210 protein-coding genes and 2 pseudogenes (1 of these 212 cut by a window edge) are annotated in these 229,390 nt (G+C 73.8%); 130 read left to right on the top strand and 82 right to left on the bottom strand.

What is annotated here, in order from left to right:
• The 8 genes from ACIQCH_RS03065 to ACIQCH_RS03030 all read right to left on the bottom strand — a co-directional run.
• Positions 1-226, bottom strand: partial view of a hypothetical protein gene (locus ACIQCH_RS03065; protein ID WP_402577300.1) — the 5' end (the start) only. 233 nt of this gene lie to the left of the window's left edge; 226 of the gene's 459 nt are visible here — the first part of the coding sequence; it begins with the start codon at positions 224-226; its stop codon lies off the left edge, out of view.
• Between the two features lie 146 nt (positions 227-372).
• A complete protein-coding gene (locus tag ACIQCH_RS03060) occupies positions 373-1,026 on the bottom strand; it encodes a hypothetical protein (protein WP_402577298.1) in 654 nt (217 codons plus the stop codon).
• Between the two features lie 170 nt (positions 1,027-1,196).
• Positions 1,197-1,898, bottom strand: a complete 702-nt coding sequence (locus ACIQCH_RS03055; RefSeq protein WP_402577296.1) for a hypothetical protein — start codon at positions 1,896-1,898, stop codon at positions 1,197-1,199.
• A gap of 49 nt (positions 1,899-1,947) precedes the next feature.
• Positions 1,948-2,379, bottom strand: coding sequence for a GNAT family N-acetyltransferase (locus tag ACIQCH_RS03050; protein ID WP_402577656.1), 432 nt, complete (start codon positions 2,377-2,379; stop codon positions 1,948-1,950).
• Positions 2,380-2,468: 89 nt separating this feature from the next.
• On the bottom strand, positions 2,469-3,098 hold the full coding sequence (locus tag ACIQCH_RS03045; RefSeq protein WP_402577294.1) for a DUF3631 domain-containing protein: 630 nt from the start codon (positions 3,096-3,098) through the stop codon (positions 2,469-2,471).
• The gene (locus ACIQCH_RS03040) at positions 3,095-3,580 is read right to left on the bottom strand and encodes a type II toxin-antitoxin system RelE/ParE family toxin (protein WP_402577292.1); all 486 of its coding nucleotides are present in this window, start codon (positions 3,578-3,580) and stop codon (positions 3,095-3,097) included. The genes ACIQCH_RS03045 and ACIQCH_RS03040 overlap by 4 nt, the downstream gene beginning before the upstream one ends.
• Positions 3,577-4,182 (bottom strand): DUF4913 domain-containing protein, encoded by a 606-nt coding sequence (locus ACIQCH_RS03035; RefSeq protein ID WP_402577654.1) that lies wholly within the window; start codon positions 4,180-4,182, stop codon positions 3,577-3,579. The genes ACIQCH_RS03040 and ACIQCH_RS03035 overlap by 4 nt, the downstream gene beginning before the upstream one ends.
• Positions 4,183-4,396: 214 nt before the next feature.
• On the bottom strand, positions 4,397-5,152 hold the full coding sequence (locus tag ACIQCH_RS03030; protein WP_402577290.1) for a DNA-methyltransferase: 756 nt from the start codon (positions 5,150-5,152) through the stop codon (positions 4,397-4,399).
• A 530-nt stretch (positions 5,153-5,682) separates the two neighbouring features.
• Here ACIQCH_RS03030 and ACIQCH_RS03025 point away from each other — a divergent pair.
• The 13 genes from ACIQCH_RS03025 (at position 5,683) to ACIQCH_RS02965 (ending at position 17,032) form a co-directional block, all read left to right on the top strand.
• Positions 5,683-6,819 carry a C40 family peptidase gene (locus ACIQCH_RS03025; protein WP_402577288.1) on the top strand — a complete coding sequence of 379 codons (1,137 nt, stop codon included), beginning with the start codon at positions 5,683-5,685 and terminating at the stop codon, positions 6,817-6,819.
• Between the two features lie 118 nt (positions 6,820-6,937).
• Entirely contained in the window at positions 6,938-7,252 is a 315-nt protein-coding gene (locus tag ACIQCH_RS03020) for a DUF6112 family protein (protein ID WP_402577652.1), read from the top strand.
• Positions 7,252-7,935: a hypothetical protein gene (locus tag ACIQCH_RS03015; protein ID WP_402577286.1), complete on the top strand. Its 684-nt coding sequence runs from the start codon at positions 7,252-7,254 to the stop codon at positions 7,933-7,935. The genes ACIQCH_RS03020 and ACIQCH_RS03015 overlap by 1 nt, the downstream gene beginning before the upstream one ends.
• A gap of 32 nt (positions 7,936-7,967) precedes the next feature.
• Entirely contained in the window at positions 7,968-9,326 is a 1,359-nt protein-coding gene (locus ACIQCH_RS03010) for an ATP-binding protein (RefSeq protein WP_402577284.1), read from the top strand.
• A 91-nt stretch (positions 9,327-9,417) separates the two neighbouring features.
• Positions 9,418-10,881, top strand: coding sequence for an SCO6880 family protein (locus ACIQCH_RS03005; RefSeq protein WP_402577282.1), 1,464 nt, complete (start codon positions 9,418-9,420; stop codon positions 10,879-10,881).
• Between the two features lie 40 nt (positions 10,882-10,921).
• A complete protein-coding gene (locus ACIQCH_RS03000; protein ID WP_402577280.1) occupies positions 10,922-11,368 on the top strand; it encodes a DUF6238 family protein in 447 nt (148 codons plus the stop codon).
• A gap of 30 nt (positions 11,369-11,398) precedes the next feature.
• A complete protein-coding gene (locus tag ACIQCH_RS02995; RefSeq protein ID WP_402577278.1) occupies positions 11,399-12,916 on the top strand; it encodes a VirB4 family type IV secretion system protein in 1,518 nt (505 codons plus the stop codon).
• Positions 12,917-13,062: 146 nt separating this feature from the next.
• Positions 13,063-13,497: a hypothetical protein gene (locus tag ACIQCH_RS02990; protein ID WP_402577276.1), complete on the top strand. Its 435-nt coding sequence runs from the start codon at positions 13,063-13,065 to the stop codon at positions 13,495-13,497.
• A 116-nt stretch (positions 13,498-13,613) separates the two neighbouring features.
• Positions 13,614-13,970 carry a hypothetical protein gene (locus ACIQCH_RS02985; protein ID WP_402577274.1) on the top strand — a complete coding sequence of 119 codons (357 nt, stop codon included), beginning with the start codon at positions 13,614-13,616 and terminating at the stop codon, positions 13,968-13,970.
• A 37-nt stretch (positions 13,971-14,007) separates the two neighbouring features.
• Positions 14,008-14,256: a hypothetical protein gene (locus ACIQCH_RS02980; protein ID WP_402577272.1), complete on the top strand. Its 249-nt coding sequence runs from the start codon at positions 14,008-14,010 to the stop codon at positions 14,254-14,256.
• A gap of 15 nt (positions 14,257-14,271) precedes the next feature.
• A complete protein-coding gene (locus tag ACIQCH_RS02975) occupies positions 14,272-15,075 on the top strand; it encodes a hypothetical protein (RefSeq protein ID WP_402577270.1) in 804 nt (267 codons plus the stop codon).
• Positions 15,076-15,548: 473 nt separating this feature from the next.
• Positions 15,549-15,983, top strand: coding sequence for a hypothetical protein (locus ACIQCH_RS02970; RefSeq protein WP_402577268.1), 435 nt, complete (start codon positions 15,549-15,551; stop codon positions 15,981-15,983).
• A 287-nt stretch (positions 15,984-16,270) separates the two neighbouring features.
• A complete protein-coding gene (locus ACIQCH_RS02965; protein WP_402577266.1) occupies positions 16,271-17,032 on the top strand; it encodes a hypothetical protein in 762 nt (253 codons plus the stop codon).
• Positions 17,033-17,068: 36 nt separating this feature from the next.
• Here the strand turns inward: ACIQCH_RS02965 and ACIQCH_RS02960 are convergent, their stop codons facing one another.
• Entirely contained in the window at positions 17,069-17,284 is a 216-nt protein-coding gene (locus ACIQCH_RS02960) for a hypothetical protein (protein WP_402577264.1), read from the bottom strand.
• Positions 17,285-17,305: 21 nt separating this feature from the next.
• On the opposite strand from ACIQCH_RS02960, the gene ACIQCH_RS02955 reads away from it, so the two are divergent.
• From ACIQCH_RS02955 to ACIQCH_RS02840, 24 genes and pseudogenes are all read left to right on the top strand, one after another.
• Positions 17,306-18,235 carry a hypothetical protein gene (locus tag ACIQCH_RS02955; RefSeq protein ID WP_402577262.1) on the top strand — a complete coding sequence of 310 codons (930 nt, stop codon included), beginning with the start codon at positions 17,306-17,308 and terminating at the stop codon, positions 18,233-18,235.
• 51 nt (positions 18,236-18,286) lie between these two features.
• A pseudogene (locus tag ACIQCH_RS02950) lies at positions 18,287-19,183 on the top strand (MFS transporter); the annotation flags it as partial.
• A 390-nt stretch (positions 19,184-19,573) separates the two neighbouring features.
• On the top strand, positions 19,574-20,071 hold the full coding sequence (locus ACIQCH_RS02945) for a hypothetical protein (protein ID WP_402577650.1): 498 nt from the start codon (positions 19,574-19,576) through the stop codon (positions 20,069-20,071).
• Between the two features lie 119 nt (positions 20,072-20,190).
• On the top strand, positions 20,191-20,607 hold the full coding sequence (locus tag ACIQCH_RS02940; protein ID WP_402577260.1) for a hypothetical protein: 417 nt from the start codon (positions 20,191-20,193) through the stop codon (positions 20,605-20,607).
• Positions 20,604-21,506, top strand: a complete 903-nt coding sequence (locus ACIQCH_RS02935) for a relaxase/mobilization nuclease (protein ID WP_402577258.1) — start codon at positions 20,604-20,606, stop codon at positions 21,504-21,506. Before ACIQCH_RS02940 ends, ACIQCH_RS02935 begins: the two co-directional genes overlap by 4 nt.
• A gap of 24 nt (positions 21,507-21,530) precedes the next feature.
• Positions 21,531-22,238, top strand: a complete 708-nt coding sequence (locus tag ACIQCH_RS02930; RefSeq protein ID WP_402577256.1) for a hypothetical protein — start codon at positions 21,531-21,533, stop codon at positions 22,236-22,238.
• A 27-nt stretch (positions 22,239-22,265) separates the two neighbouring features.
• Positions 22,266-23,024 (top strand): hypothetical protein, encoded by a 759-nt coding sequence (locus ACIQCH_RS02925; protein WP_402577254.1) that lies wholly within the window; start codon positions 22,266-22,268, stop codon positions 23,022-23,024.
• A gap of 52 nt (positions 23,025-23,076) precedes the next feature.
• Positions 23,077-23,835 (top strand): hypothetical protein, encoded by a 759-nt coding sequence (locus ACIQCH_RS02920; RefSeq protein WP_402577252.1) that lies wholly within the window; start codon positions 23,077-23,079, stop codon positions 23,833-23,835.
• A gap of 27 nt (positions 23,836-23,862) precedes the next feature.
• Entirely contained in the window at positions 23,863-24,273 is a 411-nt protein-coding gene (locus ACIQCH_RS02915) for a hypothetical protein (protein WP_402577250.1), read from the top strand.
• Positions 24,274-24,531: 258 nt separating this feature from the next.
• Entirely contained in the window at positions 24,532-24,906 is a 375-nt protein-coding gene (locus ACIQCH_RS02910; protein ID WP_402577248.1) for a hypothetical protein, read from the top strand.
• Positions 24,903-25,697 (top strand): DUF317 domain-containing protein, encoded by a 795-nt coding sequence (locus ACIQCH_RS02905; RefSeq protein WP_402577246.1) that lies wholly within the window; start codon positions 24,903-24,905, stop codon positions 25,695-25,697. The genes ACIQCH_RS02910 and ACIQCH_RS02905 overlap by 4 nt, the downstream gene beginning before the upstream one ends.
• A 35-nt stretch (positions 25,698-25,732) precedes the next feature.
• Positions 25,733-26,080 carry a hypothetical protein gene (locus ACIQCH_RS02900; protein ID WP_402577244.1) on the top strand — a complete coding sequence of 116 codons (348 nt, stop codon included), beginning with the start codon at positions 25,733-25,735 and terminating at the stop codon, positions 26,078-26,080.
• A gap of 110 nt (positions 26,081-26,190) precedes the next feature.
• Positions 26,191-26,904: a DUF317 domain-containing protein gene (locus tag ACIQCH_RS02895; RefSeq protein WP_402577242.1), complete on the top strand. Its 714-nt coding sequence runs from the start codon at positions 26,191-26,193 to the stop codon at positions 26,902-26,904.
• A 155-nt stretch (positions 26,905-27,059) separates the two neighbouring features.
• Complete coding sequence (locus tag ACIQCH_RS02890; protein WP_402577240.1) at positions 27,060-27,752, top strand: DUF317 domain-containing protein; 693 nt, start codon at positions 27,060-27,062, stop codon at positions 27,750-27,752.
• Between the two features lie 146 nt (positions 27,753-27,898).
• Complete coding sequence (locus tag ACIQCH_RS02885) at positions 27,899-29,692, top strand: type IV secretory system conjugative DNA transfer family protein (protein ID WP_402577238.1); 1,794 nt, start codon at positions 27,899-27,901, stop codon at positions 29,690-29,692.
• Entirely contained in the window at positions 29,689-30,045 is a 357-nt protein-coding gene (locus ACIQCH_RS02880; protein ID WP_402577236.1) for an XF1762 family protein, read from the top strand. Before ACIQCH_RS02885 ends, ACIQCH_RS02880 begins: the two co-directional genes overlap by 4 nt.
• A 288-nt stretch (positions 30,046-30,333) precedes the next feature.
• Positions 30,334-31,110 carry an alpha/beta fold hydrolase gene (locus ACIQCH_RS02875; protein ID WP_402577234.1) on the top strand — a complete coding sequence of 259 codons (777 nt, stop codon included), beginning with the start codon at positions 30,334-30,336 and terminating at the stop codon, positions 31,108-31,110.
• Between the two features lie 235 nt (positions 31,111-31,345).
• Positions 31,346-31,675, top strand: a complete 330-nt coding sequence (locus tag ACIQCH_RS02870; protein WP_402577232.1) for a hypothetical protein — start codon at positions 31,346-31,348, stop codon at positions 31,673-31,675.
• A 144-nt stretch (positions 31,676-31,819) separates the two neighbouring features.
• Positions 31,820-32,275: a hypothetical protein gene (locus ACIQCH_RS02865; protein ID WP_402577230.1), complete on the top strand. Its 456-nt coding sequence runs from the start codon at positions 31,820-31,822 to the stop codon at positions 32,273-32,275.
• Between the two features lie 81 nt (positions 32,276-32,356).
• Positions 32,357-33,232: a hypothetical protein gene (locus ACIQCH_RS02860; protein WP_402577648.1), complete on the top strand. Its 876-nt coding sequence runs from the start codon at positions 32,357-32,359 to the stop codon at positions 33,230-33,232.
• Positions 33,229-34,425, top strand: coding sequence for a DNA cytosine methyltransferase (locus tag ACIQCH_RS02855; protein ID WP_402577228.1), 1,197 nt, complete (start codon positions 33,229-33,231; stop codon positions 34,423-34,425). Before ACIQCH_RS02860 ends, ACIQCH_RS02855 begins: the two co-directional genes overlap by 4 nt.
• Positions 34,425-35,537: a DnaB-like helicase N-terminal domain-containing protein gene (locus ACIQCH_RS02850; RefSeq protein WP_402577226.1), complete on the top strand. Its 1,113-nt coding sequence runs from the start codon at positions 34,425-34,427 to the stop codon at positions 35,535-35,537. The genes ACIQCH_RS02855 and ACIQCH_RS02850 overlap by 1 nt, the downstream gene beginning before the upstream one ends.
• A gap of 66 nt (positions 35,538-35,603) precedes the next feature.
• A complete protein-coding gene (locus tag ACIQCH_RS02845; RefSeq protein ID WP_402577224.1) occupies positions 35,604-36,998 on the top strand; it encodes a DUF317 domain-containing protein in 1,395 nt (464 codons plus the stop codon).
• 271 nt (positions 36,999-37,269) lie between these two features.
• Positions 37,270-38,091 (top strand): class I SAM-dependent methyltransferase, encoded by an 822-nt coding sequence (locus ACIQCH_RS02840; protein WP_402577222.1) that lies wholly within the window; start codon positions 37,270-37,272, stop codon positions 38,089-38,091.
• Positions 38,092-38,205: 114 nt separating this feature from the next.
• On the opposite strand, the gene ACIQCH_RS02835 is transcribed toward ACIQCH_RS02840, so the two are convergent.
• The gene (locus tag ACIQCH_RS02835; RefSeq protein WP_402577220.1) at positions 38,206-38,868 is read right to left on the bottom strand and encodes an HAD-IA family hydrolase; all 663 of its coding nucleotides are present in this window, start codon (positions 38,866-38,868) and stop codon (positions 38,206-38,208) included.
• A 361-nt stretch (positions 38,869-39,229) separates the two neighbouring features.
• On the opposite strand from ACIQCH_RS02835, the gene ACIQCH_RS02830 reads away from it, so the two are divergent.
• Positions 39,230-40,168: a phosphotransferase family protein gene (locus ACIQCH_RS02830; RefSeq protein WP_402577218.1), complete on the top strand. Its 939-nt coding sequence runs from the start codon at positions 39,230-39,232 to the stop codon at positions 40,166-40,168.
• A 5-nt stretch (positions 40,169-40,173) separates the two neighbouring features.
• Here the strand turns inward: ACIQCH_RS02830 and ACIQCH_RS02825 are convergent, their stop codons facing one another.
• The 11 genes from ACIQCH_RS02825 to ACIQCH_RS02775 form a co-directional block, all read right to left on the bottom strand.
• Positions 40,174-40,959 (bottom strand): phytanoyl-CoA dioxygenase family protein, encoded by a 786-nt coding sequence (locus tag ACIQCH_RS02825; protein ID WP_402577216.1) that lies wholly within the window; start codon positions 40,957-40,959, stop codon positions 40,174-40,176.
• A gap of 2 nt (positions 40,960-40,961) precedes the next feature.
• Entirely contained in the window at positions 40,962-41,543 is a 582-nt protein-coding gene (locus tag ACIQCH_RS02820) for a hypothetical protein (protein ID WP_402577214.1), read from the bottom strand.
• Positions 41,544-41,619: 76 nt separating this feature from the next.
• Positions 41,620-41,799 carry a hypothetical protein gene (locus tag ACIQCH_RS02815; RefSeq protein WP_402577212.1) on the bottom strand — a complete coding sequence of 60 codons (180 nt, stop codon included), beginning with the start codon at positions 41,797-41,799 and terminating at the stop codon, positions 41,620-41,622.
• A 205-nt stretch (positions 41,800-42,004) separates the two neighbouring features.
• Complete coding sequence (locus ACIQCH_RS02810) at positions 42,005-42,505, bottom strand: GNAT family N-acetyltransferase (protein WP_402577210.1); 501 nt, start codon at positions 42,503-42,505, stop codon at positions 42,005-42,007.
• A complete protein-coding gene (locus ACIQCH_RS02805) occupies positions 42,493-43,368 on the bottom strand; it encodes a protein kinase (RefSeq protein WP_402577208.1) in 876 nt (291 codons plus the stop codon). Before ACIQCH_RS02805 ends, ACIQCH_RS02810 begins: the two co-directional genes overlap by 13 nt.
• Positions 43,338-43,505, bottom strand: a complete 168-nt coding sequence (locus ACIQCH_RS02800) for a hypothetical protein (RefSeq protein ID WP_402577206.1) — start codon at positions 43,503-43,505, stop codon at positions 43,338-43,340. The genes ACIQCH_RS02805 and ACIQCH_RS02800 overlap by 31 nt, the downstream gene beginning before the upstream one ends.
• Positions 43,506-43,555: 50 nt before the next feature.
• Positions 43,556-44,212, bottom strand: a complete 657-nt coding sequence (locus ACIQCH_RS02795; protein WP_402577204.1) for an AAA family ATPase — start codon at positions 44,210-44,212, stop codon at positions 43,556-43,558.
• Positions 44,209-45,036, bottom strand: coding sequence for a hypothetical protein (locus ACIQCH_RS02790; RefSeq protein ID WP_402577202.1), 828 nt, complete (start codon positions 45,034-45,036; stop codon positions 44,209-44,211). Before ACIQCH_RS02790 ends, ACIQCH_RS02795 begins: the two co-directional genes overlap by 4 nt.
• Complete coding sequence (locus ACIQCH_RS02785) at positions 45,033-45,803, bottom strand: GDSL-type esterase/lipase family protein (RefSeq protein ID WP_402577200.1); 771 nt, start codon at positions 45,801-45,803, stop codon at positions 45,033-45,035. Before ACIQCH_RS02785 ends, ACIQCH_RS02790 begins: the two co-directional genes overlap by 4 nt.
• A complete protein-coding gene (locus ACIQCH_RS02780; RefSeq protein WP_402577199.1) occupies positions 45,796-46,317 on the bottom strand; it encodes an NUDIX domain-containing protein in 522 nt (173 codons plus the stop codon). Before ACIQCH_RS02780 ends, ACIQCH_RS02785 begins: the two co-directional genes overlap by 8 nt.
• 96 nt (positions 46,318-46,413) lie before the next feature.
• On the bottom strand, positions 46,414-46,833 hold the full coding sequence (locus ACIQCH_RS02775; protein ID WP_402577197.1) for a GNAT family N-acetyltransferase: 420 nt from the start codon (positions 46,831-46,833) through the stop codon (positions 46,414-46,416).
• Between the two features lie 33 nt (positions 46,834-46,866).
• Here ACIQCH_RS02775 and ACIQCH_RS02770 point away from each other — a divergent pair, with 33 nt between their 5' ends.
• Genes ACIQCH_RS02770 through ACIQCH_RS02760 form a run of 3 tightly spaced genes read left to right on the top strand, consistent with a single transcriptional unit; the run spans position 46,867 to position 54,211 of the window.
• The gene (locus ACIQCH_RS02770) at positions 46,867-48,087 is read left to right on the top strand and encodes a hypothetical protein (RefSeq protein ID WP_402577646.1); all 1,221 of its coding nucleotides are present in this window, start codon (positions 46,867-46,869) and stop codon (positions 48,085-48,087) included.
• Positions 48,084-51,440 carry a hypothetical protein gene (locus ACIQCH_RS02765; RefSeq protein WP_402577195.1) on the top strand — a complete coding sequence of 1,119 codons (3,357 nt, stop codon included), beginning with the start codon at positions 48,084-48,086 and terminating at the stop codon, positions 51,438-51,440. The genes ACIQCH_RS02770 and ACIQCH_RS02765 overlap by 4 nt, the downstream gene beginning before the upstream one ends.
• Before the next feature lie 5 nt (positions 51,441-51,445).
• A complete protein-coding gene (locus tag ACIQCH_RS02760) occupies positions 51,446-54,211 on the top strand; it encodes an RNaseH domain-containing protein (RefSeq protein WP_402577193.1) in 2,766 nt (921 codons plus the stop codon).
• A gap of 410 nt (positions 54,212-54,621) precedes the next feature.
• Here the strand turns inward: ACIQCH_RS02760 and ACIQCH_RS02755 are convergent, their stop codons facing one another.
• From ACIQCH_RS02755 to ACIQCH_RS02745, 3 genes are all read right to left on the bottom strand, one after another.
• A complete protein-coding gene (locus ACIQCH_RS02755) occupies positions 54,622-55,512 on the bottom strand; it encodes a DUF5655 domain-containing protein (protein WP_402577191.1) in 891 nt (296 codons plus the stop codon).
• Positions 55,513-55,851: 339 nt separating this feature from the next.
• Positions 55,852-56,697 (bottom strand): hypothetical protein, encoded by an 846-nt coding sequence (locus ACIQCH_RS02750; RefSeq protein WP_402577189.1) that lies wholly within the window; start codon positions 56,695-56,697, stop codon positions 55,852-55,854.
• Between the two features lie 559 nt (positions 56,698-57,256).
• Positions 57,257-58,222, bottom strand: a complete 966-nt coding sequence (locus tag ACIQCH_RS02745) for a pirin family protein (protein ID WP_402577187.1) — start codon at positions 58,220-58,222, stop codon at positions 57,257-57,259.
• 143 nt (positions 58,223-58,365) lie between these two features.
• On the opposite strand from ACIQCH_RS02745, the gene ACIQCH_RS02740 reads away from it, so the two are divergent.
• From ACIQCH_RS02740 to ACIQCH_RS02730, 3 genes are all read left to right on the top strand, one after another.
• The gene (locus ACIQCH_RS02740) at positions 58,366-58,719 is read left to right on the top strand and encodes a tetratricopeptide repeat protein (protein ID WP_402577185.1); all 354 of its coding nucleotides are present in this window, start codon (positions 58,366-58,368) and stop codon (positions 58,717-58,719) included.
• A gap of 64 nt (positions 58,720-58,783) precedes the next feature.
• Positions 58,784-59,956, top strand: a complete 1,173-nt coding sequence (locus ACIQCH_RS02735) for a methyltransferase (protein WP_402577644.1) — start codon at positions 58,784-58,786, stop codon at positions 59,954-59,956.
• Positions 59,957-60,215: 259 nt separating this feature from the next.
• Complete coding sequence (locus tag ACIQCH_RS02730; RefSeq protein WP_402577183.1) at positions 60,216-62,075, top strand: beta-galactosidase family protein; 1,860 nt, start codon at positions 60,216-60,218, stop codon at positions 62,073-62,075.
• A gap of 42 nt (positions 62,076-62,117) precedes the next feature.
• On the opposite strand, the gene ACIQCH_RS02725 is transcribed toward ACIQCH_RS02730, so the two are convergent.
• Positions 62,118-63,035: an NADP-dependent oxidoreductase gene (locus tag ACIQCH_RS02725; protein ID WP_402577642.1), complete on the bottom strand. Its 918-nt coding sequence runs from the start codon at positions 63,033-63,035 to the stop codon at positions 62,118-62,120.
• Between the two features lie 214 nt (positions 63,036-63,249).
• Here ACIQCH_RS02725 and ACIQCH_RS02720 point away from each other — a divergent pair, with 214 nt between their 5' ends.
• A complete protein-coding gene (locus ACIQCH_RS02720; RefSeq protein WP_402577181.1) occupies positions 63,250-64,110 on the top strand; it encodes a chitosanase in 861 nt (286 codons plus the stop codon).
• A 74-nt stretch (positions 64,111-64,184) separates the two neighbouring features.
• On the opposite strand, the gene ACIQCH_RS02715 is transcribed toward ACIQCH_RS02720, so the two are convergent.
• The 4 genes from ACIQCH_RS02715 to ACIQCH_RS02700 all read right to left on the bottom strand — a co-directional run bounded on the left by ACIQCH_RS02715 (position 64,185) and on the right by ACIQCH_RS02700 (position 69,144).
• Positions 64,185-65,615 (bottom strand): dihydrolipoyl dehydrogenase family protein, encoded by a 1,431-nt coding sequence (locus ACIQCH_RS02715; protein ID WP_402577179.1) that lies wholly within the window; start codon positions 65,613-65,615, stop codon positions 64,185-64,187.
• 121 nt (positions 65,616-65,736) lie between these two features.
• On the bottom strand, positions 65,737-66,123 hold the full coding sequence (gene trxA / locus ACIQCH_RS02710; RefSeq protein WP_402577177.1) for a thioredoxin: 387 nt from the start codon (positions 66,121-66,123) through the stop codon (positions 65,737-65,739).
• A gap of 97 nt (positions 66,124-66,220) precedes the next feature.
• On the bottom strand, positions 66,221-67,660 hold the full coding sequence (locus ACIQCH_RS02705; RefSeq protein ID WP_402577175.1) for an aldehyde dehydrogenase family protein: 1,440 nt from the start codon (positions 67,658-67,660) through the stop codon (positions 66,221-66,223).
• A gap of 299 nt (positions 67,661-67,959) precedes the next feature.
• Positions 67,960-69,144 (bottom strand): thiolase family protein, encoded by a 1,185-nt coding sequence (locus ACIQCH_RS02700; protein ID WP_402577173.1) that lies wholly within the window; start codon positions 69,142-69,144, stop codon positions 67,960-67,962.
• Between the two features lie 642 nt (positions 69,145-69,786).
• Here ACIQCH_RS02700 and ACIQCH_RS02695 point away from each other — a divergent pair.
• The 4 genes from ACIQCH_RS02695 (at position 69,787) to ACIQCH_RS02680 (ending at position 72,824) form a co-directional block, all read left to right on the top strand.
• A complete protein-coding gene (locus ACIQCH_RS02695; RefSeq protein WP_402577171.1) occupies positions 69,787-70,302 on the top strand; it encodes a CAP domain-containing protein in 516 nt (171 codons plus the stop codon).
• A 281-nt stretch (positions 70,303-70,583) separates the two neighbouring features.
• Entirely contained in the window at positions 70,584-70,853 is a 270-nt protein-coding gene (locus ACIQCH_RS02690; protein WP_402577169.1) for a hypothetical protein, read from the top strand.
• Positions 70,854-70,888: 35 nt separating this feature from the next.
• On the top strand, positions 70,889-71,164 hold the full coding sequence (locus ACIQCH_RS02685; RefSeq protein ID WP_402577168.1) for a hypothetical protein: 276 nt from the start codon (positions 70,889-70,891) through the stop codon (positions 71,162-71,164).
• Positions 71,165-71,219: 55 nt separating this feature from the next.
• Positions 71,220-72,824 carry an MBL fold metallo-hydrolase gene (locus tag ACIQCH_RS02680; RefSeq protein WP_402577166.1) on the top strand — a complete coding sequence of 535 codons (1,605 nt, stop codon included), beginning with the start codon at positions 71,220-71,222 and terminating at the stop codon, positions 72,822-72,824.
• Positions 72,825-72,840: 16 nt separating this feature from the next.
• Here the strand turns inward: ACIQCH_RS02680 and ACIQCH_RS02675 are convergent, their stop codons facing one another.
• The 3 genes from ACIQCH_RS02675 to ACIQCH_RS02665 form a co-directional block, all read right to left on the bottom strand.
• Positions 72,841-73,338 carry a hypothetical protein gene (locus ACIQCH_RS02675; protein ID WP_402577164.1) on the bottom strand — a complete coding sequence of 166 codons (498 nt, stop codon included), beginning with the start codon at positions 73,336-73,338 and terminating at the stop codon, positions 72,841-72,843.
• Positions 73,339-73,405: 67 nt separating this feature from the next.
• On the bottom strand, positions 73,406-74,872 hold the full coding sequence (locus ACIQCH_RS02670; RefSeq protein ID WP_402577162.1) for a sensor histidine kinase: 1,467 nt from the start codon (positions 74,870-74,872) through the stop codon (positions 73,406-73,408).
• Positions 74,869-75,561, bottom strand: coding sequence for a response regulator transcription factor (locus ACIQCH_RS02665; RefSeq protein WP_402577160.1), 693 nt, complete (start codon positions 75,559-75,561; stop codon positions 74,869-74,871). The genes ACIQCH_RS02670 and ACIQCH_RS02665 overlap by 4 nt, the downstream gene beginning before the upstream one ends.
• Positions 75,562-75,792: 231 nt before the next feature.
• Between ACIQCH_RS02665 and ACIQCH_RS02660 the strand changes: the two genes are divergently transcribed.
• Complete coding sequence (locus ACIQCH_RS02660) at positions 75,793-78,168, top strand: MMPL family transporter (RefSeq protein WP_402577158.1); 2,376 nt, start codon at positions 75,793-75,795, stop codon at positions 78,166-78,168.
• Entirely contained in the window at positions 78,165-78,974 is an 810-nt protein-coding gene (locus ACIQCH_RS02655; RefSeq protein ID WP_402577156.1) for an LmeA family phospholipid-binding protein, read from the top strand. The genes ACIQCH_RS02660 and ACIQCH_RS02655 overlap by 4 nt, the downstream gene beginning before the upstream one ends.
• A gap of 357 nt (positions 78,975-79,331) precedes the next feature.
• Here the strand turns inward: ACIQCH_RS02655 and ACIQCH_RS02650 are convergent, their stop codons facing one another.
• From ACIQCH_RS02650 to ACIQCH_RS02630, 5 genes are all read right to left on the bottom strand, one after another.
• Positions 79,332-80,474 (bottom strand): substrate-binding domain-containing protein, encoded by a 1,143-nt coding sequence (locus ACIQCH_RS02650; protein WP_402577154.1) that lies wholly within the window; start codon positions 80,472-80,474, stop codon positions 79,332-79,334.
• A 107-nt stretch (positions 80,475-80,581) separates the two neighbouring features.
• A complete protein-coding gene (locus ACIQCH_RS02645; RefSeq protein ID WP_402577152.1) occupies positions 80,582-81,631 on the bottom strand; it encodes an ABC transporter permease in 1,050 nt (349 codons plus the stop codon).
• On the bottom strand, positions 81,628-83,190 hold the full coding sequence (locus ACIQCH_RS02640) for a sugar ABC transporter ATP-binding protein (RefSeq protein ID WP_402577150.1): 1,563 nt from the start codon (positions 83,188-83,190) through the stop codon (positions 81,628-81,630). The genes ACIQCH_RS02645 and ACIQCH_RS02640 overlap by 4 nt, the downstream gene beginning before the upstream one ends.
• A 135-nt stretch (positions 83,191-83,325) precedes the next feature.
• Positions 83,326-86,139, bottom strand: coding sequence for a SpoIIE family protein phosphatase (locus tag ACIQCH_RS02635; protein ID WP_402577148.1), 2,814 nt, complete (start codon positions 86,137-86,139; stop codon positions 83,326-83,328).
• Between the two features lie 103 nt (positions 86,140-86,242).
• Positions 86,243-87,184, bottom strand: a complete 942-nt coding sequence (locus ACIQCH_RS02630; RefSeq protein ID WP_402577146.1) for a cyclase family protein — start codon at positions 87,182-87,184, stop codon at positions 86,243-86,245.
• 200 nt (positions 87,185-87,384) lie between these two features.
• On the opposite strand from ACIQCH_RS02630, the gene ACIQCH_RS02625 reads away from it, so the two are divergent.
• Positions 87,385-88,590 (top strand): PP2C family protein-serine/threonine phosphatase, encoded by a 1,206-nt coding sequence (locus ACIQCH_RS02625; RefSeq protein WP_402577144.1) that lies wholly within the window; start codon positions 87,385-87,387, stop codon positions 88,588-88,590.
• Between the two features lie 17 nt (positions 88,591-88,607).
• Here the strand turns inward: ACIQCH_RS02625 and ACIQCH_RS02620 are convergent, their stop codons facing one another.
• Entirely contained in the window at positions 88,608-90,122 is a 1,515-nt protein-coding gene (locus tag ACIQCH_RS02620; RefSeq protein ID WP_402577142.1) for an MFS transporter, read from the bottom strand.
• Positions 90,123-90,480: 358 nt separating this feature from the next.
• The gene (locus tag ACIQCH_RS02615) at positions 90,481-91,275 is read right to left on the bottom strand and encodes an SDR family NAD(P)-dependent oxidoreductase (RefSeq protein WP_402577140.1); all 795 of its coding nucleotides are present in this window, start codon (positions 91,273-91,275) and stop codon (positions 90,481-90,483) included.
• 122 nt (positions 91,276-91,397) lie between these two features.
• Here ACIQCH_RS02615 and ACIQCH_RS02610 point away from each other — a divergent pair, with 122 nt between their 5' ends.
• The 3 genes from ACIQCH_RS02610 to ACIQCH_RS02600 all read left to right on the top strand — a co-directional run bounded on the left by ACIQCH_RS02610 (position 91,398) and on the right by ACIQCH_RS02600 (position 93,023).
• Entirely contained in the window at positions 91,398-92,006 is a 609-nt protein-coding gene (locus tag ACIQCH_RS02610) for a TetR/AcrR family transcriptional regulator (protein ID WP_402577138.1), read from the top strand.
• Positions 92,007-92,097: 91 nt separating this feature from the next.
• Positions 92,098-92,832: a DJ-1/PfpI family protein gene (locus ACIQCH_RS02605; RefSeq protein ID WP_402577136.1), complete on the top strand. Its 735-nt coding sequence runs from the start codon at positions 92,098-92,100 to the stop codon at positions 92,830-92,832.
• Positions 92,829-93,023: a helix-turn-helix domain-containing protein gene (locus ACIQCH_RS02600; RefSeq protein ID WP_402577134.1), complete on the top strand. Its 195-nt coding sequence runs from the start codon at positions 92,829-92,831 to the stop codon at positions 93,021-93,023. Before ACIQCH_RS02605 ends, ACIQCH_RS02600 begins: the two co-directional genes overlap by 4 nt.
• 27 nt (positions 93,024-93,050) lie before the next feature.
• Here the strand turns inward: ACIQCH_RS02600 and ACIQCH_RS02595 are convergent, their stop codons facing one another.
• Complete coding sequence (locus ACIQCH_RS02595) at positions 93,051-93,515, bottom strand: VOC family protein (RefSeq protein WP_402577132.1); 465 nt, start codon at positions 93,513-93,515, stop codon at positions 93,051-93,053.
• Positions 93,516-93,654: 139 nt separating this feature from the next.
• The gene (locus ACIQCH_RS02590; protein WP_402577130.1) at positions 93,655-94,917 is read right to left on the bottom strand and encodes an NAD(P)/FAD-dependent oxidoreductase; all 1,263 of its coding nucleotides are present in this window, start codon (positions 94,915-94,917) and stop codon (positions 93,655-93,657) included.
• Between the two features lie 289 nt (positions 94,918-95,206).
• On the opposite strand from ACIQCH_RS02590, the gene ACIQCH_RS02585 reads away from it, so the two are divergent.
• Positions 95,207-96,478, top strand: coding sequence for a cytochrome P450 (locus tag ACIQCH_RS02585; protein ID WP_402577128.1), 1,272 nt, complete (start codon positions 95,207-95,209; stop codon positions 96,476-96,478).
• A gap of 271 nt (positions 96,479-96,749) precedes the next feature.
• A complete protein-coding gene (locus ACIQCH_RS02580) occupies positions 96,750-98,477 on the top strand; it encodes a cytochrome b N-terminal domain-containing protein (protein ID WP_402577126.1) in 1,728 nt (575 codons plus the stop codon).
• On the opposite strand, the gene ACIQCH_RS02575 is transcribed toward ACIQCH_RS02580, so the two are convergent.
• Positions 98,459-98,854 carry a cytochrome c oxidase subunit 4 gene (locus ACIQCH_RS02575; RefSeq protein ID WP_402577124.1) on the bottom strand — a complete coding sequence of 132 codons (396 nt, stop codon included), beginning with the start codon at positions 98,852-98,854 and terminating at the stop codon, positions 98,459-98,461. The two genes, ACIQCH_RS02580 and ACIQCH_RS02575, sit on opposite strands and share 19 nt — an antisense overlap.
• A complete protein-coding gene (ctaD, locus tag ACIQCH_RS02570) occupies positions 98,851-100,533 on the bottom strand; it encodes a cytochrome c oxidase subunit I (RefSeq protein ID WP_402577122.1) in 1,683 nt (560 codons plus the stop codon). Before ctaD ends, ACIQCH_RS02575 begins: the two co-directional genes overlap by 4 nt.
• A 351-nt stretch (positions 100,534-100,884) precedes the next feature.
• On the opposite strand from ctaD, the gene ACIQCH_RS02565 reads away from it, so the two are divergent.
• From ACIQCH_RS02565 to ACIQCH_RS02555, 3 genes are all read left to right on the top strand, one after another.
• Positions 100,885-101,109, top strand: a complete 225-nt coding sequence (locus ACIQCH_RS02565; protein WP_402577120.1) for a hypothetical protein — start codon at positions 100,885-100,887, stop codon at positions 101,107-101,109.
• A 7-nt stretch (positions 101,110-101,116) separates the two neighbouring features.
• Positions 101,117-101,464: a hypothetical protein gene (locus ACIQCH_RS02560; protein WP_402577118.1), complete on the top strand. Its 348-nt coding sequence runs from the start codon at positions 101,117-101,119 to the stop codon at positions 101,462-101,464.
• Between the two features lie 123 nt (positions 101,465-101,587).
• A complete protein-coding gene (locus ACIQCH_RS02555) occupies positions 101,588-104,029 on the top strand; it encodes a SpoIIE family protein phosphatase (protein WP_402577116.1) in 2,442 nt (813 codons plus the stop codon).
• Between the two features lie 140 nt (positions 104,030-104,169).
• On the opposite strand, the gene ACIQCH_RS02550 is transcribed toward ACIQCH_RS02555, so the two are convergent.
• The 4 genes from ACIQCH_RS02550 to ACIQCH_RS02535 form a co-directional block, all read right to left on the bottom strand.
• A complete protein-coding gene (locus ACIQCH_RS02550; protein ID WP_402577114.1) occupies positions 104,170-105,585 on the bottom strand; it encodes an extracellular solute-binding protein in 1,416 nt (471 codons plus the stop codon).
• Complete coding sequence (locus ACIQCH_RS02545) at positions 105,582-108,473, bottom strand: caspase family protein (RefSeq protein ID WP_402577112.1); 2,892 nt, start codon at positions 108,471-108,473, stop codon at positions 105,582-105,584. Before ACIQCH_RS02545 ends, ACIQCH_RS02550 begins: the two co-directional genes overlap by 4 nt.
• A 4-nt stretch (positions 108,474-108,477) precedes the next feature.
• Complete coding sequence (locus tag ACIQCH_RS02540; protein ID WP_402577110.1) at positions 108,478-108,828, bottom strand: hypothetical protein; 351 nt, start codon at positions 108,826-108,828, stop codon at positions 108,478-108,480.
• Between the two features lie 146 nt (positions 108,829-108,974).
• A complete protein-coding gene (locus ACIQCH_RS02535) occupies positions 108,975-109,970 on the bottom strand; it encodes a translation initiation factor 2 (protein ID WP_402577108.1) in 996 nt (331 codons plus the stop codon).
• Positions 109,971-110,051: 81 nt separating this feature from the next.
• Here ACIQCH_RS02535 and ACIQCH_RS02530 point away from each other — a divergent pair, with 81 nt between their 5' ends.
• A complete protein-coding gene (locus tag ACIQCH_RS02530) occupies positions 110,052-114,974 on the top strand; it encodes a peptidase C14 caspase catalytic subunit p20 (RefSeq protein ID WP_402577106.1) in 4,923 nt (1,640 codons plus the stop codon).
• An 81-nt stretch (positions 114,975-115,055) separates the two neighbouring features.
• Positions 115,056-116,483: a lipase family alpha/beta hydrolase gene (locus tag ACIQCH_RS02525; RefSeq protein WP_402577104.1), complete on the top strand. Its 1,428-nt coding sequence runs from the start codon at positions 115,056-115,058 to the stop codon at positions 116,481-116,483.
• 75 nt (positions 116,484-116,558) lie between these two features.
• On the opposite strand, the gene ACIQCH_RS02520 is transcribed toward ACIQCH_RS02525, so the two are convergent.
• Together ACIQCH_RS02520 and ACIQCH_RS02515 are read right to left on the bottom strand one after the other, a co-directional pair.
• Positions 116,559-116,990 carry a hypothetical protein gene (locus ACIQCH_RS02520; protein ID WP_402577102.1) on the bottom strand — a complete coding sequence of 144 codons (432 nt, stop codon included), beginning with the start codon at positions 116,988-116,990 and terminating at the stop codon, positions 116,559-116,561.
• Between the two features lie 79 nt (positions 116,991-117,069).
• The gene (locus ACIQCH_RS02515) at positions 117,070-117,807 is read right to left on the bottom strand and encodes a flavodoxin family protein (protein ID WP_402577100.1); all 738 of its coding nucleotides are present in this window, start codon (positions 117,805-117,807) and stop codon (positions 117,070-117,072) included.
• Positions 117,808-117,931: 124 nt separating this feature from the next.
• Between ACIQCH_RS02515 and ACIQCH_RS02510 the strand changes: the two genes are divergently transcribed.
• Positions 117,932-118,597, top strand: a complete 666-nt coding sequence (locus tag ACIQCH_RS02510; protein ID WP_402577098.1) for an MSMEG_1061 family FMN-dependent PPOX-type flavoprotein — start codon at positions 117,932-117,934, stop codon at positions 118,595-118,597.
• Positions 118,598-118,610: 13 nt separating this feature from the next.
• Here ACIQCH_RS02510 and ACIQCH_RS02505 read toward each other — a convergent pair whose 3' ends face one another.
• Positions 118,611-120,554, bottom strand: a complete 1,944-nt coding sequence (locus ACIQCH_RS02505) for a hypothetical protein (protein WP_402577096.1) — start codon at positions 120,552-120,554, stop codon at positions 118,611-118,613.
• Between the two features lie 313 nt (positions 120,555-120,867).
• Between ACIQCH_RS02505 and ACIQCH_RS02500 the strand changes: the two genes are divergently transcribed.
• From ACIQCH_RS02500 to ACIQCH_RS02475, 6 genes are read left to right on the top strand one after another with little or no spacing between them, the layout of a single operon-like run.
• The gene (locus ACIQCH_RS02500; protein ID WP_402577094.1) at positions 120,868-122,223 is read left to right on the top strand and encodes an ABC transporter substrate-binding protein; all 1,356 of its coding nucleotides are present in this window, start codon (positions 120,868-120,870) and stop codon (positions 122,221-122,223) included.
• Positions 122,220-123,284, top strand: a complete 1,065-nt coding sequence (locus ACIQCH_RS02495) for a carbohydrate ABC transporter permease (RefSeq protein WP_402577092.1) — start codon at positions 122,220-122,222, stop codon at positions 123,282-123,284. Before ACIQCH_RS02500 ends, ACIQCH_RS02495 begins: the two co-directional genes overlap by 4 nt.
• Positions 123,281-124,120 (top strand): carbohydrate ABC transporter permease, encoded by an 840-nt coding sequence (locus tag ACIQCH_RS02490; RefSeq protein ID WP_402577090.1) that lies wholly within the window; start codon positions 123,281-123,283, stop codon positions 124,118-124,120. The genes ACIQCH_RS02495 and ACIQCH_RS02490 overlap by 4 nt, the downstream gene beginning before the upstream one ends.
• A gap of 11 nt (positions 124,121-124,131) precedes the next feature.
• Positions 124,132-126,042 carry a glycoside hydrolase family 36 protein gene (locus ACIQCH_RS02485; protein WP_402577088.1) on the top strand — a complete coding sequence of 637 codons (1,911 nt, stop codon included), beginning with the start codon at positions 124,132-124,134 and terminating at the stop codon, positions 126,040-126,042.
• The gene (locus ACIQCH_RS02480) at positions 126,039-127,046 is read left to right on the top strand and encodes a LacI family DNA-binding transcriptional regulator (protein ID WP_402577086.1); all 1,008 of its coding nucleotides are present in this window, start codon (positions 126,039-126,041) and stop codon (positions 127,044-127,046) included. Before ACIQCH_RS02485 ends, ACIQCH_RS02480 begins: the two co-directional genes overlap by 4 nt.
• Entirely contained in the window at positions 127,043-127,600 is a 558-nt protein-coding gene (locus ACIQCH_RS02475; protein WP_402577084.1) for a GNAT family N-acetyltransferase, read from the top strand. The genes ACIQCH_RS02480 and ACIQCH_RS02475 overlap by 4 nt, the downstream gene beginning before the upstream one ends.
• Positions 127,601-127,781: 181 nt before the next feature.
• On the opposite strand, the gene ACIQCH_RS02470 is transcribed toward ACIQCH_RS02475, so the two are convergent.
• The gene (locus tag ACIQCH_RS02470; protein WP_402577082.1) at positions 127,782-128,570 is read right to left on the bottom strand and encodes a DeoR/GlpR family DNA-binding transcription regulator; all 789 of its coding nucleotides are present in this window, start codon (positions 128,568-128,570) and stop codon (positions 127,782-127,784) included.
• 87 nt (positions 128,571-128,657) lie between these two features.
• On the opposite strand from ACIQCH_RS02470, the gene galT reads away from it, so the two are divergent.
• The 4 genes from galT to lysA all read left to right on the top strand — a co-directional run bounded on the left by galT (position 128,658) and on the right by lysA (position 133,437).
• Entirely contained in the window at positions 128,658-129,689 is a 1,032-nt protein-coding gene (galT, locus tag ACIQCH_RS02465; protein WP_402577080.1) for a galactose-1-phosphate uridylyltransferase, read from the top strand.
• Positions 129,686-130,909: a galactokinase gene (gene galK / locus ACIQCH_RS02460; protein WP_402577078.1), complete on the top strand. Its 1,224-nt coding sequence runs from the start codon at positions 129,686-129,688 to the stop codon at positions 130,907-130,909. The genes galT and galK overlap by 4 nt, the downstream gene beginning before the upstream one ends.
• 792 nt (positions 130,910-131,701) lie before the next feature.
• Positions 131,702-132,076, top strand: a complete 375-nt coding sequence (locus ACIQCH_RS02455; protein WP_402577076.1) for an SAV_915 family protein — start codon at positions 131,702-131,704, stop codon at positions 132,074-132,076.
• An 11-nt stretch (positions 132,077-132,087) separates the two neighbouring features.
• Positions 132,088-133,437: a diaminopimelate decarboxylase gene (gene lysA, locus ACIQCH_RS02450; protein ID WP_402577074.1), complete on the top strand. Its 1,350-nt coding sequence runs from the start codon at positions 132,088-132,090 to the stop codon at positions 133,435-133,437.
• A gap of 50 nt (positions 133,438-133,487) precedes the next feature.
• On the opposite strand, the gene ACIQCH_RS02445 is transcribed toward lysA, so the two are convergent.
• From ACIQCH_RS02445 to ACIQCH_RS02435, 3 genes are all read right to left on the bottom strand, one after another.
• Positions 133,488-134,027 carry an NUDIX domain-containing protein gene (locus ACIQCH_RS02445; protein WP_402577072.1) on the bottom strand — a complete coding sequence of 180 codons (540 nt, stop codon included), beginning with the start codon at positions 134,025-134,027 and terminating at the stop codon, positions 133,488-133,490.
• Positions 134,028-134,106: 79 nt separating this feature from the next.
• Positions 134,107-135,270 (bottom strand): calcium-binding protein, encoded by a 1,164-nt coding sequence (locus ACIQCH_RS02440; protein WP_402577070.1) that lies wholly within the window; start codon positions 135,268-135,270, stop codon positions 134,107-134,109.
• A 211-nt stretch (positions 135,271-135,481) separates the two neighbouring features.
• Positions 135,482-136,873, bottom strand: a complete 1,392-nt coding sequence (locus tag ACIQCH_RS02435) for an NADP-dependent succinic semialdehyde dehydrogenase (protein WP_402577068.1) — start codon at positions 136,871-136,873, stop codon at positions 135,482-135,484.
• Between the two features lie 292 nt (positions 136,874-137,165).
• Here ACIQCH_RS02435 and ACIQCH_RS02430 point away from each other — a divergent pair, with 292 nt between their 5' ends.
• The 7 genes from ACIQCH_RS02430 to ACIQCH_RS02400 all read left to right on the top strand — a co-directional run bounded on the left by ACIQCH_RS02430 (position 137,166) and on the right by ACIQCH_RS02400 (position 145,986).
• Entirely contained in the window at positions 137,166-138,644 is a 1,479-nt protein-coding gene (locus ACIQCH_RS02430; RefSeq protein ID WP_402577066.1) for an SH3 domain-containing protein, read from the top strand.
• 297 nt (positions 138,645-138,941) lie between these two features.
• Positions 138,942-141,758 (top strand): alpha/beta hydrolase family protein, encoded by a 2,817-nt coding sequence (locus tag ACIQCH_RS02425; protein WP_402577064.1) that lies wholly within the window; start codon positions 138,942-138,944, stop codon positions 141,756-141,758.
• Positions 141,759-141,916: 158 nt separating this feature from the next.
• Complete coding sequence (locus ACIQCH_RS02420) at positions 141,917-142,255, top strand: NTP pyrophosphohydrolase (protein WP_402577062.1); 339 nt, start codon at positions 141,917-141,919, stop codon at positions 142,253-142,255.
• A 165-nt stretch (positions 142,256-142,420) separates the two neighbouring features.
• Positions 142,421-143,398, top strand: a complete 978-nt coding sequence (locus tag ACIQCH_RS02415; protein WP_402577060.1) for an ATP-binding cassette domain-containing protein — start codon at positions 142,421-142,423, stop codon at positions 143,396-143,398.
• On the top strand, positions 143,395-144,126 hold the full coding sequence (locus tag ACIQCH_RS02410; protein WP_402577059.1) for an ABC transporter permease: 732 nt from the start codon (positions 143,395-143,397) through the stop codon (positions 144,124-144,126). The genes ACIQCH_RS02415 and ACIQCH_RS02410 overlap by 4 nt, the downstream gene beginning before the upstream one ends.
• A gap of 4 nt (positions 144,127-144,130) precedes the next feature.
• Positions 144,131-145,369, top strand: coding sequence for a sensor histidine kinase (locus tag ACIQCH_RS02405; RefSeq protein WP_402577058.1), 1,239 nt, complete (start codon positions 144,131-144,133; stop codon positions 145,367-145,369).
• 11 nt (positions 145,370-145,380) lie between these two features.
• Positions 145,381-145,986, top strand: coding sequence for a response regulator (locus tag ACIQCH_RS02400; protein WP_402577057.1), 606 nt, complete (start codon positions 145,381-145,383; stop codon positions 145,984-145,986).
• Positions 145,987-146,067: 81 nt separating this feature from the next.
• On the opposite strand, the gene ACIQCH_RS02395 is transcribed toward ACIQCH_RS02400, so the two are convergent.
• Entirely contained in the window at positions 146,068-147,783 is a 1,716-nt protein-coding gene (locus ACIQCH_RS02395; protein ID WP_402577640.1) for a N,N-dimethylformamidase beta subunit family domain-containing protein, read from the bottom strand.
• Between the two features lie 343 nt (positions 147,784-148,126).
• On the opposite strand from ACIQCH_RS02395, the gene ACIQCH_RS02390 reads away from it, so the two are divergent.
• From ACIQCH_RS02390 to ACIQCH_RS02355, 8 genes are all read left to right on the top strand, one after another.
• A complete protein-coding gene (locus ACIQCH_RS02390) occupies positions 148,127-148,531 on the top strand; it encodes a hypothetical protein (protein ID WP_402577055.1) in 405 nt (134 codons plus the stop codon).
• Positions 148,532-148,676: 145 nt separating this feature from the next.
• Positions 148,677-149,663, top strand: coding sequence for a phosphate ABC transporter permease subunit PstC (gene pstC, locus ACIQCH_RS02385; protein ID WP_402577053.1), 987 nt, complete (start codon positions 148,677-148,679; stop codon positions 149,661-149,663).
• Positions 149,653-151,026: a phosphate ABC transporter permease PstA gene (pstA, locus tag ACIQCH_RS02380; RefSeq protein WP_402577051.1), complete on the top strand. Its 1,374-nt coding sequence runs from the start codon at positions 149,653-149,655 to the stop codon at positions 151,024-151,026. Before pstC ends, pstA begins: the two co-directional genes overlap by 11 nt.
• Positions 151,023-152,723, top strand: coding sequence for a phosphate ABC transporter substrate-binding protein PstS (gene pstS / locus ACIQCH_RS02375; protein WP_402577049.1), 1,701 nt, complete (start codon positions 151,023-151,025; stop codon positions 152,721-152,723). Before pstA ends, pstS begins: the two co-directional genes overlap by 4 nt.
• Positions 152,716-155,346, top strand: coding sequence for a hypothetical protein (locus ACIQCH_RS02370; RefSeq protein ID WP_402577047.1), 2,631 nt, complete (start codon positions 152,716-152,718; stop codon positions 155,344-155,346). Before pstS ends, ACIQCH_RS02370 begins: the two co-directional genes overlap by 8 nt.
• A 173-nt stretch (positions 155,347-155,519) precedes the next feature.
• Complete coding sequence (locus ACIQCH_RS02365) at positions 155,520-156,524, top strand: substrate-binding domain-containing protein (RefSeq protein WP_402577045.1); 1,005 nt, start codon at positions 155,520-155,522, stop codon at positions 156,522-156,524.
• A gap of 111 nt (positions 156,525-156,635) precedes the next feature.
• Complete coding sequence (locus tag ACIQCH_RS02360) at positions 156,636-157,679, top strand: sortase (protein WP_402577043.1); 1,044 nt, start codon at positions 156,636-156,638, stop codon at positions 157,677-157,679.
• Positions 157,680-157,746: 67 nt separating this feature from the next.
• A complete protein-coding gene (locus ACIQCH_RS02355) occupies positions 157,747-158,664 on the top strand; it encodes a phosphate ABC transporter ATP-binding protein (protein WP_402577041.1) in 918 nt (305 codons plus the stop codon).
• A gap of 63 nt (positions 158,665-158,727) precedes the next feature.
• Here ACIQCH_RS02355 and ACIQCH_RS02350 read toward each other — a convergent pair whose 3' ends face one another.
• Positions 158,728-159,717 carry a BadF/BadG/BcrA/BcrD ATPase family protein gene (locus ACIQCH_RS02350; protein ID WP_402577039.1) on the bottom strand — a complete coding sequence of 330 codons (990 nt, stop codon included), beginning with the start codon at positions 159,715-159,717 and terminating at the stop codon, positions 158,728-158,730.
• Positions 159,718-160,052: 335 nt separating this feature from the next.
• On the opposite strand from ACIQCH_RS02350, the gene ACIQCH_RS02345 reads away from it, so the two are divergent.
• From ACIQCH_RS02345 to ACIQCH_RS02325, 5 genes are all read left to right on the top strand, one after another.
• Positions 160,053-160,466, top strand: coding sequence for a tyrosinase cofactor (locus ACIQCH_RS02345; RefSeq protein ID WP_402577037.1), 414 nt, complete (start codon positions 160,053-160,055; stop codon positions 160,464-160,466).
• Between the two features lie 151 nt (positions 160,467-160,617).
• Positions 160,618-161,442 (top strand): tyrosinase family protein, encoded by an 825-nt coding sequence (locus ACIQCH_RS02340; RefSeq protein WP_402577034.1) that lies wholly within the window; start codon positions 160,618-160,620, stop codon positions 161,440-161,442.
• A gap of 292 nt (positions 161,443-161,734) precedes the next feature.
• Positions 161,735-163,360, top strand: a complete 1,626-nt coding sequence (locus ACIQCH_RS02335) for a peptide-N4-asparagine amidase (protein ID WP_402577032.1) — start codon at positions 161,735-161,737, stop codon at positions 163,358-163,360.
• Between the two features lie 87 nt (positions 163,361-163,447).
• Positions 163,448-164,470, top strand: a complete 1,023-nt coding sequence (locus ACIQCH_RS02330) for a helix-turn-helix domain-containing protein (protein WP_402577030.1) — start codon at positions 163,448-163,450, stop codon at positions 164,468-164,470.
• Between the two features lie 140 nt (positions 164,471-164,610).
• Positions 164,611-165,726, top strand: coding sequence for an epoxide hydrolase family protein (locus tag ACIQCH_RS02325; RefSeq protein ID WP_402577638.1), 1,116 nt, complete (start codon positions 164,611-164,613; stop codon positions 165,724-165,726).
• A gap of 155 nt (positions 165,727-165,881) precedes the next feature.
• On the opposite strand, the gene ACIQCH_RS02320 is transcribed toward ACIQCH_RS02325, so the two are convergent.
• The 3 genes from ACIQCH_RS02320 to ACIQCH_RS02310 all read right to left on the bottom strand — a co-directional run bounded on the left by ACIQCH_RS02320 (position 165,882) and on the right by ACIQCH_RS02310 (position 170,472).
• Entirely contained in the window at positions 165,882-167,762 is a 1,881-nt protein-coding gene (locus ACIQCH_RS02320; RefSeq protein WP_402577028.1) for an ABC transporter ATP-binding protein, read from the bottom strand.
• Positions 167,763-167,953: 191 nt separating this feature from the next.
• Complete coding sequence (locus ACIQCH_RS02315; protein ID WP_402577026.1) at positions 167,954-169,201, bottom strand: helix-turn-helix domain-containing protein; 1,248 nt, start codon at positions 169,199-169,201, stop codon at positions 167,954-167,956.
• A 122-nt stretch (positions 169,202-169,323) separates the two neighbouring features.
• On the bottom strand, positions 169,324-170,472 hold the full coding sequence (locus tag ACIQCH_RS02310; RefSeq protein ID WP_402577024.1) for an N-acetylmuramoyl-L-alanine amidase: 1,149 nt from the start codon (positions 170,470-170,472) through the stop codon (positions 169,324-169,326).
• A 560-nt stretch (positions 170,473-171,032) separates the two neighbouring features.
• Here ACIQCH_RS02310 and ACIQCH_RS02305 point away from each other — a divergent pair.
• The 3 genes from ACIQCH_RS02305 (at position 171,033) to ACIQCH_RS02295 (ending at position 175,133) form a co-directional block, all read left to right on the top strand.
• Positions 171,033-172,385, top strand: a complete 1,353-nt coding sequence (locus ACIQCH_RS02305) for a hypothetical protein (protein WP_402577022.1) — start codon at positions 171,033-171,035, stop codon at positions 172,383-172,385.
• Between the two features lie 90 nt (positions 172,386-172,475).
• A complete protein-coding gene (locus tag ACIQCH_RS02300; protein ID WP_402577020.1) occupies positions 172,476-173,561 on the top strand; it encodes an S-(hydroxymethyl)mycothiol dehydrogenase in 1,086 nt (361 codons plus the stop codon).
• 267 nt (positions 173,562-173,828) lie between these two features.
• The gene (locus ACIQCH_RS02295; RefSeq protein ID WP_402577018.1) at positions 173,829-175,133 is read left to right on the top strand and encodes an alpha/beta fold hydrolase; all 1,305 of its coding nucleotides are present in this window, start codon (positions 173,829-173,831) and stop codon (positions 175,131-175,133) included.
• Positions 175,134-175,464: 331 nt separating this feature from the next.
• Here ACIQCH_RS02295 and ACIQCH_RS02290 read toward each other — a convergent pair whose 3' ends face one another.
• Positions 175,465-175,938 (bottom strand): RICIN domain-containing protein, encoded by a 474-nt coding sequence (locus ACIQCH_RS02290; protein WP_402577016.1) that lies wholly within the window; start codon positions 175,936-175,938, stop codon positions 175,465-175,467.
• A gap of 309 nt (positions 175,939-176,247) precedes the next feature.
• Complete coding sequence (locus ACIQCH_RS02285) at positions 176,248-177,066, bottom strand: MBL fold metallo-hydrolase (protein WP_402577014.1); 819 nt, start codon at positions 177,064-177,066, stop codon at positions 176,248-176,250.
• Between the two features lie 119 nt (positions 177,067-177,185).
• Between ACIQCH_RS02285 and ACIQCH_RS02280 the strand changes: the two genes are divergently transcribed.
• Both ACIQCH_RS02280 and ACIQCH_RS02275 read left to right on the top strand, forming a co-directional pair.
• Positions 177,186-177,926: a PIG-L deacetylase family protein gene (locus ACIQCH_RS02280; protein WP_402577012.1), complete on the top strand. Its 741-nt coding sequence runs from the start codon at positions 177,186-177,188 to the stop codon at positions 177,924-177,926.
• A gap of 73 nt (positions 177,927-177,999) precedes the next feature.
• Positions 178,000-178,833 carry an enoyl-CoA hydratase/isomerase family protein gene (locus ACIQCH_RS02275; protein WP_402577010.1) on the top strand — a complete coding sequence of 278 codons (834 nt, stop codon included), beginning with the start codon at positions 178,000-178,002 and terminating at the stop codon, positions 178,831-178,833.
• Between the two features lie 27 nt (positions 178,834-178,860).
• On the opposite strand, the gene ACIQCH_RS02270 is transcribed toward ACIQCH_RS02275, so the two are convergent.
• The 3 genes from ACIQCH_RS02270 to ACIQCH_RS02260 all read right to left on the bottom strand — a co-directional run bounded on the left by ACIQCH_RS02270 (position 178,861) and on the right by ACIQCH_RS02260 (position 181,977).
• The gene (locus ACIQCH_RS02270; protein ID WP_402577008.1) at positions 178,861-179,598 is read right to left on the bottom strand and encodes a VOC family protein; all 738 of its coding nucleotides are present in this window, start codon (positions 179,596-179,598) and stop codon (positions 178,861-178,863) included.
• Positions 179,599-179,698: 100 nt separating this feature from the next.
• Positions 179,699-180,796 carry an SDR family oxidoreductase gene (locus ACIQCH_RS02265; RefSeq protein WP_402577006.1) on the bottom strand — a complete coding sequence of 366 codons (1,098 nt, stop codon included), beginning with the start codon at positions 180,794-180,796 and terminating at the stop codon, positions 179,699-179,701.
• 59 nt (positions 180,797-180,855) lie between these two features.
• The gene (locus tag ACIQCH_RS02260; protein ID WP_402577004.1) at positions 180,856-181,977 is read right to left on the bottom strand and encodes a hypothetical protein; all 1,122 of its coding nucleotides are present in this window, start codon (positions 181,975-181,977) and stop codon (positions 180,856-180,858) included.
• Between the two features lie 195 nt (positions 181,978-182,172).
• Here ACIQCH_RS02260 and ACIQCH_RS02255 point away from each other — a divergent pair, with 195 nt between their 5' ends.
• The 5 genes from ACIQCH_RS02255 to ACIQCH_RS02235 all read left to right on the top strand — a co-directional run bounded on the left by ACIQCH_RS02255 (position 182,173) and on the right by ACIQCH_RS02235 (position 186,960).
• Positions 182,173-183,141, top strand: coding sequence for an NADPH:quinone oxidoreductase family protein (locus tag ACIQCH_RS02255; RefSeq protein WP_402577002.1), 969 nt, complete (start codon positions 182,173-182,175; stop codon positions 183,139-183,141).
• On the top strand, positions 183,138-184,319 hold the full coding sequence (locus ACIQCH_RS02250) for an acyl-CoA dehydrogenase family protein (protein ID WP_402577000.1): 1,182 nt from the start codon (positions 183,138-183,140) through the stop codon (positions 184,317-184,319). The genes ACIQCH_RS02255 and ACIQCH_RS02250 overlap by 4 nt, the downstream gene beginning before the upstream one ends.
• A complete protein-coding gene (locus tag ACIQCH_RS02245; RefSeq protein WP_402576998.1) occupies positions 184,316-185,449 on the top strand; it encodes an acyl-CoA dehydrogenase family protein in 1,134 nt (377 codons plus the stop codon). The genes ACIQCH_RS02250 and ACIQCH_RS02245 overlap by 4 nt, the downstream gene beginning before the upstream one ends.
• Before the next feature lie 151 nt (positions 185,450-185,600).
• Positions 185,601-186,062 (top strand): tyrosinase family oxidase copper chaperone, encoded by a 462-nt coding sequence (locus ACIQCH_RS02240; protein ID WP_402576996.1) that lies wholly within the window; start codon positions 185,601-185,603, stop codon positions 186,060-186,062.
• A gap of 34 nt (positions 186,063-186,096) precedes the next feature.
• Entirely contained in the window at positions 186,097-186,960 is an 864-nt protein-coding gene (locus ACIQCH_RS02235; RefSeq protein ID WP_402576994.1) for a tyrosinase family protein, read from the top strand.
• Positions 186,961-187,056: 96 nt separating this feature from the next.
• Here ACIQCH_RS02235 and ACIQCH_RS02230 read toward each other — a convergent pair whose 3' ends face one another.
• Both ACIQCH_RS02230 and ACIQCH_RS02225 read right to left on the bottom strand, forming a co-directional pair.
• Positions 187,057-187,332 (bottom strand): chaplin, encoded by a 276-nt coding sequence (locus tag ACIQCH_RS02230; protein WP_402576992.1) that lies wholly within the window; start codon positions 187,330-187,332, stop codon positions 187,057-187,059.
• A gap of 94 nt (positions 187,333-187,426) precedes the next feature.
• On the bottom strand, positions 187,427-187,756 hold the full coding sequence (locus ACIQCH_RS02225; RefSeq protein WP_402576990.1) for a hypothetical protein: 330 nt from the start codon (positions 187,754-187,756) through the stop codon (positions 187,427-187,429).
• Positions 187,757-187,927: 171 nt separating this feature from the next.
• Between ACIQCH_RS02225 and ACIQCH_RS02220 the strand changes: the two genes are divergently transcribed.
• Complete coding sequence (locus tag ACIQCH_RS02220) at positions 187,928-189,064, top strand: alpha/beta hydrolase (RefSeq protein ID WP_402576988.1); 1,137 nt, start codon at positions 187,928-187,930, stop codon at positions 189,062-189,064.
• A gap of 103 nt (positions 189,065-189,167) precedes the next feature.
• Positions 189,168-190,595 carry a carboxylesterase/lipase family protein gene (locus ACIQCH_RS02215; protein WP_402576986.1) on the top strand — a complete coding sequence of 476 codons (1,428 nt, stop codon included), beginning with the start codon at positions 189,168-189,170 and terminating at the stop codon, positions 190,593-190,595.
• A 32-nt stretch (positions 190,596-190,627) separates the two neighbouring features.
• Here ACIQCH_RS02215 and ACIQCH_RS02210 read toward each other — a convergent pair whose 3' ends face one another.
• The 4 genes from ACIQCH_RS02210 to ACIQCH_RS02195 all read right to left on the bottom strand — a co-directional run bounded on the left by ACIQCH_RS02210 (position 190,628) and on the right by ACIQCH_RS02195 (position 194,764).
• The gene (locus ACIQCH_RS02210) at positions 190,628-191,428 is read right to left on the bottom strand and encodes an alpha/beta fold hydrolase (protein ID WP_402576984.1); all 801 of its coding nucleotides are present in this window, start codon (positions 191,426-191,428) and stop codon (positions 190,628-190,630) included.
• Positions 191,429-191,499: 71 nt separating this feature from the next.
• Positions 191,500-192,525: a TolB family protein gene (locus tag ACIQCH_RS02205; RefSeq protein WP_402576983.1), complete on the bottom strand. Its 1,026-nt coding sequence runs from the start codon at positions 192,523-192,525 to the stop codon at positions 191,500-191,502.
• Positions 192,522-193,868, bottom strand: a complete 1,347-nt coding sequence (locus tag ACIQCH_RS02200; RefSeq protein WP_402576981.1) for an MFS transporter — start codon at positions 193,866-193,868, stop codon at positions 192,522-192,524. Before ACIQCH_RS02200 ends, ACIQCH_RS02205 begins: the two co-directional genes overlap by 4 nt.
• Positions 193,869-193,870: 2 nt before the next feature.
• A complete protein-coding gene (locus ACIQCH_RS02195) occupies positions 193,871-194,764 on the bottom strand; it encodes an alkaline phosphatase family protein (protein WP_402576979.1) in 894 nt (297 codons plus the stop codon).
• A 559-nt stretch (positions 194,765-195,323) separates the two neighbouring features.
• Here ACIQCH_RS02195 and ACIQCH_RS02190 point away from each other — a divergent pair.
• The 3 genes from ACIQCH_RS02190 (at position 195,324) to ACIQCH_RS02180 (ending at position 200,293) form a co-directional block, all read left to right on the top strand.
• Entirely contained in the window at positions 195,324-197,162 is a 1,839-nt protein-coding gene (locus ACIQCH_RS02190) for an alpha/beta hydrolase-fold protein (protein WP_402576977.1), read from the top strand.
• Between the two features lie 156 nt (positions 197,163-197,318).
• Positions 197,319-198,728, top strand: coding sequence for a PLP-dependent aminotransferase family protein (locus tag ACIQCH_RS02185; RefSeq protein ID WP_402576975.1), 1,410 nt, complete (start codon positions 197,319-197,321; stop codon positions 198,726-198,728).
• Positions 198,729-198,931: 203 nt separating this feature from the next.
• Positions 198,932-200,293: an MFS transporter gene (locus ACIQCH_RS02180; protein WP_402576973.1), complete on the top strand. Its 1,362-nt coding sequence runs from the start codon at positions 198,932-198,934 to the stop codon at positions 200,291-200,293.
• A gap of 36 nt (positions 200,294-200,329) precedes the next feature.
• Here ACIQCH_RS02180 and ACIQCH_RS02175 read toward each other — a convergent pair whose 3' ends face one another.
• Positions 200,330-201,010, bottom strand: coding sequence for a TetR/AcrR family transcriptional regulator (locus ACIQCH_RS02175; protein WP_402576971.1), 681 nt, complete (start codon positions 201,008-201,010; stop codon positions 200,330-200,332).
• 91 nt (positions 201,011-201,101) lie between these two features.
• Between ACIQCH_RS02175 and ACIQCH_RS02170 the strand changes: the two genes are divergently transcribed.
• Together ACIQCH_RS02170 and ACIQCH_RS02165 are read left to right on the top strand one after the other, a co-directional pair.
• Positions 201,102-202,766, top strand: a complete 1,665-nt coding sequence (locus tag ACIQCH_RS02170) for an ABC-F family ATP-binding cassette domain-containing protein (RefSeq protein WP_402577636.1) — start codon at positions 201,102-201,104, stop codon at positions 202,764-202,766.
• Complete coding sequence (locus tag ACIQCH_RS02165; RefSeq protein WP_402576969.1) at positions 202,763-203,695, top strand: virginiamycin B lyase; 933 nt, start codon at positions 202,763-202,765, stop codon at positions 203,693-203,695. Before ACIQCH_RS02170 ends, ACIQCH_RS02165 begins: the two co-directional genes overlap by 4 nt.
• Before the next feature lie 84 nt (positions 203,696-203,779).
• Here the strand turns inward: ACIQCH_RS02165 and ACIQCH_RS02160 are convergent, their stop codons facing one another.
• Positions 203,780-204,679, bottom strand: coding sequence for an SDR family NAD(P)-dependent oxidoreductase (locus ACIQCH_RS02160; RefSeq protein WP_402576967.1), 900 nt, complete (start codon positions 204,677-204,679; stop codon positions 203,780-203,782).
• Positions 204,680-204,807: 128 nt separating this feature from the next.
• On the opposite strand from ACIQCH_RS02160, the gene ACIQCH_RS02155 reads away from it, so the two are divergent.
• Complete coding sequence (locus tag ACIQCH_RS02155; RefSeq protein ID WP_402576965.1) at positions 204,808-205,422, top strand: TetR/AcrR family transcriptional regulator; 615 nt, start codon at positions 204,808-204,810, stop codon at positions 205,420-205,422.
• Between the two features lie 89 nt (positions 205,423-205,511).
• Positions 205,512-206,534 (top strand): iron-containing redox enzyme family protein, encoded by a 1,023-nt coding sequence (locus ACIQCH_RS02150; protein ID WP_402576963.1) that lies wholly within the window; start codon positions 205,512-205,514, stop codon positions 206,532-206,534.
• Between the two features lie 158 nt (positions 206,535-206,692).
• Here the strand turns inward: ACIQCH_RS02150 and ACIQCH_RS02145 are convergent, their stop codons facing one another.
• Positions 206,693-207,049: a CDGSH iron-sulfur domain-containing protein gene (locus ACIQCH_RS02145; RefSeq protein ID WP_402576961.1), complete on the bottom strand. Its 357-nt coding sequence runs from the start codon at positions 207,047-207,049 to the stop codon at positions 206,693-206,695.
• A 123-nt stretch (positions 207,050-207,172) separates the two neighbouring features.
• Here ACIQCH_RS02145 and ACIQCH_RS02140 point away from each other — a divergent pair, with 123 nt between their 5' ends.
• Positions 207,173-208,303 carry a glutamate--cysteine ligase gene (locus ACIQCH_RS02140; protein ID WP_402576959.1) on the top strand — a complete coding sequence of 377 codons (1,131 nt, stop codon included), beginning with the start codon at positions 207,173-207,175 and terminating at the stop codon, positions 208,301-208,303.
• Between the two features lie 67 nt (positions 208,304-208,370).
• Positions 208,371-208,694, top strand: a complete 324-nt coding sequence (locus ACIQCH_RS02135) for a plasmid stabilization protein (protein WP_402576957.1) — start codon at positions 208,371-208,373, stop codon at positions 208,692-208,694.
• Positions 208,695-208,758: 64 nt separating this feature from the next.
• Here the strand turns inward: ACIQCH_RS02135 and ACIQCH_RS02130 are convergent, their stop codons facing one another.
• The 3 genes and pseudogenes from ACIQCH_RS02130 to ACIQCH_RS02120 all read right to left on the bottom strand — a co-directional run.
• Positions 208,759-209,490, bottom strand: coding sequence for a metallophosphoesterase (locus ACIQCH_RS02130; RefSeq protein WP_402577634.1), 732 nt, complete (start codon positions 209,488-209,490; stop codon positions 208,759-208,761).
• Positions 209,487-209,723 (bottom strand): hypothetical protein, encoded by a 237-nt coding sequence (locus tag ACIQCH_RS02125; RefSeq protein WP_402577671.1) that lies wholly within the window; start codon positions 209,721-209,723, stop codon positions 209,487-209,489. Before ACIQCH_RS02125 ends, ACIQCH_RS02130 begins: the two co-directional genes overlap by 4 nt.
• Before the next feature lie 181 nt (positions 209,724-209,904).
• Positions 209,905-210,288: pseudogene (locus ACIQCH_RS02120) on the bottom strand (hypothetical protein); the annotation flags it as partial.
• 239 nt (positions 210,289-210,527) lie between these two features.
• Here ACIQCH_RS02120 and ACIQCH_RS02115 point away from each other — a divergent pair.
• Positions 210,528-210,896: a hypothetical protein gene (locus ACIQCH_RS02115; RefSeq protein ID WP_402576955.1), complete on the top strand. Its 369-nt coding sequence runs from the start codon at positions 210,528-210,530 to the stop codon at positions 210,894-210,896.
• Between the two features lie 182 nt (positions 210,897-211,078).
• Here ACIQCH_RS02115 and ACIQCH_RS02110 read toward each other — a convergent pair whose 3' ends face one another.
• On the bottom strand, positions 211,079-211,684 hold the full coding sequence (locus tag ACIQCH_RS02110; RefSeq protein ID WP_402576953.1) for a TetR/AcrR family transcriptional regulator: 606 nt from the start codon (positions 211,682-211,684) through the stop codon (positions 211,079-211,081).
• A complete protein-coding gene (locus ACIQCH_RS02105) occupies positions 211,681-212,043 on the bottom strand; it encodes a DUF1304 domain-containing protein (protein ID WP_402576951.1) in 363 nt (120 codons plus the stop codon). Before ACIQCH_RS02105 ends, ACIQCH_RS02110 begins: the two co-directional genes overlap by 4 nt.
• A 120-nt stretch (positions 212,044-212,163) precedes the next feature.
• On the opposite strand from ACIQCH_RS02105, the gene ACIQCH_RS02100 reads away from it, so the two are divergent.
• Positions 212,164-212,652, top strand: a complete 489-nt coding sequence (locus ACIQCH_RS02100; protein WP_402576949.1) for a VOC family protein — start codon at positions 212,164-212,166, stop codon at positions 212,650-212,652.
• Between the two features lie 38 nt (positions 212,653-212,690).
• Here ACIQCH_RS02100 and ACIQCH_RS02095 read toward each other — a convergent pair whose 3' ends face one another.
• Positions 212,691-212,933 (bottom strand): DUF6158 family protein, encoded by a 243-nt coding sequence (locus tag ACIQCH_RS02095; protein WP_402576947.1) that lies wholly within the window; start codon positions 212,931-212,933, stop codon positions 212,691-212,693.
• A 96-nt stretch (positions 212,934-213,029) separates the two neighbouring features.
• Here ACIQCH_RS02095 and ACIQCH_RS02090 point away from each other — a divergent pair, with 96 nt between their 5' ends.
• Entirely contained in the window at positions 213,030-214,208 is a 1,179-nt protein-coding gene (locus ACIQCH_RS02090) for a low temperature requirement protein A (protein ID WP_402576945.1), read from the top strand.
• Between the two features lie 51 nt (positions 214,209-214,259).
• On the opposite strand, the gene ACIQCH_RS02085 is transcribed toward ACIQCH_RS02090, so the two are convergent.
• Positions 214,260-215,480, bottom strand: a complete 1,221-nt coding sequence (locus ACIQCH_RS02085) for a saccharopine dehydrogenase family protein (protein WP_402576943.1) — start codon at positions 215,478-215,480, stop codon at positions 214,260-214,262.
• 125 nt (positions 215,481-215,605) lie between these two features.
• Between ACIQCH_RS02085 and ACIQCH_RS02080 the strand changes: the two genes are divergently transcribed.
• The 10 genes from ACIQCH_RS02080 (at position 215,606) to ACIQCH_RS02035 (ending at position 222,295) form a co-directional block, all read left to right on the top strand.
• Positions 215,606-216,331 (top strand): TetR/AcrR family transcriptional regulator, encoded by a 726-nt coding sequence (locus ACIQCH_RS02080; protein ID WP_402576941.1) that lies wholly within the window; start codon positions 215,606-215,608, stop codon positions 216,329-216,331.
• Between the two features lie 18 nt (positions 216,332-216,349).
• Positions 216,350-217,111 (top strand): MerR family transcriptional regulator, encoded by a 762-nt coding sequence (locus ACIQCH_RS02075; RefSeq protein ID WP_402576939.1) that lies wholly within the window; start codon positions 216,350-216,352, stop codon positions 217,109-217,111.
• 125 nt (positions 217,112-217,236) lie between these two features.
• Positions 217,237-217,905, top strand: coding sequence for a DUF6230 family protein (locus tag ACIQCH_RS02070; protein WP_234331908.1), 669 nt, complete (start codon positions 217,237-217,239; stop codon positions 217,903-217,905).
• A complete protein-coding gene (locus ACIQCH_RS02065) occupies positions 217,896-218,345 on the top strand; it encodes a DUF6114 domain-containing protein (RefSeq protein WP_402576937.1) in 450 nt (149 codons plus the stop codon). Before ACIQCH_RS02070 ends, ACIQCH_RS02065 begins: the two co-directional genes overlap by 10 nt.
• Positions 218,342-219,013 carry a hypothetical protein gene (locus ACIQCH_RS02060; protein ID WP_402576935.1) on the top strand — a complete coding sequence of 224 codons (672 nt, stop codon included), beginning with the start codon at positions 218,342-218,344 and terminating at the stop codon, positions 219,011-219,013. The genes ACIQCH_RS02065 and ACIQCH_RS02060 overlap by 4 nt, the downstream gene beginning before the upstream one ends.
• A 67-nt stretch (positions 219,014-219,080) precedes the next feature.
• Positions 219,081-219,785, top strand: a complete 705-nt coding sequence (locus tag ACIQCH_RS02055; RefSeq protein WP_402576933.1) for a (2Fe-2S)-binding protein — start codon at positions 219,081-219,083, stop codon at positions 219,783-219,785.
• Between the two features lie 206 nt (positions 219,786-219,991).
• Positions 219,992-220,567: a hypothetical protein gene (locus ACIQCH_RS02050; RefSeq protein WP_402576931.1), complete on the top strand. Its 576-nt coding sequence runs from the start codon at positions 219,992-219,994 to the stop codon at positions 220,565-220,567.
• The gene (locus ACIQCH_RS02045; RefSeq protein WP_402576929.1) at positions 220,564-221,340 is read left to right on the top strand and encodes a transcriptional regulator; all 777 of its coding nucleotides are present in this window, start codon (positions 220,564-220,566) and stop codon (positions 221,338-221,340) included. The genes ACIQCH_RS02050 and ACIQCH_RS02045 overlap by 4 nt, the downstream gene beginning before the upstream one ends.
• A 46-nt stretch (positions 221,341-221,386) precedes the next feature.
• Positions 221,387-221,833, top strand: a complete 447-nt coding sequence (locus tag ACIQCH_RS02040) for a roadblock/LC7 domain-containing protein (protein WP_402576927.1) — start codon at positions 221,387-221,389, stop codon at positions 221,831-221,833.
• An 87-nt stretch (positions 221,834-221,920) separates the two neighbouring features.
• The gene (locus ACIQCH_RS02035; RefSeq protein ID WP_402576925.1) at positions 221,921-222,295 is read left to right on the top strand and encodes a hypothetical protein; all 375 of its coding nucleotides are present in this window, start codon (positions 221,921-221,923) and stop codon (positions 222,293-222,295) included.
• Between the two features lie 93 nt (positions 222,296-222,388).
• On the opposite strand, the gene ACIQCH_RS02030 is transcribed toward ACIQCH_RS02035, so the two are convergent.
• Positions 222,389-224,200 (bottom strand): sigma-70 family RNA polymerase sigma factor, encoded by a 1,812-nt coding sequence (locus ACIQCH_RS02030; RefSeq protein WP_402576923.1) that lies wholly within the window; start codon positions 224,198-224,200, stop codon positions 222,389-222,391.
• A gap of 200 nt (positions 224,201-224,400) precedes the next feature.
• Positions 224,401-225,849, bottom strand: a complete 1,449-nt coding sequence (locus tag ACIQCH_RS02025) for a cation:dicarboxylate symporter family transporter (protein WP_402576921.1) — start codon at positions 225,847-225,849, stop codon at positions 224,401-224,403.
• Between the two features lie 235 nt (positions 225,850-226,084).
• Between ACIQCH_RS02025 and ACIQCH_RS02020 the strand changes: the two genes are divergently transcribed.
• From ACIQCH_RS02020 to ACIQCH_RS02010, 3 genes are all read left to right on the top strand, one after another.
• The gene (locus ACIQCH_RS02020; protein ID WP_402577632.1) at positions 226,085-227,632 is read left to right on the top strand and encodes an ATP-binding protein; all 1,548 of its coding nucleotides are present in this window, start codon (positions 226,085-226,087) and stop codon (positions 227,630-227,632) included.
• Positions 227,629-228,315 (top strand): response regulator, encoded by a 687-nt coding sequence (locus ACIQCH_RS02015; RefSeq protein WP_402576919.1) that lies wholly within the window; start codon positions 227,629-227,631, stop codon positions 228,313-228,315. Before ACIQCH_RS02020 ends, ACIQCH_RS02015 begins: the two co-directional genes overlap by 4 nt.
• An 85-nt stretch (positions 228,316-228,400) precedes the next feature.
• Entirely contained in the window at positions 228,401-229,237 is an 837-nt protein-coding gene (locus ACIQCH_RS02010; RefSeq protein ID WP_402576917.1) for a VOC family protein, read from the top strand.
• Positions 229,238-229,390 lie beyond the last annotated feature (153 nt).

Here is a 229,390-nt window from a genome sequence, read left to right as displayed (position 1 = left end):
CGCCGACGGGTGCGCGGCCGAGGGCTTCGACGAGATCGTCCTCGGCTTGGTCCAGTACTCCTTGGGCGTCTTCGAGAAGTCCGTACCAGCGGGCCACCATCGTCGCGTCGGCATTGGCCTCCGGGGACACCTTCACCGCTTCGAGCAGCTGGTGAAGGGGGATGTGGAAGCGGGCTTCGATCTGCTGGGCGAAGGCACCCAGCACGTCGTCGAGTTCTTCGGGCAAGGCGAACTCCTCTCCATGAGGGCATGGGGCGACATGGGTCTGAACGGGAATGGGGCCCGGCGAACGGAGCGGGCGGGCAACTCCAATGGTCTGGAGAATCCCCGGTTTGGCTGACCGGGGATCATCGGGTATGCACGGGCCGGGGGTCAGCGGGTTCGGTCACGAGGCTGGGGCAGCGGCATCTGCCGAGCGACTGGCATCGCGGGCCGGACGGGCAGTGGGGCCGGCGGCGGCAGCGGGGTGGAGCGGTCCTCGAGCCAGTCGGTGGCGGCGTGGAGCGTCACGAACGCGCCTTCACGCAGGGTGTGGGTGAAGGATTCGAGGTCTGCCTGCTCCAACAGGACGCGGAAGGGCTTCACCACCCGCTCGTCGAGGGCCCGCAGCAGTACCACGGTCTCCGCCTTGTCGGAGGAGCTGTCGTCCGTGTAGCTGTAGAGCATGGCGAAGTGGTCGCCGTCGCCCATGACGCGCTGCTGCAGGGCGATCGTGGCCTGGTCCGCGGGCTTCGTGCCGACGCCGGGCCCAAGCGCGATGTCCTCCGGTGGGCAGCCCCGCTTGATGAGCCAGGACTGGACCATTGCGGGAATCGGTAGCTCGACGTGGCTGAAGTCGAAAGTCGCCTCGTCGAGGTTCCGGACGATGTGGAGCCCGACGAGCTGGGGCTCTCCCGGAACTCCCCAGGTGACCCCCTCGTCGAAGAGCACGTAGTAGCTGTGGCGGCCATCAGGGGTGTGGTGCTCCGCCATCCGGTACTGCGAATGCAGGTGGGACAGGACGGTCTGGTCGAAGTCGCGTTCCACCGAGGTGTCGGTGGGCGTGAAGTCGTCGAGGCGGAGCTGGGGCTGGTTTTCAGGCTTCGGGATGTCTGGACCTCATCGGGGGTGGCGGATCGGCCCCGGCCCGTGGAGGAGGGGCGACTGAGGCGAGGGCGGCCGGACGGGCACCGGCCGCCCCCGGCTCAGCTGGGGGCCTATCGGTGCGAGCGTGCAGGTGTCGGCCAGGAGCCCACGGAGGGGGCGGCCACGGCCGTCGGCACGGGATCGCGGCGGGCGCCGCCCGTAACCGTCGTACGCCCCTCTTCGGAGAGCGAGATGGGCTGGCCGGCGTGGATCGGACGGGAGGTGTCCCGCGTAACGAGCCCTGCTGCTTCCAGCCGTTGGAAGACGGTGTGGGGCAGGCGGGTTGTGGATGCCGTGATCACGGAGAGGCGCCCAGTCTGAAGGTGCTGATGAAGGTTGGCACCCTGGCTGATGGCGAGGAGTGCGGCGAACTCCGGGGCGGTCAGCTCCGGCCCCTCCAACGCGGTAGGTGCTGGGGCGGCGGCTTCGACAGGTTCCAGCGCGGCGACCGCCTGGGCCTGTCGGGCGTCCCGCGTCTCGGTGGTGGCCTTGAGCTGGCCGACGACCCGTTCGATACGGGTGATCAGGCGCTGGTCCATCGGTATCTCGCCGGAGGCAAGACGGTGCAGGAGGACGCGGTGGAAGGTGACCCCCCGTTCCGCGTCGGAGAGGCCGCGGTGGGCTTCGGCGAGCCGACTGAGCGGCTCGTCGAGCAGGCCTCGGTCGTGGTGCTTCCAGAGATGGTCGATGTTGTAGCCGACGGCCGCCTCGATGCGGTGATCGAGGTCCGTCAGGGACTTGGCAGGAGGGGTGGCGGAGGGCAGTACGGTCATCTCCTCGGCGGGTATTCGTGGTCAGGGAACAGGCCGGCTCCCGCTTCGGCTAGACGGGAGGGGGAGCGGTCGGTGCGAGGGGATCCGGCAGGGTGCGCGGTCGTCCGGCTGGTGTTGCCAGAGGAATACGGACGTCAAGGTGTGTTCCCGCTGGCCGTTCGGTGGAGGGGCCCAGCCGCCGGAGCAGTCGACGCATTGGGTGGTTCGAGGCTTCGGTGTAGACGGACAGGGTGTGTGCCCCGTGGCGCTGGGCGTGGGCTCCTGCGTGCCGGGCGAGGGCCGTGCCGATGCCCTGGCGCTGGTGGGCATCGGCTACCTGTAGGCCGAGGTCGACAACGCCCGGCTCGCTGCTCACCGGACCCACCGAGGCCAGTGCGATGGCGGCACCTGCTCGGTCGAGAGCGATCCAGCAGGTGGAGTGGCGAAGCAGACGTCCGAAGTGACGGACGCTGACCTGTGTACGTCCCCAGCGGCGGTGCATTGCCAGCGGTGAGCAGTGACGGTGGAAGGCGTCGATGAGCTGCCAGTCGGCGAGGTCCACGGCACGGATGCTGCCGGGGAGGTCGTAGTTCAGCAGTGGCTGATGCCGCCCTGCGCGGCGAGAAGATCCGAACGGCGGTATGCCCTCAGACGCCGGCCGTCGGGCAGGTCAGTGTAGTGAGTTCGGATGCCGTACGGGGTCAGGAGCCTGGCAAGACGCATCTGGGTGAGGTCGGCGTACGGGCAGCGGTTCTCCGCGATGCCGGGCAGGCGACGGAGGACGTCCACCATGTCCGCGGAGGCCACGGCGTTCGGGTCTCCGAGTTCGGCGAAGACATTGAGGCAGGCATCCACCAGGCCCAGCGGCTCTTCGGCCGCCTTCTGGCAGCATTCGTCCATCGGCTGTTCCGCCCCGCACGGTCCGGATTCCTTGTCTGTGGGTGCGCTGGCCTCGCAGCAGCAGCCTGCGGACAGGAGTACGGACAGCTCGTACCCGGCGGCGAGCCGCTCAAGGAGCAGGTCGGAACACGCGTCCAGTTGGCCGGCGGGTTCGGCCCCCATGGTGGACGGGTTGGTCAGAGCGCGAAGTAGCTGCTGTTCCAGGTCCTGCACCTCGACGAAGACGTCCAGGAGGGCACGGTGGTGGGGGTTTTCCTCCAGGGGCAGGGTCTGGAGGCGGGAGAGGGTGAAGGCGTCGAGGAAGTTGGGGAAGGTTGTCAACGGGTGGGGCCTTTCGGGGTGGGCGGAAGTGCAGGTTGGGGAAGTCCGGGGACGGCGTAGGGCGGCGGTCCGGGCTTGGGGATGGTGCGGGTGGTGTCGAGCTGGGGGGACCGGGCCCGTGCGGCGTGGGTGAGGGCGTCGACCGGGCGGCGCTTGATGCCCAGGCGGGCGGCTGCCGTGTTGTAGACGTCGTGCCGGTCCCGGGGGCGGATCGCGACGACGTGGATCTCGATGCGGTAGGCGGATCCTTCTGGGGCTCGGCGCTGGTCGTAGACGATGCGCCAGGCCGCCCGGGAGTCGACGTACACCTTGCGCAGACCGTCGAGTTCGGCGGTGAGCTTGCCGCCAAACAGCTTGGCGTTGACGACGTCCTGGAGCTGGGCGAGTGCGAGGTCGCGGATATCACTGGGGGCCTGGAGGAGGTCGGTCAGAGCCCGCGGGTCGAAGGTCAGACCGAATGCGGGCTGGTCGTGGCCGCTCACGAGGCCGCCTCGGAGGCGTCGTCCGAGTCGCCGTTCTCGGCGGGCGCCGGACGGGTGGACCGGCTGGGGCCGCGCAGCAGGCGGTGGGCGGGGCGCTCGGGGTCGGTCTGGCAGGCCGACAGCGGTCCGCCGACCGCGCGGACGGCGGCCATCGCGTGGGTGAGGAAGTCCCGGTGCCACACGAACATGCCGCTCGGGCCGGCCTCGGGGTCCTTGTGCTGCTGGTAGGCCATCCAGAGGGCGTGCAACCAGGCCACGACGTCGAGGTGGGCCTGCCACTGCTCGCACCACGGCGCGGCGGTGGTGATCTCCGCGCCGTAGACCGGCATGAGGAAGTCCTCCACCCAGTCGGTGAGCGCGTCGAGTTCGTTCTCCCGTTCGTTGCCGTCGAGCTCCAAGATCGGCTTCGGCTCGGGCGGAAGAGCGGGGGCGGGCACGCCCGGCAGGCCCGGCATGCCCGGGAAGCCTGCGAAGGGCATCGGGGCGGGTGCGGCGGCCAGGCTGTCGAGCTGCCTCGCCTGCTGGGCGGACTGGTCCAGGAGTTTGCGGACGCTGGCCTCGATGCTTTCCAGGTCGGATTCCGGAAGGCGTATCGGATCCATCGGCTGGCCGTCGGGGCCATCTATGGGTTCGAGCACGAAAGGTCTCTCCTCGCAGCCGTATGCGGCACGTCGGAATTCGTAAGGGGCTGGAGTACAACCATCCACGGATTCCCCGGTTTGGCTGACCGGGGATCGCGTGCTACATAGCCCCGGTACACAGCGGGGACAGGAATGCGAGATGCCGTGTTCCTGCCCCCGCGGCAAGCCGTGAGCGTCAGGCAGACAGGGTGAAGTCGTCCTGCGAAAGGGTCTGCTGGAGTGCTTCGGTGAGTCGATCGGATGCGATCTCGGCGTAGTGCTTGGTCTTCTCGACGCCGATGAAGTCCCGGCCTTCTAGCAGCGCTGCGACACCCGTGGAGCCGGATCCGGCGCAGAAGTCAAGGACGGTGCCCCCTGGCGGGCTGATCTTGACGAGCTCCCGCATCACGGAGACGGGCTTCTGCGTGATGTGCTGCCGCTTCTTGCCCGACGGCTGTGAGGCCGAGTACAGGCCGGGGAGATAGACCTCGTTTCGGGACCCATCGATGTCCCCGTTGCTCGCCCAGACGATGAACTCGCAGTTCTGGGTGAACCGGCCCTTCTGCGGGCGGGCCGCGGGCTTGTGCCAGGCCAGCACGCCGCGCCAGAGCCATCCGGCGGCCTGGATCGCGTCCGTGGTGATGGGCAGCTGGCGCCAGTCGGTGAACAGCAGAGCCGTGCCACCGGTACGGGTGAGCCGGTGCGCTTCGGTCATGATCTGTGTCAGCCAGAAGCCGTAGGACCTCTGGTCCATGTTCTCGCCGGTAAAGTCCGGGAGGGTGTGGCCAGCGTCGGCGGAGGTGTACTTCTGCCGAGCCGTCCGGGTCGTTCGCTCCTTCGCCGTCCTGCCGCCGGAGTTGTACGGCGGGTCGGTGATGACGGAGTCGACGCAGTTGTCCGGGAGGGTGGACAGGACGCTGAGGGCGTCGCCCTGGTGCAGGGAGAAAGGCAAAAAGGTACCCCAAATTCGTTTCGGGAAGGCGAAGTAGCGGAATCCGGCCCGCATCCGTGACGCTGCCCGGCCGTACGCGGGCATGCAGAAGCCACAGCGCCAATAGGCAGGTCGTGCGGGGGAACAACAAAACTGTAGGGCACGATCCCCGGTTGACCCTGGTCGCCGCCAAAACCCTTGAAATAGAGCCTTGATCATCTTTTTCTTGGTCAACCGGGGATCCGCACTTACTGTTTTGGAACTGCCCGGCGCACACCGCCGCTGGCGGCAATCCCCTGTCATGCCCCTACGGAGGTCCCCCATGCCCTGGTACACCTGACCCCGCCCGAGCGTCTCCGCGAGCGGCAACTCGCCACGACGCCCCAGGCACAGCTCACCCATCACCCGGCCCGCGCGCCCTTCTCACATCTCCACGGCACCGCGCGGCCGGGGCATCACTTCCCCAAGGACACCCCTATGACATCCCTGTGCCCTCCCCTGCCTGAGTCCCGGCCGCCGGCCCGAATCGGCGAGCGGGGAGACACACCGGATTGAAGGCCGTAGCCGCCGCCATCGGCGTCCTCTGCCTCTCCCCCCTCCTCCTCGCCACCACCGCAGCCATGGCCGCGGCCGGAAGCGGCGCCTCCCGGAACAACGCCTGCACCCCCGGCGGCAAGAGCGTCGACACCGCGGCCGTCGCAAAGCAGGTCGCCTCCATCCTCGGCGGCCAGGGCAGCGACAGCACCGTCCGTGTCGAGGGCCTGGAGCTGCCCGACGAGCAGATCCCCCACGCCAAGACGATCGTCGCCACGGGCATCGCCATGAAGCTCCCCGAACGCGGGCAGGTCGTCGCTCTTGCCACCGCCATCCAGGAATCCCGGCTTCGCAACTTGACCTACGGCGACCGAGATTCGCTCGGCCTGTTCCAGCAGCGGCCCTCGATGGGCTGGGGCACCCCGGAGCAGATCCGCGACCCCGTCTACGCCTCCACGCGCTTCTACAAGGGGCTCATGGAGGTCAAGGGGTGGCAGCAGATGACGATCACCCAGGCCGCCCAGGCCGTGCAGCGCTCCGGATACCCGGACGCGTACACGCAGTGGGAGCCGCTGTCCCGGGCCCTGCAACAGGCCATCGTCAAGACGCTGCCGAACGGCGGCCAGGAGCAGCCCGGGCAGGAACCCGGCCCAACGCCAGGAGGGGGCGGAGGCTGCAAGCCGGGCGAAGACGGAGCCGACTGGGGCACCATCCCGGAGGGCAGCGTCCCCGCCGGGTACAAGATTCCCGCCGACGCCTCCCCGAAGGCCCGTACCGCCATCGACTGGGCGATGCACCAGCTCGGCACCCTCTACCAGTGGGGCGGGACCTGCACCGCCGCGCACGGTCCCGACCCCATGGGCCGCTGCGACTGCAGCTCCCTCATGCAGCAGGCCTACGCCAAGGCCGGCGTCCAGCTGACCCGGACCACGTATACCCAGGTCAAGGAGGGCGACGCCGTCCCGGCGAACGCCCTGAAGCCCGGTGACCTGCTCTTCACCCGCGGCACCGCAGCCGTACCGGAGCACGTCGGCATGTACATCGGCTCCGGACTCGTGATCAACGCGCCGCGCACAACGAAGCCGGTGCGGATCGAGAAGGTCGGCGACTGGCAGATCCTCGCCGTCCGCCGCATCCCCGCACTGCACAGCTAGCCCACCGGCCGCGCCCTCCGGCCTGATCCGGGCCCCTTCCCGCGCGCCCAGCGCGCCCCTCCCCTTCCCCGCTTACCCGCAGTGCCTTCTCCCGCCTGCGCACGCAAGGAGCTCCGCCATACCCATTTCATTCGCAGACCGCGTCACTCATCTCGCCTTCGACCCCGGCATCACTCCGAAGGGTGGCGGCCTCCCGGGCCTCGACGTCCTGCGCAACGTCGTCAGCTCGATCAACATGTTCGGCATCATCGCCGTCGTCGGCGCCCTGGCCGTGTCCCTCGGCGTGTGGGCATGGGGCCACCACACCGGTGGCCACCAGGCCGAAGCCAACGGAAAGAAGGGCGCCGTGGTGTCCGCGGGCGCCGCCCTCGGCCTCGGCGCGGCCAACGGCATTGTCGCCTTCTTCTCGGCTCTCGGGACGCAGGTCCGCTAGTGCCGAAACGTTCCCTCTCGCCACTTCACCGGGCCACCACCCACTGGTCGACAAGCCGCCGCATCCTCGTCGGCACCATCGTCCTCACCGTACTGCTCGCGGTCGCCGGATTCGCCGCCTGGTTCACCGGCCGAGGCGAGCAGCACGCCGGCGGACAGGCACCTTCGGCTCCCGCGGCACGTACGCCGGCTGACTCGGCTCCGCAGCCGAGCGCCGGAACGGGCTCCGTACCGGTGCCGCCCAAGATCTCCGATCCGCTCGCCTACGCCCGCGCGTCGGCGGTGATGCTCTGGTCGTACGACAGCCGCACCACCACCCGCGACCAGCAGCTCGCCGGCATGAACGCCTGGATGACCCGCGAGACGAAGTACACCGACTGGACCTCCATCTCCGGTCAGGTCCCGGATCCGGTGCTGTGGTCGCGTATGGCCGACAACGCCCAGCACGCCACCGCCGCCGTCGGTGAGGCGCACTTCCCGTCGGCGTTCAAGCAGGCCCTCGCCGAGAACCCGGCCGCGCTGACCGAGGCGTACATCTACGCGGTCACCGTCACCGGCAAGCAGACCATCGCCTGGAAGGACGGCGGGGGCGGCGCCGAGGACCGCTCGGTCACCCTCGCCGTCCAGTGCCGGCCCGGCAGCGACTGCGCCCTCGTCTCCATCGCCCCAAGCGTCGCCCCGTAGCACGCCACTGAAGATAGGGAGGTAACCCTCCAGTGGACTTCTGTTCCCTGCCCCTCGCCAGCAAGCTGTGCTCCGCGGCCGACGCCATCGACTTCGTCTCCGACCCCGGCAAAGCGATCACCGAAGGCATCGGCAACTGGATCGCGAAGTCATGCGGTGAACTGGCCGCCGCAGCAGCCGATCTCGCCGCCGAGGCCGTCAACGTCACCACCAAGGTGGACCTGAACGCGGGCTGGTTCCGCGACAACTACGAGCTGATTCTGCCGATCGGGCTCGTCCTGCTGGTCGCGACGTTCTGCGCCCAGTTGGTGCGGGCAGCGTTCCAGCGCGACGGACGCGCCCTGACCCAGGCGTTCACCGGTACGGCGAGCGGCGTGATCTTCGCTTTCGCGGCCATCGCCGGAACCACCGTGGCCATCGAGGTCGTGGACGCACTGTCCGACGGACTGTTCGCTGCGGCAGGGTCCTCGATCGAGGACTCCGTGCGCCGCATGGTCAAGGTGTCCCAGGTCGGGTCCATGGTGCCGCTCGGCTGGATGGTGCCCGCCATCGTCGGGATCGGCTCCGCCATCGGAGCGATCCTCTACTGGTGCGTGATGATGGTCCGCAAGGTCGGCATCCTCGTGCTCGTCACCTTGGCAGTCTTCGCCGGGGCCGGTGGTGGCTGGGAGGTCGCACGGCGTTGGCGCCGGGGCTGGATCGAAGCCACTGCCACGCTCGTGGTCAGCAAGCTCCTGATGACGATCGTGTTCCTCCTCGGAGTTTCCGCGATGGGCAAGACCGAGGCCAAGGACGGCATCGGCGCCCTCGCCGACTGCCTGGCCGGCATCGTCGTCATGATGCTCGTGCTGCTCTGCCCTTACGCCACGTTCAAGTTCGTGCACTGGGCGGCAGAAAGCGCTGACGGCGAGTCCCTGCACCGCTCCGGTGGAGCGGGCGCACAGATCGCCAAGCAGCACGCCGAGAAGGCGACCCGCAAGGCCGCCGCGATGGCCGCGACCGCGGGCACCGGAGGAGCCGCCGCCGGAGCCGGAGCCGCGCCGCAGGGCCCAACCAGCGTGCCCGGGCAGTTCCCCGGCGACATCGCCTCCAGTTCCTCCGGCGGCACAGGCCAGGAAGGTGGAGGTGGGCTTTCCCCCGCCGCGGACGCGTTCAAGAGCGGCATGGAGAAGGCCGTCCAGCCCCCGCCGACCAGTGCGGACCAGGACACCAGCGGCCACCTCGGCGGAGGCCCCGGCTCTCAGACCGGCTCGGGCGGCGGGTGGGTCTCCGCACCTCAGAGCGCCCAGCAGGCCCCACCGCAAGGCGCCCCGTCGGGATCTCTCGCAGCGGACGGACCCGGCAGCAGCCCCGCCGCGCCTCCGCCCCCGCCCCCGCCCACCGGTTCCTGACCCCGTTCACGCCACCTGGGCGGGACACGCCGCACACCACTGCCGTGTCCCGCCCGGGTCCCACCCCCGCGCCCCCGAAAGCGGCCTCACCTTGTCTGACCTCGCTCTGCCCCTCACGATCAAGTTCCCCCACCGCTCCAAGCGCGGCATCCTGCTCGGCCTGTCCCTGCCCCAGCTCGTCCTCGTCTCCTCCGCCCTCGCCCTGCTCCTGGTAACCGTCGTGTCCACCGGACTGGTCGGCGCCCTCGCGCTCACCCCGCTCTGGGCCGCGGTCGGCGCCCTCGTCGCCATCCGCCGAAACGGCCGGTCCCTGATCGACTGGGCGCCGATCGTCCTGCGCTACGCCCAGCGCCGGCGCACCGGCCAGACCATGTGGCTGGCCCGGGCCGTATCCCGGCCCCGTACCGACGGCATGCTCCACCTGCCCGGCACCGCCGCCTCGCTGCGCGTGGTCACCCCCTCCGGATCGCAGGCCGCCGCCGTCCACGACCCCCACCAGCAGACCCTCACCGCCGTCGCCCGCGTCTCCAGCAGGGCCTTCGCCCTCCTCGACCCCGCCACCCAGAATGCGAATGTGACCTCGTGGGGCCGAGCCCTGGCCGGCATCGCCCGCAGCGGGCACATCGCCACCATCCAGGTCCTGGAACGCACCGTCCCCGACTCCGGCGACACCCTCACCCGCCACTGGACCACCCACGGCAACCCGCAGACCCCGGTCGCCGGGCACGTGTACTCCGAACTCGTCGCCTCCGCAGGTCCCGCCGCCGCACCGCACGAGACATACATCGCGATCTCCCTGGACATGAAGGCCGCCAAGCGGCTGATCAGCCAGGCCGGCGGAGGACTGCCCGGCGCGTTCACCGTCCTCGGGCAGACCACCGCCTCCGTCGCCCAGGCCGCCCGGAACGCCGGCCTGATGGTCACCGGCTGGCTCACCGCCCGGGAGATCGCCGCCGTCGTCCGCACCGCCTACGACCCCAAGGCCCTGGCCGGGCTGCAGCAGTGGTCCGAGCACGGCAGGGCCGAGGCCGACCCGGCCGCCGCCGGTCCCGTCGTCCAAGTCGAGGAGTACGACCGGGTCATCACCGATTCCGCCCGCCACGCCACCTACTGGGTGGAGAACTGGCCACGGACCGAGACCGCCGCAGGATTCCTGCACGGGCTGATGTTCACCGCCGGCGTGCGCCGCTCCTTCTCCCTCATCTACGTGCCCCAGGCACTGGAGTCCGCGCTGCGCGACGTCCAGCGGACCAAGGCCACGATCATCGCCGACGCCGCCGAACGTCAGCGCCGCGGCCAGGTCGACTCCGAGGCCGACTCCGTCGAGTACGGGGACGTCAAGGAACGCGAACGCCAGCTGATCGCCGGGCACGCGGATGTCGCCCTCACCGGACTGCTGACCGTCTCCGCCGAGACCGACTCGGCGCTCGACGCCGCGTGCGCGCAGATCGAGACCGCCGCCGTCAGCGCCCAGGTCGACCTGCGCCGCCTGACCTACCAGCAGCCCGACGCGTTCACCCTCGCCGCTCTCCCCCTGGCCCGCACCGCCCTGTAGCCGAACCCCGCCGCGCCCCGCGGCAGCAAGGACCCACGACTTGACCCACACCCACACCCAGGCCGACGACGCACACCCCTACCTGCGGGCAGCGACCGCCGGCATCCGTCACCACGCCCGCCAGGCGGCACGGACCAGCTCCCCCGTCGACCGCGTGCACGTGGACGTCCTGCACGGCCACCTGACGAGCCTGCATCTCCTGATGGACCGGATCGCCGACACCACCCGGCCCCGGCACCCGGCCGCCGGACGCCACCTGGCCTCCGCCCACCTGCGGCTGTGGCAGGCCGCGACGAGCATCCACGACGCCTTCCACACCCTCCCCGCAGCAGAACACAGCGGCCCCGACTCCGACTGCCGTCCCGAGCGGCTGCCGGAGGGCCCGCCCGTTCTCACGATCTGCCAGCGCCAGCTCGCCTCCGGCCACGCCATCCGCCGCAAAACCACCCCCGCCGACCACGGCCCCCACGCGGCACGCACCGCCTGAAGTCAGTCCCCCGCAGAAACGATCCGCCCCATGCCCCAGCACCGACCCGGCCGCCGCGCCCGCCGCGCCAGCGCATCCCCCCTCTTCACGCCCCACGGCACCGACCGCAACACCCGCAAGGCAGCCCGCCGCCAGCTTGCCGAAGCCCAGGCCAAAGCCCGTGCCGAAGCCACCTCCCCCTCCGGGGAACACGAGCCGTCCGAGCAGGAGATGCCCCTCCCCCTCTATCCGGCCTCGGGACGAACCGGCACCGCCTCCGCACGCGGCAACCGCCTGCGCCTGCCCGCCCACCGCATGACCACCGCCGTCGCCGCCGGCGCCTACCCGTTCCTCGCCGAAGGCGGCCTCGGAGCCGACGGCATCTACATCGGCCGCGACGTCCACGCCGAAGCCGCGTTCACGTTCGACCCGTTCACCCTGTACGGCAAGGTCGAAGGCTTCACCAACCCGAACGTGCTGCTCGCCGGCGTCATCGGCCAGGGCAAGTCAGCGCTTGCGAAGTCCTTCGCCCTCCGATCAGTGGCCTTCGGCTACCGGGTGTACGTCCCCTGTGACCCCAAGGGCGAGTGGACCCCCGTCGCCGAAGCCCTGGGCGGCACCTCCATCGCGCTCGGCCCCGGCCTGCCCGGCAGACTCAACCCCCTGGACGCCGCCCCCAGGCCTCCGTCCGTCGCGGAGGCCGACTGGGCAGGAGAAGTCCGCAAGCGCCGCCTGCTGCTTCTCGGCTCCCTGGCCCGCACCGTGCTGGGCCGGGAACTGATGCCGATGGAGCACACCGCCCTCGACATCGCCCTCGACGGCGTCGTGAACGCCGCAGCAACAGCCGGCCGCACCCCGCTGCTCGGCGACATCGCCCACACCCTGGCCCAGCCCGCCCTGCTCGACCAGGCCGCCGGCACCGTCTCTGGACACCTCGGAGACGCAGCCCGTGACCTCTCGCACGCCATGCGGCGCCTGGTCCACGGCGACCTCGCCGGCATGTTCGACGCCCCGTCCACCGTCACCTTCGACCCGTCCAGCCCGATGCTGTCCATCGACCTGTCCCGCCTCGGCGGATCCGGCGACGACACCGCGCTCGTCCTCGCCATGACCTGCGCCTCCGCCTGGATGGAATCCGCCCTCACCGACCCGCGCGGCGGCCGACGCTGGATCGTCTACGACGAGGCATGGCGCCTGATGCGCCACCCCGCCCTGCTGCAGCGCATGCAGTCCCAGTGGAAGCTCAGCCGCGGCCTCGGCATCGCCAACCTCATGGTCATCCACCGGCTGTCCGACCTGCTGACCGCCGGTGACGCCGGATCCCAGGGCCGCGCCCTGGCCGAGGGCCTCCTGGCGGACTGCTCCACCCGCATCGTCTACCGGCAGGAAACCGACCAGGTCCACGCAGCCGCCGCGCTGCTCGGCCTGACCTCCGTCGAGACCGAGGCGATCTCCCACCTCAACCGCGGACGCGGCCTCTGGAAGGTCGCCGGCCGCTCCTTCATCGTCCAGCACCTGCTCCACCCCGCAGAGCAGGCCCTGTTCGACACCGATTCCCGTATGCACTGACAAAACCCTGCGAGCTCACCATTCCTGACATCACCAGCCCTGACTACTTCCTCCAGCTCGCGCGGACCCTGGACCGGGTCTTCGACGACATACCGCAGGCCGAGCACCTGCGTCGAGGCGACGACATCACCCCGGACATCCACACCGTGGTCGGCGACATCGGCATCATCCTGACTGACATCAGCGAAGAACTGGCCACCAGCAACCGGCACGAGTCTGAGTCCCTTGCGGCTTACAGCCACGCCGAACGCTTCGGAACGGCAGCTCTAGCCCAGTGCGCGATCCCGCTCGGCACTTCACTCGCCCACCTCAGCCACGTGGTGGACCGCCTCGGGTTCCTCCACGAGAACCTCCGGCACTCCTCCACCATGCGCACCCCACCGCCGACCGATGTGCGGCTCGTCATCCAGGAGCACCTCGACCAGGCCGGCAGCGCCCTGCGCGATGCTGCCCAGCAGCTGCGCGGCAAGGCCACGGAACTCACTCGCACATTCCCCGCCCGCACAGCCGCAATGCTGGCCCGCGGGGGACACATGCCACTGCCCCCGGCCAGCCTGCCCACGTCCGGCCGGGCGCGATGACATCGCAGCTGGCGCCGATGCAGGCCTTAAGGTCACGTCGGGCACTGGCTCCCCTACCGGATCACCGCAACGTACTCGACCCCGGCTGGCAGCAGGCGTGGGCCAGGTTCACCCACGTGACCACCCCTCTCCGCGAGCGCGGGCTGATCTGCGATGTCCAGTTCGGCATGGACGACTGGATCGTCTACGCCTGGCCGCCTGGGCACGACTCCGTCGTCGTCATCGGAGCGCAAGGCGGATGGCTGGTCACCCACGCGGCGCCCGCCGAGGACAGGACCTCGATGACGGTCCTCTACGACGGCACCGCACCGTCCGAGCCCCGCGATCTCCACGATGCCGGCCCAGTGCTCTCCGCCATCGACGTCCTCCTCGCACGGCTCCCCCGGAGCCCGTCGATCCCGGGCTCGGCCAGCGCCCCAGTAGCTGCGATGGCTGCCCCTCCGCGAGCCACGCACGGCACCCGGAGCCGCTGATCCGGGCCCGCAGCTCGTCCCGTCAGGAGTTCTCCCCATGTACCACCCCGTCAGCATCCACATCGGCCTCCATGCCGCCGGGCCGATGTCCCTCCCCCTCTCCGACCCCGTGCAACGCGTCCTGTGGGCACGGGGGTTCACCTATTGCCCTCGCCTGGACGCATACACCGCACCGGCCTCCCTGCCGGTTGAACAGCAGGTGCATCTCGCGCACCAGGCCGTGCACGCGCTGCAGCCTCTCGGCATCCCCGTCAGCCACATCCACCACCCGGCGCCCTCCGCCTGATCCGAACGAGTCCCCATGCCCAACATCACCTTCGAACAGGAGACCGCCCGACGGACGACTGCCGCGGCTGGCCCTCTGGGGGAATTCACCTCTGGGCTCGCACCACGCCTCTCGTCCGCTTGGACCTCCCGCGTCCACTCCACGCCCTACCGATGGAGCCAGGCCGACTACCGCCTCTGGGAACGAGAGGACGGAGCCCTGTGGCAGGCGGTCTACCACAGCCGCCAGGACAGCGACCATCTTCGTGCCCGGGCCTTCCTCACCCACCCCACCGGCCTGCAGCTCTACATCGTCCAGCGGCCCTACCGGCCGAGCGAGTTCCTGGTCGGCGCACTGCTGCCCGCGGGAATCTTCGAGTACGACACGACGCCGCATCCGTCAGCCATCGCCGTTCCTGCCGACCCCGCCCGCGCAGCCGCCGCGATCCGGCGCAGGCTCCTCCCGTACTACCGGACAGCAGCGATGCGCGTCTCCCGCAGCACGCGGTTCCGACAAACCCAGAAGGTCGTCATCGGCCAGTCCGCCGAGGGAATCCCTATCGCCGACGTCCTGTCCCCCCGAGCCGTACGGGCCCTGCTCCACGAGGACGAGCGCTGGTACCTGGACCCCGGCACCGGCCTGTGCGCGGCGATCACGCCGTCACCACACTCCCCGGACGATCTCGTCCAGGACGCGGCAGCACGGCTCCGCGGTCTCGCCTTCGAGGTCGTCCTCACCACCGAGCATCCGCTTGACCTGTACTTCCGCCCCTCGCCCCCGGCCGCGCCCACGCCAGTGGCCGTCCCACCGCCCACCACATCGCGCCCCGCGCGCCGCTGATCAGCAAGGAGCCATCCCTGCCCGGCCAGTTCGTCGTCGGCACACACCCCCAGTACGGGTATGTCGCCGCCGCCCAAGGTATGCCCCATCACATCAGCAACTGGTACCTGACCCGTCTGGGCTTCCAACCCCTCCACGGCCTGCACGGTGTCTACCTCCTACCGGCCCCCACCTACGAAGGGGCTCGGCGCACCCGCCAGGCCATCTCGAGCCTGCGCCGCAGCGGATACAAGGTCCACGCCGACTACGCCCTCGACCCCGCCAACGAGCCATCCGCGCAAGCCGCCCCCCAGGACCCGCGCGCCTGGTACCGGACCGAAATCTCACAGGCCGCCGCCACCGCCTCACCCCAGTACGCAACCGCACGGGCCTGGGGCTCCACGCCGCCGCAGACCTCGCCGACGGCGCCCTCGCCGACAGCATCCACCCGCGCGAGCCATAGCCGCTAAGCGCTCGAAGGACCTTCCCTGCCCATGCCCCACACGGACCACGAAAGGCACGGCAGCAGCGACCTGCGCCGCCGGTCCCGCCGGGAGGCCGCAGGCTTCCTGCGCACGCTCCCGGTGTCCGCAGACCCCGCCGCCCCGCTGCGCGCCTGTACCGAGGCCATGTCCGCGGCCTCGACGCCCGCCGAGATCCACGCTCTGACCGAACTCGCCGCAGGCGGCGAGGACGCCGGGCTGGTCTCCCTGCGGAATCTGCTGCGCGCCGCTGGCACCCGCTGCCGTGAGCAGGGCCACGCCCAGCTCGCCGACCGCTACGACCGCACGAGCGATCTCCTCGACATCGCCGACCGGACCCTCTTCCAGCTCGGTGTCGACCTGCTGTCCAGCACCTACGACACCTCGACGGACCCCTCCACGCCCCGCCTGGTCTCCGTCGGCCGCACCGAGGGAGACCCCACCTGACACCGTCCGAGATCACGCTCTTCACCAGCAGGCACTACGGCATTGCCGCTCTCGTCGCTGGTGACAACTACCGCTGGGCCCGGACGGCTCTCCAGCTCGCAGGCTTCGAGCAGGACGGCGACGCCAACTACGTCATGCCCCTGACCGACGCTGACCGTGCACGCCGGGCCCTGGTCGCTCTAGAGCAGACGGCACGCGCCTGCCGCACCTCAGTATCCGCAAGTAACCGGCCCTACGTCGGCGACTTCGCTCAGGGTCTCATCAAGAACCTGCCCGGCGGATGGAGCGTGCGGATCGAGAACTACTCCATGGAGGTGTGGCAGGGCGACCTCGCCGCCGGGATCTGGGACACCGGGCCCCTCCTCCACAGCCTGGAGCGAGACCGCCCGACGGTCGCGGCGATCCTCCAAGGCGAAAGGGGAATCGAGGTGGCCGTTGTCCAAGACGCCCGCCAGGACGTGTACCACGTCGGGATGATCGCCCCGAAGAACATGTACCTGGACGAGACGGTCACCCCGCCCTCCAGCATCACGCTGCGACCGGCCGACGCCTCCGCCGCGCGCAAGGTCACCGCGCTTCTGGACAGTTACGACCAGGCCGTACTCCAGATGCAGTTGAACCACCTCGGGGACGACCTGGCCTGGGCCCACGAGTCGTTCGAGCCCGGCACCGTCACGGATCCGCCCCGACACGACCTCGCCGATGCCTTCACCCGCTTCGTCGCCGTCGCGCCGCACATCATCGCCGCCCTGCGCACCAACGACACCTACACCTTCAACAAGCATGAGAAGGCGTTCCTGGAACGCATGGACGCCGCGTTCGGCCGGCCGGACCCTGCCCAAGAAGACGCGGGGACGACGCCGCAGATCCCGAGCGTCGATCCGCTGGCCCTGTGGCTGATCGACGGCGAGGGCCTGGTCGAACTTGCCCGCGACGCCAGCCGAGCCGCACCGGCCCACACGGCCGCCAGTCTGGTCCGCGCCGTGGCGGCATCCCGCGCTCTGCCCTCCCCGCCCGTACAGGCCCGGCTCGCCCTCAGCCGCCGATAGGCCCCACCTGGAGCCGCCATCTCCCCCGCCCTTTCCTCACCCCCAGACCAGGCGATCAACGCCCTGACCAGCTGGGCCGTCCAGTTCTCGGTCATCCGGCTCCGCTGCGAGACGGCTCTGGACCGCCTGCGCAACCACCACGGCGAGATCGCCGACCCCAGCACAGCGCAGACGGCCGAAGCCGAACGCAACCGCGAACTCGCCGAGCTTTTCACCGAACTCCGGCCCCACCTCGACACGCTGATCGCCCACGCCGCCGAGGGCATCGACTCGATGACCCCGGCGCGGCATCACGCCCGGTGGCACCTGCTGGTCACCGACCTCGCGTACGCCGCCGGCCAGGCCGCCCTGATCCTGGACGAACACCCCATCGGCCAGGACACCACCGACCGTGACGCGCGACTGTGGCCGTACATGCGGACCTGGGGCGAGCACGACGTACTCCTGCGCGACTTGGCCCAGCAGTTCGGCCGTCTGCCCGGCCTCGGCGCAGGGCTCACACAGGACGAACAGAGCCTGTGGACCCACCGGGCCCGCTCGGCGCACAGCCACAACCTGCTCCAGCTGCAGGAGTCCCGCTACGACGCCGCCGGCCGTCAGCTCACCCTCGCTGCGATCTTGCACCCCGACGACGATGACAGCCTCGTCTTCCTGGTGCTCGCCGGGGACATCGACAGCCCCGAAATGCGGGTGATAGGCCGCTACGACACCGATGACGCCGCGATCCGGGACCTCCCGCCGGCGGTCCCGCCCGGAGTGCTGTTTCCCTACGGGCCGCTGCAGGGGATCCTGCCGCCGCCGGGTGTCCCCCTCGCCCAGCTGACCCGTGACGTCATAGACGCGCAGCACAGCGCGTCCGTCGCCGAGGCGATCTCCTACGTCACCGACCAGCCGCCCCACGCCCCCGCTGGTCACATCGCCCAGTTGACGGAGTTCCTCGACACCTGCGCCAAGTGGGCAGCCGCACTGGACACGCGGGCCGGCAGGGACATCGCCGTCCGCCTGCGGATGCTCTCCGTCCAGACCAGCCACCTGGTCCACGACCTGGCAGAAGTCGGCGAACAGTTGGAGGGAGCCGTCGCGCTCCTTCCGCCGCACCGCACCCCTGCGCCCCGGCACCTTCCGGCCCCCCGCCCGCCCGCGGTAGGGACGACGCCCGTGGCCACGGCGCCCCCTTCAACCGCGCCCGCTTATCGCCGGTAGAGCACCCGGCACCACCCCTTCGCACGCCCCCTGACGGAAAGCCCTGCCCTGTTGACCCTGGCCGATCACCCGACTGCTGCCCCGCAGCCCGCCACGTACAGCGCCGTTCTGGCGCGCCGAAGCGTTGTCCGACTCCTCGCCGGCACCCTGATCGGCCGCCTGCCCAACGGCATGGTGCCCGTCGGCCTCGTTCTCTGGATCACCGGCAGCGGGGGCTCCCTGGCCTTCGCCGGATTGCTCGCCGCCTTGTACGGGCTGGCATCCGGGCTGTCCCAGCCGGTCAAGGGCAGGCTCATGGACCGCCACGGCCAAACCCGCGTGTCCGCGCCAGCGGTGCTGCTCAACTCCGGTTTCCTGGCCGCGCTCCCCTGGATCGGGGCGGGCGGGCATCCGGCGGCGGTGACCGCGGTCGTGGGGCTCGCGGGTCTGGTCACGCCGCCCTTGGAGGCCGGGCTTCGGTCGCTGTGGCCGACGGTCCTGCCCGACCTCGGTCAGCGCCGAGTCATCCAGGCGCTCGACACCGGCTCGCAGGGACTCCTCTATATCGCGGGCCCCCTGCTCGCCTCCTGGCTGGCCACCGCGCACGGGCCCGACACCGCCTTGACCGCGACCGCCGCCCTCGGGCTCATGGGCACGGTGATCGTGCTGACCGCCGCCCCGTCGCGGACCTGGCGTCCCGCCGCCGCCGACGGGGCGGTCGGCAGCGGACGGCTGACCAGCGCCGGCCTGGTCCTGCTGTTCACCGCGCTGGCCGGAACGGGATTCGCGCTCGGTGCGATGAACGTGTGGGCCGCGGGCATGGCCAGCACGCACGGGCTCGCCATGCTCTCCGGAGTGCTCCCCGCCGCGTTCTCCACCGGAAGCTTCCTCGGCGGCCTGATCTACGCCCGCCGGGCCTGGCCCGGCTCGACCACCACCCAGCTCATCACCACCGCCGGCCTCTTCCTGCTCGGCTGGCTTCCCCTGCTGGCCCAGCCCGCCCCCCACGCCGCCATCGCCCTCGCGCTCATCCCGGGGCTCTTCCTCACCCTGATCATCACCAACGGATTCCACAGCGTGGACGCCCTCGCGCCCGCCTCACGGACCACCGAGGCGTACGCCTGGCTGATCCTGTCCGTCGGCACCGGCCAGGCTGCAGGCACCGCCCTCGCCGGCGCCCTCGCCGAACACCCGTGGATACTCGCCGCGCTCCCGGCCGCCGGCGCCACCACCACGCTGACCATCCTCGTCCTGGCCCGCCCGAAGCTCGGCACCGGCCGCCGCCTCGGACGCCACCGACGACCCCGCCACACCGAACACCGCTCCGCCAAAACCCCCTTGTCCGAAGGAGATACCTGCATGGCTGTACGTACCAACTGGAAGATCATCCACAGTTGTGGACACGAAAGCACCCAAAACCTGTCCAACCGCCCCGCCGACAAGCGCGCCGGATACGCCCGCTGGCTCGGAGGTCGTGACTGCACCGACTGCTGGAGGGCCGCCCGCGACTCCGACACCGTCGCGAAGGAGGAATGGCTCGCAGCGAAGCGCGCCGAGGAGCAGCAGGCCGCTCTCGCCTGGGCGGAGCAGTTCGACATGCCGCCGCTGGAGGGCCCCGAGCGCGCCCTGGCCTGGGGTGAGCGCTCCCGCTTCCACCTGGCGACCACTGCGTACACCGCCCTTGTCACCGAAGGCAGTTGGGACGAGGCGGACTGGGCTGCGCTGGAGGAGAAGATCCGTTCAGTCACCCGGGCGGGATGGTGGATCGACCAGCGCGAAGCGGACGGAACCGACCTTCCCGAGCTGCTGGACGCAGCCACATCGGACGACCGGGGGACGGAGAACCCGTTCCGGTAGGAGCAGGTGGGCGGCCATGTATAGCCGACGATCCCCGGTCAGCCAAACCGGGGATTCTCCAGACCATTGAAGTACTTCGCCCGCCGCGACCTGTGGCATTTCGTGGAAGGACTTCTACCGTGCCCGACGCCAGCCGTGCCGCGTTCATACCCGCTGATGCGATCACCCCAGAGCGGGACATCACCCACGAGCACTTCGCTCCCGGCGATCAGATCGTGGTGATCAAGGGTGTGGACGACGGCATCCTGTGGGGAGACGTGATGACGGTGGTCACCCCGTCCTGGCACACCCCGACCAACGAGGACGGATGGCGCCTGCGCGACCCGAACGGCGGCGCCCTCAGCTTCGTCACCGGCCACCCCCGCTACCTCGTCCACCCGTCCCAGAAATGCCCGGACTGCCTGATCTACCACCGGGCCCTGCAGGACTACCTGGTGCCACGGTTCTCCGAGCGCAAGCCCGTCGATGTCGGCTGGTACTCGGTCACCGAGACGAACCAACTCGTCCACGTGGCCGACGGCCGGGGCAGCCGGTGATCGCCCGGGTGTACAAACGGGGGATCTCGGCGCCCGATGCCCTCGCGGAAGCCCTCGGCCGTCCGGGCAACGGGCTGGCAGGCCTGCCGGGCCACGAGATCGTCGCCCATTGGCCCGCCCTGGAGTACTACACCCTCTGGGACGAGCAGAAGGTCTGGAGCATGCCGGCCTGGGCGGAGCACCTGAACGACCCGCTGCACGAGGAGCCGTTCGCGGCCAGTCCCGAAGGGGACCGCGCGGCAATCTTCCACGCCGACTTCCGTCTCCACCCGGACGACCGGGAACTCACCCAGGGGGAGTGGGCGGAGGTGAGCCATCGGCTCGCCCGTGCCGCCGGCATCACCGCACCCGGAGATGATCGAGGGTGCCGGTGGATCGCCGTGCAGGCCCAGCCCGGCCGTCTGGATCTCCTGGCCAACCTCATCCGTGCCGACGGCACCTGGCAGGACCAAGGCCGCCAGTTCCGCGAGAGGCTGAACGAGGAGACCCGCCTGATCGAGGCCGACCTCGGCCTCCGCTCGCCCGTCGGCGCCACTCCAGCGCCTGAACCCGACACCGCGCCGGCCGTCGATCCCAGCGATACCGCGGCCATCGTCGAACTGGGCAGCGCCGAAGCTCATATCGGGGCACTCGTACGTCAGCTGAGCGACGAGCAGACAAGTCCGCTGGCCACGGTCAGGAGCTTCTTCGAGCACTCGGCCCACCGTCTTGCCGCCGTGCCCGGAGAACACACCAGGAGGGCAGCACTCCGGCTGGAATGGGCTGCCCGCCGCCTGTACCGCCTCCAGCAGGACCTTACCGCCGCCGCCGAAGACCTCACGGGCCCGGCCAACTCCACCCCGGCCACCATCTCCGGGCCTGCCCACCACCCACCAGCGCCGACCCGCCGCACCCGCTGACCAAAGCCGAAAGGTTTCCCCTTCTTGGCCCTTGCCGACCGCATCCTGGCCCTGCGCCGCGACCCACACTCCGGCGAGGTCCTCGCCCGCGGAGGCGACATCGAAGCCCACAGCATTCTGGAACGCAGCGGTTTCGTTTCCGTCGTACGCGTCCACGAGGCCTATCACCGCCTGCCCACCGGCCTCGACCGCACGGAAGAGACCCGCCTGGCCGAACGCGCCGTATCCCGCCTGCGCACAGTTGGCTACCACGTCGACTGCGACGAGGACTTCGACACCCAGACGACGGAACCGCATTACCTTTCTCTCGGCGCCCAGGTCGCCCACCTCGCCACCAGCATCCGCGTGGCCACCAGCACCGAAGACGCCGCCGAGGTCCTCACCGAGCTGACCGCGGCTCACGACGGCATCCTGACCGCCCTCGGCGAAGTGCTCACCGCGACGGCCGACTTCTATCAGGACCTGGGACAGCCCGCCGACGTGTACGTCGCAACCCGGCTCCGTTCCCTCGCGGACGACTCCCTCGGCCTCGTCCGCTCCAGCCTCCATCAGACCCGCACCGACCTGATCGACCGGCACCAGCCACACCCCATGCGACGTGAATGCACCGGTGAAGTCGGGCCCGACGAAAACGAAGCGTCCGCGGTCTGCGCCTGCCCTCCGCCGCGCCCCACCACCAGCGTGGCGCCCTTGCCCCCCATGCCGGCCACCCCCGCCGCCCGGCACCGCTGACCCACCACGACCCCGCCCGAGGAACCAATGCCCGCCTACGAACCCGACCCCGACCACCTCTTTTCCTTCGCCGCGGTCCTGAGCGACCTCCTGCCCGGCACCTGGACGTGCGAGCAGCACCTCCGCACCGCCCACGAGGACCAGTTCGTCCTCACCGCCGAAGTCTGGGACATGGACCAGGTCGCCGAGGCCATCGCCTGCCATCCCCTCAAGCACCACGTCGTCCTGACCCGGGCCGACGACAGCCGCCGCCTGTTCCTCATGGCCCACCCCCGGCACGACGACGAGTTCCTCATAGCCGCCATGGCTCCCGCTGCCACCCCCTCCGAGGCCTTCCGCGGCGTAAGGGAGCCGGACGGCATCGCGGTCCCCGCCGACCCCGAGCATGCCGCGGAAGCCGTCATCACCGGCCTCCTGCCCCGCTACGAAGCGGCCCTCGCCCAGGTCCAGCACGACGTCACCGTCCCTGCCCCCTCATTCGCCGAGGACGAGGTGCTGGTGCTGACCTGGAACGATTCGGGCGACCTCACCGCCAGCGTCACCCGCGAAGAAGTGGGCGAGATCCTCACCGCCAACGGCTTCGTCCACGACCCCGACAAGCAGACATACGTCCTCGCCGGAGACGACACCTTCGTCCAGGCCCAGCACGGACGGGCCGTCGGTACCCGGCTCGCCGCCTTGGGGATCGGCCTTCAGCTGCGGCTGCCAGCCAGTCACCCTGGCCCGGCGACCACCCCGGTCGCCACCGCCCGCCCAGCCAGCGCCCGCCCGACGCGCGCCCGGTGAAGCAGGGCCGCGGGCTCTGAGCACCACCATCCCTCCGCCCCCCGAGATGCCCTTGTCCCTCCCTCGCACGCGCGGCGACCTCGCCGCTTTCGCCGACGCGCTGGCTGCCCGGCTGCCCGACACCTGGACCAGCGCCTACAGCAGCCACGCCGCCTACCACGATCAGATCGCCACCACCTCGGCGCTGTGGGACGTGGGCGCCGTCGGCTACGCCGCAACCAACTTCGTCCTCGGACACCAGGCCCTTCTGTCCCGCGCCGACGGAGCCCGCCTCCTGGTCTTCGACCGCCCTCGGTACCCCGACCAGTTCATGATCGGCGCCTTGGAACCGGACGCCCACCATGACGCCTTCCATCAGGTGGACGAGCCCAACGGGATCACCATCCCCTCCGAACCGGTACGTGCCGCCGCGCAGATCACCCGTCGGCTGCTGCCCCGCTACGAGCAGGCGCTGCTGCAGGTCCGGCACAACACCGTCCATCCCCCTGCACGCCGGGCCGCGCCTTCTCTGGTCGCCGGGGCAGTGAGCATGGCCTGGCATCCGGACGGCGTCATCGGCGCCGTCACCGGAGTACGTGAGGCCACCGCGGTGCTGTACGGCGCTGGGTTCCAGTACCACCCCTACCACCGGCAGTTCCTCCTCCCGGCTTCCTACGGCGACCGCGAGCAGATTGCCCGCCTCCAGGCCGTCACCGAACAACTGGCTCGTAACGGCGTCGGCGTCATCATGCGCCCGGCCCGGCCAGCACCGGCTCCGGCGGCGCTGCCCGCACGCTCGCCGGCCCCTGTCGCCTCATCCGTGACCCGCTGACCCATCCACCACCGCAAGGAGTTCCCCGTGGGCAATCTGGCCGATGAATCGGGCACCGACGTCGAGATCTATCGCCGCGCCTTCAACCCCGACACCATCCACGTCGTCAGCCGCAGCGACGCTCCCGAAGACCTCTTGGCGCTCCTCGACAGAGCCGGCCTGGAACGCAAGACCGAGACGACCGCCGGCCCCGTCTACGTCTGGCACGAAACCCCCGAGGGCCTGAGCGAGAAGACCCAGAAGCAGCTGGTCACCCGCTCGATGCTTCCCCTGCTCATCGCCGACTACAAGGTCAACATCGACCCGGACGTGTACGACGTGACCGCATGGGCGGAAGCAATGACCGAACACCGCGCCCAGCAGGCCAAGGCCACGCAGACCCAGGCGCCAGCCGCACTTCCGCCGGGGCCGCCCGGCTCACCCCCACGTTCTCGCTGACCTGCCACCGCCACCCCGTCCCCTGCCCCATCCGGGCCGGGGACGGCCCCCACAGAGCCGGAGCACCACGATCCCCCACAGACCACCACCGATCTCACCTGCCCGCCGCCCTCGCCTGGCCGTCTTCCTCCTGCGCCGCTACCTCCGCGCCGTAGCCGCCCGCCGGGTCGACCGGCAGCACCCAGACGCCATCGGCCCGTTCTGAGCTTCAAGCGAGTTCCGGCGAGGAGACCTCGGCCCCGACCGCTCCGGAGGAGCATGACCGTCCACGACCCCGAAACCCTGATCCGCCACATCACGCAGCAGATCGCACTGCTCAACGAGCACCTGATCACAGCGCGTCCCCAACAGGCCGCCCGCATTCTGGGCCGGGTCCTCGATATCGAGGAAGGCATCCTCGGCGGCCTGACCGCCTTGATGGCCACCGGGTCCCGTTTCGCCCAGGACAGGGCGATCGCCGGCGATCTGCCACCCGAGGTCTGTCTCGCTCTCGGCCGGGCCGCGAACGAACTACACGACATCGGCCTCGACCTCGACGAGCACGCAGAGGACCTCCACCGGTTCTCCCAGGCCCCGGCCGTCGCCACGGTCCCCCCGGTCGCGTCGGCTCTCGTCGCCAGGAGGCACCGATGAAGAAGACCTGGACAGGCTGGGGCCCCACCGCAGACCAGCCCCAGCAGCACTACCTGGTCGAACCCCGCCACCTGGCCGGCGGAGGGGACCTGCGCTACGTCGGCGAGTACCTGCGCGCCTCGGGTTGGAAGGACCTCTCGCGCTCCGGCGGCCCGATGGTCTTCGACAGTCCCGACCGCACAGTCCGCATCGGCTACGACCCCGCGGCCATGCCCGGCGGGTGGACCGTCTCCGGCCAGGCCGTGGGCCAGCAGCCGGCCTGGCACGCCACGTTCACCATGGCCGTGCCGATCGAGGTCGTCGCGGGGTTCACCGACACGCTCACCAAGCCACGCTCCGCCCACGCTCCCAACGTGTGGGCACCGTTGGAGGAACACGGCTGGGAGACATCGCGGGTGGAGGAGCACTTCACCGCCGTCGCCCCGGACCGCACCGCCTGGCTGCAGTACCACCAGAACGCCCCCGGCCAAGCCCACTGGTGGGCCGGCGCTCGCACCGAGCACGGCAGAAACTGGGACGCCGTCTTCACCCCCACCACGCCGATGCACCTCATCCAGGGATTCTCCGCAGCCCTCGCCGACCCGACCCCCGTGATGCGACCGCGCGGCCACGTGCCCGCGACGAAGTTCATCCGCACCACGAGCGTGTCCGTCCGCCCCTCCGAACTCGGACGCTGGCAGCAGGCCCGGATTACCGCGGCCCGAGCCACCACCTGGGCCCGCAACTCCTGGGCCGCGGCCCGCCCCCGCCAGCACACCCCGGCCGCAGGCGGAGCCAAGGTCCGCCGCTGACCGTCCCCGCACACACCCCCGTACCAAGGAGCCCCTTGACCACCCCCGTCACCGTCCCCACCCCACAGCAGATCGAGCAGGCCACCGACGCCCTCGCCCAGCTCGTGGACTACCTGCGGACCGAACCGCCCACCACCGCCGTCCTGCCGCTGCTGGCACCGCTCCTCGACGAGGACGACGGCGTCCCGATGCTGCTGTCCGACGTCCTGCGCGCAGCCGCCCGAGCCATCGCAACGAACACCGAGCCGCACAGCAGCAGCGTCAACTCGATGGTGTCCACCCTGCGGGAAGCGGCGACCGAGATCATGCAGTGGCACTCCCTCCACTGGGAGGTCCGCGCCCTGGCCCGTGCCACAGCCACCCCTAGGGAGACGACCTCCTGAAGCCTCGCCCCTTCATCACCACCCGAGCCGACGAACCCCACAGCAAGATCTGGTTCGAGACCAGTCCCCGCCGCCTCGCCGGCCGGGGCGACCCCCGCCACATCACCCAGGTGCTGCGGGCAGCAGGCTGGTCCAACCACTCCGACCCGGACTTCCCGCACGTGATCCTGGCCAGCCCCGACCAGCGCTACGCCTTGGCCCTGGAACCCGAGACCGAGTCGTACTCCAAGTGGTGGCGGATCAGCTGCACCAGCGACGACGAGAACTGGTACGCCCAGTTCGGCGGCAACACCCCAGTGGAGATCATCGCCGGATTCACCGACGCCCTGCTCGTTGCGGCACCCGAAACCACCCCCGACGTGTGGCCCCTCCTCACCTCACGCGGCTGGACCTACGTACAGGACGAGCGCGGCCATGAGATCGCCGAACACCCCGACGGGATCACGCAACTCCGCCGATGGAACAGCGTGAGCAGCTGGAACGCCAACTGGACCGCTGCCGCGCTCCTTCCCAACGGGCTCGGCGGGCAGGAATCGGTGTGGGATGCCTATCTGGGCAACGCTCCGCACCTCGTCGCCGCCTTCGTCACCGCGCTGGTCGACCCCGCTCCCGTGGCACGGGCCGAGTTCGACGTCCCGTACAGCAGCCTCGTCACCCAAACGCGCGGCGAACGCCAGGGCGACGAGCTCGCGAAAGAGCACGCCGCCCGCCTGGCCCGCGCACGGGCGACCGCCGCCGATCAGCGGCGGCGCACCCGCCTCGCAACCGAGCCCGTCACCAGCACGATCCCGGCGGCTTCCGTCGCCGCCGGGCGCCGCCGCTGACCCACGCCCGACCGACCGTTTCTTTAAGGAGCCGCCCTCTGTCCATCCCCGACCGGCACCTTGCCCAGTTCGCCGAAGACCATGACCACCTCGGATCCGCTGTCAGCCCCCGCCACCTCGCTGGTCCCGGCGACCCGCGCCACGTCACCCACGCCTTGCGGGCCGCCGGCTGGCGCACAGAGTCCGACCCGCTCCACCCAAAGGTCGTCCTCCACAGCCCCGACTACTCCCACCAGCTGACCCTCGCCCCGAAGCCGGGACGCCCGCAGCAGACCTGGTGGCGCATCCGCGGCCCGCATGGGCCCGCCTACTGGTCGGCCGAGTTCAGCGGCGCCACCCCCGTGGAGATCGTCGCCGGTCTCACGGACGCGCTTGTCCAGCCGCCCCCGGGCCCCCTGCGCAGTCCCTTCGACCTGCTCACCTCCCACGGCTGGAGGCACCACCGGGAAGCGGACGGCTCCGAATCGGCGGCATCGCCGGACGAGGGCGTTTCGATGGAATGGCAGGTGTCCCCCATCGCGGGAACGCTCGGCTGGGCCATCGAAGCGGTCGACGGGGGATTCCTCTGGCGCGCGAGCCTCGACGACAACACGCCCTCCCACCTGGTCACCTCGTTCGCTCGCGCCCTGGCCAACCCGGATCCGGTCCTGCGCGGGCGCTTCGAGATCCCCTACGGTCGCCCCCTCAAGCAGGAGCAGGAAGAGCCCCTCGGCCCGAAGGCCACGGCAGCACACGCTGCACGTTTGGCCCAGGCCCGCCGTCACCGCCCCAAGGCAGTGCTCGGCACCAGCCCACCGGGGGCGCCCGCACTCCCGAGAACTGCCTCTCCGGCCCGGTCCGCCCGATAGTGCCGGCCCGGCCTCCACCGGCACGGCCCCCTGCGACGACACCCGCTCCGGCATTTCCCGGCCAGGCCGTCTCAAACCCCAGACCACCGGTAGCCATCCGCCCCCGCTGAGCCGACCGCTCCCGCCCGCCCCCTGGAACCGCCCTCTTGCCCTCTCCTTCGAACTCCAACTCCGACGGCTACGACATAGCCTTCAAGGCGCTGATCGGTGCCATGGCCGTCATGATCCCCGCATCCACCCTGGCCTGGCTCGGCGGCAACACCCTCGCCTGGGCCACCGGCACCGGCGACTGGGTGCCCTACCAGCCGGCCGCAGCGCTCCTGCACCCCGAACAGCTGTGGCCCGCCGCGGACGAGACCGCGCTGCTGATCGCCACCCGCATGCTGCCCGCCCTGATCCTCATCGTGCTCACCCTGGGCGGCCTGACCTGGTGGCGGCGGCGCAACGCTGGCGGCGGGGGCAAGCGGAAACGTATCGCCGGGATGGCCAAGACACGGGACATCGAGCCGCTGCTGGCCAAGGCCATCACCGCCAAGGCCCGGTCCCTGCGCCCGAGTCTGAAGCACGCCAGGACCATCGACCCGGCCGACACCGGCATCCTGCTCGGCAACCTCCAGGGCAGCCGCACCGAGGTCCGCATGGGCTACGAGGACGTTGCCGTCGCCATCATGGCCCCGCGCTCCGGCAAGACCACCTGCCTGGCCATCCCAGCCATCTTGAACGCACCGGGTCCGGTCCTGCTCACCTCCAACAAGGCGGCCGGGGACGCCTACACCGCCACCCTCGACGCACGCGGCCAGGTGGGCCCGGTGTGGTCCATGGACCCGCAGCAGATCGCGCACGCCGAGCGCGCCATGTGGTGGAACCCGCTCGCAGACGCTAAGACCCTCGACGGTGCGGGCCGTCTGGCCGGGCACTTCCTCGCCGCATCGGTGGATGCCTCCCAGCAGGGCGACTTCTGGTCCAAGGCCGGATCCAACATTCTGAGTCAGCTCTTCCTGGCCGCTGCGCTCGACGAACGGCCGATCACCGACGTCATGCAGTGGCTGGCGTTCCCCGCCGACCGCACCCCGCTGGACATCCTGCGCGACCACAAGTTCACCGCGGTCGCCTCCCAGTTGAAGGGGACCGTGGAAGGTCCGCCGGAAACCAGGGACGGCATCTACGAGACCGCCCGCCAGTACGCCGCCGCCCTCCTCAACAGCGAAATCGCGGCCTGGGTCACCCCGCAGCGAGGTGTGGCGGAGTTCCGGCCCGCCGAGTTCGTGACCAGCTCCGACACGCTGTTCCTGCTCAGCAAGGACGGCGGCGGCGGTGCAAGCGCCCTGATCGCGGCGTGTGCAGACTCGGTGATGCGGGCCGCGACCGCCCAGGCCGAGCGCGCCGGCGGACGCCTCGATCCACCGATGCTCGCGATCCTCGACGAGGCCGCCAACGTCTGCAAAATTTCAGACTTGCCGGATTTGTACTCTCACCTTGGCTCGCGCGGGATCATCCCGATCACGATCCTGCAGTCGTACCGGCAGGGCCAGAAGGTCTGGGGCGACGCCGGCATGGACGCCATGTGGTCCGCCTCCACCGTCAAGGTCATCGGCTCTGGTATCGACGACCCGGACTTCGCGGACAAGCTCTCCCGCCTGATCGGCGACCACGACGTCGAGACGAAGTCCACCTCCGTCTCCGACTCGGGCAAGTCCACCAGCATCAGCATGCGGCAGGAGCGGATCCTGCCCGCGGACGCGATCCGTGCACTGCCGAAGGGGACGGCGCTGTGCTTCGCCACCGGCATGCGGGCCGCCATGCTCGACCTGCGGCCCTGGTACCTCGAGCCCGGCGCCCCAGAGCTGGCCGCCGCCTCTGCCGCCGCGTCGAACGCGATCACCGCCCGCGCCGTCGCCAAGGCAGCACCCGCCCGATCCGACTTCGGGACCGCCGCGTGAGCCTGCCGCAGCTGCATCTGGTGCCGGTGCGCTCGCGGGCCGCGAAAGCCTTCGTGGCCGCCTGGCACCGGCACCATCCGCCCCCGGCGGGCATGGTGTTCGCCGTCGGTGCCGCCGACGAAGCCGGTGTCCTGCGCGCCGTCGCCACCGTCGGCCGGCCTGTCGCCCGGCACCTCGACGACGGAGCGACCTTGGAAGTGACCCGTACCTGCACCGACGGCGTCAACAACGCCAACTCGATGTTGTACGGGGCCGCGTGGAGGGCGGCGAAGGCGCTCGGATACCGGCGGCTGATCACGTACACGCAGGACGGGGAGTCCGGTGCCTCGCTGCGCGGGCCGGGTGGCGGGTGATCGCCCACCGCCCGCCCCGCCCCGGCTGGCACACCCCGTCCCGGCCCCGCGCCCCGCGCGGCACCGAACACATCGCCCGCACTTTGTGGCAAGCCCCCTTGCCTGAACCCGGAGACCAGCACCTTGTACACGTCCCCTGAACTGGACGAGCTCGCCACGCACCGTGCAATCGAGGACGCCCAGCCGATCACCTCTGCCCTGTCGGGCCGTTCTAGCCAATTCCACGGCGTACGGCTTCCCGACGGTGCACGCGTGGCCGCCTATGTCGACGGACCAGACGAATCACCGGTGACTGCTGTCCTGGTGCACGGTCTGTCGGTCACCGCGGCATTGTGGCGCTCGCACGTACCTCTGCTGCTCGACCGGGGGATGCGGGTGGTGCGCTACGACCATCGTGGTCACGGCCGTTCCACCCGCGGGACCGCCGCGCTGAACCTGGACCAGCTGGCTGATGATCTCGCCCACATCCTGCGGACGACGGCCCCGCGCGGCCCTCTCGTGCTCGTCGGGCACTCCATGGGCGCAATGACCCTCATGCGCGCAGTAGCGCGCCACCCCGAACTCGCCCCGCGGATCCGCAGGCTAGTTCTGATCTCACCCCCGTACGCAGGCGTCAGTACCCGCACCGGCACGGGCCCCGTCCACACGCTCCTCGCCGCCGGTCGCAACCTCCTGGCGTCCGCCTGCACGCACGCGCCGTGGTTGCTCGACACCGCCCGGCAACGCCTGCCCATCACCAGCCGGTGGGCCCTACGTTCGCACCCCCTCCCTGCCTCCGACGCCCGGCCGGTGCCGTGCCGGGAAGGCCTGCACACCATGCCCACCCGCGACATCGCCGCCCTGTGGCATGACCTCGCCGGCCAGCAGCCCGATCCCGGTCCCCTGCAGCAGCTCGGCAGCCGCCTTCACCTGCTGGCCGGAAGCCGGGACACGCACATCCCGCCGGAGCAGACCCGGCTCCTGGCCGTGTCCCTGCCCCACGCCCGGCTGGAAATCGTCCCGGACGCCACTCACGCGCTGCCCCTACGCCACGCGCAGCTCGTCACCGACCGGATAACCCACTGACCGCCTCACCGAAGGGCCCACCCGCCTGCACCAGATCAACATCCCGGTCCACATCGACCGCCTGAAAGCCCTCGCCAGCCGCTTCGAGAGCTTCCGCACCGAACTCACCAGCACCACGCCCCTGACCGGGACCGACGGACTGCAGCAGCTCACCCGGCACATTTGTACCTCCCACGAGCTCACCTTCGAGGCGCTGACCCGGCTCACCGCGCTCGACGGCAGCCAGGCCACGCGGATGAAGGGCGCGCTCGCAGCCCTCGACTGCCTCGCCCAGACCGTCCAGCACGCTGGCCTGGTCTCCGAGAGCCTGACCGCTGCGATCGCCGCCAACGCCTACGACGGCACCTCCTGGGACCCAGCCCACCGCACCGACACCATCGGCCGCGGCCTTCGCCATCTCGACGCCCGCAAGGCCATCGCCGCCCACCGCGCGGACGCCTCCGCGAGCCTGGAGATCTGCGCCGAGGGCTGCCGGATCGTCGCCAGCCACCTCGCCGACGCGTTCCCCTCCCCGGCCGCCGGCCCCGCAGCCCAGCCGATCCGCTCAGCAGCCCGCACCCGCTGACCACCAACCTCACTGCCACGCCCAGCCTGTCCCCGCCGACAGCCTGCTCCCCCGGAGACCCGCACGCCCAGCACCGATCCCAGCCCACACGACATCGCGCTCGCCCTCGCCGCCCGACTCCACCCCGACGCCGCTCCACGCGACGTGGTCATCTCCTTCCGCCCGCGCAAGAGCGCCGAGGCCAGGTACGACTACCGCAGTTCCGTCGGCCCCGTGATCGCCTTCGCCCAGGCGCTGCATGCCCACCTGTACGGGCTGCCCTCCGAGCCGCCACCCCTGCCGGCCGCGCTCGACGAACTCCTCCAGGCCGTGTGCACCGTCGACCGCGACGGGCAGGAGGCCGTCGTCGCCCAGCTCGCCGACCAACTGCACGCCGCCGCCGACCTCCTCGAATGGGCCCGCAACCACGCTCACTGGAACCGGCTGCCCACCGAAGTCTGGGAACGACTGCGCGACGCCACCACCGCCCTCACTCAGATCGCGGACACGGTCGCAGAGGCCACGCCGGCCTTCTCAACGCGTCGCCCCCCACCCCCCGCCATGGCGGCACTCCCCTCCCCGCCGCCCACCGTCACCACTGCCGCGCCCGCACGGCGCTGACCCCCGCTCAAGGACCATTTCATGCCCGCCACCCCCGCTTTCCAGGCACTTTCCCTAGGTGCAGGAATTCAATCTTCCGCCCTGCTCTGCCTTTCCGCCGAAGGCGCCCTCCCCAAGGTCGATTACGCAATATTCGCCGACACGGGCTGGGAACCGAAAGCCGTGTACGAACATCTTGACCGCCTGGAGCGCGAGATTGCCCGTCCGGCCGGAATACCAATCCTTCGGGTATCGTCCGGAAAAATCCGAAAGGACGCCCTGGACCCGAACCACCGGTTCGCGTCCATGCCCCTCTACATTCTCAACCAGGACGGGCGCCCCGGAATGACCCGACGCCAATGCACAGGCGAATATAAGATAAAACCAATAAAGCGCCAGGTCCGTGAACTGCTGGGATACCCCTATCCATCGCGCATCCCGAAGGACATCTTCGTCGAGCAGTGGGTGGGGATTTCAACCGATGAGTTCCATCGAGCGAAGGACTCGGACGTCAAGTACATGCGTAACCGACACCCTCTCATCGACATGGGCTGGTCACGCTCCGACTGCGTCCGATATCTGACATCGATCGGCATGCGTGAAACCCCTAAGTCGAGTTACCTGGGGTGCCCTTTTCACGGAAATTCCCAGTGGCGCAGCATCAGGGACAACTCTCCCGCCGAATGGCAGGACGTGGTTGAATTCGATTCCGCAATCCGCCGGGGGAACGCACGCGCCAACGCCTCCGGAAATCCGCTGCTGGGTCAGGCGTTTCTGCACCGTTCCCGTGTGCCGCTTGGGGAGGCGCCGATCGACCATGTGACGGCGGCCGAGTGGGCCGCCGTCCAAGAGGCGGCGGGCGGCCCGGTTCCGGACGGGGACGAGCTGGAGGAGGGCGTGTCCAACGGATGCTCCCCGTGGGCGTGCCGTGGATCTGAACCCGATGCGGGCCAGAACGAGTTCGGGCTGGCTGTATGAGAGGGATCGTCCTGGACCTGTTCGCCGGTCCGGGCGGTTGGGGCCACGCCCTGCACGTCCTCGGCGTGCGGGACGTGGGCCTGGAGTGGGACGAGTGGGCCTGCAAGACCCGCTCTGCGGCTGGGCAGTTGACGATTCGGACCGACGTCGCGATGTATCCGGCGTGGATCTTCGCGGGGCGGGTGAAGGGGTTCATCGCCTCGCCTCCGTGTCAGGCGTGGTCGATGGCAGGGAAGCGCCTGGGCCTGGTGGACCAGCCGCTCGTCCACCAGGCCGTCACCGACCTGGCCATCGGCCGCGACTCCCGCGACAGGCTTCTGGCCGCCTGCCGAGACCCTCGTTCTCTGCTGGCCGCGGAGCCGATGCGCTACCTCCATGCCCTGCACCAGATGGGCGAGCCGGAGTGGATCGCGATGGAGGAAGTCCCCGACGTCCTGCCGCTGTGGCAGCAATACGCCGCGATCCTGCGCGGCTGGGGCTTCAGCGTGTGGACCGGCATCATCAACGCGGCAGACTACGGCGTCCCTCAGACCAGGAAGCGGGCCATACTGCTCGCTTCCCGGGTCCGGACCGCCGCGCCGCCGGAGCCCACCCACGCCCACCTGCCAGAACCCGAGAGCCTGTTCGGGCCCGGTCGCCACCGGTGGGTGTCCATGGCCGAGGCCCTTGGCTGGGGCGCCACCGACAGACCCGTCCCCACCATCTGCGCCGGCGGGGGACCGGGCGGCGGACCGGAGCCTTTCCCCTCCGGGGCCCGCAAGACGCTCACCGACGCCCGCGACCGCGGTGCCTGGAAGCGTCATCCCGCCAGCACCCAGGTACCCCCGAGCCCTGCCGCGAACTCGCAGTGGGCCTGGTCGCTGCGGAGCAACAACCAGGCCAACGCCACCGTCCGTCGTGCCGACGAGCCGGCCGGGACGCTCTTCTTCGGCCACCGAGCCAACGAGTGCACGTGGGTCGCCGCACCCGCCGACGCCACCGGCACGGGAGGCCCGGCACCGGAGCCAATCAGGATCACCGCGACCGAGGCCGGTGTCCTGCAGTCCTTCCCAGCCGACTACCCCTGGCAGGGCAACAAGGGACAGACCTTCTCGCAGATAGGCAACGCGGTCCCACCGCGCTTGGCCGCGCACCTGCTCGCCCCCCACCTCGGCAGGACCCTCAGCCGCGACGATTTCACCCTGGCGGCCTGATGCCCCAACCCAACAGCAATCAAGACGACTTCGCACTGGACGAGATACCGCCACCGCCCCCGGTCCACTACGCCGAGCAGGCCCTCCTCGGTGCGCTGCTCCTCCAACCTCACCGCCTGAAGACCATCGGCGTCCTGCTCCCCGAGCACTTCGCCAGCCACAGCCATCACGCCCTGTTCGCAGCCATGCTCGGCACCCCGCCGCCGACACCCGCCGAGCACACCACCAGCCCCGTCTGGCTGAACACCCTCCTCGACGTGGCACGGCCCCAGGCACCCGGCCTGACCGTCCCTCACCTCCACACCCTGATCCAGGGCTGCCCGACGCCGGAGCACGCCGGAGCGTACGCGCGGATGGTGCGAGCCGATCACGCCCGGCGCACCCTGCGCCGGCATGCCGAACAGCTGGTCCAGACGGCCACCGACCGAGGGCTACCGGACCCGGCCGCCGCCATCCTCGCCCAGGCCGACGCCTTGGCCTCGGTCCTCGACGAGATGGCCGGACAGTTCGCCCCGCACCCCGGCTCTCTCCCCCGCACCCCGCTGCCCGATCCGGCGCCTCGGAACACGAACGAGGAAGCCCTGGAGGAGGAGCGACTGCTGCTGGCCTCCGCGACCGCACATCCCGCCGAGGTGGCACGGATGCGGTGGCTGCAGCCGAGCGACTTCGCCCTGCCCCTGCACGCCGCGCTGTTCCACTGCATCTACGCCCTGGCCCACCGCGGAGATCCCGTCGACCCGGTCACCGTGCTGTGGGAGGCCCAGCACCGCGGGATCGTCGTACAGGACCTGAACCCCACCGAGCTGATGCACCTCGTCGCGGGATCCGCCGGATCACCCGAGCACTGGGGCGAACTCGTCCTGCAGCGCGCACTGCTCACCCAAGCCCACACCACCGGCATCCGCATCGCAGCGTTCACCGACGACCCTGCCAACACCCCCTACCAGCTCATCGCCGGCGGTCGCCGAGCCCTGGCCGACCTCACCGCCCTCCGAGCCCGCTGGCAGCACACCACCCCCTCCAAGCCGCCGGCCACCGGCCCACGCACAACAGCCGCCCCTTGCGCAGGACCGCCACGCACCGCAGTACCGCCCGCCCGCGCCACCCGATGACACCGTCCATCACAGGGCCCGGCCAGCACCAAGCCGAGCCGGGCCCCCGACCGCCGAGAGCCCTGGTTGCCCGAACCCGAAACCGCCGCCCACGTCCGCCTCGCCCTGCACCCCGACGACACCAGCGCCGTGACCGCCACCATCACCGGACCCAACCCCTACCTCGCCCACGCCACCCTCTTCGTGGCCGGGTTCCGCAAGATCGACGACCAGACCATGGCCCTGGTCCGCATCGACCGCGACGAACCCCACTACGCCGACAAGGCAGCCCAAGCCCTCCGCGACGAAGCCGCCACCGTGGAGATAGACGCCGCGCTCCAGGAGGAGATCGACATCGAGTGGACGTACGGCAACTACCCCATGCCCTGGCTGACCCGCGAAGAGGTCCGCGAGGTCAGCGCCGAGGCACAGCGAATCCACGACGACATCGCCTCAGGCCGCCTGATCATCCACTTTCACGCCCACGACGGGTGGACCACCGTCGCGGTGGGCACCTACCGCGACAGCAAGAGCGTCCACCTCCACGGAGAGAATCACCTCCGGCAGGAGACTGACATCACGTGCGACACCGCAGCCGAGGCCATAGCCGAGTTCCACCGGCTCTACTCCGTCGCCGTCCGCCCCGGCCCCGCCCCGCTCACCGACCTCGAACGCACCGTCCGCCAGCTCCTCGCGGGCAAGCTCCCCGCCACCACCGAACACGTCCCCGCGTCTTCGGTCGAGCCGCCGGTCGCGGAGCCCGGCGAACACGAGGCGTTCCTCGCAGCCCTTTTCACCGACAGGACCCAGTGGGAGAGGTACCGCCCCTTCGACGAGACGGCGATTGCCTGCCACGAATCCCTCACTGTACGAGCCGGGTTCGACCACGAAGCACGGCACCAAACCGACGTCGCCTGGACGATCGCCACGTACGACGGGCCGGTCGGCGACCGCCTCTGGCACGCCACCGTCACGGCCGGCACCCCTGTCGCCCTGATCCACACGATCCTGCAGTACGTCGACGTCCCGCCCCGCGCAGCCGGCGAGGGAGCCCCCGACGTCCTCCGCGACGCCGGATGGCACCCCGCCAGCCACCCCGCCCGCACCACCTGGACCGCAGCAGCCGGCGCCATCACTTCGAGCACACCCCGCGGTCAACGGCCGACCGCTGGATCCTGTACGGAGGAGACGACCTCAACCACGCGGCATGGGCGATCCGCCTGTCCGCAGGCGTGGACGGAGACCTCCTCGCCGAACTCGCCTCCACCGCCACAACCCTCGTCGCCGTCCCAACCCCCGCGCCGCGGCCAGCGACCGCCCATCGGCTTCCGACGGCCGTACCCCGACCGCGCGCCCCTCGTCGGTGACCGTGCGGCCAGCGCTCACGGGCACCGCGCTGCTGGCCGTTGGCGGCGACGAGCAGGTCCAGCGGGCGATCACAGCGTCCAACCGCGCGGTGGACTTGTACCAGGCCGGGGCTGAAGGCGACCGGTCCTCCGGATGCCTGCACGCCGCGCATCTGGATCTGGCCACCGCCTACCTCGCGAACGTCGAGGTGGAAGGAGCCAGTACGGAACTCACCGCAGTCCTCGGCGGGGATCAGTACACGCGAGCATCACCATCAGGCTTCGCAAACTGAACACGCTGATCGGCAGCGGGCGTACCGTGACTCAAGGTCAGTGGTCGATCTTCAGGAGCATATCCACGAGGTGACCGCCCGGCCCGCGATCGTCAGCACACCCACGGAGCCGCGATGACCATCGAGCCCACGAACGACCCTTCTGTGACCGACCGGCGCCTGCTCTCCACCCAGGCCTACGGCACCGGTCAGCACCTCGCGGCCCGCCAGTCCCTCTACCACTGGCAGACCCCACGACACGACCTCCCAGGCATCGTCGTCAACGAGCTGGCCGGCATACACGGGGCAGTAGCGGACGTGGGCTGTGGCAACGGGAAGTTCGTGGAACGGGTGCGCGCCGACCGGCCGGATCTGACCATGCTCCCCATGGACATCTCCCCCGGCATCCTGGCGGGCATCGCGGGAGCCGTGACGGCAGACGTCCAAAGACTCCCTATCGCCGACGGTGCCCTGAGCGCGGTCCTGGCCATGCACATGCTCTACCACGTCGAGGACCAGGCCCGAGCCGCGCAAGAGCTGAGCCGCGTCCTGGACAAGGACGGCATCGCCATCGCGTCCACCAACAGCAGGACCGACAAGCGCGAACTGGAGGACCTCTGGCGAGGAGCGGCCGGGGATGTCCTCGGCATCCCGGAGGGCCCCGCACGAGTACAGCTCTCGGCCCGCTTCACTCTGGAAGACGCCCCCGCCATCCTGGGCACCGCCTTCGACGATGTCCGGACGATCCCCCTCCCGGGAGTAATAGAAGTGACCGACCCCGGGCCCGTGGTCGCCCACCTGGCTTCGTACGAGGCGTGGGCCGACCAGATGGGCGTCCCATTCACGGAGACGATCGAACGGGCCCGCCAACGGGTGGACGAAGCCATCCGGGCGGTAGGAGCGTTCCGGGTGACCTGCCTCGGCGGAGTCCTCGTCTGCCGAGCAGCGCGTGCATAGAGCAGCATCCTTGAGCGGTGGTTATGACTTCCGCGCCCCAGGCCGACCTGAATTCACCCCAGGACCTGTGGCTTCCAAGGGGCGAGGAAGGCCGCCACCAGCCAGGGGTCGAGGTCAAGCGGAGAGGACCGCACTGACTCCCAGCAGGGCTTCAAGCTCCGCGACGGCCTCGTCCTCGCCGGTGGCGTGGACAGTGGTGATCCCCAGCTCGGCGGCCGGCGGAAGGTTCACCGCGTGATCGTCTACGAACACGCACTGCTCAGCAGGCATGCCGATGCGCTCCAGGGTCAGCCGGTATATCGCCGGATCAGGTTTGGCCAGGCCGACCAGCTCGGAGACGACGTGCACATCGAACAGGTCCCAGATTCCGACGTGCTCGTACGGGTTGAACGGGTCCAGGCCGAAGCTGTTGGACAGCAGGGCGACCCGATGACCAGCCGCCCGTGCCGCACGGGCGAGGGCAGCCATCCGACGAGCCGCAGAAACCTTGGCCCACGCCCGGCCCATCAGGTTCACCGGGTCAACGTGCGCACCCAGCAGAGCGGCAGTGCCCTCGTTCCACTCCGCCTGCCCTATCTCCCCGACCTCCAGGGCCGCGTACAAACGCCGGCCCTCCGGGTGGTCGTTGAGGGTGCTGCGCCACGCCTCCGGGGCCAGTCCTTCGGATAGGCACCATGCACGGTGGGCAGCGAGAGGATTGTCGGTGAGTACTCCGGCGAAGTCGAGTATCAGGCCGAGCTGTTCACGCCCGTCCGCACTGCCAGTGCTGTACGGCATCCGGTGACCATCCCTTCCGCGATTGGTCTCACAGGGGACGCTATCGCGCGCCCCGACACGCGGAGCGTTCGAGAAGGCCCTGCGCTCGCAGAGCAGCCGCTCCCGCTCACCGGCATGAGTCAATTCTCCCCGTCGCCGCTTGACCGGCTCATCCCCTCTTCCTCAGAGGCCCTGCTCCCGCGGCTGGTCGCCCGACAGGGGGCGGAGCATGGATGAGCAACCCGGTGGCTCGAGCAGGTGACGGCCGTCTGGTACCCCTCTTCCGCCCCGGCAGGTGGAAGAACTCCAGCGCTGGGTCCCTTCAGACCGCTAACCTGCCGGAAGCGTCTCCTGCCCGGCAACCAGTTCCAGGGGGTACCTCGTGACCGTAACTTCAGTCCGGCTCGAGTGGGCGTCAGTTCCTCCCGAGGCACGTGCTTACGTGGAACTCCGACTGGGCTCCCCCGTAGCAGGGTCGATTCCGTGCACCGGCGGGTTCACCCCGGGGGTGGCGTCCCGGCTGCTCCTGGACAACGGGCGGCACGTATTCCTCAAGGGGATGAGCGGTGATCACCCGTTCGCCCCGCAGTATGCGGACGAGATCGCCGTAACCTCGGTCCTTCCGGACGGTGTGGGGCCGCGTGTCCTGTGGTGGGCCACGCCGGAGGACAGCGCCGGATGGTGGTGGCTGTGCCTCGAGGACATCCCCGGAACGGTGCCTGTGCTGTCACCGGATTCGGCGGATACGTTGATGGCGCTGGCCGCCGTCGAGCAGGCTGGAAAACTCCTCACCCCCTCGCCGCTGGACAACGCACGTCCGATCACCGAGCTGGTGGGCCGGTGGCTTACCGGATGGTCGACTCTGGCCGCGCAGACTCCGGATGATCTCGACCCGTGGGCAGCTGGCCATATCAGTGCCCTTGCCGAGATCGAGGAGAACTGGCAGCAGGCGGCGGCAGGGAGGACGCTTCTGCACTGGGATCTGCGGCCGGACAACATGCTGCGCCGTGAGGACGGGTCGGTCGTCATCATCGACTGGTCCTATCAGAATCAGGGTGCGCCCTGGATCGACCCGGCGGTTCTGGTGCCTCACCTGATCATGGACGGCCACTCGCCGACCGAGGCCGAGGCCGCGGTGAGCCATCTTCCGCAGCCTGACGATCCCGCTGTCCTCACCGCATTCGCCGCCGGGATCGGCGGGTACTGGGAGAAGTCGTCGCGCCGGCCGAATCCGCCAGGTGTTCCGTTCCTTCGTGCCCACCAGGTCCGGGCCGCCGAGGCCGCACGCGTGTGGCTGCGGCACCGGACCGGGTGGGTGTGATCGGTTTAGCCGTAGGGGCCTTTGCCGTGCTGGCCGAGGAGTCGGACGAGCTGGTCGGAGGCCCCTTCGACGACGCTGGCTGGAAGCTGGTAGCCGATGAAGGGGTAGAAGCGCTGGCTGATGAACCGGCGACCGTACGCGGTGGTCAGCAGGTACCGGGTGCGGTCGGACTGGTTCGGGGCGCCTCGGTGCCAGGTCTGGCTGTTGACCACGTAGGCGTCTCCGGCTCGGGCGAGCAGTGACGACGGCGTGCCTGGAAGGTTGGGGCTGTAGGGCGGACGCCGACCGGACAGATGGCTTCCGGGGATCACCTGCGTCGGACCGTACCGGTCATGCTCGATGTCGGTGAGGGCGACCATGACGTTCAGGGTGAAGCAAGGGATGGTGCTGGCGTCGGCTGTACCGGTCGGGATGTCGCCCAGGAACGGGAAGAACAGGGCGTCGTCGATGTGCCAGTTGACGATGCCCTTGCCGGGCGGGATGCGCAGCGCGTTCTGGGCGATCACGTGACAGTCCGGGCCGAGGATCGTTTCGACCAGGCTGATGACGGGTTCCAGGTCGATCATGTCGCGGAACTCCCGGTCGTACTCGAACATGCGCATCAGGCTTACATCCCCGCGCAAAAGGTCTCGTTCCGGTGGGGCGGCGTGCACCTGCGGATCCTGGTAGCGCTGCTCTGTCAGGATCCGCAGGCGGTCGGCGGCATTCGCGGGGATGACGGACGGCAGGACAGCGAATCCGTTCCGGTGGAACGCGGCGGAGATGTCCGTGAGGCCGGGCGGTCCGTTCACGGCTACTTGTTGTTGACCGCGGGGATGTCGGCGTAGTCCTCCTCGGGGACCTCCGGGGCCATGTGCTCGGCGCCCACCCAGATGCGTCGGCCGAAGTCCTGGTACTGCTCGGTGTTGAGGATGAACGAGTGCCACACCATGTCGACGGGGCCGGAGGGTGCGTTGTGCTCCTTCGGGTAGAGCATCGTCAGCGCGACGTACTGGCGGAACTCCTCGATCAGCGGGATTGCGTACTTCGCGAAGAAGTAGTCGCGGAACTCGATGGCCTTCTCGTCCGGAACGCCCTCGAATTCTCCCTTGGAGCGGTTGAACACGAGCCACTGCTTCATGACCTCGGCGGCCCAGTGGCGACAGTGGTTGTCCCACTGGCCGAACCACAGCAGCAGCGGGAGAACCTGCTCGTTGTCGAACAGGCGGCCGTCACGGAGGAGCCTGCGCGGGCTCATGCCCAGCAGCAGGAACCCCATGTCGTACTCCTCCAGCATGCGCAGCCGCTTGCGGAGGTCATCGTCCATGTCCGGGAAAGCGACAAGGCACTTGTCGAGGATGGCTCCCGGTTCGGCCACGAGCTTGATCTTGTCCACGTGCTGCCTACTTTCGTCAGAGACCGGGCGCCGTGAGACGCCCGGTCTCAGTTCGACTTGTGACGTGACGTTCCTGCTACGCGTCGGACCCGACCGGCGGCGTGACGCTGTAGCAATCGGAGCAGGTCTCTTCACCGGAGGGCCAGCGCTGGTCGCTGCGGGCCCCGAAGACGTCCGCCATGCGCTGCTTGGTCTGGTGGTAGATCGGCGCGTAGCCCTCGGCGGTGATCTCATTGGACGGGACGTGACCTCGCATGATTCGAGTCCTCTCGGTCGTCGTTCGTGGCCAACCGCCAACGCCCTCAGAAGACATCTGAGGGAGATCGAGTAGATCCGCTCATTCCGTGATCGGGAAGTCGAATTCCGGTCGATGGATCTTCCTGTCCAGGCCGCTTGAAGACCGGGGGCCTACACAGGGACGAGTGCGTCGCGGTGCAGGCCCTCGGCGAATCGCTGCACGATCACGAGGTTCGCCCATGCAGTTCGTACACCGGGTATGGCACTCGCTGCCCGTCGCCGGCATGGAGATCGACGGTACCGATGCGGGTGAAGCCCGCTTTGGCAAGAACGCGGCCGGAGGCAGGGTTGTCGGGGTGGTGCTTGGCTTCCAGACGCGCAACTGCGGCTTCGGCGAAGACAACTGGGACGAACTGCCGTACGGCGTCGGTGGCATGGCCACGCCCCCAGGTGTCCTCGCGCAGAATGTAGCTGAGGGCGGCGGTGCATTCGTCCTGTCGGCGGCATTTGACGAGGCCGATGAGGTCGTCGGCCAGGGTGATGCCGAGACTCCAATGATCGCGGGGTTTTGCGTGGTCCTGGTCACGGATTTTCGCCAGGAGTACGGCGGCGTCCTCGACGGGCATCTGGTACCCCTCGCCGTGGGTGAAGCGGACCGAGGCCCCGCTATAGATGCGCGCCACAAAGGGAGCATCATCGTGGGTCAGCCCTCTCAGCTCGACCATGCGGCCACCTCGGCGGCGGTGGGGCGCTGGGCGGGATCCGGGGCCAGGCATGCCTCGATCAACGCTTCCAGAGCCGGAAACGCCCACGGCTGGACGTCCGGGCGAGCGTGTAGCTTGCCCTCCGCCACAGCGCGGAGCTTGTCGGCGCGCGGGGTGTCGTCCTCGTATACGCCCGGACGGTGCCCGGTCCAGCACCAGAACAACGAGGCGCCCAGACCCCAGATATCGGCGGGCGGTCCAGCCTGTACGTGGACATCGGCGGCGGTAGCAAGGATGGCGTCGGCGATTTCAGGGGCGGTGGTGTGCGTCAGCGCCCCCCGGTAGGGCAGGCGGGCGGTGTCTGGGCCGCAGGCGAGGGCGTAGTCGATCAGGTGAGCCCCGCCGTCGGGGGTGACGAGCGTGTTGGTGGGCTGTACGTCGGCGTGGGCCCACCCGGCGGCGTGTATCGGGGCGAGGCGAGCGGCCCACGTCTGCGCCACGCGCAGGATCAGGGCTCGGTTGGCCACAGTGTTCCCGGTGTCCTCGCGGGTGGGAGCCAGAGCGTGCCAGAGCGGTGCGCCATCGACCCACTGCACCGCCAGCCACCGCCCGCTCTCCCACGCACCGGCATCGATTCGGTAGGCGCAGTGGACCGCGCCGGCCTGGGCCAGGACCTGGAGGTGGTGGTCTTCCTGCGCCATCTCCCGGGCCTTGTCACGGGAATTGGCGCTTTCAGGTGCATTGGCCTTCAGCGCCAGGGCCACCCCGAGCGCCGTGATCTTCCACGCCCGGGAGCCCCGCCTGTCGCTCAGTAGACCGTGGACGACTGTCCCGAACCGCTGCTCCAGGGCTTCTACTGCTTCGGCAGGAGGTGCTGCGCCCATCGTTTGATCTCCGTCCAGTCGTGTCCGATGCCCTCGAGGACGTCCGGGCCGTCGTCGAGCGCTGCCAACAGTGCGGCTGCCAAATCTGGTGTCGCGTCGAGGAAACGCTGGTCACGGAGCTGTACCGCTACCCGCACGGGAACGAACGTGAGCAGAGGTGTCCGGCCGGGAGCTGGCAGTGCGCGCATTAGGTTCTGCGGGTGGTGTCGAGGGTCTGGGTGGGGTTGAGTTCAGCGGCCGGCCTGCCGTTTCCGAGGAGCGCGAGCACCAAGGCCGGGTCACCTTCGTACGTGATGGCGTCTTCTTCCGGTCCAGGGGGCTCGAACCGTGCGGCAAACCGTTCGAGGTCGTGTTCTTCGAACCGGATATCAGCCGGGCCTCCCGTCACGTTCCGCTCCCTGACCCGGTCCCACAGCTGCGCATGTGTAGCGGGCAGGTGCAGCATCAGCGGCACGCCGGCGGCCGCGGTGATGGTCTGCCGCCATTCCTCTCGCTCGGCCCGGGTCCACAGGCCGTGGTCGAGAACAACGTCATGGCCCTCCCCCAACAGGGCGCCCACCCGGGCTCGGATCTCCACGAGCACCGGGCGCTCCCGGACGGTGAAGGTCCCGCGCGGGTAGTCCACACCGTAGATCCCGTACCGTCGGTACATCTCCTCATCCGTGCACAGTCGGACCAGCCCAGCCCTGGCGAGCGCCTCAGCCAGGTAGGTCTTGCCCGAGCCGGGTAGCCCCGCCATCAGGATGCAGCGCGGCGCGCTCCCGGCACTCGGTTCGTTCCGGAAGTGATTTCCGTCGAGCGTGGTCTCGCTGCTGGTGGGGCTCGTGGTGGTCTCCTCGTTCACGGTGTCGAGTTCGCCTGTCGGTGCTGAACCCACGCCCGGCCTGCCTCAGCGGCTCGGGTCCTGTAGGCGCGGAGCTCCGTTGTTCCCTGCTGGGTGCGGCTGATCCAGTAGTCGGTGAGAGCTTCGGCGATGGCGTCGATCCCGGTAGGGGGTGCGCTCTGGTAGGCGGGGGCCCAAGCGGCCCATCGTTCGGCGTTGGCGGGGGTGTGGCCGGTAAGGATGAGCTGCGGGATGAGGAGTGCGATGTCTGCCCACGCGGGGCCGCGGTGGGGCCATGCCCAGTCGAGGAGGGTGATGGTGTCGTCAGGGGTGACGAGGAGGTTGTCGGCGCGGAGGTCGCAGTGCAGCAGGGTGTCACCATGCCCGTATTCCTTGGGTAGGGGGCGGCCGCTGAAGATCGGGCTGTCCGCGAGCGGCGGGGCAGAGGAAAGGGGACATGGGGTGAGTGCTGCGTGTGCGTGACTCAGGGTCTCGGTCAGGGTGTGCAGGTCCGGTGATCCGGGGGCGAGGTCGGGGTGCCGGCCTGTGACGTAGTCGAAAGCGAGCGCGACCCAGCCGTGCGCCTCGGCCGCTGTGAGCAGCGCCGGGCCGATACCGGCGGGCAGGGTCCGGGCAGCTGCCATCTCGGTGCGGTACATCTCGGCGGCCGGGTCATCGGCGGGGATCGCCTTGACGAACACCGGGCCGCGGGCGGTGTCGATCCGGACGCGGACCCCCGAGGTGTAGCCGCCAGTCACGGGGAGCGGCATGCCGGTCGTCGCGAGGTCGTGCCTAAGGCGGTCCCTCAGGGAGGCGGGCAGGTCATTCCAGTGGCGTGCGGTCATCCGTCGATTCTCGCTGCCGGCACTGGCTGTGTTGGCTGTGAATGCGTTCCGACGAGGCACGCGAGTTGGGGGTGGACGTGTCGGGCGAGGAGGGTGGCGCCGAGCTCGGTGAGATGGACGCCGTCCGTCCACAGCGAGAGGCCGGGCGGGAGGTTCTCGGCCGCGTTCTGGAATGCCTGTTGCACGTCCACGTAGCGGGCCCCAGCGGATGCGGCCGCGGCCGCGGCGATCGTGTTGTACGCGGCCACAGTGTTGTTCATCTCGGTCACTGCGCCCAGATCGACGGCTCCGGCCCCCACCGCCGTCTCACCGATGCAGAGCACCTCCTTGCTGGCGGAGACGAGCACATCGAGGGTCCGCGCGTACAGGTCGGCGAATTCCTCCGGCCCGACGCCCTCCGCTTCTCTGCCGGCCTGATGGGCGCGCCACACGTCGTTGATGCCGCAGCCGATGACCGCGACGTCGTACGGGGCCCCGTCGGCCTTCACGGTGTCGTGCACGATTCGGTGCACGTCGCGGATCGTTGCTCCGCCCTGAGCCCGGTTGTCGTGCTCGAAGAGCATGCCTGGATGGTCGGCCTGGAGCGCCAACGCTACGAGGTACGGGTAGCCGCGCCGTTGCCACGCTTCCACGGTCACCGTCGCGCCGACCGGCGGGAGCCGGGTCTGGTCCGACATCGCAGCCACGTGGGCCTGCAGGTGTTCCATGATGCTGGTCCCGAACCAGCCGACCCGCACGGTGCGCCCGCGGGTGAGGTGCTCACCCATGGGTCGTGCCTTCGGAGGCAGTCGCGGACGGACTGGCCTGGGCGCCGCGGGGCCAGGCGTACTCGCTGTACGCGACACCATCGGCGATGTGCTGCAGGGCGATGCCGAGGTACGGGGCCATAGGCTCAGGGAGGTTGGTGGCCTTGTGCCACTCCCAGCCCTGGCACTTGTCCGGCTCCGGGTTACCGATCTGGCCGTGCCAGCGGTCGACCTCGAAGAAGAACGCGATCCGTCGCGACCCGGCGTGAGTGGAGACGTGGTGCATCAGGTGCACGAACCGTACGTCGCCGGGATGGACGGTGGCGCCGGTCTCCTCGGTGAACTCCCGGGCCACCGCCATCGTGGCGGGTTCGTGGTCCTCCATCAGCCCGGCCGGTACCTGGTACATGTCGGGGAACACCGGCTGACTACTACGGCGTCCCATCAGGATCTCGTCGCCCTGGCGGACGATCAGGTGGACGTCGGCGTAGTGAGCGGTGTAAGTGCGGCCGGACCCGGCGGTCTTCTCAGGCATGGCTCTCCTCCGATCGTCAAGGCCGGTCACGCTACAGCGCCTGTCCGTAGCTGGCAGCCGATTTCTGTCACCGACACTCTCCCCGAGGCCCGTCGGTCAGCGGATGTCTCGCAGCTCGTGCGGCAGCAGCGATCCCACCCAGCAGTCCCGCAGGGCGCCTTGAGACAAGGAGCGGAGCCTCAGAGTTCCTTCCATCTGGAATCCGGCCTTGGACGCGACCGCCCGGGACGCTTCGTTGCCGACGTTCGCCGACCAGGTGATGACCGGCAGCCCGAGGTCTTCAAAGCCCCAGCGGCAGACTCTGGTGACGGCGCTTCGGTGGCGATGCCGCGGCCGCGGACTGCCTTGCCGATCCAGTAGCCGATGCTCGGCGCGGTCTGCTGCCCGGTGTTGGCGTTGCGCACGAACCGCTCGACGTCGCCACTGGCGTAGGGGCTCGGCACGGTGGTGTTCCGCTGGATCTCCAAGCCCTGCAGCTCGGTGGTAACCCAGTCGGTATCGCCTGACTCGGGCCATGCGGCTACTCTCTGCTATCTTCTGTTGCTGTTAGTGATCAGTGAGGGGATATCGGTGGTCACCCATGTAACGTTGCCGGGAGATCCGGCCCGGCTGTCGCGCCTGCAGCAAGTGTCGCCGGACCTGGCCGACGACTACATGACACTCGAGCTGTTGGCAGCTGGACTCGCCGGGATCCAGGTCAACCAGCAGAAGGCGCTGTGGAGCTCTCCTCAGCCCTCGGCGGACCCCATGGGGCTCCCTGCAGCGTGGACTGCTGGCGTGAAGCGCCTGCTGTGGAGGGCGCTGGAGGACGGCAGTCGCGAGCTGACGTCACATGCGGACGTCTTCCGTTGGTGCCGAGTACCTCTGAAGCGTTGGCCCCTAGCGCTACGTATCGCACAGAGCGATCTCGAGCTTCTCCTGATCGAGAACGGCCGGCCGTCCGCCTTCACCGAACAAGCCGCGCAGCTCCACCTGTCCAGTGATCCCGAAGCGGAGCTGGTCGAGAATCGGTGTTACGAGCTCATGATCACCGTGGCGGACCGGAACGGGCAGACCGAGCGAGATGTCCAGGGCAACTACGTTCACCTCCGGGGCTTCCTGACAAAGTACGCGGTGGCTTCCGACATCGACCTGCTGGGGCTAATTCGGGCTTTCCCCGCCAAGGACGCCAACGGGCAACCATGGGTCAAGCGCTGGTTCATGCAGTGCTACAGGGCCCTGCCGGCAAACGGCGCCGTCGTACTCAGCTTCTGTGACGGCTGTGGAAACCTGCTGACCGATCCCTGTAGCTGCGGCACACCAGGATGCGCGGGGAAGCCCGTCATCCGCACCGTGGCGACAATGTCGGAATATTTTGCACAAAACCGCGCAGTTCGACGGTTCTTCTACGATCCCGGGCTCGCGGAGCAGCGCATCTTCGCGGCCCTAGAGCCAGCCTTCGGAGAGCGCCTCCACCTCTGGTGGGGCATGGACGCGGTGGACGCGGCAATCGACTTCGAGAACACCGGGAAGATGGGCGTCGGCGAGTGGTGGGCTGCTGACGTCAAGGATCACGCCAGCGCCACCCTCCTGGGGCGGTCCTTCCGCTGGAACCCGCGTGCCGCGTCAAAGCGGCGGATCCTCGTGATCGCGCAGCACCGCTTCGAGCAACCTGGCTACGTCGACGACCTCACTACATCGCTGCAAGGGCGCGTCCAGGGCGTTGAGATCATGAGCGAGGCAGCATTTGTCGCCGCTGCGCTAGCTCGCGACGGACGGCAATCCCGGTGACGCGGGAGACCGAGGGCTGGCTGGAAGGGCTGGAGAACAAGGCGTCGTCGTCAGGCGTGGCTGAGGCCATTGAGTTCCTGCCGGTCCGTGAGTTCTTCCGCGTCGAACTCGGGCTGTACTTCCTGTCAAAGTACGCGCCCGGCGAGCCGGCCACCCTTCTGCGCAAGATCCTCGACGGGTACGCCCTGACGGGTGCCGACACCGAGACCGTGGTGCGCAACGTGCGTCGCCGCATGGGTCCAACGGCGCGCGGTGGGCAATGGAGGCTGCGCCTTAACGACTACTGCAAGGTGCCCGCTCATCTACGGTTGTTCGAACTCGACCAGGACGCCGGGACGCGGGTGGTTCACGGCAGCGTGTTTCGCCGGCGCGGGAGCTCCAAGCTGCCGGAGCGGGAACAGGCATACCAGGATGCGATGTCGGCGCCCGTGGCCTACAGGCTGGAGAAGGCCCATGCGCCGGCATCCCCAGGGATGAGGGTGCGGTTCAAGCGGGCAGACGGCAGCATGATTCGGCTCCGGATTCCCGACTGGCTGGACGCTGCTCCGCCTGAGCTTCGTTTGGAACCGAAGACACGCAGGATCAGACGTCCGTTCCCGCAGCTCACGGAGGATGACTTCCGTCAAGCGGCCAAGGAGATGGACCAACGGCTCAGCTGCAGCGAGCGATACCGCACGGAGAACTTCACAGGCCGCGTGGAGAAGATGGTCTTCTCTCGAACAGACCGCGAGGCGGGCCGCCTGACTGACGGCCTTGGCATCTTCACCATCGACGGGATCGCGCAAGTCGTCGGGCTGATGAACTCGGGCAAGACCACCTTCAACGATGTTCTGGTCAAGATCTGCACCGATCGTGGGCTCAAGGTCGGCTACCTGGTCTCGTCAGTCGGGAACGCCCTGGACAAGGTCAGGTTCTTCCGTGCCTTGGGCATCGACGCCGTTCCGCTGATCGGCCGCACGAACCGTCAGATGCACATCGCACGATACTGGGACGATCTCCTCTACGTGCCTGACAGCGGCCAGATGCCACCGCTCCCTGACGGACACGACGAGGCGGCTGACTTCACAACCGACGTTTGCCTGCTGGAAACTCTTCTGGAGCCATCAGGCCCGGTGGCCCAGCCTCTTGCCCTGAACGAGCGCCCCTGTCGGGACAAGCTCCGTGTCGACACGTCGGGCAAGCGCGCGCAGGTGGTCGATTGCCCTCTGCTCGCCGTGTGTCCGGCGCAGGCAGCCGTGCGGCGTGTCCCGAGAGCGCAGGTGTGGGTGGCCACCCCTGCCGCACTTCTCGCCAGTAAAGCGGAGCCCGCCTCGTACAACACACAGTGGATCATTCCCGCCGCGCACGAACTCGACCTCCTCGTGGCCGACGAGGCCGACCAGGTGATGACGCAGTTCGACAAGAAGTTCATGCACCACGAGCCGCTGACCAGACCCGAGGGGTGGAGCAGCCGAATTGCGGTGGCCTGGCACGAGGGGCTGGCCCACACCTCGTACCGGCCGCTGGCCTACCGGCAGGGACGTCGCTATCAGCAGTACGCGACTTACCACGCCCAGGCCCTGGCCGGCTTGCTGCCCTTGCTCATGGGGCCGTCCGCTGAAGGACAAGAGGGCCAAGACGCGAGCAAAGAGCTGTTGACCGAGGTGACCACCGACGGCCCGTTCAGCGGACACACGCTGCTCATGCAGCTCGCCCGGGCTCTGCACGGCATCACCAGCCGAGTCGAGGAGCAACAGCACTCAGACCTGTGGGAACGAGCCGAGGAATACTTCCAAGCTCACTTCTCCCGGCTCGTCCAAGAGCCCTTCGGCTCTCCTCTCCCCGATCTGAAGTCACTGATCGACACCATGACCTCCGGTTACAACACTGAGGCGAACGCGGAGGACGTAGCCCAGGACTGGCTCACGCACCACATCCCTGAGGGCATGCCCCACCCCGGAGACCGCCTGGCCGAGTTCGCGCGACTCCTGATCGCGGGCTGCTGGAGCGCACGCGTCACGACCACCGTGTTCGAGCTCTCCACCATGCAGGAATCCCTCCGGGCCCTCATGTCCGTGGAAGACACGAACAACCTGATGGCCCACCAGCCCCAGCCGGAGCTGCTCGCGGTTGTCCCCGAGCAGCCGATGGGCAACATGATGGCTCTCCAATGGACGCCTGACCTCAAACAGGTCGGAGGATCACTGGACCTGCTATGGCTGAGGGGGGTAGGGCGGTGGCTGCTTTACCACCTGCACGACATGCTCGCGTGCGAAGGGATTGAAGGCCCGCATGTGCTGTTGTCGTCCGCAACGAGCTACAACCCGCTGTCTGCCCGCTACCACATCGACATCCTTCCCACCCTGATTCTGCGAGAGCCGGCCGATTGCGCCGCGGCGATCCGGGAAAGCCGGTTCTACACCCGTCCCCGCCGACGCCCTGGTCATGAACGCGGCATCTTCGTGTCGGGGGCCGGTGGGCGCAGCGCGCGCCAAGCCGCTGTACGGGCCATGACCGATGCGGTCTGTACCCCTGACCCTGGGGCGGCCCAGTCTCTGCTGGAGCAAGTACTTCAAGGGTGCAACCCTGACCGCCGAAGGGCTCTGTTCGTGGTGCTGAGCACCGAGGACGCAGCCACCAGTGCCCACTACATGAACACCCGCACATCAGTGCGTGCCGTGCATGTCGTACCCGACCGCCAGGCTCCTGGGCTCTACGGCCTCAACCACCGGCGCATCTCTGCCTTTCCCAGCACCGATGCCGACGTGATGGCGGCAGCTGAGGGCTCTGCCGGCCGCGGCCACAACATGCTCAACAAGCAGGGAGTCGCGGCGATCCAAGCCATCTTCTACCTGGCGCGCCTTCACCCACCACCGACCGATCTCTCCTTCCCCCTCGCTGTCCTCAACTCCCAGGCGATGCACCGGTTGTTGGCTCCCATCCGGTGCGGCGATCCCGGCACCGATGCGGCACGCGAGATGAGGAAGCTCGCCTTCGGGGCCCGCAGCACCTGGGCCACGATGATGGGACGCCCCCTCAACTTCCGCTCCATGAAGGACGACTACCTCCGCGATGCCTTCGTCACGGACCAGGGCTCCACCCTGTACCAGACCACGGGGCGAGGACTGCGCGGCAACGTGCCCGTCCAGGTCTACCTCCTTGACGCGGCATTCGCCCCGCGCGCGGCCGATCCACGCGACACGACGTCCGACACCGCACGCACCAGCGTGCTGGTCGCCTGCCGAGAACTCACGCACCGGATGCTCGCCGACCCGGGACCGGCAGCCGATGCCGACGCACGCCTCAACCACCAGATCTTCACCGCCGTGTGGGGACTGCTGGGGCACCTCCTCGACACCATTGACTGGGGATGACGCATATGAACGAAGCCGACAGCACCGAAGCAGAGACCGATAAGAGGAAGCCGCCGCCTCGCTACGACCACATCATCACGCCCGGGTTCGTGGCACGTCCCGGCGCCAAACTTCCAGTCACCGTACATACGGCGGCCTTCCCTCCGGCCCTGTTGGCCCGCATTCAGCGCGCTTGGAACAGCAACCCAAAGGCACGCTCGCCGTATCTGCCGACCTACGCCCTGCGCGAGTTGGTGGAACAGGTGGAGCCCGCCATCCTCGCGGTCGAAGGGCGCCTGGAAGACGGGCCTTGGCTGCACGCTCTACACCGGCCCCACAACGAACTCCCGCTACAACTCGCTCTGGAGTTCTGGATCACCACTCACGTCGCCCCACACCAGGACGACGTCGACTGGCCCACCCTCGTCAAGCAGGCCATGCCACTGGACTGGGCCCAGAGCGAGGTCGACCTGCTGGCCCGGGGCCGCGCCGCCAACGGAACAGCAATGCCACACAGCCGCACATTCTCGCTGCTCGCCACGTACGTCGCTGGCTGCTGGGTGGACGACAAGCTCGCGCTGCCCGGCCACACCGCCACTGGCTTCTCAGTCCTCGGCCCCCTGACCGACCGCGGCGAACGCAGCATCTACAGCTGGCCGCCCCGAGAACTCAACGACGACGGCGCCTACGGGCTATGGACCCACCGGACCGCGCTGCGCGTGGTCTCCATGCCCCACGACGACCGACTCATCCTCCGGGCCGTACCGCACATCGCCCGGTTCGGTGGTGCCCAGCCGGCCTACATCCCCCGCCGGGGCGATGGTCCACCGTCAGCGACCATCTTGCTCTACCTGGCCAAGGGCGCACTGCGCGATATCGAACGTCCCATGCTGCTCCGCGCGCCCGTAACGGTCACCGGCAAGAAGGAGGACATGCGGTGGCACTGGCAGCCAGGCATCGCCCGGATCCTGCCCTCGCTCCCCTCCAGCCGCCACTACCCCAACCCCAACGAGGTCCGCGTCGACCCCCGTCACGCCGCCGGCATCACCCGCAGCGACCGTGACGCCGATGACCCCATCGCCATGCTGCTGCACGCCAACGGCTACACCTACATCACCCGAACCGACCTCTCTGACGAGCCAACGGCATTCAACACGCACGGCCACCCCGCGGATACCGGCCTCCAGCCCATCGACCACCTCACCCTCTTCGAACACCTCAAAGAGCCACTGGCGGAGCTCGGCTTCGACCCCCTCCCCGCCCTCGACAAGACATCGCAACGCCGGGCCCCCCGGCTCACCCCCGCACGACAAGACGCCGAATACCACATTGAACTCTGGCATTGCGCCCCGAAGACATACCAAGCCGTCCACCTCGCGCTTACCAGGCTCCTGAACTACAAGCACCTCGGTGAACGCACCGCAGAGCCCGGCGTCCACGACTACGTTGGGCCCACCAAGATCACGCTGCTGCTACGCAACCCGGGAACTCTCGTCTCAGGCTTGCCCAGGCCGCCAGCACAGGCAGAGACAGAAGCCCGCAAGGCACACCGGAAGCAGGTACGGGAGCAGCGCGCCGAAGCCGTGCGCAAGGAGTTCCCCGAAGCCCATCGCGTCATCGGCTGCCTCGTGGAGATCGACAAGCCCGTCAACTTCGCCATGGCCGGAGAAGAGGACCCCAAACGGTTCCTGAAGGACAACCTGCCGCAGCTGAACCGGCACGTGCAATGCCTGCACCCGGTCACCGCCTCGCCGAAGCCCAATGCAAAGAGCGCGGGATTGAAGCCCTTCGAGGACAGCGACATCCGCTGCGAAGACGTGCAGCGCGCCGCCTCATCGGTGAAGGACCTGCTGCGCTCGCTCGGACATCTGCCCCGCCTGCCCACGCCCCTCGGCGTCAGGGGAAGATTCGAGCTGGCCACCGTGCACATCGCCTACTCGGGCCAGTGGATGATCCCCTTCGTGCTGCGGATGGACACCGACGGAAACACGACCGCCCAACTCGTCGGGTCAGCAAGCCAGCCACAGGAAGTGCCCATCCCCCTTGAGGAGCTTCCCCGAGCATTCACGTCCGGACGAGGGCGGATGCGGCGACGGGACCGAGCCCAGCTCACCGACTTCATCACCCAGGCACTCGCGCTCGACTGCCACACGGAGCGGCTCTTCCTCGCCCGCGCCCAGACTCTACGCAACAAGGAGGTGTGGCCCTGGCTGCAGAACCCCCACATCACCCCGGACGTCCTCCAGCTCCCCGGCGAAGAGTGCTCCAACCCGCACCTGACGGCAGGTCGCCACCCGAAGGATCTCCCAGGGCTGCGCATCGTCCGCATCAACGAGGAGCCCTACGAGATCCCTCTGGCCTTCGGCGCCAACCTCGACGACGAACCCGACGACCTCGCCAACGACACCCCACTCGACAAGGCCATCGACCACGAGCCGTGCCCGGAAGTCGCTCCCGCTGCAGCCGACCTGCCATACAAGGAGTGGGGCAGGTACTCCGGCGTCGTCCCGTGGAACGATCACACCTTCCTGGCGATCAACCCCCGGTCCGACACCCACCAGCTTCCCAAGACCGTCTCCAAGTACGCAGGTGAGGACCAGAACGCCACCCGTCACGGCGCCAACCCCACTTCCCTTGACATCCACGTCTCGTTCCGGCAACCGCGGGACCGCGCCGCCGACCTGGCGGCGTACGTGAACAACCTGCGCCGGTGCCACCTCCACACGGACACCCCCACGCGCCTGCCGCTGCTACTGCACCTGGCCAAGCTCATGGAGGAATACATCGGCTGACCCGGATAGTCACGCACGCTCAACAACTCCCGCGCTGTGCCTGACCTCCTCCGAAGGATCAGCTGCTGAGAGCACCACGTCCACAGGTTCCTTCCCCGCACAGCACGGCCGAGGCATCGGGGTCGACCTCGCGGGGATGCCGGGCATCACGCCGTGCGCGTCTCCGCCTGCTCTGTGACGGACCCACGGACATGGTCCACCGTCAGCACTGAGTGTCCTTGCCGCGCTCCCGGCGGCGCGGAGCGTAGGAGCGGATGCGCGGATAGCCAAACCGGGCATCCGCTGGATCATTGGCGATCCACCGCCACTCCCTGACTGTCCCGTCGAGAGGCAACACCACGAGCCCAGCCGACCTCATACCGAGACCGTCCACGCATCGCGACGGCGCCCAAGCGCCGGGCGCAGGCCAGTCATGTCGCGGCGTAGCTGAGGCGGAAGTAGTCAGCCGCCCGCTCCAGATCCCGCTCGGACTGGAGCTGGAGCTCCAGGTCGCCAGTGCCGTGGTGGCCGAGGCTCGTCACGTCCCGTGCGAAGCCGGGGACAAGGTCCACGGTCGCCGGGTCGGCCTTGAGGTAGACCAGCACCTTGGCCTTTTGCGGCGGGCACAGGCAGGCGTAGTTCCGCAGCCGCTGGTAGGCCGTGTAGGTCTTGTTCTCGACCTTGGTAATGTCCTCGCCGAGCCCGAGCAGGGCCTCGTCGACCGCTTCGGCCAGCTCCGCCATGGCCCCGTCGGCCGTCGCAGTGCGCTGTGCCTTGGCCGTGCCCCGACGTCGACCTGCCTTCGGCGCGGCCGTGCGGCCGGCGACCGAGGCCAGGGTCTCCAGACCGAAGTGGTCCTCGCCGAAGAAGCGATAACGGACCAGGTCGATGGAGTGCCGGTGCTCGCGCACCGCGTGCACGTCGTAGCGGGTGAAGTCGCCAGCCACGCAGATCAGCCTCGGCGCACTCCAAAGCACCCGCGACGCCATATCGGCGCCGAGTCGGTCGCGCACCAGGTACCGGAAGGCATCGCGGTGGTCCATCAGCCAGGCCATATAGAACAGGCCCTGGTTGATCACGCCCGCGTCGGTCCCGCGCTTGTACTCCACGATCACCGGGGCACCGTTCTCGTCGATGCCCAGCGAGTCGATCCGCCCGCCGTGCACCGGGCCAGTGCTGTACTCGCTCGCCAGGAACCGGACCCCCAGCATCGTCTCCATGTGCGCCTCGACGAGGTCCTGCACATCCGCCTCGACCTCAGCCAGCTGCGGCGCGACCTCCGTCACGCCGCTTCTCGTGTTGAACAGCTTCAGGCCCGACACCTCCCCTCCTTGACTCCGCACACTGCAACAGCGGACGAAGCAAGATTGTTTCCAGGAAGGTCTCGCAGTGGAACGGAATGGGCGCGGCCGAAGCCGGCAGAGGAAATGCCGGACGCGGAGTGCGGATGGGCGCCGTGTCGGCTCGAACGCGTGCGCCGCGAGCGGCAGCGGGACCTGGAGAGCCGGGGCGGCACGCTGATGGCACTGTTTCTTCTGCGCGAAGGTCATGGGGCCCTACGCCGATCCGGAAGACCGTTGGCTGGAGCCTGCGCGCCTCATGCCGAAGCAGGCCGTGGCGGAGTTTAGGCGGCGGGAGCGACTACGCGGGCAGGCCCGAGATCAGGCGGTGGCCGACTCGGGAGGTTCCACGCCCGTGAGTTCCCGGGCACGCTCGCGCAGATGCGGGGCAAGTTCCTGGTACCAACCGCAGCCTACAGCTTGGAGCATTTCGGCGAGGGCAACGAGTTCCCCGATGCGGCCGACGGGCCTCTCCAGAATCTCAGCGAACTCCTTGCGCACCCGCTCGGCGACGGCAGGGACACGCAGGCTGTTGACATACAGCATGGCGGGGTCGTAGCCAACGGGGACGGCGCCCCAGCGCTCCCAGTCCAGCAGCACGATCGGGTGACCGGTGAGGTTCGCCCACTGCATGTCGCCGTGGCCGGTGACGCGTTCGGTCAGGGCGGGCGCGGGGATGCCGAGGAACTGGGGGAACACCCTGTCGGCCCATTCCTGCCGGATCGTGGTCCGAGGCGGCTCGGCGTCGCTGAGGGCGTCCAGGCTCTCCCGCAGCGTTGCCCACCAGGCATCGGGCAGGTGCGGGTCCTCGGCGAGATCGGGCGTTTCTGGCGAGATCACCGGCTGCGGGATGTAGTCGATCAGCTCCCCCTCGAAGACGTACGGGTTGGCCTCCCAGCGGTGCAGCCCGTGCAAGTGCGGGCGGGACACCACATTGGAGATTCGTTCCTCGGCGATCACGATGCCCTCGGTCATCGCGGCTGACGCCTTGGCGATATCCCCGCAGTGGACGCGCAGCCACTGGTCATCGGTCGTGCGGGAGCCGATGGTGCGGCCGAGCCAGCCCCAGGAGACCCGTCCGGTCGTGGCGGTGCCGAAGTGCTCGGTGGCACGGGCCAGGGCATGCTCCATGCGGCCTTGGGTCTCATCATCCTTGGGCGAGTACATCGGTGCCCTTCCTCAACTGGTCGGGACCGAGCGGGTCGGCGGCGGCCTGCTGCGCGGCGGCCCAGTGCTCGGAGGTGCTGGCGGATACCAGTACCACGTCCAGAATCGGACAGAAGACGGCGGCGAGTAGACAGGAGGCGGCCGGGGAAGCCCACCTCGCCGAGGCTGCAGGACGCCGCTGCGACGACCGCTGCAGGGGTTGTCGGCTTCCTACAAGCGGTAGCACCCAGGCGATCAGATTCTCAGTCCGGCCCTTGCGGAGCGCAGGGGGCAACCCGACCGGCACGTAGCCGGGAACAACTTCCAGGCAAGCGCCGATCGCCGACGGAGTCGATTCGACGTCTGCACCTGCCCGAAGCCTCACCTGATGCAGCGTCAGAAAAGTCAGCATTGGGTCAGCATTCGTAGACACACACCCACCCACGGACGCCCATGGAAGGGGAAGGCCCCGCACCCTCGAAGGGCCAGCGCGGGCCGTGATCGAAAGCGCGGAGGCTTCAACAATCGGAAGGCACGCGACCCATGCCCTGAAGGACCGCCTGCCTCCAGTTATCGCAGGTCAGCGCGCTCGGCCGCGTGGTTTGAGGTGGGTAGGGGGCAGGTCAGGAGCCGGAAGTGGAGGGCCGTCATACCCCTTCACCTCGCCGAATCTGGTCCCACTCAGCCAGTCCTCGCGGGCCTGTGCGATATCCTCGTGGGACCGGCCAATCCAGTTCCAGAACATGACGATCTCCTCCTCGAAGGGCTCGCCGCCCAGGAGCATCACCGACGCGTCCGCGGACGCGCGCAACGGGAGGTCGGTGCGGCCGCAGCCGAGGTAGAGCATCGAGCCGGACTGCACCGGGACGCCGTCGACGTGCGCCTCGCCGGACATCGCGAGGACCGCGTACTCGAAGTCGGGGTCCAGCGGCAACCGCAGGTCGGCGCCCGCGGTGAGGCTGAGGTCGGCCCCGACGATCGGGGTGTACGTCGTACCAGGCGAGGCGGCGCCGTCGAGGGAACCCAGGATCACCGTGGCGTCGAGGCCGGCTGCCGTGACGCGGGGCAGCTCGGCGTGGTGCTGGAAGTGCGGCTCGACGTGCCGGTGGGCGTCCGGCAGCGCCACCCACAGCTGCGCGCCGTGCAGGAAGCGGGCGTGGGACTTCGGGCTCTCCTCCGAGTGGCTGATCGCGCGGCCCGAGGTCATCAGGCCGAGCTCGCGGGGGCGCACGGTCTGCAGGCTGCCGACGCTGTCGCGGTGCAGCACCTCGCCCTCGTGGAGCCAGCTGACCGTCTGCAGGCCCATGTGGGGGTGCGGGGGCACCTGCATGCCGGGCTCGTCGGCGATGTCGTCGGGCCCGTAGTGGTCGACGAAGCACCAGGCACCCACCATGCGGCGCCCCAGGTTCGGGAGCAGTCGGCGGACCTCGGTGGACTCGCCGAGCTTGACGTGACGCGGCGTGAGGAGTTCGCGTACGGGCTCCGCGACGACGAAGCCGCGGCCGCCGCAGACCGAGAGGCTGGCCTGGCGATCGAGATTGCTCATGTCCCACAACCTAAACCCGCGGGGGGCGGACCCGGGGCGAGTACCGCACTCGCGACCGGCGCCACTTTTAGTGGAATGTTCAAGCTTCTGGTCGTGTTGCAGGGGCGGAACGGAACGAACGACGGAAGGACGGCTGAGCGGCGATGACCGGGGCCATGGCGTACTACGAGCACGGGACGGCGGCGGAGCGCTGGACGCGGGCCCAGCTGTTCTTCGAGGCCAAGGAGTACGCGAACGCCGCGCGCGTGCTGTCGGGGCTGGCCGCGGAGGTTCCCGAGCAGCTGGCACCGCGGCTGCTGCTGGCCCGCGCCTACTACCACTCGGCCCAGCTGGGCCGGGCGGAGACCGAGCTGCGGGAGATCCTGGAGCGCTGGCCGGTGGAGGACTACGCCCAGCTGCTGCTCGGGCGGACGCTGGAGCGGCGGGGGCGGGTCGCGGAGGCCGCGCCGTACCTGCGGATCGCCGCGGCGATGGCGGGCGACTTCGGCGAGGAGTGACGCGTCGAGCACGCCCGGCCTCGGATAGCCTGGGCACACGATGACTGGCACCGCTGAAGACCGTTTGACCGCCCCCTGGGGCACGTACCGGCTCACCCGCTTCCCCGAGGACCCCCGCGACCGGCTGCGCGCCTGGGACGCCGCGGACGAGTACCTGCTCCGGCACCTCGACGAGGGCACCGGGGAGGTGGGGCCGGTCGACGTGGCGGGCCGCGCCGTGACCGTGCTCGGCGACCGCTGGGGCGCCCTGGTGACGGCCCTGGCGGGCCGGGCCGGCACCCTCACGCAGATCACCGACTCGTACCTGACCCAGCGCGCCACCCGCGCCAACCTCGACCGCGCCGGGGTCGCCCCGGACGCGGTACGGCTGCTCAGCACCCAGGACGCCCCGCCCGAGCGGATCGACGTCCTGGTCGTGCGGGTGCCCAAGAGCCTCGCCCTGCTCGAGGACCAGCTGTGTCGGCTGGCCCCGAGCCTGCACGCGGGCTCCGTCGTGGTCGGCACGGGCATGGTCAAGGACATCCACACCTCGACGCTCAAGCTGTTCGAGACGATCCTGGGCCCCACCCGCACCTCGCTCGCCGAGCGCAAGGCGCGGCTGATCTTCACCGCCCCGGAACTCCAGGAGGAGGAGCCGGCCAACCCGTGGCCGCTCACCTACACCCTCGGTCCCGAGGCCGGCGCCGGGCCCGCCGAGGGCCTGACGGTGACCAACCACGGCGGGGTGTTCTGCGCCGACCGGCTCGACATCGGCACCCGCTTCCTGCTCGCCCACCTGCCGCCGTGGCGCGGCCCCGGCCTGATCGCGGACCTGGGCTGCGGGAACGGCGTGGTCGGCACGGCGCTGGCCAAGCACAGCCCCGAGGTGGACGTGATCTTCACGGACGAGTCGTACCAGGCGGTCGCGTCCGCCGAGGCGACGTACCGTGCGAACGCCTCCCGCCGTCCGGGTCTCGCCCAGTTCGTGGTGGGCGACGGGCTCGCGGACGTGGCGCCGGGCACGGTGGACGCGGTGCTGAACAACCCGCCCTTCCACTCCCACCAGGCCACCACCGACGCGACGGCCTGGCGGATGTTCAGCCAGTCGCGGCGCGCCCTGCGCAAGGGCGGGGAGCTGTGGGTGATCGGCAACCGGCACCTGGGCTACCACCTGAAGCTGCGGCGGCTCTTCGGGAACTGCGAACTGGTCGCGAGCGACCCGAAGTTCGTGGTGCTGCGGGCGGTCAAGGACCGCTAGCAGGTCCGACGGGGCGGTGGCCGGCCGGGGCGATGCCGCGCCGCCCCGCCCCGTGCCGTGCCGTGACCGGGGTTCGGCGTACCGCCGTGCCGGTCACGGCACAGTCAAGATCGGCGCACGGGGCTGCACCCGGCGGGGGCCGGTCCCCCAGGATGCCCCCATGACGCCACCGCCCCCGCCGTCTCCGTGGCCCCCGCCGTCCCCGTCGCCTCAACCGTTTCCACCGTCCCCGCCGGCTCCGCCATCGCGCCAACTCACCGTGCGCGGTGACGGGTTCCTGCGCGGCGGCCGGCCGCACCGGATCGTCTCCGCCGCCGTCCACTACTTCCGGGTCCGGCCGGAGCTCTGGCACGACCGGCTGCTGCGGCTGCGCGCGATGGGCGTCAACACCGTCGAGACGTACGTCGCCTGGAACTACCACCAACCCGCCCCCGACCGGGCCGACTTCGCGGGCGACCGGGACGTGGCCGCGTTCGTGCGCACCGCGGACGAGCTCGGCCTGGACGTGATCCTGCGGCCCGGCCCGTACATCTGCGCCGAGTGGGAGGGCGGCGGCCTGCCGGGGTGGCTGGTGGCCGACCCGGCCGTGCGCCCGCGCCGCCGCAACGTTCCGTACCTGGCCGCCGTGGACGCCTGGTTCGACCTGCTGGTCCCCCGCCTGCTGCCGCTGCTGGCCTCCCGCGGCGGGCCGGTGGTGGCCGTGGCGGTGGAGAACGAGTACGGCAGCTACGGCAACGACACCGGCTACCTGGAGCACCTGCGCGCGGGCCTGGTCCGGCGCGGGGTGGACTGCCTGCTGTTCACCGCCGACGGCGCGGCGGACGGCTTCCAGCTCGGCGGCCGGCTGCCGGGCCTCCTCACCACGGGTACGTTCGGCTCGCGACCGGACTCCTCGCTGGCGTGCCTGCGCCGCCACCAGGGCCCCGGGCCGCTGGTGTGCGCGGAGTACTGGCACGGCTGGTTCGACCACTGGGGCGGCCCGCACCGCACCCGGGACGCCCGGGAGGCCGCCGAGGTGCTGGACGCGCTGCTCTCGGCCGGGGCCTCGGTCAACGTCTACATGGGGCACGGCGGCACCAACTTCGGCTGGTGGAACGGCGCCAACCACGAGGGGGGCCGCTTCCTGCCCGACACCACGAGCTACGACTACGACGCCCCGGTGGGCGAGGCGGGCGAGCTCACCGAGAAGTTCCACCTCTTCCGTGCGGTGATAGCCCGTCACACCGGTCCGGTGGAGCACCCGTTGCCGCCGGAGCCGGCCCGGCTGGCGCCCCGTACGGTGCCGGTCGCCGGCAGCGTCGGCCTGCTCGACTCGCTCGGCGCCCTGGCCGAGGTGCACGCCCGGCCGGACATCGAGCCCATGGAGGCCTTCGGGCAGAACCTCGGGCTCGTCCACTACCGGACCCGGCTGCGCGGCCCGCTCGGCGCGGCGCGGCTGTACGTCGACGGGCTCGCGGACCGGGCGCAGGTCTTCCTCGACGGGGTCCCGCTGGGCGTCCTGGACCGGAACCGGCCGGACGAGTCGCTCGCCGTGCGCGTCCCGGAGGGCGGGGCGGTGCTGGACCTGCTCGTGGAGAACATGGGGCGGATCACCTACGGGCCGCTGCTGGCCGACCGCAAGGGCGTCACGGGCGGGGTGCGGCTGGACAACCAGTACCAGTTCGGCTGGGAGGTCCGGCCGCTGCCGCTGGACGACCTGGGCGGGCTGGAGTTCGGGCGGCCCACGGTACCGGCGGGACCGACGGCCGGCGAGGCCCCGGCCCCCGACCGGGACGCGGCGACCGACCGGGGCGCGGCCTCCGGCCAGCCGGCGGGCGGCGACGGTAGGGCCACCGGGTCTCCCGCCTTCCACCGGCTGGAGGTCGAGATCGCCGAGCCCGCGGACGGCTTCCTCGCCCTGCCCGGCTGGACCAAGGGCACCGTGTGGCTGAACGGCTTCGCCCTGGGGCGGTACTGGGACCGCGGCCCGCAGCGCACCCTGTACGCCCCGGCCCCGCTGTGGCGGCCGGGGCGCAACGAGCTCGTCGTCCTCGAACTCCACCGCCCCGGGCGGGAAGTGGAGGTGCGCGACCGGCCTGACCTCGGGCCGACGGAGGCCGCAGACATCCCCGAGTGGTGAGTCCCGCGCCGGCCCCCCGTCCCGTACCGGCCCGTCTCGGTCTCAGACCGAGATCACGATCTTCCCGTGCACGTGCCCGGTCTGGCTCAGGGCGAAGGCCTCCGCCACGTCCTCCAACGGGAAGACCCGCGCGACCGGGACGGTGAGCTGGCCGGTGTCGGCCAGCTCGCCCAGCGCCAGCAGGTCGTTGCGGTCCGGCCGTACCCACATCCATTCGCCGCCCGCACCGAGCACCGAGTGGTCGGCGATGGAGGCGTGCCGGCCGCCCTCGCGGAGCACCGCCGTGGTCACGTCGAGCACGCCGCCGACGAAGTCGGCGACGACGTCCACGCCCTCCGGGGCGAGCGCCCGGACCCGGTCGACCAACCCGTCCCCGTACTGCAGGGGCTCGGCGCCCGCGGCCCGCAGCCGGTCGTGGTTGCGGGGCGAGGCCGTGCCGATCACCCGGGCGCCGAAGGAGGAGGCGATCTGCACCCCGAGGAAGCCCACGCCGCCGGCCGCGCCGTGGACGAGGACGGTCTCCCCCTCGTCGAGGCGCAGCCGGGTGAGCAGCTGGTACGCCGTCAGCCCGGCGAGCGGGAGTCCGGCGGCCGCGTCCCAGTCGAGCGCGGCCGGCTTCGGCGCGAGGCAGCGCACGGGTACGGAGACGTACTCGGCGAACGTGCCTCCGCTGACGTAGTCCTTGCGGGCGTACGCCATGACCTCGTCGCCGACCTGGCACTCCGGGACGTCGATGCCGACGCGCTCGACGGTGCCGGCGACGTCCCAGCCCGGCACGGCGGGGAAGTACAGGTCCATCATCCCGTCGAGGCCGCCGGCCATGATCTTCCAGTCCACGGGGTTCACGCCGGCCCGCCGCACCCGGACGAGGACCTCTCCGGGCGCCACCTTGGGGATCGGGCGCCGACCGAGCGAGAGCACCTCGGTGCCGCCGTACCGGTCGTACGTCATGGCCCGCATGGTGGCGTCCTCGGTGCTGTGCTGCGTCTCGGGCATGGAGCGGCCTCTCGGAACCGGGCGGACAAAAGCGCCGTACGGCGACATATCGCGCCCGACTCTATGCCGGGGCGGGTGATTTCGCCGCGCGGCACCCGCACATCCACCCCCATTGACGAGAGCATGCCACTATGGCCAGACTGACAGGAAAGTTTCCTATCAGTCCAGGAGGCCTCCCGTGGACACCCCTCACCGCCGGCCCACCTCTCGCCGGGCGCTCCTCACCGGCACCCTCCTCGGCGCCGCCGCCCTCGCGGTCCCGGCCGCCGCCGGCGCCGTCACCCCGAGCGCCCCGCCCGCCACCGCGCCCGGCCGCGCCGGAGTGCGCCGGGTCAACCTCGACGACCCGGCGAAGAAGGAGATCGCCATGAAGCTGGTCTCCAGCGCGGAGAACTCCTCCCTCGACTGGAAGGCCCAGTACGGCTACATCGAGGACATCGACGACGGCCGCGGCTACACCGCGGGCATCATCGGCTTCTGTTCCGGCACCGGCGACATGCTCGACCTGGTCGAACTCTACGACCGCCGCAAGCCCGGCAACGTCCTGTCCCGCTACCTCCCGGCCCTGCGCAGGGTCGACGGCACCGACTCGCACTCGGGTCTCGGCTCCGCCTTCGAGCGCGCCTGGCGCACGGCGGCCGGGGACCGCGTCTTCCAGCAGGCGCAGAACGACGAGCGCGACCGCGTCTACTTCAACCCCGCCGTCGGCCAGGGCAAGTCCGACGGCATCGGCGCGCTGGGCCAGTTCGCGTACTACGACGCGATCGTCATGCACGGCGACGGCTCGGACTCCACCAGCTTCCGCAACATCCGCAAGCGCGCGCTGCGTTCGGCCAAGCCGCCGGTCCAGGGCGGCGACGAGGCGGCCTGGATCGGCGCGTTCCTGGACGCGCGCGTGTGGGCCATGAAGCAGGAGGAGGCGCACAGCGACACCAGCCGCGTCGACACCGCCCAGCGCGTGTTCCTCAAGAAGCGCAACCTGGACCTCGACACCCCGCTGGACTGGAAGGTCTACGGCGACAGCTACCACATCGGCTGATCCGCCGGGGCCGCTTGGAGAGCCGTGCGGCGGGCGACGCCTCCGGGGCGCCGCCCGCCGAAGCGCCCCGCGGGTCAGCCCCGGTACGCCTCCAGCAGCCGAAGCCAGACCTCGCTGATCGTCGGGAAGGCGGGCACCGCGTGCCACAGGCGGGCCAGCGGAACCTCGCCGGCCACCGCGATCGTCGCCGCGTGCAGCAGCTCGCCCGCGGCCGGTCCCACGAACGTGGCGCCGAGCACCACCTCGCGGTCGAGGTCCACCACCATCCGGGCCCGGCCGCGGTAGCCGTCCGCGTACAGGCCCGCGCCGGACACGGCGCCGAGGTCGTAGTCGACGGCCCGCACGCGGTGGCCGGCCCGCTCGGCGGCGGCCAGCGTCAGTCCGACCGAGGCCGCCTCGGGGTCGGTGAACACCACCTGTGGCAACGCGTCGGTATCGGCGGTGGCCGCGTGGGCTCCCCACCGGTCGGTCTCCAGCAGCGGGCCGCCGGCCGCCCGGGCGGCGATCGCGGCCCCCGCGATCCTGGCCTGGTACTTGCCCTGATGGGTCATCAGGGCCCGGTGGTTGACGTCCCCCACCGCGTACAGCCACCCGTGGCCGCGGACCCGGCAGTCGTCGTCCACCGGGATCCAGCCGCCGGGCGTCAGGCCCACCGTCTCCAGACCGATGTCGTCGGTGCGCGGGGTGCGGCCGGTGGCGAAGAGCAGTTCGTCGGCCTCGACGGTCTCGCCGCCCTCGAGGACGACGGTGACCGGTCCGGTCGGGCCGTCCCGTACGACCGCCTCGACCGACGTACCGGTACGGACGGTGGCCCCCGCCTCGCGCAGGCTCTCGGCGACCAGTTCGCCGGCGAAGTCCTCCATGCGCGGCAGCAGGCCCGCGCCGCGCACCAGCAGGGTGACGGCGGAGCCGAGGGCGGTGTAGGCGGTGGCCATCTCGGCCGCGACGACGGAACCGCCCACGACGGCCAGCCGCGGCGGCACGTGCCGGGCGCTGGTCGCCTCGCGCGAGGTCCAGGGCCGCGCCCCGGTGAGGCCGGGCAGTTCGGGCAGCAGGGGCCGGGTGCCGGTGGCCACGACCACCGCGTGGCGGGCGGCGAGCAGATGGTGCTCCCCCTCCGGGCCGGTGACGTCCACCCGGCGTTCGCCGTGCAGGCGGCCGTGGCCGCGGTAGACGTGCGCGCCGATGGAGTCGAGCCAGTCGACCTGGCCGTCGTCCTTCCAGTCGCCGGTCCAGTAGTCGCGGTGCGCGAGGACGGCCGCGGTGTCCAGCGGGCCGGCCACCGCCGCGCGCAGGCCGGGCACCCGGCGGGCGTCGGCCCGCGCGAGGGCCGGCCGGAGCAGGGCCTTGCTCGGGACGCAGGCCCAGTACGAGCACTCCCCGCCGATCAGTTCGGCCTCGACCAGCGCCGTACTGAGCCCGGCGGCGCGGGTCCGGTCCACCACGTTCTCGCCGGCCGGGCCCCCACCGAGCACCACGACGTCGTACTCCACAGCTTCGGTCATACGGCCAGTCTCGCCCGGCACCCTCGCGGGCGCCGGGCGGGCGCGCCGGGAACCGGGCCCGCCGTCCGGCCGGGGACGCGGGCCCTCGTCCGTGCTCCGGTCGGGCGTCGGCGGCGCGGGATCAGGCCTCGGCGCCGCCGGACTGCGCCGCCTGGGCGGCCTCGACCTGCTTGCGCACGTCGTCCATGTCGAGGGCGCGGGCCTGGCCGATGACGTCCTCGAGGGCGGCCTCGGGGAGCGCGCCGGGCTGGGCGAAGACCGCCACCCGGTCGCGGACGATCATCAGGGTCGGGATCGAGGAGATCCCGAACGCGGCGGCCAGCTCCTGCTGCGCCTCGGTGTCGACCTTGCCGAAGACCAGATCGGCGTGGGTCTCGGAGGCCTTCTCGAAGACCGGGGCGAACTGCCGGCAGGGGCCGCACCAGGACGCCCAGAAGTCGATCAGGACGAATTCGTTCTCGCTCACGACCTGGTCGAAGTTGTCCTTGGTCAGTTCCACGGTGGCCATGGGTGCGTCCCTACTTTCGTCAACCGCGGGCCTCCGGTGAGGCCGCGCTCAGCCGTCCCCGTCAACCGCACCAGGAGCCCGGCTATTCCGGTCCCTCTCAGAACGGGTACCCAGCCGGCTCGCGCCTGACCGTCGTCCAACGGACTTCCGTGAACGCGTCCAGGTTCGCCTCCCCGCCGAACCGGGCGCCGGTGCCCGAGGCCCCCACGCCCCCGAAGGGCGCGACGGCCTCGTCGTTCACGGTCTGGTCGTTGACGTGGGCGATCCCGGTGGGGATCCGGTCGGCCAGTTCCAGCCCCAGCGCGGTGTCCCGCGTGACGATGCCGAGGGACAGCCCGTACGGGCCGGCCGCGGCCAGTTCCGCCGCCTCGTCGAGCGTGCCGAAGGAGCGGACCGGCGCGACCGGGCCGAAGACCTCCTCCGCGTACGCGGGGGTGTCGTCGCCGACGCCGGCGAGCACGGTCGGCCGGTAGAAGAGGTCCTCGTACCGGCCGCCCGCGACGATCTTGGCGCCCTGGGTCGCGCTCGCCTCCACCAGCGCGTGCACGCGCTCGAGCTGGCCGCGGTCGATGAGCGGCCCGAGGTGCACCCGGGCCCGGTACGGGTCGCCGACCGCCAGGGCCTCGGCCTTGGCGGCCAGCCGCTCGACGTACTCCTCGTACACGGAGGCGTGCACCAGGTGCCGGCCGGCGGTCATGCAGATCTGGCCCTGGTGGAAGAAGGAGCCCCAGGCCGCCTGGGAGACGGCCGCGTCGAGGTCGGCGTCCGCCAGCACGATCAGGGCGGAGTTGCCGCCCAACTCCAGGTGCGCGCGCTTCAGTCCGCGGCCGGCCGCCTCGCCCACGATCCGGCCGGCGGCGGTGGACCCGGTGAACGAGACGATCCGGACCAGGGGTTCGGCCACCACGGCGGCCCCGGTCTCGCGGCCGCCCGGCAGCACGTGCAGCAGGTCCGCCGGCAGTCCGGCGGCCTCGAAGACCGCCCGGAGCGCGAGACCCCCCGAGACGGGGGTGCGCGCGTCGGGCTTGAGGAGCACCGCGTTGCCGAGGGCGAGGGCGGGCGCGACCGACCGTACGGCCAGGACGAGCGGCACGTTGAAGGGGGCGATCACGCCGACGACGCCGGCGGGCACCCGCCGGGTGTACGAGAGCCGGGGCGCCTCGCTCGCCAGGACCTGCCCGCCGGGACGGGAGGCCAGGGCGGCCGCCTCGTAGCACTCCTGGGCGGCGGTGTGCAGCTCGAAGTCCGCCTTGCCCGGTACGGAGCCGGTCTCGCGCACCAGCCAGTCGCGCAGCTCGGCGGCGTGTTCGGAGAACAGGTCGCCGGCGCGTCGCAGCACGGCCGCCCGGCCGGTGTACGGGGCGCTCCCCCAAGCCCGCCGGGCCGCCTCGGCGCGCGCGGCGGCCGCCGCGACGTCGGCGGGCGCGGCGAGCCGGACGGTGGCCAGGGTCTCCCCGGTGGCCGGCTCGACGACCGGCGCCGGGCCGCCGGTCAGCGGGGTCTCGGACTGCCAGGTGGCGGGGTCGAGCAGCGGCATGGCGGGGCCTCTCGGGGGAGTCGCCGCGCGCGGGGCGGCGGGGGGCGGGCCCGGACTGCGGGGGCCGGCCGGGCTGCGGGGCCTGCCGGGCTGCGGGGGTGGGGCCCGGGCTGCGGGCAGGCGCCATGCTAGCCAGCCCGCAGCTCCAAATCTGTTCAGTTATTGGGCAGTTGGTGTCCTGAATGCAGCGGGTCGGGGCCACGTGGGTCGGGGCCTGGTGGTTCCGGTCCGGTGGGTCCGGGCCCGATTCCGGGTCCGGTGGTTCCTGGTCCGATTCCTGGTCCGGTGCTTCCGGTACCTCAGCGCTCCAGGACGAGAGCGATGCCCTGGCCCACGCCGATGCACAGTGCCGCGAGGCCCGTGCCGGAGCCGGCGGCGGCGAGCTGGTGGGCGACCGAGCCCGCGAGCCGGGCACCCGAGGCGCCGAGCGGGTGGCCCAGCGCGATGGCGCCGCCGCGCGGGTTGACCAGCGCGGGGTCGAGCTCGGGCCACTCGGCCAGACAGCCCAGGGCCTGGGCGGCGAAGGCCTCGTTGAGCTCGAAGGTGGTCAGGTCGCCGAAGCCGCGGCCGGCCTTGGCCAGGGCGCGCTGGACGGCGTCGACCGGGCCGAGGCCGAAGAGGTGCGGCTCGATGCCGGTGACCGCCGAGGCGCGGATCCGGGCCAGCGGTTCGCGCCCGGTGGCGCGCAGGCCCTCCTCGTCGACCAGGAGCAGGGCCGCCGCGCCGTCGTTGAGCGGGGAGGCGTTGCCCGCGGTGACGGTGCCGTCGGGGCGGAAGGCGGGCTTGAGCTTCGCCATGGCCTCGGGGGTCGAGGACTCCCGGATGCACTCGTCGCGGGTCAGGTCCACGTCCGGGTACGGCACGACCTCGCCGTCGTAGAGGCCCGCGTTCCAGGCCGCGGCGGCCTTGCGGTGGCTGGCGAGGGCGAAGGCGTCCTGCGCCTCGCGGGTGATGCCGTGCTTGTCGGCGATGAGCTCGGCGCCCTCGCCGAGCGAGACGGTCCACTCCTCGGGCATGCGGGGGTTGGTCATGCGCCAGCCGAGGGTGGTGGACCACATCTGCTGGTGGCCGGCCGGGAAGGTGCGCTCGGGCTTCTGCACGACCCAGGGGGCGCGGGTCATCGACTCGACGCCGCCGGCGATGGCCACGGAGGCGTCGCCGAGGGCGATCGCGCGGGCGGCCTGGATCACGGCTTCGAGGCCGGAGCCGCACAGCCGGTTCACCGTGACGCCGGGGACGCTGACCGGCAGCCCGGCGAGCAGTACGGCCATCCGGGCGACGTCGCGGTTGTCCTCGCCGGCGCCGTTGGCGTCGCCGAGGACGACGTCGTCGATGCGGGCGGGGTCGAGGTCGGGCGTACGGTCGACGAGGGCGCGTACGACGTGGGCGGCCAGGTCGTCGGGCCGGACCCCGGCGAGTGCGCCGCCGAACTTGCCGATCGGGGTGCGGACGGCGTCGACGATGTACACGTCGCGGATGCTCATCGGGGTCTCCTGGGCGGATCCGTACGGGTGCGGGCGGGGGTGCCGCCGCGGGTGGGGCGCGTCCTGATCAACGCGCCCGCAGTCTCCGCCTCGGGCGCCTTACTGTCAACGTTCGGGGTGGTTGAGCTGCGGGGATGCGTTGCGGGGGTGGGTGGGGAGGGGAGGGGGCGGGGGTGGGGGTGGGCTCGCTTCGGGGGTGGGTCCCGTGGTGTGTGGGTCCCCTCGGCGCTTGACCGCCCATGGCCTGCAGGCCCTGCGGCAGGCCCACCCCGGAGGCTTCGGGGCTTCGCCCTGGCCTTCGGCCACCTCCGGCCCGGGCCTGCCTTCGGACCAGCCTGCCATGGGCAGTCAAGCGCCTTCCCCACACACCACGCGGCGGCACTCTCGTGGTGTGTGGGCCCGTCGCAGTCGGCGACCGTCGTCCGTGGGTGCGCAGGTCCGGGGGTCGCACGGGCGGTCGGCTCGTGGTCGTGCGCTACCGGTCGTACGGTGGAGGGAGCAGGAGGCGCGCGCCCCGCCCACTCTGCGGCGGTGTCCGTCTCGCCACAGGCCGCGCACCGCCCTGCGGCCGTGTGCTGCGGCCGCCTCGGGGGCCGGGTGCCGTGAGTGGCTCCACGATCACCCCGTCGAGGGGGAACTTTCATGCGTATCACGAACCACCGGATCCGGCGCGTGTGCGCGGCGGCCTGCGCGACCCCGTTGCTCGTGCTGGGCGTCGCGGCCACCGCGGGCGCCGCCCAGGTCACCGCGACCCCGGCCGCCACGGGCGCCGTTCAGGCGTCTTCGCCGGGGGAGATCCTCGACCTGGTCAACGCTGAACGGGCAAAGGTGAATTGCGAACCACTGAAGGTGGACGCGAAGCTCCAGCAGGCGGCCCAGGCGCACGCCGACGACATGGCGAAGAACAACATCACCGGGCACACCGGCTCGGACGGCTCCTCGGCCCTGTCCCGGATGCAGGCGGCCGGCTACAACCCCCAGGGGCCCTCGGCCGAGAACGTCTCCTGGGGGTTCCCCGACTCCAAGGGCCACGTGGACGGCTGGATGAAGAGCACCAAGGGACACCGTGAGACCATCCTGAACTGCGAGTACAAGGAGACCGGAGTCGGCGTGAGCGGCGACTACGCCGTCCAGCTCTTCGCCGTCAAGTCCCAGTAGTCGAAGGTTCGTTGACGAGGGCGGTGTACGTCGGCGCGACCGGGCGTACGCCGGCCCCCGACGGGCGGCGCCCGACTCCCTCCGTGCGCGCGACCTCAGGGTCGCGGCCCGTGCGCCTGCACCGTCGCCGTGCGGTCCCGGCACCGCCGGGCCCGGGACCGCGCGCCGGCGGGAACGACCGGAAGCACGGGCCACGGGAGGAGGCATCCGGCAGGACCACGAAACCGGCACGACCACGGGGGCCGCGGCCCGGCGCAGCCCCCGGAAAGCAGGTGCGTCCCATGCGCACGACGAACCGTATCGCCGGCGTCCTCGCCGGCCTGGCCCTGGCGCTCGGCGGCGCTGCGTTCACGGCCCCCACCGCCCACGCGGACCTCGACAGCTGCATCAGCCAGGTCGAGCGCGAGCAGCACGGCGAGGTCTCGGACGCCGTCCGGATGGCCTGCTACCTCGGCCTGACCGGCAACCAGAGCGAATGCGTGTCCGGCCTGACCGCCATCGGCGTCACCTCGGCCACCGCGTCGAGCTCCTGCAAGGTCGCCGCCCAGTAGGACCCGGTCGCCCCCATGGAGAGCAGGTGCGTCCCATGCGCACGACGACCCGAATCGCCGGTGCCCTCACCGGCCTGACCCTCGCCCTCGGCGGCGCGGCCCTCGCCGCGCCCACCGCCCGGGCGGACATCCCCGCGTGCACCCAGATGGTCGTCCAGGCCGGCGTCCAGGTCACCGACGCCGTCACCGCGGCGTGCACCCGCGGCGTGGTCGGTGACCTCCAGACCTGCATCAATGGTCTGACCGCCGTCGGCGTCCCGGGCGGCGCCGCGGGCGGCGCCTGCCGGGTCGCGGCCCTCGAACCGCGGTAGGCGGCCCGGTGCCCCCGACGGCGAGGACGTCGCGCGGGTCATCACCCTGGTGGTGATGGGCGCGCAGGCCGTGATCGCCATCGCCGACACCCGCCCGGTCGGCTGGATCAACTCCGCCGCTGCGGGACTGGAGGTCGTGCTCGTCATCGTGGTCTCCATCGCGCTCGTGGTCGCCGTGGCGGTCACCGGCGTCGGGTCCGCGGACAACCTCACCTCTCGCGGGATCACCGAGGGCGCCCCCGACTACTTCGCCGTGGGCGGCGGCCTCATGCTCGCCATGATCATGGGGCTGGTGACCCTCGTCGGGTTCGACTCCGCGGCCAACCTCGCCGAGGAGGCCCAAGGGGTCGTGGTGATGGTCTCCTGCTCGCGGCTCGTCTACGCGATGGCGCGCGACTCCCGCTTCCCGCTACACCGGCTGATGCGCCGGGTCGACCCCCGGACCCGGACCCCGGTCCCGGCCACCGTGCTGATCCTCGTCGTCGGCGCCGTCCTCATGGCGGCCCTGCTGGAACTCATCACCGCCTGCATGCTCGTCGTCGACCGGCGGGCCCTGACACCCAGCCCGGGAACGAGGGGTCCGCCGCCCGCTGACCCACGAAAATCCGCGGCCGGGCCGGGACACGGCCCGCTACGCTCGGGCCCCACCCCCGCACCACGGTCCGGTCCGACGGAGGCACCGATGACGCACGCACCCGCGCGGACCCCGCTCCCCGCACATCCCGAACGGCTCGAACGGGGGCACCCGTTCCGCCAGTGGAAGACCTGGCGCATCCCCGGCACCGAGCTCACCCTGACCGGGTACTCGCGCGCCAACGACAAGACGTTCTTCCACGTCCCGGAGCTGCGCTGCGCCCTCGACGCGGGACTCGCGGAGGGCCGGCAGCCCGAGCACGTCTTCCTCACGCACACCCATCACGACCACGCCAAGGACCTCGACTACCTGGCGGCCCGGCCCGGTGGCGTCGACGTCCGCCTGCCGTCCGCCGCCCTGCCGTACGCGCAGGCCTTCCTCCAGGCCTCGGCCGAGCTCAACCACGGACCGGCCTACGACCCCGCCCTGGCCGCGGGCTGCCGGCTGCACGGGGTGCGCGGGGGCGACGAGTTCACCTTCGGGCGCCGCGGGCACCACGTGCGCGTGGTGGACTGCGCGCACAAGGTGCCGTGCGTGGGCTACGCGTTCTCCGAACGCCGCACGGCACTCCTGCCCGAGTACGAGGAACTGCGCCGCACCCTCGCGGCACAGGGCCGGGGCGCCGAGTTCGGACGCCTCGTGGCCCGCCGCCGCGCCTCCGGCGTCCCGGTCGAACACGAGGTGCGCAAGCCCCTGTTCGCGTTCCTCGGCGACACCCACGTGAGCGTCTTCGAGGACAACCCGTGGCTCTTCGAGTACCCCGTGCTCGTCACCGAGTGCACCTACCTGGACGACGCCGAGGCGGACCGGGCCGACCGCGTCGGGCACACCGTCTGGAGCCGGCTGCGGCCCGTCGTCGAGGCCCACCCGGACACGCTGTTCGTCCTCACCCACTTCAGCCTGCGCCACTCGGACCGGGACGTCCTCGACTTCTTCGGCGCCGCGCGGCCCGCCAACGTCATGCTCTGGGTCCACCCGGACGGCCACCTCCCCGAACAGCACCAGCACGGCACCGCCCGCGGCTGACCGCCCCGCGCCGGCGCTACGGCGCGGACGCCCCCGGGACCGCGCCGGCGCCCGGCGGCCAGACGACGGTCACCGGAAGGTACGCGGCACGGGCCGCCGCCACCGTGTGGGCCGTCCCCCCGGTGCGGCCGGGCCGGCCGTTCCAGACGGCGACGAGCCGGTCCGCGCGGCCGAGCAGCACGCGGTTGGCCGCCGCGTACGCGGCCGCCGACGCCTGCCGGAACGGCATGACCTTCGTCTCCGACGCCGCCGCGAGCAGCCGGTCGAAGTCGGGGCGACCCTCGGGCGCGACCATCCGCTCGCGGTAGTCGGCGGAGGGCACGACCGCGACGAGCCGGCCGCCCGCCGCGAGCACGGCGTCCGCGAACAGGGTGTCCGCCCCGGCGGCCAGGCAGGAGACGCCGGTCAGGTCCGCCGCCGGGTGGTCGCCGAGCAGCCGGTCGAGCCGGGCCCTGATCCAGGCGCGGTCCTCTTCGGGGATACGGATGTGCCCCGTCACGGCGATCGTCGTCATCGACTTCCTCGACTGCCTTCCTGTGCCTTCCTGACGTCCGGTCGGGCCCGCCGTCATCGGCGACGGCTCATCCCCGGTGCCGGCTGCGGGGGAGCGCCGCCGCGGGCGGGAGGACGAGGGTGAACACGGCGCCCCCCTCCGGCCCGTGGCCCAGGACGCCGAGGGCGCCGCCCAGCCGCGTCGCCAGACGGTGCGCGATGGCCAGCCCCAACCCGCTGCCGACCGGCCGCTCGCCACGGTAGCGCTCGTACAGCGCACCCCGCTCGAAGGCCACGGCGACGTCGTCCTCCGTCAGCCCCGGACCGCCGTCGCGCACCTCGACCCGCGCGCCGCCGTCCGGCAGCGCGGCGAGCGCGAGCACCACCGGCGCGCCCGCCGGGGTGAGGCGCAGGGCGTTCGCCAGCAGGCAGTCGGCCAGCTGCCGGACCCGGAAGCCGTCCGTCCGTACGGTGACCGGACCCCCGCCCGCGGGCGGCTGCCAACGGAACTCGACCTCGTGCCGCGCACAGCGCTCCCGCCACGACCCGGCGGCCTGCTCCAACAGTGCGACGAGGTCCGTCTCGGCGGGCTCGAAGCGGAACTCGTCGGCCTCCAGGCGGGCCAGGTCGAGCAGGTCCGACAGGAAGCGGTCCAGCCGGCGGGCCTCGGCGTCGAGCACCCTGCCGGTCTCCGGCACCCGCTCGACCGGGATCACCCCGTCGGCCAGGGCCTCCGCGTAGCCGCGCATCGTCGTGAGCGGGGTGCGGATCTCGTGCGAGACGGACAGCAGGAACTCCCGCTGCCGCGCCTCGCTGCGGACCAGCGCCCCCTCCAGGACGGTCATGGCCTCGGCGAGTTCGGCGACCTCGGCCGGGCCGGGAGCCGCCGGGCGCCCGCCGGGAGCCGGCCCGGCGTCCTCCTGCGCCGCACCCGGTCCGGCGTACCCGCCCGGGTCCGCGATCCCGCGGCGGCCCGCGGCCAGCCGCCTGGCGGACGCCGCCGCGCGGACCAGCGGACGGCTGATCCGGCGGGCCAGCAGCAGTCCGGCGACGGCCGCCCCCGCCAGGCCCGCGCACAGGGGCAGCACCAGGTTCCGGCGGATCCGGGCGGTGGCCGCGTCCACCTCCGCCATCGGCTTGGCGAGCACCACTCCGCCCGACCCGTGGGCCCGCCCCTCCAGGACGACCGGCCGGCCGTCCAGCGTGCCGGTGGCGGACAGCGGCTCGCGGGCCAGCAGCACGTCCCGCTGGGCGTTCGACACCGCGGCCGCGGCCGGACCGTGGAGCGTGCCGGACGGGTCCAGGACGGCGAGGCGCACGCCGTTGGAGCCGGCGATCAGCTGCTCGCCCTCGACGAGCAGCCCCGACAGTCGCGGGATCCGGCTGAGCACGGTGGCCTGCCGGCCGAGCTGGTCGCGCTCCCGGGCCTCGGCCCCGGAGCGCGCGGTGTACCAGGCTGCCGCCCCGGTCAACAGGACGGCGACCAGCGCGACCAGGCCCGCGAGCAGGACCAGTTCGCGGGCCAGGGTGCCCCGGCCGGACCGTGCCGCGCTCATGCGGCGCCGTTGCCGGTCGCGCCGTACCCGACGCCCCGCACGGTCCGGATCGGGCTCGCGGCGCCGAGCTTCCCGCGGATCTGGGACACGTACACGTCGACCACCCGCTGGTCCCGGTGGGCCGCGTCGCCCCAGACCCGCTCCAGCAGCTGGGCGCGGGTGAAGACCCGGTCGCGGTGCTCGAGGAGGTGCGCGAGGAGACTCAGCTCCAGGGCGGTGAACTCCACCGGTACGCCGTCGACGTGCACCGTGTGCCGGTCCACGTCGACCCGCACCCGGCCCAGCTCGTAGGCGCCGCGGCCGGCGGCCGGGCGCGCCCCGCGGCGCAGCACGGCGTTCACGCGGGCCACCAGCTCGCCCGGCGAGAACGGCTTGGTCAGGTAGTCGTCCGCGCCGAGCTCCAGGCCGAGGATCCGGTCCGCCTCGTCACCGCGGGCGGTGACGAGCAGGACCGGTGTCCAGTCGCCCCGCTCGCGCAGCCGGCGGCACAGCGTCACCCCGTCCATGCCGGGCAGCCCGACGTCCAGGACGACCGCCGCCGGCGCGAGCCGGGCCACCGCCTCGAAGCCCGCGGTCCCGTCCTGCGCGATCTCCGTCCGGTAGCCGTCCCGCTCCAGGTACAGCCGCTGCAGCGCGGCGATGTTCGCGTCGTCCTCCACGATCAGGACGAGTCCCTTGCGGGGGTTCATCGACGACTCCGATGAGGTGCGCGCGGAGCCGGGCCGCGGGTGCCGAGGGGGTGACGCCGCCATGCTAGCCAGCCGCCCGCCGGAGCCGGCGGCGGCCGGTGCACCGCACCGTGCGGCCTAACAGAGCCCTAACAATCCGCTCACCTCGCCCGGGCAATCACCGGCCATGATCGAACCCGGCGCCGCCACCCCCCAGTCCGACCCGTCGTCGACCCACGCGAGGATTTCCCGATGCACCCTGCGAACCAGCCGATCCCGCCCGGCCCCGCGCCGCGCGGACTGCTCCACCGGGCCGGCCGCGCCTGCGCCCGCCGTCCCTGGCTCGTGGTCGCGGCCTGGTTGCTGGCCCTGCTCGCGGCCGTCGGAGCCGACCGGGCCTGGGGCGGGGACTACGAGGACGACTTCACGCTCCCCGGGACCTCCGTACAGACCGGCTCCGACCTGCTGGACGCCCACGGCGGGGCCGCCACCCGGGGCGTACCCGCCCAGGTCGTCCTCTCGGCCGGCCGCGACGGCGACGGGCTCGCCGCGCACGGCGCGGCCGTGCGGTCGGCCGGGCAGCGGCTGGCGGCCCTGCCCGAGGTGATCTCCGTCGCCGACCCGCTGGCCACCCCCGGCGCGGTCACCGCGGACGGCCGCACCGGCTACTACACCGTGCGCTTCGCCTCGAACCCCATCCGGTTCGACACGTCCTACGTGGAACGGGTCGACGCGGCGGTCGCCCCGCTGCGCACGGACGGGGTCACGGTCGAGTACGGCGGCCCGCTCGGCCGGCTCGCCGCCCCCACCGGTGCCGACCGGGCCTCCGAAGCCATCGGCATCATCACCGCCGTCATCGTCCTGCTGCTGGGCTTCGGCAGCGTGGCCGCCGCGGCGTTCCCACTGGTCAGCGCCGTCATCGGGCTGATCATCGGCCTCGCCGGGCTCGGGCTGCTGGCCGCCGGCCTCGACTTCGCCGCCGTCTCGCCGACCCTCGCCGTGATGATGGGCCTCGGCGTGGGCCTGGACTACTCGCTGTTCCTGGTGACCCGGCACCGCAAGCTGCTCCACACCGTGTCCGACCCGACCGAGGCCGCCGGTCACGCCGTCGCCACCAGCGGCCGGGCCGTGCTGGTCGCCGCCCTGACGGTGACGGCGGCGCTGGCCGGCCTCTTCGCCTCCGGCGTCGGCTTCATCGGGATGCTCGGCGTCGCGGCCGGCGTCACCGTCCTGACCGGCGCGCTCGCCGCGCTCACCCTGACACCCGCCCTCCTGGGCCTGGCCGGCCGACGCATCGACCGACTGCGCGTGCGCACCCCCGTCGACGAGCCGGACGCGGACGCGGACGGTCCGGCGGGCCGGGACGTGTGGCAGCGCTGGGCCGCGGTCGTGGGCCGCCGCCCCTGGACCTTCCTGCTCCTCGGCACCGCGCTGCTCACGCTGCTCGCCGTACCCGCCGCCGGCATGCGCCTCGGCCACGTCGACGCCGGCGCCTCGCCCACCACCGCCACCGAGCGCCGCGCCTACGACCTGGTCGCCGACGGGTTCGGCCCCGGCGCGAACGGGCCGGTCACCGTCGTCGTCACCCTCGACAAGAACGGCACCGCCCCCGACGCGCGGACCCGGCTCGCGAAGGACCTCCACGAGGCGCTCACCCACACGCCCGGCGTCGCCCAGGCCACCCCGCCCGCGCCCACCGCGGACGGCGCCCTGCTCGTCTCCACCGTGACGCCCGCCGGCGCCCCGCAGGACCGGGCCACCGCCGACCTGCTGCACCGGCTGACGGACCGGACCCTGCCCGACGCCCTCGACCCGTACCACGCCACCGGGTACGTCACGGGGCAGACCGCGGCCCAGCAGACCTTCCGGGACGTGCTCGCCGACCGCCTCCCGCTGGTCGTCGGGCTGGTCGTCGCGGCGGCGTTCGTCCTCCTGCTGACCGTGTTCCGCAGCCCGCTGGTCGCGCTCAAGGCGGCGCTGCTCAACCTGCTCTCGATCGCCGCCTCGTACGGGGTGGTCGTCGCGGTCTTCCAGTGGGGCTGGGGCTCGTCACTGCTGGGCCTGGACGAGACGGTGCCCGTCGAGTCCTACGTGCCGACGATGATGTTCGCGATCGTCTTCGGCCTCTCCATGGACTACGAGGTGTTCCTGCTGTCCCGGATCCGGGAGTACTGGCTGGCCGGCCGGGACAACCAGGCCGCCGTCGCCGCCGGCCTGGCCTCCACCGCCCGGGTCATCACCTGTGCCGCGCTCATCATGACCAGCGTCTTCCTCGCGTTCCTGCTCTCGCAGAACCCGGTGGTCAAGATGCTCGCGCTGGGTCTCGGCGTCAGCGTCGTCCTCGACGCCACCGTGGTCCGGCTGCTGCTGGTCCCGGCCACCATGAACCTGCTCGGCCGCGCCAACTGGTGGATCCCCGCCTGGCTGGACCGCCTGCTGCCGCACCTCGACCCGGAGGGCGGCCCCCCGCCCGCCGACCCCGTCGGCGGACCGGCACCGGTGGCGGCGGACGCCCGAACAGGACGTGAAGACGTCCAGGCTCCCGAAGACCGACGAGCCGGCGCGGACCGAGCCGAGGCGCCGGACCCGACCGCTCCTGCCCACCCGATACCGGAGGTACGCCCATGAGCCCCACCACCCACACCACGCCCGCGGCCGCCGGCCCACGGCCGGGCGGGGCCTCCGGCCGGGTCGCGCCCGACCGCCCGCCGCGCGCCCGGCTCCGCCGCCGGCGCGCCCGACTCCTCGCCGGCCTCCTCGGCGTCGTGGTGCTGGCGGGCACCGCCGAGTACGCCGCGACCGCGGTCGTCGAGAACCGGGTCGAGGACGCCCTGCGGCCGCGCCTGGGGGAGACCGACGCGGACCTGTCGGGGTCCGGCCTGCTCGCCCTGCTCCGCGGCCGCGCCGACGGCGTCACCGTCACCGGGGACCACGCCACGATCGGCCCGGTCACCGGCGCCTCCGTCGACCTCCGCCTCGACGGCATCGACGTCCACCGGGGCGCGCACGACGCCGATGCGGTCGACTCCGTCCACGGCCGCATCACGGTGCCCACCGGCGCGGTCCGCTCCTGGCTCACGTCCACGAGCCCCGCCCTGGCACCCACCGACGTGACCACCGACCCGGCCGCCGGCACCCTCCGCCTGGGCCTCGGCCCCGGCGGCGCCGTCACGGTGACGCTCCGCCCCGAACTGCACGACGGCCGCTTCCGGTTCGCCCTGGCCGGCGCGACCGTGATGGGCGCCCCGGCCCCCGAGCGCCTCACCCGCCTGGTCGAGGACCGCCTGGCCGCCGCCCCCGCACCGTCCGGGGACGGGGCCGTCACCCCGCTCCCAGGACTGGAACCCACCTCGGTACGCGTCACGGCCCTGGGCATCGAGGTCGCCCTGGACGGCACCCCCTCCGCCGAGCCGACCCCGTCAGCGAAGTCCTGACCAGGCGCGCCGCGCCGCCCGACACCCTCCGAACGCCACGGTCGCAGAGCCCCGCACTTCCCGAAGCGCCGGTAGGCCGCCCCGTGTGGGGGAGGCGCTTGACACGGTAGGGCAGGCTGGTCCGGAGGCAGGCCCGGGCCTGGGGTGGCCGGAGGCCAGGGCGAAGCCCCGAAGCCCCAGGGGTGGGCCTGCCGCAGGGCCTGCAGGCCCTACCGTGTCAAGCGCCGAGGGGACCCACACACCACGGGGCGGCCGGCACCACACGCCCACACCCACCCACCCACCGCACGACCGCACCACAACCCCCCACCACAACCCCCCACCGCGCGCCCCCACCACGCGCCCACCGCGCCCACCTCACCCCCCGCCCCAGATCCCCAGATACGCCTCGCGGTAGCCGGGCGGATCCCAGGACGTGGCCCCGCCGCTGTTCTCGGCCGTCACCACGTGGACCGGCGCCACGTACCCGCTCGCCGGCCGGCCCGCGAACGCGCGGTTGAACTCGTCCACGATCTGCCAGCCCTGCTGGGTCAGCGGCTCCGGCACCGTGGCCGCCTGGTACTGCCGGCTGTTGATGCGCTGGAAGGCGGACGGGTCGCCGTCGCCCGCGCCGACGTTGAACGGCGGCCCCGCCCCGGGGAGTCCGGCGGCCCGCAGCGCCGGGGCCGCGTCGGCGAAGTACAGGTCGTTGATCGCCACGGAGTACGTCCAGCGGCGCCCGAACCGGGACACCAGCGAGGAGACCTGCTGCGGGGTGCGCTGGGTCGCGTCCGGGATGGGAATGTTCTCCGTCGCCAGCAGTTGCACGCCGCCGCAGTGTGCCAACTGCCGTTTGATCAGCTCGGACTTGCGGTGGGCGAACGGGATCGAGTCGTCGGTGAAGACGACCACCCCGGCGGATCCGCGGGACCGGGCGACGACCCAGTCCGCGCTGATCCGCGCCACGTCCGCCACCTCCGTGGTGATGTTGGTGAACAGCTTCGGCCGCGTGCTCGGGCCCGGGGTGCTGACGGCGTGCCAGCCGATCAGCGGGATGCCCGCGGCCGTGGCCCGCGCGGTCTGCTGGGCCGTCAGCAGGGGGTCGAAGCCGCCCAGTGCGATGCCCGAGGGCCTCAGGGTGACGGCCTGGCTGAGCGCCGCCTGGATGCCGGCCGGGGTGCCCTGGCCGTCGATGACCCGCACCCGCCAGCCGATGGCGGCCGCGCCCTCCCGCAGCCCCTGCGCCACACCGGCGACGCCGGGGTTGGTCATGGTCTGGGCGACGTAGACGAGGGTCTTGTCCGGTACCGCCGCCGGCCCGGTGGTGGGGCCGGTCCAGGAGGCGTCGGTACGTTCCGCCCGCGCGACGGCCGCCGTCGCCGCGGCGAGCGCGGCAGGGCAGCCGGTGCCGGTGGCCGGGGCGGAGGCCGGCGGGGAGCCGCCCGTGCAGCCCGCGACGAAGGCGGCGGCGGCCGTCCACAGGACCACGGCGGCGCGGACGGCGGTGCGCTTCGGGTACACGGTGCTCGCTCCTGACGTGGGGTGCGGGGACGGGGCGGGGCCCGGAGGCCGGCCGTGAGCCGCAGCGCGGCGGCGCGGCGGCGACGGGAAAGGTGCCACCGCCCGCTCTACGGGGGTGCATCCCGTGACGGCGCTTCCCGCAGCGCCGGTTCCCCACCCCCGGAAGGTCCCCCGCCCGGTCCCGCCCGGCTCCGCAGCCGCCGCCGGGCCGCGTAGCCGGACAGCCCGACGGCCAGCAGCAGGGTGCAGCCGTTGAACAGCGGGGTGGCCCAGAACTCGGCGCCGAGCTGGCCGATCCCGGCGAGCCCGACGGCGAGCACGCCGACCGCCACGAGGGTGCCGAGCGCGTTGGCCCGCCCGGGATGGACCGTCGTCGAGCCGAGCAGGGCGCCGACGAACGCCGGCAGCAGGTAGTCCAGCCCCACGCTCGGGTTGCCGATCTGCTGCTGCGCCGCCAGCAGCACCCCCGCGATCCCCACGAACAGGCCCGATCCGGCGAAGGCGTAGACGGAGTACCGGCGGGTGCGGATGCCGAGCATGCGGGCGGCCCGCGGGTTGGAGCCCACGACGTACAGGTACCGGCCGACCGGCAGCCGCTCCAGCACCACCCACAGCACCACGACCGCGGCCAGGACGTAGAAGGCGGGCACCGGCAGGCCGAGGAACCGGGCGTCGTACAGGTCGGTGAAGCCGGCCGGCAGGCCGTCCGGGCCGGGCACGATCCGCCCGCCGTCCGTCAGCCAGCCGGTGAAGGCGTACATGATGCTGCCGGTGCCGAGCGTGGCGATCAGGGAGTCGATCCGGGCGAACTCGACGACCACCCCGTTCAGGGCCCCGGCGAGCACCCCGCCCACGACGACCACGGCGCAGGCGAGCGGCCACGGCACCCCCTCCTCGACGATCAGGTGCATCACCAGGACGTGTGCCAGCCCCAGCCCGTAGCCGATGGACAGGTCGAACCGGCCCGAGGCGATGGGGATCGTCGCGCCGAGCGCGAGCAGGGCGGGGACGGACTGGTTGGAGAGGATCGCGGAGACGTTGTCCCGGGTGGGGAAGGTGTCCGGCAGGGCCAGGGAGAAGGCCACGAACAGCAGCGCGGCCAGCCCCACCAGGCCGTACCTGCCGATCGGGTGCCCGCGCGCGGCCCAGCGCGTCACGGGGCCGTCGTGCTTCCGGTGATCGCGGGCAGGGCGGAGGCGGTGCGGGTGAGTGCGGCCGGTGTCAGGGCGGCGCCGGAGAGTTCGGCCGTGACCGATCCGCGCACGAACACCAGGGCCCGGTGGCAGAGGTCCGCGACCTCCTCGAAGTCCGTGGAGACCAGCAGCAGCGCCAGCCCGTCGGCGGCGGCCCCGTCGAGGATGCGGTGGACGGCGGCCTTGGCGCCGACGTCCACGCTCGCGGTCGGCTCCTCCAGCACCAGAAGACGCAGCCGCCCGCGCAGCCACCGGCCGAGGACGACCCTCTGCTGGTGCCCGCCGGAGAGGGTGGCCAGCGGCGCCTCGGTGTCGCGCGGGCGCACCCCGAACCGCTCGACCAGGGCGGTCGCCCGGCGCCGTTCCCCCCGCAGGCCCAGCCAGTGCCAGGCCGGCACGCCGGCCGCCCCGGGGTTGGCGAGCAGGTTCTCCCGCACCGTCAGGTCCGGGGCGCAGCCCTCCTCCTGACGGTTGGCGGCCACCAGGGCGACGCCCCGGGCGACCGCCGCCGACACGGTGCGGGGCCGGTACGGCCGGCCGTCGAGCAGCGCGCGCCCGCCGAGCAGGGGCAGGGCGCCGGCCAGGGCGCGTCCCAGGTGCATGTGGCCGGCCCCGGTCAGGCCCACCAGGCCGAGGATCTCGCCGGGCGCGAGGGCCAGGCGGACCGGAGCGGTGCGCTCCGTCGTCACGCCGTCGAGGCGCAGTACGGGCGGCCGGCCGGCGGGCACCGGGGCGGCCGGGCCGCGGCCGGCCGGCACGGCGCCCGCGATGTCCGCGACCAGCCGGGCGGGGCCGTACCCGGCCAGCGGGCCGCGGCTGACCACGGCGCCGTCCCGCAGGACGGCGAACGCGTCCGCGACCCGGTACACCTCGTCGAGCCGGTGGCTGACGTACAGCACGCCGTGGCCCCGGTCGCGCAGCCCGTGCAGGACGTCGAACAGCCGGGCGCAGTCAGCGGCCGGGAGCGTGGCCGTCGGCTCGTCGAGGACGAACAGCTCCGCCCGGCGGGCCAGGGCCCGGGCGATGGCGACCAGGGAGCGCTCGGCGGGCGGGAGGTCGGCGATCCGGGTACCGGGGTCCAGGTGCCCGGCCACGGCCCGCAGGGCCTCGTCGCACCGCTCGCGCGTCCGGCGCCAGGAGATCAGCCCGCGCCGGCGCGGGTACCCGGTGCCCAGAGCGATGTTCTCGGCGACCGTCATCCACTCCACCAGGCCCAGGTCCTGGTGGATGAAGGACATCGCCCGGGAGGCCGCCGGCGATCCGAGCGGGTGTCCGGCCACCGTCACCGCGCCGGCGTCGGCCCGGTGCACCCCGGCGAGCACCTTGATGAGGGTGGACTTGCCCGCGCCGTTGGGGCCGAGGAGGGCGAACACGCTGCCCCGGTGCAGGTCGAGGTCGACCGCGTCGAGGGCGACGGTCCCGCCGAACCGCTTGCCGAGGCCGCGGATCCTTACGAGCGGCTCCGCACCGGCCGGGGGCGGGCGGTCCGTCGGGGTGACGGACGTGTCATGGGCGTCGGGCACGGACGTCTCCGGAGCGACCTCGGGCCCCCGCGGGGGAGGATGGGGGCAAAGGGGATGCTACTGGGCGTCAGGTGGGATTCCTGTTCATGACGGGCATCTTCTTGGCGGGTTGACAGGCATCGTCGTCGACGGGCGTCACGCGGCGTCCAGGGCGCATTCGGCCCAGATGACCTTGCCCTGCGGGGTGTAGCGGGTGCCCCACGACTGGGCCAGCTGCGCGACCAGGAAGAGGCCGCGTCCGCCCTCGTCCGTGCTCGCCGATCGGCGCAGGTGCGGGGCGGTGCTGCTGCCGTCGGACACCTCGCAGATCAGGGTGCGGTCGAGGACCAGGCGCACCTGGATCGGCTCGTTGCCGTACCGGATCGCGTTGGTGGCCAGCTCGCTCAGCATCAGCTCGGCGGCGAACGAGAGTTCCTCCAGGCCCCATTCGGCCAGTCGGCGGGTGACGGCGGCGCGGACCTCGCCGACCCGCGCCGGGTCGGCGGGCAGGTCCCAGGAGGCGATCCGGTCGGCGGGCAGCGCGTGGGTACGGGCCACCAGCAGGGCGATGTCGTCGGCCGGGTGCTCGGGTGCCAGCGCCTCCATGACCGCCCCGCAGGTCTCCTCGGGCGTCCGGTCCGGGTGGCCCAGGACGGTCCGCAGCTGGTCGAGGGAGACGTCGATGTCGCGGTGGCGGTCCTCGACGAGTCCGTCGGTGTAGAGGACCAGGGTGCTGTCGGCGGGCAGCTCGAACCCGGCCGTCTCGAACGGCAGGCCGCCCAGGCCCAGCGGCGGACCGGCGGGCAGCTCGGGGAAGGTGACGCTGCCGTCGGGACGGACCACGGCCGGCGGGAGGTGGCCCGCCCGCGCCATGGTGCACTGCCGGGTGGTGGGGTCGTAGACGGCGTACAGGCACGTGGCGCCGACGATCCCGGTGCTGCCGTCGGCCTCGTCCCCGCCCTCCTCCCGGTCCAGGCGCACCAGCAGGTTGTCGAGGTGCGTCAGCAGCTCGTCGGGGGCGAGCTCGAGTTCGGCGAAGTTCCGCGCGGCCGTCCGCAGCCGCCCCATGGTCGCCGCCGCGTGCAGGCCGTGGCCGACGACGTCGCCCACGAGGAGCGCGACGCGGGTGCCGGACAGCGGGATCACGTCGAACCAGTCGCCGCCCACGCCGGACTCGGCGGGCAGGTACCGGTGGGCGACCTCCACCGCGCCCAGTTCGGGCAGGCCGCGCGGGAGCAGGCTGCGCTGCAGGGCCAGGGCCAGGGTGTGCTCGCGGGTGTAGCAGCGGGCGTTGTCGATGCACAGGGCGGCCCGGGCCGCGAGCTCCTGCGCCAGCCGGCTGTCGTCCTCCCCGTACGGGGCCGGGTCCTGCGAGCGGTAGAAGCTCACGACGCCCAGCAGGACGCCGCGGGCGAAGAGCGGGACGGCGATGAGCGAGTGCACGCCGTGGTCCAGGACCTGCTGCGAGCGCTCGGGGCTCTGGGCGAACCAGCCGGCCGCGTCCGCCAGCTCGGGCTCGAGGACCGCACGTCCGCTGCTCAAGGCGCGCATGTGGACGGTCCCGGTGTGGAAGTCCAGGGCCTCGCCGACCGGGAAGAACGGGCAGTCGTCGCGGATGCCGTGCACCACCGTGCGGTGCAGGCCGGTCCCGGGCTCGCCGGCCTCGTCGCCGCGCAGCACGGCCTCGGGCAGGTCGACGGTGACGTAGTCGGCCAGGCCCGGGACCGCCAGCTCGGCCAGCTCCCAGGCGGTGCGGTCCACGTCCAGGGTGGTGCCGATCCGGGTGCTGGCCTCGGCCAGCAGCTCCAGGCGCCGCCGTGCCTCGATGGCGTACCGGCCGACCGCCGGCTCGCCCACCAGCACCAGGCCGCGGACCGTGCCGGGGCCGTACCCGGGGCCGTACCCGGTGGTGGCGCCGGGCGGGGCCGGGAGGGCTTCCCCGGCGACGGCGGGCGGTGCGGCGGGCGGTCCGGGGCGGGGGGAGACCGAGAGGCGGTGGACCGCCGGGTTGTCGCTGCTGAGCAGGGCCTCGACGACCACGCCCGACACGCCGGACGGGCTGGTGACGGAGTGGCTCAGCAGCGTGGCCTCGCGGCCGTGCGGGAGGGCCACCCCCACCGCGCCCCGCCGGGCCGTCGAGATCAGCTCGGTCGCCTTCTCCTTGAGGATCGCCCGGTCGTGCGGATCCAGCTCCAGGTCCACGAGGTGGTGGTCGGGGTCCTCGGACCGGCCGGGGCCGGCCACCCGGTCCGGGCCGAGCAGGTGCTCCGCGCCGGCCCCGTCCGCCACCGTCGCGCCGGGGCGGGCGTACCGCTCGGCGTCGAGGTACGCGTGCAGCAGCGCGCGCTCGCGCGCCGAGCTCTGCTCCAGCAGCCGGCGTTCGATCGTCGCCGCCGCCCGCTGCAGCAGGTCCGACAGGGCCGGGCGCTCGTAGGCGTACGGGTAGCCGAAGCACAGGACGCCCAGGATGTGCCCGCTGAGCTGGTCGCGGATGGGGACGGCGCAGCAGGCGTTCGCCTGGCCGCGCTCGGCGAAGTGCTCGGCCCCGTAGACCCGGATGAGCTGCCGCTCGGCCAGGGCGAGGCCGATGCCGTTGGTCCCGGCGTACCGCTCGGCGAAGACGAAACCCGGCACGCTCTGGATCGGCGGCAGGCTGCGGGCCAGGGAGGGCTCGCCGAAGCGGCGCTCCAGGACGGTGCCCTCGGCGTCGGCGACCGAGATGTTCATCCGGCTGCCCGAGAACCGGGACTCCAGCTGGTCGAGCACGGGCCGGGCGGCCCGGACGAGCCGGCCGTCGCGGTCGAAGTCGTCCCGGTAGGGCAGCTCGGCACCGTCCGGGGATAGCCCCAGCAGCCGGCAGCGCTGCCACGAGTCGAGGATGGATCCGCGCACCCCCGTCGCGACCGGTTCGCCCACCAGGAACCGTTCACGGGAGCGTGCGGGACCGATCCGGTCTCCCGTGGCGCCCATCTGCATCACTTCCCCTGGGCGGTGCGCCCCTCGAGGGTGTCCTGGTCCGTGCGGTGTCGTTGAAAGCAGTGCGTTTTGAGTATATTCCGGGTGATTTACGGGTTCACAGGACGGCGACGGGATTGACCGGCGACCCCGTCCCGCCCGGGACGACGAGCGGGGCCACGACGAGCATGAACTCGTAGCGCCCCGCCGCGGCGCACGCGGCGGACAGTTCCTCCAGGTCCAGGTTGTCCAGCAGCGGCACCCCCATGGCCGCGACGGCCAGGGCGTGCACGGGGGAGTGCAGCCCCTCCACGGGCGACGGGCGCACGTCGCTGTCCCCGTCCGCGCCCAGCAGGCCGATCCCCCGCTCGGCCAGCAGCGGCAACGCGTCCACGGCGAAACCCGCGCTCGCCGCGCCGACGTCCCACGGGCCCAGCGCGCGCCGCCGCCGGAACCGGCCGGTGCGCAGCAGCACCGCGCAGCCCTCGTCGACGGCCGCGCCGAGCGCCCGCTCGGCCGCCACCACGTCGGCCGCCCCCACCGCCCGGCCCGGCTCCAGCCAGTCGGTCCCGAGGACGGCCGGCAGGTCGAGCAGCACGCCCTTGGCGACGAGCGGGCCGAGGGCCGCCACCGAACCGAACCGGACGCCGTCGGCGCCCACGCAGGCGCGGGCCGGGCGCCCGTCGTAGAGCCGCCCGCGGTAGGCGACGTGCGCCAGCGCGTCGAGGTGGGTGACGGCCTTGCCGTGGTAGTCGGCGCCCAGGAAGTCCTTGTGGGTGGCCGGTTCCGGAGGCTCCACGTCGCCGAGGTCGGACATGTAGTGGAGGGCCGGCCGGGGGTTGTCCGGCCCGGGCCGGGTGTTCCAGGGGAGTCCCAGGGGCACCGCCGTGCCGTCGCGGACCAGGCGGGCGGCCCGCCGGACGCGCTCCGGGGTGGCCAGGTTCCACGCGCCCCGGTCGGCGTGGCTCCAGCGGCCCCACGTGCGCACGGACGCGAAGAGGGCGTCGAACTCGACGCGGGAGATCCGCCGGACCTCCGGCGGATCGGTGCTTTCGGGCATGCGGGCCTCCGGACTCGGCACCGCGCGGCCGGGGCGGCCGCGCGGTGCCCGCATCCCTACCCGGTGCCGGGCGCGGCCGGACGACATCGGCGACCGGTGCCCCGATCGGTGTCCTCGAGCCGGTACCCCTGATCGGTGGCTGCCGCGATCGGTGCCCCGATGAGTGGCGGCCGTACGCCCGCACGAGGCAGGCTGTAGTCATGAGAGCGGCCCTGCGCTCGCCTCCGGGACCAGGAGCCGGGGGCCACCACCAGGTCCTCTTCGTCCTCGCGGAGTGCGTGCCCTTCGCGATCGCCCTGCTGGTGCTCGTCATCGAGCTCACGCCGGCGCATTTCATCTACACCGGCCCCCTGCTCGTGGCGACGCCGGCCCTCGCGGCGGTCACGATGGGCCCCAAGGGCACCCTCGCGGCGGCGGGCGTGGCGGTCGCCGTCAGCGTGGTCACCGCCACCCACAACAACGCCTGGGGCGGCCAGCAGGTCTACACGAACTTCCTCGCCCTGTTCCTGGTGTCCACCGCCGGCTACCTGACCAGCCGCGCCGCCCAGACCCGCCGGGACAGCGAGCTCAACCAGGTGCGCCGGATCGCCACGGCCGCGCAGGAGGTCCTGCTGCGCCCGGTGCCGGCCCGGCTGGGCCCGGTCCGCGCGGCCAGCCTGTACCTCGCGGCCGAGATCGGGGCGCAGATCGGCGGCGACCTGTACGACGCGGTGCAGACCCGGTACGGGGTGCGGCTGATCGTCGGCGACGTACGGGGCAAGGGCCTGCCCGCGGTCCGGGCCGCGGCCGTCGTGCTCGGCGCGTTCCGGGAGGCCGTGCACTACGAGGAGGACCTGGTGGAGGTGGTCAACCACTGCGGGGCGGCGCTGCGGCGGGACGCCGCCCTCGCGAGCGCCGGCGGCGAGGACGCGTACCGGGAGGCCTTCGTGACAGCCGTCGTCGCCCAGATCCCCGACGGCCCGGACGTCGAGCTCGTCAACCGGGGCCATCCGGCGCCGCTGCTGCTGCGCAACGGCGCGGTGCGGTCCCTGCAGCCCAGCACCCCGCTGCCGCCGCTCGGCCTGGAGGAGTTCATCGCCGGCCCACCCGGCCGGATGGACAGCTACCCCTTCGCCCCGGGCGACCGGCTGCTGCTGCACACGGACGGCGTCATCGAGGCCCGCGACCGCGACCGGGGCTTCTTCGACCTGCCCGAGGCCATGGCGACGATGCACGGCCACACCCGCACGGCGTTCCTGGAAGCCCTGCGGCAGGCCCTGCTCCACCACACCCAGGGCTCGCTGGCGGACGACGTGGCCCTCATCCTCGTCGACCGCGTGGAGGCCGGTGACCGCGTGGAGGCCGGTGACCGGGACGACGGCCACCGCCGGGACGACGGCCACCGGCACGGGCGGGACGCCTCCTGAGGGCTGCCCGAGCCCCGCTAACGGCGCGGGCGCAAGGCGAGGGCCAGCAGCAGCCCCGCGCCCGCGACGGCGGCGCCGGCGGTGAACCCGGCGCCCATGGCGTCCGCGGGGACCGTGTACCCCGACGCGGCCGTGGCCAGCAGCGCGACGCCCAGGGAGCCGCCCAGCACCTGGAGGGCGCCGAGCACGCCGCCGGCCGACCCCAGCTCGTCCGGGCGCAGCCCCGAGGTGGCCAGCACGGTCGCGGGGACCGCGCAGAAGGCCGTGCCCGCGCCCAGCAGCACCAGCGACGGCAGCACGGCGGAGGCGTAGTCGGCGGCCGGTTCCAGGAACGCCAGCCACAGGTTCTCCACCACCAGCGCGAGGGCCCCCAGCACCATCACCCGCTTCGCGCCGACGGCCCGCTCCACGTGCACCGCCAGCCCGGCCGCACCGGCCATGGCCACCGGCAGCGGCAGCAACGCGACCGCCGCCGCCGGTGCGGACCAGCCGTGCCCCTGCTGGAAGAACGGGCCCAGGCCGACGTACGCGCCGACCAGCGCCCCGGGCAGCACCAGCACGCTCGCGAGGGCCAGCGCCCGGTCCCGGTCCCGGAACAGGCGCAGCCGCACGATCGGCCGCTCCGTCCGCCGCTGCACCCCGGCGAACGCGGCGAGCAGCACCACCCCGGCCGCGACCGGGCCCGCCACCGGGGCATCGCCCCACGGGCGCTCCGCCGCCCGCCACAGCCCGTACACCAGCGCGGCCGCGCCCACCACGGACAGGACCGCGCCGAGCCCGTCCAAGCGGCCCGGCGCGCGCCGGGACCCGGCCGGCACGCGCGGCGCGAGCAGGGCCACGGCCAGCCCCACCGGCACGTCCAGCAGCAGCACCCACCGCCAGGAGCCCGCCGGCGTCGGGGCGGCCCCGGCCAGCAGCAGCCCGCCGGCCGTCGCCGCCGCGCCCACCGCCGTGCAGACCGCGATCGCCCGCCTGCGGGCCGGACCGTCCGCGAAGGTCGCGAGCAGCAGCGCGAACCCGTTGGCGGTGGCGAAGGCCGCGCCCGCGCCCTGCGCGGCGCGCACCGCGATCAGCAGCTCGCCGCCGGGCACGAACGCCCGTACCACGGCCGCGGCGGTGAACACGTACACGCCCGCGACGAAGACCCGGCGCCGGCCGAGGACGTCCCCGGCCCGGCCGCCGAGCAGCAGCAGGCCGCCGAAGGCCAGCAGGTAGGCGCCGACGACCCAGGACGCGGTCGGCGCGGACGGGCCCAGGCCGGCCCGGATCCCGGGCAGGGCCGTGTTCGTGACCGGGTCGTCGAGCCGGATCGTCGCGGTGCACCCGGCGATGACGGCCAGCGCGAGCCCGGGCCGCGCCCGGCGCCCGGCCGCGGCGGGCCCGCCCCGTCCGGCGGGCCCGCCGGACGGTCCGGCGGACGCGGACGACGGCTCGAGGACCCCGCCGGGCGCGGCGGTCGCTCCGGCGGGTAGGGCGGTTCCGGTGGACGCGGCGGGACGGGCCGCCACGCGTTCGGATACGGGCGCGGACATGTCCTGGCTCCCGGATGGGTCGGGGCACGGATGCGGTGGATCGGACGGACCGACGGCGGCGACGGAGGACGGACCGTCGGACTGCTCGACGCACCGACCGGCGGAAGGGCGGGTCGGCCGCCACGCTCTCAGGTCCCGCCTGAATTCCGGTGGAGCCGTCGGCGCGCCGGGGCCGGGGCCGGGCCGGGGTCTCGGGGGAGCGGGCTCGGCGTCCGGGCGGGCCCGGGCGCCCCGTCGAGCCGTCGCATCGGCGGGCAGCGGCTCGACGGGGTGCGGGCGGGCGGCCGTTGGGGCGGCCGCCCGGAGGGGTGGTCCGAGGAACGGCCGGGCCGGACCGGCGGTCCGGTGGCCGGTCGGGTCACCGCCCGGTCATGCGGGCGACGGTCTTGACGAGCCGGCGGCGGCTCAGCAGCCGGCCCGCGTAGGCCGACACGCGGTTGGCGGCGCCCGAGATCACGCTCGGCGGGGGGTTGCGGCGGTCCAGGGCCCGCAGCGCCGTGCGGACCACCTGCTCCGCGGTCTGCATCGGCGCCACGCCCGCCGCGTCCTCGGTGCCGAGGACGTCGAAGAACTCCGTCCTCGTCGCGCCCGGCGACAGCGCGAGGACGCGGAGCCCGGTGCCCCGGGACTCCTGCCACAGCGCCTCGGTGAAGCTGAGCACGAAGGCCTTGGAGGCACCGTAGACGGCCATGTTGGGGATGGGCTGGTAGGCGGCCATGCTCGCCACGTTGACCAGCACGCCCTCGCCGCGCTCCCGCAGGCCGCCGATGAAGGCCCGGCTGATGTCGACCACGGCCGTCACGTCGAGGCCGATCTCCTCGCGCAGCCGCTCCGGGTCCTCCTCGTGGAAGGGGCCGAAGGTGCCGAAGCCCGCGTTGTTGACGACGCTGGAGAGCGTGATGCCGCGGCGCTCCACCTCGGCCGCCAGCAGCGCGCCGGAGCCGGCCACCGCCAGGTCCATGACGATCGGCTCGGCCTTGACGCCGTACGTCGCCGACAGCTCCGCCGCCAGGGCCTCCAGGCGCTCGGCGCGCCGGGCCACGAGCACCAGGTCCGAGCCGCGGGCGGCCAGTCGGCGCGCGAACTCCGTGCCCAGGCCCGCGCTGGCGCCGGTGATGAGGGTGGTCCGGCCCCGGTAGTCGACCGCGTTCACAGTGGCTCCTGCCCATGAGGTGAGATCGCGTGGATCGCGAGTCCTCACTGTATGCCTGGTTGGCAGCGACTGCCAACCAGGCAGCAAGGTGCAGATTGGCGGCCCGCCTATATGCTGACCGGATGGGGACCACCGCACCGCAGCCGACGACGACCGCCCCGACCCTGTGGGACCGCTCCCGGCAGGCCGTGGTCGCGAGCATCCACGACACCGCCATGCGGCTCTTCGACGAGCAGGGCTACGAGGCCACGACCATCGCCCAGATCGCCAAGGAGGCGGGGATCTCGCAGCGTTCGCTCTTCCGGTACTTCGGTACGAAGGAGGACATCGTCTGCGGTGAGCAGGACGGCTTCGGGGAGGTGCTGCGGGAGACGGTCGAGGCCCAGCCCGCGGAGGCCACGGCGTGGCAGGCCCTCCGGGCGGGGCTCGTCGCGATCATGGACGCGCACGGCTCGCCCGAGCAGGTGCTGCGGATCATGGGCCTCATCTTCGGCACCCCCTCGCTGCGCGCCCGGTACGTGCAGAAGCGCCTCCTGTGGCACGAGGAGGTGCTGCCCGCGGTACTGGCGCGGATGCCCGCCGGGGCGCCGGACCCGGAGCTGCGCGCCGAGGCCGTCCTGGCCACCGTGTTCGCCTGCGCCGACGCCGCCACCGAGGCCTGGATCCGGGCCGGCGGCCAGGGCGACCCCGCGGCCCTCTACGACGAGGCCGTCGCCGCCGTGCGCGGCTGACGCCGGCTCCCCCGGACCGTCGGAAGCACGTCCGACGCTCCGGATCCGGCACCGTGCACCGGGCACCGGGCTGGCTGGCTAGGGTGACCGGATGAAGGTAGCCGTGCTCGTGCTCGACGGGGCGTTCGACTCCGGGGTCTCCGGGGTCCTCGACGTGCTCCACTCCGCCAATGCGCTGGGCCCCCGGCTGGCCGGGGCGACGCCGCCGCGGTTCGACGTCCGCACCGTCGGCGTCCGGCGCCGGGTGCGCACCGGCCTCGGCCACCGCGTCGACACCGAGAGCGCCGCGGAAGCCGAGGACGCGGACCTCGTCGTCGTCCCCGCCCTCATGGAGCGGCACCCCGACGGCCTGTTGGAGGTGGTCGGATCGGCCGCGCACCGCAGCGCCCGCCGGCTGCTCGCCGAGGCGCGGGAACGGCGCACCCCGCTCGCCACCTCCTGCACCGGTACCTTCCTGCTGGCCGAGGCGGGCGTCCTGGACGGGCTCCGGGCCACCACCAGCTGGTGGCTGGCGCCGGTGTTCCGGGAGCGCTACCCCCGGGTCACGGTCGACGAGAGCCGCATGGTCACCACCAGCGACGGCGTCACGACCGCCGGCGCCGCCTTCAGCCACCTCGACCTGGCGCTGGCGATCGTACGGATGCGCAGCCCCGCCCTCGCCGACCTGGTGCGCCGCTACCTCGTGGTGGACGACCGCGCCTCGCAGGCCGCGTACACCATCCCGAGCGCACTGGCCCGGCACGACCCGCTGGTCTCGGCGTTCGAGGAGTGGGTACGGCCGCCCGGGCACTCGGGGTCAGCGAACGCACGCTCCAGCGCGCCGTGACCCGCACCCTGGGGTGCGCCCCGATCCGGCTCGTGCAGGACCTGCGGGTGGAGCAGGCCGAGCACCTGCTGCGCACGACGTCACTGCCGCTGGCGACGGTGGCCCGCCGCGTCGGCTACGAGGGGCCGGGACCGCTGCGCGCCCTGCTGCGCGACCGCCGCGGGCTGGGCGCGCGCCACCTGCGGGCCTGAGACCGGCGGGCCCGCGCGCCCGCGGCCCTACGCCGACCCCATGGCCTCCCTGGCCCGGCGCTCCAGCTCGTCCGGTGCCACGTCCTCCACGTGCGTGGCGACGTTCCAGCGGTGACCGAACGGGTCCTCGATCTGCCCGCTCCGGTCGCCGTAGAACTGGTTCTCCACCGCCCGCAGCTGCGTGGCGCCGCGCGCGAGCGCCCGGGCGACGACGTCGTCGGCGTCGGTCACGTACAGGTGCAGGGTCACCGCGGTGCCGCCGATGGACCTGGGGGAGCGGAAACCCATGTCGGGATACTCGTCCGCGAGCATGACGACCGAGTCGCCGAGCTCGAGTTCGGCGTGGCCGATCCGGCCGTCCGGCGCCGGCATCCGCATGCGCTCCGTCGCGCCGAACACGGCGACGTAGAAGTCGATCGCGGCCGCGGCCCCGTCGACGCACAGGTACGGCGCGAGGCTCGCATAGCCCTCGGGAACGGGACTGACGCTCACGGGCTCCCGCCCTTCCTCTCGGTGGCGGCCGCCGTCGGCCGCCGCGCGCGACCACTGATATCCCGCGCGTGCCGCGCCGGCGCCCGCGCCGCGCGGCCGCCCGCCCACCGTGGCCCGAACGGCCGCCGCCCCGGGCGCCCTACCGTCCCGCCACCTTGTCCGTCATCCGGTCCGCGCCGCGGTCCGCGCCGCGGTCCGCGCCGTGGTCCGCCGGGGCGGCCGCCGTCCCGGCCCCCCGGGCCCGCAGCAGCTCCTGGCGCCCGCCCTCCTTGAACCAGCGGTGCGCGGTGCACGAACCGGGCTTGCGCGCCTCGTCCGCCAGCAGCTTGACCGTGCTCCTGCAGACCATCTCCTTGAGCTTCGCGGCGGGCCGGCCGCCGAGGAAGAGGCCCTTGGCGGTGTCCTCCTTGTTCGAGAACTGGAAGACCGCGGACCGGCGCCCCAGGCTCATGCACTGGCCGACGAAGCCCACCCTCAGGGTCGCGGGCCGGTCGCCCGCGATGCGGCTGAGCACCGTGTCGGCCGCCTGGGCACCCAGCGGGCCCGCGGCCTGGCAGCTCATCCGCAGCGGCAGCTCCGACGGGGCCGCGGAATCCCCGGCCGCGACGATCCGCGCGTCGTCCACGCTCGTCAGCGTCTCGTCCGTGACCAGGCGGCCCAGCGCGTCGGTGGTCAGCCCGCTGCGGGCGGCCAGGTCCGGCACGCCGAAGCCGGCGGTCCAGACCGTCACCGCGCTCGGCAGCGTACGACCGTCGGCCAGCGTCACGCTCCCGGCCGCGACGGCCGCCACCTTCGTGCCGGGCCCCTCGACCACGGTCACACCGAGCGCGGCCAGCCGCCGGGACACCGCGCGCCGCCCCTTCGCGTGCAGGTACGGGCCCAGGGCGCCGCCGCAGACCAGGGTCACCGCGCGGCCCTCCTCGGCGAGCTCAGCGGCGGTCTCGATGCCGGTCGGCCCGGCTCCCACCACGGTCACCGGTGCCCCGGCAGGGGCTGCGGCGACCAGCGGACGCAGCCGCAGCGCTTCCTCCAGGCTCGCGATCGGGTGGGCGAACTCCGCGGCCCCGGGCACGCGCGGGTCCGCGCTGCCGCTGCCCACCGCGTAGACCAGGTGGTCGTAGCCGAGCGCGTCGCCGCCGGCCAGCGTCACGCGGCGCCCGGCCGCGTCGATGCGGGTCGCGGTGTCGACCACGAGCTCGACGCCGCCGGCCAGCACCTCCCGGTAGTCGACCACGGCGTCGTGGGACCCGCCCACGAGCTGGTGCAGGCGGATCCGCTCGACGAAGGTCGGGCGCGGGTTGACCAGCGTCACGGCCACGTCGGCGCGCTGCGTCAGGCGGTTGGCGGCCATCACGCCGGCGTACCCGCCGCCGACCACGACCACGCGGATGTTCTCGTTCACGGTGCCTCCTCCGGCTCCAGGGGTTCGCCATGAAGACACCGCGGCCCCGCGTTCTGTGACACGACGTGATCCGGATCACGCGGGCGCCGTCTCCAGGGCCGGGAGTGCCGCCCTCCGGTCGAAGCGCGGCCTACCCGTTCGAAGGCGGGGAGGACGAGGGCGAGCGTCCCGTCGTGTTCGGCGCGTAGGCCGTCCCGGGCTTGCGCGGCTGGGGCGGACTTGTACAACCCGCCTTCGACACCGCACTGTTGGCCGGTATTCGTTCCTACGGTCGGTCAGGAGTCCCGGCTTGTCCTCGCACACCTCCGAACCCGCTCCCGCCCACGTCGTCGCGCCCGCCGGCGGCTGCCCGCACGCCCTGAACGCCGAGCTGCGGGCCCGGGGGCCCGTCGCCGACGTCGTCCTGCCCGGCGGAGTGCCCGCGGCGGTCGTCCTGGGGCACGACGCGCTCAAGGAGTTCCTCTCCCACCCCGACGTGGCCAAGGACGCCCGCCACTGCCCGGCCCTGACCGACGGCACGATCCCCGCGGACTGGCCGCTGCGGGTCTTCGCCAACGCCCAGGGCATGCACACCGCCGACGGCGCCGACCACCGCCGGCTGCGCTCCCTCGTCGGCAACGCCTTCACCGCCCGTCAGGTGGAGCGGCTGCGCCCGCGCATCGAGGAGCTGACCGCGGGCCTCCTCGACGACCTCGGCCGGGCCGCCGCGCAGGATCCGGACGGCGTCGCGGACCTGCGCACCCACTTCGCGCTCCCGCTCCCGATGAGCGTCATCTGCGAGCTGCTCGGCGTGGACCCCGAGCACCGCGGCCGCCTGCACGACCTCACCTACACCGTGATCATCGCCACCGACACCACCCCGGCGGAGGTGATGGCGGCCGTGCGCGAGCTCGTCGAGCTGCTCGGCACGATCGCGGCCGCCCGCCGGGCCGCCCCCGGCGACGACCTGACCAGCGCCCTGATAGCCGCCCGCGAGGACGACGGCGACCGGCTCAGCGAGGCCGAACTCATCGGCACGATGCGCCTGATGCTGGTCGCCGGCCACGAGACCACCCTCAACCTGATCAGCAACGCCGTACGGGCCCTGTGCACCCACCGCGACCAGCTGGCGCTGGTCCTGGAGGGCAAGGCCAGCTGGTCGGACGTGGTGGACGAGACGCTCCGCTGGGACGGCCCGGTCAGCTGGTTCCCGTTCCGCTACCCCACCCGCGACCTGGCCCTCGGCGGCACCGTGATCCCGCGGGGCACCCCGGTCCTCGCCGGCTACACCGCCGCCGGGCGCGACGCGGCCTTCCACGGCCCCGACGCCGACCGCTTCGACGTCACCCGGCCCGGCGCGGCCCGGCACCTCTCCTTCGGCCAGGGCGCGCACTACTGCGTCGGCGCCCCGCTCGCCCGCCTCGAGGCCACGATCGCCCTCGAACGGCTCTTCACCCGCTTCCCGGACCTCGACCTCGCCGTCCCGGAGGCCGATCTGCCCCACCAGCGCAGCTTCATCGGCAACAGCGTCGAATCGCTCCCGGTCCGCCCGGTCCGCCCGATTCCCCCGGTCCGGGACTGACACGCGCCTCCCACGAGGACCCCGGCACGGCCCCACGACCCGCGGTGGTCCGGACGCACGCGTCCGGCCCGCCGCGGCGGTCCGGCCCCCGCCACGTGCGGAAAGGGGCTGAACACGTGCTTTCACCCCCGTCGGCGTGCGTGGCTCCCCGGTCACCGCGGCGGCACGGGCCATATTCGGCAGCGGGACCCGGGAACGGGCCCCGTCACCGGTCCCGGAGCCAGGCCCGGGAGCGGAGCCCCGGAAGCAGGCCCGAAGGGAGTCGCGGCGCGTGCAGCCGAAGAAGACGAGGGCGCGGGCCGCACGGCGGCTGGGCCGGGCCGCGGGGCGGACCGTGTCCTACGCGGACGCCCGGCTGCCGGTGCTGGAAGCGGCCCGCACCGGCCTGCGCAAGGCCTTCCCCGACCACTGGTCCTTCCTCCTCGGCGAGATCGCCCTCTACAGCCTGGTCGTCCTCCTCCTCACCGGCACCTGGCTGACCCTCTTCTTCAACCCCAGCCTCGGCCACACCACCTACACCGGCTCCTACGCCCCGCTGAGCGGCGTGCGCGTCTCCGAGGCCTACGCCTCCACCCTGCGGATCACCTTCGACGTGCGCGGCGGCCTCCTCATCCGGCAGATCCACCACTGGGCCGCGCTCGTGTTCGTCAGCGCCATCGCGGTGCACCTGCTGCGCGTCTACCTCACCGGAGCCTTCCGCCGCCCGCGCGAGCTGAACTGGGCCGTCGGCGTCACCATGTTCGTCCTGGCCCTGCTGGAGGGGTTCGCGGGCTACTCGCTGCCGGACGACCTGCTCTCGGGCACCGGGCTCCGCACCGCCCAGGGCATCGTGCTGTCGCTGCCGGTGGTGGGCACGTACGCCTCGTTCCTCGTCTTCGGCGGCGAGTACCCGGGCCACGACATCGTCCCCCGCCTCTACCCCGTGCACATCCTGCTCGTGCCCGGCCTGCTGCTCGGACTGGTCACGCTGCACCTGCTGCTGGTCGTGCACCTCAAGCACACCCAGTGGGCCGTGCCCGGCCGCACCGGCGCCAACGCCGTCGGCCAGCCCTTCCACCCCCGCTACACGGCCAAGTCGGCCGGCCTGTTCTTCATGGTGGCGGGCGTCCTCGCGGCCCTCGGGGCGCTGGCGCAGATCAACCCGGTCTGGAACTACGGTCCGTACAGCCCCGACGTCGACTCCACCGACGCCCAGCCGGACTGGTACGTGGGCTTCCTGGAGGGCGCGCTGCGCCTGATGCCGGGGATCGAGACCCGGCTGTGGGGCCACACCCTGTCGTGGAACCCGCTGGTGCCGGCCGTGATCCTGCCGGGCCTGCTCTTCACGGGCCTGTACGCGTACCCGTTCTTCGAACGCTGGATCACCGGCGAGCGCGGTGAGCGCCACCTGTGCGACCGCCCCCGCCACCGGCCCGCCCGGACCGCGCTCGCGGTCGCGGTGCTCACGGCCTACGCGGTGCTGCTGGTGGCGGGGGCGCAGGACGTGTTCGCGTACGTGACGGGCGTACCGGTGCAGGGGATCACGTGGACCCTGCGCGTCGCGGTCCTGGTGCTGCCGCCGGCGGCGTTCTGGGTCACCCGGCGCCTGTGCCTCGCCCTGCAGGTCCGCGACAACGAACTCCTGACCGAGGGCGAGGAGTCGGACGAGGTGTACCAGAGCGCGGACGGCGGCTTCCACGGGGTGCACGCGCCACTGCCGCCCGGGAAGCGCTACGTCCGCGCCGTGTACGAGCTGCCCGCGCCCCGCCCGCTGCCCGCCGTCGCCCGCTGGCCCGGGACGCCGTGGCGGCTCCGGGCCGTCGCCCGGCTCAGGACCGCGCTGAGCCACTGGTACTACGGCGACCGGCAGCCCCCGCCCCTCTCCCCGGCGACCCGGCACGCGGTGGCGGCCGTACTGGCGGGGCCGGACGTCGGGCCGGACGGCCGGGACGCGGGGTCGGCGGCGAGGCCGGACGCGGGGCCCGGGGGCGGGGCCCCGCCTCAGTCCTCGGACGCGTAGTCGGCGCCGGCGAACACGAACCCGTACACACCCGGTACGAGCAGGCCGAAACCGATCAGCACCAGCCACAGCCCGATCACCGTGCCCAGCCCCATGAGCCCGGCACCGGCGGCCGCCGTCACGGGCGCGTAGCTGCGGGCGGGGAACGAGAAGCGCCGCCCGGCCGCCGCGGCCACCTCCGCCTCCGCGTCGTCCTCGGGCCGCGGCCCGCCCTTGCCGGCCTGCCGCCACAGGAAGGCCGCGACGAGCCCGGCCATCAGCAGCGAGACCATCAGGGCGGCCACGCCCGCGGGGTCGTGGGCGTACGCGGCGTACACCCCGCCCGTCGCGGCGAAGAAGAGGGCGACGCCGGTGAACAGCCAGGCCTCGGCCCTCATGGTCCCGTCACCTCCGGGTGGTGCAGGTCGAAGGCGGGCGAGTCGGAGCGGACGCGCGGCAGGGCGTGGAAGTTGTGCCGGGGCGGCGGGCAGCTGGTGGCCCACTCCAGGGAGCGGCCCCAGCCCCACGGGTCGTCGACCGTCACCCGCTCGCCGTGCCGCGCCGTGCGCCACACGTTGTACAGGAACGGCAGGGTCGACAGCCCGAGCAGGAACGCCCCGACGCTGGACAGGGAGTTGAGCAGGGTGAAGCCGTCGGCCGCGAGGTAGTCGGCGTACCGGCGCGGCATGCCCTTCTCGCCCAGCCAGTGCTGGACGAGGAAGGTCAGCTGGAAGCCGGTGAAGAGCGTCCAGAAGTGGATCCTGCCGAGCCGTTCGTCGAGCATCCGGCCGGTGAACTTGGGCCACCAGAAGTAGAAGCCGGCGAAGGTCGCGAAGACGATCGTGCCGAAGAGCACGTAGTGCAGGTGGGCCACCACGAAGTAGCTGTCGGTGAAGGCGAAGTCCATCGGCGGGGAGGCCACGATCACTCCCGTCAGACCCCCGAGCAGGAACGTCACGAGGAAGCCGATGCTCCACAGCATGGGCGTCTCGAACGACAGCGAGCCGTGCCACATGGTGCCGATCCAGTTGAAGAACTTCACCCCGGTCGGCACCGCGATCAGGAAGGACAGCAGCGAGAAGAACGGCAGCAGCACGGCCCCGGTGGCGAACATGTGGTGGGCCCAGACGGTGGCCGACAGGCCCGTGATGGCCATGGTCGCCCCGATCAGCGCCACGTACCCGAAGACCGGCTTGCGGCTGAACACCGGGACGATCTCGCTGATCACCCCGAAGAACGGCAGCGCCACGATGTACACCTCCGGATGGCCGAAGAACCAGAACAGGTGCTGCCACAGGATCGCGCCGCCGTACTGCGGGTCGTAGACGTGCGCCCCCAGCTTGCGGTCCGCCTCCAGCGCGAGCAGCGCCGCCGCGAACACGGGGAAGGCGAGCAGCGCCAGGACGGAGGTGAACAGCACGTTCCAGGTGAACACCGGCATCCGGAACAGCGTCATCCCCGGCGCCCTCAGACAGACGATCGTGGTGATGAAGTTGACCGAGCCGAGGATGGTGCTCAGCCCCGACACGGCCAGCCCCATCACCCACAGGTCCGCCCCGATCCCGGGGGAGTGCTGCGCGCTGTTGAGGGGCGCGTACGCGAACCAGCCGAAGGCGGCGGCCCCGTCGGCCGTGAGGAAGCCGGCGACCACCGTGAGGCCGCCGAACAGGTAGACCCAGTAGGTGAAGGCGTTCAGGCGCGGGAAGGCCACGTCCGGCGCACCGATCTGGAGCGGCATCACGGCGTTGGCGAAGCCGGTGAAGGTGGGCGTGGCGAACAGCAGCATCATGACCGTGCCGTGCACGGTGAAGAGCTGGTTGTACTGCTGCGCGGAGACGAGCTGCAGGCCGGGGCGGGCCAGCTCCGCGCGCATGAGCATGGCGAGCAGGCCCGCGAAGAGGAAGAACGCGAAGGACGTGGCGAGGTACAGGTAGCCGATCGTCTTGTGGTCGGTGGTGCCCAGCAGCTCCAGCAGACGCCGGCCCGCGGCGACCCGCCGGGCGCCGGCACGGGCTGCCGCCTCCGCCGCGTCCGGTGCCGGGGCGTTGTCCACGGGCGTGTTCTCGACCGACACCATCGGGGCCTCCACGAAGTGCGCCGCGGCCGGGCCGGCGGCCGCACCCGTCCACCCTGGCAGCCGCGCGGCGGTGGGCCGGGCAGGCGTACCGGTGCGGCGTCCGGGTTGCCCGCAACGGGTCTGCCGGCGCGGGCCGGCCGGGCGACGTGCACGTGGACCTCCCGCGGCGGGGCCGGCCGTGGGCGTTCACCCGTTCGGGCGCGGGCCGCCCGGGACGCGACAGCGGCCGGAAGCCGCTGCTGGCGGGTCCGACGGGGGTGGCCGGGCCGGCTGCGGGACGGCCCGGCGGGGTGCGATCTCCGGCCGGGTGCTCTTGCCTGGCACTGAAGCGAGACGACGGGAGGTTGGGCCATGTTCGAGATGCGGATCGGGCCGGGACCGGACGCCGCGCTGGTGTGGCACGTCCTGCCGCGGGACGGCGGCGGTGGCGGGCGCACCCTGTGCGGCACCCGCACCGTGCCGGGCGACCCCGCCGGCACGGAGGCGTACTGCGACCGGTGCCTGGCGGTCGTGGCCGCCCACATGAGCACCCCGCACACCGCGCCGGGCACCGAACCCGCCGCCACCGGCCGGTGAAGGGCACATGCCGCTGACCCACCGGACGGCGGGCGACGGGGTGCTGGTCATCCGCCTGCTCCCGGCGCTCGCCCTGCGTCACCGGGCCGCCGCCACCCTGGCCATCGACGAGCTCCTCGCCAGCCACCGGCCGCGCCGCCTGGTGGTGGAGATCCCCAGTCTCCTCACGCCGGCCGCCACGAGCGTCGTCCTGCGCGCCCAGCACAGCTGCCGGGCACGTGCGGCGTCCCTGGCGGTCGTCTCGACCGCCGTCGAGGTGCGGCGCCTGCTCCGGCAGTCCCTCACCGCCGGCGGCCTCGCGGTGTACGCCTCCGTCACCCAGGCCGTCCACGCGGTCGAGGTGATCCCCTCCTGACCCGGCCGCCCCGCCGCGGCGCGGGGGCGTCGTCCCGTCCGGTGCCCCGCCCCGCCCCGCCCCGGCCGGGCCGGGCGGGGCGCCGGCCGCATGGGGTGCCCGCTCGCGTGGCACCCTGAAAAGATGGGGAATGATGTGGGCCCCCCGGGTGACGTCGCCGGCCCGGAGGTGCTTGCCCTGGCGAAGGTGGTGGCCAGGCTCCGGTCCGAGGTCGTGGACCTGGAGGGCGTGGCCTCGATGGCGGCCGTCCTCGAACGGGCCAAGGGCGTGGTGATGGCCCAGGAGGGGGTGGCGGCGGACGCGGCGTACGAGCTGCTCCGCGACCGTGCCGAGGCGGGCCGGCGGACCCTGGTGGAGGAGTGCTGGCTCACGCTGGGCCGCGCCGGGCCCCGCTCCCGGACCCGGGCCGCGGTACGGCCGGTGGCCCCGGAGCCGGCCCCGTCCCGGGAGCCCGCCGAACCGTCCCCCTTCAGCGCCCGCCGCTACCTCCTGTCCGCCGACGAAGGCGGCGGCGGTGAGGGCGACGGGGCCCGGCAGGCACTGCGGGCCCGCCTCGCCGCGGGCCTGACCGTCGCCCGGACCCCCGGCGACGTGGCCGGACTGCTGCGCGCGGTGCTCGTGGACACCGAGCACGTGGACGTGGTCCTGGTCTACACCGTGTCCACCGCCGGCAGCCTGGAACTCGCCGGCTGCGCCGGCCTGGCCGCCGACCTGGCCGAGCAGTGGAGCCGGATCCCGCCGCTCGCCGGGATCGCCCCGCTCGAAGCCGCGGCGGAAGGGCAGGCGGTGTGGCTGGAGGACCCCGAGCAGGACGGCGCCCACTACCTGCCGATCGGCGGCCCGCCCGAACGCTGGCCGACGCGTGCGTGGATCCCCGCACCCGGCGTGCGGCCCACCACGGTCGTCGGCCTCCTCCGGACCCGGGCCACCCCGTTCGACCCCCGTACCCGCACCCTGCTGCGACAGGCGGTCCGACTGTGCGCGGGCCCCCTCCAGCAGGGCGGTCACGCCACCGGCGACCTCGGCCACGAGGACGTCAGCGGGATCCAGCGGATCTTCGACGCCCTGTCCGGGCCCGCGACCCTCCTCACCCCCCTGCGCAACGGGGACGGCGAGGTGGAGGACTACTGGATCGACGCGGCCGCACCGGAATCCGTCGACGTGGCCGGCCGCCGCGGCAAGGAGCTCGTGGGCCTGCGGATCCTGGAGACCTATCCCACCGTGGCCGGCTCCGCCCTGTGGGCCGGCTACCTCGACACCCTCGCCACCGGCAGCGTCTACGAGGGCGAACCCTTCGTCTACCACGAGGTCCTGGCGGGCGTACCGCACGAGTCCACGTACTCCGTCCGGGCCTCCCGGCTCGGTGAGCGCCTCGTGGTGTCCTGGGTCCGGCACGACACCAGCGAGCGGGAGGCCCGCCGGCTCGCCGACATGCAGCGCCTGGGCAACCTGGGCTGGGCGAGCTGGAACCTGACCACCGACACCATCACCTGGTCCGAGCAGGTGTACGCCGTCTTCGACCGCGACCCCGCACGCGGGCCCATGCCCCTGGAAGAGCTCCCCCTCCACCTGGTGCCCGACGACGTGCCGCGGCTGGGGGCCGCCGTGGAGCGGCTGCTGGGCCACGGCGAACCGATCGACCAGCCCTTCCGCATCACCACGGTGGACGGCGTCCGGCACCTGCGCATCGTCGCCGAGGCACGCGCCGACGCCGACGGGACGCCCGCCGAGGTGCACGGCTTCTTCCAGGACCTCTCCGCGCAGCGGGACGCCGAGATCGCCCTGCGCGAGAGCGAACGCGCCAACCTCCTCCAGCGGGGCATGCTCCAGGCCGAACGCGCCCTCGCCGCCCGCCTGCAGGAGACCCTGCTCCCGATCCCCGAGCAGTCGCTCGAGCTCGGGGACCTGTGCGTCGACGTGGCGTACGTACCGGCCGAGAGCGGGGTCAACGTCGGCGGCGACTGGTACAGCGCGATCGAACTGCCCGACGGGGACGCCCTGTTCGTGGTCGGGGACGTGGCCGGCCACGGCCTGGCGGCCGTCGGCACCATGGCGCAGCTGAGGTTCACCGCCAAGGGCATGGCCGTCACGGGGTCGGCGCTCCCGCAGGTCCTGACCCGGCTCAACGCCCTCCTCCTGCACACCGCGCCCGAGGGGCAGGGAGCCACCGCGACCATGGTCATGGCCCGCTACCGGCCCGCGGACCACCGTCTGTTCTGGGTGCGGGCCGGGCACCTGCCGCCCCTGCTGGTGCGCGGCGGCAGGGCACGGTTCCTGCCGCAGCCCGCGGGCAGCCTGCTCGGTGCCGACCGCGGTGCCGCGTACGGGGAGGCGGTCATCGACCTGGAGCCCGGGGACCACCTGCTGCTCTACACCGACGGGCTCGTGGAGGACCCGGGCGAGGACATCGAGGACGGGCTCGCCCGGCTCGCCGACCAGACCCTGAGGCTGCTGCGCGAGGGCCGGGACGACACCCTCGCCCGCACCCTGGCCGCGCAGCGCCCCCGCCATCGCGACGACATCTGCGCGCTCGACATCCACCTCCCCGGCCCCGACGACTGCTGATGCCGCGCACGCGCCCGGTACCGGGGGCCCGGTGGGCGGGCCCCCGGCCCCGCCCGTGCGCGGGGGTCGGCCGTCCGTGGTCGGTACGGGCGACGGGTCAGAACCAGGTGAGGGCGAGGGGGAAGGTGGTGCGGGGACTCTCAGCCGCCCGGCAGGGCCTTGCGGAGCGCCGCGTCCAGCGCCTCGGCCAGTTCGGCCGAGGTCGGAGGGGTGGCGCCCCGCAGCCGCGCCAGCTGGGCGGTGAAGGTCTGGGTGAAGGCGCCGTACAGGGGGGTGCGCGGGCGCTGGACGGCGCGCCGCAGGGCCGGCAGCAGGATCTCGCGCGCGTAGGCGGGCCGGCCGTTGGCGTCCCTCGGCATCCGGTCGGTGCGCTCGCCGGCCGGCGCCGTGGCGGACCCGGCCGGCGCCCGCGCCACCCGGCACTGCACGCCGTCGTCCACGTACGCGGACACCCGCGTGGCCGCGAACCCCGCGTCGAGCAGGCAGCGTTCGCTCTCCCGGCCGGTCAGGAACCGGATGAGCCGGCCCGCCGCGTCCGCCCGCTCCGAGCCGCGGGTGACGGCCAGGTTCTGCCCGCCCAGCACGGCGCGGCCGGGCAGCGGGGCCACGCCGAGCTCCTGCGGTGACAGGGACTGGTGGAGCGTGCGGTAGGCGTACGGCCAGTGGCGCAGGAACCCGGTGCGCCCGGCGGCGAAGTCCGTCAGCGAGTCGGTCTCGTCGGACTGCGCGGCCGCCGGGAGCGTGTACGAGGCCTGCGTGCGGGTCCGGAACTCCTCGATCCCGACCCGCAGTCCGTCGGCCCTGCCGGTGTAGCGGCCCGCCCCGTCCGTGAGGGCCGCGACGTCGGACACGGAGGCGACCGCCTCGATGCCGTTGACGGTCAGGCCCTCGTACGAGGCGTCGAGCTGCGCGGTCCAGCCCTTCTCGTAGGCCGCGGGCAGGCGGTCGCGGGCCCGGCCCAGGGCCTCGATGAGCTCCAGGACCCCGGGCCAGCTGGTGTCCCCGCCGACGTCCGGATGCGTCACGCCGGCGGCCTCGAGGTAGTCGCGGCGGTAGAAGAGCAACCCGACGTCGCTGTTGAACGGCGCGGCGTACACCTTGCCGTCCCACTCCGCGGTGGCGGCCACGGACGGGACCACGTCGGCGTCCACCAGGCCGGCGGGCAGCTGCCGGACCAGCCCGGCGGCGGCGAACTCCGGCACCCAGGTCACGTCCAGGTTGACCACGTCGTACTCGGCGCTGCCGGACTGCAGCGCGCCGAGCAGCTGGCTGCGCTGCTGGTCCGCCGAGCCGGGCAGCTCGACCAGCCGGGCCCGGTAGCCGGACCCGTGCAGGTCCTCCTGCCGGTTCCACTCGTCGATCAGCTGTTGGCGGACGCCGCCCTTGCCGGTCACGTCCCGGCCACTGGCCAGCACGATCTCGCCCGGTGTCTCGACGGTGCCCGGGGCCTGTCCGGCCTTCCCGCTCCCGGCCCCGCCGCCGTCGCACCCCGCGGCGAGCAGCACCGCGAGCGGTACGGCCACCAGCGCGGCCCGCACCCGGTTCCTATGCCTCACGTCCCGTCCCCCGTTCCGGTCCGGGCGACCTCGTCCCGCAGCCGGGCGACCAGGTCGGTCTTCGTGTCCAGGCAGCTGCCGCCGCTCGCCTCGGCCACCGCCGCGTCCGGTTTGCCCGGGTCGCAGCCGCCGCCGTCCAAGGCGGCCATCACCACCGGGATCCGCTTCTCCCGCGCCGACCCGAGCACGGCGTCCAGCCGCCCCGGCTGCGTGAGCCTGTCGTTGTCCTCGTCGTCGGTCAGGTAGACGATCAGCCGCGGGCGGCCGGTGCCGCGCCGATCCATCGCGTCCAGGGCGTCGCGCAGGGCCGCGTAAGGATCGGCCTCGGCGTCCCTGATCAGAGCGGCGCTGCGGACGGTCCGCTGGGCCGCCGCGCGCGGATGTGTGCCGAAGGGCAGCAGGTCGGCGTGGGCGGGACCACCGCCCTGCCGGGTGGCCACCGACCAGACGCCGTACTCGTCGTCCCCACCGAGCCCGGCGAGGACCTGCGCGACGATGCCGGGCGCGCCGCCCGGCCCCGTCCACAGGTCTCCCATGGAGCCGGACGAGTCGAGCAGGAACAGCACCCGGCCGGGCCCGTTGGCCTCGCGGTAGCCGGTCAGCGCGGCCGTCATGGCCGCCTCCCGGGCCCGCGGCGCCGGCTCCCCGGGGTCGTTGAGCGCCCCGAACCCGTTGAACCCCTGCCCGGAGCCGGGATCGAGGGGCAGCCGCCTGCCGGAACCGCTGCGGAAGCCGTCCTTCCCGAACTCGGCGAGCCCGCCCCGGACCGCCGGCGCCGGGGCCGTGCCGCTGCCCGTCCCGTACGTCGCCGGGGTGCCCGTGGCCCCCGCCCCGCCGGTCAGCCAGTCGTGGAACCGGGCCACGGCCGCGTCCCGCTCCCCCCGGTCCAGGTCCGCGTCGCGCCAGCGCACGCGCACGAACACCGGCTCCAGCCCGGGCACGTCCTCGGGGTACTCGGCCATCCGCGCGGCCCGGGTCGTGGAGTGGCAGCCGACGCCCGTCTTCAGCAGGAATTCCGGCACCAGGACGGCGGTGCGGTCGTCCACGGCGTCGTCCTCGGGCAGCGCGCACAGCAGGTCGGCGGCGGTGCGCGCGGGCGGCCCGGGCTGCTCCACACCGCGTTCGACGCCGGCCGGGTCCTGGAGCTTCGGGCCGTACAGGCCGACCGTCGCCAGCAGCGCGGAGTCGGTGGACTCCGGGTCGGAGCGCCGTAACCCGGCCCGCCGTTCGCGCGTGCGGAGGGCGTCGGTCAGGTCGGCCAGGCGCCCCACCCGCCCTCCCTGGAGCCGCGCGGCGGCCAGGTCCTGCGGTACGGCCAGGACGACCGGCGAGTACGCGAACGGCTCCGGGTCGGCCTCCAACTCGACGTAGGACCGGCCGGTGGCGGCAGGCCGCGCCCGTTCCACGCTCGCGCGCGTGGCCGGGATCCAGATGTCCGGCTGGGGGCCCACGTCGCGCTGCGGGTTGTCCTCGCCCACCGGCCGCTGCCACGGGTCGGACTGGCGGCCGAACGCGGTGACCGCCGCGGTGGCGCCGGCGCTGTAGACGGTGATGCCGCTGCGCCGGCAGCCGTCGTCCGTGCTGTTCGCGGGGGAGGCGAGGAAGGCCTCGGCGGCCCTGCGGACGGTCGGCTCGAGGTCGGGGTCGGTGAGCAGCCGGAGTTCGAGCGCCGGCCCGCAGCGCGGCCGGTTCCCGTCGCCGGCCAGGGCCATGCCGGCGACGGCCATGCCGGCGAGCGCGGCGGGGACCCCGACGACGGCCGCCAGCCGGCGCCCGGTCAGGGGCGCGAGCCGGGCCAGGGCCCGGGCCAGGGCCCTGGCCAGCCACCGGCCGCCGGTGGACGGTGCGCCGGAGCCGGTGGACGGTGCGCCGGGGTCTGTCGACGCGGTGCCGGGGTCGGTCGACACCGCCGGTGCACCGGGCGGCTGTACGCGGACCGTCCGGCGGGCCTGCGGCCCCAGGGCGGCGAGCAGGACGTCCGCGCCCGAGGTGGCGGCCCGGCCCTGCGGCTCCCACGGCTCGGGCCGCAGGGTGGTGTGATGCGCGGTCATGTGGGCCCTGAGCCCGTCCGCCAGAGCGGCGAAGCCGACCTCGGCGTTCCCGGCCGCTCGCCCACCCGGCTCCCGTCCGCCGTCTTCGAGCCCGTTCGCGGTGGCCCGCTCGCCCGGGTCCCTCCCGCCGTCCTCGTGCCCCTTCGGGGCGGCCCCCTCGCCCGCGTCCCGCCCGCCGTCCTCGGTCCTGTTCGCGGCGGCCCCCTCGCCCCCGCCGCCGTCGGGCACCCCCTCGCGCAGCAGCCGTACGAGCTGAGCCGTGAACGGCGTGGCCGAGCGGCCGTCGCCGGCGTCGACGCGGTTGTTGGCCTGCACGCCCATCAGCAGCGAGGTCCGCTGCCGCTGGGCGGCGCCGAGCCCGTCCCAGGCCGCCGAGGCGTTGCCCGCGTAACAGCAGTCGAGGATGACGACCACCTGCTCGGCCCGCGAGCCGGCCAACACGGCCAGCACGCTCTTCCAGGACGCGGCGCCCCGGAACACCGACTCGGCACCCGGCACGATCGTCGCCCGCCGCATCAGCAGCCAGAGCTCGTCGCCGGTGCTCGGTACGGCGCCGTGGCCGGAGAAGTAGAGCAGCAGCAGGCCCTCGGCCGCGTCGACCGCGCTGTCCAGCTGCCGGTCGAACTCGTCCGCCGTGCGCGGCCGGGAGACGATGATCTCGTCCTCCGCGAACACCCCGCCCTCGCACAGCGCCTGCTCCAGCCCGTCCAGGTTGTGCTCGACGCCCGGCAGGTCGCCCGGCACCCCGACGGGGTGGTCGGGCAGCGTGAAGTCGTACTTCGGGACACCGACCAGCAGCGCCCGGTTCACCTTGCCGCGCGGGTCGAAGCGCGCCACCGGACTATCTCCCGTCGTCGGCCGGCTCGACCTCGACCTCGACCTCAGGGGGCTCGCCGCGCTCGACGGCGCGGCGGTTCTCCCGCCACGCCCGTACGCCGCTCTTCACCTGTGCGTAGACCTCGTCGAACAGCTTGGGTGCGACGGCCCCGACCAGCACCAGGACGATGTCCGTCCCGGTCCCCATCGGGTGGGTCGACCCGTCCTCCGCTCCGGTGCGTTCCTGGATCTCCAGCGTGCCGCCGGCCGTGAGCACGGCCAGCTTCTGCTCCCGCTCGAGCCACGCCTTCAGCGCCCCGACGTCACTCTCGCTCGCGCCCCGGACCAGGCGCACCCGGACAGCCTTGTTCGTCAAAGTCTCCCCCTCTGACTCAACTCCCCATCATGGCACGGAGCTTGTACGCGGGGGACCCGTACGGGGACCCGGGTCCGGGTCCGGTCCGACCTCGTCCGCAACCGCAGGCACCCCCGCCACACCCGTCCACCCCGCCCCACGTCCCGCTACGCGCCCCGCCGCTCCAGCACCCGCTGTTCGGCCTCCTCCACCTCGAAGCGCGCCGCCGGATCGTCGCCCGCGCGCCGTACGGCACCCCGCACCAGGGCGAGGTAGAAGAGGGCCGGGGCGCACGGGGCCCAGCTCTCGGCGGGCTGGTCGGCGAGGAAGCCGAGCACGGAGTCGGGGTCGGCCGGCACGAACGCGAACCGGTCGTGCTCCCACTTGTCGCCCACCCCGCGCGTCCAGCGCAGCCGCAGGGCCGCCTCGTCCAGCTCCGGCAGCACGGCGCGGAAGAACGCCGCCCACTGGTTGTTGCGCAGGTCGAGGCCGAAGCCGAGGAGCTCCAGGTCGAGGGCGTCGGAGCGGTGCACCGCGAGCTCCTCGTACAGGGCGCGGCGGGCCACCGCGTACAGGCTGATCGGGCCGCCGTCGGCCGGCAGGTCGTGGTCGCGGGCCAGCCCCTCGTTCGCCGACGAGTTCCAGCGGGACCGGTTGGGACCCACGACCGCGGCGCTGCGGTGCGAGAACAGCATCCTCCCGTCGCGTCCCGTCTCCAGGGCCACGTTCACGCCGAAGCTGCAGCTCATGAACGCCGGTGCCTGCACCGGGTCGCGGCTCTCCAGGTACTGCTCGCGCAGCGTCAGGCCGTTGCCCTGCCGGCGGTCCAGGTTGATCGAGGTGGTGAGGAAGTCGTAGTAGTCGGCGTCCTGGAGCGTGAGCGTGACGACGGGCTCCTCCTCCCGGTGGCCGCGCGTGACCACCACCCGCTCGACGGCGAAGCGCTGGTTGTTCCAGCGGTACGGCTCGCCCAGCGCCTCCCGGCGCTCCTCCGCCTCCTGGATGGCGTGCCGCCAGCCGCCGATCTCCTCCGGGAACTCCACCCGCTGGGGCCGGTACTTGACGCGGACGTCGTCCTCCTTGATCGGCCGGGTGCCGTCGCCCTCGTAGATGTGGCAGTCCGTCTCCCGCCCGACCACGGTGAACCTGTCCCGATGAACCATCAACTACCCCTTTAATAAGCAGTGTTCACACGGATGCGGCTGTCCCTCCGCGGCGGCCCCGGACATGATACGGACTGTGGTGTGGTCGATCAGCTGACGATGATCCGCTCGGAGCGCCGCGCCACCGCCCTCGTCGGGACCGTGGCCGTGGCCCGGTACGCCCACCCCGGGGGCGCCCGCACGGTGCTGCCCGACCTGCGCAACGTGGCCGACGTGCGCGACCGCTTCACGGACACCGCCCGTACCCGGCTGGAGTTCGGCGAGAGCCTGCGCGTCGACGCGGAGGGCGCCACCCGGCGGCGGCTGTGGGACGGGCTGGAGAGCTTCCTGGCCCATGACGCCGAACGCAAGATCCTCTACTGGACCGGCCACGGAGTGGAGCTCCCCGGCCGGGGCTACTTCCTCGCCTGCGAGGACTCCTGCGCCACCGGGGCGTTCGACCCGGACCGGGCCGTGGCCCTGACCGACCTGGTGGACCGGCTGCTGCAGCCGGACTGCGAGAGCGACACCCTGCTGGTCGTCGACGCCTGCTACGCGCACGGCCACCTGCCGGCCGCCCTGGACCGGGCCCTGGACCGCGAACGGGAGAGCGTGCGGTGGGCCCGCCGCAACCGCCGGGCCGGGTTCGTGGTCGTCGGCACGTCCGGCATCGACGCGACCGTACCGGACGGCCGCTGGGTGGACTGGCTCGACGAGACCCTGGCCGCCGCCGACTTCGTCGCGGCCGACCACGCACGTCCCTTCGACCCCGCCGCGCTGTACCTCCCCGTGCCGTACCTGCTGGAGGGCATCGACGCCGCGGCGGCCGCCGCCGGCCTCGACGAGCCCGCGCAGCGCCCCGGCCACGTGGAGGTGCGCTCGCTCCCCAACAGCTTCCTGGACAACCCGTACTTCACCGAGACGCGGCGCCTGGTGCACACCACCGCGGTGCGGCGCGACCACGCACCCTGGTTCGGCACCGAGCGGTTCGGCCTGGAGGACGACGGCCACCTGCGCCGCCACTTCGCCGGCCGGCAGGGCGCCCTCAGCCGCGTGGTGCGCTGGATGGACACCCACCCGCGGGGCCTGCTCGCCCTGACCGGACCCGCCGGCACCGGCAAGACCGCCCTGCTCGGCCGCCTGGCCCTCACCTCCCTCACGGAGTGGCGCGACGCGCTCCGGTCGGCAGGTCCGGACCCGGCGCGGGCACCCGGCGGGTCTGCGGGCACCGGCGCGGGGGTACCGTCCGGCACCCGCGACGCGTTACCGGGGCGAGCCGGCGCCGGATCACCGGCGGGGACCCCTGACGCGCCGCCGACCGGAACCGGCGCGGAGCCGACCGACGACGCCGGGACCCCGGGGCCGGCCGAGCTGGTGCCCGCCACCCTGCCCCGAGCCGGCACCGTGCACGCCGCCCTCTCCTGCCGCGGGAGGTCGCTGCACTCGCTCACCACCGCCCTGTGGCACGTCCTGTCCCGACTCGACGGCATGGACCCCGTGCCCGGCCCCGCCGCGACCCCGGCGCGGCTCTGCGACGCGGTCGACCGGCTGGTGCGCCGCGCGGGCTCCCTCAACCTCCTCGTCGACGCCCTCGACGAGGCGCTGCCGGAGCAGGCCCACGAGATCGCCCGGCACCTGCTCAACCCCCTCTCCGCCCTGTGGGGCGTACGCGTGGTGGTCGGCACCCGGCCCCAACCCCGGCGCCGCACCACCGGGCACGCCCTGGAGGAGTCGCTGCTCGACACCCTCGACCAGACCGTGGCCCCGGTGGTCCTCGGGGACGACGAGGAGGCCGGCCGGAGCATCGCCGCCATGGTCGCCTCGGTCCTCGCCGCGCCCGGCTCGCCCTACCGCGACGCCCCGGGCCCGGCCCGGGGCGAGCGGTACGCGGCGGACGGCGGACCGTACGCGGCGCCGCGCCCCGACGCCCACGACCTCGGCCCCGCGCACGGGGGCGCCCACGACGGCACCCGCGGCCACGGACACGCCGAGGAGCGGGCCTGGATCTCCCGCCTCGTCGCCGCCGAGAGCCACGGCTCGTTCCTGGTGGCCCGGCTCACCGCCCGGGAGCTGGCCCGGCGCCCGCGCGCCGTCACCGAGACCGAGCTGGCACACTGGATGCGCAGCGGCGCCATGGGCCTGGCCGAACGCCTCGCCGAGGAGGTCGGCCACCTCGCCGCCCAGCCCGGCGCCGGCCGCGCGGAGGAGGTGCTGCGCCCGCTGGCCGTCGTCCAGGGCCGCGGCCTGGCCCGGCGCGGCCCGTGGCTGGCCCTCGCCAACGCGCTGCGCGACCCGGGCACCCCCGAGCTGACCGCCGGCGACCTGCGCCGGACCGCCCTGGGCGCGGCGGGCGGCATCGTCACCACCCAGCCCGCCCCCGACACCCAGGACACCGCCTACCACCTGGCCCACCCCAGCTACGGGGCCCTCTTCCTGCAGCGCGCCGGCCTGGACGCGCAGCAGGCGCACCGCACGGTCGTCGCCGCCCTGCGCGCCCGGGCCGCGGACGGCTGGGCGCACGCCGACGCCTACACCCTGGACCACCTCGGCGCCCACGCCGCCCAGGCCGGGCGGGCCGAGCTGCGCGCCCTCTTCGACGACCCCGGCTTCCTGCTGCGCACCGACCCGGACGTGATGCTGCCCCTGGCCGCCGTGCTCGCCCGGGAGAGTGACGGGGCGGCCCTCTACGGCAGGGTCGGCGACGCCTTCCGCGGTACGCCCGACCTCCTCGCGCGTGCGGCGCTGCTGCGCGCGGCCGCGTTCGTCAGCCACCGGGCGGGGGCCTACGCCGCCCTGGAACGCACCCTCGGGGCCCTGCCCTGGCAGGAGTACTGGACGGACCTCCCGCCCGACCCGCTGGAGTGGCGCCGGCCCGCCCCGCTCGGCGGCGCGCGCACCCTCAGCTGGGGAGCCGGGCCCGGGGCGGCGGACCAACTGTCCGGGGACACCCTCGCCGCGGGCGGCCGCGGCGAAGTGCTCGTCCTGCACCCGGCGTCGGGCCGGCGCCTGCTCACCCGCCGCACGCACGGCGCCGACCAGGGCCGCGGCGAGGCGCTGACCGAGGTGCGGGAGGTCGGCAGCGGCGCCCACCGAACCACCGTCGCCCGCGACGACCGGGCCCTGTACTTCTGGCGCTCCGGCGCCCGGCTGCCCGAGTACGTCTACCGCTGGGGCGGCGCGGTGTGGACCCTGGCGGCGGCCGAACGCGGCACGGAGACCGTCGTGCTGGCGGCGGACGGCCGGCACGTGTGGGTCTGGCGCTGGCGCCGCGGCGGCACGCACTGGGGGGACGAGAGCCTGGCCGACATCACCCCCTCGGACACCGAGCGGCTGGCCGCGCTCACCCTGGGCCGCCGGCTCTTCGTCCTGACGGCGGGCCGCCGGGCCGCGCTGCGGGAGGTCGACCGGGACGGGGGCCGGGGCCGGCGCGGCGCCGCCGAGCCCCTGGGCGAGGAGCGGGACCTGGGCGAACTCGCCGCCCCGGCCCTGGCCGCCGCGGCCGTCGCGGACCCGTCGCCCGCCGCGCCCGCCCCGGCGGGTCCGTCCGCCGGGTCCGCCCCGTCGGGCGCTTGCGCCGTGCCCGCCCCGTCGGGTTCCGCCACGTCCGTTCCGCCGGGTCCGTCCGCCGGGACGGCCACGCCCGTCACCCGCTCCGGCTGGCTCGCCGTCGCCGACGGCACCCGGGTCCGCCTGTGGCGCTGCCGGACCGACGACGGAGCCCCCACCGCCCCGCCCGACCTGCACGAGGTGCGGTCCTTCGACTCCCCGGCGCACGGCCTCGCGTTCGGGCGGTACGGCGACCGCCTGCTCCTGGCCGTGCACGAGCGGCTCACCGTACGGGTCCTCGACCTGTCTGACCCGGAGCGCGAGGCCCGGTTCCGGATCGACGCGCCGCGCGACGAGGCGATGGCCTTCGAGCCGCGCGGGCAGGGCGTGCTCGCGGTGGCCGACGGGCCCGACATCCGGATGCTGGAGGTGGGCTCGGCACTGTCCTCCGGCCACGGCATGCCCCGGCGCGCCCACGACCAGCGTCCCCAGGTCGCGCTGGCGGCCGCCCCCGAGGGCCCGCCGCTGCTGTGCCGGGTGTGGGGCGAGCGGATCCTGCTGTCCAGGCCGGACCGGGCCGCCCCGGCGACCGGGCCGGCCGAAGTCCTCGGCCACGCCGCCCCGGTGACGGCCGTGCGCGCGGTGCGCTGCGGCGACGGGTGGGCGGTGGCCGCGGCGGCCCGGCGCACGGTGCGGCTGTGGCTGCTGGCCGCGGACCTGACCGTACGGGCCCGCCACGACCTCGAACTGGGCGGCGACCCGGGGGACCGGGTGCCCTCCCTCGGCCTGGCCGTCGACCCCGCGGCCGGCCGGCTGCACGTGTACGCGCCGGACCGGCAGCGCATCGAGCACGCGGAGTTGACCCTCGGCACCGGCCGCACCCTGCGCCGCGGCGAACCCGTACCGGCGGGGCTGCGGTCCTGCGCGCTCGACGCCCGGGTCATGCACGACGGCACGAGCCTGCTGGCCGCCGACCTCGGGGACGAACTCCTGCTGTGGGAACACCGGGACGGGCGGCTGGTGAACGGCCCCCGCGTGCCGCTGCCCGGCCGTGGCGCCGACGACGCGGCCACCCGCGTCGCGCTCGGCGAGCTGTACGACGCGGACGACGAGGAGTCCTTCCCGCTGCTGGCGTGGGTGGACGGCGGCGTCGTCAAGATCGCGGAGTTCGCCTTCGGGAGCGAGAAGCGGCAGACCCTCCGGGGCGCGGTCCGGGGGGTGACCGCGCTGGTCTTCGCCGGCCCGCCCGAACGCCCCCTGCTGCTGGTGTGCGACGAGCGGCGGGCGCCGGGGGTCTGGGACGTCCGCGCGCAGACCTGGCTGCACGGCGACGGCGTCCCGCCGCGCGGGTACGCCGTCCGGGCCGCGGACGCCGCCGCGGACGGGGAGGGACTGGTGGTGGCCCTCCAGGGGGACCACCGCTGCGACCTGATCCGACTGCCCCACGCGCCCGCGGGCACCCCGGCGGACACCCCCTAGCCCCCACCACCCACCCACCGAGCGCTCCCCGCATGACCCGCACTCGCACGACCCACCCGCACGACCGACAGAGGAGTACGCGTGAAGCACGACCTCGTGGTGTTCGTCCCCGGCATCCTCGGCAGCCGGCTGACCAGGGACGGCAGGGACGTCTGGAACCAGTCCCTGCGGGCCCTGTCGGGCCTGCGCCGCCCCGGCCGGGCACTGGCCGGCCTCGCGCTGCCCGAGGGCATCGGCGACCACCGCCCCGAGGGCGACCACGCCCTGGCGGCCGACGGACTGCTCAAGTCCCCGCAGGCCATGCCCGGCCTGCTGTCCTGCATGGGCTACCCGGACGTCCGCCCCGCCCTGGGCGAGTTGGCCGAGGGGCAGTACGTCCCCTTCGCGTACGACTGGCGCCAGTCCAACCGCCTGACCGCCCGGGACCTGAGGGACCGGGTCGAGCGCGAACTGGCGCGGTGGCGCGAGCGGGTGGACGCGTACTACCCGGACCGTCCGGACGCGCCGAAGGTCATGCTGGTCTGCCACTCCATGGGCGGCCTGATCGGCCGTCACTACCTGGAGGTGCTCGGCGGCCGGGAGACCGCCCGCACCCTGGTCACCCTCGGCACCCCGCACCGGGGCGCGGCCAAGGCCGTCCGGTTCCTGACCGGGCACGGCGTCGGTCCGGTCGTCGGCGACGGCCGACTGCGCCGCACCGGCCTCGGCGCGGCCGGCCGGCTGGTGAACGAGGCGCTGCGCGAACTCGCCCTGACGCTGCCGTCCGTCGCGCAGCTGCTGCCCGTCTACGACGCGGTGAGCGTCCCGGGCAAGAGCCGCCGCCGGCCCCTGACCGACCCCCGGCACCCGGTCCCGGACCTGCCCACGGCCCTGGTCGAGGACGCCTTCGCCTTCCACCGCGCGTTCGAGGAGGCGCGCGACGCGAACCGCCGCACCGACCCGGGCGGCCGGTTGCCGTACCGGGTGTACTGCCTGGGCGGCATGGCCCACCCGACGGTGCACGGCGTGGTGCTGTCCCCGGACGGGCCGCGGTTCACCACCGGGCTCGACGACGGCCGGCCCTGGTCGGGGGACGGGACGGTGCCGCAGGAGTCCGCCTTCGCGGCCTGGGCGCTGGAGTACAAGGCCGACGCCGTCTGGAACGGCTACCGGCACGCCTCCATGGCGGCCGGCGAGGTCGTCGACCACCAGCTCTCGGTCATCCGCGAGGGCCTCGGCGCCCGCGACTCCCTGCAACCGGCCGAGTTCGGCCTGGAGGTCCCCGAGTGCGCGGTCGCCGGCGAGCCCTTCGAGGTGTCCGCCACCGGCGACGACCTGGCGGGCCGCGCCCTTCGCGCGGTACTGGTCCGGGACGGCGTCCCGTCCGGCGACCCGGTGCCCCTCGCCCCCGACGGCACCGGCGGCGTCCGCGCGGAACTGGTCGCCGCCCCGGGAACCTGGGTCCTCGAGGTCACCGCCGACCACCCCGCCGCCCGCTGCCGCGAGGTCGTCACCGCCCTCGAACTCTGACCGGACCCCGGGGCGGTGCTCCTCGAGGTCGCCCCACCCGGACCGACGACCCGTGCGGCCCCGGTCCGGGCTGGATCACCAGCACGACCGCGGGTCCTGCACGTGCTCCGCCGAGTGCCGGTCCTCTCCCCTGCCCAGGCCGGTCCGGACCAGGAAGCCGGGGTCCACGTCCCATGGCGCGCCGGCGGTGTGCACCCGCTGGGTGCCGGGGATGCCGACCTCGACGAGGGCTCCGCCGCGGAACATCCACAGACCGAACACGTCGTCGTCCTCGTCGTGCAGCATGACCTGCACGCAGGTGGGCTCGTTCCACGGCAGGGACTCCAGGTCCTCGAGCACGCCGCGGCGCCGGTTCCACCGCTCGAACTCGATGTGCCAGCCCCCCACGAACCAGGGGATCTGCACGAAGCAGCCGTGCCAGGTGCGGGTCTCGTCCGGCCGCGTCAGCGGCTCCATCACCTCGTCCTCGTACCGCGCCAACACGATGACCTGCGCCATTCTGCTCATGCGCACATGTCACACCGTGCCGGGTGCCGGGGGCAACCGGTTCGGGGCCCGGGGCCGGACGTGAGGGCCGCGGCGGTCCTCAGCGGTGCTCGGGGTTCGGGGCGTCGTAGCGGCAGCCGGCGTCCCACTCGGAACGCTGGTTGCCGTGGGCGGGGAAGCCGCCGGAGCGCTTCAGCAGGGCGGCCACGTGCATGAGGTTCCACGTCATGAACGTGGTGTTGCGGTTGGTGAAGTCGTTCTCCGGACCGCCCGACCCCGGGTCCAGGTACGAGGGCCCGGGCCCGGCGGGGCCGACCCAGCCCGCGTCCGCCTGCGGCGGCACGGTGTAGCCGAGGTGCTGGAGGCTGTAGAGGACGTTCATGGCGCAGTGCTTCACCCCGTCCTCGTTACCGGTGATCAGGCAGCCGCCGGCCCGCCCGTAGTAGGCGTACTGGCCCTGCTCGTTGAGCAGGGAGGAGCAGCTGTACAGGCGCTCGATGACCCGCTTCATGACCGAGCTGTTGTCACCGAGCCAGATCGGTCCGCACAGGACCAGGATGTCCGCGTCCATCACCCGCGAGTACAGCACCGGCCAGAGGTCCGAGGCGGCGCCGTGGTCGGTCATGTCGGGGTAGACGCCCGGGGCCAGGTCGTGGTCCACGGCACGGATGACGTCGGTGGCGACGCCGCGGTCGGCCATGATGGCGCGGCTCTTGTCGATCAGCCCCTGGGTGTTGCTGACCTCGGGGGAGGGCTTCAGCGTGCAGTTGACGAACAGTGCCCGCAGGTCGTCGAAGCGGTACGCGTCACCGGTGGCGGCACTCGTGGCGGCGGTCATGGCGCCCACCCTTCCGTGCCCCCGCCCGCCGCCCCCGGCGCCCCGCTGGGGCGACCGCCGCACGACACCCGATCAGCGGCCCGCAAGATCTTCGCGACCGTCGGATCGGCTAGATTGGCGCCACGTGACGACGCTGCCGCGGCCGACCGGTCGCATATTCGACGCCCTGGAGTCCACCGCCGTGCGCGACACGGCCGAACTGCGCGACCTGTACGAGGCGCCCAGCGAGCTCGTGCGGCGCAAGGAGGTGGACCGGATCCACGAGGTCGCCCGCGCGTTCATCGGTCGTTCCTCCCTCGTGTTCATCGCCACCGCCGGCGCCGACGGCCGCTGCGACGTGACCCCGCGCGGCGGGCCGGCCGGGTTCGTGTCCGTCCTGGACGAGCACACCCTCGCGATCCCGGACGCCACCGGCAACAAGCGGCTGGACACCGGGCACAACGTCGTGGAGACCGGCCGGGCCGGGCTGATCTTCATCGTGCCCGGTCGGGCCGCCACCCTCCGCGTCAACGGCCGGGCGTGCGTCAGCGCCGACCCGCGCCTGCTGGAGCAGCTCACCCCGGTCGGCAAGCCGCCCCGCAGCGCGATCGTCGTCGAGGTGGAGGAGGCCTACCAGCACTGCCCCAAGGCCTTCCTGCGCAGCGGTGCCTGGAAGCCCGAGGAGTGGCTCGCGGAGGACGCCGTGCCCAGTTCCGCCGAGATCACCCTCGCTCACCTCGCCCTGCCGGACCTGACGCTCGACCAGGTCCGCGAGCACGAGCGCGAGTCCCTCCTGTACCGCTACGAGTGAGGCGTCCGTCCCGCTACGGCCGGGGCGCCACCGCCGCGGGCGTCCCGGCCCGGTCCACCTGCACCGTGACCGTGCGCCCCGGGGCGACGGGGACGACGGCGTACGTGTAGAGGACACCGTCCACGGTCTTCGTCAGGGCGGCGCGGCGCACGCCGTCGACCGTGACGGTGCGGTGCCGGCCGGGGAAGCGGGCCTCCCAGGCGTACGGGGCGGTGCCCGAGGTGTGGGTGAGGGTCGACCGGGTCGTGCCGTCGTGACGCAGGGCGAAGCGGGAACCGCCGACGGCCAGGTCGGCCGCGCTCAGCCAGGTCATCCCCGAGGGCAGCCGCGGCTGCGTGGTGAGGGTGCGCCGCGGCGCGTCGGGGGTCAGGCCCAGCAGGCCCTGAACGGTCTGGCCGAGCAGCGTGAAGGAGACCTCCGGGTAGTCGCCGTTGGTCCCCTGCTTGGCGTTGACGTGCTGCTCGTCCTTGTGGTCGTAGACCTCGTTCATCCACTTCCAGGCCGTGTCGTTGCGGTTGGCCGTGAAGAAGGTGTCGGGGAGGTAGGTGAGGGCCTCGATGTTGTCGGGCCGCCCGGGGCCGGAGGCCTGGGCGTCGATGTAGTCGAGGTAGGCCTCCCGGCGCGGTCCGGGGTCGAGGATCCGCTTCATCGGCACGAACCAGCTGTTCTCCTTGCCCCAGCCGGTCAGGGCCCGCCCGTCGGTGGTGTACCCGCGCACCATGTCCGCACCCGAACCGGGGCCGCTCCAGACGGTGTTGTAGTACGTGCGCAGGTCGCCGGCCCTGCGCTCGTAGGCGGCGGCGAGTGCGCCCTCGCCCTTGGCGCGGGCCAGTGCCGCCACGGCCCGGTAGGCCTGGTACTGGGAGCCGATGGCGTCGCCGGCTTCGGCCAGCGGTTCGCCGCTCTGCTCGTTGTAGCTGGCGGTGCCCTGGAAGATGCCGGAGCCGGTGCCCTCGGCCACCTTCACCGCGCCGTTGTCCTTGAGCCCGTCGTGCAGGTCGACGAACTCACCGGTGGCGTGCCGGTAGAAGTTCCACAGCCGCGGGTCGTCCAGCCAGGTCCGGTCCCCGGTCCACCGGTACGCCTCCTCGGCCTTCTGCACCAGTTCGAAGGGGGCCGGTACCTCGCGGACGAACGACTGCGGGTTCCGGTAGTCGATCGCGAGCGGGGTGCTGTCGTCGAAGTTGAGGGCCCACACGGGGTAGAACCTGTGCTCCGGCGTGGCGGTGGCCGCGAAGGCGGTGATCATCGCCCTGTTCTCGGCGCCCAGTCCCAGCACCGCCGCGCCGGACAGCTGGTGGGCCAGGTCGCGCGCGTAGAAGCCGCTGCGGTTGGCGTAGCCGGCCCAGTAGGACGGGGCGTACGGACCGGTGCCGGTGCCGCCGGTGCGGTTCTCGTCGACGTTGAGCGGCCCCTCGGTGCCGGGCAGGTGCACCCAGCTGTTGGCCTTGCGCTTCGCCCAGTCGAACATCTCGACGACCTTCGGGTCCGAGGAGCGGACCACCGGGTCGGCCGGGGAGGCGGGGGAGAGCATCACGTCGTCGGCGTTCACCCAGCCGTCCCCCGACTCGAAGGCGATCTCCATCCGCTGCCCGGCCGTCAGGGCGATCCGACTGAGCGTGTAGCGACGGTAGTTGACGGAGGCGGGCAGGGTGACGGACGCCCTGAGCGTGCCGTCGACCCGGACGGCGAAGCGACCGCCGGGGCCACCCGTCGCGATCCACGCGGAGACGTCGTACGTCCCGGCCGTGCGTGCGGTGACGGTCTGCGCGACCGTCCGGCCGGGTCCGGCGTCGAGGTACGCCAGCCGGCCGGCGCCGTGCGGGTAGTTGGTGGCGACCCCGGTGCCGGGGCCGAACTGCCAGCCCTCGGTGCCTTGTTCGAAGCCGGGGTTGAGGACCGTCAGCGGCGCGACCAGCGCCAGGGCGGAGAGCAGGGACACGGGCGCGAGGGACATGGGGTTCTCCCGGTGCGGAAGGGACGGAAGAGGCCGGTCGGCGGTCGGCGCGTCGCGGACGCGGGCCTGGACGTGGACGCGGGGGCCCGCCGGGTCGTGGACCCGGCCACGGTCGTGGACCCGGCCCCCGGTCGTGGACCCGGCGCGGCCGCACGCTAGCAAGCAGATCTGGCAACTTGCAATGGATCTGACGGAAGTTGACTGCTGTTCAGAACTGAAAGTTTTCAGTGAAGTCTTGTAAGTCAGTCATCCCGCGTGATTGAGTTCCGGCCCGTCAGCTTCCGAACGACCGCCTGCGAAGGGGTGCTCAGCCATGCACGGGGACACGGGACGTCGAAGAATGCTCAAGGCGGCCGGGGCGCTCGCCGCCGGCGCGGGACTGACCGGCATCGCCGGCTGTTCGGGGAGCGGCGCCGCCGGGTCCGGCGGGGGCGAGCCGGGGGACCGTGACAGGGGAGACGTCACCGTCTGGTCCTGGCAGGGCCCCGCGGCCGAACTCAAGGCGCTCGTGCCTGAGTTCAACAAGCGGCATCCCGGCATCCGGGTCACCGTCGAGGACATCGGAAACCCCGCCATCTGGAGCAAGATCACCACCGCGATGGCGGCCGGCGGGCAGGGCCTGGCGGACGTGCTCCACATCGGCGTGGACTACCTGCCCGGCTACGTCGAGAAGTTCCCCGAGGGCCTCGCCGACCTCGCCCCGCTCGGCGCCACCGCCTACAAGGACGCCTTCGCCCAGGGGCTGTGGCAGACCGTCAGCCCCGACGGCAAGCGGGTCAACGCGATTCCCTGGGAGGCCAATTCGGCCGGCTTCTACTACCGCGCCGACCTGTTCGAGAAGGCCGGCGTCGACGTGGACTCGCTCGCCACCTGGGACGAGACCATCGAGGCCGGACGGCGCCTGAAGGCCAGGACCGGCGCCCACCTCCTCGGCATCGACAAGCCCGCGTCCCAGGCGGACGCCGCCAACTTCTTCCAGATGCTGCTCCAGCTCCAGGGCGCCTTCTACTTCGACCTCGACGGCGCCATCACCCTCGACTCACCGGCCGCCGTCACCGCCATGACCCTGATCAAGACCATGAACGACGCGGGCCTGGTCAGCGACCTCGCCGGCGGCTGGAACGCCCTGATGAGCTCCCTCAAGCACGGCACGGCCGCCGTCCTGCCCTGGCCGACCTGGTTCGGCGGCGTCATCGAGGAGCAGCTGCCCGACGAGGCCGGCAAGTGGGCCGTCCGGCTGCCCCCGGCGGTCCGCCGCGGCGGACCGACCGCCGCCACCGTGAACTCCACCCACCTCGCCGTCTCGGGCAGCAGCCGGCACCAGGCCGCCGCCTGGACGTTCGTCGAGTACGCCCTCACCCGCCCCGCGTCCCAGGTGCGGATCTACCGCGCCAAGGGCATCGCCCCCGCCCTCATGAAGGCGTACGACGACCCCGTCTTCCACCAGCCCTCGGCCTTCTTCGGGGGCCGCCGGAAGGGCGAGATCTTCCTCGAGGCGCTCAAGGCCCCGCAGTCCGCCGTCAACTACACCGCCGACTACGGCCGCGCCCTCAAGCTCGTCACCGACGCCCAGTCCAAGGTCCTCCTCAAGGGCGCCGACCCGGCCCGGGTCCTCCGGGACGCCGCCGACACCCTCGCCCGGCAGACGGGCCGCAAGGTCAAGCGATGACCCCGGCCCCGTCCGGCGCGCAGACCGGCTCCGGTCCTGGTCCTGGTCCTGGTCCTGGTCACGGTCACGGTCCTGGTCCCGGGACCGACACGGGCACCGACGCCCGCACCCGCGCCGACACCCCCGTCGGCCCCGTCGACAGGGCCGCCCCGGAAGAGGGGTCCGGGGCGGCCCGCCGCCGGCGCGGCCGGCCCCGCCGCACGAGCGGCCGGGCCCGCCGCGCCCCCTACCTCTTCGTGCTGCCCGCGGTCGCGCTCTTCGCCGCCTTCAAGCTGTACCCGATCGGCTGGGCCTTCGTGCTCAGCCTCCACCGGACCACCGGCGGCCGGCAGACCTTCGCCGGTGCCGACAACTACGCCCGGCTGCTCGACGACCCGCTCTTCCACACCGCGCTCCGCAACACCTTCACGCTGCTCGCCGTCCAGGTCCCGGTGATGCTCGCCCTCGCCACCGGCCTGGCCGTCGCCCTCGACTCCCGCCTGCTGCGCGGCCGCACCGTGTTCCGGCTCGGCTTCTTCCTCCCCGTGGTCACGGGCCTGGTGGCGTACGGCATCGTCTTCTCCGTCCTCCTCAACCAGCAGTACGGACTCGCCAACCGGCTCCTCGGGCTCGTGGGCCTGCACCCGGTGCCCTGGCTGACCGACCCCCTCTGGGCGAGGATCTCCCTCGGCCTCGCCCTCACCTGGCACTACACCGGCTACAACGCGGTGATCCTGCTCGCCCGCCTGCAGTCCGTCCCCGCCGAGCTGTACGACGCGGCCGCCGTGGACGGCGCCGGCCCCTGGGGCCGCTTCCGGCACGTGACCCTGCCCGGCCTGCGCCCCGCCCTGCTGCTCACCGCCGTGCTGTCCACCATCGGCACGCTCCAGCTCTTCGACGAGCCGTACGTCCTCACCGGCGGCGGCCCCGACAACGCGACCCTGACCATCGGCGTGTACCTGTACCAGAACGCCTTCGGATACTTCGACTTCGGCTACGCCTCCGCCATCGGCTACGCCCTGGCCGTGCTCATCGCCCTCCTCGGGCTGGTCCAGTTCCGATTCCTGGGAGAGCGGGAATGACGACGCGTACGCCCCGCGGCCCCCGGGCCCGCGGCATCCTCCTGACCTCCGCCCTGGCCATCGCCCTCGCCGTGGTCGGCGTCCCCTTCTACTGGCTGGTGGTGGCCGCCACCCGCAGCTCGCGGGAGATCTTCGACAGCCCGCCCCCGGTGCTGCCCGGCGGCCACCTCGCCGCCAACCTGCACGCCCTCCAGGAGTCCGCCGACTTCGGCCGGGTCGTCCTCAACTCCCTCGCGATCGCGGTCCTCTACACCCTGTGCGCGGGCGCCGTCTGCACCCTCGCCGGGTACGGTTTCGCCGCGTACCGCTTCCCGGGCCGTGAGGCCCTCTTCGGCCTGCTCATGCTGGGGCTGGTGGTGCCCGCCCAGGTCACCCTGGTCCCGCTGTTCAAGCTGATGGCCGAGCTGCGCTGGCTGGACACGTACCAGGCCGTGCTGCTGCCCAACCTGGCCCTGCCCTTCGGGATCTTCCTCATGCGGCAGTCCCTCTCCGCCCTGCCGCCCGGCCTGCTCGACGCCGGCCGCATCGACGGCTGCGGCGAGTGGCGGCTGTTCTGGCGGGTCGCGCTGCCGCCCATGCGTCCCGCCCTCGCCGCCCTGGCCGTCTTCCTGTTCCTGTACCAGTGGAACGACTTCGTCTGGCCGCTGGTCGTGCTGCGCGACGGCTCGTCCTTCACCGTCCCGGTGGCCCTGGCCTCGCTGCAGGGCCTCGACGAGACCGACTACGGCGCGATCCTCGCCGGCACGGCCGTCGCCGCGATCCCGATGGCCGCCGTGTTCCTGGCGCTCCAGCGCCACTTCGTGTCCGGCCTGCTCGCCGGCGCCGTGAAGGAGTGAAGGACCCCCCCGTGTCCACCGGAGGAAACACCGTGCCCGTCCCGCCAGGCCCGCCGCCCGTCCCGCGTGCGTCCGCGTCCGCGCCCGCGACCGCGCCCACGTCCGGGTCTACGCCCACCCCAGCCCCAGCCCCAGCCCCCACCCCCGACCTCGACTTCGCCCCAGCCCCCACCCCCGAGCCCGTCACCACCGCCGGGCTGCCCCCGGCCCCCCACACCCCTCTGCTCGACACCGTCGGCCTCGCCGTCCTCGCCCCCGGCGCCGACCCCGCGTGGACCCTGCGCGACCTGCCCGACGGTCTGAAACTGCTGGAGGTACGGGCCCCCGGCGCCCCCGTCGAGATCCGCTTCACCGTGCCGCTCGGCGACGCCGCCGGCTACTGGCACCCCCAGGGCGGCTGGCGGCGCACCCTGGTCGCCGACTGGGCGGGCCGGGCCCGCACCTCCCTCGTCGACGGCCACGCCGCGGGCTGCCTGTACGACCACTCCGGTGCCACCCTGCTGGCCTTCGCCGCCGCCGATCCCGTACCCGAGGCGGACCTGCGCTTCGGCGTCTCCGAGGAGCAGGACACCCACGTCGTCCACCTCCGGCTGCCCGCGGGCCCGGCCCCGCACCGCATCCTCCTCGTGCCGCGGGCGCCCTCCGTGGCCACCGCCCTGCGCGCGCTGCGCGGCTGGTTCACCGCCCGCGCGGCCCCCGCCCCGGTGCCCGAGGGCGCCCGTACCCCGGTCTACTCGACCTGGTACGCCTTCAACCAGGACGTCTGCGCGGAGGACGTGGAGACCCAGGCCGCGCACGCCGCCGCGCTCGGCTGCGGGGCGCTGATCCTCGACGACGGCTGGCAGCGCGGCGGTCACGGCCGCGGCTACGCCCGCTGCGGCGACTGGCGCCCCGACCCCGTCAAGTTCCCAGACCTCGCCGGCCACGTGGCCCGGGTCCGGGCACACGGGCTGAGCTACCTGCTGTGGGTGGCCCCGCTGCTGGTCGGCCCGGAGGCGGCGGGCGCCGCGCGCTGGGCGCCGTACGCCACCGCGCCGGCCGGTGTCCCCGGGGCCCGCGTCCTCGACCCGCGCCGCCCCGAGGTGCGCCGCCACGTGGCCGCGCTGTGCGCGGGACTGGTCCGCGACCACGGCCTCGACGGGCTCAAACTCGACTTCCTGGAGGAGGCGATGGCGTACGCCGGCGACGGGCGCGGCGACATCGGCGCGGCCATGGCCGTCCTGCTCACCGAGGTCCGCCGCGCCCTGGAGGAGGTCCGCCCGGGGGTGCTGCTGGAGCTGCGCCAGCCCTACACCGGCCCGGGCATGGCCCCGTACGGGAACATGCTGCGCTCCTTCGACTGTCCGGGCGACGCGACCGCCAACCGCGTGCGCACCCTGGACACCGCCCTGTTGGCGGTCGGCGGGGCCGTCCACTCCGACATGCTGATGTGGTCCGCCGACGCACCCGTGGCGGCCGTGGCACGCCAGCTGATCGGGGCCCTGCACGCCGTGCCGCAGCTCTCCGTGCGGCTGGACGCGGTGCCCGCCGCGCACCGTGCCGCCGTCGCCTTCTGGCTGCGCCAGTGGCACCGCCACCGGGACCTGCTGCTGGACGGCGAGACCGAACCGGGCCGGCCCGACGCCCTCTACCCGCTGGTGCGGGCGACGGCGGGGGACCGCTGCCTGGTCGGCGTGCACGCCGACCTGGTCGTACCGCTCGACGTGGCGGCGTACCGCACGGCCCTGCTGGTCAACGGCTCGGACCGGGACCGGCTCGTGGTGGAGGCGGTGGGCGGAGCGGTCCAGGCACGGGTCGTGGTCCATGCCCCGGACGGCCGTATGATCGGGGACACGCTGGCGGTCCTGCCGGAGGGCCCCCTCTCGCTGGCGGTGCCGCGCGGAGGCCTGGCGTCGCTCACGATCACGGAAGGACCGCGATGAAGGTCGGCATCACCGACGTCGCAGCCCGCGCGGGGGTCAGCGAGGCGACCGTCAGCCGGGTCGTCAACCGGCGCCAGGGCGTGTCGAAGAAGACCCGGGACGCCGTCGAGCAGGCGATGGCCGAGCTCGGCTACGAGCGCCAGACCCAGGGCCAGCTCGTCGCCGTGGTCACCGGCTTCGTCTCCAACCCCTTCTTCGCGGACGTGGCCGAGCGCATCGGCTCGGCCCTCGCCCCGCACGGCCTGAAGACCGTCCTGTGCCCCGCCTTCCCCGGCGGCGTCCAGGAGCCCGACTTCATCGAGGCGCTGGTGGACAAGGGCGTCGCCGCCGTGGTGTTCCTGTCCGCCTCCAACACGGTGGCGGGCGCGGACACCGACCCGTACGAGCTGTTGCGCCAGCGCCGGGTCCCGTACGTCGGCGTCAACGGCGAGTTCGCCGACGGCGTGCCGGCCCCGGTGTTCTCCACCGACGACCGGCTGGCGGCGGAACTGGCCGTGGACCACCTGCACCGGCTGGGCCACCGGCGGATCGGCATGGTCTCCGGGCCCGCCGGCAACCACCCCGCCGACCGGCGGGTGCGCGGGTTCCTGGAGGCCATGGAACGACGGGGCCTCGCGGACGCCGGGCGGCTCGTGGTCCGCCAGTCGTACTCGGTGGAGGGCGGCCAGGCCGCCGTGGCGCCGCTGCTCGCACAGGGGGTCACCGCCATCGTGGCGGCCAGCGACTACATGGCGCTCGGGGTGATCCGCGGGCTGCGGCGGCAGGGCCGTACCGTTCCGGCGGACGTGTCCGTGGTCGGGTACGACGGGGCGGCCGTCACCGAGTTCACCGACCCGCCGCTGACGACCGTGCGCCAGCCCGCCGACCGACTCGCGCTGGAGGTGGCGCGCGGGGTGCTCGACCTGGTGGGCAACCGGGAAGTGCCGACGGGGGAGCTGCTGTTCGACCCGGAGCTGGTCATCCGCTCCACGACGGCACCGGCGCGGGCCGCCGAGCCGGCGTGACGGAGCGAGGTCCCGTCGTCCTGGAGCGTCTGGACGGTGCGGGCGCGGTGCGGGCCACGGACGCCTTCAGGCTGGTCTACGCCGAGGCGTTCGCCGAGCCTCCCTACCGCGAGACCGCGGACGGCGTCGCCGCCGCCTTCCGCCGCTTTCCCGACCACGCGGGTCGCAGCGGCTTCCGCGCCGTCCTGGCCCGCACGGGGGACGGCGAGCCGATCGGCATGGCGTACGGCTTCCCGCTCCTGGCCGACACGGTGTGGTGGGACGAACTCACCGAGCCGGTGCCCGAGGACGTGCGGCGCGAGGACGGGCACCGCACCTTCGGGCTCCTGGAACTCGCCGTGCGCGGACCCTGGCGCGGCCAGGGGGTCGCGCGGCGGCTGCACGGGACGCTGCTCGACTCGATCGGAGCCGAGCGGGTGCTGCTGAACGTCCATCCGGCGAGCGCGGCGGCGTCGGCCGCCTACCGGGCCTGGGGGTACCGCAAGGTCGGCGCGGCGGGGCCGTGGGGCGCGGCCGCGGACCTCTACGACGTGATGCTGCTCGACCTGGTCTGACGGGCGGCGCCGGGCGGCGGGCTCCGGGACGGCGCCCGTCGTCGGGGCCGTTGCGGTCGGTCCGCGCGGCGCGCGGCGTACGGCGGTCGGTCCGCGCGGCGTACGGCGGTCGGTCCGCGCGGCGCACGGCGGACGGGCCGCGCGGCCTGGCGATCCCGGCCCGGTCCGCGGGGCGGAAGCCTCAGCGCGCTTCCTCCTCGGCCGGCGGGGCGCCCGCCACCAGCAGTTCGCCCACCGCGTCCGACAGCACCGCCCGGGCCGGTTCCGGCAGGCCGGCGTCGGTGACGAAGAGGTCGATCCGCTCCAGCGCGGCGAACCCGCTCAGCCCCACCACGCCCCACTTGGTGTGGTCGGCGACCACCGCCACCCGCCGGGCGGCGGCGATCAGCGCCCGGTTGGTCTGCGCCTCGGCCAGGTTGGGGGTGGTGAGCCCGGCGTGCTCGTCGACCCCGTGCGCCCCCAGCACCAGCAGGTCCACGTGGAGCGACCCCAGCACCAGGTCGGCCAGCGGGCCGACGAGGGCGGCGGACGGGGTGGGGGAGCCGCCGGTGAGCAGCAGGGTGGGCGCCCCGTCGGGGCCGTGCTCCCGGGCGGCGGCCCGTACCAGGTCCGCCACCGGCAGGGAGTTGGTCACCAGGGTCAGGCGCGGCACGGCCAGCAGTCGGGCGGCCACCGCGTGTGCGGTGGTACCGGCCGAGACGGCGACCACGCTGCCCGGCTCGACGAGCCCGGCGGCCACGTCGGCGATGGCGGCCTTCGCGGCGGCCTCCCGGTCGGACTTGGCGTCGAAGCCGGGCTCCTCGCCCCGGGCCGCGCCGACCGCGACGGCCCCTCCGTACACCTTCTCCACGGCGCCCTGCGCGGCCAGGGCGTCCAGGTCACGGCGGATCGTCATGTCCGAGACGCCGAGCCGCCCGACCAGCTCGGCGACGCGTACGGCGCCGTCGCGCCGGACGGCTTCGAGGATCAACGCACGTCTCTGCGGGGCCAGTTGCACCTCGACAACATAGCACGCGCGCTCTGTTGATTCGTGGTGGGTTCTGTTTACTCTTGGTGGGTGCAGAAGACGATCGCGAAGCTCGCGGACGGCCGCGAGCTGCTCTACTTCGACCGTGACGGCAGCCCCCCGCGCGCGGACGTGCCCGACCCGCGCCCCCTCGACCCCGTCGAGAGCCGTCCCGAACTCCGCCTGGACGCGGCCACCGGCGACTGGGTCGCCGTCGCCGCCCACCGCCAGGACCGCACCCACCGCCCGCCCACCGACGCCTGCCCCCTGTGCCCCTCGCGGGACGGGCGGCCGACCGAGATCCCGGCCGCCGACTACGAGGTGGCCGTCTTCGAGAACCGCTTCCCGTCCCTCGCCGGTGCGGCCGGCCGCTGCGAGGTGGTCTGCTTCACCCCCGACCACCACGCAGGGTTCGCCGACCTGACCCCCGAGCGGGTCCGGCTGGTGCTGGACGCCTGGACCGAGCGGACCGCCGAGCTCTCCGCCCGGCCCGGAGCCGCCCAGGTGTACGTGTTCGAGAACCGCGGCGCCGAGATCGGCGTGACCCTCGCCCACCCGCACGGCCAGATCTACGCCCTGCCGTACGTCCCGCCGCGCACCGCCAAGATGACGGTCGCCGCGGCGGCGCACCGGGCGGCCACCGGCCGGAACCTCTTCGAGGACCTCCTCACCGAGGCCCGGGGCGCCGGTGAACGGCTGGTGACCGCGGGCGAGCACTGGACCGCCTTCGTGCCCTACGCCGCCCGCTGGCCCTACGAGGTCCACGTCCACCCGCACCGGCGGGTGCCGGACCTGACCGCGCTGACCGAGGCCGAACGGGCCGAGTTCCCGCACCTGTACCTCGACCTGCTGCGCCGCTTCGACCGGCTCTTCGGACTCGCCGAACCGACCCCGTACATCTCCGCCTGGCACCAGGCCCCGGTCCGGGGCGGCGGCGAACTGGCCCTGCACCTGGAACTGTTCACCGTCCGCCGGGCTGCCGGGAAGCTCAAGTACCTGGCCGGCACCGAGGCGGGCATGGAGGCCTTCATGAACGACGTGGCACCGGAGACGGCCGCCCGCCGGCTGCGGGAGGCGCTGTGACGGGCCCGGGGGGCCGCGGCGGGGCGGCGGGGGGTGGGAGTGCCGGTGGCGGGGCCGCCGGCGGGGGTGCCGGGGGTGCCGGTGGTGTCGCCGAGGCCTTCGCTGGCCGGTACGGGGGACTGCCCGACGGGGTCTGGGCCGCCCCCGGCCGGGTGAACCTCATCGGCGAGCACACCGACTACAACGACGGCTTCTGCCTGCCCATGGCCCTGCCCCGGGTCACCCGCGTCGCCGCCCGCCGCCGTCCCGACGGCCTGCTGCGCCTGCACAGCGCCCAGGCGGGCGGTGCCGGCACCGAGCTGACCGCGGCCGGCCTCGCTCCCGGGACCGTATCCGGCTGGGCCCGCTACCCGGCCGGTGTCGTCTGGGCCCTCACCGAGGCGGGCCACACCGTCGGCGGCGCCGACGTGTACGTCGACAGCACCGTCCCCACCGGCGCCGGCCTGTCCTCCTCCGCCGCACTGGCCTGCGCGGTCGCTGCGGCCTACGACGGGCTCTACGGTCTGGACCTGCCCGGACCGGAGTTGGCGCGGCTCGCGCAGCGGGCCGAGCACGTCTTCGGGGGCGTGCCCTGCGGGATCATGGACCAGATGGTGTCGGTCTGCGCCACCGACGGCGCGGCCCTCCATCTCGACACCCGCACCCTCGCCCATCGGCCGGTCCCCTTCGACCCCGCCGCACACGGACTGGCCCTGCTGGTCCTCGACACCCGCGTCAAGCACGACCTCGCCGACGGTGCGTACGCCGCCCTGCGGGCCGGCTGCCAACGCGCCGCCGCCCTGCTGGGCCTGCCCGCCCTGCGCGACCTCCCGGTGGCCGGCCTGTCCGCCGCCCTGGCGGAGCTGCCGCCCGAACTCGTCCCGCTGGTACGGCACGTGGTCACCGAGGACGCCCGGGTCGCCGAGGCCGTCGCCCACCTCGACGCCGGCGAACTGACGGCCCTGGGGCCCGTACTGACCGCCGGCCACGCCTCCCTACGCGACGACTACCGGGTGTCCTGCGCCGAGACGGACCTCGCCGTCGACACCGCCCTGGCGGCGGGCGCGCTCGGGGCCCGCATGACCGGCGGTGGCTTCGGCGGCTGCGTCATCGCCCTGGTACCGGAGGACGGGTCGGCGGCCGTCACCGCCGCGGTCACCGCGGCCTTCCGCACCGCCGGGCACGCCCCGCCCGCGGTGCTCCCCGCCGTTCCGTCGGCGGGGGTTCGTCGGGTGGGGTGAACGTGGTCTCGGGGGGGCGTGGTCCGTTGCGGTCCGTTGCGGTCCGTTGTGGTCCGTCGTCGTCGGTCGTGGTGCCTTGGTGCGGGTTCGGTTTCATACCGGCGCCGACGACCCCGACCCTGCGGGTCGGCCCGCCGTCGTGACCAGGCGGGCCAGCGCGGCTCGGGCCGGCGGGCCCCAGGTCGGCTTGTGCCGTCGGCGGTCAGGACGTTCGCCGGGTGCAGGTCGCCGTGCAGCCACACCCAAGCACCACTCACCACCCACCAAGCACCCAGCACCCGTCGGCCAGCACCCGGCACCCGGCACCCGGCACCCAGCCGAACCCGGGGTGCCAACTCGCGGGAGTGCCGCCGCGTGGTGTGTGGGGGAGGCGCTTGACGGGGTGTGGCAGGCTGGTCCGGAGGCAGGCCCGGGTCGGAGGTGGCCGCAGGCCAGGGCGAAGCCCCAAAGCCTCCGAGGTGGGCCTGCCGCAGGGCCTGCAGGCCACACCCCGTCAAGCGCCGAGGGGACCCACACACCACGCGGCGGCCCGCACCCACCCCACCCCGACACCGCCCACGGCCCCGACCCGACCCGACCCGACTAGCGTCCTCCCCCATTGGGTGGTGGGCCAGGAGGGCCGGGAGGCAGGCGGGTGTCAGGGGCCCGTATGGATGGTGGGGAGGGGCGTCAAGGGGGCGTCAGGGAGGGGACCGGTCGCCTCGGGGTCGGGAATACCGTCCTCGTACGCCCCGGAACGCCTCCCCGCCTCCGGGGCGGCAATCCACTCCGGTGGCGACCTTGGAGGGTCCCATGTGCCTGTTCCAGTACGACGACGAGTCCGAACCCGAGGAACCGGTCCCGGCCGGATCCCTGATCGTGCCCGTCCGGCCGGGAGGGGCGGAGGTGCTCGTCCGCATGTTCCGCACCCCGCTGGGCGCGCGTACCGCCGTCGGTTTCACCAGTGCTGACCGGTTGGCCGCCGTGCTCGGCCCTCAGCAGCCCTGGATCCGGCTCTCCGAGGCCACGCTGCGCGCGCTCGCCGAGCCGCTCGGAGCGGTGGGCCTCACCGTCGATCCGACCCTTACCGCTCCGGCCGTCGGGACGGCCCCGGTGCCGGACCGGCCGACCGTACCCGCCCCTCGCGGACCCCGCCGGGAGGCGGGCCCGGCGCTCCGGACGGTTTGAGGGAGGACCCCGTGACCACCAGCATCGCGGATCCCGAGGCCGGAAGGACGGCCGCGGCCCCGGCCGAGGACCTCTCCGTCTGGCCCGCCTCCACCACCCGCCTCCCGCACGGCGGGCTCGCCGTCGCCGGGGTGCCCCTCACGGAGTTGGCCGACCGCTTCGACACCCCGCTGTACGTCCTGGACGAGGGCGAGGTGCGGGCCCGGTGCCGTGCGTACCGGGACGCGTTCCCCGACGGTGACGTCGTCTACGCCGCCAAGGCGTTCCTGTCCCGCGCCGTGGTCCGCTGGGTGCGCGAGGAGGGGCTCGGGCTCGACGTGTGCTCGGCCGGGGAGCTCGAACTGGCCGTCACCGCGGGCTTCCCGCCCGAGCGGATCGTGCTGCACGGCAACGCGAAGTCCCCGCGCGACCTGGCCGCCGGCCTGCGGTGCGGGGTCGGCCGCGTCGTCATCGACAGCCCTTCCGAGATCGCCCGGCTGGCCGCCGCCGTCGGGCCCGCCGGCCGGCAGAAGGTCATGGTCCGGGTGGTGCCTGGCGTGGCGGCCGGCGGCCACCACAAGATCCGTACGGGTACGGAGGACCAGAAGTTCGGCATCCCGCTCTCCGACGGGCAGGCGCTGCAGGCCGTCGCCCGGCTGCTGGACCAGCCGGGGCTCGAACTCACCGGCCTGCACTGCCACATCGGGTCCCAGATCACCGAGCCGGAGCCGTACCTGGAGGCGCTGCGCCGGCTGGTGGGACTGCTGGCCCGGGTGCGCGACCTGCACGGCGTCGCCCTGCCCGAGCTCGACCTCGGCGGCGGGCACGGCATCGCCTACCGGCCGGGGGAACCCGCCCTCGACGTCCCGGCGTTCGCCGCCCGGCTGCGCGCCGAACTCGCCCGCTGCTGTGCCGGGGCCCGCCTGCCCGTGCCCCGGCTCGCCGTGGAGCCCGGGCGGGCCGTGGTCGGCCCGGCCGGGGTCGCGCTCTACCGGGTGCTGTCCGTCAAACACGGCGGCGCGCGGGTGTTCGTGGCCGTCGACGGGGGCATGAGCGACAACCCCCGGCCCGCCCTGTACGGGGTGCGCTACGCGCCCCGGCTCGTCGGCCGCCGTTCGTCGGCCCCGCTGCGCCGGGCCGACGTGGTGGGGCGGCACTGCGAGGCGGGGGACGTACTGGCCGCCGACGCCCCGCTGCCGGGCGACGTCCGGCCTGGCGACCTGCTCGCGGTGCCGGTGGCCGGGGCGTACCACCTGTCGATGGCCTCCGGCTACAACCTCGTCGGCCGCCCCCCGCTCGTCGCCGTCCACGCCGGCACCCCGCGCCTCCTGCTCCGCCGCGAGACCCTGGCCGACCACCGGCGCCGCGACATCGGCGCCTGACGCCGCCTTCCCCGACCGGGCCCACTCCGGTACCGAGCGGGCCCGGTCGGTCAACGCCAGGTGTAGTCAGCGTCCGTGAACGTCCCGAGCGACGCGTCCGCCACGGCGGCCCGCGGGTGGGCCAGCGCGGCCAACGCGGGCCCGACGGGTGGGTACAGGGGCAGCGCGGCGGTCTCGCGGTGGTCGATCCACTCGACCGTGCCGACCTCGTGGCGGCCGTCCGGGAGCTCGTCGAGCTCCTGCTCGGCGAGTCCGCCGCGCTGTCCCGGGTCGACGTGGAAGCGGTGCACCAGGTGCAGCTTGCGCGGGGAGGGAGTCGGACCCGGACGGGTGACGCGCTGGTCCACCACCCACAGCAGCTCGCCGCCCTCGGCCGTGGCGACGTCCAGGCCGAGTTCCTCGGACAGTTCGCGGGCCAGGGCGTCGGCGAGGTCCTCGCCGGCCTCGACGTTGCCGCCGGGCAGGGAGTAGTGGGTGGATGCGGCCCGGTCGCGGCGGATGAGGGCGACCTCCGTTCCGCAGAAGACCACGGCCGCCGTGCGGATCTTGATGCGCGAGAACGGGACGTCCGACCGGTCCGGTGTGCTCATGCCCGCCAGTATGGAGCGGGAGTCGGGGGCGGGGCGGCGGGTGTGTGCCGCCCCGCGGGTGTGTGCGGTGTGTCGTGGGTCAGGCCTCGCAGGAGAGTTCCGTGTCGGGGCCGGCCTCGCCGTCGCAGTCGTCCGTGCCGGGGCCGCCGTTCAGGGTGTCGGGGCCCGGGCCGCCGCGCAGGCGGTCGTTGCCGCTGCCGCCGCCGAGGGTGTCGGCGCCCCCGGCGGTGCCGAGCGAAGCGAGGGGTGTCGACTGGTCGTCGACGTTGTCGCCGAAGACCTCGTCGTCGCCGCCCCGGCCGTCGACGGTGTCGGCGCCCGCCGTCAGGCCCGTACCGTCGCCGACCGAGCTGTCGCCGACGAGGAACAGCTCGCTCGCGGCGCCACCGCGGACCAGGTCGTTCCCGGACCCGGTGGCCCGGCCGTAGTAGGTCTGGTGGTCGCCCCACGCGCCGAAGCCGCCGTCCGTGCCCAGGTCGATGAGGTCGTCGCCGCCCGCCCCGCTGACGTCGCCGAGGATGGACGTGCTGTCGCCCGTCACCAGCCCGTTGTCGCCGGGACCTTCGAGCAGGACGTCGTCCCCGGCGCCCGCCGCGTCGTAGAAGCCCACGGAGTCGCCGACGATGCTGTCGCTGCCGGTGCCGCCCTCGATGTGGTCGTTCGCGCCGCCGCTCACGTGGTCGCCGAAGCCGTCCCCGGTCAGCGAGTCGTCGCCGTCGCCGCCGAGGAGCGTGTCGGCCGCGGCCCCGCGGGACGTGCCCTGCACCGCGACGTGGTCCCCGGTCAGCGCGTCGAGGCCGGCACCGCCGGTGAGGCGGTCGCGCCCGGCGGGCCCGGTCGCGTCCCCGGTGTACGCGTAGTCGTCGCCGACCAGGCTGTCGTCCCCGTCCCCGCCGTCGAGCCCGTCGTCGCCAGCGCCGCCGGAGAGGCTGTCGTCGCCCGCGCCGCCGACGAGGACGTCGTTGCCGCCGAGCCCGCAGATCTTGTCGTCCCCGCCGCGTCCGTCGATGACGTCGGCACCGGGCGTGCCGATGATCACGTCGTCGCCCGGTGTCCCCGTGGTGCCGGTGGTCGTGGCCACGGCGTTGAAGCAGGTGGGCGCGGCAGCGGCGGCGCCGCCGGCGCCGAGCCCGACCAGTGCGGTGGCGGCCAGGGCCGGGGCGCAGAGCACGGCCGTGAGCCGCCGGATCCGGCTGCTCCGCCGGCCTCGGGGGCCCGCGAGGGGGCGGTGGGGTCCGTACATGGCTGTCTCCTGTCCGACCGGCGAAGGGCTGCGTCGCCCGGCGGCCCGCACCAGCACGCGGGACCCGGCAGCCCTCACTGTGCGTGAGGGCTGCCGGGTCCAGGCACCCGTCGGCGGCCATGTCCGGTGAGTTCATCCGATCGGATACGGAGACGTAGTCACGTTGCGTGAGCGTCCGGCCGGGACGCGACGCCCGGCGCGACGCCCGGTGTCAGTCGGCCCGCCAGACCGTCGTCACGTTGCAGAACTCGCGGATCCCGTGCCCGGACAGCTCCCGCCCGTACCCCGAGCGCTTCACCCCGCCGAAGGGCAGCGCGGGGTGGGAGGCGGTCATGCCGTTGACGTACACGCCGCCGGCCTGGAGGTCGCGCACGCAGCGGGCCACGTCGGAGTCCTCCCGCGTCCAGAGGTTCGAACTCAGTCCGAAGGGCGTGTGGTTGGCCCGCTGCACCGCCTCGTCGAGGCTGCCGACCCGGTAGAGCGTGGCCACCGGCCCGAAGGTCTCCTCCTGGTCGACGCGCATCACGTCGGTGATGCCGGCCAGCACCGTGGGCTCGTAGAACCAGCCCCGCTCCAGGCCCGGCGGCCGCCTTCCGCCGCACAGCACGGCCGCACCGTGCCGGACGGCGTCGTCGACCAGCTCCTCCAGGTCGGCCCGGCCCTGCTCGGTGGCCAGCGGCCCGACGTCGGTGCCGTCCACCATCGGGTCGCCGACCGTCAGCGCGGCCATGCCGGCACCGAACCGCTCGGCGAACTCGTCGTACACGTCCTCGTGCACGATGAACCGCTTCGCCGCGATGCACGACTGGCCGTTGTTCTGCACGCGCGCGGTCACCGCGGTCGCCGCCGCCCGTGCGACGTCGGCCGACGGCATCACGAGGAAAGGATCGCTGCCGCCCAGCTCCAGCACCGTCTTCTTGATCTCGTCCCCGGCCACCGCGGCCACCGCGCGCCCGGCCGGCTCGCTCCCCGTCAGGGTCGCCGCCGCGACCCGCGGGTCGCGCAGGACGCCCTCCACCGCGCCCGACCCGATCAGCAGGGTCTGGAAGCAGCCGCGCGGATACCCGGCCCGCTCGAACAGCTCGCCGAGGTACAAGGCCGTCTGGGGCACGTTCGAAGCGTGCTTGAGCAGGCCCACGTTGCCCGCCATCAGGGCGGGCGCGGCGAACCGGATCACCTGCCAGAGCGGGAAGTTCCACGGCATCACCGCGAGGACCACCCCGAGCGGCCGGTAGTGCGCCCGGACCGTGGTCGCCCCGCTGTCGCGGACGTCCGCCTCCGCGGGCCGCTCGTCCGCCAGCAGTTCCTCGGCGTGCGCCGCGTACCAGCGCATCGCCTTCGCGCACTTGGCCGCCTCCGCCCGGGCGGCGGCCAGTGGTTTGCCCATCTCCGTCGTCATCAGCTGCGCGACGGCCTCCAGGTCCGCGTCCAGGACCTCGGCCGCCCGGTTCAGCAGCGCGGACCGCTCGGCGAAGCCGGTCGTGCGGTACGTCGCGAACGTCGCGGCGGCCTCGGCCAGGCAGCGTTCGATCCCGGCCGCGTCGAGGGCCTCGAAGGTGCGCAGCGTCTCACCCGTCGCGGGGTTCACGGTGGCAATGGGCATGGTCGCCTCCTCCTCGGGCGGCGGCCGCGGTGGCACGACGCGCCTCGCCCCCTCGACCCTGCCCGCTGCGGCACGGGCCCGCAACGCGGTACCGCCGGGCGGCCGCGACGGGTCCCACCGGAGGGCGGGACCAGGTGAGGGGGCGGGTACGGCGTCCGGGTGAGCCGGGTCGCGTCATGATCGAGCACGTGCCATCATGCGCCGTCTACTGGTGGAGGCCCCTGGCCGCCGGCGGGTCGCGCGCAGCGGTCCGGTCCGGCTCCGTCCCACCTTCCCGTGCGGAGGAACCACCTTGCCTGCTTCCCGCTGCGTGCCCGCGGCCCTCGTCGTGGCCGCCGTCACCGCCTCCTGCCTCATGCCGGTCGCACCGGTCTTCGCCGACTCCCAGGGCGGTCTGCGGCTCTCCCAGCCGTACGTGCCGTCCATCGCCCCCGGCCGCAGCGGTGCCGTGGAGATCGTGGCGGCCGCCTCCGCCGAGTCCCCCGGCGCCGGCTCCATCCGGATCACGGCGCCGGAGCACACCACCTTCCCCGAGGCCGGCTTCCGGTGGAACGGGCAGCGCGGCACCATGCCGTGCGACCGGTCGGCGGACGCCCGCCGGCTCGTCTGCGGGGCCGGCACCCGGGCGGGCTTCGTCTTCCCGGAGGACGAGCAGGTCCGGATGGCGGTGACCGTCCGGGTGGACGCGGACGCGCCGGAGGGCACCACGCTCGGCGGTGGCGAGTGGGCCGCGGGCCGGGACGCGACGCCCTACGCGGTCGCCACTCCGGTCACCGGCCCCAAGGGTGAGCGCGGCGAGCCCGGCCACGACGGGGACAAGGGCCCCAAGGGTGACAAGGGTGAGAAGGGGGACGACGGTCACGAGGGCAAGCCCGGCCACCACGGGAAGCCGGGGCCCACCGGCCCGCAGGGGCCGAAGGGCGACACGGGCCCCACGGGTCCCCGGGGTGACTCCGGCCCTGCCGGTCCCACGGGGAACGTCGGCCCCCAGGGCCCCGAGGGCCAGCCGGGTCCGACCGGTCCCACGGGTCCGGGCGGTGGTCCGCAGGGCCCGAAGGGCGACACCGGTCCGGCGGGCGAGGTCGGGCCGCAGGGCGGCCAGGGTCCCGCCGGCGCCACCGGCCCTGCCGGCCCCCAGGGCCCCGGGGGCCAGCCGGGTCCGACCGGTCCCACGGGTCCGGGCGGTGGTCCGCAGGGTCCGAAGGGCGACACCGGTCCGACCGGTCCGCAGGGCCCCGCGGGCAACAACGGCTACCGCGGACCGAAGGGCGAGGCCGGTCCCGCGGGCCCGGTCGGACCGCGCGGTCCGGAGGGCTCGAAGGGCTACCGGGGGCCGAAGGGCGAGCAGGGTCCCCAGGGCCCGAAGGGCGACCAGGGCAAGCCCGGCACCTGTACGTGCGACACGAAGCACGAGCATGACAAGGGCCACGACAAGGGCAAGGGCAAGGGCCACGACACGGGCAAGGGCCACGACACGGGCAAGGGCCACGACAAGGGCAAGGGCCACGACAAGGGCAACGGCAAGGACGCGCCGAAGGACAGGCTCCAGGCCCGCGTGGTGGGAACGGACCAGCTCAACGTCCGCTCCGGCCCCGGCACCCGGTACGGCAAGACGGCCGTCGTCAAGCGCGGTGCCGTCGTCGGCGTCCTGTGCAAGGTGAACGGCGAGACGGTGGGAGGCAACGCCGTCTGGTACGAACTCGCCGACGGCCGCGGCTGGATCACCGCCCGCTTCGCGGAGAACCTGAACAAGGTCCCGTACTGCGCCTGACCCCGCGTCACACCCCCGAAGGCCCCGCAGCCCCCGCGGGGCCTTCCCCGTGCCGCGGCGCGGCCTGCCGCCCGTACCCGCACCCCTCCCCGCACGCCCGACGGCCGGATCGCCGGTCCTCTCCGCCTCCGACATGGGCATGTGTCCCGAATTGCCGTGCAAATCCATCAGGTTGTCGGCCAAACCACGCCCGACCAGGCAACCTCCGCACCCCCGCCGCCGTCCTCCCGGGTCGAGGGGGGCCGCGGAGCAGACCGCCGGGGCGTCCCGCCACGACCGAAGATGAGGAAGAGCACTTTGATACGTGTCACACGCGTGGTGACCGCGGCCGCGGCGGTCGTCGCCCTGGCCGCGGCGACGCCGGGCCTGGCGCACGCGCTGCCGGCCGCCGGGTCCGCCCCCGCGGCCACGGGGGGAAGCAGCGACGGACGCCTGCCCGCGGGCTGGGAGTTCACCGGCGCCGGAGACGGCCGCCAGCTGGTGTGGACCTCGCGCGAGCGGGTTCCCATGGGCGACGCCCGGGTCGAGTTCTACGCCGGCGACCGGCTCGTCGGGCGCCCCGCCGCCGATCCGGACGGCCGCACCTTCCGCCTCCGGCTCGACGGCGCCCGCGTCGGCGACCCGGCCGACCTGCGCGTGCTGGCCGGCGGCCGCCGGCTCGACGCCGCCGCGCCCGTGCCCGGCGGCCAGTCCCAGTCCCTGCCCGGCCTCGAGGCCGCGGCCCGGGCGGAGCGCCTGCCGGCCAACCCGGTCGACCCGGGCGTGCCCGGCCACTACCGCACCGCCAAGGGCGAGTACGCCCTCCCCGGTGTCCGCCTGCCCGGGTTCAAGGCCCCGGTCGAGATGCGCGGCGTCGTGGTCGGCCCGGTCGACGCCCCCGGCAAGCGGCCGGTCGCGCTGTTCCTGCACGGCCGCCACGGCACCTGCTACAAGCCCGGCGGCGGCGAGAACGACGTCACCGGCGACTGGCCCTGCAAGCCCGGCACCCTCCCGATCCCGAGCCACCTGGGCTACCTCAAGGACCAGCAGCTCCTGGCCTCCCAGGGCTACGTGACGGTCTCCATCTCCGCCAACGGCATCAACGGCCAGGACTGGGCGGCCGAGGACGGCGGCGCCCAGGCCCGCTCCTCCCTCGTCCGGCTGCACCTGGCCCACTGGGCCGACTGGGCCGCCAAGCGGTCCACCGCCCCCGCCGCCGTACGCGCCACCGACCCCGCCGACCTCTCGCGCGTCATGCTCGTCGGCCACTCCCGGGGCGGCGAGGGCGTCAACCGCGCCGCGATGGACAGCCTCTACACCCCGCCCGCCGACCAGGACGGCTACCACGGCAAGGTCCGCTGGACCATCCGCGGCAACGTCCTCATCGGCCCCACCATCTTCGGCCAGAACCCCGTTCCGGACGTGCCGTCGATGACGATCCTGCCGGGCTGCGACGGCGACGTCTCCGACCTCCAGGGCCAGATCGTGGCGGACGGCACGCGCGGCATCAGCCGCGGCACGGCGCTGCACAGCTCCGTCTACGTGGTCGGCGCCAACCACAACTTCTTCAACAGCGAGTGGACCCCGGGCCTGGCCAAGGCGCCCGCCCAGGACGACTTCTTCTCCGACCAGGGCGCCGTCGACCCCGTCTGCTCGCCCGGCAAGAAGCCCCGCCTGACCGCCGCGCAGCAGCACACCGCCGGCGCGGCCTACGTCGCCGCCGCCGCCCGCCTGTTCGTGGCCGGCGACGACACGGTCCGCCCGCTCCTCGACGGCACCGGCCGCCGCGCCCCCTCGGCCGGCCCGGCCCGCGTGCTCACCAGCGCCGTCGGCGGCAACCGGAGCCCGTTCGTCGTGCCCGGCCCGGACCGCACCACCGTCTCCGGCACCGGCGTCCGGCTGTGCGGCCAGACCGACCCGAACGCCTCCCGCGCCTGCCTGCGCCGCGACAAGCCCGGCCAGTCCCCGCACTTCGCCGGCTGGGAGGCCGGTCCGGAGCCGGAGCGCCAGGCCGTCGCGCTGAAGTGGACGGCGCCCGGCGCCGCCGCGATCGTACGCCCGTCCCGCCCGGCCTCCCTCGCGGCCGCCGAGGACCTCGCGCTGCGGCTCTTCGTCCCGCCGAACACCTCCGGCACCCGGCTCGACGTCGCCGTCACCGACGCCGCGGGCAAGCGCGCCGACCTGGGCCGCATCACCGTCGACGGCCTGCCCGGCTCCGACCGCACCTCCTCGTACTGGGCCAAGGAGGTGCGCGTCCCGCTGACCGCCGCGAAGCGCGCGGGCCTCGACCTCAAGAACATCGCCTCCCTCCGCCTGACCCCGCGCAGCCGCGCCGGTCAGGCCTGGCTGATGGACGCCTGGGGCTGGCGCCCCGGCACCCCGCAGGTCCTCCCGGCCCCGCTGCCGCGCGTGGACATCGGCCGACTGACGGTCAAGGAGGGCGACTCGGGCGTGCGGACGTACCGCGTGCCCGTGACGGTCACCGGCCCGGCCCGCAGCGCCGGCCGGGTCCGGTACTACGTCCCCACGGCCGACGGCAACGGGTTCACCGGCAAGACCGTGGCCGTGCGCCCGGGTACCCGGACCATCGACGTCAAGGTCGACGTGCGCGGCAACGAGCGCTGGGGCCACGGCTTCTCCCGCGACCTGGTGGTCAAGGCGCTCAGCGGCGCGGTCGTCGGCTCCCACCGGGGCGGCGTGACGGCGGAGAACGACGACCCGATGCCGACCGTGAAGGTCACGCCCGTGGCCGACAAGGTCACCGAGGGCAAGGCGCTGACCTGGCGGGTGACCCTCTCCGAGGCGGCCGACGAGCAGATCTACAGCCAGTTCGAGCTGCTGCCGGTCACCCGGGGCGCCGAACTGTCCACGATGGACGTGGACAAGGCGTGGCTGAAGGGCTTCTGGGGCGACGTGCAGTCCCCGGAGCGCCCGCTGTCGAAGGTCGTCGACGGCGCGTCCGTCCCCGTCGAGATCACGCCGGGCAAGACGTCCGTCGACATCACGATCCCCACGGCCAAGGACGGCAAGGCCGAGTCGGCCGAGCTCGTCCGCGGCCGGCTGGCCTGGTACGACGAGAACTGGCAGCCGCACTACGCCCCGACCGTCACCGGCACGGTCCGCGACGCCTCCTGAGGCGCGCCGACCGGTAGGACCCCTGGTGCCGGGCCCCGCGCGAGCGGGTGCCCGGCACCTGTCGTCCTCCGGTGCCGCCGCGCTGCGGTAGAGTCACGCGACGTGATCACCGATACGAAAATCGTGACGCCGCGTCACGGCGTGGGCGGGGCCGGTCGATGACGGTCCTGATCGTGGACGCCGCCAACGTGGTCGGCTCCGTGCCCGACGGCTGGTGGCGCGACCGGCGGGGCGCCGCCGAGCGGCTGCGCGACCGCCTCGCCGCCCGGGAGGGCGACGAGGAGGTCGTCCTGGTCGTCGAGGGCGCCGCCCGGGGGGTCGCCTCCGTCCCCGGCGTCCGCGTCGAGTCCGCCCCCGGCAGCGGGGACGACCACATCGTCGAGCTGGTCGCCGAACTGGCCGGCCGGCCCTGCGTCGTCGTCACCGCCGACCGCGAACTGCGCGAACGGGTACGGGCGTACGGGGCCGAGTGCGCGGGGCCCCGCTCCGTACGCTGACCGGACCCTGACCCCCGGTGCCGGACCCGACCCCGACCCCCGGACCCGTTCAGGTCCACGCTCCGTCCGCCGACGTGCCGTCGGTCCGACCGTGACATTCGTCCTGCCCGGGACCGTACATGCGGCTCTGCCGACCGCCCGGTCACCGACCGTAGCGTTCATGTCATGACGCAGACCACCGACCCCGACCCCGACCCCCGCACCGCGGTCCGCCTCGCGGGAGCCGTGAAGTCCTTCGGCCCCGTACGCGCGGTGGCCGGCCTCGACCTCCGCGTCCGGCGCGGCGAGACCGTCGCGCCGCTCGGCCGCAACGGCGCCGGCAAGTCCACCACCATCGCGCTCGCGCTCGGCCTCGACGAGCCGGACGCCGGCCGGGTGGAGCTCTTCGGCGACGCCCCGCAACGGGCCGTCCGGGCCGGCCGGGTGGGCGCCATGCTCCAGGAGGGCCGGCCCGTACCCCGGATCACGGTGCGCGAGCTCGTCTCGTTCGTCGCCCGCACCTACCCGGCCCCCCTGCCCGTCGCCGCGGCGCTCGACCTCGCGGGACTCACCGACGTCGCCGACCGGCGGGTGGACCGGCTCTCCGGGGGACAGGCCCAACGGGTCCGGTTCGCCGTGGCCCTGGCCGGCAACCCCGAGCTGATCGTCCTCGACGAGCCCACCGCGGCCCTCGACGTCGAGGCCCGCCGCGCGTTCTGGACCGCCATGCGCGGCTACGCCCGGTGCGGCAACACGGTGCTCTTCTCCACCCACTACCTGGAGGAGGCCGACGAGAACGCCGACCGGATCGTCGTCATCGACGACGGCCGGGTGGTGGCCGACGGCACCGGCGAGGAGCTCCGGCGGGCCGTCGGCGGCGCCCTCGTCGCCGTCGACCTCGACGGCGCGCCCTCCGAGGGACTCGACCGGCTCCCCGGGGTCACGGCCGTGGAGATCCGCGGCGACCGGGCGCGGCTGCGCACCGGCGACCCGGACGCCACCGTCACCGCCCTCGCCCGGCTCGGCCGGATCCGGCGGCTGGAGGTCGGGACCGCCTCCCTCGACGAGGCCTTCCTGGCCCTGACCGCCGCCCCCGGTACCGCCGCCCCCGCGCCCGCCCCGCAGCCCGCCCGCGCCCGCGCACGCCAGGAGGACCCCCGATGATCGCCGCGTACGTGAACCTCGAGGTGCGCCGCGTCCTGCGCGACGTCGGGTTCACCGTCTTCGGCATCGGCACGCCCGTGCTGATGTACCTGCTGTTCACCAATCTCGGGACCGACGCCGGCGCCGACTCCGGCAGCTGGCGCACCACCGCGATGATCGGCATGGCCGCGTACGGCGCCCTGGGCGCGGCCCTGTCCGTGGGGACCGGCGTCGCCGAGGACAAGGGCACCGGCTGGCTCCGCCAGCTGCGGGTGACCCCGATGAGCCCGCGCCAGGTCGTCATCGGGCGGGCGGCGACCGGATCGGTCGTCGTCCTCCCCGCCGTCGCCGCGGTGCTCGCGGCGGGAGGGCTGGTCAACGACGTGCGCCTGGCCCCCTGGCAGTGGGCCGCCACCGCCCTCGTCCTGTGGCTCGGCGCCCTGCCCTTCACCCTGCTCGGCATCGGCAACGGCTACCGCCTCACCGCCCAGACCACCGGCACGGTGAACGTCGTGTGCAACCTCGCCCTGTCCATCGTCGGCAGGCTGTGGTTCCCGGTCGAGCTCTTCCCCGACTGGCTGCGCACCGTGTCGGACCTGACGCCCACCCACCGCTTCGCCGAGCTCGGCCAGGGCGTCGCCGCCGGCGGGCCGCTCCCGCTCGCCGCGACCGCGGTGGTGGCCGGCTGGACCCTGCTGTTCGGGACGTACGCGGTGCTCTCGTACCGTCGGTCGTCGAGGAAGGTGTGACGGAATGAAGAGCAAGTCGCGTCGCGAGGCCAAGGCCGAGTGGAAGGCGGACTGGGCGGCCCGCAAGGCCGAGTGGCGGGCCGCCGGCGAGCCCCGTGAGATCGGGCCGCCCAACGGCTTCGCCCTGCTGCCCTGGCTCCTGATGGGCATGGGCGCCATCTCCAACATCGTGCAGGGCAAGACCCCCAACCCGTGGATCGGCGTGCTGGGCCTGCTGGTCTTCAACTCGCTCTACGTCGGCGTGGTGTTCCGCGCCTTCGACAAGAAGGCCCGCGAGGCGGCCGCCACCCGCTGCGCGCTGGTCGTGATGGGCGTGGTCACCTGCGCCCTGTCCGTGGCCTACGGCGGCAACTGGCTGCTGTTCTTCCCGCTGTTGGGGCTGGCCACCGGAGCCGTGCTGCGCGGCCGGCAGCTCGCCCTCGCCGTCGGCGCGCTCAGCGTCCTGGCCGGGGCGATCAGCGGGTACCGGTCCGGTTGGGACGGCATGGGCATCGGCTACGGGACCTTCGTCTCCGGCATGGTGACCGCGGCCATCCTCGCCCTGTCCGAGACCGTCCGCGAACTGCGCGAGACCCGGCAGGAACTGGCCCGCGCGGCGGTCGAGCAGGAGCGGCTCCGGTTCTCCCGCGACCTGCACGACCTGCTCGGCCACACCCTCTCCGTCATCGTGGTGAAGTCCGAGGCGGCCCGCCGCCTCGCCCCGCGCGACCTCGACGCCGCCCTCGCCCAGGTCTCCGACATCGAAGCGGTCGGCCGGCAGGCCCTCGTCGAGATCCGCGAGGCCGTCACGGGCTACCGCGAGGGCAGCCTCGCCACCGAACTCGACCGGGCGCGCGACGTGCTCGCGGCGGCCGGCATCGAGCCCGTCGTCCGCCAGTCCGGCCCCCCGCTGCCGCCCGCGGCCGAGGCCCTGCTGGCCTGGGTGGTGCGGGAGGGCGCGACCAACGCCGTCCGGCACAGCCGCGCCGCGACCTGCACGATCGAGGTCCGTACGGGCGGGGAGCGGGCGGTCCTGATGATCAACGATGACGGGGCGGGCGTAGGCTCGGGCACACCGGGCAGCGGGCTTAAGGGCCTGACCGAGCGCCTCACGGCGGCCGGCGGCACCCTGACCAGCGGCCCGCGGCCGGCCGGAGTCGGCTTCCGGGTCACCGCCGAACTGCCGGTGGAGACCGACGCGGAGGCGGCACCGGGAGCCACCGAGCCGGAACCGGGGGAGCGCCGCCGCACCGGGCGCCACTGAACGGGGAGACCATGATCAAAGTCCTGCTCGCCGAGGACCAGGGCATGATGCGCGGCGCCCTCGCGCTGCTGCTCGGCCTGGAGACGGACATCGAGGTGGTCGCGCAGGTCGCGGCCGGCGACCGGATCGTCGAGGCCGCGCTCGACGCGCGGCCGGACGTCGCGCTCCTCGACATCGAACTCCCGGGCCGCAGCGGCCTGGACGCCGCCGCCGACCTGCGCGAGCGCTGCCCGGACTGCAGGGTGCTGATCCTCACCACCTTCGGCCGGCCCGGCTACCTGCGCCGCGCGATGGAGGCGGGGGCCGCCGGGTTCCTGGTGAAGGACGGGCCCGTGGAGGAACTGGCCGCCGCGATCCGCCGGGTCCTGGCCGGGGAGAAGGTGATCGACCCGGCGCTGGCCGCCGCCGCGCTCAGCGCGGGTCCCAGCCCGCTCACCGCCCGGGAGCGGGACGTCCTGACCGCGGCCGTGGACGGCGCGACCGTCGCCGACATCGCGGCCCGCCTCCACCTGTCGCCCGCGACCGTCCGCAACTACCTGTCCTCGGCCATCGGCAAGACCGGCACCCGCAACCGGATGGAAGCCGTCCGCGCCGCCCGCCGCCACGGCTGGCTCTGACCTCCGCCGCCGGCGGGTGGCACCGGGACGCACCGCGCGCAGCGGACACCCGGACGGGGCGGACGGCGGCCCGCGGCGCCGTCAGGCGCCGTACACGGAGGCCACGTTGTCCCGCGCCGGGTGGGTACGGCCGGCCGGGCCCGCGGCGAAGGCGCGCAGGAGGTTCTCGGTGACCCGGCGGGTGAAGGCGCCGGCCCGGGCGTCGAGGCCGTGGCGGGCGCCGCTGCGGCCGTCACCGGTGGCGTCGAGGGCCTCCACCCAGCGCATCGTGCCGGTGGCGAACACGCCCGCCCCGCTCGGCACCGTGTAGTAGGCCGTGTCCTGATGGCTGGGCCGGCCGTCGCAGACCACGGGGGAGTGCGCCAGGACCTCCAGCGGGCGCGGGGTCGGGTAGGCCGTGTTCACCTTGTCGTACTCCACGCCGACGAGGTGACGGAAGCTGTCGCCCGCCGTCACCCCCGTGCCCGCGAACAGCCAGTGGTCGGGGTGGGTGACGACGTAGGGCGCGTCCACCGGGTACCCGTCGTAGATCACGCCCAGCAGCGCGCTCTCCGGGTCCGCCCCGGGAGCCGACCGGAAGTCCACCGTCGCCGCCTGCCCGCGCCGGAAGCCGGGGTCCCGTTCGTACGCCGTCTTGTAGCAGACCACCGTACGGTCCGGTCCGAGCGCGCTCGGCTCCAGCCGGATCCGCCGGAAGCAGCAGTTGGCGCCCAGGACGGCGAGGTTGGTGCCGGCGTCCCGGGCGGCCGCGACGTGCGCCCGCTGCTCGTTCGACCAGTACTCGTCGTGCCCGAGGGACAGCACCGCGCGGGCGCCGGCCAGCGCCCGGCGCTCCCGGGCCAGGTCGATGCCGGTCGTGTAGGCCAGGGGGACGCCCAGGCGTTCGGCGAGGGCGATCAGCGGGGCCTCGTACACGAGGAAGAGCCCGGCCCCGTCGTCGTACGCGTACGGACGGTCGAAGGTCACCGCGAGCGAGCGGCTGGCGTACTGGCCGTCCGGACCGTTGTAACTGCTGTACCCGCCCCAGAGGTTGTACGCCTGCCAGGTCGCCACCGCGTTCACGACGACGGTCCGCCCCGCGGCGTGCTTCGAGCGCACGGTCACCGGCACGTACCGCTGCCCGGCCCCGCCCTGCGCGTCCAGCCGCAGCAGGTAGCTGCCCTCCGGCCAGCCGGCGGTGTCCACCGTCGTCGTGCGCGACCAGCGGGTGCGCACCGTCCGGGTCCCGGCGTCGACGGACGGCTCCGGCTGGCGGGTGCCGGCGAGCGCGCCCGAACGCCACACGAGCCGGGCCCGGGCGCCCCCGTACCAGCCCATCCGGTAGGCGGACACGGTGAAACGCGGAGCGGTCGTGGAGACGTACAGTCCGAAGCGCTCGCCCGGCAGGACGCTGACCCGGTCCGCGAAGCCCTCGACGGCCCGCGCGGGACCGGGCCGGGTGATGCGCCAGGAGGCGTCGCCCGGGCGGGCGTTCTCCCGTACGACGTCCAGGTCCCCGACCCCTTCGGCGGCGCCGGCCGCCGGCGACCGACGCGGTGCCAGGGCCGCGTGCGGGTCGGCCCCGCCCCCGTCGGCCCCGCCCCCGTCGGGCGCGCAGGCCGCCGCGGCCAGGCCACCGGCCCCCACCCCGGCCGCCAGGGCCAGGAAGCGGCGCCGGTCCTCCGGGAGCACCCCGCCGTCCCCGCGCACCTCGCGGTCCGGGCGCGTTCCGCGGTCCGGTCGTACCGCCCCGTCCGGCCATATCGCTCCGGCCGGTCGTATCCCGCCGTCCAGGCGTATCGCGCCGTCCGCGTGCATCGCGCCGTCCGCGTGCGTCGCGCGGTCCGGGCCTGTCGAACCGCCCGGGCGCGGCCCGCCGTCGAGGCGTACGTCGTCGTCCGGGCGTATGTCGTCGTTCCCCACGCACGCAGGCTACGGGACGCCCGGAACGGCACCGACCGGGCCTCCCACGGCTCCGGGCGGACCGCCCGCTGAACCGGCGGTGAACTCTGCGACGACGGCCGCGTAAGCGTTCGGGAGGCGCCCGCCCCCGGGGTTCCGGCACCCCCGCCGGGCCCTACATTGCGCCGTGCGGACGCAGGCGCGCTCCGCGGTCGGCCGCCACCCGGGCGGCCCGATACGTGCGCGGGAGACGACGTACATGACCAGCGACAGCGGCGCGGAACCGCCCAGAACCAGATGCACGGTGGACCGGACGCGGGGCGGCGCCTACCAGTGGCGGCTGACCGCGCAGAACGGCCGGGTGGTGGCCGTCTCGGCCGTGGCCCACCCCGACCTCGACTCCTGCCGCCGCGCCTTCGCCGGCACCCGCTCCGAGGCCACCGCCCTCGTCGGCACCGTCCTGCACTCCACCGAACCCGGCGGCGGCTGGGTGTGGGGCGCCCGGGGCGGCGACGGCGCACTGCGGGCCGTCTCCTCCCGCGCCTACCAGCGCCACGCCACCTGCCGGGCCGCCTTCGAGCGCTTCCGCCTCCTCCTGGGCGAACTCGACGCCCACGAGTCCCAGGAGACCCACGCCGTCACCGCGGACCCGCTCGTCCGCTGAGCAAACCCGCAGGAGCGTCCCGCCTCGCGAAGTTGCCCCTCGGGGGGCCTTCGTTCACCTCCCGTGCAGCGCCCGTAGGCCCACCGCCGTGAACCTGCCCACGACATCCACGACGTCCACGCATTCCGGCAGGGGGAGCCACCACGTGAGCACCGTGCGCGAGGCCAGGCGGCTGTACGCCGACTCGGGACCCGCCGACCGGCTCTTCCGGGGAGGCCTGCGCACCGGCGGTGCGCTCGTCCTCTCGGTCATGTCGCTGGTCGGCGGGTTCCTGCTCTACCGGGCCTGGCAGGCGCTCGGTTCGGCCGGCACCTCGTTCCTGACCACCGCGGCCTGGGAGCCGGACACCGGCAACTTCGGCATCGCGGCGGTGCTCACCGGCACCGTCCTCATCGCCACCGTCGCCGTCTGCATCGCCGTACCGCTGGCGATCGGCACGGCGCTGTACATCGTCGAGTACGCCCCGGCGCGGATCCGACCGACGCTGGTGAGCCTGGTCGACCTGATGGCCGCCGTGCCCTCGGTGGTCTACGGCCTGTGGGGGCTGTTCTTCCTGCAGGGCAAGGTCATCCCGCTGGCCCGCTGGCTGTCCACCTACGCCGCCTGGTTCCCGCCGTTCGAGGTGGCCGGCGCGGACCCGCGCGACCCGCTGGCCACCGAGACCGTCTACACCGCCTCCACCTTCATCGCCGGCATCGTCGTCGCGATGATGGTCGCCCCGATCATCTGCTCGGTGGTGCGGGAGGTGTTCTCGCAGACCCCGGCCGGTGAACGCGAGGGCGCCTACGCCCTCGGCGCCACCCGCTGGGGCACGGTCCGCTCGGTCGTGCTGCCCTTCGGCAAGGGCGGCATGATCGGCGGCACGATGCTGGGCCTCGGCCGCGCCCTGGGCGAGACGATCGGCGTCTACCTCGTCATCTCCCCGGTGTTCGTGGTCCAGCCGTACGTCCTGCAGAGCGGCACCAGCTCCGTCTCCTCCCTGATCGCCCTGCGCTACGGGGAGGCCAGCGCCTTCGGCATGTCCGCCCTCATGGCGGCCGGCCTCGCGCTCTTCCTGATGACCCTGGTCGTGAACTTCGTCGCGTCCTCGATCGTGGCCCGCAGCCGCTCCGGAGCAAGCAGTGACTCCTGACACCCCGTCCGCACTCGCCGCGGCCGCCCGCCCCGAGCAGCGCCCGTCCCCGGGGTCCGAGGTCCGCCGCTCCACCTCGACCCTGCGCGCCACCGACGTGTACGCCGCCCTCGGCGCGGCCCTCGCCTCGCTGGCCTGCACCGGCCTGATGTTCACCGAACTCACCGGCTTCTCCGGGGCCCTGGGCTTCCTCGTCGTCGCCTACCTGATGTTCCTCGGCCTCTACGCGCTGCTCGTCTCCTTCGACGAGTCCGGCCCGCTGGTGCGCGACCGGATCGCCTCGGTCGCGGTGCACAGCCTCGCCGGCCTGATGCTGCTGGCCCTCGTCTTCGTGGTCGTCTACACGCTGTGGGAGGGCCGGACCGCCCTGCCGCACCTGAACTTCTTCACCCAGGACATGGCCAAGGCGGGCCCGCTGGACCCGCTCACCACCGGCGGCATCCGGCACGCGGTGCTCGGCACCCTGCTCCAGATCAGCCTCGCCCTGCTCATCACGGTCCCCACCGGACTGCTCTGCGCGGTCTTCCTCAACGAGGTCCCGGGCCGGTACGCGCGGTTCGTCCGCACCATCGTGGAGGCGATGACGGCGCTGCCGTCGATCGTCGCGGGCCTGTTCGTGTACGCCACCGCGATCCTCGCGCTCGGCGTCGAGAAGTCCGGCCTGGCCGCCTCGCTCGCCATCTCCGTGATGATGCTGCCCATCGTGATCCGGGCCTCGGACGTGGTGGTCCGGCTGGTGCCGGGCACCCTGCGGGAGGCCTCGTACGCGCTGGGCGCCCCGCGCTGGCGGACGGTGTGGCACGTGGTGCTGCCCACCGCGCGGTCCGGGCTGACCACCGCCGTGATCCTCGGTACCGCACGGGGCGTCGGGGAGACCTCGCCGGTGCTGCTGACCGCGGGCTTCACGGCGGTCACGAACCTGGACCCGGGATCGGGGCCGATGGTGTCGCTGCCGCTGGCCACCTTCGAGTTCGTCAAGTCGCCCGAGCGGACCATGATCGTGCGCGGCTTCGGCACCGCGGCCACGCTGATGGCGCTCGTGCTGCTGCTGTTCGTCGTCGCCCGTTTCATCGGCGGACGCGGTCCCGGCCAGCTGTCCAAGCGCCGCCGGCGGCGCCGCGACGCCGCCTCGGCCCGGGACCTCAGGCGCTTCGAGGCGTACGCGGCGCGGCCCGCCGCCCCGTCCCTCGCCGCCGAACTGTTCGCGCCGCCACAGTCCGCGAGCGCCCCGCCCGCACCCGTCGCCGGCACCACTCCCGCGACGGAGATCCCCGCGACGGAGCCCCCCGCGCCCGCCGCCCCCGAGCCCGCCGCCCCCGAGCCCACCACCCCCGAGCACGACACCCCGAGGAGCACCCCGTGACGCCCACCCATCCGCGATCGGCACTGGCCCGGGCGTCGGCGCTGACGGCGGCCCTGCTGCTGGCCGTCACCGCCCTGCTGACCGCGCACCCCGAGCCGGCGTACGCCGCCACGTACGCCCGCATCTCGGGGGCCGGCTCGACCTGGAGCCAGAACGCCCTGGACCAGTGGCGCCGCAACGTCACCCAGTACGGCATGACCGTCAACTACGCCGGCACCGGATCCTCCGACGGGCGCGAGCAGTTCCGCAGCGGCACCGTGGACTTCGCCGTCTCCGAAGTTCCCTACGGGCTCACCGAGTTCGGCCGTACGGACTATCCGCCGAAGCGCGGCTACGCGTACATGCCGATCGTCGCGGGCGGCACCTCGTTCATGTACAACCTCAAGATCGGCGGCCGTCGGGTCACCAACCTCCGGCTCTCCGGAGACGTCCTCACCAAGATCTTCACCGGGAAGATCACCCGCTGGAACGACCCGGCGGTCAAGGCCGACAACCCCGGCCTGGCGCTGCCGGCCCGCAAGGTCGTCCCCGTCGTCCGCTCCGACGGCTCCGGCACCACGGCCCAGTTCAGCACCTGGATGGCCAAGGAGCACGGCTCCCTCTGGAACGACTACTGCCGCCGCGCCGGCAAGCCCACGCCCTGCGGCGTCACCTCCTACTTCCCGGTCGTCCCCGGCTCGGGCTTCATCGCCCAGTCCGGCTCGCTGGGCGTGTCCGGCTACGTCCGCCAGGGGTACGCCGAGGGCGCCATCACGTACGTCGAGTACTCGTACGCCCTGTCCACCGGCTTCCCGGTCGCCAAGGTGCTCAACGCCAGCAACTACTACGTCGAGCCCACCGCCCAGTCCGTGGCCGTCGGCCTGCTCAAGGCGGGCATCAACGACGACGCCGGCTCGCCCGCGTACCTCACGCAGATCCTCGACGGGGTCTACCGCAACCCGGACCGGCGCACGTACCCGCTCTCCAGCTACAGCTACATGATCATCCCCACCAAGACGGAGCGCCCCCTCACCGCCGACAAGGGCAGGACCCTGGGCGCCTTCGCGTACTACTTCCTCTGCGAGGGCCAGCAGCAGGCGCAGTCGCTGGGCTACTCGCCGCTGCCGATCAACCTCGTGAAGGCCGGACTCGCCCAGGTGCGCCGGGTGCCCGGGGTCGACGCGAAGAACATCGACATCAAGAGCTGCCACAACCCGACCTTCTCCGGCGACGGCACCAACACCCTGGCCAAGACCGCCCCCTACCCGCGCGACTGCGACCGCAAGGGCACGACCCAGTGCGACACCGGCACCGGCGGCGCCCGCCGCACCCCGACCCCGGTCAAGCCCGGCGCCGCCGCGGGCGGCAGCGGGTCCGCCGGCGGCACCGGCGCGTCGGGCGCGACCGGCGGGACCGCCACGGGCGGCCAGAGCGGCGGCGCCGCGACGGGCGGTACCGGCGGGACGGCGGCCGGCGGGACCGCCGGCGGTCCGGTGGACCCCGACGGCGCGGGCCAGGCCGGCTCCGCCGGCGGGCTCGCGGGCGGTGGCGAGCAGGTGGCCGCCACCGCCGTCGAGATCGGCCCCGAGCAGACCTGGGGCATGCGCACCCTGCTGATGCTGCTGGCCGCCGGGCTGCTCGTCGCGGTGGTCGTCGTCCCGCCGCTGCTCGGCCGTGCGCTGGGCGGCGGCCGGACCGGAGGCGGTGCCGATGTCTAGGACCCCGTACGAGTCCCGGCCCACCGCACCCACCGCACCGGCCCCGGCGGCCGAGAGCGCCCGCCGCCCGCTCGCCGCCCGCGGCCCACGGGCCGCCCGCCGCCCGCTCGCCGTCCGCCTCGGCTGCGCCCTCGCCGCCGCGCTCGCCGGACTCGGCCTGGTCCTGCTGCCGCCCCCGGGCGGCGCCGAGCGGGCCCTCGCCGACGGGGCGTACGCCACCGTCGCGCAGGGCAGCGAGCGCGACTCCGCCGTCACCGTCACCGGCCGCAAGGGCCGCTACGACGACTTCTCCCGCCTCAAGCTGACGGTCCACCAGACCCGCGGCCTGCGCGCCCAGGGCGTCCGGGTCACCTGGACCGGCGGCAAGCCCACCAGCAGCACCAACTTCGAGCACCACTACCTCCAGCTCATGCAGTGCTGGGGCGACGCCCGCAGCGGACCGCGGCGCGAGCAGTGCCAGTTCGGCGGATCCGAGATCCACGCCGTCGGCGGACTGTTCTCCGGCAGCAACCTGGTCGGCATGCCGGAAGGCTCCGAGGAGTACGACAGGAAGGAGACCGAATACCGCTACGACGACGTCGAGGGCGCCGGCTGGGTCCGCTTCCACCCCGTGCGCGGCAAGCCCACCACCAGCCCCACCGACCAGACGTACTTCACCAAGTTCACCACCAACGAGCAGCCCTACGCCCGCACCGGCTCGGACGGCACCGGCGCGACCGTCTTCGAGGTCCAGACCGGGGTCGAGTCCCCGCACCTGGGCTGCGGCGAGCAGCTGAAGGGCGGCGGGGTCCGCTCCTGCTGGCTCGTGGCCGTGCCGCGGGGCGCGCACGAGCCCGGCGGCGGCAGCGGCAGCGACGGCCGGCTCGGCAGCTCGCCGCTGTCCGCCTCCAACTGGGCCCTGCGCATGCAGGTCCGCATGGACTTCCTGCCCATCGGCCGGTTCTGTCCGATCGGCCAGGCCGAGCGGCCCACCCTCGGCTCCGAGCTGGTCGCCGACGCGATGACCTCGTGGCAGCCCGCCCTGTGCACCTCGGGCAAGGTCACCTACGGCTACCAGCAGTCGGCCGACGCCTACGCCCGCGGCCAGGTCGCCAACCCGCTGCCCGGCTCCCCGGGCCTGGCCTTCACGTCCGCCCCGGTCCCCGCCGTTCCCGGCGCGGCCCCCGTCGTGCACGCCCCGGTCGCCGTCTCCGGCCTCGGCGTCGCGTACTTCATCGAGGACCCGCAGGGCGCGCAGGTACGGCGACTGCGCCTGGTGCCCCGGCTGATCGCCAAGCTGCTCACCAGCTCGTACCAGCGCGACGTGCCGGACGGCACCACCCAGCCGCACCTCAAGGGGAATCCGGAGAGCCTGGTCACCGACCGGGAATTCCTGAAACTCAACCCGCAATTCCGTGAATGGTCGCCCAGCTCCTTCCCGCAGGGCCTCATATTCCCGCAGGGTGACGCGGACGCCTACCGGCTGCTGTGGCGCTGGCTTCAGGGCGACAAGGACGCACGGGAATTCCTCGCCGGAAAGCCGGACCCGTGGGGCACGAAAATCAACCGGTACTTCAAGCCGCTGGGCCTGGACCGGGACGGCGAGCTCGACACCTTCCCCAAGGCCGACCCCTCCAAGGGCAACGCCACCCCGCCGCCCGAGCCGATCCAGTACGGGGTCATCGACCTGCGCCCGTACGTCAACTCCCTGCACGACGGCGCACTGCACACCCGCAAGGGCGACTCCGGCCAGCGCAACGTCTGGGACGCCACCAGCACGCCGCCCAAGTTCACCGGGTCGCTCCAACCCCCGGGCAAGCGCTTCCAGCTCGCCCTCGTCGACGCCGCCTCCGCCGCCCGGTACGGGCTGCCCACCGCCGAGCTGCGCAACGCCGGCGGCCGCTGGGTGCGCCCCGACGGCGCGGGCCTGCTCGCCGGGGTCGCGGCCATGAAGCCGCTGCCCGGCACGGGCGGGGTCCTCGACCTCGACCCGGCCCACGCCTCGGGAGCCGCGTACCCGCTCACCGAGATCGGGTACGCGGCAGCCTCCACCGGGTTGCCCGCCGCGGCGCGCCGCGACTACGCCGCCCTCGTCCGGTACGCGGCCGGGGCCGGCCAGCGCCCCGGCGTGGGGCCGGGCCTGCTGCCGCCGGGCTACGCCCCGCTGCCCGCCGCGCTGCGCCGGCAGGCGGTGGCGGCCGCCGCCCGGCTCGAGAAGGGCACGGGCAAGGGCGGGGCCGACAGCGGGGGTTCGACGACCGGCGGCGGCGCCGCGGCCACCGGCGGCGCAGCCGGCGCCGCCTCCTCCGGCGGCGCGGCCGCGGGCGGTTCCACCACCACCGGGGGAGCGGCCGGCGGGACCACGACCACGACCACGACCGGCGGGACCACCGGCGGCAAGCCACCCGCCCCGGTCGGGCCCGCGGCCGCCACCGCGAGCACGCCGGGCCAGGCCGCGGGCGCGGTGCGCTGGGTGCTGCTCGCCGTCCTCGTGCTGGGCACGGCGGGCGCCCTGGCCGGCCCCCTGCTCCTGCACCGGGCCGGCCGCCCGGCGGGCGCCGGGCCGGGACTGCGCACCGGAATTCCGGCGGCGCTCGGGAAGGTGCTGCGGCGCGTCTCCCGACACCTTCCGGGAAGCGAATGAGGTGCCCCCGCGGGGCAAATAATCCCCCGCGATCCGAGGGGTGTTCGTTCACCGTCCGCACGTGGACCGTTCGCTTGCGGGCGGTGCATGCCCCCGGAATATTTCTCGGTGTTCGACACGATTGGTTCGATCGAAACTCGACGGGCGGAAAACGCCCCATCGGAGGATTCACTGTGAGGGTCAATTCCATGCGCCGCGCCGCCGTCGTCGTCGCGGGCACCGCGCTGCTGAGCGTGTCCGCCCTGACCAACACCGCGCTGGCCGACCCGGCCCAGGGCGAGTACCGCCAGCTGGTCGGCGTGGGATCGGACACCACGCAGGACGTGATGAACCGCCACGGCAGCCTCAGCGTCGACAGCAACGGCATCCCGGACAAGCAGCTGATCGCCTCCTACGACGCGACCGGCTCGGTCAACGTCAAGACCCGCAGGTCCAAGTGCAGCCTGCCGCGCCCCAACGGTTCCTCGGCCGGCATCACCGCGCTGGTCAACGACGTCGCCGCGGGCACCAAGTGCATCGACTTCGCCCGCTCCTCGCGCGGCCCGCAGGACACCACCACCACCGACCTGACGTTCATCCCGTTCGCCAAGGACGGCGTGACCTACGCGGTGCGCAAGGACAGCGGCCTGCCCAAGAGCCTCACCAAGGCCACCCTGGTCAAGATCTACAACTGCCAGACCCGCAAGCTGAACGGCATCACCATCACGCCGCTCATCCCGCAGGCCGGCTCCGGCACCCGTTCCTTCTGGCTCAAGCAGATGGGCCTGGTCGAGGGCTCGCTGCCGTCCTGCGTCACCGACCGCGCCGGCGCCGTCCAGGAGCACGACGGCCGCGCGCTGACGGGCGCGGGCGACATCATGCCCTTCTCCATCCCGCAGTTCATCTCCCAGGCGAACGCCGCCAAGACCAAGGTCGAGGACCGCCGCGGCGCCGCCGCGCTCGGCAAGCTCGACGGCCACGTCCCGGTCTTCAACGGCGTGCTGAACCTGAAGTTCCCGATCACCCGCGACGTCTACAACGTCGTGCAGACCAGCCGCCTGGGGATCTCGAGCGTCAAGAGCGCCTTCGTCGGCAAGACCTCGCAGGTCTGCGTCAACGGCGCCAAGGACTCGGTCCGCCTCTACGGCTTCGGCAAGGCCGCGAACTGCGGCAGCACCGTCCTCAAGGGCAAGAGCTGACCCCACCCCCGGGCGGGCGCCGAGCCCGCCCCGCTTCCCCGGCGCGGCCGGCCGGGCACCCCCGAGGTGCCCGGCCGGCCCGCATGCCCGCCCCGTACCCGAGGAGCCGACGTGACGGTCCTGTCGACACCCCCCGAGCGGCCCTCGGCCGCGGCCCGGACGAACCTGGCCAAGGAGCCGGCCGTGACGGTCGCCCCGGGTGCCGCGCCCGGCCACGGGAGTGCGCCGCCGGCGACCACCCTCGGCGCCGCCGCCCTGCCGCCGGCGGCCGCGGCCGCCCCCGGCACCGGGGGCGCCGACGGGACCGCCGGCGCGCGGCTGGTCGTACCCGGTGCCGCGCTGACCGTGCTGGCCGCCCTGCTGCTCGGGTTCGCCGCCAACCTCACCGTCGTCGGCCACCTCAAGCACGCCCGCGAGCAGCGCATCGGGTACGCCGACCTGCGCGGCGAACTCGCCCTCGGCACCGCCCCCGTGGGCCAGACCGGCCCCGACGGCGCCCTCCTCGCCCCGGGCACCCCGGTGGCCCTGCTGCGGATCCCCGCCCTCGAGCTGCGCGAGGTGGTGTTCGAGGGCACCACCGGCGGGGTGCTGGTCGGCGGCCCCGGTCACCGCCGCGACACGGTGCTGCCCGGCCAGGCCGGCACCAGCGTGCTGATGGGCCGCCAATGGGGGTACGGCAGCCCCTTCCACGACCTCGAACTCCTCAAGCCCGGCCTGGAGGTCCAGGTCACCACGGGCCAGGGCGTCCACCGCTACCGCGTGACCGGCGTCCGCCGGGCCGGCGACCCGGTACCCGCCCCGCTCGCCGAAGGCCGGGGCCGCCTGACCCTCGTGACCGCGACCGGGTCCCCGTACACGCCCTCCGGCGTCCTGCGGGTCGACGCCGAGCTGCTCACCCCCGTCCAGCCGGCCCCGGCCCGGGCGCTGCCGCCCGGCTCGGCCACGGCCGCCGAACGGCCGCTGGGCAGTGACGACTCGGCCTGGCTGCCCCTGGTGCTGTGGAGCCAGCTGCTGCTGGCCGGTGCGGCCGGGGTGGTCTGGGCACGCCGCAGGTGGGGCCGGGCCCAGGCCTGGGTCACCGGTGTCCCGGTGCTGACCGCGGTGGGCATCGGCGTCAGCGAGGCGGCCGCGCGACTGCTGCCGAACCTCCTCTAGATCCACCCCGGGCGTACCGACCGCCCCGGCGCCGCCCGACCCCCTACACCGGAAGTGAGCCGAGCCGATGACCCTCCCCGCCCAGAGCGCCGAAGCCGCCCAGCCCGCGGTGCCGGAGGCGCCGACCGCCGAACTGCCCGTGGTCCCCGCCGCCGGCGCGCCGACGGCGGTACTGCCTGCCGTGCCCCCGGCCGCCCGACCGGGTGCGGCCCCCGCGGCCCTGGAGGCGCGCGACGTCTCCGCCTGGTTCGGGGAGCACCAGGTGCTGCGCCAGGTCTCGCTGACCATGCCCGCCCGCCGGGTCACCGCGCTGATCGGCCCCTCCGGCTGCGGCAAGTCGACGTTCCTGCGGATCCTCAACCGCATGCACGAGCTGACCGGTTCCGCCTCGCTGGCCGGCGCGGTCCTCCTCGACGGCGAGGACATCTACGACCGGGGCCGGCGCATCACCCGGGCGCGGCGCGAGATCGGCATGGTCTTCCAGAAGCCGAACCCCTTCCCGGCCATGTCCATCTACGACAACGTGCTCGCCGGCCTGAAGATGAACGGAATCCGTGCCGGGCGGGCCGAGAAGGACGCCCTGGTCGAGGAGTGCCTCACCAAGGCCGGCCTGTGGAAGGAGGTCCGGGACCGGCTCCGCCAGCCCGGCGGCGCCCTCTCCGGCGGCCAGCAGCAGCGCCTGTGCATCGCCCGGTCGCTGGCCGTCCGGCCCCGGGTGCTGCTGATGGACGAGCCCTGCTCGGCCCTCGACCCCACCTCGACGCGGCGGATCGAGCAGACCATCGGCGAGCTCTCCGCCGAGGTGACCATCGTGATCGTCACCCACAACATGCAGCAGGCCGCCCGGGTCTCGGACCAGTGCGCCTTCTTCCTGGCCGAGCAGGGCACCCCGGGCGGGATCGTCGAGCACGGCCCGACCGAGGCGATGTTCGAGCGCCCCCAGGACCCGCGGACCGCGGACTACGTCAACGGCCGCTTCGGATAGCGGACCCGCACGGGCCCCACAGGACTTCTCCCCGGAGGCCCCGGCCTCCCGGGCGGGGAGGTCTCACAGCGGCACCACGTCGAGCAGCGGCGGCGCCACCGCCCAGGGCAGGGGAGCGTCCTCGGCCGCGAGCGCGGCGGCGATGCGCAGGGCGCCCAGCAGCGGCGGCCCGTCCGCCGGGTGCCAGCGGGCGCCGGGCAGTGCCGCGCCGGTGCGGCGGCGTACGGAGTCGGCCAGGTCCGGCATTGCGAACAGGCCCCCGGTGAGGGCGAGGTACGGGTCCGCCAGCCCGGTCGCGGCCGCCACCGCGCTGGCCGCGATCTCCTCGGCGGCCCGGTCCACGATCGCGACCGCCGCCGGATCGCCCGCCGCGGCCGCCCGCCCCACCTCGGGTGCGAAGCCCGCCAGCAGCGCCGCCCGGTCCGGGCGCGGCTGGAGCGCGCCGGGCAGGCCGGTCACCGGGCCGAAGCGGTCCACGGCGGCCCCGTGGAGGACCGCGGAGCCGCCCGGCCGCCCGTCGTGGTGGCGCAGTGCGGCCTCCAGGCCCGCCCGGCCGATCCACGCGCCGCCCCCGCAGTCGCCCAGCAACTGTCCCCAGCCGTCGGCCCGGTGCCAGCCCGTCCCCGGACGGCAGCCGAGGGCGACCAGGCCGGTGCCGCCCGCGACGGTCACCCCGGCACGGGTGCCGAGCGCCCCCGCGTACGCGGTGACGGCGTCGCTCGCCAGGGCGAGCCGCCGGGCGCCCGTGGTCCGGGCCAGCGGCCCGGGCAGTCGGGCGGCGAGGTCGCGGCCCAGCAGCGCCATGCCGGTGGCGCCCACCGCCACGGCGACCACGGCGGGGCCGCCCGCCCGGGCCAACAGCCCCTCGAGGGCGGGCAGGACGGCGGCCAGCAGGCCGCCGGCATCGTGCCCGGCCGCCGTGACGCGTGCCGGGGCGGCGAGCTCCGTGCCGTCGGCCGGTTCCGGGTCGCCGGCCCGCCCGACCCGGGCCAGGGCCACCCGCACGCCGGTGCCGCCGACGTCGATCCCGGCGATCCAGGGCTCCTCGGGCATCGGGTGCGCTCCTTCGCTTTCCAGACAGGTTGGCGGTGTGAGGCCGACCATAGCGCGTACCGCGGACCGTAAATCTTCCTTGTCTACGCGCGATGACCAGAAAATATTCTCGTGCGATGCCCCCAGGGGCGACACCCCCGAAAGATCAACTTTGTTGTTGCGCAGGCAACTTGTGACCACATGTCCTGATCGCAGCCCATCGCTCCCCGTCGTTTTCCGGAGGCCGGTTACTCCCTGGTAGTCATCGCTGTGCCGGGTGCGGAGAGGGGATCGCGCCCGGCACTCTCCGGCCGACCACCGGACCACCGACCATCACCACACCAGGGGGGACACCCATGTCCGAACTCACCCGCCGCCGCGCCCTCGGCGCCACCGCCGGAGCCGTCGCGGCGGCCGCCGTCGGGGCCGGAGTCGCCCGGGCGGCCACCGCCCCCGGCCCGACCGACCCGACCGGTCGCGCGGCCCACAACGGCCACGGCGGCCACACCGGCCACGGCTCGCTGCCCGCCTTCGACGAGGTCTACCAGGGCCGCCGCATCCAGGGCGCCCCCGCGACCGGCGGCCACCACGCCGAGCACGGCGCCGGCTACGCCGTCCGCATCGACGGCCGTGAGCTGCACATCATGCGCAACGCCGACGGCACGTGGATCTCCGTCGTCAACCACTACGAGACGTACGCGGACCCGCGTGCGCTGGCCCGTGCGGCCGTGGTCGAGCTCCAGGGCGCCCAGCTCGTCCCCATGGTCTGACGGGCTCCGGGCTCCGGGCTCCGGGCTCCGGGCTCCGGGCTCCGGACCCGGGCCCCCCGACCCAGCCGGCCACCGCCCCGCGGCCCGGCACCCGCACGCACCGGCCGTACGACCGGCACCACCCGCACCACGCCGCGACAGGAAGATCCACGTGACCATACGCAAGAACCAGGCCAGCCTGACCGCCGACGAGAAGAAGCGCTTCGTCAACGCGATCCTCGAACTCAAGCGCAACGGCACCTACGACGCCTTCGTCACCACCCACAACGGCTTCATCATGAGCGACACCGACAGCGGCGAGCGCGTCGGCCACCGCTCCCCGTCCTTCCTCCCCTGGCACCGCCGGTTCCTGCTGCAGTTCGAGCAGGCCCTGCAGGCCGTGGACCCCTCCGTGGCCCTCCCGTACTGGGACTGGACCACGGACCGGGACGCCCGCTCCTCCCTGTGGGCCCCCGACTTCCTCGGCGGCACCGGCCGGTCACGCGACGGTCAGGTCATGGACGGCCCGTTCGCCTCCTCCGCGGGCAAGTGGAACATCAACGTCCGCGTGGACGGCCGCGGATACCTGCGCAGGGCCCTCGGCGCCTCCGTGGCCCAGCTGCCCACCCGCGCCGAGGTCGACAGCGTGCTGGCGATGACGACGTACGACATGGCCCCGTGGAACAGCGCCTCCAACGGCTTCCGCAACCACCTCGAGGGCTGGCGCGGCGTCAACCTGCACAACCGCGTGCACGTCTGGGTGGGCGGCCAGATGGCCACCGGCACCTCCCCGAACGACCCGGTGTTCTGGATGCACCACGCCTTCATCGACAAGCTCTGGGCCGAGTGGCAGAAGCGCCACCCGAACTCCCCGTACCTGCCGGCCGCCGGTACCCCGGACGTCGTCGACCTGAACGACACGATGCGCCCCTGGAACGACGTGACCCCGGCGGACATGCTCGACCACACCCGCCACTACACCTTCGACACCGCCTGATCCGCCGCTGCGGCCCCTGACCCGCCGCGGTGGCGCCCGCCGCGCCGTGCCGGCGCCCGACCGCACCGGCCGCCACCTCACCCCCGTCGGTGGCGGCCGGTGCACCCGCGCGGCGGACGGCGCGACCCTCACATCAAGGGGGCCGGTCACCCGCATCTCGGGCCGCCCTTCCGGCAGTTCGTGACGACGGCGGCCGGCCGCGCCTCGAACCGGCCCCGGTGCGTGCGGTTCCCGCCAGCGGGCCGGAAGCGCCCTGGCGCAGCGGCACCCGCGGGCGGTTGACTCCCGGGCCATGAGACGACAGAGGATCACGAGCATGCTGGGCGGGCTCGCGCTGATCGCGGCGGCCGCGCTCGGTGGGGCCGGGGCCGCGGCGGCGGACGGGCCGCCCGCGGAGTTCGGCACCGACTGGCACGACCCGGTCACCGCCGCCCCGCCCGTCGCCCGCCCCGCCGGCCCCTCGTGCCGGGTCACCCTCGCCGCGGCGCAGTTCCGCGACTTCACGCCGTACCAGGGCAGCTACGCCCCGCCCGCCGCCTGCGGGCCGGGCGACTGGAGCACCGTCGTGCTGCGCCTGGACGGGCAGGTCAAGGGCCGCCAGTACGACCGCCTCGGATACCTCACCGTCGGCGGCGTCGAGATCCTGCGCACCTCCACCCCCGAGCCCTCGCCCGACGGCATCACCTGGTCGGTCGAGAAGGACGTCACCCGCTACCGCGACACCCTCCGGCGGCCGCAGCCGGTCGAGATGCTCATCGGCAACGTCGTCGACGACACCTACACCGGCGTCATCGACGTCAAGGTCACCCTGGACTTCTACCCGGCCCGCGCCGGCAGCGGCGGGACCGGCGGCACCGGGCACCGCGCCCCCGCCCGCGGGGTCCCCGACCGGGTGCTCCCGCTCGGCCCCGGCACCGTCACCACGCCCCGCAACACCGAGCGGGTGCTCGCCGAGGTGTACGCCACCGGATCCGGCGGCGGCTGCGAGGAGTTCTGGTACCTCACCGTCCCCGACGCCGCGCCGTACTCCTGCAAGGCGACCGACGGCCCGTACCGCGAGGTCCAGATCTCGGTGGACGGCCGCCTCGCCGGCATCGCCGCGCCCTTCCCGCACGTGTGGACCGGCGGCTGGTCCAACCCCTTCCTCTGGTACGTCGTACCGGCGCCGCGCGCCTTCGACGTCCAGCCCGTCGTCTACGACCTGACCCCGTTCGCCGCCCTCCTGAACGACGGCCGCCCGCACACCGTCTCCGTCTCCGTCACCGGCGTGCCCGCCGGCCAGTCGGGCTGGAGCACCCCCGCCAACCTGCTGCTGTGGCAGGACGAGGGCCGGCGGGTGGTCACCGGCGCCCTGACCCGCGCCGAGGCGGGCCCGCTCACCGGCTCCTCCGTGCACACCCCCGGCACCCCGCACCGCCTCGACACCCGCGGCGGCCACCGCCTCACCACCTCCGGCTACCTGGACACCTCGCACGGCCGCGTCACCACCACGGTCACCAGGACCCTCGCCCACACCTCCGTGCACCGCTGGACCGAGGACGAGAACCAGGACGCCCTCACCGCGAGCTGGACCGACCGGGAGAGCGTCACCACGGGGCGCACCACCACGCGCACGGACCGCACCTACACCCTCGACGGCGCCGTCACCCTCGGCGCGGACGGCCGGCTGCGCACCGTGATCACCATGGCGGACCGCGCCGTCGGCACGGTGCTGCGGGACGGCCGCCGACTGTCGTGGTCGCGCCTGGACGACCGGTACACGGGTGACGCGTCGTACACCTCCGGCGTTCCCCGCGACCAGCGGCACGCCGTCGGCACCAGCACCGAGCGCTACCGCCTCACCGGTGCGACGGGCTGCTACGACCGTGAGATCGGCACCGAGCAGGGCGTGCTGACGGTGGACCGGCACAACTGCTGACCCCTGCGCAGAACCGTTGCGGCACCCCCTCCGTCCCAGAACAGTGAAGGAAGTGACGGAGGGGGAGCGCGCACGATGTGGCAGGGCATGTCGACGGACCCACTGCCGGCGACGGACCGGTTCGAGTGGTTCACGGACCTGGTCGCACGGGAGTTGATACCCGTGGGCCTGCGCAGCCAGGAGCCGGTCGCCTTCCAGGCCGAGGCCGCCGCCCTCGACCTGGGCGCCGTACGCGTGTCGCGGTTCTCGCACACCGCCCTGGTCTCGCGCCGCACCCCCGCCCACATCCGGCGCGGCGACCCCGAGCAGTACCAGCTGGCCCTGGTCCGTCGGAACCCCATGTGGATCAACCAGAACCGGGGCGAGTCGGGGCTGCTCGACGGCGACCTCGTGCTCTGGGACACCTCCCGTCCCCAGGAGGCCGGCGCGATGGAGGGCGCCCGCCGGTCGTACTCGATCATCCTGCAGATGCCGCGCACCGCCCTGCCGCTGCCCGGCGACAAGGTGGACCGACTGCTGGCGCACCGGATCTCCGGCCGCCACGGCATGGGCGCGCTGCTGGCGGACTTCATGAACTCCCTGACCCGGCACGCCCCCGACTGCGGCCCGGCCGAGCTGGGCCGGCTCGGCACGGTCGCCGTGGACCTCGCCGCCGCCTGCCTCGCCCAGCAACTGGACGCGGCCGACGAGCTGCCCCCCGAGACCCGCAACCGGGCCCTGCTCAAGCGGATCGACTCCTTCATCGACCACCACCTCGCCGACCCCGACCTCGACCCCGCGGCCATCGCGGCCCGCCACAACATCTCCGTCCGGACCCTGCACCAGCTCTTCCGCGACCGGGCCCGGCGCGAGCCCGGCGGCCCCGGCAGCGAGAGCGTGGCGGCCGCCGTGCGCAGCCGCCGGCTGGAGCGCTGCCGCGCCGACCTGGCCCGCCCCGAACTCGCCGACCGCCCCGTGCACGCGATCGCCGCCCACTGGGGCCTGCCCAACGCCGCCGCCTTCAGCCGCTCCTTCCGGGCCGCGTACGGGCAGACGCCCACCGAGTTCCGTGCGCTGAACGGCAAGGAATCCTGCGCGCTGCGCACAGCGTCGGCCCTGCCGCCTTCCTAGTGTGGTGATCACGCCGGACGGACCCCACCGGCCGGTGACCCACGGAGGACGGAGGATCCATGTCAGACCACGCCAGCGCCGAGCGCGCCAGCGGTGGCACGGCCGGCACCGACGGCACCGACGGCGCCGACGGCGCCGAGATCCGCCCCTTCCGCATCGACGTCCCCCAGGACGCGCTCGACGACCTGCGCGAGCGGCTCGCCCGCACCCGGTGGCCGGACGCCGCACCCGACGAGGGCTGGGCGTACGGGGTCCCCCTCGACCACGTCCGGCAGCTCGCCGAGTACTGGGGCCGGGAGTACGACTGGCGGGCCCACGAGGCGCGGCTGAACGCGTTCCCGCAGTTCACCACCGAGATCGACGGCGCCGACGTGCACTTCCTGCACGTCCGCTCGCCCGAGCCGGACGCGCTGCCGCTGGTCCTCACGCACGGCTGGCCCGGCTCCTTCGCGGAGTTCGTCGACATGATCGGCCCGCTCGCCGACCCGCGCGCGCACGGCGGGGACCCCGCGGACGCCTTCCACGTCGTCGTCCCCTCCATCCCCGGCTACACCTTCTCGGGCCCGACCCGCGACCGCGGCTGGAGCTCGCGCCGGGTGGCCGCCGCCTGGGACACCCTGATGCGACGCCTCGGCTACGAGCAGTACGGCGCCCACGGCGGGGACGCCGGCGCGCTGGTCGGCCGGCAGCTCGGCCTGCTCAACCCCAAGGGGCTGGTCGGCACGCACGTCCTGCAGCTCTTCTCCTTCCCCTCCGGTGACCCGGCGGAGATGGCGGGCCTCACCGAGGACGACATGGCGCGCCTCGCGGTCCTCGCGAACTTCCAGGACAAGGCGGGCTTCTCCGCCATCCAGTCCACCCGCCCGCAGACCCTCGCCTACGCCCTGACCGACTCGCCCGCCGGCCAGCTCGCCTGGAACGAGCTCATCATGGGCATGGGGGAGGGCAACGGCCTGACCGCCGACCAGATCCTCACCCACGTCACCCTGTACTGGCTGACCGCCACGGCCGGCTCCGCCGCCCGCCAGTACTACGAGGACGCCCACGACGCCGGTGCCCTCGAGGGCCCCAACACGGCGCCGACGGGCGTGGCCGTCTTCGCGGGGGACTTCCTGTCCATCCGCCCCTTCGCCGAGCGGGACAACACCAACATCGTCCACTGGGCGGAGTACGACCGGGGCGGCCACTTCGCCGCCATGGAGGTGCCGGACGTGCTCACCGAAGACATCCGCACCTTCTTCCGCGCCCTGAGGTGACCTCCCACGAAGGTCGTCCCGAGGTGACCTCCCACGGGGGTGGGGGTCATCCGGGGAACCCGCGGACGCGGATCCGGCCCCGGTCGCCGGATCCGCGTCGCGTCGGACCCGTGACCGCGTACGGCCCGCCCACGGGGGTGCGGGCCGCACGCGGCTCACGCATGCCCGGCCGCCGCCGGGTTCTCGAACTGCGTGCGGTGCAGCTCCGCGTACCGGCCGTCCCGCGCCAGCAGCTCCGCGTGGGTGCCCCGTTCGACGATCCGGCCGTCCTCCACGACGAGGATCAGGTCCGCGGCCCGTACCGTCGACAGCCGGTGCGCGATCACCACCGCCGTGCGCCCTTCCAGGGCCTCCGCGAGCGCCTCCTGCACGGCCGCCTCCGAGGTGGAGTCCAGGTGCGCCGTGGCCTCGTCGAGGATCACCACCCGCTGCCGGGCCAGCAGCAGCCGGGCGATCGTCAGGCGCTGCCGCTCACCGCCCGAGAGCCGGTACCCGCGCTCGCCCACGACCGTGTCGAGCCCTTCGGGCAGCGCGGCCACCAGCCCGTCCAACCGGGACCGGCGCAGCACCTCCCACAGCTCCTCCTCGGTGGCCCCCGGACGGGCCAGCAGCAGGTTCGCCCGGACGGTGTCGTGGAAGAGGTGCCCGTCCTGGGTCACCATGCCGAGCGTGTCGCGGATCGACTCCGCCGTCAGGTCGCGCACGTCCACCCCGCCGATCCGCACGCTGCCCGCGTCGGCGTCGTACAGCCGCGGCAGCAGTTGCGCGATGGTGGACTTGCCGGCCCCCGAGGAGCCCACCAGGGCCACCATGCGGCCGGGTTCGGCACGGAACGAGATCTCGTGCAGCACCTCGGTGCCGCCCCGGCCGTCGAGCACCGCCACCTCCTCCAGCGAGGCCAGGGAGACCTTGTCGGCGGACGGGTAGCCGAAGCTCACGCCGTCGAACTCGACGGAGACCGGTCCCTCCGGGACGGCGCGGGCGTCCGGCCCGTACGCGACGAGCGGCTCCAGGTCCAGCACCTCGAAGACCCGCTCGAAGCTGACCAGCGCGCTCATCACGTCCACCCGGGCCCCGGCGAGCGCGGTCAGCGGGGCGTACAGCCGCGTCAGCAGCAGCGCCAGCGCGACGACCGCGCCGGGCTCCAGGCTGCCGCGCAGCGCGTAGTACCCGCCGAGCCCGTAGACCAGCGCGAGCGCGAGGGCGGAGACCAGGGTGAGCGCGGTGATGAACGCGGACTGCGCCATCGCGGTCCGCACGCCGATGTCGCGCACCCGGCGGGCCCGGTCGGCGAACTCGGCCGACTCCTCGGCGGGCCGGCCGAACAGCTTCACCAGCGTCGCGCCGGGGGCCGAGAACCGCTCGGTCATCCGGGTGCCCATGGCCGCGTTGAGGTCCGCCGCCTCGTGCTGCAGCCGTGCCATCCGCCGGCCCATCCGACGGGCGGGCAGTACGAACACCGGCAGCAGGAGCAGCGCCAGCAGGGTGATCTGCCAGGAGATGCCCAGCATGACCGTGAGGGTGAGGACCAGGGTGACGATGTTGCTCACCACGCCCGAGAGGGTGTTGCTGAAGGCCCGCTGCGCGCCGATCACGTCGTTGTTCAGCCGGCTGACGAGCGCGCCGGTGCGGGTCCGGGTGAAGAAGGCCACCGGCATGCGCTGGACGTGGTCGAAGACGGCCGTGCGCAGGTCGAGGATGAGCCCCTCGCCGAGGTTGGCGGACAGCCAGCGGCCCACCAGGCCCAGCCCGGCCTCCGCCACGGCGATGACGGCGATGAGCACGGCGAGCGCGGTCACGTGACCCGGATCGGACCCGCCGACGATCGCGTCGACCACCCGCCCGGCGAGCACGGGAGTCGCCACCGCGAGGAGCGCGGCCGCCACGCTGATCAGCAGGTACAGGCCGATCCGGCGCCGGTGCGGGCGGGCGAAGGCGCCGATGCGGCGCAGCACGGCGCGGTCGAAGGGCCGCCGCTCGGTCCGCTCGTTCATGGCGCTGTGCAGCGAGCGCCAGGCTGTGGTCTCCATGTCCATGGTCCGACGCTACGGCGCCCACCCGGCCGACGGTATCGGCCGTGCGCCCCGTCGCGGGGCGGCCGGGGTCCTAGGCCGCTGGTCGGTCCCGGGCCGCAGGTCGGTCCTCGGCCGTGGGTCGGTCCTGGACCGCAGGTCGGAGCCCGCCGGCCCGGGAGGGGCCGGCGGGCGCAGGAGCTCCCTCGGGCGGTCTACGGCTTGATCTTGCCGAGGGGGTCGCATTCCTGTTCGTGCTGGGCGGGGATCTCCCCGCAGATGGTGATGGTCTCCCACGTCTCCGTGGGCGACACCGCCAGCATCCGGGTGTACGTGTCGTGCTCCATGCGGATCTCGGCCGTGTCGGAGTTGTCGCGCTTGTCCCGGATGGTGACCCGGTCGCCGATGTTGCCGCCCTCGATGCGGCCCCACACCGCCTGGCAGGCGGGGCTGTAGCGGAGCTGGATGCTCATGCCCCGCAGGAAGGTCCGCCGGACCGTCTTGGCGTCCCACTGGCAGTCCTCGGCCTGCGGTTCCCGACGCCAGCAGGTGTCGCTCTTGCAGCCCGGCTTGGCGGGCGCGCCGGCGTTCGCGACATTCTGGGCGCCGTCGCCCGCGCCGCCCGCTTTGCCGGCGTCGCCCGCGTCGCCACCGGGGGTGTCCGGGGCGTGGGAGGCCGTGGAGCCCCCCTTGGCGGAGTCCTTGCCGGCCTCCTTGCCGGTGCCGCCCAGCGCGAGCACGGTGAACAGGCTGCCCAGCAGGGCGCCGGCCACCACGCACACCACGAGCGGTACGGCCCCCCGCCAGCCGCCCGGCAGCCACCGCGCGAGGCGCGGGGCGGCCGGCGCCGCCGCGGCGCCGGACTCCGGCGCCCCCTGCGCGTCGCCGCCCGGGCCGTGCTCCCCGTCCGCGGACGCCGGGGTCCCGGCCGGCGCGGCGGTCCCCGACGCCGTGGCCGCCGGGGACGCGCCGGGCGTACCGGACGTGGGGGAGGTGGCGGAGGTGGTGGACGGGTCGGCTGCGCCGGTCGTGCCGGCTGCGCCGGTCGTGCCGGATCGCCTGGGCGAAGGCGAGGAGCCGCCCGGTGCGTCCGGAACGCGTGCCGTGGCCGGCGTACCGGACGTCCCCGTCGTCCCCGTTGTCCCCGTCCCCCCGGAGGTCGCTCCGGTGGTCTGCGGAATCGATTCCTCGGATGCGTTCGCCTCGCGTGCCGCGACGAGTTCGAGCAACGCCAGCAGCGGTTCCGGGTCCGCCCCGGCGGCCGTCGCGAACTCCTCGACGGCCACCCGCGTGGGCACCTGCTTCCCGTTGAGGAACCGCTCCCACGACGAGCGGCTGTAGTGCGTCTTGTCCGCGAGCCGGTTGTAACTCAGCTGCGACGCCTCTTTGATGCGCCGCATCTCGGCGAAGAGGTCACCTCTGGAAGCGTCGTCTCCGTCGGCTATCCCTGCTCCCTGCGTCATCAGGTGGCCCCCTTGTGGTTCTCTGCTGTCGCGCGGTCGGCGTTGCGCGCAGCCGAGCCCCAATTATGAGCCAACTTTGAGCGTGCTCATGACGAGGGTCCCCCCGCGGCAGGAGGCCCGGATCAGGCGAGCAGCCGGCTCCAGGTCCGCGCGTCCACCACGCCGTCAGAGGGCAGTCCACGGGCCGTCTGGAAGGCCTTGACCTGCCCCTCGGTACCGGGCCCGAAGAGGCCGTCCACGTCGGCGGGGAAGCCGAGCGTGGTCAGCCGGTTCTGGACGGCCTTGACCGCCGCGCCGGCCCCGCCGCGGGAGACCGGCGCGCACAGCTGGAGCCAGGTCTGGTTGCCCGCCCAGCCGTCGACGGTCGCGGTGACGAACTTCTGGAAGGCGGTCACCGCGGCCTCGGTACCGGGCCCGAAGGCCCCGTCCACGGCGATCGACGCCCCGCGCTGCACCAGCAGGTGCTGCAGGACCCGCACCCGCTCGCCCGAGTCGCCGTTGTGCAGCAGCGGCCACACCGGGGCGGTCGGGTCGCCGCCGACCAGTGCCGCGACGTCGGCGCGCAGCTTGGGCAGCAGGGCGTACAGGCGGTCCCCGGGGCACAGGGTGCTGTTGAAGTCGCGGTGCCCGTAGATCTGGTAGGGGCGCAGCCCGTACTGCCGGCAGATGTACGCGCACAGGCCGACCAGGGCCTCGTACTGCTCGCCCCGCGGCTCCTCGGTCAGGTACGTGCCCTCGTTCTCGATGCCGACGGCGATGGTGTTCTGGCCGGTGCAGTGCGCCGACTCGACCGTCTGGGTTCCGGAGCGCAGCCCCGCGAGGCTGCCGTGCCGGCCCTCGGTGATGTACGCACCGCGGCTGATGGTGAAGTTCTGACCGGTGTCGATCCAGCCCCAGGTGTCCATCTGGTGCGTCTGCATGGCGCGGGCGAGCGCGACGGACCGTTCCTGCGAGTAGTCCGTGACGTTGTCCGTCCCCGTGTGGTGGACGATGATCTTCTGCGGCCCGGTGGCCAGCACCTTGATCGGGCTCTTGGGCGACCGGGCGCCCCACGTGTCGCAGTCGGTGATCTGCGGTTCGTCCGCGGCGGTTCCGGGTGCGCCCGCGGCGCGGGCCGTGCCGGCCGTGCCGGGCAGCCCGACGGCGGTGAGCGCGCCGAGCGCGAGCGCACCGGTGAGGAGGGTGCGGCGGCGCGGGTTGGGGCTCGGGTGCGGGCTCGGGTGTGCGTGCGGGTGCGGGCGGTTCGGCATGGGCGACGTGTGCGACGACATGAGAGGTCCGTTCGGGTCGTGGCGGCGGGGTCGAGAAGGGGCCTGGGCCGGGACCGGACGCGCACCGGCACTGCCGTCTTCCAGGGTCCGGTACGGATGCGTGACGGCGGATCACCCGCTTGATGGCATACGGGTGATCCGCCGTCGCGACCGCTGGCGGATGTCCGGCACCCCCGTGACCGGACAGCCTTCCGACGGTCCTGAACGCTAGAGATCGAACCGGGGCGCCTTCAAGCGCGACAGGGCCCCGGGACGTCCCGTGGTGTCCCACGGGACCTCGTGGGACACCCTGGGACGGCCGCCGGACCGACTCCCGCGGACCGTTCCCACCCCGCCGCGGCACGGCCGCCGACACCGCCGTGGCCGCAGGTCACGCCCGGTGGCGGGGGCCGCGGACGGCGCGCGCATCCGGGACGCCCCCGGGACGCCCGGGACGCCGGGACGCCCGCCCGCGCGCCTAGTGTCGAGACGACGCCCCCCGTACACCCCGCGCTCCGGTGGTGCCGGAGCAGCTCTGCCGCACGGCACGGCGGGCACAGCAAGATGAGCAAGGATCCGTCATGCCCCCACCCCGCCGCCGCCGTTCCGCCGTCCACGCCCTCGCGCTGACCGCCGTGCTGCTGGCGGCCGGCTGCTCGGCGGCTCCGGACGGCGCGGTCCCGTACGCGGCCCCGGCCGCTCCGCCCCCGGCCGCCGCGGACGGGCGCCGCGCGGACCCCCGCTCGCCGGACGGCGGGTGGCCGGACGGCGGGTGGCCGGAGGGGCGGGGGTCGAACGGGTGGGGGTCGGACCCGTGGGGGGCGGAGGGGCTGGGGCCGGATGGTCGGTGGCCGGATTCCCGGGGGCCCTACACGGGTCCGGATCCGGCGGCGAGTGCGGCCGCGGCGGACGGCACCGCCCCCGACACCTCCGGCTGGACGCTGCCCCTGCTGGCGTACCAGCCGACCGACGCCGAGCGCCGCCTCCTCGTACGCGCCGAGCACGCGCTCACGCGCACCTGCATGGCGGACTTCGGCTTCGACTGGCAGCCCCCGGCGGACCTGCCGGTCGTCGGGCCGCGCAACGTCATGGACTGGCGGTACGGCAGCCACGACGCCGGGCTCGCCGCCACCCGGGGCTTCCAGCCGGACGCCGCCGAGCAGGCGCGCTACGTGGCGGCCCTGCGCGCCGAGGACGCCCGACCCCCGCTCGCACCGGAGGCCCGGATCGCCCTCGACGGCGTGGACGCGGCTGGTGGGGTGGGGGATGGGGACGGGGACGTTCCCGTGTCCGGGACTGGTGCTGGGTCAGGGATCGGTGCTGGTGCTGGTGCTGGTGCTGGTGCTGGTGCTGGTGCTGGTGCTGGTGTTGGCGCTGGTGCGGCCGGCGCCGTGGTCCCGGCCGGGCGCCTGCGCGGCATGCCGGTCCCCGTCGGCGGCTGTCGCGGTGAGGCCCGGGTCCGGCTCGGCACCAGCACGTACGGGAGCTCCGCGCTGGTCTCCGAACTCCTCGCCCGCTCCTTGCGCGAGGCGGCCGACACACCGGCGGTGCGGGCCGTCTTCGCCCGCTGGTCGGCCTGCATGCGGGCCGCGGGCCATGCCTACCCCGACCCACTGGCGCTCCGCGAGGACCCGGCCCTCTTCGGTGCCGGGGCGGCCGGCGGGGGCGGCGTGCACGTGGTCACCGGGCGGGAGATCGCGACCGCCCTGGCCGACATCCGGTGCCGGGGTGCCCTGCGGGTCGCCGAGCTCTGGCACGCGGCCGAACGCCCGGTGCAGCAGCGCTTCATCGCCGCGGGCGGGGCCCACCTTGCGGCCGAGCGCCGGGCCCTCGACGACGCCCTGCGCACCGCCCGGGCGGTGGACGCCCGCCCACGCACGTACGTGGCGGCCGGGGCGGCACCGGGACGACTGCTTCCGGCCTCCGCGGAATGATCGGGACGGGTCGCGGCGCGGGCATCGTGTCCGCGCCGGACGGCTGCTAGCTTCGAAGATCCGGTCGGATCTGACAAAGGCGGTTGTACTGTGACGCACCACGTACGAGGTGTCATCGCGCGGTCCAAGGGCGCACCGGTGGAGGTCACCACGATCGTGGTCCCCGACCCCGGCCCCGGAGAGGCCCTGGTCAAGGTTCAGGCGTGCGGTGTGTGCCACACCGACCTGCACTACCGCGAGGGCGGCATCAACGACGAGTTCCCCTTCCTCCTCGGCCACGAGGCCGCGGGTGTCGTCGAGGCCGTCGGCCCCGACGTCACCTCCGTCGCCCCCGGCGACTTCGTCGTCCTGAACTGGCGGGCGGTGTGCGGCAACTGCCGGGCGTGCAAGCGCGGCCGCCCCTGGTACTGCTTCGCCACCCACAACGCGACCCAGCCCATGACCCTCGAGGACGGCACCCCGCTCTCCCCGGCCCTCGGCATCGGCGCCTTCGCCGAGAAGACCCTGGTGGCCGCCGGACAGTGCACCAAGGTCGACCCGGCCGCCTCTCCTGCCGCCGCCGGCCTGCTGGGCTGCGGGGTCATGGCCGGCCTCGGCGCCGCCCTCAACACCGGCGGCGTGGGCCGCGGCGACTCGGTCGCCGTCATCGGCTGCGGCGGCGTGGGCAACGCGGCCGTCGCCGGCGCCCGCCTCGCCGGCGCGGCGAAGATCATCGCGGTGGACCTCGACGACCGCAAGCTCGAGCTCGCCCGCGGTCTGGGTGCCACCCACACGGTCAACGGCGGCTCCGAGGACGTCGTCAAGGCCGTTCAGGCCCTCACCGACGGCTTCGGCGCCGACGTCGTCATCGACGCGGTCGGCCGCCCCGAGACCTACCGGCAGGCGTTCTACGCCCGCGACCTGGCCGGCACGGTCGTGCTGGTCGGCGTACCCACCCCGGAGATGCGGCTCGAGCTGCCCCTGCTCGACGTCTTCGGGCGCGGCGGCGCGCTCAAGTCCTCGTGGTACGGCGACTGCCTGCCCGAGCGGGACTTCCCGGTCCTCGTCGACCTCTACCTCCAGGGGCGCCTCGACCTCGACGCGTTCGTCTCCGAGACCATCGCCGTCGACGGGGTCGAGGAGGCCTTCGCGCGGATGGAGCGTGGGGAAGTGCTGCGTTCCGTGGTGCTGTTCTGAGCTCCTGAGTTCGGGGGGCGGAGCTCGGGGGTTCGGGGCTCGTGGGCTTCGGAGCCCCTGAGCTCGGCGCTTCTGAGCTTCTGAGTTTCTGAGCTTCGGGGCTGCCCTTCCGTTCTGCCCCTCGTGACGGTCGATCTGGTTGTGCCGGTCGGTCGTCCGGCCTCTTGTTGCTTCCTTCTCCTTCGTACGGGGTGCCGGGTCGCCTCCCTCCCTCCCTCCCTCCCTCCGGCACCCCGGCCCGAGTACCGTCGCCGAAAGAGCCCCCTCATGACCAGCAGTTACCGCCAGCCCGGCGTCGTCCTGACCGACCACCACTTCACCGTGCCGCTCGACCACGACGACCCGGGCGGGGAGACGATCGAGCTGTTCGCCCGCGAGGTGACCGCCTCCGGGACGGACCCCGCCGGGCTGCCGTGGCTGCTGTACCTGGAGGGCGGCCCGGGCTTCGGGGCCCGCCGGTTCACCGGTCGCCAGGCCTGGATCGGCCGGGCCGTCCAGGAGTACCGGGTGCTGCTCCTGGACCAGCGCGGCACCGGGCGTTCGACGCCCGCCAACCGCCAGACCCTGCCGCGGCGCGGAACCCCGGCGCAACAGGCCGAGTACCTCAGCCACTTCCGCGCCGATTCCATCGTCCGTGACTGCGAAGCCGTCCGCCCGCGGTTGACCGGCGGCGCTCCCTGGACGGTCCTCGGCCAGAGCTTCGGCGGCTTCTGCGCCACCCACTACCTCTCCAGCGCCCCCGAGGGTCTGGAGGCCGTCCTCATCACCGGCGGCCTGCCCTCCCTGGACGCCACTGCCGACGAGGTCTACCGCGCCGCCTATCCCCGGATCGGGCGCAAGAACCTCGACCACTACGCCCGTTACCCCATGGACGTCGCACGGGCCCGGCGCGTCCACGAGTACCTCTACGAACACGGCCCGACCCTGCGCGGCGGGCGCCGGCTCACCCCCGAGGCCTTCCAGTCGCTGGGCCTCATGCTGGGTGCCGGCGACGGCAGCCACCAGCTGCACTACCTGCTGGAGGGGGCCTTCGTGCGCACCTCCGGAGGGTACGAACCGTCGGACGCGTTCCTCGAGGGCGTCGAGGCCGCCCTGTCGTTCGCCGGCCACCCCTTGTACGCCCTGCTGCACGAGGCGATCTACGCCCAGGACCCGGCCCGGGCCACCGGCTGGGCGGCCGAACGGGTGCGCGCGGAGTTTCCCGAGTTCGACGCGGCCAAGGCGCTGGCCGGGGACGGGCCGGTGCTGTTCACCGGGGAGACCGTGCACCCCTGGCACTTCGCGTCCGACCCGGCGCTCGCCCCGCTGCGCGAGACCGCCCAGCTGCTGGCCGAGCGCACCGGTTGGCGGCCCCTCTACGACCGGTCGCGGCTGGCGGCCAACGAGGTCCCGGTCGCCGCGGCCGTCTACCACGACGACATGTACGTCGACACCGCCCACTCCCTGGACACCGCCCGCGCCGTCCGCGGCCTGCGCACCTGGGTCACGGACGAGTACGAGCACGACGGCCTCCGCGCCGGCGGGCCCGTGGTCCTGGACCGGCTGCTGGGGTTGGTGCGGGGGGAGGTCTGAGGGGGAGGGCGGGGGCTTCGGGCGGCTCGCTTCGGGGGTGGGTCCCGTGGTGTGTGGGTCCCCTCGGCGCTTGACAGGGGTGGCCTGCAGGCCCTGCGGCAGGCCCACCCCGAGGGCTTCGGGGCTTCGCCCGGGGCCTGCGGCCCCCCTCGGCCCGGGCCTGCCTCCGGTCCAGCCTGCCACCCCTGTCAAGCGCCTTCCCCACACACCACGGGACCCACCGGCACCGCCAAGGAGTCGGTGACCGGGGTCGGGCGGTAGGTGACTCCGACGCCTCCACGAGCGCAAGGCCTAACACGTCCTGGCATCTTGAAGCGGTCGGGAGATCCGTTCAGCCGATGGTGAAGCGCTGGTTCTGGGCGCCTCGGTCGCAGCGGGCAGTGCGGTAGTAGCCGTTGTCCTGCTGGTAGAGGCAGCGGCCCGTGCCGACGCTCTGGAGCATGATGGCGCTGCGGGCGGCGGGCTGGACGGTGCGCCACTTCTGGTATGAGCCGCCGTTGCAGCGCAGGGGGTAGACGTCGCCCCGGTCATTGCTGTCGAGGCAGCGGCCCCAGAAGTTGTTCTTAAGAGTGGTGCTGGTGTTGAGGCGGCCGTTCCACTGCCACAGGAGGCTGCCGCGTCCGGTGCTGCAGCGGTCGCCCTTGAGGCCGGTTTCGGAGGTCTCGCGCAGGCACTCACCGTAGCGGTAGTTCGCGAAGCGGCTGGTGGCGGTGGCAGCCGAGGCGGGTGTGGGGGTGAGGAGGGGGAGGGCGAGGCCGGCTGCGGCGACGAGGGCGGCGAAGGCTTTCCGGGTCGGGCGGCGCACTGGGGGTCTCCTTACAGTGGTTTGCAGGGGTACCTCGACAGGATCCCCGAACAGCACCGCCTACGCCTGAAGAATGCGGAAGACCCGCTGACGACTCCTGAAGGTCCGAGAGGAGGCGCTACGTCGAAGCTGCCACTCATGCCACAGAACGTATCGGAAGCCCGAGCCGCATCGCCAAGAGAGAGTCAGGCCGCCGGAGAGCGCCGGCCTCCGGGGCCAGTCCGTAATTTGGCAGCTCGCCAGAGCGGCCCAGTATGGATCCGACGAACGCGATGCCTCGACGACACGACCAAGATCGTGTTACGAGCTCTAGGGCTCGACGAACGGGCGGGTCAGGTGCGGGGTGCCCAGGAGGGCGCCGCGGCGGCGGGCCCGGGCCAGGAGCTCCTCGCGGGAGCGGCGGGCGAGGGTGGGGTCGACCTCGTGGACGTACGGGACGCCGGGGCTGACCAGTTGGACGGCGTGGACCAGCAGGTCGCCCGTCAGGACCAGTTCCCGTTCGCCACCGCCGACGACCACCGACTGGTGGCCCGGCGTGTGGCCGGGGGTGGGGACGAGGGTGACGTGGCGGCCGATCCGGTGTTCGCCCTCGACCTCCCGCAGGACGCCGGCCCGGCGCAGCGGATCGACGACGCGGACGGCGGCCGGGGCGTCGGGGGCCAGCGGGGCGGTCTCGGCGCGCTGGAGGACGTACTCGGCCTCGGTGAACCAGGGGGCCCCGTCCGGGCCCACCGCCCAGCCCACGTGGTCGCCGTGGAGGTGCGTCAGCACCACCGTGTCGACGTCGGTCGGGGAGATCGCGGCCTCCGCGAGGAGCTCGGGCAGGCGTCCCGGGACGGGCGCCCAGTCGGCCGCGGGCGCGTCCGCCGGGCCGACGCCGGCGTCCACCAGGGTCACGCGGCCGCCGGGGCGGACGACCGCGAAGCAGCGGAACTCCAGGAGCCAGGAGTCCGCCGGGCCGAAGGCCTCCGGGTCGGCCGCGCGCGCCAGCGCCCAGTCCGCCTCCGTGGCCTCCGGGAAGGCCTTCCGCGCCGTGTCGAAGAACGTCCCCGCGGCATCGGCCAGTGCCACCACCCGCGGCGCGCCCTGCCGTGCGGCCGTCTCCGCCCGCGTGCGTGAACCCGTCATCGCGCAACCCCCGTCGCTCGGCCGGCCACCGCGTGCCGGCGGCCGGTGCGGCGCACCGGTGCGCGCGGACCTGAGTCAACGCCGGCCCCGGTGCGCCCGTTTCGCCTATTGTGCCGATCATGACGGAGCAGCTGAAGCCCATGCCCACCGACTGGACCCGCGCCCTGGCGGTCGTGGCCCACCCCGACGACCTCGAGTACGGCTGTGCGGCCGCCATCGCCGACTGGACCGACGGCGGCCGCGAGGTGGTCTACGTCCTCGCCACCCGTGGTGAGGCCGGCATCGACACCCTCGAGCCCGCCGCCTGCGGCCCGCTGCGCGAGGCCGAGCAGCGGGCCAGCGCCGCGGTGGTCGGCGTCCGCACGGTCGAGTTCCTCGACCACCGCGACGGCGTCATCGAGTACGGTCCGGACCTGCGCCGCGACATCGCCGCGGCGATCCGCCGGCACCGGCCCGAGCTCGTGATCACACTCAACCACCGTGACACCTGGGGCAGCGGGCCCGGTGCGTTCTGGAACACGCCCGACCACCAGGCCGTCGGCCGGGCGGTCCTCGACGCGGCCGGCGACGCCGGCAACCGCTGGATCTTCCCCGAGCTGACCGAGCAGGGACTCGAGCCGTGGAGCGGCGTCCGCTGGGTCGCCGTGGCGGGCTCCTCCTCGCCCACCCACGCCGCCGACGCCGGCCCCGGCCTGGAGCGTTCGGTACGGTCGCTCCTCGAGCACCGCGCGTACATCGAGGCGCTCACCGACGAGCACCCGGAGACGTACTGCCGGAACTTCCTGACCGGCAACGCGCAGGCTCTGTCGGAGCGCTTCGGCGGCCGCCCCGCCGTCTCGTTCGAACTCTTCGGCCGCTGACCGGTTCAGTTCCCGCGCACCGCCCTCTAACCTGACGATCCGTCACGTCAGTGGATGGGGGAGGGGAACGGCCGTGATCGACACGACCGGCACGGACATCGCCGAGGGTGAGGAGCGCATCCGCCTGGAGGTCGCCGACGGCCTCGCGGTCCTCACCCTCTGCCGCCCCGAGAAGCTCAACGGCTGGAGCTGGGAGTCCACCCGCCAGCTCGGGCTGCTCGCCGACCGCATCCGCTTCGACGAGTCGGTCCGCGCGGTCCTGCTGCGTGCCGAGGGCCGGGCCTTCTGCGCGGGCATCGACGTCACCGCGCCCGGCGGCGCGATCACCGGCGACTCGGCCGCCGCCCGGACCCGCAACTACTACGAGGGCATCCGCTGGGTGCACGAGCGCTTCGCCGTGCTCGCCCGGCTGCCGCAGCCGGTGGTCGCCGCCGTGCAGGGCTACTGCCTGGGCTTCGGGTTCGAGCTCGCGCTCATGGCGGACGTCCGGGTGGCCGCCGACGACGCCGTGTTCGCCCTGCCCGAGGCCCGGCTCGGCGTGGCGGTGGACGCGGGCGGCGACCTGCGCGTCGCCCGCGAGGCGGGCGCCGGCTGGGCCAAGTACCTCGCGCTGACCGGCCGCCGCATCGACGCGGCCACCGCGGAGCGCCTCGGCCTCCTCCAGATCGTCGTCCCCGAGGACGAACTGGCGCGCACCGCACGGACGTTGGCGGTCGAGATCGCCGCCAACGCCCCGCTCGCCGTCCAGGCGGTCAAGCGGAACGTCGACGCCTTCGCCGACGCGCAGCTGCCCGCGGCCCTCGAGCGCACGGCCATGAACGCCGCCCTCACCCTGACCTCCGACGACTGCCGCGAGGGCTACACGGCCGGCGCCGCCCGCCGGCCCCCGCACTTCCGCGGCCGCTGATCGACGCCAGGGGCGCGGCCGCCCCGGTCAGCGCGGGGTGAGGAGGCAGAACTCGTTGCCTTCCGGGTCGGCCAGGACCGTCCAGTGGATGGCGGACTGGTCGATACCGGGGTCGGTGGCGCCCAGGGCGCGCAGTCGGTCCGCCTCTGCTGCCAGGTCGTCACCGAGGTAGGGGCTGACGTCGAGGTGGACGCGGTTCCACCCGCTCTTGGTGTCGGGGGTGCGGAGGAACTCCAGGTAGGGGCCGACGCCCTTGGCGGAGCGCATGGTCGCGTGGTCGTCGGTGACCTTGTGCAGCGTCCAGTCGATCGCCTCGCCCCAGAACCGGGCCATCTCCCGTGGGTCGGTGCAGTCGACCACCACCGCGGCGATCGGCCCGGTGTCCCGGTAGATCGGGCGCGGTTCCAGGACGCAGAACTCGTTGCCCTCCGGGTCCGCCATGACCGTCCAGGGGACGTCGCCCTGGCCCACGTCGGCGAGCGTCGCGCCGAGGTCCTTCAGGCGTGCGACGAGCTCCTCGTGATGGGCGGCCGAGGTGGTGGCCAGGTCGAGGTGCACCCGGTTCTTCCCCGTCTTGGGTTCCGGGCGGGCGATGATGTCGACGCAGACGGCCGAGGGGTCGGGGTAGGCGAAACCCACGGGCTCGAGGTTGGTCACGCCGGGCCCTTCGCTGTCGACACCCCAACCGAGTGCCTCCGCCCAGAACCGACCGAGCGCGGAGTCGTCCTGCGCCTTCATGTTGATCTGCACGAGTCGTGTTGCCATGCCGAAGATCATAGAAGCTGCCGCGGGCCCGGGCCGGTCCTGCCGCGACCTGCCGTCCCGGAGGGGTCCCACCGCCTCGAAGGCCGTTTCGCGGGAGTGCTCAGGTGGTGAAGGGGCCGCGGCCCAGCTGGGTGCGGACCGGGACCACGTCGGGGTTGACCAGGGCCCGGCGCTGCCAGTTCGCGCCGTCCACCACGAGGGTGTGGCCCGTGATGAAGCGGGCGTAGGGGGAGGCCAGGAACGTGGCGGCCCAGCCGAGTTCGCGGGGGGCGCCCACGCGCAGCGCGGGCTGGCGGGCGTCCGGGGCCGCGGCCGCGCCCGCGGCGGCGAGGCCCGAGCGGATGTCCGGGGTCATGTCCGGGTGCGGGACGAGGCCCGGGACCAGGCCGTTGACCTGGATGCCGTACGGGCCCCACTCCACGGCGAGCGTCTCGACCAGGCTCTTGACCCCGGCCTTGGCGGCCGCGCTGTGCGCGAAGCCGGGTCCGCCCGTCCAGGCGTACGAGGCGCCGATGTTGACGATCGAGCCGGGCGTGCCGGCTGCGAGGTGGCGGCGGCCGAACTCGCGGCTCGTGAACCAGGTGCCCGTGAGGGTGACGTCCACCACCGCCCGCCAGGCGTTCGGCGACATGTCCTCGGCCGGCACCGGGAAGTTGGCGGCCGCGTTGTTGACCAGCACGTCCGGCCGGCCGGCGGCGGCCTCCGCCGCGTCGAAGACCGCCGCGATCCGCTCCGGGTCGCGGACGTCGCAGACGGCCGCCGTGACCCGGCCGGCGCCGACGGCGGCCAGTTCGTCGCGGGCGGCCGCCAACCGGTCGGCCCGCCGGCCGGCGATGACGAGGTCCGCGCCCAGCCGGGCGAACTCGGCGGCGATCGCCTTGCCGAGCCCCGTGCCACCACCGGTGACCAGGACCACCCGGCCCTCGTAGGTGCCGGGCGGCAGCGCGCTGGCCCCCAGCGGCGGCGGCCCGGGCAGTCCGGTCAGGGCCGGTCCCGCGGTCCCGGCGGCCGGTGTCCTGGCGGCCGGTGTCCCGGCGGCCGGTGTCCCGGCGGCCGGTGACCGGCCGACCGCCCGCCCGGCCGCCGGGGAACCGGCCCCGGGCCGGGCGGGTGTGCCGGGCCCGGTGGCCCGGGCGGGCGGCTCGGCGGCGGGGGCGGGTGGTTCCGCGGCCGGATCCGTGGGCTGCGTACGCTCCATGCGCGCATCGATAGCGCGCCGGGGCTCAGATCACCAGGCCCACGACCGGGGCGTCCGCGTTACGGCAGGTACGCCTGCTTGGTCGCGCACGTCCACACCACGGACTGGCGCACGCCCTTCGCGTCCACCGCGGAGCCGCCGGCCCGGTCGTCGTCCGTGACCGCCTCCGCCGCGCTGGCTCCGCCGGGCGCCAGCCGCGGCAGCGCGCGCACCGGACCGGAGCCCGTCCACAGCTGCGCCTGGTCCGGCAGGGTCGGGTTGTCCGGGTGGTACTTGGCGGTTCCGACGGCCACGTCCGTGGTCCGGCTGATGGCCTCGAACGTGCCGTAGGGGAACGACCCCAGCAGGCCCGGGGAGCCGCCCGGCTCCTCGTAGGGGGCGTCCCACACCATCGGCCGATACTCGTACCAGGGCCCGTGGAACCAGTGGCCGACGACCCGGCCGCTCTCGTCGATGTCCTGGACGTACTGCATGTTGAGGCTGTCGCCGACCGGCCCCAGGGTCTTGGCGGGCCCGCCGTCGGCCGGCCAGACGACCGGGTACCACCGGTCCACCTGCTGGCCCGTCTCGGGGACCTCGTAGTTCTCCTCGGCCGTGCCGAGCACGTCGCCCCGGTTGTTGATCGCCGTCACGTAGGTGACGTGGGCCTCCGGCCTGCTCCCCGGCGGCAGTGCGAGCCGGCGGACCACCACGCCGTCGCGCCAGACCAGGCCCCCCCGGCCGTTGTCCTCGTCCATGACGATGTAGCCGGCGTCGTTGACGTCCATCTCGCGCCAGCCGGCCGACTCGCCCTCGGGCAGGGTGGTCACGGCCGCGTCCCCGATGCGGTAGCTGAACGCGCGCGACGTGGCGGCGGCGTCGTCCCGGTAGGTACCGACCATCAGGCCGCTGCTGTTGACCGCCAGCACCTCGCCCGAGGTGATGCCGGCCGGCAGGGGGACCGCGTGGACGCGGGTCCCCTTCCAGTACACGGGCTTCCACGCGGACTGGCCGACGGCGACGTCGCCGGTGCCGAGGTCCCGGACGCCGTCGTCGTCGTGGTCCCTCGGGTCCGCCGGCCCGAGCGTTCCCAGGACCTTCAGCTGCGGCTTGCAGCCGGCCGTGGCGGCGGCGGGGCCCGCCGCGGATATCAGGCCGGCCACGGCCGCGGCGGCCGCGCAGACGGCAAGGGTCTTCTTCACGTGGTGTCCCCCCATGGATCACGGTGTCGTGTGGGGAACATGATGCACGTCGTCCGGACGTTCAGGGGCGGAACGGGACATACCACTTGGAGATCTTGGCTGGATCGCGGACCTCGGGAGTGGTTCCCCTCAGGGCAAGCGACCGCTTAGTATGCGGTCCGTGCACGGACCGTCGACGGCGGCTGGAGGCCCCCGATGAAGGCATGGCAGGTACACACCCACGGTGAGCCGCGAGCCGTCATGCGGCTCGACGAGGTACCCGAACCCCGGCCCGGCGACGGGGAGGTGCTGCTGCGGGTCCGCGCCGCCGCCGTCAACTTCCCCGACGCGCTCCTGTGCCGCGGCGAGTACCAGATCCGGCCCCCGCTGCCCTTCACCCCGGGCGTCGAGATCTGCGCGGAGACCGAGGACGGGCGCCGGGTCATCGCCAACCCGAGCCTCCCGTACGGCGGTTTCGCCGAGTACGCCGTCGCCCGCGCCGACGCCCTGCTGCCCGCGCCCCCCGTACTGGACGACGCGCAGGCCGCCGCACTCCACATCGGCTACCAGACCGGCTGGTTCGGCCTGCACCGCAGGGCCCGCCTCCAGCCCGGCGAGACGCTCCTGGTGCACGCCGCGGCGGGCGGGGTCGGCAGCGCCGCCGTCCAACTGGGCAAGGCGGCCGGCGCCACGGTCGTCGGCGTCGTGGGCGGCAAGGCCAAGGCCGCGGCCGCCGAGGCGCTGGGTTGCGACCTCGTGATCGACCGGACGGCCGAGGACCTCGTCGCCCGCGTCAAGGAGTTCACCGGCGGCCGCGGCGCCGACGTCGTCTACGACGCGGTCGGCGGGGCCGCGTACACCGCCTCCGCCAAGTGCGTGGCCTTCGAGGGGCGCATCCTGGTCGTCGGCTTCGCCAGCGGGACCGTCCCCGCCCCCGCCCTCAACCACGCGCTCATCAAGAACTACGCGATCGTCGGCCTGCACTGGGGCCTGTACGCGCAACGGGATCCGGCGGCCGTCCTGGCCTGCCACGAGGAGCTGACCCGGCTCGCCGCCGAGGGCGCGATCTCCCCCCTGGTCAGCGAGCGGCTCCCGCTCGACGCGGCCGCCGACGCCGTCCAGCGCGTCGCCGACGGCACCACCACCGGCCGGCTCGCGATCCTCCCCACCGGTGGTGCCCGATGACCACCGCCGCCGAACTGGACGACCGCGTACGGGACCTCCTCGCCGCACACCCCCCGGCCGGGACCGAGCGCACCGCCTTCCTCCGCGCCCGATTCGACGCCGGGCTCGCCTGGGTCCACTACCCCGAGGGCCTCGGCGGCCTCGGCGCCCCCCGCACCCTCCAGGCCGGCGTCGACGCGGCCCTCGAAGCCGCCGGCGCCCCCGACAACGACCCCCGCCGCATCGGCATCGGCCTCGGCATGGCCGCGCCCACGATCCTCGCGTACGGCACCGAGGAGCAGAAGCGGCGCTTCCTGCGCCCGCTGTGGACCGGCGAGGAGGTGTGGTGCCAGCTCTTCAGCGAGCCCGGCGCCGGCTCCGACCTCGCCGCCCTCGGCACCCGCGCCGTCCGCGACGGCGAGGACTGGATCGTCACCGGGCAGAAGGTCTGGACGTCCAGCGCCCACCTCGCCCGCTGGGCCATCCTCGTCGCCCGCACCGACCCCGACCTCCCCAAGCACCGGGGCATCACGTACTTCCTGTGCGACATGACCGACCCCGGTGTGGAGGTCCGCCCGCTCCGGCAGATCACCGGCGAGGCCGAGTTCAACGAGGTGTTCCTCACCGGCGTGCGCATCCCCGACGCCCACCGCCTCGGGGGCGTCGGCCAGGGCTGGGAGGTCGCCCGCACCACCCTGATGAACGAGCGGGTCTCCATCGGCGGCATGCGGCTGCCCCGCGAGGGCGGCATGATCGGCCCGGTCGCCGCCACCTGGCGCGCCCGCCCCGAGCTGCGCACCCACGCCCTCCACCAGCGCCTGCTGGAACTCTGGGTCGAGGCGGAGGTGGCCCGCCTCACCGGCGAACGACTGCGCCAGCAACTGGCCGCCGGCCAGCCGGGCCCCGAGGGCTCCGGCATGAAGCTCGCCTTCGCCCGCCTCAACCAGGAGATCAGCGGCCTGGAGGTGGAACTCCTCGCCGAGGAGGGCCTGGCGTACGACGACTGGACGATGCGCCGCCCCGAACTCGTCGACTTCACCGGCCGCGACGCCGGTTACCGCTACCTGCGCTCCAAGGGGAACTCGATCGAGGGCGGCACCAGCGAGATCCTCCTCAACATCGTCGCCGAACGCGTCCTGGGCCTGCCGCCCGAGCCCCGCGACGACAAGGACCTCCCCTGGAAGGACCTGGCCCGATGACGGACCTGCTCTACTCCGACACCGAGGACGACCTGCGCGCCGCCGTACGGTCCCTGCTCGCCGACCGCACCACCCCCGCCGCCACCCTCGAGCGCGCCGAGGCCGGACACCCGCACGACTCCGCCCTGTGGCGCACCCTCGCCGGCACCGGGGCCGTCGGACTGCTCGTGCCCGAGAAGCTCGGCGGACAGGGCGCGGGACCCCGCGAGGCCGCGGTGGTCCTGGAGGAGCTCGGCCGGGCCGTCGTCCAACTTCCCTACCTCACCTGCGCCGTGCTCGCCGCCGAGACCCTGCTCGGCTGCGACACCGCCCTCCCCGCCGTCTCCCGGCTGCTCGGCGCACTCGCTTCCGGTGCCGCGGTGGCCGTCCCGGCCTGGCCCCTGACGCTGGCTCCGGGCGCGCCGTGGCACCCCACCGTCCGCGACACCGGCGGGGGCCGGGACGCGGGCGCCGGCTCCGGCGGCGGCCGGCTGACCGGGACCGTCACCGCCGTCGCGGACGCCGTCGGCGCGGACGTGCTGCTGGTCCCGGCCGACACCGGGCTCTTCGCCGTCCCGGCCGACCAGGTCCGGATCGGACCGCAGGTCCCGCTCGACCTCACCCGCCCGCTCGCCACCGTCACCCTGGACGGGGCGCAGGGGGAACGGCTCGCGGGCGCCGACACCGCTCCCGCGGTGCTGCAGCGGGCCCTCCTCGCGGGCGCCGGGCTGCTCGCCTCCGAACAGCTCGGTCTCGCCGACCAGTGCCTGACCGAGACCGTCGGGTACGTCCGCACCCGCCACCAGTTCAACCGCCCCGTCGGCTCCTTCCAGGCCCCCAAGCACCGGCTCGCCCAGCTGTGGCTGGCGGTCGCCCAGGCCCGGGCGGCCGCCCGCAACGCCGCCGACACCCTCGCCGCCGGGGCCCCCGGGGAGGTCCCGCTCGCGGTGTCGCTCGCCCAGGCCTACTGCTCGCCGGTGGCCGTCCGGGCCGCCGAGGAGTGCGTACAGCTGCACGGCGGCATCGGCATGACCTGGGAACACCCCGCGCACCTGTACCTGAAGCGGGCCAAGGCCGACTCGCTGGCGCTGGGCACCGGCGGGCACCACCGGGACCGGATCGCGGAACTGGCGGCGCTCCCGGCACCCTGACCGGGGCCGCCCCGCGCCGGCACCCCAGCGGGCGGGCCGTCGCCGGCCCGCCCGCGCAGCCACGATCTTCCACGAGGGCGTGCCCCGGCCCGGCCCGGAGCGTTAGACCGTCAGAGAAGGTTGACGGTCCACGGAGCCGAGGGAGCACACCATGAGCGCCACCAGCCGGAACATCGGCATCGGGCGACCCGCCACCGGGTCCCGCGGCACCGTCGTCGGCCGGCGGTCGGCGCTGCGCGCGGCGTTCACGGCGGCCGTGCTCACCGCCACCGCGGCCGCGCTGGCCCCGCTGGTGCGGGCCGGCCGGTCCGACCGGCGCCGCCCGGCCGAGCCGCCCGTACCGCTCTTCGAGGAGACGTACCGGGGGCGGCACATCGCCGCGGTCCGACTGCCCGTGCGCGGTCCGGACGGCACGCACGCCGGGGGCGCCGCGGGCGCCGTGGACATCCGCATCGACGGCCGGCCGCTGCCCGTGATGCGGCGCGCCGACGGCAGCTGGCTCAGCGGGATCAACCACTACGAGTCCTTCGCGACCCCCCGGGACCTCGCGCGCGCCGCCGTCGACGAGCTCGGCACGGCCCGGCTGGCGGCGAACCCCGCGCACCACGGCTGATCCCCGCAACCAAGGCTGAAAGGGCCCCGACCCCGTGTACACCCGCCAGAACCAGAGGAACCTCACCCGGGCGCAGAAGAAGCGCTTCACGGCCGCGCTGCTCGAGCTCAAGCGCGACGGCACGTACGACGACTTCGTCCGCACGCACAACCGCTGGTTCGTGCCCGACGGCGCGAGCCGGCGGCGCGTGGGCCACATGACCCCCTCGTTCTTCCCCTGGCACCGCTCCTACCTGTTGCAGTTCGAGAAGGCGCTGCGCGCCGTCGACCCCGGCGTCACCCTCCCGTACTGGGACTGGACCACCGACCGCAGCCCCGTCGGCTCCCTGTGGGCCGACGACTTCCTCGGCGGCACCGGCCGGGACGGCGACCGCCAGGTGACCACCGGCCCGTTCGCCTACGACCGCGGCAACTGGGCCGTCACCGTCGGCATGACCGACGGCGTCGCCCTCACCCGCAACCTCGGCCGCCCCGGCCGGCCGATCGAACTGCCCACGGCGGCCGAGCTGGACTGGGCCCTGGACGACCCGGTGTACGACACCGCGCCCTGGGACTCCACCGCCGCCAAGGGCGGCTTCCGCAACAAGCTGGAGGGCTGGGCCGCGCCGCGCAGCGAGCGCTGGCGCAACCACAACAAGGTCCACCAGTGGATCGGCGGCCACATGACGGGCGGCACCGCCCCGAACGACCCGGCGTTCTGGCTCCACCACGCCTTCGTGGACCTCCTCTGGGACCGCTGGCAGCAGCGCCACCCGGACTCGGTGTACCTGCCGGCCCGCAGGCTCGAGCGCGGCGACCCGCAGTACGGGCGGGTGCTCAGCCTGGACGAACCGATGCCGCCGTGGGGCGTCACCCCGCGCGAGATGCTCGGCCACCAGGACACGTACCGGTACGAGTAGCCCCGGCCCCGTCCCGGCCCCGGGACCGGGACGGCAGGCAACGGAACGGGCCCCCACCGCACCACGGTGGGGGCCCGCTTCGCGGGGGGACCGGGATCAGCCGCCGTAGCCGCCCTCGACGTCCTCGTGACCACCACCGTTGACGCAGGTGTTGCCGAAGGCGGGGTTCAGGAGACCGATCACGTTCACGGAGTTGCCGCAGACGTTGACGGGAACGTGGATCGGCACCTGGACGACGTTGCCGGAGCCGACACCGGGGGAACCGACCGCGGCGCCGTGCGCTCCGGAGTCCGCAGCGGCCATGCCCGCGCCGGCGGCCAGAACGGAACCGGCGGCAGCGGTGATGGCCGCCGCCTTCGCGATACGCGACATCGATATCTCCTTGAGATTCTTGAAGCGCCGCAAGATCTGCGGCGATGACATGCCGTACAACGCCGCCGCCGCCCTGTGGTCACGGCCACTGGCCCTACCTGGTGACGGCGAATTCCACGGACCCGAAGCCGGCGGACGTCGGCGCGCTGCCGCCCGCCGGGACCCGGCCCAGGACGGCACCGGTGCAGCCCGGGCCCCGGTACAGCACGGCCTCGCCGGCCGTGTGGTTGACCACGCCCGTGCCGGGCGCGCCCACCGCCTCGACGCAGCCGGCCGGGCGGGTGGCGGCGTGCACCCGGTCGTCGGCGCCGACGTACTGGAACTCCGGACCGGGGGCCGCGGCGGCCGAACCGGCGCCGGCCGCCGCGGCCGCCAGAAGGAGTACCGGCGCCGCCGCGGCCCGGAGAGTGCCGTTGATACGCATGAAAGCCTCGCGGTGTGGGGTCGGGGTGGGGCGGACGCCCCGTCCGGCTCAACCCGTGCCACCGGTGTGGGTCACGCCACGTCACCCTCACGGGCAACCCGACGCGGCATTTCTCCCTCTTCACGTCCGGGCGCCGTCACTCTGCGCCGCGCGAGACGAGAGAGAAGGAACGTGGCACTCACCTCCAAGACCCTGCTCTGCATCCTGATGGCGGGCACCCTCGTGGTGAGCGTCCTGATCCTCTGGCTCTGGCCGCGCGCCGCGCGGCCGGGCCCGGCGGGGTGGGCCGCCCGGCTGGGCATGCTCGCCGTGGCGCAGCTGTGCCTGCTCTCGGTGCTGCTGGTCGCGGCGAACCGTTCCTTCGGCTTCTACTCCTCGTGGGACGAGTTGCTGGGCCGCTCCTCCACCGTCCAGGCGCTGGAGGCGGCGCCCGCGGGCGGGAAGCTGCCGCCGGCCCTCACGGTCAAGGGCCCGCGGTCCATCGGCCTCAAGGGCCCCAGGCAGGTGGCCGGACAGGTCGAGGAGGTGGCGATCAGGGGCCGGCTCACGGGCCTGTCCATGACCGGCTTCGTGTACCTGCCCCCGCAGTACTTCCAGGCCGGGTACCGCACCGAGACGTTCCCGGTCGTGGTCGCGATCACCGGCCAGCCCGGCATATCGAAGAACCTGATCACCCAGCTGAAGGTCCCGCAGGCGGTGTCCGAGGCCGTCATGGACAAGACCATCCGGCCCACCATCTACGTCCTCGTACGGCCCTCCGTCGTGCCCGGCCGGGACACCAACTGCACCGACGTGCCCGGCGGCCCGCAGGCGCTGACCTTCTTCAACCAGGACCTGCCGGCGGCCGTCAGCGAGCACTACCGCACCACCGACACCCCCGGCAGCTGGGGCGCCGTCGGCAACTCCACCGGGGGCTACTGCGCGCTCAAGCTGCCCATGACCAACCCCGCCCGCTACGGGGCCGGGGCCGGCCTGTCGGCCGACTACTTCGCCCGCAAGGACCGCGACACCGGCGACCTCTACGACGGCAGCAAGAAGCTCCAGAACGAGAACGACCTCACCTGGCGCCTGAAGCACCGGCCCGCGCCGCCGGTCTCCCTGCTGGTCAGCTCCAGCAAGCAGGGCGAGCCGAACTACCGGCCCACGCTGGAGTTCGCCGCCGCCGCCAAGGCGCCGACCCGGGTCGCCAAGCTGATCCGCGAGGAGGGCGGGCACAACTTCCAGACCTGGCGCGAGGAGTACCCCGAGGTGATCCGCTGGCTCGACGCGCAGCTCCGCGACCGCACGGCCCCGACCCCGGCCCCCTGACCGCCACCCCCACCGGGCGGGGTCACGCACCCCCTGGGAGGATGGCCGTCCGGCCGCTCCGCCGGCAGGCGGGCGGCGAGGGACGAGGACGAAGGACCCCGGCATGGACACGAGGAACGCGGCCGGCGCCGTCGCCGCCGTGACGGCCACGACCCGGCAGGGCGCGGTCCGCGGCACGCTCGAACACGGCATCGCCGTCTTCCGGGGGATCCCTTACGCCGCCGCGCCCGTCGGCGCCCTGCGGTTCGCCGCCCCCGCCCCGCCCGCACCCTGGGACGGGGTCCGGGACGCCACCGCCTTCGGCCCCACCGCCCCCAAGCCCCCGTACGAGGAGCCCTTCGCCACCCTGCTGGACGACCCCGTCGTCCCCGGCGAGGACTGCCTGAACCTCAACGTGTGGACCCCCGAGCCCGGGCCCGGCGCCCGGCTGCCGGTCATGGTGTGGATCCACGGCGGCGCCCTGACCCGCGGTTCCTCCGCGGTTCCGGTGTACGACGGGTCGGCCTTCGCCCGCGACGGCGTCGTCCTGGTCTCCCTCAACTACCGGCTCGGGGTGGCCGGCTACGGGCTGTTCCCCGACGCCGTGCCCAACCGGGGCCTGCTCGACCAGATCTCCGCGCTGGAGTGGGTCCGGGACAACATCGCCGGCTTCGGCGGAGACCCCGACCGGGTGACCGTCTTCGGTGAGTCCGCGGGCGCCATCAGCACCGGCGTGCTGCTCGCCTCGCCCCGGGCCGCCGGCCTGTTCCGGCAGGCGGTGCTGCAGAGCGGCGCCCCCGAGGCGCTGCCGCGACCGCACGTACGGACGATGGTCCGCCGGATGGCCGCCCGGCTGAAGGTCCCCGCCACCGCGGCCGCCTTCGCCGCACTCCCGCCGCAGGCGCTGCTCGCGGCCCAGACCGTCGTGCAGCGGCGTTCGAGCCCGCTGCTCGGCGGGCCCGCGTTCGGCATCGTCGAGGACGACGACGCGGTCCCCGGGGACCCCCTGGAACGGCTCGTCACCGGGCGGGCGGCCGCCGACGTCCCGCTCCTGATGGGCTGGACGAGCGAGGAGTACCGGCTCTGGCTGGCCCCCACCGGACTGCTCCGCCACATGGACCGCCTCGGCCCCGTGACACTGGCCTTCGGCGCCCTGCGCGGCCGCGCCACATCGGCGGAGATACGTTCCGCCCGTGCGGCCCGCCCCGACGCCGGGGCCGGCGAGGTGGTCGGCCAGCTGCTCACCGACCGCCTCCTGCGCGACCCCCTGCGCCGCCTCGCCGCGGCCCCCCGCCGGGCCACCGCCCATCTCTACGAGTTCGCCTGGCCCTCGGCGGTCCCCGGCCTCGGCAGCTGCCACGCCCTCGAACTCGGCTTCGTCTTCGACACCCTCACCCTGCCCGGCGCCACCTCCCTCACCGGCCCCGGCGCCCCCCAGCCCCTCGCCGACGCCATGCACGCGGCCTGGACCTCCTTCGCCACCACCGGCACTCCCGGGTGGGCCCCCTGGCACCGCTCCGGTTCCCCGCACCGCTTCACCCACCCGGCGTAGCCCGGGAGTGGACCGGGCCGGCCGGAGCGCGGTCAGAGGGTGGCGAGGAAGGACAGGAGGGCCGCGTTGAAGGCGGCCGGCTGCTCCAGGTTCGGGAGGTGCCCGGCGTCGGGGACCACGGCCAGGGTGGAGCCCGGGACCAGGGCGTGGAGGGACGCGGCCTCCGCGACGGGGGTGAAGGTGTCGTCGGCGCCGACGACGACGAGGGTCGCAACGGTGGCCGCGGCCAGGCTCGGACGGTAGTCGGGACGGTCGGCGCGGCCGCGGAGGGCGGCCGCCGCGCCCTCGGGGGCGGTGGCCTTCATCATGCCCAACACGTGCGCGGCGACCTCGGGCAGGCCAGTGACGTGGTAGGGGGCGATCATCTTGTCGATCACCTCGTCCGCGTACCCCAGCATGCCGTGGGTGACGAGCCGTTCCGCCTGACCGTGTCGGACGGCCTTGCCCTCCTCCGTCTCGGGGGCCGGGGAGGTGTCCGAGAGGACGAGGGCGAGCACGCGCTCGGGGTGGAGGCGGTGGAACTCCATGGTGAGCTGGCCGCCCATGGACACGCCGCCCACCACCGCCCCGTCGACCCCCACGTGGTCCAGCAGGGCCGCCAGGTCGGCGGCGAAGACCTCGAACGGCGTGGTCCCGGGCACGACCTCGCTCTCGCCGTAGCCGCGCAGGTCCGGCGTCAGCACCCGGTACCCGGCCGCCGCCAGGGGCGCCGTCTGAGGGGCCCACAGGCTGCGGTCGAAGGGGTGGCCGTGCACGAGCAGCACCGGGGTGCCGTCGGCAGGGCCGAAGTCGTCGTAGCGGAGCCGGACGCCGTTCGAGGTGTAGGTCGTCATGTTGATCATGCTAGGGGCCGGTGGCGCCCGGCGCGCAAGGGCCGGCGTCGGACCAGGGGGACGGCCGGTGGTCAGCCGATCCACGCGGGGGCGAGGGCGGAGTCCATCAGCCGCTTCGCGCTGCCCGAGCCGTCCGCCGGCACCGCGTACAGGTCCGCCCCGAAGTCCCCGGGCAGCGCGTACGCGACGGTGTGCGCGTCGGTCCACACCGCCTGGTCGTCGACGTTGCGGGTCTCGGCGAGCGGCCGGTCGGTCAGGTCGGCCAGGTCCAGCACGTACAGCCGCCACGGGGCGTCGGCGGGCAGCCCCGGCACCCGCTTCTTGAAGGCGATCCGGGTCTCGTCGGGGGACAGGGACGGGCACTCCACGTTGGCGCGCAGGGTGGTGACGGTACGGGTGACCAGGTCGCCCCGGACCAGGTACGTCCGCCCCTTCGTGCCGAGCGTGGCGTAGAAGTGCCGGTCGTCGCGACTGAAGGTGACGCCCCAGAAGTTGACGTCCGCCGCGCGGTACCGTTCGCCGTCCTTGATGACCGTGAAGTCCTCGAGCGTCGGCTCCAGCCTTCCGGTCCGGGTGTCGAGGACCGAGGCGCGGGTGGAGAAGTCCGTACCGGCGTAGCTGTCACCGCCGACGAAGACCGTCCAGGCGACGTACCGGCCGCTGGGGGAGACCCGGGCCCGGGTGGGGATGCCGGCCAGCGGGTGGTGCGACCGTTCCTCGAGGTGCGCGTCCAGCACCACCGCCCGGTAGGTGTCCTGGACCGCGCCTTTGACGGCCTGCAGGCAGACGCCGGTCCCGGCGGCGGCGTGGAAGCGCAGGCAGCGGACGCCGGAGGCGGTCCGCCGGCCGCCGGGCGTCGCGGCGGGTACGGTCGCCAGCTCGTCCCGGCGCGGCCCCCAGGCCATGTTGCGGAACACGATCCGGCGCTGCCCGTCCGCGTCCAGGGAGACCCGGCCGGCCCGTACGTCGGGGCCGCCGGCCCGCGCCCGGTTCCGGTCGTCCGCCCGCTCGCCGGCCCGCCACACCGCGGCCCCGGCGACGCAGCCGAGGGCGAGGACGGCGGCCAGCAGGATCAGCAGCCGGTTGCGGTGGGTCATGCGGGGGCCTTTCCCGGAGCGGCGGGGGCGGGGGCGGTGTCGGCGGGGGTGGGGGAGGGCTCGGGGCCGGCGGGTGCCAGGCGGGCGGCCAGGAGGAGGCACAGGGCCAGTCCGGTCGCCGCGGCGAGCAGCGCCGGGCGTTCGCCCCACGCGGTCCAGGCGGCGCCGAAGGCCAGGGAGCACACGAACCGGGCGAGCGCCTGGCCCGTCTGCACGACGGCCAGTCCGCCCGCGCGCAGCCCCTCCGGCACGACGCCGGCCGCGGCCGCCATCAGCACGCCGTCGGTGGCGGCGTAGAACAGGCCGTGCAGGAGCAGGACGGCGTACGGGAGCCCGGGGCCGCGCCAGCCGGAGAGCAGCAGCCCGTACGCCAGCAGCAGCGCGACGTGGCCGCCGAGGAACACCCGCCACTGCCCGATCCGGTCGGCGAGCCGGCCCAGCGGGAGGGCCAGCAGGAAGAACGCCCCCGCGGTGCCGAGCGGCAGCAGGGCGAACCAGCGGTCGGCGAGGCCGGTGCGGTGCTGGAGCAGCAGGAAGACGAAGGCGTCGCTGACCGTGGTGAGGCCCAGCAGCAGGGCACAGAGGCTGATCCGGCGCAGGTCGCGGTGGCGCAGCAGCCCGAAGGAGGCCCGCAGCGAGGCCCGTTCACCCGCCGGCGGGTGCGCCGGGGCGCCGGCGGCCGTGGCCGCGGCGGCGCGGCCGGGCACGAACAGGACGAGGACCAGTACCCCGAGCGCGGCCACGCAGGCGCTGACCGTGAACACGGCGTCGTACCCCTCGGCCGCCCGGCGCAGGATCACGAAGGCCACCAGCGGGCCGATCATGGCGCCCGCGGTGTCCATGGCGCGGTGCACGCCGAAGGCCCGGCCGCGTTCGGCGGGTTCGCTGGCCAAGGAGATGAGCGCGTCCCGGGGCGCGGTGCGCAGGCCCTTGCCGGTCCGGTCGAGGGCCAGCACGGCACCGATCCCGGGCAGCGTGTGCACGAGCAGGAGCAGCGGCTTGGCGAGGGCGGAGAGCCCGTAGCCGAGGCCGGCGACGGCCTTGTGGCCGCCGGAGCGGTCGGCCAGGTGGCCGCCGGTGAGCCGGACGAGGGCGCTGACCCCGTTGTAGAGGCCGTCGAGCAGGCCGAACCCGAGCGGGGAGAGGCCGAGCCCGGCGACGAGGTAGAGCGGCAGCACGGCCGTCACCATCTCCGAGGAGACGTCGGTGACGAGGGAGACCGTGCCGAGGGCGAGCACCGTGGGGGCGACGGCGGCGCGCCGCCCGGGGCGGGAGTCCCGGGCGGCGGCCGTCGGCGTCGTCACGGGCTGCGCGGGGGTGCCGCGGCTGTCCGCAACGTACATGGTCAGGAGGCCCAGATCCCCGTGATGTCGGTGGCGGTGGCGGCGTTGCCGGCGTGGGCCGTCAGACCCGCCAGGCCCTCGACGGTGCGCAGCACGTCGTAGTGGTTGTAGGTGGTCGAGGTGGTCGACCCCGGAGTCACCGGCTGGCCGTACAGGACGGTCGGGATGCGGTTGCCGGCCAGGCGGTTGTCCTCGTCGAACGTGACGATCAGCAGGCTGTTGTGGGTCTTGGCCCAGTCCGCGTACGCCTTGAGGTTGTTCTTCACCCAGGTGTCACCGGTGCCGACCGAGCAGTCGTGCATGTCGTTGCACAGGTCCGGCACGACGAAGGAGACCTTCGGCAGGGTGGTGAAGTCGGTCGGGAACTGGCCCATCGTCTTCGCGGTGCTGGTGGGCACGTTGGAGAACGCGAACCAGGGGTTGTGCTTGCGGGCGTAGCGGCCGCTGGAGCAGGTGGTGGAACCCTGGCTGGGCAGGCCCTCGTTGTAGCTGCCCCAGCTCTTGCCGGCGGCGATCAGCTCGGAGGCCAGGTTGGCGGCGGAGCTGAAGCCGGGGGTGTAGCAGCTGTCGCCGGTCACGCCCTGGTTGCTGCCGGAGAACAGCTGGAGGTAGTTGGGCTGGCTCGGGTGGGTGATGCCGTACGACTGCGAGAGGCTGGCACCGCCCGTCCTGAGCGAGTTGATGTACGGGGCGCTCGAGCTGCCGATCACCTGGCTGTAGGCGTGGTTCTCGAACACGGCGACCACGATGTGGTCGGGCTGGGGCAGGGCCGCGGCGTGTGCGTCCTGCGTGCCGCCCAGGCCGGTCCAGATCCCCGCGGCGGCGAGGCTGAGGCCGAAGGCCGAGGCGAGGGCGGTGACACTGCGGCGGGGCCGGGAGAGCGATATGCCGAACACGGCATGACCTCCGTCAGACATGGTGTGGGGTTGGCGGCGCGACGCAAAGGTAGGGGCGTCGGGTCCCCCGGTCGGCGCGGTACGGGTGAAGATCAGGAAAACGGTCGGTGCGGGTCCGATGGGGACGGGGCCGGCCCGCGTGCCGCCGGCACCGTACCGGCCGCCGTGCGCGCAGGCCAGAGACCTGCCATGCCTCCTGGGAATGGCTCGGTGGGCCCCGGTGATTGGGCCGTGCGGGCGTCATATCCGGCAGTCGTCCCACGATGTGGCGGGGCATCGGGCCGGAGCGCGTCCGTTCCGGCCCGGCGGCCGACGTGACACGCGCAGCACACCTCCGGGTCGCCCGTGCGCAACCCACCGCCGGCGGCGGTGGGGGCGGGGCGGGGCGCGGCCGTGCGACGCCGCGGAAGTGATCGTTCCGTCCCACGCGCCCGCCGCCATGCGCAAGCCACTACCAGGTCAAGAAACGGTAAAGGAAGCAACGTGCCCGGTCGGATTGTCATCTTCACGGCCGAATGACAGTTCGCCCCCGAGGGGCATCACCAGTCGGAGCATCGCGATGTCCTACGGACCCAACGGGTCGAACACCCCCGCCCAGGGCCACGGCGGCCAGGGGAACCCCGAGGGGTACCCGGAGCACGGCGACCGCCCGCCCCACCAGGCTCCCGGCCGGGCGTACGGGCAGCAGCCCCCCGGCGGCCAGGGGTACCCGGGGCACGCGTACGAAGGGCAGGCGTACGAAGGCGGGCCCCAGGGCGCGCCCGCGTACGGTGCCCGGCCGCACGGCGGCCCGGGCCACGGGCAGCAGCCGTACGGCGACCAGGGCACGATGCACCTCCGCGGCGTCGGTCAGGGCCCGGGCGGCCCCGGCGCCGCGCCCGCGGCCGCCGACCAGGGGACGATGCACCTGCGCGCCGGCGACCACGGCCAGGCCCAGGGCTACGCCCAGCGGCCCCACCCCGGTACCCCGCAGCAGGCCCCGCACGGCACCGTGGCCCCCCGCGCCTACCCCGGGTACGCCGCGCCGCAGGCCCCGTACGAGGGTCAGGCCCCCTACGGGTCCCCGGCCGCCCACGAGGCCCGGGCGCCCTACGGCGCGCAGGCCCCGGCACAGGACCCCGCGCAGGCCCCGTACGAGCCCCCCTTCACCTACGACCAGGGCCGCCCCTACCACCGCCCCGCGCCCGACCGGGCGGCTCCCGAAGGCCCGCACGGCCACGCGGCCGACGGGTACGACCGGGGGCGTCCGTACGACGCCGACAGCGCGTACGACGCCGGTCGCGGCCACGACGACGACCGCGGGTACGACCACGAGCCGCCCCGCCGCCGCTCCCGCGCCCGCCGCTGGCTGATCGGCTCCACCGTGGTCGCGGTGCTCGGCATCGGTGCCTGGCAGACCATGAGCTACTACGAGATACCCCCCTTCACCGACAAGGGCGACCCGGTCTCCTTCGACCAGACGCCCTCCGGGGGCGACTCCGGCTCCGACTCCGGCGGCACGTCCCGGGCCAAGCCCGCCGACTCCAAGACCCTCATGCCGACCGGCCCGAAGGCCGCGTTCAAGGTCGCCAACACCCTCGACGACGGCACGAAGATCGGCGTGGTGACGTACGACGGCAAGAAGTCGGGCTTCACCGGCAAGGTCTGGGTCTGGGCCCCCAAGGAGTACTCGGACCCGAAGTACGCCAAGAGCGGCTTCCCGGTGCTGATCGCGCTGCCGGGCGGCGCCGGCTACCCCATGAACTACTGGATGGGCACCGACCTCAAGCTCCAGTCGAGCATCACGCAGTGGTACCAGGAGGGCAAGAGCAAGCCCTTCCTGCTGGCGATGCCCGTGCAGAACCCGCAGCCGGACACCGACGGCACCTACTGGGACGGCAGCGACATCCCCGGCCAGCCCAAGATGGGCACCTGGCTGACGGAGGACGTACCGGAGCTGATGAAGGAGAACTTCCGCACCATCAAGTCCCGGGACGGCTGGGCGTTCATGGGCTCCTCCACCGGCGGGTTCAACGGCCTCAAGGCCGTGCTGCAGAAGCCCGACAGGTTCAAGGCCGTGGTCGCCTCCGGCCCGGACGTCGTACCGGACTCGCGGCTGTGGAAGGGCCACGAGAAGGAGAAGCAGGAGAACAACCCGCAGGTGCTCGCGCAGCGCCTGATCGACCGCAAGGGACCGGACGTCTACCTCGCCTTCCAGGTCGGCACGAACGAGAGCAACCCCAGGACCCTGCCCGACGTACAGAAGTTCATCGCCACGTACGGCAAGGGCCCGATCCACACCAGCCTGCGGATCATCCAGGGCGGCAGGCACAACGCGGCGACCTACGTGCCCAACATGGGCGAGGGCCCCATCCAGTTCATCAGCGAGCACATGGAGGGCCCCACGCCCTCCTCGTGACCCCCCCGGACCGCCGCCGCGCCCGCCGCCCGCCTCCCTCCCCCCGGAGCGCGGCGGGCGCGGCGGCCCGCACCACCCGCACCGAGGGGTCGGGAAGGGATCCGCACGGCCCCCGGACTGTCCGAGAACGGACGTTCGATCCTATGATCGGCTGCCATGACGGAATCCGGTTCCTGGTCGGTCGCGGGCGTCGACCTGCACGTCGACCTCGACGCGGCCGGCGGCCGCCGGGCGGCCCTCGAACACGGACTGCGCGACGCCATCCGCACCGGCCGACTGCTCTCCCGCGCCCGGTTGCCCTCCACCCGCCGCCTCGCCGCCGAACTCGGCCTCTCCCGCGGCACCGTGCAGGCCGCCTACGACCAGCTGACCGCCGAGGGCTACCTGACGGCCCGGCGCGGCGCCGGCACGGTCGTCGCCGCCCCGCTCGCCGGGACCGGCGGGTCGCCCGCCGCGGAGGACCGCGGCCCGACGACCCCCGCCCACGACCTGCGCCCCGGCAGCCCCGACGTCGCCACCTTCCCGGTGGCCGCCTGGCTGCGCGCCGTCCGCCGGTCGCTGGGCTCCGCCGCCCCCGAGACGTACGGCTACGGCGACCCGCGCGGCCGCATCGAACTGCGCACCGCCCTCACCGAGTACCTCGGCCGCACCCGGGGCGTGGTTGCCCACCCCGGGCGGATCGTCGTCACCTCCGGCTACGTCCAGGCGCTGGCCCTGCTCGCCCGCCTGGTGGCGGAGCGGGGCGGCCGGACCGTCGCCATGGAGGACCCGGGCCTCGGCTTCCACCGGGAGGTGGTGCGGCGCCGCGGCCTGGAGGTCGTACCGCTGCCCGTCGACGGGCGCGGCGCACGCTGCGCGGAGCTCGGCGCGGCCGACGCGGCCGTGGTCACCCCGGCCCACCAGTACCCGACCGGCGTGCCGCTGCACCCGGCCCGGCGGCGCGAGCTCACCGAGTGGGCCGGGGCCCGCGGGGCCCTGGTGGTCGAGGACGACTACGACGGCGAGTTCCGGTACGACCGCCAGCCGATCGGCGCCCTCCAGGGCACCGCGCCCGCGCAGGTGGCCTACCTGGGCACGGTCTCGAAGTCCCTGGCCCCGGCCCTGCGGCTGGCCTGGATCGTGCTGCCCGAGGAGCTCGTCGACCCCGTCGTCGACCTGAAGCTGCACAGCGACCACCACACCGAGACCCTCGGTCAGCTCGCCCTCGCCGAGATGATCACCGGTCACGCGTACGACCGCCACATCCGGGCCGTCCGGATGCGCTACCGGCGCCGCCGTGACCAGCTCGTGGCCCGGCTGGGCCCCGCCGGCCGCGTCCAGGGCATCGCGGCCGGCCTGCACGCCCTCGTGACGCTCCCCGAGGGCGGCCCGGTGGAGGCGGACCTGCACGCCCGGGCCGCGGCGGCGGGCCTCGCGCTCGGCTGGCTCGACGACCACTGGCAGGCCCCGTACGCGACCGCCCCGGACCGTCGCCAGGGCCTGGTCGTCGGCTACGGCACCCCGCGCGAACGCGACTGGCCGGCGGCCCTCGACGCGCTCGCGAACCTGCTCGACGGGGCCCGGTAGCGAAGCGGGGGCGGCCCTGCGGGGCGCCGGTTCGGGCGGGAAGTGGACCAGTCGTACGGGTCGTGAATGGTCCTGGGGCCCGGGCCACCTGGTCCGTAGGGTCGAAGTACCGGTCGAGCGGGGGCGGTTGGCGCCCGCCGCCGGCGCCGCCGGCACCCCCCGCCCGGTGGCCCCGCCCGCCCCGCTGCTCCGGAGACGTCCCGATGAGGATCCTGCCCGCGCCCGGCCCCGCCCGGCTGCTGATCGCCGCCCAGCTGGGCAGTTCCGTCGGCGACGGGGCGTACTACGTGACGTCCGCCCTCTACTTCACGACCGTCGTCGGCCTGTCGCCCGCGCAGATCGGACTGGGCCTGACCCTCGGCTGGGCCGTCGGCTCGCTGGCCGGGGTCCCGCTCGGCGCCCTCGCCGACCGGCGCGGACCGCGCGGCACCGCGGTGCTGCTGGCCCTGGCCACCGCCGCGGCCGTGGGGTCATTCCCGTTCGCCCGCTCGTACGCCGCGTTCGCCGCGGCCGCCGTGGCGTACGCGACCGCCCAGTGCGGCCTGGCCGCGGCCCGGCAGGCCCTGCTGGCCGCGCTGGTGGAGCGGGCCGGACGGACCGGCGTACTGGCCCGGTTGCAGGCGGCCGGGAACGCGGGGCTGGCCGTGGGCGCGGCCCTCGGCGGACTGGCGCTGCACGCGGGCACCCGCGGGGCGTACCTGGCGGTGTTCGCGCTGGACGCGCTGGCGTTCCTGCTGTGCGCGCTGCTGCTGCACCGGCTGCCGGTCGCGCCGGCCGGCGGAGCGCCGACCGTCGGCCCGGTGCGGACCGCGTCCGGGGTGCGGACCGCGGCCGGAGCACCGGCCGGACCGCGGCTCGCGGTGCTCCGGGACCGCCCGTACGCGGTGCTGACCCTGCTCAACGCGGTGCTCCTGCTGCGGATGCCGCTGCTCAGCCTCGCGCTGCCGCTGTGGATCGTCCGGCGCACCGACGCCCCCGGCTGGCTGGTCTCGGGGCTGTTCGTGCTCAACACCGCGGCGGTGACGCTCTTCCAGGTGCGCACGGCCCGCGCGGTGACCGGCCGGGCCACCGCGGTCCGGGCGGTGCGGAGCTCGGGCCGGCTCATGCTGGCCGCCTGCCTGGTGTACGCCGTCTCGGCCGCGGGGCTGCCGGGCTGGGGCGCGGCGGCCGTGCTGGTCGCCGGCTCCGTGCTCCACGTGCTCGGCGAGATGCGCCACTCCGCGGGCTCGTGGCAGCTCGGCTTCGACCTCGCGCCGGCCGACCGGATGGGTCAGTACCAGGGCTTCTTCGGCACCGGCCTCGCGCTGGCGCGCACCCTCGGGCCGCTGCTGCTGACCTCCCTGCTGCTGGTGTGGGGGATCCCGGGCTGGGTGCTCCTCGGCGGCGTCTTCGCCGCGGCCGCCTGGGCCGTGGGCCCGGTCGGTCGCTGGGCCGCCCGGACCCGCCCGACCCCCGCCGCCGGCGCGTCGGCGACCGCTTCCGCAACGGCCTCCGGGTCCGCCGGGCACCCTGGCGGTGCCGCGGCGGCCCGGGGCGGGCCCGCGACCGCCGCCGCGTCGGCCTGACCGGCCGGCGGCCCGACCGGCCGGGGCCGGCCGGCTTCACCGGGGGTCGACGCCGCCGGGCGGGGGGCCGGTGAACGCGCCGGCCCGGGCGGCGAGGGCGGCGGCGCGGGCGGCCCGGGCCGGCAGGGCCGGGTCGGGGTCCGTGCCCAGCAGCACCAGCTCGTGGAAGAGGGGTGCGGTCGCGGCGACCAGCAGCGGGCGGGGCACCGTGCCCGGCGGCACCTCGCCGCGGGCCCCGGCCCGTTCGACGACCTCGGCCGAACGCTCGTACCGGCCCGCCCAGAAGGCCCGCAGCGCGCGGGCCGCCTCCGCGGAGCGGAACGACGCCGCGACGAGGGCCGTGGTCAGCGAGGGTTCGGCGACGACGGCCTCGAGGATCTCCTGGTTCATGGCCGTCAGATCGCCTTCGAGGGAACCGGTGTCGGCCGGCCGCCAGGCGTCGTCGGCCGCCGAGTCCAGCAGGTCGGCCAGCAGGCCGCCGACGTCCCGCCAGCGCCGGTAGACCGTGGTGCGGTGCACCCCGGCCCGCTCGGCCACCGCGTCCACGGTGAGCGCGTCGTACCCGTGCTCGACCAGCTGGAGCCCGGCGGCCTCCAGGACCTGGGCGCGCACCCGCGCGCTCCGCCCGCCGGGCCGGGAGCCGGCCGCCGCGGAGGCCTCGGCGGCCGGCTTCTGGATCTTGTTCGGGAAACCCCTTGCGGGGGGAGTGGGAGCCATGTGAACATCTTAACGCAACAGCAGTCGCTTTAAGGAGTCCGCCTCGCACCGCACCGACCCGCACCACCCCAGTCGCACCACCCAGCTGAGCCTGCGCGCCGTGTCCAAGGCCCACGGCGGCCGGATCGTCCTCGACGGCGTGACCTGCTCGTTCGCCGCGGGTGAGCGGACCGGGATCGTCGGGGAGAACGGATCCGGGAAGACCACCCTCCTCCGCCTCCTCGCCGGGCTCGACCACCCCGACCGGGGCGACGTCACCGTGACCGCCCCCGGCGGCCTCGGCCTGCTCGCCCAGGAGGAGCCGCTGCCCGGCCACCTCACCGTCCAGGACGTCGTCGACCGCGCCCTCGCCGACCTGCGCGGCATGGAGGCCCGGCTGGGCGAACTCGAACGCGCCGTGGCGGGCGGCGACGAGCACGTCCTCACCGAGTACGGCGACCTCCTCACGGCGTTCGCGCTGCGCGGCGGGTACGACGCCGACGCCCGCCTCGAACGCGGCCTGCACGGTCTCGGCCTGGCCCGACTGGCGCGCGGTCGGCACGTCGGCGGGCTCTCCGGCGGTGAGCGGGTCCGGCTGCGCCTGGCCGCCCTGCTGGCCGCCGACCCCGAGGTGCTGCTGCTCGACGAGCCCACCAACCACCTCGACGACGACGCCCTGACCTGGCTGGAGGAACACCTGCGCGGCCGGACCGGCACCACCGTCGCCGTCTCCCACGACCGCGTCTTCCTCGACCGGGTCGCCACGACCCTCGTGGAGGTGGACGGCGACGCGCACCGGGTGACCCGTTACGGCAGCGGCTACGCCGGCTACCTCGCCGAGCGCGCCGCCGAACGGCGGCGCCGGGTCCAGGCGCACGCCGACTGGAGCGCGGAAACGGCCCGGCTGCGCGAGGTCGCCGCGACCACCGCCCGCCGGGTGGCCCCCGGCCGCGCGAGGAAGGACGGGAACAAGATGGCCTACGACCGCGCCGCCGGCCGGGTCCAGCAGTCCCTGGCCGGCCGCGTCCGCAACGCCGAGGAGCGGCTGCGCCGCCTCCTCGACGCGCCGGTGCCCGCGCCGCCGGAGCCGTTGCGCTTCACCCCCGTGCTGCCCGCGCCCGGCGGTATCCCGGCCGGCGACCGGAAGGCTCCGCTGGTGGCGGCCGAAGGGGTCGCCGTCGCCGGCCGGCTGGCGCCGGTGGGCCTCGCGCTCGGGGCGGGCGACCGGCTGCTGGTGACCGGCGGCAACGGCGCCGGCAAGAGCACCCTGCTGCGGGTGCTGGCCGGCGAACTCGTCCCCGACGAGGGGCGGATCGTACGCCGCGGCCGCCTCGGGCACCTGGCCCAGCAGCCCGACGTCGGCCCGCCCGGCCGGACCGTCCGGGAGGCGTTCGGAGCGGCTGGTACCGAACGCCTGCTCGCCCTCGGGCTGTTCGCCCGGGACCGGCTGGACGTCCGGATCGGCGACCTGTCCACCGGTCAACGGCAGCGACTGGCGCTGGCGCAACTGGTCTCCGAGCCGGCCGACGTCCTGCTGCTCGACGAGCCCACCAACCACCTCTCCCTCGCCCTGGGCGAGGAGCTGGAAGCCGCGCTCGACACCCACCCCGGGGCCGTGGTCGTCGTCAGCCACGACCGGCGGCTGCGCGAGCGCTGGCGCGGCGCCGTCCTCGACCTGGCCCCGGCCCGCGCCGCCGCCCCGGCATCCGCCGCCGTGTCCGCCCCCGCATCCGCCCTTGCCCCCGTCCTCGCCCCCGTCCTCGAAGGAGCCCCGTGACCGACGCGACCCCCACCACGCCGTCCGCCCGGCCCGTCCAGGTGACCACCGTGCCCGTCGGTGACGCCGCGGCCGGCCCCTACGGCATCACCACCGGCCCGGACGGGGCCCTGTGGTCCACCCTCGTCCACGCCGGCGCCGTCGCCCGCCTCGGCCCCGACGGCGCCGTCGACCGCTTCGACCTGGACGCGCCCGACTGCGGCCCCTCCGTCATCACCGCCGGCCCGGACGGCGCCCTGTGGTTCACGCGCCTCAAGGACCACCGGATCGGCCGCATCAGCACGGACGGACGGTCCCGCAGCTTCGACCTGCCCGGGTCCGGCAGCGGCCCCTTCGGGATCGCGGCGGGGCCGGACGGCGCCCTGTGGTTCACCCAGATGCACGCCGACGCGATCGGCCGGATCACGACGGACGGCCGGGTGACCGCGTTCCCCTTGCCCGTCGCCGGTGCCTTCCCCTCGTTCATCACGGCCGGCCCCGACGGGGCCCTGTGGTTCACGCTGAACCAGGCCGACGCCGTCGGACGGATCACCACCGAGGGCGCGATCGACCTGTACGAGCTGCCCACCGCGGGCGCGGCTCCCGTCGGCATCACCGCCGGACCGGACGGCGCCCTGTGGTTCGTCGAGATCGGCGCGGGGCGGATCGGGCGGATCACGACCGGGGGAGAGGTCTCCGAGTTCCCGCTCCCGGACCCCGCCGCCCGGCCCCACGCCATCGCCCCGGGCCCCGACGGCCGTTGCTGGTACACGGAATGGGGCACCGGCCGGGTGGGCGCCGTCACGGTGGACGGTGCCGTCACGACGTACGACCTCCCGCTCGCCGACGCCGAGCCGCACGGTATCGCCGCGGGCCCGGACGGCGCGGTCTACGCCGCCCTGGAGATCGGCCACCTCGCCCGCCTCGTGCCGGCCGCGCCCACGACGTGACCGTGACGGGCGGCGATGCCGATCGCGGACCGACCGCGAGGGCGAGGGCGAGGGCGCGGGCCGGGGTGCCCGTCCCCGGCCCCGCTACGCCGGCGGCGGCACGGCCTTCTCGGCCGCCCGGCTGACCCGCTCCCAGCCCGCCCAGGTCGCCTTGCGGCGCTCGGCGATGTCGAAGGCGAGGTCGTACACCATGCTCCCGAGGAGCAGTCGCAGCGGCGGCTCCTCGGCGTCGACCAGCGCGAGCACGGCCTCGGCGGCCAGCCGCGGCTCGCTGTCGACCGAGCCCTCGGCCCACTGCCGCTCCAGTTCGGCCCGGAGCGGGGCGTAGGGCTCCAGCGGGGTGGTCGTGCGCATCGACGTGTAGAGGTCGGTCCAGTAGCCGCCCGGCTGGACGATGCTGACCTTGACGCCGAACGCGGCTCCCTCCATCGCCAGGGCCTCGCTCATGCCCTCCAGGGCGAACTTGCTCGCGCTGTAGAGGCCGGTCGAGGGGAAGCCCGCCAGCCCGCCGATGCTGGAGATCTGCACGACGTGGCCGCCGCCCTGGGCGCGCAGTACGGGCATCGCCGCCTGGCTGACCCACAGCGCGCCGAAGAAGTTCACCTCCATCTGTGCGCGCGCCTCCGCCTCCGTGAACTCCTCGACCATGCCGGACGCGAGCGTGCCGGCGTTGTTGACCACGACGTCGAGCCGGCCGAAGTGCTCGGCGGCCGCGGCGACCGCCGCGAACGCGGCGGCGCGGTCGGTGACGTCCGCGGTCAGCGGCAGGACGCGGCCGGGGTGGGCCGCGGCCAGTTCGTCGAGCGCGGCGGTCGTGCGGGCGACGGCCGCGACCCGGTCGCCGGCGGCGAGCGCCGCCTCGGCGAACGCGCGTCCCAGGCCCCGGCTGGCCCCGGTGACGAACCAGGTACGAGATCCGCGCGTGGCGGGCTCGGCAGTGGCAGCGGCAGCGGTGGTCGTGGTCGAGGGTGCGGTGGTGGTCATGTGGATCCCCCTTCGTGAAGCAAAAGAGACGAGACGATCCGTCTCGCAGCGACGAGCGTCATCGTGCCACGGCGTTCCGCGTCCCGCAAGACGGACCGTCTCGTCTCTGGTGTTGGTAGGGTGCCCGCATGACGACGCCGCAGCCCAAGGCCCCGAACGCCGCCCGGCGCAGCCAGGCCTCCCGCCGGGCGATCCTGACCGCCGCCTTCGACCTCGCGGGAGAGCTCGGCTACGCCAAGCTCAGCATCGAGGCCATCGCCGCCCGCGCCGGCGTGGGCAAGCAGACCATCTACCGCTGGTGGCCCAGCAAGGGCGCGGTGCTCTTCGACGCGTTCCTCATGCTCAGCGAGGGCGGGGAGGGGGAGGCGGAGACCGCCGGCCTCCCGGACACCGGGGACCTGGCGGCCGACCTCAAGACCGTCCTGCGCGCGACGCTGGCCGAGCTCGCCGACCCCCGCATCGCCGAGCCCATGCGCGCGCTCACCATCGAGGTGGCGGGCGACCCCGAACTGGCCGCCCGGTACGCCGAGAGCCTCGACGAGCCCGTCCGCGAGATCAAGCGCCGCCGCCTGCGGGCCGCCCGCGACGCCGGCCAACTCGCCGCCGACGTCGACCTCGACGTCGCCATCGACGGCATCTGGGGCCCGCTGCTGAACCGCTGGCTGCTGCGTACCGGACCGTTGAACCCCGAGTACACCGACGCCCTGGTCGACACCGCGCTCCGCGGCCTGCGCCCCGCCTGACCCCGCCCCCGCGGCGTGTGCGGCCCGGCGCCGCCGGGTACGCGCGAGGGGTGACCCGGGGGGCCCGCGCTGCGGAAGGAAGCGAGACCATGGACGTCGAAACGCCGGTGCGGGCCTCCGCCGCCGGCACCGCGGGACTGCCGCGCGGCCGGGGTGCGCTCTCGGGCGCCGTACGGACCGCACTGCTCGCCGAGGGGCCCCGCGCGCTGCCCGCCGGGGCCGAGGTGGCGGCCGCGGACCCGTACGGCGAGGACCTCCAGCTTGCCCTCCACCTGTGCTACGAGCCGCACTACCGAGGCTTCCCCGGGGTGGCGGACGGCGTGGAGTGGGACCCCGGGCTGCTCGGTTTCCGGCTGCTGCTCGAACGCCGCTTCCTCGACGCCCTGCGCGCCGACGTCCGGGCCGACGACCGGGTCGACCGGGCCCTGCGCGAGGTCCTGTCCGAACCCGCCGACGCGTACGGCGTCTCGCACTACCTGCGCGACGAGGGCGGGTCGACCCAGCTGCGCGAGTACGCCGCCCTGCGCTCGGTGCACCAGCTCCGGGAGTCCGACCCGTACGCCTGGGTCCTGCCGCGGCTGCGCGGGCGCGCCAAGGCCGGCATGGCGGCGGTGCTGTACGACGAGTTCGGCGGCGGCCGTGCCGAGCGCGTCCACGCCGAGCTGTGGGCCGGCCTGATGACCGACCTCGGGCTCGACCCCTCCTACGGCCGCTACGTCCCCGCGGCGGGCGCGGCCACCCTCGCCGCCTCGAACCTCATGTCCCTCTTCGGCCTGCACCGGTCGCTGCGCGGCGCGCTGGTCGGCCACGTCGCGACCGTGGAGGTCACCTCCTCGCCGGCCGCGGCCCGGATGGTCGTGGCCCTGCGGCGGGCCGGTGCCGGGCCCGCGGCCCTGCTGTTCTACGAGGAGCACGTCGAGGCCGACGCGGTGCACGAGCAGCTCGTACGGCGCGAGGTGGTCGGCGGACTCCTCGCCGAGGAACCGGAGTTGGAGGCGGACGTGGCCTTCGGCATCGCCGCCACCGTCCGGCTGGCGGAGTGGGAGGCCGACCGGCTGCTCACCGCCTGGAGGTCGGGCCGCTCGGGGCTGCGGGTGCCGCTGGAGGGGTGACGCGCCGGAGGAGCCGGAGCCGGCGCGGGATCGCCGCCCCCCGCCGAGCCCGCCCCCCGCCGCGTCCCGACCGCCGCGTCCCGGCGGAGTGGGGCGACCACCACGTGGTGGTCGCCCACTCCGCCGGATCCCGGCCGCCGCCGGTGGGACGGGCGCGGTCAGCGGCGGACCCGGCCGCGGTGGCTCGTGTCGCAGAACGGGTAGCGCAGGCTGCGCCGGCAGGCGCACAGCGCCACGACGGGCCGGTCGGAGCGGCGTACCGTGCCGTCCGGCAGGACGACCTCCACCGGGCCCTCGATGAGCACCGGCCCGCCGAGGACCGCGGTCGCCCGCGGGACGGGGGCCGATCGGGAGGGGGGTTCGGGGACCTCGCCGCCGCTGCCGCGCCGGTGGTCGCCAGGACTCCCGCGCCGGGTGTCGCCCCGACTCCCGTCCTCGGCCCCGGACCGGCCGTCGGCCCCGTCGCGGGGCCCGTCCTGCGGAAGGTCCGGTCGGCGTTCGGCTTCGGCGCACACGGCAGGTCACCGTCCTCGGTCGTACGTGTCGTCCCCGGCGCCTGCCCGGTTCCGGTCCCGCCATGCACGCCCCGGCCGGGCCGGAGCCCGGTTCTGCGGGCGCGCGCAGGGTAGACGCGGGCCATGACCAGTGCCCTGCCGCAGCCCCCCGAGGTCCCGGTGCCGACCATGGGCGTGGAGGAGGAGTTCTTCCTCGTCGATCCCCGCACCCGGGCACCCGTACCGCGCGCCCCCGACGTGATCCGGGCCCTGGAGCCCACCCTCGGAGAGCAGGTCCAGGCCGAGTTCTACCGCTGCCAACTGGAGCTGTGCACCACGCCCACCGCCTCGCGCACCGACCTGCGCGACCAGCTGACCGCACTGCGCGCCGCCGGCGTCGACGCGGCCCGCGCCGCCGGCTGCCGGCTCGTGGCCTCCGGCACGGCCGTCGTCCCGCCGACCGCACCGGTCCCGGTCACCGACACCCCCCGCTACCGGCGGATGGCCCGCCGGTTCCGGCGGCTCGTGGACGGACGCCTCGGGATCGTCTGCGGCTGCCACGTGCACGTCGGCACCGCCGACCGCGCCCAGGCCCTGGCCCTGGCGAACCTGCTGCGCCCCGAACTCCCCGCCCTCCAGGCCCTGCTGTCCAACTCCCCGTACGACGCCGGCCGGGAGAGCGGGATCGCGGGCCGGCGCTCGGTCGTGTTCGGGCGCTGGCCGACGGTCGGACCGCCGCCGCTGCTCGACGTCGGCGCGTACGAGCACACCGCGGCGGCGCTGGTCGCCTCGGGGACCGTGATGGACCGGCGGATGATCTACTGGTTCGCCCGGCCCTCCGAACACGTGCCGACCCTCGAGGTCCGGGTCGCGGACGCCAACGCCGACGTCGACATGACGGTGCTGCTCGCCCTGCTCGTGCGCGGCCTGTGCCTGACGGCGCTGCTGGACGGGACGGAGGCCGCGGCGCAGCCGCCCGTCACCGAGGAGCGGCTGCTCCGGGCCCACCGGTACGCCGCCCGGTACGGGCTGCGCGGCGAGGCGCTGGACCCGCACACCGGCGCGCGGATGCCGGCGGCCGAACGCGTCGCGGACCTGTTCCGGCGCGCCGCCCCGGGACTGGTCGCCGCGGGCGACCTCGACGAAGCCGGCCGGCTGCTGGACCGGGCGTTGGACCGGGGCGACGGCGCGGCGCGCCAGCGGGCCGTCTACCGGTGCCGCCACCGCCTGCGCGAGGTCGTCGACGCGCTCGTGGTCGCGACCGCCGCCGCCTGAAGGCATGCCGGGGCCGGGACCGGGTAACGGCGCGGCACCGGCCCTCGACCACGAAACGGAGGAGACCGTGCCCAGAGGATCCAGCCCCAAGCGGGAACGCCAGTACGAGCACATCAAAGAGAGCGCGATGGACCGCGGCGAGAGCAGGAAGCGCGCCGAGGAGATCGCCGCCCGGACGGTGAACAAGGAACGGGCCCGCTCCGGCGAGTCCGAGACCGCGAGCAAGACCTCCCTCCAGGACATGTCCTCCTCCGAACGGGGCGGACAGCGCTCGCACAGCGGCGCCGGGGGGCCCACGTACGACCAGCTCTACGAGGAGGCCAAGCGGCGCAACCTGCACGGCCGCTCGCAGATGAACAAGGCCGAGCTGAAGCAGAAGCTCGGCAAGTGACCGGCTCCGGTCGACCGGGAGGGGCCCGCCGTCATCGGGGCCCCTCCCGGGTGTCAAGCGCGTGTCAGCCGTCCCCGTCCCCCAGGTGGTAGACCGCGAACGCCCGGTCGATGACCGGCATCGCGACGTTGCGGACCCGCACCCCGCCGGCCGTCAGACCGTGCTCGGTGCCCCGGTGGGCGTGCCCGTGCACGACGAGGTCGGCCCCCGCCTCGTCGACCGCCTCCGCCAGCAGGTACGTGCCGAGGAACGGGTAGATCTCCAGCGGCTCGCCGACCAGGGTGTCCGGCACCGGTGAGAAGTGGGTGAGCGCGATCCGGGTCCGGCAGCCCGCGTCCGCCAGCTCGCGCAGCGCACGGAACAACCCCTGCGCCGACTCCCGGGCGTGCCGGACGAACGCCTTCATCTCCGGTTCGCCGAACTCGCCCGCGCTGCGCCCCGCGAAGCCGCCGCAGAAGCCCTTGGCGCCCGCGACGCCCACCTTCCGGCCGTCGAGGTCGAGCAGCACGCTCTCGCCCTCCAGCACGCTGACCCCGGCGTCCTTCAGGATGCGCGTCACCGCGTCGGGCTCGTCGCTCTGGTAGTCGTGGTTGCCCAGCACGGCGACCACCGGAACCGGCAGCTCGGCCACCTCCGCGGCGACGACCCGGGCCTCGACGGCGGTGCCGTGCCGGGTGAGGTCGCCGGCGAGCAGCAGCACGTCGGCGTGCCGGGGGAGCGTCTCGAACGCGGGGCGCAGCAGTCCCTGGCCGTCCGGCCCGAGGTGGATGTCGCCGACCGCGGCCACCCGGATCACGGCAGCACCTCCGGACGGTCCGGCGGGTCCGCGCGGGTGACGACGAGGTCGGTCAGCAGCGGTACGCCCGCCAGTTCGGCCTCGGCGATGACCCGCACGCGCTCCCGGTGCTCGATCGTGGCGACGCTGCCGGTCAGCACCACGGTGTCGCCGCGCAGGTCGATGCCGATGCCGAGTTCGGCGGTGTCGCCGTCGGCGAGGCGCCGTCGCAGGTGCTCGACGCGATACTCCACGGGCTCCTTCACCGGTCCTCCTCGTCCGCGGTCCGGCCCCCGCCGCCCGGCCGTCCGGGGCGATGACGTCGAGGCGTTCCAAGAGGAAGAGGAACGCGTCCGGCATGGGGGCGCAGCCGTGTCGGCGGCGCAGCCGGCCCCAGTCGATGCGCTCGCGCAGCAGCCGGGCCATCGGGAGCAGGTCGCCGAAGTCGCAGTAGTGCTCGGACAGGGCGGCGAGCCGGCTGTCCATCAGGTCGGTGGGGGCGAGGACCGGCATCCACACCGAGTCCACGGGGCGGGTCTCCGCCCGCTCCAGCAGGTCCAGGTCGACCGGCCGTCGGGCCAGCTCGAAGATCAGGTCGATCTCCTCGCCGGCCGAACTGCCCTTGACCAGCCAGTCCTCGGGGGCCTGCCGCATCGCGATGCCCCCGTGCTCCAGGGCGGCGACCACGTCGTCGGCGTCCTCGCGCCGCACGCAGAAGTCGGTGTCGTGCTGGAAGCGCGCGGGGACGCCGTGGGCGTACGCCGCGACGCTGCCGGCCAGCGCGAAGGGCCGCCCGGAGGCCTTGAGCAGCGAGGCCACGCGCTTCGTGGTCTCCAGGATGGCCTGCGTGTGGTCCTGGGGGAGGGCGTCCCGCCCGCCGGTGCCGGCGGGTGCCGACCGGTCTCGGTCTCTCACCCCGGGCGTGTGCCCGCACCGCTCCCGAACATTCCGGGCCGCCCCGCCCGGTCGGCGGGTTGCCCGCACCCGCGTCCGCACCGGCGGCGGGGAGGGGAAACGGGTGGCAGGGTGGGGGTAGGCGACGGCGAAGGGAGCCCATCGTGAGCAGCACCGAGGTGACGGTCGTACTCAGCGACTGCGACGAGGACGACGCGCGGGTCGTGCTCTCCACCCTGGGGGAGACGTTCACGCCGGAGCGCGCCGTGGCGGCACGCGGGGCGGCGCCCGCCCGGCCCGGGGGCGCGACGACGGTCTGGGCGTCGGTGTTCGACGTGGGGCATCCGCGCGAGCGGGCGGCGGCGGCCGGCCCGGTGACCCTGGAGCACCCGGTCAGCATCGAGGCGCAGGGCGGCTACCAGGCGGTGGACCGACTGCTGGCGGAGCTGGGGACGGTGTTCGAGATCGAGGCGGCGGGCACGGCCGCCGGCGACCAGGAGAAGGACGTGCACCTGCGCATCCGCGGCCGCTGAACCACCGGCACCACCGGGCGGGGCCCGTCACGAGCGCGCCGGCGGTCGGGAGCCGCGCAGCCCCTGCTCGATCTCCGCGAGGACCGTCCGCTCGCCCTCCGGGACGTCCGAGCCGTCCATGGCGGCGCCTCCTCCCGCGCTGCCGGCCGGTCCCGCCCGGCCGTCCGGGTCCTGGACCGCGACTACCCCGCCGGGGCGGCACCGGTCGCGGCCGGCCCGCCGGCCCCCGGCGTCGGATGCCGGTGCAGCGTGATCAGCAGTCGCCAGATCTCGCCCGCCAGTTCCTGCGGTGTCCCGTCGACCGCCCCGTGCAGCCAGTCGGCCAGGACGGCGCGGAAGGTGCCGCTCACCGCCGACGCGATGAGTTCGGGGGAGTGGCCGCCGGCCAGGGCCCGTTCCGCGCGGCTGCGTTCGCGCAGCTCGCGGTGCAGCGCCTCGCCGAGCGGCCCGGTGCCGCCGGGTGCCAGCAGGGTGCGGTGGAGGTCGGCGTGGCGCGCCACGCCCTCGAGGAAGTCGGTCAGCGGGGCCGGCGGCCGGGCCGGGTCGGGTACGCCCCGCCAGGCGTGCAGCGCCTCGACCGCGTCCCGCGCGATGCCGGCGCAGGTGTCGACGGCGAGGGCCGGTACGTCGGCGTAGTGGAGGTAGAACGTGGCCCGGCCGACGCCGGCCCGCCGGACCACGGCGGCCACGGTGATCTCGCCGAGCGGCCGCTGTGCGCACTCCTCGAGGAGGGCCTCGCCCAGCTTCCGCCGCGTCCGGGCCGCCCGCGGGTCCGCGTCGGGGCTCACCCGGCCGCCACCACGGCCGCCAGCGCCAGGGCGCCGGGCAGGGCCTGGACGAAGAGGATCCGGCGGTTGGCCGTCAGCCCTCCGTAGACGCCGGCGACCACGACGCAGCACAGGAAGAACACCCGGACCCGGTACCCGGTCGGGTCGGACTCCCACAGGCCCCAGGCCAGACCGGCGGCCAGGAAGCCGTTGTACAGGCCCTGGTTGGCGGCCAGCGTCGCGGTGGCGCGGGCCATCTCGGGGTCGTAGCCGGACAGGGCGCGGCCGCGCGGGCCCTCCCACAGGAACATCTCCAGCACCAGGACGTAGGCGTGGAAGAGGGCGATCAGCGCCACGAGGACGCTCGCGATGATGGACATGTGTCCAGAATAGCTGGACACATGTCCAGGAGATAGCCCGGGTTCCGGACCGGCGACCGATGAGTTTGCGCCCCGGAGGGAGTCGGTACACCTAGGACGCACATCAGCGAGGAGGCAGTCATGTCCAGCGACGGCAGTGACGGATTCACCACGTGCCTGTGGTTCGACGGCCGGGCCGAGGAGGCCGCGAACTTCTACCTCTCGGTGTTCAAGGACGCGAAGCTCGGGACGATCGCCCGGTACACGGAGGCCGGCCCGGGACCCGTGGGCGAGGTGATGGTCGTGGAGTTCGAGCTCAACGGCCAGAAGTTCGTCGGGCTCAACGGCGGGCCGGAGTTCCGGTTCAACGAGGCCGTGTCGTTCCAGATCCGCTGCAAGGACCAGGAGGATGCCGACTACTACTGGGACCGGCTGACCGACGGCGGGCAGGAGGTGGCCTGCGGCTGGCTCAAGGACCGGTTCGGGGTGTCGTGGCAGGTCTTCCCGGGCGCGCTCCTCGACCTGGTCGGGGGACCGGACCCGGAGGGGGCCGCCCGGGCCACCCGCGCCATGCTCGGCATGGTGAAGATCGACCTGGCCGCCGTGGAGCGCGCCTACGCGGGCGAGTAGCCCCTGCAACGCGGAGCCGTCCCCGGGCGCGCGGGCCGTCACTCCTCGGAGTGGCGTGCCCGGGCGCCCGACCGGGTCCGCCCGGCGGCCGGCATCCGCTCCGGGTGGCGCCGCAGGTACTCGCCCTCGAGCTCCGACATCCGCTGGGTGTGCGTGCGCAGGGCGTCGTCCGAGCCGTGCAGCAGGGTCTCGTGGCGGGTGCGGTGGATGGCTTCCAACTCCTTCAGCAGGCGGTCCTCCGCCAGCTGCTTGGGGGCCACCCCGCCGTCGTGCTCGGCCATGTTTCGCTCCTCGGTGCAGAGGATCGTTCCTCCACATCAGCGTAGATCCCGGCACACTGATCCGCCGGACACTCCCCACCACCCCCGGACGGCCCGATGAGCACCCTCGACACCCCGGCCCCGTCGCCCGCCCCGGCCCCCGAGGCCGAACGGCACGCCGGTTGGCTCGAACTCTTCTTCGACCTCGTGTTCGTCGCCTTCGTCGCCCAGCTCTCGCACTCCCTGCACGGCGACCCGAGTTGGCACGACTTCGGCGTCTTCCTCGCCCTCTACTTCCCGCCCTGGTGGATGTGGGCCAACCTCACCGTCTCCGCCAACCTCTTCCAGGACGACAGCCCGCGGCGCCGGCTGGCCATGCTCGCCGCGATGCTCTGCCTCGCCGTGATGGCCGCCGCCGTCCCCGAGGCCACCGGCGACCGCGGCACCGCGTACGCCCTGGGCTACGCCGGCACCCGGCTCGTCCTGCTCGCCCTGTGGTGGCCGGCCACCCGCTACCCGGCCCCGCACGCCCTGCCCCGCTGGCGGCCGCTCACGTACTGCCTGCTCTTCGCGGTGCTGTGGGCGGGCGCCGCCTTCGTGCCCGCGCCCTGGCGCTACCCCGTATGGGCCGCGCTGCTGGCCGCCGAGATGCTCCTGCTGCTCACGGCGCGCGGGCGCGGCGTACCCGCCCGGGTGCACACGGGGCACCTCGTCGAGCGGGTCGGCCTCTTCGTGATCATCGTGCTCGGCGAGTCCGTCCTGGGTCTGATCACCGCCACCGACGAGGCGTGGACCGCGGCCGCCGCCCTGGTGGCGCTGCTCGGGTTCCTGCTGCTGGCCGCGCTGTGGTGGTCGTACTTCGACTTCGCCACCACCGCAGCGGAGATCAACTTCGCGGCCGCCACCCCGCGGCAGGCCTACCTCCTCGCCCGGGACGTCGGCGGCTTCCTGCACTTCTTCGTCACCGCCGCCGTCATCTCGATGGCCGCCGGCCTCTCCACCGCCGTCGAGGACTCCGGCCACGACCACCTCCCGCACGGCGCGGTCTGGGCCCTCGCCGGCGGCCTCGCCCTCTACCACGCGGCGCACGGCGCGATCTCCCTGCGCTTCGGCGGCTCGCCGGCGCGCACCGCGACCTGGGCGCTGCCCGGCATCGCCGTCCCGCTCCTGGTCGTGCTGGTCGCGGACGCGCTGCCGCCGTGGGCGGTCGTCCTGCTGCTCGCCGCCGAGGCGATCGGACACCTGGCGTACGCCAAGCGCCTCGCGCGCCGCACGCTGCCGACCGCCGCGGCCTGAGCAGGGGTCCCCCGGGAGGCGCCCCCCGAAAGGTCGCCTCCCGGGGAGGTCTCACTGCTCGCGCAGCCCCCAGGGGGAGCCGTACTCCGTGAGCAGGTCGAGGAACGGCCGCGGCGGGAACGCCTCGGGGCCGAGGACGCCCGCGCCCGTCCAGCCCCCGGAGGCCATCAGTTCCAGCGCCACCACCGGGTTCACGGCCGTCTGCCAGACCACGGCCTGGGAGCCGTACTCCCGCATCGACCACTGGTTGTCGACCACGTGGTACAGGTACACCTCGCGCGGGGCGCCGTCCTTGACGCCCTTGACCCAGGTGCCCGCGCAGGTCTTGCCGGTCATCCGGTCCCCGAGGCCCGCCGGATCGGGCAGGCAGGCGGCCACCACGTCGCGGGGCGAGACCCGCACCGCGCCCGCGCCGCCCGGCACGGTCACCGGGGCGGTGCTGTCCAGGCCGAGCGCATGCAGGGCCTTGAGCTTGCCGATGAAGTCGTCGCCGAGCCCGTACTTGAAGGTGACGCGCTTGGCCGGCACCCACCGCGGGATCAGCAGCACCTCCTCGTGCTCGACGTTCACGCACTCCACCGGGCCGATGCCCTCGGGGAAGTCGAAGACCTCCGCCTCGCTGAACGGCGGGGTGGTGAACCAGCCGCGGCCCTCCTCGTACACCACCGGCGGGTTCAGGCACTCCTCGATGGTGGTCCAGATGCTGAAGGAGGGGGCGAACTCGTATCCCTCGACGGACAGGTTTGCACCGTCGCGAATGCCGATCTCCTCGATCTCGTCGAACAGCTCGTCCGCCGCGTACCGGGCGAACACGTCCGACATCCCGGGCTCCACGCCCATCCCGACGAGCGCGAGCCGGCCGGCCCGCTCCCACCGCTCGGCCTGCTCGAACTGGGCGTCGCCCAGCTTGACCCCGCACTCCTCGTACGGGCGCTCCGGGTGCGGGTACGACAGGGACATCGCCATGTCGAGGTAGTGCGCGCCGGCCTCGAGGGCCGCCTCGAACAGCGGCATCACGAACCGCGGGTCGGTCGCGTTGAGCAGCACCCCGCAGTCGTGCTCGGCCAGCAGCCGCACGACCGCCGCCCGGTCCGAGGCGTCGACCCGGCAGGCGCTGAACCGCTTCTCGTCCGGCCCCAGCGCGGCCACCGCGGCCTCCGCCCGCCCCTGGTCGTAGTCCGCGACGACCATGTGCTCGAAGAACGCCCGACGGGCCGCGATCTTGGTGATCGCGGTGCCCACGCCGCCCGCCCCGACCAGCAGAACACGCATGACAGAACCCTCTCTCCGGGAGGCGCCTCGCCCCTCGCGGCACGATCAAACGCGTTGGCCCGCGATAAGGTCAATGGCGTTGGCATAAGGATCGGCCCCCGGCGGGGCGGGAGGGAGGCGTCGCGATGGCGAAGCAGGTGGTACCGGAGCCGGCGCGCAGGCGGCGCCGCCCCACGAAGCGGGGCACCGTCCTGTCCGAGCGGCTGATCGTCGAGACCGCGCTGCGGATGCTGCGCGAACACGGCAGCAACGGGCTGAGCGCCCGCCGCCTCGGTGCCGCCCTCGGTGCCGACCCCAGCACCCTCTACCGCTACTTCGCCGGCATGGACGACCTGACCCGGGCCATCGGCGAGGAGCTCACCGGCCGCGCGCTGGAGGGCTGGACGGCCACCGGTGACTGGCGGGCCGACCTGCGCGCCCTCGGCCTGCGCATCCACGGCGCCTACCTCGCCCACCCGCAGGCCGCGGTCCTGACCGCCAGCCGCGTCACCGGCCGGCCGCGCGAGATCGCCGCGGACGAGGCGATCCTGGGCGTGCTGCGCACCGCGGGCTTCCCCGATCCGGCCGCCGTACGGACCTACCACGCGTTCGTCGACCAGAGCCTGGCCTTCGCGGCACTGGACGCGGGCTCGCTCGCGCTGGCCGCCGAGACGCGCGCCGCGGACGAGGAGATGTGGGAGACGACGTACGCCCGACTGCCCGCGGACCGCTACCCGCATCTGGCGGCCACGGCCGGGCTGCTGGCCGCCCGGATGAAGGACAGCGCGTACCCGGTGGCGCTGGAGATGCTCCTGGACAGTGCGGAAGCCCAGCTCACGGCCGCCGGGAGGAACGACCCGACCGGCCGGTAACGCTCTACACTCGCGCGGGTGACGCAGGCACAGGGGGAGGCGCGGTACCGCCGGGAGGAACTGGCGGAGGCCGCCGGGGTGAAGGAGCGCAACCTGCGCTACTACCAGGAGCGCGGCCTGCTGCCGCCGCCCCGCCGCGAGGGCCGGATCGCCTGGTACTCCGAGGACCACCTGGTCCGCCTGCGGCTCATCGACGACCTGCTGGGCCGCGGCTACAGCGTCAACGCCATCGCCGAACTCCTGGGCGCCTGGGAGCGCGGCGGCGGCCTGTCCCAACTCCTCGGACTGGAACGCGCCATGACCCGCGACTGGTCCCGCGAGGATCCGGTCACCATGCCGCGGGCCCGGCTGCGCGAACTCTTCGGCCCCGGCGGCACCTCCGAGGACTCCCGGCGGGCCGCCGAACTGGGCTACCTGTCGGTCGACGGGGACGACGTCACCCACCGCAGCGCGCGGCTGCTGGAGGCCGCGCTGATCCTGGCGCGGCAGGGCGTACCGGTCGCCGAGGTCCTGGACGAGGGGGAGTTCCTCCAGCGTGCGGCCGCCGAAGTCGCCGACCGGTTCGTGGGGTTGTTCCGGCGGCACGTGATCGGCGAGGGCGGCCTGGAACGGCTGTCCGCGGACCGCCTCGGGGAGGTCGCCGAGGCGGTGGCGGCCCTGCGCCCGGTGGTCGGCGAGGTCGTGACCACCGAGTTCGCCCGGGCGATGGCGGCGCGCGTCACGGCGGAACTGGAGCTGCTGCTGGGGCCGACGAGCGGTCCTGAGGCGCAGTCCGAGTAGGCCGAAAACCACCGTTGCAGCAACCTTGCCAACGGCCATTGGCACTCATACGTTCAACTCGTCGGTAACAACCCCGACATCCTCCGCACGGCACGTTCACCTCACTGACAAGGGGACATGTCACCATGCAGGAAGCCCAGTTACCACCCGGCCCCGACGCCGGGTCGGCCGCCGGCCCCGGGCCCGACGCCCCGGCCGGGACCGTCGGCAAGGTCGGCTGGAGACGCTTCGCCGTCCTGACCGTACCCGCCCTCGCCGTCACCGCCGGCCTCGCCATCGCCCTGGCCAACGGCGCGCTCGCCGCCTCGTTCGCCGTCTCCGGACAGCAGTTCAAGGTATCCGCCGACAGCCTCACCGGCACCGGCTTCGCCCAGTACGGCGGCATCGACACCAACGCCCGCGAGGACCTCCTCCCGGTGGCCGTCACCGCCATCAAGAAGGCCGAACTGCACAACCTGTGCCAGTCGGTGGTCACCACCCTGCCGGTCATCGGGGACATCTCGCTCAACCTCACCGCCGGCAAGAAGACCCCCGTGCAGGCCACCGACCTCTTCGTGGACGCCACCCAGCTCTCCGGCGACGCCCTCTTCCACAACATCGAGATCGGCCGCGACGCCTCCACGATGGACAAGGGCCCCGACGGCGCACAGGGCATGCAGGACCTCTTCGGCCAGCAGGCCGACGACGTCTCCATCACCCACCTCCACCAGACGGCCTGGGCCACCAACGCCGGCACCTTCTCGCTGAGCGGCCTCAGCATGTCCGTCTCCAAGGGCAAGAAGGAATGCTTCTGACCACGTCCGGCGCGTCCGCCGCAGCCGTCCCGTCCCCACCGGTCCGCGCGGTCCGCGCGGTGCGCGCGTGGCGCCGCTGGCGCCGCAGCCGCCCCTTCTGGGGCGGCCTGCTCACGGTCCTGGCCGGCCTGGAGATCTGCGCGATCCCCCTGGCCCCGCTGAAGGTCATGCTCCACCAGGGAGTCGCGGGCATCCCGTCCGTCCTGATGGGGCTCATCATGATCGTGATGGGCCTCGCGGGCTGGTTCGCCCCCCACCACCGCTCCCTGGCCGGCATCGTGACCACGCTGCTCGCCTGCGCCGCCCTCGTCCTGTCGAACCTGGGCGGCTTCCTGATCGGAACCGTCCTCGGCATCGTCGGCGGCGGTCTGATGTTCGCCTGGCGCCCGCTCCCCACGGCCGCGCCCGCCCCCCCACCTCCCCAAGGAGACCCCTCATGACCACCGGCACCCGCAGTCGTACCGCTCTCCGCACCGCCCTCGCGTTAGGGGCGGCCGCGGGCCTGGCCCTCGCCACCCCCGCGGTGGCGGGCGCCACCGCCCAGGGCCCGCTGGCCGGCTCCACCACGGTCACCCCCGCCGGACACGCCTTCAAGGCCGCGCTCACCGGCAAGGCCACGCTCAAGGCCGGCTCCGTCACGGTGACCTGCTCCGCCTCCGTCTCCACCGGCTCCGTCCCGGCCGCCCCCGGCAACCACAACGCCGCCGGCCCGGTGAGCAACACCATCACGGCGCCCACCTTCACCTCCTGCACCACCAGCATCCCGGGCGTCTCCGCGACCGTGACCACCAGCGGGACCTGGGCCGTCTCGATGCAGAACGGCGCACCGGTCGTGGGCTCCATGACCGTCCCCACCGGCGGCCTGGTCGTGCGCACCAGCGGCCTCGCCAGCTGTACGGTCACGGCCGCGCCCACCGGCCCCGCCGCGGCCACCGGCACCTGGACCAACGGCGCCCCGTCCTCGCTCGCCTTCGCCGGCGCCGCCGTGCCGGTCAAGGTCGTCGGCGGCTTCGGCTGCCCGACGAGCGCCACCACGTCCAGCTTCACGGCCACCTACCTGGTGACCGACACGACCGACCCGGCCCAGCAGATCACCGTCACCGACTGACGCCCCCCGGTCCCGCGCCCACCCCGCTGTCCGGCCCCCGGGCCGGACAGCGGCATACTGGCTGCCCGTGAGCGCGATCCTCGACCGACTGGCCGCCGTCGGCCCCTACTTCACACTGGCCCACGGCACGCCCCCGGCGGACTCCGGCCTGCGGCCCCTCACCGAGCTGTACGGCGAGCGACTTGCCCCGTACGTCGCCGAGGTGGCCCGCCGCATGGGCACCCGCGACCTGCGCGTCGCCGCCTCCACCGCGCACCTCGGCCTGGCCTCGCGGCTCTGCTCCCTCGCCCTCGGCTCCGCCGCGCTCGGCGGCCGCGTCCTCGACCTCCCGCCCGACCGCCTGCTCTGGAGCCTCCCGCCCGGCGAGTCGCTGCAGCTCTGGCTCCCGGAACCCGCCCTGCGCCACGAGCCGCCCCCGCGGGCGCTGGCCGCCACCGTGCTGGAGGCCAACCTCGGCGTGCTGGACCCGGCCCTGCGCGCCGGGTACGGGCTCTCCCCGCAGATCCTGCGCGGCAACGCGGCCTCCGCCCTCGTCGGCGCCCTGCGCGTGCTCATGAACCGGGCCCCCGGGTCTCCGTACGCGCCCGGCGGCACCGTCGGGGAACTCCTCGGCGACGACGGCCCGCTCGCCGGCACGGCGGCCCTCTTCGTCCACGACGACGAGCTCGGCACCGCCTTCGTCCGCCGCAGCTGCTGCCTCTACTACCGGGCGCCGGGCGGCGGGCTCTGCGGGGACTGCGTCCTGCGGACCCGCAGGTCCGGGCGGGTCTGAGACCGCCCGCACCCGGGCAGTCGATCATCGGCTGACCGGGTGCGGGCCGGGCCGGACCAAAAGGTTCCGGCCCAGCGTACTGATTTTCGGCATGTTCCGATGGAAATTGCCAGAACACCCCATCGGGCCGTGGACGTTGAGTAGCGTCTGAGTCGCCGCCCGTACGCATCCGTCATCGCGCACGGTCGGCGGGGAGGGGAGCCCGCGTGCCCGGAATCGATGAGTGTCTGCTGCAAGCCATGGCGGTGCCGGGTGCCCGCGGTGCCGCCCTGGTCGACTGGAGCAGTGGCCTCGCACTGGGCACCATAGGCGAGTCGCCCGGTGGCGACCATGAAACCACCGCTGCCGAGACCGCCGAACTGGCGCGCGCGGCAGCCGAGTACGAGACCTTCTCGGCGCCCGGGCCGCCACCGGCCGCCCCGCGCGTCGCCCGGGCCGCGCTCGGCCCGGGCCCCAGCGCACGCGCCGCGATCGGACCGGCCGCGGCCGCGCTCGTGCCGGCCTTCGTCCCCGGCGTGCCGCCCAAGCCCGTCGGCCCGCCGCCCCCGCCCCCGCCGTTCCAGGGCGGGAACAGGGCCCCCGCCGCGCCTCCGGCCGACAACGCCCCACCCGTGGAGGACGTCATCGTCACCACCCGCAGCGGCTACCACGTCCTGCGCTTCGTCGAGACCAGCTTCGACAGCAGCGTCTTCCTCCACCTGTGGCTGGACCGCGACACGGGCAACCTCGCCCTCGCCCGGATCCGACTCCGCGACCTCGCCGGGCGGCTGGTCCTGGGATGAGTACGCACACCGCCGCCGCGACCACCTCCCACCTGCTCCACCGCCTCGCCGAGGAACGCGCCACCGGCGCCCTCATGCGCGACCACGGCACCCTCTTCCTCGAGGACGGGCGCGTCGTGCACGCCGAGAGCCCCGCCACCCCCGGCATCGACGTCCTGCTCACCGCCGGCGGCCGGCTCGCCCCCGAGGGCTGGCAGGAGGCCGTCAACCGGGCCGGAGCCCGCCGCGCCGTCGGCCGCTTCCTCGTCGAGAGCGGCCGGCTCGCCGACGGCGAACTCGAGATCTGCCACCTGGGAGCCGTCTTCGACGCGGCCTTCTTCGCCCTCGCCCCGAGCAGCGGCCCGTCCCGGTTCCGAAGCGGCGCCACCCACTGGATGGGACCGGTACGCTCCGTCTCCGCCGACGCCGTCGAGCGCGAGACCGTCCGCCGCCGGGAGCTGCTGGACACCGTCTGGCCGTACCCCGCCCTCGACACCGCGCCCGTGGTCCCCCGGCCCGCCGCACCCGGCCAGAGCGTCACCCCGCGCCAGCGGGCCCTGCTCGCCGCGGCCGACGGCACCCGGACCCCGGCCGCGCTCGCCTGGCTGCTGGGCCGCCCCGCGTTCCACACCCTCCTCGAGGTGCGCAGGCTGGCGGCCATGGGCCTGGTGCAGACCCCGTACGAACCCCCGCCACCCGCTCCCTCGACCCTGCCCGGATGGGTAACGCAGGTCGCCTCCCCGGACGTCGCCCTGCTCCGTCGGCTCCGTGACGCCTTGGAGGCAACCCTGTGACCGTCCCCTCGCCCGGCATCCGCGGCCAGGCTCCGTGTTCGCCGTCATGAGGCTCCCGATGCGACAGCGCGCCGAGAGGAGACAGCATGAAAGGAAGCAGTTGATGACGGCAGAGCCCGAAGTCCTCGGCGAACTAAGGAGGTTGCGGGCCCGGCTGCCGCAGCTGACCGGAGCCCTCGCCGCCAGCGTGGACGGCCTCGTCCTCGCCCAGGAGACCCCGGCCATCGAACCCGAGGGCGTCGCGGCGCTGACCGCCGCCGCGCTCGGGGTGGCCCAGCGGCTGACCGACGCCACCGGCCAGGGCGACTTCCGGGAGCTCCTGGTCCGCGGCGCCGACGGGTACGTCGCCACCTACGCGGCAGGTGGCCAGGCCGTCCTCACGCTGCTCGCCGAGCCGCGGATCAACGTCGGCCGCCTCCACCTGGAGGCCCGCCGCTCCAGCGCCCGCATAGGCGAGCTGGTCGACCGGGCCCTCACCCGCCGCGACTCCTGAGCCGCGGCGGCCGCGCCCGCCCGACGCCCCCTCCACGACACCGTTCCCCCATCCAACGATGGTCCGACAGAAGGAAGTGCACCACTCATGGCGAACACCGAGACCGCCCTCAAGGAAGCCACCACACTCATCGAAGGCGCGATCGGCGCCGCGCTCGTCGACTACACCAGCGGCATGGCCCTGGGAACCATCGGCGGCGGCAAGGACCTCGACCTCAACGTCGCCGCCGCCGGCAACACCGACGTGGTCCGCGCCAAGGTCCGCACGATGGAGATGCTGGGCCTCAAGGACGACATCGAGGACATCCTGATCACCCTCGGCGGCCAGTACCACCTGATCAGGCTCCTCAAGGGCCGCGGCACCGACGGGCTGTTCCTCTACCTGGCGCTGGACAAGAAGCGGGCCAACCTCGCGATGGCCCGCCACCAGCTCAGGAAGATCGAGAACGAACTGGACGTCTGACCCGGCCGCCCGAACGCGCCACACGCACGGGTGCCCCCGCCTGTCGATGCGGGGGCACCCGTGCGTCCGGGGACCGTGCCCGGGTTCCGTCTCCTAGCGCGCGCCGAACACCTGGGTCCAGTACGGGCCGCCCGAGGAGTGGATGCCGATGCCTATCTCCTTGAAGGAGCAGTTGAGGATGTTCGCCCGGTGGCCCGAGCTGTTCATCCAGGACTCCATCACCTGCGAGGCCGTCCGCTGACCCATCGCGATGTTCTCGCCGTACGTCGACCACCGGTAGCCGGCGGCCGTGACGCGCTCGCCCGGGCCGTCACCGTCCGGGTTGGTGTGGTCGAAGAAGTTGCGCGCCGCCATGTCGTCCGAGTGGCCCTGCGCGGCCCGCATCAGCTTGGAGTTGGCGGTCAGCGCACCGCAACCGGCCTTGGCGCGCTCGGCGTTGACGAGGTCGATCACCTTCTGCGCGGTGGAGCCCACCGAACCGGAGCCGCCGCCCGCGGACCTGGTCGGACGCGGCTTCCTGGTGGGGGAGGGGGCGCGCCGGGTGGGCGCCTTCGACGGCGTCGCCCTGGGCGTCGGGCTCTTGCTCGGCGTCGGGCTGGCGCTCGGCGTCGGCGAGGCCGAGGCGGACGGGGAGGCCGACTCGGAGGGCGAGGCGGGCTCGGAGGAGGTGGCGAGCGAGGTCGCGGGGGCGGCGGCCGCCCGGGTGGAGTCCACCACCTCCGCGTCCCCGTCCGGCCCGGTCACGAAGTAGAAGGTCCCGCCGGCCACGGCCACCACGGCGATGCCGGCCGCCACGGCCGAACGGCGCCGGCCGCGCGCCTGCCGGCGCCTGGCCCCGCGCCCGCCGGAGCCGCCGGTGGCGTGGGTCTCGTACCCCGCCACGGCCTGGGTCTCGTACCCCTCGGGGGTCGGGCTCCCGTAGGTGCTGATCGGCTGGGTCTCGTACGCGTCCAGCGGCTGGCCCTGGTACGGGCCCGGGGTGCCGGGCGCGCCGCCGTGGCCGCCGTACGGGCCCCCGCCGGTGCCGTACGCGCCGCCGTCCGTCCCGTACGGGCCGCCCGTCCCGTACGGCGGCTGCGGCGCGGCCGCAGCGGTGAGCCCGAAGCCCGCGCCGTGCCGCACGCCCGCCAGCAGCGCCGCGGCCGGGGGCACCAGCAGCAGGCCGGCCAGCAGCCCCTCGGCCGGCATCAGGCCGGACCACAGGCCGGCGCAGTGCGCGCAGGACCGGGCGTGCCGGGCTATGCGCTTGCGCCACAGCGCCGACGGGCGTCCGTCCCACAGGCCGATCTCGCTGCGCAGCTGGGGGCACAGCGGGTTCTCCGAGAGTGCCCGGACCACCACGCGCGCGGTCTCCAGCTGGGCCTTCATCCGCTGGACCCGGACCGCGGTGTGCTGCGGGGACAGCTCCAGGGCCGCCGCCACCTCGTGCCGGGTCAGCTCGCCCGCGCACTCCAGCCACCACAGCGACAGCAGCGCGCTGTCCTCGGGTTCCATCCAACGGGTGGCCTCCGCGGTCTCGCGCCGCTGGCCCGAAAGGTTCAGCCGCATCACGGTGAGGTCCACGAAGTCCGCGCCCGGGTCGGCGAGGTCGCGGGCGTCGTCGAGGGGGCCGGCGCCGAAGCCGGGCCGTGCGGCCTGCTGCACCTGCCAGTGGCTGCGGATGCCGTTCATGGCGATGGCCACGAGCCAGGACCGGAAGCTGTCCGGGGAGCGGAGTGCGGACAGCCCGTCGAGGGCGCGCAGCATGGTCTCCTGCACCACGTCGTCGACGTCGTGGTGGCCGTTCATCGCCCGGCCGACGATGTTGTAGACCAGCGGCAGGTAGGCGGCGATCAGCTCGTCCTGTGCCTTCAGGTCACCGTTCTGTGCCGCGATGACCAGTTCCGTGCCGTGCTGTTCTCTCATGTCCCGTTCCACCCTGCCTGTCCCGGACGTTGTCGATGCCCAACATCTGGGAGACGGATGGCCACCGGCCCGATAACAGGAATGACGAAACTTTCTTCCGACCGGGCGGCGGACACGGTACCCCGGGATCCGGCGCGCCACAGCCCCCGGGCCCCGCGTGGGGCGGGGCCCGGGGACGTCCCGTGGGGGGAATCAGGGCGTCAGGGAGCCACCTGACGCGGTTCGGGGACCGGGCTCCCGGCGGCGGCCGGTCGGGGGCCGGCGGCCGGGTCGGAGCCCAGGTCGGAGGCCGGACGGGCGGCCTCGGCCGGGTCGCCGTGACCGTCGTCCACCAGCGTCGTCTCGTCGAAGGGCAGCCGCCCGGCCAGCACCTCGGCCGCCCGCGCCCGGTCGAACTCCTTGGTCCACGTACCGACCAGGACCGTGGCCACCGCGTTGCCGGCGAAGTTCGTCAGCGCCCGGGCCTCGCTCATGAACCGGTCGATGCCCACGATCAGCCCGACCCCGTCCACCAGCTCCGGCCGGTGCGACTGCAGGCCGCCGGCCAGGGTGGCCAGGCCCGCGCCGGTCACGCCCGCCGCGCCCTTCGAGGCGATCACCATGAAGACCAGCAGCGACACCTGCTCGCCGAGCTTCAGCGGGGTGCCCATCGCCTCGGCCACGAACAGCGAGGCCATGGTGAGGTAGATCGCGGTGCCGTCGAGGTTGAAGGAGTAGCCGGTCGGCACCGTGATTCCGGTCACGGGCTTCGAGACGCCCAGGTGCTCCATCTTCGCGATCAGCCGGGGCAGCGCCGACTCCGACGAGGAGGTGGAGAGGATCAGCAGGAACTCGCGGCCCAGGTACTTCAGCAGGGAGACCACGCCGATCCCCGCGACCACCCGCAGCAGCGTCCCCAGCACCACGAAGACGAACAGCACACAGGTCGTGTAGAAGCCGATCATGATGACGGCGAGGGACTTCAGCGCATCGAGCCCGGTCGCGCCGACCACGGCCGCCATCGCCCCGAACGCGCCCACCGGCGCCGCCCACATGATCATCGACAGCACCCGGAAGACCAGCTTCTGCACGTGCCCGATCCCGCGCAGCACCGGCTCGCCCGTGCTCCCCATCGCCTGCAGCGCGAACCCGCACAGCAGCGCCACCAGCAGCGTCTGCAGCACCTCGCCGCCCGTGAAGGCGGACACCAGCGTGGTCGGGATGATGCCCAGCAGGAACTCCTGCGTGGACTCGGCCCCGCCCGTCTTCGCCTGCGCCTCGCCGGCGCTGCGCACCGCCTCCGTCAGGTGCAGGCCGCTGCCCGGCTCCAGCAGGTTGCCCACCAGCAGGCCGATCCCGAGCGCCACCGTCGACATCACCAGGAAGTAGCCCAGCGCCAGCCCGCCCACGGCCCCGACCTTGGCGGCCTTGCGGACCGACCCCACGCCCAGCACGATCGTGCAGAAGATGATCGGCGAGATCATCATCTTGATCAGGTTCACGAAGCCGGTCCCGATCGGCTTCAGCTCGACCGCCACCCCGGGCGCGGCCAGCCCGACCGCGATGCCCAGCAGCACGGCGGCGATCACCGCCAGGTAGAGGTAGTGGGTCCGGTCCCGCCGGGCTCTGCCCGGGCCGGTGGTGTCGGTGGTGTCCCGCTCGACGGCCACGGTGGCTCCTTCAGTCGTGTCGTTCGCCCGGACACCGGTCCCGGGTGCCGGGGACCCGCCCCGCCGGACGCGGGTGTGCGGCTCGCGGCCGGGGAGGGGGTCCCGGCGACTATCCACCGGCGCTGTGACCGCGGTCACCCTTGCGTTCATTTCGTTCACGGGCCGGGGCAGACTGACGACCGTGTTCCGCATCCCCCGCCCGCGCCCCCGCAGCCTGGCCGGCCAGCTCTTCGCCATGCAGGCCGTGCTGATCGCCGTGGTCGTGGCCGGGTGCGCGGTCTTCGGGTACGCCACCGCCCGCTCCCAGGCCGAGGAGTCGGCCCGGCTCCAGGCGCAGGCCGTGGCCCGGGCGGTCGCCGACGCCCCCTCCGTGCACGCCGCCGTCCGCGGCCCCGACCCGTCCGCGGCCCTCCAGCCGTACGCCGAGCGGGTCCGCGCCGACTCCGGCGTCGACTTCGTCACGATCATGGACCCCGCGGGCGTGCGCTGGACCCACCGCGACCCGCGGCGCATCGGCGAGCGGTTCCTCGGCAACACCGCGGCCGCCCTGCACGGCCGCACCTTCAGCGAGACCTACACCGGCACCCTCGGACCCTCTATCCGGGTCGTCACCCCCATCCAGGACGGGGGCCGGATCACCGGCCTGGTCGCGGCCGGCATCACGGTGGAGGCCGTCGGGGACCGGCTCGCCCGCCAGCTCGCCGTCCTCGCCTGGGTCGCGGCCGGCGCCCTCGCCCTGGGCGCCCTCGGCACGTACGTGGTCAACGCCCGGCTGCGCCGGCACACCCACGGCATGAACGCCGCCGAGCTCAGCCGCATGTACGACTACCACGAGGCGACCCTGCACGCCGTGCGCGAGGGCCTGCTCATGCTCGACGGCCAGCGCCGCGTCTCCCTCGTCAACGACGGCGCCCGCGACCTGCTCGGCCTCGGCCCGGCCGACGTCCGCGGCCGCAACGTCGCCGAGCTCGGCCTGCCCGCCCCGCTCACCGGGGCCCTGCTCGCCGCCGAACCACGGGTCGACGAGGTCCACCTCACCGGGGAGCGGGTGCTGGTGGTCAACACCTCGCCCGTCACCAGCGGCGGCCGCCGCGGCACCGTCGTCACCCTCCGGGACCACACCGAGCTCCAGGCCCTGGCCGGGGAGCTCGACCACGAACGCGGCTTCACCCAGGCCCTGCGCTCCCAGGCGCACGAGGCGGCCAACCGCCTGCACACCGCCGTCTCCCTCATCGAACTCGGCCGCACCCGGGAGGCGGTGGACTTCGCCACCGCCGAGCTCGAGCTCGCCCAGTCCCTCACCGACCAGGTCGTCACCGCCGTGAACGAGCCGGTGCTGGCCGCCCTGCTCCTGGGCAAGGCGGCCCAGGCGCACGAGCGGGGCGTCGAGCTCGTGGTCGCCACCGGCACGGGGGTGGCCGCCGGCGCCCTGCCCGCCTCGCTGCCGGTCCGGGACCTGGTCACCGTGCTCGGCAACCTCGTCGACAACGCCGTCGACGCCGTGACCGGCACCCCCGGCGCCCGCGTCACCGTCACCGCCCGCACCCTCCACGATCCGGCCGAGCTGCGGCTCACCGTGGCCGACAACGGCCCCGGAGTGCCCGACGGCGCCGAGGTCTTCCAGGCCGGCTGGTCCGGCAAGGGCCCCGGGCGCGGGCTCGGACTGGCCCTGGTCCGGCAGACCGTACGGCGGCACGGCGGGAGCGTCGCGGCCGGTCGCGCCGCGCACGGCGGCGCCGAGTTCACCGTACGGCTGCCGCTGCGGGAAGGAGCCCCCGCGTGACCGAGCCGGACATCCGGGTCCTGGTCGTCGAGGACGACCCCGTCGCGGCCGACGCACACGCCCTGTACGTCGGCCGGGTCCCGGGCTTCGCCGTGGCCGGCGTCTGCCACTCGGCCGCCGCCGCCCGCCGGGAACTCGACCGCACCCCCGTCGACCTGCTCCTCCTCGACCTCTACCTGCCCGACGGGCACGGGCTCGGGCTGGCCCGCGCGCTGCGCGCGGCCGGCCACCCCGCGGACGTCATGGTGGTGACCTCGGCCCGGGACCTGGCCGTGGTCCGCGAGAGCGTCTCGCTCGGCGTGGTGCAGTACGTCCTCAAGCCCTTCGCCTTCACCACCCTGCGCGACCGCCTCCTGCGCTACGCGGAGTACCGGACGGCCGCCGCCGGCGAGGCCAGCGGCCAGGACGAGGTCGACCGGGCGCTGTCCGCCCTGCGCGCCCCGCAGCCCGCGGCCCTGCCCAAGGGGCTCAGCGCCCCCACCCTCGAACGGGTCACCGCCCTGCTGCGGGCCGCCGCCGACGGTCTCACCGCCGCCGCCCTCGCCGAGGGCGCGGGCATCTCGCGGATCACCGCCCGCCGCTACCTGGAGCACCTCGTCGACACCGAGCGGGCCGGACGCAGCCCCCAGTACGGCCAGGTCGGCCGCCCCGAGCTGCACTACCGGTGGCTCCCGACGCGCTGACCCGGCCGGGTCTCCCGTTGGCCGGCGGCGCCCGGGGGTAGCGTTGGCAGTAGCAACCTGTTCCTGCCCGACGGGGGTGACAGTCGTGCCGACGACGAGCCAGGACGTGTTCGGCACGCCCTGCTGGATCAGCCTCACGGCCCGTGATCTGGAGGCGGCGCAGCACTTCTACGGCGCGGTCCTGGGGTGGCACTTCCGCCAGGGCCAGATGGGCGACGCGTTCAGCGTCGCCTTCCTCGACGGGGCGCCGGTCGCCGGGATCGGGGCGCTGGCCGAGAGCTTCGCGGTCTCCGTGGCGTGGATCCCGTACTTCGCCGTCGCCGACGCCGACGCGACCGCCGCCCGGATCCGCGAGCGCACCGGGACCGTGGCCGTCGGCCCGCTCTCCTTCGGGCTCGGCCGGGCCGCCCTGGCCGCCGATCCGCACGGCGCCATCTTCGGGATCTGGCAGGGTCGGGTGATCCGCGACTGGGCCGTCGGCCACAGCCGCGCCCCCGCCGGCCTGGAGCTCTACACCCGGGACGCCTTCGCCGCGGCGATCTTCTACGGCGAGGTGCTGGGCTGGGCGAACGAGCAGAACGGCTGCTGCACGGTGAGCTACGAGGACGACCAGGTCGTCCTCGCGCACGCCGGGCAGCCGGTGGCCCGGCTGCGCGGCGGGGCCATCGAGGAGACCCCCGACCCCCAGGTGCGCCCCCGCTGGCACGTGCACTTCCGGGTCCCCGACCTCGACGAGGCGGTCAACACCGCCACTCTGCTCGGCGGCACCGCGGTCACCCCCGTCCAGGCCGACGAGAACCACCGCTGGATCACCCTGCGCGACCCCGACGGCGGTCTCTTCACCGTGACCACGGCCGTGCCCGAGCGGGCCCAGGACCCCGACGGGGACCCGGGTGCGGAGCCGGCGGCCGCGCCGGCGTAGCCGCCTGCCAGACCACCGACCGACCAAGACCCGGCTCCGCGAACTCGCGGGAGTCGCCGTCCCGTGGTGTGTGGGGGAGGCGCTTGAGCCGGTATGGCAGGCTGGTCCGGAGGCAGGCCCGGGCCTGGGGTGGCCGAAGGCCAGGGGCGGAGC

Source organism: Streptomyces sp. NPDC093225 (assembly GCF_044753805.1).
Taxonomy (GTDB): domain Bacteria; phylum Actinomycetota; class Actinomycetes; order Streptomycetales; family Streptomycetaceae; genus Streptomyces.
Note: the sequence above shows the minus strand (reverse complement) of the source record. Positions and strands in the feature narration are given on the sequence as shown.

Coding starts and splice junctions, on each gene's coding strand:
- ACIQCH_RS02905 (WP_402577246.1), top strand. CDS start 24,903: ATGAAGAAGACCTGGACAGGCTGGGGCCCCACCGCAGACCAGCCCCAG.
- ACIQCH_RS02625 (WP_402577144.1), top strand. CDS start 87,385: ATGAGAGCGGCCCTGCGCTCGCCTCCGGGACCAGGAGCCGGGGGCCAC.
- ACIQCH_RS02480 (WP_402577086.1), top strand. CDS start 126,039: ATGAAGGTCGGCATCACCGACGTCGCAGCCCGCGCGGGGGTCAGCGAG.
- ACIQCH_RS02750 (WP_402577189.1), bottom strand. CDS start 56,697: ATGTACTCGCCCAAGGATGATGAGACCCAAGGCCGCATGGAGCATGCC.
- ACIQCH_RS02520 (WP_402577102.1), bottom strand. CDS start 116,990: ATGAGCAGAATGGCGCAGGTCATCGTGTTGGCGCGGTACGAGGACGAG.
- ACIQCH_RS02030 (WP_402576923.1), bottom strand. CDS start 224,200: ATGAGAGAACAGCACGGCACGGAACTGGTCATCGCGGCACAGAACGGT.
- ACIQCH_RS02620 (WP_402577142.1), bottom strand. CDS start 90,122: ATGTCCGCGCCCGTATCCGAACGCGTGGCGGCCCGTCCCGCCGCGTCC.
- ACIQCH_RS02330 (WP_402577030.1), top strand. CDS start 163,448: ATGTCGACGGACCCACTGCCGGCGACGGACCGGTTCGAGTGGTTCACG.
- ACIQCH_RS02680 (WP_402577166.1), top strand. CDS start 71,220: ATGGGCGCGCAGGCCGTGATCGCCATCGCCGACACCCGCCCGGTCGGC.
- ACIQCH_RS02265 (WP_402577006.1), bottom strand. CDS start 180,796: ATGGAGCGTACGCAGCCCACGGATCCGGCCGCGGAACCACCCGCCCCC.
- ACIQCH_RS02700 (WP_402577173.1), bottom strand. CDS start 69,144: ATGAGCATCCGCGACGTGTACATCGTCGACGCCGTCCGCACCCCGATC.
- ACIQCH_RS02410 (WP_402577059.1), top strand. CDS start 143,395: ATGATCGCCGCGTACGTGAACCTCGAGGTGCGCCGCGTCCTGCGCGAC.
- ACIQCH_RS02695 (WP_402577171.1), top strand. CDS start 69,787: ATGCGTATCACGAACCACCGGATCCGGCGCGTGTGCGCGGCGGCCTGC.
- ACIQCH_RS02815 (WP_402577212.1), bottom strand. CDS start 41,799: ATGCGAGGTCACGTCCCGTCCAATGAGATCACCGCCGAGGGCTACGCG.
- ACIQCH_RS02495 (WP_402577092.1), top strand. CDS start 122,220: ATGACCCCGGCCCCGTCCGGCGCGCAGACCGGCTCCGGTCCTGGTCCT.
- ACIQCH_RS02605 (WP_402577136.1), top strand. CDS start 92,098: ATGAAGGTAGCCGTGCTCGTGCTCGACGGGGCGTTCGACTCCGGGGTC.
- ACIQCH_RS02655 (WP_402577156.1), top strand. CDS start 78,165: ATGAGCCCCACCACCCACACCACGCCCGCGGCCGCCGGCCCACGGCCG.
- ACIQCH_RS02140 (WP_402576959.1), top strand. CDS start 207,173: ATGACCAGTGCCCTGCCGCAGCCCCCCGAGGTCCCGGTGCCGACCATG.
- ACIQCH_RS02455 (WP_402577076.1), top strand. CDS start 131,702: ATGTGCCTGTTCCAGTACGACGACGAGTCCGAACCCGAGGAACCGGTC.
- ACIQCH_RS02065 (WP_402576937.1), top strand. CDS start 217,896: ATGCTTCTGACCACGTCCGGCGCGTCCGCCGCAGCCGTCCCGTCCCCA.
- ACIQCH_RS02345 (WP_402577037.1), top strand. CDS start 160,053: ATGTCCGAACTCACCCGCCGCCGCGCCCTCGGCGCCACCGCCGGAGCC.
- ACIQCH_RS02400 (WP_402577057.1), top strand. CDS start 145,381: ATGATCAAAGTCCTGCTCGCCGAGGACCAGGGCATGATGCGCGGCGCC.
- ACIQCH_RS02415 (WP_402577060.1), top strand. CDS start 142,421: ATGACGCAGACCACCGACCCCGACCCCGACCCCCGCACCGCGGTCCGC.
- ACIQCH_RS02240 (WP_402576996.1), top strand. CDS start 185,601: ATGAGCGCCACCAGCCGGAACATCGGCATCGGGCGACCCGCCACCGGG.
- ACIQCH_RS02980 (WP_402577272.1), top strand. CDS start 14,008: ATGTACCACCCCGTCAGCATCCACATCGGCCTCCATGCCGCCGGGCCG.
- ACIQCH_RS02250 (WP_402577000.1), top strand. CDS start 183,138: ATGACCACCGCCGCCGAACTGGACGACCGCGTACGGGACCTCCTCGCC.
- ACIQCH_RS02020 (WP_402577632.1), top strand. CDS start 226,085: ATGCAGGCCGTGCTGATCGCCGTGGTCGTGGCCGGGTGCGCGGTCTTC.
- ACIQCH_RS02040 (WP_402576927.1), top strand. CDS start 221,387: ATGAGGCTCCCGATGCGACAGCGCGCCGAGAGGAGACAGCATGAAAGG.
- ACIQCH_RS02505 (WP_402577096.1), bottom strand. CDS start 120,554: ATGTCCCTCGCGCCCGTGTCCCTGCTCTCCGCCCTGGCGCTGGTCGCG.
- ACIQCH_RS02210 (WP_402576984.1), bottom strand. CDS start 191,428: ATGACGACCTACACCTCGAACGGCGTCCGGCTCCGCTACGACGACTTC.
- ACIQCH_RS02305 (WP_402577022.1), top strand. CDS start 171,033: ATGCCCCCACCCCGCCGCCGCCGTTCCGCCGTCCACGCCCTCGCGCTG.
- ACIQCH_RS02175 (WP_402576971.1), bottom strand. CDS start 201,010: ATGGCTCCCACTCCCCCCGCAAGGGGTTTCCCGAACAAGATCCAGAAG.
- ACIQCH_RS02560 (WP_402577118.1), top strand. CDS start 101,117: ATGCCGCTGACCCACCGGACGGCGGGCGACGGGGTGCTGGTCATCCGC.
- ACIQCH_RS02350 (WP_402577039.1), bottom strand. CDS start 159,717: ATGCCCGAGGAGCCCTGGATCGCCGGGATCGACGTCGGCGGCACCGGC.
- ACIQCH_RS02760 (WP_402577193.1), top strand. CDS start 51,446: ATGAACGAAGCCGACAGCACCGAAGCAGAGACCGATAAGAGGAAGCCG.
- ACIQCH_RS02205 (WP_402576983.1), bottom strand. CDS start 192,525: ATGACCCACCGCAACCGGCTGCTGATCCTGCTGGCCGCCGTCCTCGCC.
- ACIQCH_RS02355 (WP_402577041.1), top strand. CDS start 157,747: ATGACCCTCCCCGCCCAGAGCGCCGAAGCCGCCCAGCCCGCGGTGCCG.
- ACIQCH_RS02670 (WP_402577162.1), bottom strand. CDS start 74,872: ATGAGCGCGGCACGGTCCGGCCGGGGCACCCTGGCCCGCGAACTGGTC.
- ACIQCH_RS02740 (WP_402577185.1), top strand. CDS start 58,366: ATGACCGGGGCCATGGCGTACTACGAGCACGGGACGGCGGCGGAGCGC.
- ACIQCH_RS02630 (WP_402577146.1), bottom strand. CDS start 87,184: ATGCCCGAAAGCACCGATCCGCCGGAGGTCCGGCGGATCTCCCGCGTC.
- ACIQCH_RS02745 (WP_402577187.1), bottom strand. CDS start 58,222: ATGAGCAATCTCGATCGCCAGGCCAGCCTCTCGGTCTGCGGCGGCCGC.
- ACIQCH_RS02150 (WP_402576963.1), top strand. CDS start 205,512: ATGGACGTCGAAACGCCGGTGCGGGCCTCCGCCGCCGGCACCGCGGGA.
- ACIQCH_RS02850 (WP_402577226.1), top strand. CDS start 34,425: ATGCCCCAACCCAACAGCAATCAAGACGACTTCGCACTGGACGAGATA.
- ACIQCH_RS02085 (WP_402576943.1), bottom strand. CDS start 215,480: ATGCGTGTTCTGCTGGTCGGGGCGGGCGGCGTGGGCACCGCGATCACC.
- ACIQCH_RS02780 (WP_402577199.1), bottom strand. CDS start 46,317: ATGCCTGAGAAGACCGCCGGGTCCGGCCGCACTTACACCGCTCACTAC.
- ACIQCH_RS02310 (WP_402577024.1), bottom strand. CDS start 170,472: ATGTCGTCGCACACGTCGCCCATGCCGAACCGCCCGCACCCGCACGCA.
- ACIQCH_RS02970 (WP_402577268.1), top strand. CDS start 15,549: ATGCCCCACACGGACCACGAAAGGCACGGCAGCAGCGACCTGCGCCGC.
- ACIQCH_RS02610 (WP_402577138.1), top strand. CDS start 91,398: ATGGGGACCACCGCACCGCAGCCGACGACGACCGCCCCGACCCTGTGG.
- ACIQCH_RS02045 (WP_402576929.1), top strand. CDS start 220,564: ATGAGTACGCACACCGCCGCCGCGACCACCTCCCACCTGCTCCACCGC.
- ACIQCH_RS02395 (WP_402577640.1), bottom strand. CDS start 147,783: ATGCACGCGGACGGCGCGATACGCCTGGACGGCGGGATACGACCGGCC.
- ACIQCH_RS02690 (WP_402577169.1), top strand. CDS start 70,584: ATGCGCACGACGAACCGTATCGCCGGCGTCCTCGCCGGCCTGGCCCTG.
- ACIQCH_RS02095 (WP_402576947.1), bottom strand. CDS start 212,933: ATGGCCGAGCACGACGGCGGGGTGGCCCCCAAGCAGCTGGCGGAGGAC.
- ACIQCH_RS03050 (WP_402577656.1), bottom strand. CDS start 2,379: ATGCACCGCCGCTGGGGACGTACACAGGTCAGCGTCCGTCACTTCGGA.
- ACIQCH_RS02565 (WP_402577120.1), top strand. CDS start 100,885: ATGTTCGAGATGCGGATCGGGCCGGGACCGGACGCCGCGCTGGTGTGG.
- ACIQCH_RS02870 (WP_402577232.1), top strand. CDS start 31,346: ATGAAGGGCGCGCTCGCAGCCCTCGACTGCCTCGCCCAGACCGTCCAG.
- ACIQCH_RS02320 (WP_402577028.1), bottom strand. CDS start 167,762: ATGGACATGGAGACCACAGCCTGGCGCTCGCTGCACAGCGCCATGAAC.
- ACIQCH_RS02230 (WP_402576992.1), bottom strand. CDS start 187,332: ATGTCGCGTATCGCGAAGGCGGCGGCCATCACCGCTGCCGCCGGTTCC.
- ACIQCH_RS02315 (WP_402577026.1), bottom strand. CDS start 169,201: ATGACGCAGGGAGCAGGGATAGCCGACGGAGACGACGCTTCCAGAGGT.
- ACIQCH_RS02440 (WP_402577070.1), bottom strand. CDS start 135,270: ATGTACGGACCCCACCGCCCCCTCGCGGGCCCCCGAGGCCGGCGGAGC.
- ACIQCH_RS02995 (WP_402577278.1), top strand. CDS start 11,399: ATGCCCCAGCACCGACCCGGCCGCCGCGCCCGCCGCGCCAGCGCATCC.
- ACIQCH_RS02685 (WP_402577168.1), top strand. CDS start 70,889: ATGCGCACGACGACCCGAATCGCCGGTGCCCTCACCGGCCTGACCCTC.
- ACIQCH_RS02810 (WP_402577210.1), bottom strand. CDS start 42,505: ATGGTCGAGCTGAGAGGGCTGACCCACGATGATGCTCCCTTTGTGGCG.
- ACIQCH_RS02370 (WP_402577047.1), top strand. CDS start 152,716: ATGTCTAGGACCCCGTACGAGTCCCGGCCCACCGCACCCACCGCACCG.
- ACIQCH_RS02925 (WP_402577254.1), top strand. CDS start 22,266: ATGCCCGCCTACGAACCCGACCCCGACCACCTCTTTTCCTTCGCCGCG.
- ACIQCH_RS02060 (WP_402576935.1), top strand. CDS start 218,342: ATGACCACCGGCACCCGCAGTCGTACCGCTCTCCGCACCGCCCTCGCG.
- ACIQCH_RS02945 (WP_402577650.1), top strand. CDS start 19,574: ATGGCTGTACGTACCAACTGGAAGATCATCCACAGTTGTGGACACGAA.
- ACIQCH_RS02975 (WP_402577270.1), top strand. CDS start 14,272: ATGCCCAACATCACCTTCGAACAGGAGACCGCCCGACGGACGACTGCC.
- ACIQCH_RS02790 (WP_402577202.1), bottom strand. CDS start 45,036: ATGACCGCACGCCACTGGAATGACCTGCCCGCCTCCCTGAGGGACCGC.
- ACIQCH_RS02635 (WP_402577148.1), bottom strand. CDS start 86,139: ATGGGCGCCACGGGAGACCGGATCGGTCCCGCACGCTCCCGTGAACGG.
- ACIQCH_RS02180 (WP_402576973.1), top strand. CDS start 198,932: ATGAGGATCCTGCCCGCGCCCGGCCCCGCCCGGCTGCTGATCGCCGCC.
- ACIQCH_RS02335 (WP_402577032.1), top strand. CDS start 161,735: ATGAGACGACAGAGGATCACGAGCATGCTGGGCGGGCTCGCGCTGATC.
- ACIQCH_RS02160 (WP_402576967.1), bottom strand. CDS start 204,679: ATGACCACCACCGCACCCTCGACCACGACCACCGCTGCCGCTGCCACT.
- ACIQCH_RS02035 (WP_402576925.1), top strand. CDS start 221,921: ATGGCGAACACCGAGACCGCCCTCAAGGAAGCCACCACACTCATCGAA.
- ACIQCH_RS02910 (WP_402577248.1), top strand. CDS start 24,532: ATGACCGTCCACGACCCCGAAACCCTGATCCGCCACATCACGCAGCAG.
- ACIQCH_RS02255 (WP_402577002.1), top strand. CDS start 182,173: ATGAAGGCATGGCAGGTACACACCCACGGTGAGCCGCGAGCCGTCATG.
- ACIQCH_RS02855 (WP_402577228.1), top strand. CDS start 33,229: ATGAGAGGGATCGTCCTGGACCTGTTCGCCGGTCCGGGCGGTTGGGGC.
- ACIQCH_RS02705 (WP_402577175.1), bottom strand. CDS start 67,660: ATGCCGCTGCTCGACCCCGCCACCTGGCAGTCCGAGACCCCGCTGACC.
- ACIQCH_RS02555 (WP_402577116.1), top strand. CDS start 101,588: ATGGGGAATGATGTGGGCCCCCCGGGTGACGTCGCCGGCCCGGAGGTG.
- ACIQCH_RS02070 (WP_234331908.1), top strand. CDS start 217,237: ATGCAGGAAGCCCAGTTACCACCCGGCCCCGACGCCGGGTCGGCCGCC.
- ACIQCH_RS02490 (WP_402577090.1), top strand. CDS start 123,281: ATGACGACGCGTACGCCCCGCGGCCCCCGGGCCCGCGGCATCCTCCTG.
- ACIQCH_RS02840 (WP_402577222.1), top strand. CDS start 37,270: ATGACCATCGAGCCCACGAACGACCCTTCTGTGACCGACCGGCGCCTG.
- ACIQCH_RS02225 (WP_402576990.1), bottom strand. CDS start 187,756: ATGCGTATCAACGGCACTCTCCGGGCCGCGGCGGCGCCGGTACTCCTT.
- ACIQCH_RS02270 (WP_402577008.1), bottom strand. CDS start 179,598: ATGGCAACACGACTCGTGCAGATCAACATGAAGGCGCAGGACGACTCC.
- ACIQCH_RS02725 (WP_402577642.1), bottom strand. CDS start 63,035: ATGCGGGCCATGACGTACGACCGGTACGGCGGCACCGAGGTGCTCTCG.
- ACIQCH_RS02665 (WP_402577160.1), bottom strand. CDS start 75,561: ATGAACCCCCGCAAGGGACTCGTCCTGATCGTGGAGGACGACGCGAAC.
- ACIQCH_RS02245 (WP_402576998.1), top strand. CDS start 184,316: ATGACGGACCTGCTCTACTCCGACACCGAGGACGACCTGCGCGCCGCC.
- ACIQCH_RS02100 (WP_402576949.1), top strand. CDS start 212,164: ATGTCCAGCGACGGCAGTGACGGATTCACCACGTGCCTGTGGTTCGAC.
- ACIQCH_RS02215 (WP_402576986.1), top strand. CDS start 189,168: ATGGACACGAGGAACGCGGCCGGCGCCGTCGCCGCCGTGACGGCCACG.
- ACIQCH_RS02775 (WP_402577197.1), bottom strand. CDS start 46,833: ATGGCCCGAGTCAGGCGATACCGACTGGGTTACCACCGAGCTGCAGGG.
- ACIQCH_RS02390 (WP_402577055.1), top strand. CDS start 148,127: ATGACCAGCGACAGCGGCGCGGAACCGCCCAGAACCAGATGCACGGTG.
- trxA (WP_402577177.1), bottom strand. CDS start 66,123: ATGGCCACCGTGGAACTGACCAAGGACAACTTCGACCAGGTCGTGAGC.
- ACIQCH_RS02835 (WP_402577220.1), bottom strand. CDS start 38,868: ATGCCGTACAGCACTGGCAGTGCGGACGGGCGTGAACAGCTCGGCCTG.
- ACIQCH_RS02285 (WP_402577014.1), bottom strand. CDS start 177,066: ATGACGGGTTCACGCACGCGGGCGGAGACGGCCGCACGGCAGGGCGCG.
- ACIQCH_RS02280 (WP_402577012.1), top strand. CDS start 177,186: ATGACGGAGCAGCTGAAGCCCATGCCCACCGACTGGACCCGCGCCCTG.
- ACIQCH_RS02190 (WP_402576977.1), top strand. CDS start 195,324: ATGTCCTACGGACCCAACGGGTCGAACACCCCCGCCCAGGGCCACGGC.
- ACIQCH_RS02435 (WP_402577068.1), bottom strand. CDS start 136,873: ATGCCCATTGCCACCGTGAACCCCGCGACGGGTGAGACGCTGCGCACC.
- ACIQCH_RS02675 (WP_402577164.1), bottom strand. CDS start 73,338: ATGACGACGATCGCCGTGACGGGGCACATCCGTATCCCCGAAGAGGAC.
- ACIQCH_RS02660 (WP_402577158.1), top strand. CDS start 75,793: ATGCACCCTGCGAACCAGCCGATCCCGCCCGGCCCCGCGCCGCGCGGA.
- ACIQCH_RS02955 (WP_402577262.1), top strand. CDS start 17,306: ATGACCCCGGCGCGGCATCACGCCCGGTGGCACCTGCTGGTCACCGAC.
- ACIQCH_RS02500 (WP_402577094.1), top strand. CDS start 120,868: ATGCACGGGGACACGGGACGTCGAAGAATGCTCAAGGCGGCCGGGGCG.
- ACIQCH_RS02155 (WP_402576965.1), top strand. CDS start 204,808: ATGACGACGCCGCAGCCCAAGGCCCCGAACGCCGCCCGGCGCAGCCAG.
- ACIQCH_RS02715 (WP_402577179.1), bottom strand. CDS start 65,615: ATGACCGAAGCTGTGGAGTACGACGTCGTGGTGCTCGGTGGGGGCCCG.
- ACIQCH_RS02575 (WP_402577124.1), bottom strand. CDS start 98,854: ATGAGGGCCGAGGCCTGGCTGTTCACCGGCGTCGCCCTCTTCTTCGCC.
- ACIQCH_RS02295 (WP_402577018.1), top strand. CDS start 173,829: ATGACCAGCAGTTACCGCCAGCCCGGCGTCGTCCTGACCGACCACCAC.
- ACIQCH_RS02785 (WP_402577200.1), bottom strand. CDS start 45,803: ATGGGTGAGCACCTCACCCGCGGGCGCACCGTGCGGGTCGGCTGGTTC.
- ACIQCH_RS02090 (WP_402576945.1), top strand. CDS start 213,030: ATGAGCACCCTCGACACCCCGGCCCCGTCGCCCGCCCCGGCCCCCGAG.
- ACIQCH_RS03055 (WP_402577296.1), bottom strand. CDS start 1,898: ATGACCGTACTGCCCTCCGCCACCCCTCCTGCCAAGTCCCTGACGGAC.
- ACIQCH_RS02080 (WP_402576941.1), top strand. CDS start 215,606: ATGGCGAAGCAGGTGGTACCGGAGCCGGCGCGCAGGCGGCGCCGCCCC.
- ACIQCH_RS02200 (WP_402576981.1), bottom strand. CDS start 193,868: ATGTACGTTGCGGACAGCCGCGGCACCCCCGCGCAGCCCGTGACGACG.
- ACIQCH_RS02420 (WP_402577062.1), top strand. CDS start 141,917: ATGACGGTCCTGATCGTGGACGCCGCCAACGTGGTCGGCTCCGTGCCC.
- ACIQCH_RS03035 (WP_402577654.1), bottom strand. CDS start 4,182: ATGGATCCGATACGCCTTCCGGAATCCGACCTGGAAAGCATCGAGGCC.
- ACIQCH_RS02185 (WP_402576975.1), top strand. CDS start 197,319: ATGACGGAATCCGGTTCCTGGTCGGTCGCGGGCGTCGACCTGCACGTC.
- ctaD (WP_402577122.1), bottom strand. CDS start 100,533: ATGGTGTCGGTCGAGAACACGCCCGTGGACAACGCCCCGGCACCGGAC.
- ACIQCH_RS02105 (WP_402576951.1), bottom strand. CDS start 212,043: ATGTCCATCATCGCGAGCGTCCTCGTGGCGCTGATCGCCCTCTTCCAC.
- ACIQCH_RS02515 (WP_402577100.1), bottom strand. CDS start 117,807: ATGACCGCCGCCACGAGTGCCGCCACCGGTGACGCGTACCGCTTCGAC.
- ACIQCH_RS02805 (WP_402577208.1), bottom strand. CDS start 43,368: ATGGGCGCAGCACCTCCTGCCGAAGCAGTAGAAGCCCTGGAGCAGCGG.
- ACIQCH_RS02535 (WP_402577108.1), bottom strand. CDS start 109,970: ATGGTTCATCGGGACAGGTTCACCGTGGTCGGGCGGGAGACGGACTGC.
- ACIQCH_RS02405 (WP_402577058.1), top strand. CDS start 144,131: ATGAAGAGCAAGTCGCGTCGCGAGGCCAAGGCCGAGTGGAAGGCGGAC.
- ACIQCH_RS02445 (WP_402577072.1), bottom strand. CDS start 134,027: ATGAGCACACCGGACCGGTCGGACGTCCCGTTCTCGCGCATCAAGATC.